This window comes from Streptosporangium sp. NPDC048047 (assembly GCF_040653115.1).
Classification (GTDB): domain Bacteria; phylum Actinomycetota; class Actinomycetes; order Streptosporangiales; family Streptosporangiaceae; genus Streptosporangium.
Genome location: NZ_JBEZNH010000009.1, coordinates 42,437 through 212,507 on the forward strand (window position 1 = coordinate 42,437; position 170,071 = coordinate 212,507).

Sequence of the window (170,071 nt, forward strand, 5' to 3'; positions counted from 1 at the left end):
CACACCCCGACCGCACACCCCGACCGCACACCCCGACCGCACACCCCGACCGCACACCCCGACCGCACATCGAAACCACGCACCGGGACCGCGCGGGGCCGCCTCCGGCCGGTGTCAGCCGAACATCTCCGGCTCGGCCGCGCTGATCTGGTCGTAGAGGGGCTGGAAGTTGATCCAGCCGACCAGGTCGTTGCCGATCTGCCCGTGGGTGAGCTTGGCGTTCTCGTGCTCGATCGGGACGGTCGGCCCGGCGGCCTTGGCCAGCAGCTGCGCCTGGCACGAGCGCTCCAGGGTGATGAACCACCAGGCGGCGGCGTCCACGGTGTCCCCCACCGTCAGCAGACCGTGGTTGCGCAGGATGACCGCCTTGTTGGAGCCCAGCGCCGCCGCGATCCGGCGGCCCTCCTCGGCCTCCAGGACCACGCCGGTGTAGTCGTCGAACAGGCTGATGTCCTCGTAGAAGGCGCAGGCGTCCTGGGTCAGCGGCTCCAGCAGCGTGCCGAGCGACGACAGGGCCTTGCCGTACACCGAGTGGCTGTGGGCGGCGGCGACCGCGTCCGGCCGGGCCTGGTGGATCATCGCGTGGATCGCGAACGCCGCCTGGTTGACGTGATAGCGGCCCTCGACGACCTGGCCCTCGTGGTTGACGAGGATCAGGTCGCTGACCTTGATCCGCTTGAACGACATGCCGAACGGGTTCACCCAGAAGTGGTCGGGGTGCTCGGGGTCGCGGGCGGTGATGTGCCCGGCGACGCCCTCCTCGAAGCCGAACCGGCCGAACAGCCGCAGCGCCGCCACCAGGCGCTCCTGGCGGTGGCGGCGCTCGTCGGCCACGTTCTCGAACTTCTGCGGCAGCCGGAAGGTGAGCTGGTCGGTGGGGACCGGCTTGAGGTCGGACAGACTCATCGTGCCTCCAGGGCGGGCGCGTCGGGATGGGCGGGAACGGGGCGGGGGGAGATCATCGGGCCGCCAGGACCGACGGGTCGAGGTCGGCGGGCGTGCGGTGTCCCGCGAGGCCGAGCGTGAGGTCGAGTTCGGCGAGCAGGCTCCGCACCACGTGGCGCACGCCGTCCTCGCCGCCGGCGGCCAGCCCCCAGACGTACGGCCTGCCCAGCAGCACGGCGCGCGCCCCGAGGGCCAGGGCCTTGAAGACGTCGGCCCCGGTGCGGACTCCGGAGTCGAACAGCACGGTGAGCCGGTCGCCCACGGCGTCGGCGATGCCGGGGAGGGTGTCCAGCGCCGCCACGGCGCCGTCGATCTGCCGGCCGCCATGGTTGGAGACGACGATCCCGTCCATCCCGGCGTCGGCGGCGCGCAGGGCGTCGTCGGCGTGCTGGATGCCCTTCAGGACGATCGGCCCGTCCCAGTTGTCGCGCAGCAGCGGCAGCTGGTCCCAGGTGTGGGAGCGGCCGTTGAACATCGGCGCCCACTGCATGATCGCCGCGTTCAGGTCCTCCTCCACCGGGCGCGCCAGCCGGGAGCGGAAGGCCGGGTCCGACAGCGGGATCGCCAGGCCGGTGCCGCGCAGGAACGGCAGGTACGCCTGGTCGAGGTCATTGGGCCGCCAGGCCAGGGTCCAGGTGTCCAGGGTGACGACCAGGGTGTCGTAGCCGCCGCGGGCCGCCCGGTCGAGCAGGCTGAGCGTGACCTCGTCGTCGTGCGGCCAGTAGAGCTGGAACCACCGCGGGCCCTCGGGGCCGGCGGCCTCGGCGACCTCCTCCAGCGTGTGGGAGGAGGCGGTGCTCAGGACCGTGGGGACGCCGAGGGACGCCGCCGCCCTGGCGGTCGCGAGCTCTCCGTCCGGGTGGACGATCGACTGCACGCCCACCGGGGCGAGCGCGACGGGGGCGGGGTAGGTCCTGCCGAACAGCTCGGTGCGCAGGTCCCTGACCGAGGCGTCGCGCAGCATCCGCGGCACGACGCGCCACCGGCCGAACGCCTCGCGGTTGGCCCGGTCGGTCGCCCCGGTGCCGGCCGAACCGGCGACGTACCAGTAGGGGCCGGGGTCGAGCTTCTCCCTGACGGCCTGTTCGAGCCTGCCGACGTCGGTCGAGTACGGCGGGAGCTGCCCGGCCAGCCCGTTCAGGTAGATCTCGTACTGGTAGTCAGAGAAGTTCACGGGCCAAGCCTGTCCCTGAAAGAGGCGGATGTCCATATTCGCCGCGGGTCCACGGCATTCCGTGTCCACCGTCGGCCCACGGCCCTCCACCGGAGCGGGGAGCCGGGAAACCGGCTTCGCTAAAGCTGCTTCAAGAACCGGAAAGCGGGTGATTCGGTCCATCGCTCCGGACGTTCGCCTTCTTAGCGTGGTCGCCGAATACGGCCGCCGGGCGACCTTCGCCCGCGGCTCGATCACGGGGAGGAACCCATGTACGGCAAGAGAGAACTGACGGCGCTCGGCGCGACGCTCCTCGCCTCGCTCGCCATCGGGGCGGTCTCGGTCTCGCCGGTCTCGGCCGCGCCGGCCCCCGCGGACACCGCGAGCGCGTCGCAGGGCGCGACGCGGTCCGCGGTCGCACCCAACAGCGACGAGTACTGGCGGGGCTACCGGGACGGCTACCGCGCCGCCGGCCAGGACTGCGCGTCGGCCCGCGCGAACGCGCTCAGGTCGGCGGCGACGCCCTTCGGGATGACCCGGATGAGCGACTACGACAGGGGCTGGCTGGACGGCTACGACGACGGCTACGCCCGCTTCTGCAGGGTGCCCCCGAGGTAGCCGGCTCCCGCTCCGGCGAGAGGGGCGGTCCCCGCGACCGCCCCTCCCCCGGCCCGCCGGACCCCGTCCGGTCGTCCCTCCCCGGCGCGGCGCGCGGTGGTCGCCGTTCTCCGGCACGGCGGCACGGCGAGCGGCCGCATCGAGCCTCACTACAAATCACGAAGAAGTGGCTTAATGGCCTATTTGGAGCGTTCCTCCGCGACAGGTGATCCATCCCCTGGGTACGGTGAGGCGACAGCGGAACCATGGCCCCGGAAGCGGGCGTTGGAGGGAACGTGGCCTCGATAACCGCACGCATCAGACGATTCCTGGAGCGCCCCGGCTCGATCGACCTCGCCCCCTTCCAGCGGGTCGTCGCGGCGGCCGGGGAACGCGAGGACGAGCTGCGGGCGACGGACGAGCTGCCCAGGCCCTCCACCGACGACCTGGCCGGGTTCTGCGCGATCATGCGCGAGGCGGCGCGCCGTACGCTCGGGCTGCGGCCGTACGACGTGCAGCTCGTCGGCACCCTCGCCATGCTGTCCGGCAACGTCGCGGAGATGGCCACCGGCGAGGGCAAGACCCTGTCCGGGGCGATGGCCGCCGCGGGGTACGCCCTGCAGGGCAAGCACGTCCACGTGATCTCCGTCAACGACTACCTCGCCCGGCGCGACGCCGAGTGGATGGGCCCGCTGTACGAGGCGGTGGGCGTGTCGGTCGGCTGGATCTCGGAGTCCGCCACCCCGGACGAGCGCCGCGCCGCCTACGCCGCGGACGTCACCTACGGCTCGGTGAGCGAGATCGGCTTCGACGTGCTGCGCGACCGGATCGTCACCGACGTGGCCGACCTGGTCGTGCCCGAGCCGGACGTGGCGCTGGTCGACGAGGCCGACTCGGTGCTGGTGGACGAGGCCCGGGTGCCGCTGGTGCTGGCCGGGGCCGCCGACCCCGGCGACGCCGCGCCGGAGACGGCGGCGCTGGTCCGCCGGCTCGTCAAGGGCTACCACTACGAGATCGACGACTCCGAGCGCAACGTCCACCTGACGTCCAAGGGCATCGACACCGTCGAGGAGGCCCTCGGCGTCGACCTGTACGACACCCCCGCCACGCTCACCGAGGTCAACCTCGCCCTGCACGCCCACGCGCTGCTGACCAGGGACGTCGACTACATCGTCCGCGACGGCCGGGTCCACCTGATCAACCCCTCCCGGGGCCGGGTGGCGATGCTCCAGCGCTGGCCGGACGGCCTGCAGGCCGCGGTCGAGGCCAAGGAGGCGCTCGCCCCCTCCGAGACCGGCGAGGTCCTCGACTCCATCACCGTCCAGGGGCTGATCACCCGTTACCCGCAGCGGTGCGGCATGACCGGCACCGCCGTCGCGGTCGGCGACCAGCTCCGGGAGTTCTACGACCTCAAGGTGGCCGCCGTCCCGCCCAACCGCCCGTGTGTGCGGACCGACGAACCGGACCGGTTGTTCGAGTACGCGATGGAGCGGGACCACGCCCTGGTCGACGAGATCGCCGAGGTGCACGCCACCGGGCGGCCGATCCTCGTCGGCACACTCGACGTCGCCGAGTCCGAGCGGCTGGCCGGCAACCTCGCCGGCCGCGGCCTGGACTGCGTGGTCCTCAACGCCAAGAACGACGCCGAGGAGGCCGCGATCATCGCCCGCGCCGGGGAGCGCGGCGCGATCACCGTCTCCACCCAGATGGCCGGGCGCGGCACCGACATCCGCCTCGGCGAGGGCGTGGAGGAGCTCGGCGGCCTCTACGTCATCGGCTCCGGCCGGCACGCCAGCAGCCGCCTGGACGACCAGCTCCGCGGGCGCGCCGGCCGCCAGGGCGACCCGGGCGGGTCGGTCTTCCTCGTCAGCGGCGAGGACGACCTGATCACCCACTACGTGGCCGACGAGTACGCCAGGGGCGTGCCCGACCGCGACCTGGTGGGCCACGCCCAGCGCGTCGCCGAGGGCGTGGACATGGAGATCCACCGCAACACCTGGCGCTACACCCGGCTGCTCGAACAGCACCGCGCCATGGTCCTGGGGCTGCGGGAGAAGGTGCTGCGCGGCCGTTCGGCGAGCGACGCCCTCGCGGGGGCCGCCCCGGAGCGGTGGACGGAGCTGTCGGAGCGCGTCGGCGAGGACGTGCTCAACGAGGCCGCCCGGCAGATCGTCCTGTTCCACCTCGACCGCTGCTGGGCCGACCACCTGGCCTACCTCGGCGACCTGCGCGAGGGCATCCACCTGCGCGCGCTGGGCCGGCTGAGCCCGATCGAGGAGTTCAACAAGGAGGCCAAGCCGGCCTACGAGCGGATGCTGGCCGAGATCGAGTCCCGCTCGGTCGAGGCATTCGAGGCCGCCGAGATCACCGAGGACGGCCTCGACCTCGACGGCGCGGGCCTGAAGCGGCCCACCGCCACCTGGACCTACCTCGTCCAGGAGAACCCCTTCGGCACCGAGTGGGAGCGCATCCTCAACCGCCTGGCCACCAAGGTCCGCGGGCGCCGCTGACCCTCGCGCCGCCCGCTGGTCTCCACGCGCCCGCGCCCGCGCCCGTGCCCGCACCCGGGGGCCGGGCGCCCCGGCGCACCCGGGGGCCGGCGTTCCGGCTCGGCGGCGCCCGCGGCCCCTACGGGTTCCACGCCTCCGGCTCGGCCACCCAGCCGGCCGCCAGCACCAGGCCGCTCACCCGGTCCGCGGCGAGGAACCCGAAGGGCCGGGTGAGATCGACCTCGACCCTCCGCACCCGGTGGGCGGGCCGGGTCACCGCCGCGGCCGTGACCATGCCGAAGGCGGTGACGGCCGCCGCCTCGAACCCGGTGGCGGAGAACGTCGCGACCGCGTCCTGCCTGGCCTGCCCGACGGCGAGCGGTTCGTCACTGATGCCAGGGAAATGGCCGCGGCCGGCGCCGGTCACCGTACCCAGGCCGAACACCTCCGGCAGGGCCGTCAGGTCGTGCGAGGAGGCGACGGCGAACCGCGGCACCGTGACGGCCAGCAGGTCGCCCGGCTCGTGGGAGCGTTCGCGGGAGACGGTGACGCCCGGCCCCGCGTCCCCGTCCGCCAGGGCGTCGCCGTCCACCGCCGCGTGCCGCCCGGCCAGGACGCCGACCCCCGCCGCGAGGACCTCGCCGGCCGTACGGGACTCCTCGCCGAGGAGGAGGTGCACGTCGGCCTCCCCGTCCCCCTCGATCCGGAGCACGGTCAGCGGCCCGGCCGGGGTGCCGGCGACCCGGACCGGCTCGGGCGCCCGGGTGGTACGGCGCAGCACCGCGATCGTCCGGCCGGCCCACGGACCGGAGGAGGGCTCGGCCCCCTCGTCGAGGAACGGGTGACGCCAGGCGGTGCGGACGGTGAGCGCGCCGGCCAGCACCAGGCGCGTGTCCCCGGTCACGGACACGGGCAGGGCCCGGACGAGCCCGCCGGTCCGGTCCGCGGCCCAGGCGTCCAGCGCGGCCCGGTCGTCCTCCGGGACGCCGGTCAGCTCGCCGCGCAGGTGCTCCGGCAGCGCGGCGGTCCACGACGGTCGCAGCCGCAGCCCGTGCCCCGTCCACAGCCCGAGCGCCGCGCGGACGGCCGGCGAGCGGTCCAGGATCGCCAGGACCTCCCCCGCCGCCCGGGCCGCGCCGCCGGCGTCCACCCCGACGGCCCGCTCCAGCTCCCCGCGCCCCGGCCCGTCGGCGGCCGAGGCGAGATACGCCAGCAGCGGCCAGACGCCCGCCCCCGCCAGCACGGTCGACGACTCCCCGGAACAGGCGGCGGCCCAGCGCGCGGTCAGCGCGTTCACCGCCGCGACGAGTTCCCCCTGCGATCCGCCGAGCACCATGCCCACCTCCGGGGTGAGAGACCGTCGGAAGGGGCGATCATCTCACCACCTCCGATACCGGGCAATGCCCCCGGACGCCACCCCCCCACCCGTGACACACCGCCGGGCCATGCACACTCACGAGGAGATCGATGCGATTTCTCACGCGCTCAGTTGATCGACCCGGGACTTCGACAGTTCGAGCAGGGCCGCGCTGTCCCGGACCGAGATGCCCGCCGCTCGGAGAGCGGCCACAGCCTCTCTGGCGCTCTCTCCCAGTCTGGTGGTCACCTGATCGCGCTGAGCGCGAAGCTCTCGGTAGGTCTCGAGCACCGTGGGAGGAACGCCGTCCACCTCGTACAGATAGGTCACGACTATCTCGGCCTCGGCTGGAGCGTCGAGGATGAAGTGCTTGGCCGCTTCCACCTCTTCGTACAGTTCCGCCAGCGTGTCACCGGAGACGCCCCCCCTGATGGGGGCGTCCACCGGAAGTGCGATCCAGTAGTCGGACTTGCGTACGGCCCGCATGGTGAGCTGCAGAGGTGTGGAGTTCATCAATCCATCCATCCCTTTCCGAACACCCCCTCCAGGTCATAGGCGAGGGCTGCGAGCAGGTCGGGGTCCATATGCCGCAAGGGGACCCTGGAGCGGGCCACCACCGTCTGCTCCGAGTTGTACTGCTCCGAGTTGTAGAGGAGAAGGGATCGCATGGTCCGCCCTGCATCGACCCAATCGGGCCGTAAAGAATGCCGGCGCGCGAGCTCGTAGATCCGATCGCGGATCTCCTGGTAGGTCTGAAGCACGCACGGAAGTTAGCGTACTGGACAGGGGTCGTCCAGCGAACTGGACATCTCATCGACGACTTGTAAAGGCATGGCCGGATAATTCTTCAGCCCACCCCTTCATAGAGGTCATACGGCCCGCACCCACACTTACCGCTTCCCTCCGCAGGGGCGGCACTTCACCGGAGCCGTGATAGCTGAGCGTCCGCCGGCCTCGCGGACAGGTCCTCCCCGGCGAGGCGTGCGGGCGGGGAACCGTTACGGTGGGGCGGTGCAGGCGGTGATCGCGGCGTTCGCCCCCATCTGGCTCATCGGCGCCCTCGGCTGGCTGGCCGCCCGGTCCGGGTGGGCGGGTGAGGAGTTCCAGCGGACGCTCACCCGGTTCGCGTTCAACCTCGCGATGCCGGCCGTGCTGTTCGGCACGCTGAGCCGTACGCCGTTGGACCGGATCCAGCCGCGCCCGCTGCTGGCCTTCGCCGTCAGCACGTTCGTCGTCGGCCTGGCCGCGTTCGCGCTGTGGCGCGGCAAGCCGCCCGAACGGATGGTCGCCGCGATGTCGTCGGCGTACGTCAACTCCGGCAACCTCGGCATCCCGGTCGGCCTGTACGTCCTGCACGACGCGACGTTCGTCGTGTCGGTGATCGTCTTCCAGGTCACGCTGATCGCGCCGCTGGTCGTCCTCTGCATCGGAGCGGAGCGTCCGTCCCTGCTCACACCGCTGCGCACCCCCATCGTGGTGGCCTCGCTCCTCGGCCTGGGCGTGTCCGCCCTCGGCCTGCACCCGCCCGAGCTCGTGGCGAAACCCCTGGAGGTCCTCGGCGGAGCCGCCGTGCCGCTGGCGCTCTTCTCGCTCGGCATGTCGCTGAACGGCTCGGCCGTCGCCTGGCGGGACACGTCTCCGGTGGTGGCGCTCAAGCTGCTCGCCCAGCCGCTCGCGGCCTTCCTCGCCGGGCGGTTCCTCCTCCACCTCGACGGCCACGCGCTCTTCGCGGCCGTCCTGTTCGCGGGACTGCCCACCGCGCAGAACACCTACGTCTACGCCGTCGAGTCCGGCCGCGCCGCCGACCTCCCGCGCGACGCCATCCTCCTCTCCAGCGCCCTGTCCCCCCTCACCCTCGCCGCCATCGTCCTCACCGCGTCCCCCTGACCCCGTCCAGCCTTCTCGGACCGATGACCTAACGCGCCCGGTAGGCGTCTCCTCGATGCTGGACGGTGACCACCTGAACGATGACCCGGCCGTCATCGATCAGGTACAGAACCCGATATTCCCCTCGGCGAGCCGACCATTGAGGGGCCAGCGGTTCATCGAGCGGCTTACCCACACGGCGGGGATTGTCCAGCAGAGGCCCGGTGATGAACTCCCAAACAGCGGGCACGACCTTCGCGGGCAGATGCTCAGCGAGGTCCTGTCTGGCGCGACGAGTGAGGCGAAGCTCGTACCGGCCGCTCACAGACGGCCGATCCGGCGCAGCTCCGCTTCCACCTCGGCTCCGGAATGGGTGCGTCCCACTTCCAGGTCGGCCAGCCCTTCGCGGATGGCCTCCACGGTCTCCGCCGAGGAAAGGATGTCGATCATCTCACGCATCGTCTCGTAGTCGTCGGCGGCCAGCAGCACGGCGGCGGGCACGCCGTTACGGGTGATCTCGAATCGTTCATGGGTGCTGACAGCGGACTCGACGATGCCGGACAGCCGCGCACGAGCGTCAGCCAGAGGAAGGACTGCCATGTACATAATTATAGTCAAAGCTCTTCGTCACGGACGAGCGACATCCCGGGCTCCATCGGTTCCGAACAGGCCGAGATCCAGGAGAACGACGCTCGGGAAGCATCTCCGCGACAGCCGTCCGGGCCCCGGGCGTGGCGGTGACTTCAAGGTCACGATTACGCTCGTGGTAATGGTTTCGCCTACGGGGCCGGGACTATCGTGTGATCGTGACCACCACCAGCGCGTCCCGGCCGGTCGGCGAGCTGCTGCGCCAGTGGCGGGAACGCCGGCGGATGAGTCAGATGGATCTCGCCCTGCAGGCCGACATCTCCACCCGGCACCTGAGCTTCGTGGAGACCGGCCGGTCCAATCCGAGCCGCGACATGATCCTGCGGCTGGCCGAGGAGCTGGACCTCCCGCTGCGTGAGCGCAACCACCTCCTGCTGGCCGGGGGGTTCGCGCCGGTCTACTCCGAGACGCCGCTCAACTCCCCGCACATGACCTCGGTGCGGGAGGCGCTCGGCCAGGTGCTGCACGGCCACGAGCCGTACCCGGCGGTGGTCGTGGACCAGCGGTGGAACCTCGTGGACCGCAACGCCGCCACCGGCGTGCTGCTGCGCGGCGTCGCGCCGGAGCTGCTCGACCCGCCGGTCAACGTGCTGCGGCTGAGCCTGCACCCCAAGGGGATGGCCCAGCGGATCATCAACCTCGGCGAGTGGCGGGCCCACCTGCTGCACCGGCTGCGCCGCCAGATCAGCCTCACCGCCGACTCCGACCTGGCCGCGCTCTGGCGGGAGCTCGACGGCTACCCCTGCGACCAGCCCGAGCCGGAGATCGAACGGCCCGGCCCCGGTGACATCGTGGTCCCCCTGCGGCTGCGCCGCGGCTACCGCGAGCTCGTCTTCTTCAGCACGATGGCCACCTTCGGCACCCCGCTGGACATCACCGTCGCCGAGCTGGCCATCGAGGCGTACTTCCCGGCCAGCCCCGAGACCGCCGCCTACCTGCAGCACCAGCACCACCCCGACTGACGCCCCGTACGGCGGTCGATCCCCGCCCCGTACGGCGGGACCCGGGTGCGGACCGGTGCCCGCTCTCAGCCGGTGACCGGGACGATCCGCGCCTCGGCCAGCGCACCGTCCTCGACCCGCAGCAGCCCGATGGTCCCGTACGGCTGGCGGCGCCGGTCGGTCGGCGAGCCGGGGTTGAAGATCCGCAGACCGCCCACGTCCGCGCCGCCGCTCTCGTCGAGCGGGATGTGGGAGTGGCCGAAGACGACCAGACCGGCGCCGGGGAACCGGCGGCGCATCCGGGCCAGGCGGCCCTTCGCCGCCCCGCTGTCGTGGATCATCGCCACGCGCAGTCCGTCGAGGTCGAGTTCCAGGGTCTCGGGCGCCACCACGTCCGGCCCGTCGTTGTTGCCCTTGACCGCGCGCACCGGCGCGTAGCCGGCCAGTTCCTCCAGCACCGCGGGGACGCAGACGTCCCCGGCGTGCAGGATCAGGTCGGCGTCGCGCAGGTGCCCGGCCACCCGCGGCGGGCACGACTTCCACCGCCGCGGCGCGTGCGTGTCGGACAGGACCACGACCTTCATCCCCCCATCCTCCCCGCGGGGGCCCGCCGCATGCCCGCCGCCCGGTGAGCGTGCGGCCCCCGTACGGTTCCCGCCCGCGGGAGGCCCGGAACCCGCGCCGGGTGGATCCGGGCAGGGACGGAATGGACGAGCGGGAAACAGCTCACACGAAACGAATCCCCATCAGATGGGAAAAGGCCGATCGTTCACCACGTGTTTCATGACGAGGGTGGAATTCAGGCGCTGCACGCCGGGGAGCGCGGACAGGACGTCGTCCTCCAGTTCCTGGTACGCGGTCAGGTCGGCGGTGACGATGCGCAGCAGGTAGTCGGGGTCGCCGAACAGCCGTTGCGCCTGCACCACCTCGGGTATCCGTGCGACGGCGTCCTCGAAGCCCAGGAGGGTGTCGCGGTCCTCCTGGCGCATGGTGACGAAGACGAGGGCCTGGAACCCCAGGCCGAGGGCACCCGCGTCGACGACCGCGCGGTAGCCGCGGATCGTCCCGCTGCGTTCCAGCTCCCGCAGCCGGCGGTGACACGGCGAGACGCTCAGCCCCACCCGTGCGGCGAGGTCGGTGATCGTCAGGCGGCCGTCCTCCTGGAGCACGGCAAGAATTTTGCGGTCGATTCCGTCCACCCGGGAAATCCTTCCACGAATGCCGCCGCGTGGAGAGATATACGCAAACACTTTTGTTCATATCCATCGTATTCTTCCCGCATCCGCTGTTCAGCCGAGAGGAACGCATCAATGGCCGCCGGTTCCCTGCTCGCTTTCTGGGCGGTCGCGTTCCTGCTCATCGTCGTCCCGGGTGCGGACTGGGCGTTCACCATCGGCGCCGGACTCCGGGGCCGGTCCGTGTACCCGGCGGTGGGCGGCCTGGTCGCCGGCTATGCCGTGATCACGCTCGTCGTCGCGGCCGGGGTCGGGACGCTGGTCGCCGGGTCACCGGCCGTCCTGACCGGACTCACCCTCGTCGGCGGTCTCTACCTGGTGTGGCACGGCGTGACGACCTTCGCCCGCCCCGCCGCACCGACCTCACCGGCCTCACCGGCCGACGGGCCGGACGGCACCGGCTGGGGGACCTTCCTGCGCGGCATCGGCGTCAGCGGCCTCAACCCCAAGGGCCTGCTGATCTTCCTCGCCCTGCTCCCGCAGTTCACCGATCCGCGGGCCGCCTGGCCCGTCGCCGGGCAGATCGGCGCCCTCGGCCTGGCCTTCATGGTCACCTGCGCCCTGTTCTACCTCTGTCTGGGCACCCTGACCCGTACCGTCCTGCACGCCCGCCCCACCCTGGCCCGCCACGTCAGCCGGCTGTCGGGGGCTGCCATGGCCGGCGTCGGCGCCTGGCTGCTCATCGATCACTTCGTGAGCTGAGGCGCACCGGACACGGGAGTTCCACCCTCACGGTGGATCGGCGGTACCGGGCCGGTACGGCGCTCAGCCGCGGGCGGGTCGCGCGGCGGCCGCGACGGTCGCCACGGCCAGCGGGACCAGGGCCGCCGCCAGCGCGGCGGCCGGCCCCACGCGCAGGTGGAGGAAGCCGCCGCACAACGCCCCGAGGAGCATCGCGGCGATCGAGGCCAGCCGGCGGCGGCCCGCCGGACCGGGCGACTCGGCGGCGAGGCCCGTCAGGGTGCTGGTGATGACGTTGGCGGTGGCCAGGTCGGGGATCGCCAGCCCCCGTACCGCCGCGTTCTGCAGCCCCATGCCGGCGCCGAGGAGCACGATGAGCGCCGCCCGCGCCGCCGCGTCCCGATGGCCCGCGACCAGCGCCGTCACCAGTGCCGCCGCGACGAGGACCGCGTGGACGCCGGTGGCCACGGCGAACGTCCGCCGGCCGTACGGGATCCGCCGGGCCAGCCGCCCGGCGGCCCAGGCCCCGGCGGTGAAGACGGTGAGGGCCAGGAGGGACTCCCAGGCCGAGAGCCGCCGGTCACCGGCCAGCGCGAAGCCCAGGAAGACCGCGTTCCCGGTCATGTTGGCGACGAAGACCTGGTCCATCCCGAGGTAGCTGACCGCGTCCACGATGCCGGTGACGACGGTCAGCAGCACCACGAGGGCGGGCAGCGTGTCGTGCCGGTTGCCGCCGCCGGGGAAGAGCCCGTCGGCGGCCCGCCGCAACGCCTTCCGCATCGGCCCTCCTCCCCCGGTTCACCGGTCCCTCCTTCCGGCGTCGGACCCGCGGGAAGGCAACCCGTCCAGGCCACGGACCCGCCGGGACGAGCCCACTCTCCCAACGGACACCGCCTCCCACCCGGCACGGACACGCCGTACCCGGAAGATCGCCTCTCCCGGCACCGCCATGAAGGAACCGCGAACCTCGAAGTCCCCGGCGAAAAGGCCGGGAGGTCGCCGCCCGGGTGGCTCCCGTGTACCCGGGCGGCGGGCGTCACCGGGACGCCGGGCGGGGGACGCGCAGTGTCGGCAGGCCGGGGGGCGCGGGGTCCGCGAAGCCCTCGGTGAGCATCGTGGAGACCGTGTAGAGATGCCAGGCGGCGTCCACCCGCCGGGCGGGGAAGGCCGCCGACAGCGTGGCCGCCCCGGCCTCGTCGAAGATCCCGGTGAGCTGTTCGGCCACCACCTCGCCGCGCGCGTCCGCGATGCCCGTTCCGAGGAGCTCGGCCAGCTCACCGGTGGGGTTCAGCCGCCAGTTCCACGCCTTCGCGGCCGGTGCCCGGGGGACGTCTCCCCCTGGCCCGTTCCCGGGACGCCCGCCCGGGGCCGGGGGACGGAGGCGGCGGCGGACGCGGTCCAGCAGCGTGGTCTCGGTGCGTTCGGCCTCGAAGCGCCACGGCTTGCCCTCGATCGGGACGTCCCGCAGCCGCGGCGCGAAGACGCCGATCACCCCGTGGACGACCTCCTCGGAGCGCCGCCACACCGGGTCGATGGACAGCGCCGTCCGGACGACGCGGTTGTCCAGGAAGGGCGGGACGGGCGTGCCGGTGCGCAACAGCGACGCGCGTGACGCGGCGTGCCATCGCCCGACCCGGTACATGAGGTAGAAGTGGTCGAGCGTCCCGGCGCCGTCGGCGCGGCAGCGTTCCCGCCAGGGGGCGGCCAGGATCTCGGCGTGCTCCCTGCCCTCCCGGGTCAGCAGGTCGGCGTTCTTGGTGAAGAAGCCGTCCACTCTGCGCCGCAGGGCCCTGGGCTCCAGGTCCTCCTGGTTCTGCAGGAACCCGCCCCGCAGGATCTCCCCGCCGTGCCCGGACATCCGGGGGACGGGGTCGAACCGCGTGGCGGCGGGGACGTTCTCGTACGCCGAGAGCATCCCCTCGCAGGCGGACAGCACGTTGCGGGTCCGCGTGAGCGGATGGGGCACGACCAGGTCCGCGCCGTCCTCGGAGCGTTTGGGACGGGTCACGCGGTGCTCGACGCCGAGGGCGGAGGCGACGCGGCGGGCCAGGACCACGTCGGGATCGTCGTCCTCGCCGGCGGTCGCCGCGGTGAACGGGATGCCCGCCCGGTGCAGCAGCGCGGCGAGCAGGCGGCTGTCGCGGCCCCCGGTGAGCGACAGCCGTACCGGCTCGGTCGTGCCCCGCAGCGGCTCCACCGCGGCGAGCAGCGCGTCGGCCAGCTCGTTGACCTGGGCGCGCATCGCCCGCCTGGACGCGGGTCTGGGACGCGCCCCGGGGAGGGGCGCCACGGTGACGGTACGGCGGCCGGCCGTGACCCTGATCTCGGCGGCCGGCGGCAGCGCGCCGACCCCGCCGAACGGGGTCTCGTCGGACAGGAAGTAGCCGATCCGCACCATCGACTCCAGCGCCGGCACGTCCCAGACGATCCCGGGACGCTCCGACCCGGTCTCGGCGGCCCGCGCGGCGAGGTGGACGAGCAGGGCCCGGCTGCCGAACACGTGGACCTCCGAGGTCTCGGCGAAGAAGACCGGGCAGGCCCGGGTGAGGCCGGTGGCCGCGCCCACCTCCTCGTCGGAGGCCCGGAAGACCGAGAAGCAGCCTCCCGCATGGGCGGCCGCCTCCCCCAGCCGGGGCGCGGCCAGCAGCCGGTCGGCGTCGGCCGGGTCGGCCAGGTGGCCGGTGAGGCCCGCCACCCGGCCGCCTCCGGCGCACATGACCGGCGTTCCGTGGCCTTCGGGCTCGTTGGACCATGAGAGCAGCGCCGCGTCGCCTCTGGCCGAGAGCCACTCGCGCGCGGTCACGGTGGCGGGCGGCACGGGGAAGGCGCGGGTGATCCCCTCGCGTGCCGCGGCGAGCACCGCGGGGGGCAGCGGGACCCCCGGGCGCCTGGCCGCGACCGCTAGATGTACGCGCAATGGAAACTCCGGATGGGTGGGAGAAGGGCGGCGGCCGTTCCGCCGTCCGTGATCTCATACACATCCCGGTCCCGCGGGGTTGCCCGGGGATGTCGTGCCGGGTCGGGTGGGGGCGTCATGTAGCGGATGTCCTTTCTGCGGCCCATACCCCTTGCTCCGCCGATCCCGCGATTCCCTTTCACGCTCCCGGCGACGAGTCCTCCGGCGTGTCTCCCGTGGGCGCGTCCTCCCGCCGAGTACGGTCAGGCCCCGTACGTACGGGTTCGCCCCCCCCCGCGAAAGGGACCTCGCATGTCGTCCACGGCACCGGCCGGCTCAGAGGACCGGGCGCCCGCCGGGCGACGGATCGTCGCGTGGCTGATCGACTGGCTGTGCGTCCTGGTCCTGCCGCTGCTCCTGGTGCCCGTCGGCGTCGCCGCCGGCGGCATGGGGCTCCGGCTTCCCGCATGGGGGTGGAACGTCGTCTCGTTCCTGATCCTGATCGTGCCGGTCACCGTGTGGGCGGCCCGGCGCGAGTCCGGCCCGCTCCAGGCGACCCCGGGCAAGCGGCGCATGGGGCTGGCCGTCGCCGACGCGCGGTCCGGACGGCCGGTGGGGTTCGGCCCCGCGCTGCTGCGCAACATCCTCAAGATCGCCGTCCCCTGGGAGCTGGGGCACACGGTCGCCTTCGCCTTCGTCTCGCAGGCGGGGGGCGAAGTCCCCGGACCCGTCGTCGCGCTGACGGTCGTCACCTACGCCGTCATGTTCTGCTGGCTCGGCTCCCTGTTCCTGCCCTCGGCGCGGACACCGTACGACCTGGCCGGCGGCACCCGGGTCGTACGGCGGACCCCGTAGGGCAGCACGGGCCGCACAGGTCTCGCGGGCCGCACGGGCCGGTTCGCCGCGATGTCCGGCGTCGCGGGCAGCCGCCCGGGAGATCGTCCTCCCGACGGCGGGAGCGGCACCGGGGAACCGGTTCCCGGTGGCGGAAGCGGCCCCCGGAGGGCCGGTCCCCGGTGGCGGGAGTGTCTTCTGAAGATCGACCCCGGATGGGGGACCGGCCTCCGCCCGGGAGACACTCGCGTCGACGCGACACCTCATCCGGGCATCTGCATCTGCATCCGAAGGAGAGCGGAACATGATCTTGGTAACCGGCGCCACCGGAAACGTCGGCCGCAACGTCGTGCGGCAGCTCCTCGACGCGGGCGAGAAGGTCCGCGCGATCACCCGTGACCCCGCCCGCGCCGGACTGCCGGACGACGTCGAGGTGCTGCCGGGCGACCTGACCCGCCCCGAGACGCTGCCGGCCGCGCTGCGCGACGTCGACAGGGCGTTCCTCTTCCCGGTGTTCGGCTCGCTCGGCGACTTCCTGCGGATCGGCGCGGAGGCCGGACTGCGGCACGTGACGCTGCTGTCCTCCTCCGCGGTGACGATCCCCGAGCCGAACTGGATCGGCGAGCAGCACATCGCGTGCGAGCGGGCGGTGCAGGACTCCGGCCTGGCGTGGACGTTCGTCCGGCCGGGCGCGTTCATGACCAACGACCTGAACTGGGCCCCGCAGATCCGGCACGGCGACGTGGTGCGTGTGCCGTACGGGGAGGCGGCCATGGCGCCGATCGACGAGCGCGACATCGCCGCGGTCGCGGTCCGCTCCCTGCTCGACGAGCACGCCGGCCGGTCGCACGTGCTCACCGGGCCGCGGTCGCTGACCCAGGCCGAGCGGGTACGGATCATCGGCGAGGCGATCGGCCGGCCGCTGCGGCTGGAGGAGCAGCCGAGGGAGGAGGCCAGGGAGCACCTCGTCCGGCGCATGCCCGCGCAGGGAGTCGACTTCCTGCTCGACGCGCTCGCCGCGTCGGTGGGCCGGGAGGCGCAGGTGCTGCCGACCGTGGAGGAGGTCACGGGGCGCCCGGCGCACACCTACGAGGAGTGGGCCGCCCACCACGCCGGCGACTTCGGCGGCGTCCCGGCCTGACGGGCGGGCCGTACGGCCGGCTCCTCCCCGGGCGGATCGGTCCGTGCCGTACGGCGGGGCCGCCGGTCCGGCGGCCCGTACGGTCTCGGCCCGGCGGGTACGCGAGTCCTACAAGACCACGGCCGGCGCGGTGAAGGGCATCGAGTCCGTCCGCACCAACGCCCCCTCCCCCGTCGACGACCAGACCGAGAACTGAGCCCCCGCCCTTCGACGGCCCCTGGACCCGGGCGACGACACCCGGGTCCGGGGGCCGGTCGCGGCCCCGCCCCCGCGGCACCGCCGTACGACTCCACGCGGCTCCGCCGTACCGGTTCCACGTGACGCCGCCGTACCGGCGGCACCGACCATCGGATCGTGAACCACGGCCTCGAACCCGGCAGCCAGTACCGCGCCTACCGGCCGATCACGATCCGGGACGGCTCGCTCCGAGAGGCCACCCCACGCCGTAGCGAGCGGTCGCTCCCTCCTGGTTCCCCCTTCACCCGTGGCCCGGGAGACATGGCGAGGATCGCGACCCCAAGCGAGGATCTTTCGGGGGTTTTGTTCAAGATTTGAGTAAAAAGTCCGAGTGTGATGGCTCACTCTGTTGACGACGCCATCCACATGGACGCATACTCGCCCTCATGAGCCCACAGAAGTCCACAGAAGCGGGCAAGCGTGCTGCCCGCTGAGCGGCACTCGCGGATCGGCGAGGCGCTGCGGACCTCCCGTGTGGTCAGCACGGAGGAGCTCGCCCGCGCGCTCGCCGTGTCGGCGGAGACGATCCGCCGCGATCTCGTGCTCCTCGAACGCCAGGGGAAGCTGGTGCGCGTCCACGGAGGCGCGACGATCGCGCTCGGGCGGCCCGCCGGCGAGGAGGCGCCGTTCGCCGAGCGGTCGGTGACCGCCGCGGAGGCGAAGAGGAGCATCGGGCACGCCGCCGCCGCGCTCACGCGGCCCGGCCAGACGATCGTGATAGACGTGGGGACCACCGCCGTCGAGGTGGCCCGCGCCCTGCCGATGGACTTCTCCGGTACCGTCGCCACGTGCTCCCTGCTGGTCGCGGCGGAGCTCGCCGAACGTCCCGGCGTCGAGATCCTCGTCTGCGGAGGTAGGCTCCGCAAAGGAGACCTCGCCCTGTCGGGGCCGGTCGCCCAGTCGTTCTTCGACGACCTGAACCCGGACCTCGCCTTCCTCGGGTCCGGCGGCATCGACGCCGCGGCGGGCCTGACCGACTACTACCTGGACGAGATCGCGGTCCGCAGGATCATCCTGCGGAACGCGGCGCGGTCGTACGTGCTGGCCGACTCCGGCAAGTTCGGCCGGATCGCCCGCCACCGGGTCGCGGGCGTGGAGGAGTTCACCGGCCTCATCACGGAGGCGGAGCCGCCGCCGAGCGTCCGGGACGCCGTCACCCTCGCGGGCGGGGTGATAGCGCTGCCCTGAGACGTCTCCCCGATGGTTCGAAGGCCGGGCGGCGCGGCAACGCCACCCGGCTGGGACCCCCCACGATGCGCCATCTCACAGGAAACACAGAAGTCGAGGATCCATGTCCCAGTATTCACCATCCGCACCCCCGCCCGGTGATCGGGCGACCGCCGGAGGCGTCGAGGAGTTCGGCTACCAGCAGGCGATGAAGCGCGGCACCGGCCGCTTCGCCTCGTTCGCGGTGGCGTTCGCCTTCGTCTCCATCGCCACCGGCATCTTCACCACCTACGGCTCGGTGCTGAACAGCTCAGGACCGGCGGGCATCTGGACCTGGCCGATCGTGATCGTCGGGCAGCTGGCCGTCGCGTTCATCTTCGGCTCCCTGGCGGCCCGCATCCCGGTGACCGGCTACTCCTACCAGTGGACGTCCCGGCTGGCGAACCCCGTGCTCGGCTGGATCATCGGCTGGATCTCGTTCACCTTCCTGGCGATCGTCGTCGTGGCGGTCGACTACACCATCGCCTCCACCGTCCTGCCCGTGCTGCTGCGGTACGAGGGGACGGCGCTGAACGCGTGGGTGATCACCGGCGTGGTCATCCTGGCCCAGGCCCTCCTGGTGGCGCTCTCCACGAAGTGGACCGAGCGGGTCAACAACTTCGCGGTGACGGCCGAGCTCATCGGCATGATCGCCCTCGTCCTGCTGCTGCTCGGCGTGGGCTTCGTCGCCCGCGAGGTCGACTTCGCGAACCTGTTCAGCACCGGCGCCGTCCCGTCCGAGGGCTATCTCGACTTCGGGACCCTCACGTCCGCGGGCCCGTGGATGCTGGGCTTCCTGCTCGGCGCGTTCACGATCGTCGGGTTCGAGTCGGCGGCCAACCTCGCGGAGGAGACGAAGGACCCGGCGCGGGTCGTCCCCCGCGCGATGTGGCAGGCGGTCCTCGCCTCCGGCGTGCTCGGCTTCCTGTTCCTCGTCGCGGTGACCCTGCTCGCCGGCGACCCGGTCGAGCTGGCGAAGTCGGCGACGCCGATCGCGGACGTGATCACCCGGGTGCTGGGCCCGTTCGTGGGCACCGCGCTGCTGGTGCTGGTGGTCATCGCGATCTTCGCCTGCGGCATGGTGATCCTCATGACCGGGGTGCGCCTGGTGTGGGCGATGTCCCGCGACGAGAGGTTCCCCGGCTGGCAGGCATGGCGGAAGGTCTCGCCGCGGTTCGGCACGCCGCTGAACGCCACCGTGTTCATGTGCGTCATCGGAGAGCTGATCCTGGCGGTCTTCTCCACCCGGACCGACGCGCTGTTCGGCCTGTTCGCCGCCGCCACCCTGCTGCCCGCCATCATCTACACCGCGACCGTCGTGCTGTACGTGGTCAAGCGCAGGACGCTGCCGCCGAGCAGGGGGTTCGCCCTGGGACGGTGGGAGATCCCGGTGATCGTCGTGGCACTGGCCTGGCTCGTCTTCGAGCTGCTGCTGTTCCGGGACTCCTCGTTCACCGACCCGTGGACCTACGTGCTGGTCATGCTCGTCCTGGGCGGCCTCTACCTGGGGTATCTCCTCCTCTCCCGGGGCGGGGCGGCGGGCCTGGCGATGCCGACGATGCGCTCCATCGACGCGGAGCTGGACGCCGACGCGACGGACGCGACCGCACACGGGCACGAGCACGCCGAAGCCGCCGGACACGCCGACGCGGCGGACGCGACCGCACGCGGGCACGGGCACGGGTACGGGCACGCCGAGGCGGCCGGGCGCACCTCCGGGCGCACCGAGACCGCGCGCGAGCCCGGCGCGCACCGGAGCCGGGAACGATGACGACCGTACTCGCCATCGACCAGGGCACCTCCGGCACCAAGGCCGTCGTCGTCGACGGCGACGACACGGTGCTCGGCCTCGCCGAGCTGCCCGTCCGGCCCGCCTACCTGCCCGGGGGCGGGGTCGAGCAGGACCCCCGCGAACTGCTCGACTCCGTCCTCGGCGCCGGACGCCGGGCCGTCGAGCAGGCGGGCGTCCCCATCGACGCCGTGACACTGGCGAACCAGGGCGAGACCGTCCTGGCGTGGGACCCCGCCACCGGCGAGCCCCTCTCCACCGCCGTAGTGTGGCAGGACCGCCGCGCGGAGGACCTCTGCGCGGAGCTGGCCGGGCACGCCGGCCGGATCGCGGAGGTCACCGGGCTGGTCCTGGACCCGTACTTCTCCGCGCCGAAGATGGCGTGGCTGCGCCGGAACGTGACCGCCGAGGGGGTCGTCACCACCTCCGACTCCTGGCTCGTCCACCACCTGACCGGAGAGTTCGTCACCGACGCCGCCACCGCCAGCCGGTCGCTGGTCACACGGCTCGACGACGCCGAATGGGACGCCAGGCTGCTCGACCTGTTCGGGCTCGGCGGGGAACGGCTGCCGCGCGTCGTCTCCTGCGACGAGGTGATCGGCCACACCTCCGCCTTCGGCGGGAACGTCCCCGTCGGCGGACTCGTGGTCGACCAGCAGGCGGCGCTGCTCGCCCAGAACTGCCTGACGGCCGGCCAGGCCAAGTGCACCTTCGGCACCGGGGCGTTCCTGCTGGCCAACACCGGGACCTCGGCCGCCCGCTCCACGGCGGGACTGGCCGCCTCCGTCGCCTGGCGGGCCAGGGGGGAGACCTCCTACTGCCTCGACGGCCAGGTCTACACGGCCGCCTCCGCCGTACGGTGGATCCAGGACCTGGGCCTCGTCCGCGACGCCGCCGACCTGGACACGGTCGCCGCCGCCGCCGGCGACTCCGAGGGGGTCATGTTCGTCCCGGCGCTGGCCGGACTGGCCGCCCCCTGGTGGCGTCCCGACGCCAAGGCCGCGTTCACCGGGATGACGCTGTCCACCGGCCCGCAGCACCTCGTGCTGGCCGTACTGCAGGGGATAGCGGCGCAGGTCGCCGGGCTCGGCGAGCTCGTCGCCGCCGACCTCGGGCGGCCGTTGACCGCCATGTGCGTCGACGGCGGGCTCACCCGGAGCCGGGTCCTCATGCAGGCGGTCGCCGACCTGACGCAGATCCCGATCGGCGTCTACCCGTCCCAGCACGCCACGCCGCTCGGCGCGGTGGCGCTGGCCCGCGCCGCACTGGACCCCTCACTCCCCCTCCGGGAGGCGGTGCCGGCGTGGGAACCCGCCATGACATACGAACCTCGATGGTCCGCCGACCAGGCGGCCGGCTTCCGCTCCCGCTGGGAGAACGCGGTGGCCGGCGTCCTGGCGCGGGAGGGGAACCGGTGAGAACCACGGACAGGAACACGAAGGCGAACGGCAGCGCTCCGGCCACGTTCGACGTGGTGGTGATCGGCGCGGGCATCGTCGGCTCCGCCATCGCCAGGAAGCTGGCCGGCCACGATCTGGACGTCGCGCTGCTGGACGCGCGCGGCGACGTCGGCGACGGCACGAGCAAGGCGAACACCGCGATCCTGCACACCGGCTTCGACGCGAAACCGGGCACGCTGGAGTCCCGCCTGGTACGCGAGGGCTACCGCCTGCTGTCCGGCTACGCCGCGCGGACCGGCATCCCGGTCGAACGCACCGGCGCCCTGCTGGTCGCCTGGACCGACGAGGAGCTGGAGGCACTGCCCGGCCTGAAGGAGAAGGCCGCGCTGAACGGCTACGACCGTACGGAGATCGTCGGCCCCGCCGAGGTCTACCGGCAGGTCCCCCACCTCGGGGAGGGCGCGCTGGGCGGCCTGACCGTCCCCGACGAGTCCATCATCTGCACCTGGACCACCAATCTGGCCCTGGCCACCGACGCCGTACGGCGCGGCACGACGCTGCTGCTGGACCGCAGGGTCGAGGCGGTCGAGGAACGCGACGGGACGACCGTGCTGCGCACCACCGGCGGGGACGTGACCACCCGCTGGGTCGTCAACGCCGCCGGTCTCGGCGCCGACGTCATCGACCGGATGTTCGGCCACGACCGCTTCACGGTCACGCCCCGCCGCGGCGAGCTGCTGGTCTACGACAAGCTCGCCCGCCCGCTGGCGAACAGGATCATCCTCCCGGTGCCCACCTCGCGCGGCAAGGGGGTGCTGATCAGCCCGACCGTCTACGGCAACGTCCTGCTCGGCCCCACCGCCGAGGACCTCACCGACCGCACCGACACCGGCACCTCGGAGAAGGGCATCGCCTTCCTCCTCGAAAAGGGGCGCAAGCTCATGCCGGAACTGCTTGAGGAGGAGGTGACCGCGACCTACGCGGGCCTGCGCGCGGCCAGCGACCACTCCGACTACGTCATCGAGGCCGACGCGCGGCGGCGCTACGTCCTCGCCGGCGGGATCCGCTCGACCGGCCTCACCGCCGGCATCGCGATCGCCGAGCACGTCGCCGGGCTCGCCGGGGAGGCCGGCCTGGAACTGGTGCCGCGCGAGGACCTGCCGGAGCCGCCCCGCATGCCCAACCTCGGGGAGGCGTTCACGCGCCCCTACCAGGACGCCGCCCGGATCGCCGCCGACCCCGCCTACGGCATGGTGGTCTGCTTCTGCGAGCGGGTCACCGCCGGGGAGATCCGCGACGCCTTCCGCTCGCCGATCCCCCCGTCCGGGCTGGAGGGGCTGCGCCGCCGTACCCGGGCGATGAACGGGCGCTGCCAGGGGTTCTACTGCGGCGCCGAGGTGGGGAGACTGCTGGAGAGCCGGGGCGCCTGTGCCCCCGGTGACCTCGATGAGAACCGCGGGAACGTCGGGGACCGCCGTTCGCCGGAGGTCCGCCGATGAGCACCGACACCGCGCCGGCGGACACCGGCGTCGCCACCCTCTCACCGGAGGCCGGCCGATGAGCACCGGCGTCACCACTCTCTCACCGGAGGTCCGCCGATGAGCACCGACACCGCGCCGGCGGACACCGGCGTCACCACACTCACCCCGGCCGTCGTCATCGTCGGCGCGGGACCGTCCGGGCTGAGCGCCGCCCGCGAGCTCGCGCCGCGGGTCGACGGCGAGGTCCTCGTCCTGGACCGGGAGAGCGCCGCCGGCGGCATCCCCCGGCACAGCGACCACCCCGGCTATGGGATCAGGGACATGCGTCGCTTCGTCAGCGGCCCCGCCTACGCCCGGCGGCTCGTCGAGCAGGCCCGCGCCGCCGGCGCGACGATCCGGACGAATGCGACCGTGACCGGCTGGGCCGGCGAGCGCACGCTGGAGGTCACCACCCCGCAGGGCCGCCTCCTGGTCGAGGCGGGAGCCGTCGTCCTCGCCACCGGCGCCCGCGAGCGCCCGCGTCCGGGCCGCCTCATCCCGGGGGACCGCGGCCGCGGCGTCTACACCACCGGCCACCTGCAGAACATCGTCCACCTTCAGCACGGCGAGGTCGGCAGGAGGGCCGTCATCGCGGGCGCGGAGCTGGTGAGCTGGTCGGCCGCGCTGACCCTGCGCGAGGCCGGCTGCGCGACCGTGCTGATGACCACCGAGTACCCCCGGCCCGACTCCTACGCCCTGTTCAATCTCGGCGGCCGGGCGCTCTTCCGGCCCCGGATCGCCACCCGCACCCGGGTGTCGAGGATCATCGGCAAGCCGGACCTGCGGGCTGTCGAGATCGAGAACCTCGACACCGGCGCGCGGCGGATCGTCGAGTGCGACACGCTCGTCCTCACCGGCGACTGGATCCCCGACCACGAGCTCGCCCGCGCCGCCGGGATCACCCTCGACCCGGGGACGAAGGGGCCGCTGGTCGACAGCGCGTTCCGGACGGACCGGCCCGGCGTGTTCGCCGTGGGCAACCTGCTCCACCCGGTGGACACGGCCGACATCGCGGCGATCGACGGCGCCCGCGCCGCCCGTTCCGTCCTGGCCTGGCTGAACGGCGGGAGCCCGCCGGCCGGGCAGGTGCGCCTCGTCGCCGACGCGCCCTTCCGGTGGGTGACGCCCGAGATCATCCGGCACGGCGACCTCGCCCCGGCCCGCCGCCGGCTGCTGCTGTGGAGCGACCGGTTCGTCCCGTTCCCCCGGGTCGTCCTGCGGCAGGACGGGATGGTGATCGCCCGGAGGCGGCTGTGGTGGCCGGCTGCCCCGGGCCGGGTGTTCCGCGTCCCGTCGGGCATGCTGGCCGCGGTGAACCACGCGGGCGGGCCGGTGCACATCGGCCTGGAGACCTGACGACGGGCGTCCCCCGGCGGCCCGGCCCTCCGGGTCTGCGCAGTCCGCGCGGTCCGCGGCTCCGGGGTCCTTTCCGGCCCTTGCCGCCGTGCCCCTCCCGGATCCCGGGAGGGGCACGGTAGCCTCCCCGGAAACGAAGGAGAGTGGCCATGCCCCGTCCCCCCGACGGCCCGCCGGAGTACCGCGACCGGGTGCGCGGCTGCCTGCTGGGCGGCGCGCTCGGCGACGCGCTCGGCGCCGTCATCGAGTTCGACCCGATCGACGCGATCCGCCACCGGTACGGCCCCGCGGGCGTGACCGGGTTCGTCCCCGACGCGTCCGGCAGGACCGGCCTGATCACCGACGACACGCAGATGACGCTGTTCACCGTGGAGGGGCTGCTCCGCGGGGGCGACGTCACCGCCGTCCACCACGCCTACCTGCGCTGGCTGGACACCCAGCGGCACCCCGCCCCTCCCCCGGCGGACGGCGCCGCGTTCCGCACCGGCGCGCTGCGCGAGCAGACGTGGCTCTACTCCCGGCGCGCCCCCGGCAACGCCTGCCTGTCCGGCCTCACGTCCCCCGGCGGGCCCGGACCGGTCAACCCCGACTCCAAGGGCTGCGGGACGGTCATGCGCTCGGCCCCCTTCGGCCTGAACGCGCCGAGTCCCCGGCACGCCTTCGATCTGGCCGCCGCGTGCGCCCGGCTCACCCATGGCCACCCCACCGGATACCTCGCCGCCGGGGCCTTCGCCGCCGCCGTCCACCTGGTGGTGGCCGGGGAACCGCTCGTGCCCGCCGTACGGCTGGCGATGGACCTGCTGGCGACCTACCCCGCCCACGAGGAGACCACCGGGGCGCTGCGCGCCGCCGTGTCCCTGGCGGCCGAGGGCGGCCCGGGCCCGGAGAAGGTCGAGTCGCTCGGCGGGGCGTGGGTCGCCGAAGAGGCACTGGCCATCGCGGTCTACTGCGCGCTGTCCCACCCGGACCCCCGCGACCTGGGGCGGGCGCTACTGCTCGCCGTCAACCACTCCGGCGACAGCGACTCGACCGGCGCCGTCTGCGGCAACCTCCTGGGCGCCCTGCACGGCGAGTCCGCGCTCCCCGCCGGCTGGCTCGCCGGGCTGGAGGGCCGCGACGCCATCGCGGCCCTCGCCGACGACTTCGCCACCCGGTTCGGCGACGGTCACGGGACCGTCGGGGAACCGGACGCGGGCCCCGGTCGCCGGTAGGCGTCCTCCGGAGGATCGGTCGCCCGGTCCACCGGCGCCGGGCGCGGACGAAGGCACCGCCCGCCGTACGGCCCGGCCCGCCACGGCGTGCGGAGGCGTACCCCGGCGGTCGCCGACGTGCGGTAGGGGCACTGCGGCCCGCCACGGCGCGCGGGGGCGTACCCCGGTCCCCGTCAGCCGGCCGAGGTCTCCCGCCGGAACCAGTCGAGCACCCTCGGCATGGACCGGCGGACCGACCCTTCGTGGCCCACGTCGCCGACGTCGGTGAGGCTCGCGTCGACGCCCTTCCCCCGCAGGTCCTTCAGGCAGCTCCTGGAGTTGGCGATGGCCACGTCGCGGTCGCCGCGCGCCGCGAACAGGCGCACGGGAACACCGGGATCCAGGTCGCGGCAGGTGGTGTCGTTCTCTCTGACCGCCCTCAGCAGCGCCCCCGAGGGATGGCGGAGCCACTTGAGATAGGCGGGGGTGACGAGCTTCTCCGGGGTGGGCGGCAGGGCGGCCGCGATCGCGCCGAAGTCCCGGCTCCCGTCGAACAGCCCGGTGACCTTCGCGTCGTACGGCGCGCGGAACGCCCGCGCGGGGTCGCGGTAGAGGTCGTAGACCCGGTCCATCGAGGTCAGCCAGTAGCCGAGGTAGAAGGCGGCGGAGCGGCCGTCGAGACGGCCTTCGAGCAGGGCGGGCAGTTCGGCGCCTTCGAGGTCGTAGGGGCCGCTGACCGGCGCGACGGCGGACACGTCGAGCTCGTCGTCCCCTTGCAGCGCAGCCCCCAGGGCCATGGCCGCGTGGCCGCCCTGGGAGAAGCCGGTGACCAGGATCCGCCGGTCGAGCGTGACCTCCTTGCCGGCGGCCAGGGTCCTGGCCGCCCGGAGCAGGTCGAGCGACGCGCCGGCCTCGGTCGCCGTGTGCATGTAGGGGTGGGCGCCGGGGCCGCCGCCCAGGCCGAGGTAGTCGGGGGCGACGGCGGCGAAACCGTGTGCGGCGAAGTAGACGGAGAAGTAGCGGCCGTCGCCCTGGGCCTGCACCGAAGGCGCGTCCTTCCTGGTCGCCATCGTGCCGTGGGTGTAGCTGACCACGCGCAGCTCCTGGTCGGGCACACGGGGCAGGACGACCGCCCCGGTCGCCGTGGTGGACCGGCCCCGCACGTCCGCGGTGCGGTAGGTGACCCCGTAGACGTCGACGCCCCTGGCGTCCTTGGTAGCCGGGAAGCCCGCCTTCCGGAGGTAGTCGCCGACCTGCCTGCCGGACAGGTGCGCCACCCGCTCGGCCCTCACCAGGGCGCCCCGGGCGGAAGCCGTCGCGGTGGAAGCCGTGGTGGCGGGGTCGGAAGCCGTGATGACGGGGGTGGATGCCGCCGCGGCGGTCGCCGTGGCGACGGGGGCGGCGGCGACGAGGGCGGCACAGGAGAGCGCGAGAACACGTCGGGGGTTCTTGATCACGCATGTAACGCTAGGCCGCCGCCGGACGCCGCCCCAGCAGGATGGCCCCCGGATCCGTGGTGGCCCCTCCCCTCGGCCCGACGGTGGGGCTGCCCCTACCCCGCACGCCGGTGCCGCAGCCTCGCCGGTCGCGATCGCGGGTCTTCCGGCCGGGCGGCCGAGTGGAGGAGGACCGTGAGGGACCGGGCCGCGTGCGTCCGTCCCGGCCGCGCCGGGGTCGCGCCCGCGGCGACCGGCGCACCGGGGCGGGGTCAGAGGGACCGGGTCATGAACACGCTGTTGGGATCGGGGCGGTAGCCGGCGAACGGCTCGCAATAGGTGAACCCGTGCTTCTCGTACAGCCTCCTGGCGGGCAGGAAGAACCCGGCCGACCCGGTCTCCAGGCTCAACCGGGTGAAGCCCATGGCCCCGGCCTCGGCGATGATGTGCTCCAGCAGCCGGGACGCGATGCCGCTCCGGGCGCGTTCCGGCGCGGTACGCATCGACTTCAGCTCGGCGTGGCCCGCGTCCAGCCTCTTGATCGCCCCGCAGCCCACCGGGTCCTCACCGTCCAGGACCGACCAGAACGTGACCCCTGGCGCGCGGAGCCCGTCGAGGTCGAGGGCGTGCTTGCTCTCCGGCGGGGTGATGGACCGCATCTGCCGGACGTGCTCCCGGAGGAACTCGATGATCCGCGGACCGGACAGGTCGTCCACCAGGATCCTCAACTCGCTCAATTCACTCAACTCACGTGCTCCGCGTCGTGGAGGGCCGCGTCGCCGGACCCCGAACCCGTCGATGTGCCGGGAGAGGCATCCCGCACCCGACCGTGAGGGGCGTCCCGGTACGGCCGGGCCGTACCGGGGCGCGCCCCCGCCCGGATCGATCCGAGCCTGCTCCAGGTTTGTTCCGGACCCGTTCCGGACCTGTTCCAGACCTGTTACCGGCCCGTTCCGGCGCCGTCCGGCCAGGTCGTCGGCGGTGAGTCGGTTCGGCCGGCGGAGCCTGCGGTGCGTCCCTCCGGGATCCGTCAGGAGGCGGCCGCCGGATGCGGGTCGCCGAGGTACGGGAATCGGTCCAGGGTGTCGGTGTGCGGCCTCAGCCCGGTGGGCGGGGCCTCGTTCTTGGTGAGGAACGCGACGCGGATGTCGATGACGTCTTCGGCGAAGGTCCGGCCGTTGGGGTAGGAGGCCGGCTTGGACGGGTCGAAGCTCAGCACGTCCGGCAGGAGGCCGTGCTCGTCGATCGCGGCGATGGCCTCCTCGCGCGAGTAGCCACCGGTGTGGCCCAGCAGGTGAACGAACTGATCCGTCCATCTGTCGCGGTCGTCGACCGGCTCGCCGGCGTTGTAGTCCTCTTTGGTGTCGTCGGTGTTGAAGAAGCTGCTCATGGACGGGTGTCCGGCCCGGTCGGCGTGGACGAGTCGGCCGTCGCGCATGACGCTGCACCGGCCCCAGATGTGCAGTTCGGGGTCGGGTGCCAGCTCCGCGGTCGGCAGTTCGATGGCCATGGAGAAGACGTTGGCCGTGAGGTTGGAGTCGACGCCGGTCCAGGGGGACCGCCCGCCCAGGTGCGGGGCGGTGAAGTTCCGATTGCCGCCGGTGTCGAACAGGTTCTTGATGCCGTCGAAGTCGAAGAAGAAGGCGTCGCTGCGGCTGCCGGCGGCCACCTGGTAGTCGCCGCTGCGGACCACGTTGGCCTGCGGACCGAAGGAGACGGCGGCATCCGACACGATCTCGGTGCCGACCGCCCCGGGCTCGCGCGCCTGCGCACCGGTGGCCATGAACACGCTGTAGGTCTGGGAGCCGTCGGAGGCCGGTGGGCTGAAGACCCAGCTGAAGGCGACGTCGGTCAGGTAGTCGCCGTCGTTGTCGATGTTCAGGCGGTATATCGCGTCGGGGTGCAGCGCGTCGGCGTTGGGATTGGCGTTGAGGATGAGAACGGTCCTGCTCGGATCCCCGGGTGCCGCGAAGGCGTACAGGTCGCACAGGTCGAGGCGCTGGTCTCCGAGCGGCGGCCCGAGGCTGAGTCCGGTGAAGTGGTTGGACATGTCAGGCCCTTTCCTCGCTCGTTCACCGGACAACCGCCGGAATGCTCCAAGAGCCGTCCTGGGGCGTGGTCACGTCCTGCCGATCTGTGCTTGATCCTGTTTCCGCAGGTTAAGCCCTATCTACCGAGATGGACGAGAGGTAGTGACGGACGGCGAGTCGCCCCGCTCGTCCATTCACCCGATGAAGGAGGCGTAAGCGTCGACGGAGACGGTCACCGGCGAGGTGCTCTGGTTCCTCAGCACGATCGTCCCGTCCGGGCGGAGCGCCGCGATCGCGAAGCCTGCCGTGTCCTTGCCCGCCGTGTAGGCCACCGTCCGTACGGTGGCCCCGCCGCCGGCCGGGACGATCTCGACGGTGCCGCCCGCGGCGCCGTGCGCGGTGACGGCGAGGCCGAGTGCCCGGACACGGGAGGCGGGGACGCCCTCCACGTCACCGGGCCGCAGGACGTGCGTGCCGCCGGCCGCGATCGTCACCCCGGTGGCCAGCGGGAGCGGGTCGGTCGCCCTGGTCACCGAGCCGCGCCGGGCGGTGGTGTAGTAGCCGCTCACTTCGATCGACACCTCCGCCGCACCGGCGCCCAGGTTGTGCACGTTGATCTTGCCATCGGTGCCGGGCTTGACGATGGTGAAGAACTGGGTGGGCGTGTTGGCCGGGTAGTCGACGTTGGCGTCGGGTGGGAAGGGGTCGCCGGCCGCGTAGACGCGCATCGTGCCGGTGGAGGGGCTCTTGACCAGCACCGTCAGTGCGAGGCTCTGCAGTTCCGCCGGCGGGATCTCGGGGATGGCGGACGTCGGAAGCCGCAGTTCGCCCATGGCCGGGACCGGGACCCTGTCGGCGATCCGCACCGGGGTGATCGGCAGGTAGGTGCCTGCGACGGTGTCCGCGGCGTGGTCGAGGGTGTAGCCGTGGACGTCGAGGTAGACGCGGACGGGCTGGCCGCTGCGATTCTCCACCTTGATCGCGCCGTCGGCCCCGACCTTGGCCAGGATCATCGTGGAGGCGTAACGGGTGGCGTCGTAGAAGACCGCTCCGCCGTTCGGCCCGGCGCTCCCCGAGGGGTGCACCGCCAGCGAGCCGGTGTTGAACAGGTCGCCCTTGGCGGCCACGTTGAGCGCGACGGCGGCGACGCCCCGCCCGGGCAGCCCGGCGGCGCCGGTGACCTTGACGGTCAGGGTGGAACTGCCGCTGATCATGACGTTGTCCAGGAGGCGGGCCCGGGTCTGGAAGAGCTGGTCGGGTCCCGGTCTCGGAGCGGCGCCCAGGGCCGCGTCGTCCAGTTGCAGGCGCGGGATCGTGACGCCCTCGTGGATGATGTCCTTGCCGGTGGCCTTGATCTTCGCTTCCAGCTCGGCCGGGGTGGCGCCGGGGAACGCCTGGCGCAGCACCGCCAGCGCGCCGGCGACGTGCGGGGCGGCCATGGAGGTGCCGCTCTTGGACGCCCACTGCCCGCCGGGCACCGAGGAGACGATGTCGGAACCCGGCGCGAACACGTCGAGCAGCGGCCCCGCGTTGCTGAAGCCGGACACCTCGTCCTGGTCGGTGGTGCTGCCCACGGCGATGGCGGAGGAGACGCAGGCGGGAGCGCTGACCGCGTCGGGGTAACCCTGGTTGCCCGCGGCCACGACGGTGGCCACGCCCGCGGCCAGCAGCCTGTCGACGGCCACCTTGCGCGGGTCGTTGTCGCAGGCCGTGGTGTAGCGGCCGGAGCCCAGGCTGAGGTTGACCGCGGCCACGGGAAGGCCCCCTTCCGCCAGCTCCAGCACCTTCTCCATCCCGGCGATCTGGGCGCTGACGAAGCTCAGCAGGCAGGGCGTCCCCGCGGCTCCGCAGTAGGCGACGGAGTCGAACCTGCTGTAGACCTGGACGGCGGCCAGGGCGGCGCCGGGAGCGACGCCGCTGCCGTCGGCGTCGCTCAGGCCCTCGCCGTCGCCCGCCACGATCCCCGCCACGTGGGTGCCGTGGGCGCAGTCCAGGTTCGCGCACGGGCCGCTCTCCGAGTCGGCGGCCCCCGGCCCCTCCTGCCGATCCGTGCCGTCGGGGCACAGGCTGGTGGCCGCGTAGCCGGGATCGCTGGGAGAGAAGCATGCCTCGGCGACGACCCGGCCTCCGAGGAAGGGGTGGTGGACCGCGACCCCGGAGTCCAGGACGGCGACCACGCTCCCCTCGCCGGTCAGCCCGGCCTCCCGGGTGCGGTCGCCGCCGATCAGCGGCACGCTCTGGGCGAGCGCCGGGGCGACGGGGACGTCCTCGGACACGCTGAGCACGCCGGGCTGCCGCGCCAGCCGTTCCACGGCCGCCTCGTCGGCCCTCAACGTGACCACCGGCAACCGGGACAGCTTCTGGACGACCTGCGCGGCGTCGACGGCGGAGGCCGCGCTCGCCAGGGCCGTGCGGTCCCGCGTCACCACGTTCACCCTCACCAGGTCGTCGCCGCCGCTCGCGGCGAGCCTGTGTGCCAGCCCGGCGTCCACCTTCTGTGGCGGCTCCGGGTTCGCCCGGGCGACGTCCGCCGTGCCCGCCCAGGCGGCGTCCGCCGTGCCCGGCGCCGTCAGCGGCGCCGTCACCAGCGCGGCCACGGCGACGAGGCGGCGCACCAGACGGTGCTTCATGAATACCTCCGCATCGGCTTCGACTCCTTGCCACTTCGGCCGTGGACGTGCGCTGTCCGGCCCCCGCGCCGGGAACGCGGGGGCCGGACAGGGCCGTGACCACGGGTCACCGCGTCACCGTGTCGCCAGTACCGCCTCGGCGCGCCGCACCCAGCCGTCGAAGACCTGCATCGATTCGGTCAGCGCCGGCCTCTGATCGGCCACCATGATCTCTTCGTAGGCCCGTTTGGCCGCCCGGTAGGTCGTGAGCAGGCCGGTGCTCTGGGCGCAGGCGGCGTCGGCGGCGGCCACCTGCTTCTCCGTCGCCGTGGCGGGCACGTCGGCCGCCCGTTCGGCCCACCGGATGTCGTTGCGCGCGCTCATCGGGCTGTCGTAGCCGTAGCCCTTGCCGGTCATGCACGTCGTCCATCCGGCCAGGGCCTGCTTGACGGCGCTGTGCTCAAGGGCCAGGAAGCTCGCGTCGTCGGCCATCAGGCGCGGGTCGGCGGCCAGCGCCGGGTCCCCGTCGAGCACCTCGGTCGCGCCGCTCGCCTCGCAGCCGCCCTCGGGGATGTCCGCGCCCGAGGCGGTCCTGTCCAGGGTGCCGTCGTAGGCCTCCATCTCCTCCGCCGTGGCGGCGCGCTGGTCCTGGGGCTGCTCCGCCTGCGCGGCCACCGCGGGGTCGGGTCCGGTGCGCGGGTACCCGGTCCGGGCCGTCGCGGTCGCGTCGAGGGGCTCGATCAGGTCCGCCTCGATGTAGTCCTCGGGGTTCCAGTTCCGCACGACCCCGTCGGTCCAGGCGGAGAACCCGAGCGAGCGCATGCACCGCGCCGCCGCGGCGTCCTTCGCCAGGTCGATGGTGTGGATGTCGTCCATGGACGTCATGAACGGATCGAGTGGCATGGGAAGGTCCGGATCCGAGGGGGCGGCGGTGAGAGCGGGCTCCGGGATCGGGGACGGCTCCGGTCCGAGCGACCCCGTGGGCATGGGGGTCGGCAGGACGTCGCCCGTGGTGGGAAGGGGGTCGGGATCGAGGGTCAGGCCGGGGGTGGGAGCCGGGGAGGCGTCGGCCATGGCGCTCTGCGCGGCCGGCGTGACGTTGACTGCGGCGGCGACGCCCGCGGTGACGGCGAGAACGGCCCCGGCGGCCAGCAGGGCGGGAGTGTGCTTTCTCATTTTCCGTTCTTCCTCCAGTAGCATTCACCCTTGCCTATCCATTTGCCCTCGGTGCAGTAGCTCCGGCTGTAGAGGATGATGTTGGAGTATTTGAAGGGGTTGAGAACGCCCAGGGTGTCGTGCCACCTGTCGTTCAGGCAGCCCTGCCAGTTGTACCAGATGAAGAAGCGGCGATTGTATCCTTTACTCCAGACGCTGCGTCTCTTCCAGTGCTGCTGGTTTCCTCCCCACCAGCTCCACTGCGTCACGTCGCATGCGGCGCCGTTGTAGCTGGGGGAGAAACGCCGGTTCCAGCGGTCCATCGACTTTCCGCTGTTCACGTTGCGCACCCGGTAGTAACCGGCGCTGCTCTTGGTCTCCTTCCACAGCTGGCTCTTGGAACCGGTGGACGGCCAGGAGACCACGATGCCGCCGTTGGCCTTCGACTTCTTGTAGACGTCCAGGTATTGGCGGGTGAACTGGTTCTGCCACCGGTACGTGCCGTCCGCGTGCGCGACGCCTGGGAAGAGCCCTGCGGCCAGGGCCGCGGCGACGAGCACCGTCGCGCCCCGCGTGGCCGTGCGGACGGCAGGACGAGAGTGTCCCATCCTGTGCGTCCTCCTTTCTGAGTGGGCGGTGCAAGGGATTCGGCCGGCGATTTCTTTTCGGGCCGGCGTGGACGTGATCCACCCTTCGCCTGGTCGGCCTCGGGAGTCGGGCGGAGCGTAAACGAGCGCGAACGGGCGCCACAATGCCGGATCCGTAGCGCATCGGTGACAGCGGGTCTTCATTCGGACCGTCATCGCAGACGGCTGCCCTTTCGAAGCCGTCGGGAATCCGTCCGAAAACGCGCGCATGCGCGGCGCAAGCCTCACGCAAGCCGCGCGCAAGGAGGGGGTCTAGTCTTCACCCTGGTGCATTCCACGAAAAACCCGTCAAATGCATTCCCGGAGGAGTGGGTTGTTGATTTCACGGCGTCGCGCTAGCGCTTTCGCGCTGGCCGCGGGATTGGTCATGTCGTTGTCTGCGATCCCTCCGGCGAAGGCCGCTCCTCAGCCCGCGCCGCCGGCCGCCCAGCAGGACCTGGCCGCGCCCGCACGTCCCGCGGACCGGCCGGCCGCGCTGGCGGAGGACCGGCGGGACGCGCTGCTGGGCGGCGGCTGGCGGCGGTCGGCGGACCTGGCCTGGACGACCTCCGGCGACGGTGACGGCCTCCACGTCCTGGTCGCCGGGGAGAGGGAGGGCTACGCCTGGCGAACCGTGGCCACGCTATCGGAACCGGGCTTCGAGGCCGATCAGTGGATCGGCAACGCCTGCCTGACCGGATCGGGGCGCAGGATCGTCGTGGTCTACGCGCCCAGGACGTTCACCAACAAGGAGGGCCTGTCGGCGCGCGGCGGCTTCACCGCCGTGGTCGACCTGGAGACCGGGGCGGTCCGCAAGCTGGCCGTGCGGGCCTCGCTGGCCTACTTCAATCCCGGCTGCGGAGCCGGGGAGAGCGCCGTGCTCGCCCAGGAGGGCGTGGAGGAGCAGACGGCCACCCGCGGCAGGACCCGGCTGCTGCGCGTCGACGCCGCCGCCGGCCGTGTCGGCGCGGCGATCGAACTGAAGGGCCAGGTGACCTCGCCCGTCCCGGTCGAGGGCGGGGTGGTGGCGGCCGACGGCAGGCGGCTGGTCCTGGTACGCGACGGCGGCGAACGGGTGCCGCTGCTGCGGACGCGCGACGTGCCCATGCGGCTCCGGGCCGACGCCGGCGGCGGCGTGGTGTTCATGGACCACACCGCGGACGAGGCCGTCGTCCGCCACGCCGCGATCCCGAGCCGGCCGCGCCCGCTCAGGGCGTCGGAGGTGAAGGACCTGGGCAGGGGCCGGTTGGGCTCCGTCGGCATCGCCTCCGGCGCCGGCGGCCGGGTGTTCCTGACCGGAGAGCTCACCGGCGCCGCTCCCCTGCCCCCCACGGTGACCAGGCTCGCCGTACCCGCGAACGCGCAGCCCAGCACGTACGGCAGGGCCGCGCTGACCGCCGTGGACTGGGCGGGCGCCGCCGATCCCCGCGCCCCCGTGGCCGCGCCGGCGGCGGCCCGCCCGGTGAACGTCTCGATGCGGGTCACCGCCACCGGCCGGAACCTGGACCTCACCGCCGCCACCGATCGCGCGATGAGCGCCGAGGCCGGCTCGGGCCGCGCGCTCAGTCCCGCCCTCGCGCCGGACACCGGCACATCGCTCACGGCGGACGCCGCCGGGTCTCCCCACGATCCGGTGGAGGCCGAGCGGAGCTGCTCGGTGCCCCGCAACGACCCGGCCAGCCAGGCGTTGCAGCCCAAGCCGCGCCAGGTCGAATGGGCCGTCGACCAGGCCGTGCGCGGCGCGCTGCTGGACGACCACGGCATGGGCTCGCCGCAGACGCTGTTCCCCAGGCACGGGCTGGTCACCGGCGGTTTCATCCCGGCCCAGGTGATGCTGGGCGTGACCGCGCAGGAGTCCAACATGTGGCAGGCCAGCCGCCTGGTGGTGCCCGGGGAGAGCGGCAACCCGCTCATCGGCAACTTCTACGGGCTGCAGATCTACAACGCCACCCCCTCCGACGACTGGGACGTGTGGTGGAGCGAGGCGGACTGCGGTTACGGCGTCACGCAGGTGACCGACGGGATGCGCCTGGCCGGCCGGGAGAAGGAGCACGAGACGGCGCTGCCGTACCGCGTGCAGCGGGCGGTCGCGCTGGACTTCAACGTCAACATCGCCGCGGGCGTTCGCATCCTGGAGGACAAGTGGAACGCCACCATGAACAACGGCATGAAGATCAACAACGGTGATCCGGCGAAGCTGGAGAACTGGTTCTTCGCCCTGTGGGCCTACAACAGCGGTTTCTACCCCGACACGGGCGGCGGCTTCTGGGGCGTCGGCTGGGCCAACAACCCGATCAACCCCCGCTATCCCGCCGACCGCGCGCCCTTCCTGGAGTCCGGTTACTCCGACGCCAAGGTGCCGCAGCAGTGGCCCTACCCCGAGAAGGTGCTGGGCTGGGCCGGCCACCCCCTCGAAGCGCTGGAGTCACCCGGCACGTACGTGGTGGGTTTCCGGCCCGCCTGGTGGAACGGCACCGACACCGGCTCCATCGTGAACCGGCGCAACGTCAAGCCGCCGCTCACGCTGTTCTGCAACGACTCCAACGAGTGCCACCCGGGCGAGAGGTTCCCCAACGACCTCGGCGAGCCCGCCGGACCGTGCGGCCGGGGCGACCTGCGCTGCTGGTTCCACCAGCCCGCGACCTGGAAGAGCGACTGCGGCTACAGCTGCGGAAACGAGGTTCTGCGCTTCGACCCCGGCTATCCCTACCAGGGCAACGGCGCCGCCTACCCGCCCGCGTGCGGCACGGGCGGGCTGCCGCCCGGCTCCCTGGTGATCGACGACCTGCCCGGCGGCACACCGACGCCCCGCTGCGGCACCACGGGAGGAAGCCAGGGCACGTTCGGCCTCACCTTCGCCCAGGACGGCCGGGGCATGTACCCGTCGAAGATCGACCTGCACCAGATCGACGGCGGTTACGCGGGCCACTACTACTTCGGCCACACCCGGGACCCGGGACGCCCGTCGATGGCGGTCGAGGGCACCTGGACGCTCGGCAGGTCGATCAGCCAGCCCGCGCAGATCCTCGTCCACCTGCCGGACCACTACGGCTACACCCATGAGGCCACGTACGAGATCGAGACCGCGCAGGGCGTGCGAAAACGCACCGTCTCCCAGCGCGTGGGCGGCAACCAGTGGAAATCGCTCGGCGCGTTCATGTTCGACGGCGTGCCCAGGATCAGGCTGAGCACGAAGGTCGACGACGCGAGCGGGGACGAGACCGTCGTCTTCGACGCCGTCGCCGTCCGGCCCGTCCAGGGCACCTACGCCGAGCACACCGTCGAGGCCGTCGCGTTGTTCGACGAGGACCAGGACATCGACAGCGACACCCTCAGCACCTGGATGATGAACACGCCGCTCAAGAACCGCGACGCGCTCCACGACTGGGGGCTGAAGATCTCGGGCGACGTGGCGGCGCTGCCCACCTGCACCTCGGGACCCGAGCGCGGCTGCGCCATGCCGAAGATCAAGGCGGCCATGCAGGAGTGGAACCAGCAGGTCAGAGAGGCGGGTACGTCCCCGGACCAGCATCCGCCGGGCAAGGGCATCACGAACTGGATCCACTTCTCCAACCCCTACGACGACCGGCCCACCGGTCCGTCCAAGCCGTCCTGGTTCGACACGGAGGACGACAGCTACAAGACCAGGGCGAAGGCCACCGTCTCCTTCGTCAGGACCGGCGACGGCCTGATCGTGGACGGCAGCCAGTACGCCGACTACGACGACCGCACCGGTAACACGGTCCTGCCGCGGTTCGTGATGAACACCATCCGGGCGTTGGAGGACGACTACGGGATCAGCCCTCCCGACCTGGCCTACAGCACCGCGGACCTCAACGAGCACGACGGAAGGATCAGGACCGCCCGCCCCAACGCCACCGGCGTCCTGCCGGGACGGGCCCTGCTACCCGTGCGCAAGGCGGCCACGCTCGTGGACGGCGGCACCTGCGTGGCGGCCGAGTCGGTCTCGGGCGGCATGATCGGCTACCGCCCGATGCTGGGCATGTCGAACCCCTCCCTCGAAGCCGCCACCTGGCAGGTCAGGGTGTCCACCGACACGCGTCTCCCGGGTGAGGTCGCCCAGGTGGTCATCGAGATCAACAACGCCTTCTTCGCCGACGGCGGGGTCACCAGGCTGGACGGGTCGATCTTCAACAACGCACCGCCGATCTGGCAGCAGCTCGATTTCAAGGTCTGCGCGGACGGCAGCGTGCGGCGGAACGGCGGCGCCCCGGTGCTGCGCTCCAGCTTCATGCCCGACCAGTACCTCTACCACAACGGCCAGGCCATCGACCTGGACGGAAACCGGTCGGGGAGCCGCTCGCCGGTCATGCGGGGGGACTTCAGGATGTTCAGCCGGCTGCCGCGCACCGGCGGCCTGCTGGACAGCCCGTACGGCGACTGCACCGGCTCCGGTCAGGTCGGCAACCCCTGGGGCCTGTCGGCGCCCGCCGGCGCGGGCGCCAACCCGGGGAGTGCCCACCTGTGCGAATGACCGTCCGAATCACCGGCGTGGCGCGCCGGGAGGCCCGTCTCCGGCGCGCCGTCGCCGACGGCCCGGCGCCGGTCGACCGCCCAGCGCGCCACCTCGGCGGCGTGGCCGTGGTCGCCGTGCGCGGACAGCTGCGCGGCGATCTCCGCGAGGGTGCGGGCGGCCCGGCCGCTGTGGGGTATCTCCCGCGCCCTGGCGGCGGCCCGGCGCAGCGCGTGACGCGCCTTGTCCCGCTCGCCCACCATCAGGTGGCCGCGGGCCAGCCCCTGCAGCGCCGACACCTCGGCGCGCACGTCCCCGGTGGGCGCCAGCAGACCGGCCGAGGCGGAGAGCGACCAGGTGGCCGCCGCGTGGTCGCACGCGTGCAGCTGCGCCATGCCCAGCCAGTAGTGCACGTAGCCCTCGACCGGCCCGCTGCCGACCCGGCCGGCGATGTCCAGGGCCCACCGCAGGACCTTGGCCGCCTGGGCCGTCGCGCCCAGCATGAGCTGGGTCTGCCCGGTCTGCAGCAGCACGTGCGCCTCCGCCAGATGGTCACCGGTGCCGCTGATCAGGTCACAGGCGGCACGGAAGTGCCGCAGCGTCGTGGGAAGGTCTCCGCGCCCGCGTTCCGCGATGCCCATGCCGATACGGCACAGCGCCTGCGCCCGCCCGTCTCCCAGCTCGGTCAGCTCCGCCATGGCCTCCGACAGGCAGGAGAGCGCGTCCTCGTAACGCCGCTGGTAGATGCGCAACGCGCCCAGGTGGCTGAGCACGATGGCCGCGCCGCGGCGGTTCCCCCCGTCCCTCGTGGCCGCCAGGGCGGCCTCGTGGGTGAGCTGCCAGTCGTCCAGGTGGCCGTAGGTGCCGAACAGCGTCGTCCCGGTGACGGCCAGATCCCAGCACGCCTCGTGGAAACCCTCGTCCGCCGCCTGTGTGATGACGGCGACGAGGTTGCCGCGCTCGGCCCCCCACCAGGCCCAGGGGTCGGCCAGCAGCCGATCGCAGTAGGCGGGCTCCAACGGCCGGCGGGGGAACTCACCGTGGTTGAGCAGGAAGTTCGCCCCGTAGGCGGCCTCGTGGGCGCGGTCGGCCAACGCCAGCCACGCGCCCAGCACCCGCGACAGGGCCGCCGCACGCTCCCCCGGCGCGATCTGGGAGGCGGCCAGCTCCCTGCTGTAGAGGTGGATCAGGTCGTGGAAGCGGTAGCGCAGGGCGCCCATCCTGTCGCGGCCCGCGACCTGCAGAAGCTGGTTCTCCACGAGCAGTTCGACGTGCTCCTCGGCCTCGCGCACGGGCACGTCCAGCAACGGAGCGGCCAGCCAGGCGGCGAAGTCGGACATCCGCAACAGCCCCAGCAGGCGGAACAGCCGGCGGGTACCCGGCGGAAGCGCCTGGTAGCTCAGGTTGAAGCTGGCGCGCACGTCGGTGGAACGGTACTCCAGCTCGGCGAGCCTGTTGCGCTCGTCGGCCAGCCGGTCGGCCAGGGTGGCGGCGGTCCAGTGGGGCTTGGCCGACAACCGGGTCGCGCAGATGCGCAGCGACAGCGGATGGTGGCCGCACAAGGCGGCGAGCCGGCGTACGGCCCGCCATGTCTCAGCCGTACGTTCCAGCTCGACGGCGGAGGTCAGCAACTCGACCGACTCCTCCTCGGTGAGCAGGCCCAGCTCAACGTGGTGCGCGCCCACCAGCCCCGACAGCCTTCTGCGGCTGGTCACCAGCACCGCGCAGGCGTGGCCGCCCGGCAACAGCGGCTCCACCTGCGGCTCGGCGGCGGCGTTGTCGAGCACCACCAGCATGCGGCGTCCTGCCAGCACACTGCGGTACATCGCCGCGCGTTCCTCGGCCCCGGCCGGGATGTCCTGCTCGGAGACGCCCACCGAGCGCAGGAAACGTAACAGCACCTCCTCCGGTTCGAGGGGCGCGGACCCGGCGGCGTGCAGGTCCACGAAGAGCTGCCCGTCGGGAAAGCCGCGGCGCAGGCTGTGTGCCAGGCGCAGCGCGAAGGCCGTCTTCCCGATCCCCGCCATGCCGGAGACGACGACCGTCGCGGTTCTGTCACGGCTCCCGGACAACCGCAGCGCCTCGTGCGCCGCCGCGAGCCGTTCCTGCCTGCCCACGAAGCAGACCGGGTCCGGCGGCAACTGGCCGGGCAGGACGGCGACGGGCTCACGGACGGCCTCACGGACGGCCTCAGGCACGGGTCCGCGGACGGCCTCGGGTACGGGCTCTCGAACGGCCTCGGGTACGGGTCCGCGGACTGCCTCGGGCTCCAGGTCCCCCTCCTGCCCCGGCGCGTCGCCGGTCAGGATGTGAGCGTGCAGCCGTCGCAGCCCGACGCCGGGCCCGACGCCGATCTCGACGTCCAGCAGGCCGCTGATCTGCGCGTACGCCTTCAACGCCTCACTACGGCGTCCGCCGCGGTACAGGGCGAGCATGAGCTGCTCCCACAGGCGCTCACGCAGCGGCTGCTCGGCCAGCAGGGCACGGTGGCCGGTGACGACCTCCTCGTAGGCGCCGGCGGCGAGCCGGAGATCGGCGCGTAGCTCCCGCAGTTGCAGTCGTGCCTCCTCCAGCCGGGTGGCCTCCGCCGAGATGATCGGCGTCGCCGGGACGTCGTCGAATGCGGGGCCGCGCCACAGACCCAGCGCCCGTTCCACCCGCTCCGCGAGGTCCTCGCCGGTCCCCGCGCGGACGCGGGTCACCGCGTCGTCGAAGACCCGCATGTCGAGCGCCGCGGGGTCGGCCAGCCTCAGCTCGTATCCGGCCGGCCGGCCCACCAGCGCTCTCGGCTCGGCCAGCGAACATCTGAGCCGCGAGACGAGCGACTGCAGGGTCTGCCGGGCGGAGGCCGGCGGCCTTTCGCCCCACAACTCGTCGATCAGCCGGTCGGCCGAGACCACCTGGTTCGACCTGCTGAGCAGGAGAGCGAGCAGCGTGCGCTGCTTGGGCGCGTTGACGGGGATCACCTTCTGACCGGCGAGCACCCGCAACGAACCGAGAACCTGGAATCTCAGCATCGTCTCCCCCTCCGGTGGAACACGGCCGTACGTCCTCCCCAATTGAAGAGGTTGCGCCGACAGCGATCAAGATCGCGCCCTGGCGTCCGCCAAGCGGTGATCGGGAGACCTTCGCTCTTTCGTGCGTCTCGTTTCCAGGTATGGCACGTGGTCGCGGACCGGCGGCGGATCCGTCTCCGGCCGCGGTCAGGAGGAGGCGCCGGGAACGCCGGGGGTGCCGTCGCCGCGGGGGGTGCCGCTCTGAGGAGTGGCGTGCCGAGGGGTGCCGGGGATGGCTGCGGTGACCGTGAAGCCGCCCGCGTCGTCCGGTCCGGCGCCGAAGGCGCCGCCGAGCAGGGTCACCCGGCGTTCGAGTCCGATCAGCCCCATCCCCGAGCCCGACCCGGCCAGCGCGGGGTCGGGGCCGTGCGGGGAGCGGGCGTTGCGCACCTCGACCTCGACCCACCCGCCCTGGTAGGTCACGGCGACGGTGACCGGCGCGCCGGGGGCGTGCTTGCGGGCGTTGGTGAGCGACTCCTGCACGACCCGGTACACCGCGCGCGCCACCACCGCCGGCACCGTCCCGGGGTCGCCCCGCACCTTCAGCTCCGCCCCGTCGGCCGCCGCCAGAGCCGCCAGGTCACCGCCGGTGTCGTCGTCGGGACGCGCGACCGGCACGGGCCTCACCCCCGTCGTGACCACGCGCATGAGGTCACGCAGCTCGGTGAGGGTACGCGTGCCGGCCCGCCGGATGTGCTCGGCGGCATCGCGGACGTCGGCGTCCCGGGTGGTGACGCGCAGGGCGTCGGCGTGCAGGACGATCTCGGTGACGTGGTGGGTGACGATGTCGTGCAGCTCGGCGGCCAGCCGCCGGCGCTCGGCGGTCTCGGCGCGTTCGGCGAGCAGGCGGCGCTCGGCGTCGGCCAGCTCGGCGCGGCGGCGCAACGCACGCAGCAGCTCGCCTCTGGCCCGCAGGTACAGGGCGACGAGGGCGGGCAGGGCGGTGGCCGACAGCGCGACGTACAGGCGGGACCAGGTGGGCGCCCAGACGGGGATCGCGGGGATCGCCAGGACGGCGGCGAAGGCGAACGCCTGCCGCCAGGGCAGCACGTAGACCAGGAACGACACCACGAGCGGGGCGGCCACCGGCGCCGCCGAGCCGGTGGCCGGCACGAGCACCGCCGTGACCGCCACCGCCAGCGCCCCGACGCCGCGCGGGAAACGGACGACCAGCGGCAGGCAGGCGTCGAGCAGCAGGTTCAGGGCCAGCTCCGGGAGCGAGCCGCCGTTGACGAACACGATGACCTGGACCGCGGCGCACGAGACGGCCACGCCCGCGGCGGTCAGCAGCGTCACCCGCCGATCGCGGCCGTCCAGCTCCGCCCTCTCGGAGGACGGGAAACGCGGGAAACCGGGGAGTCGCACGTCGGAACCTCAGGGTCCGCCGGGTCCGTCGAGGAGCCCGGCCTGGTGGGCGAGCAGGGCGGCCTGCGTACGGTGGGTCAGGTCGAGCTTGACCAGCAGGCGGGAGACGTAGCTGCGCACGGTCGCCTCCGACAGGAAGAGCCGCCGCGCGATCTCGGGGTTGGTGAGCCCTTCCCCGAGGCAGGCGAGTACCTCGCGCTCGCGCTCGGCCAGTTTCGCGACCCGCGCCTTCGCCGCCTCGCGCCGCGTGTCGCCCCGGGAGGACTGGGCGAGCAGCCGGCGCGCCGCGCTCGGCGACATCACCACGTGCCCGTCGGCGGCGACCCTGACCAGGCTGAGCAGGTCCTCGGCGGGGGTGGTCTTCACCAGGAAGCCCGCGGCCCCCGCCTCCAGCGCGCCGAGCACGTGCTCGTCGGAGTCGAACGTGGTGAGCACGATGACCGCGGGCGGCGCGGCCAGGGTCGCGATCTCCCTCGTGGCGGCGATGCCGTCCACACCCGGCATCCGCAGGTCCATCAGCACGACGTCCGGCCGGTTACGCAGGACCTCCTCGACCGCCTCCGCCCCGTCGCGAGCCTCGCCCACGACCTCGATCTCCGTACCGGAGCCCAGGATCGTGCGCAGATGGCGGCGGACCATCGGATCGTCGTCGGCGAGCAGCACCCTGATCACGCCTGCATAGTCTGGCACAGCCCGCCTGCTCAGCCGCCCAGACCGTCCCAGAAGCCGCAGCGGTGCTCCTCGCTGTAGCGGGCGGGCCCGATGCCGCCCTGGCTGTCCGGCCTCAGGCTCAGGACGGACCCGCCGCGCCCGGTGAAGGCCGGCCAGGCGGGCGCCCCCACGGCCCGCGGTCTGCCGGTACGGGCGAACGACGTCCAGTAGTCGATCATCCGCTCCGCCAGCCGCCACTGCTCGGCCGTCAGGCTGCTCCACGGCCGCCCGCCCAGGTCGAACAGGTACGGCAGCTCACTCGCGTGCTGGGCTCCCAACGGGAAGTCCGCCGTCGCGCCACCGATGTCGGGCGCGTGCTCGTCGGCGAACTCGTAGGCGTACACGGTGGTCCCCGCGGCCATCGCCCGGTCGCCCGCCAGAGTCGGGCAGGACCAGGCACGGTCGGTGCTGAGCGCCGCCCACGCCTGACCGGGCGAAGCGTACTCCGACAGCGGGTACTCGCGCGCGACGGCGTCCGCGTGCTCCCCGAACGCCTCCTCGATCAGCTTCGGGTAGCTCTCGGCCGTCACCGGGTATCCGGCCCGCGCGACGCCGGCGACGAAACCGCTCGCCTCGTTCCGGTTGCCACCGGACATCACCGGGATCCGGGCGAACCGGCCCTCGCGCAGCGCCCTGGCCGGGTCGAGGGGCAGCAGCGGCGTGCCGTACGCGAGGTTGCTGGCGAAGCTGTCGTTGACCTTCATCAGCTCGGAGACCGGCTTGGCCCGCAGGCACGCCAGCTCCTTCCCCTCGGGACAGCCGAGCTGCTCGGCCGCGGCCAGCCCGGTGCCCTCGCTGTCCTTCAGCGAGCTGTACGGCCGGATCGGCGGAATGCCGGGGATCGGCACGTAGGTGCCGCTCACCCAGTCCAGCATGCACGACCCCGACTGGATGATCGCCTTGCCGGCCAGTCCATGCAGGGCGGGCGAGGTGAGCAGCGCGCACGTGCTCATCCCGCCGGCCGACTGCCCGGACAGCGTCACGTCGTCCCGGTCGCCGCCGAAGGCGGCGGCGTTGCGACGCACCCAGCGCAGGGCCTCGACCTGGTCGGCCAGCCCGAACGTTCCCGACCCGGCCAGCTTCGGCAGCGACAGGTAGCCGAACGCGCCGAGCCGGTAGTTGGGCGTCACGACGATGACGTCGCCCCGGTCCGCCAGACGGCGGGCGCCGTACAGGTCACCGCCGCCGGTGATGTAGCCGCCGCCGTGCAGCCACACCATCACCGGCCTCGGTCCGCGCGAGGGCCGGGAGGGCACGGTGACATTGAGGTAGAGGCAGTCCTCGGCGCCGGTCCGTTTTCCCGACGCCGTCTGCGGGCACTGCGCGCCGGGCCTGGTCGCGTCGGCGACGCCCTTCCAGGGGGCGACGCGCACCGGGTCCTTCCAGCGCAGCGCGCCCACGGGCGGCCGCGCGAACGGGATTCCCGCGTACGTCCTGACCGTGCCGTCGTCCAGGCCTCTGATCCGGCCCGAGTCCAGCCGGACGACCGACGACCGCCGTCCGGTCCGCACGGCACGGGCCTGTACGGTGCCGACCTGGGTGCCGGCGACCCGGGTGGCGGCCTGTGCGGTAGCGGTTTGTGCGATGGCGGCCTGTGCGGTGGCGGTTTGCGTGGCGCACGTCGTGGCGGTGAGACAGCCGCTCGCGATCAGGGCGACCAGCCGTCGAAGAGGTATCTCGGTGAACATACGGCCAGACTCGCGCGGCGGCCGTGCCCGCCGTCACGGGCGAATGTTGTGACCTCGCGACGCTTTGTTGCGTCCTGCCGCCGTGCATCGACGTATCACCATCTGTCAAAGGAACCGAGCAGCATCCAGGCGGGAATGCCGACGAAGAGGGCGCACACCACGATGTCGACGACCAAGGCGGCGCCGGTGTCCATGCCGTAGGCCAGGACGCCCGTCGCCATCTGCACCGGCACGATGCTCATGAACGTCCAGACGAAGGCGCGCCAGAAGAGCATGAAGAACCCGTCCCACCAGCCGAACAGCAGCCCCCACAGCAGGATCCCGAGACCGAGGAAGGCCAGGATCAGCCAGTTGCCGAGCGTTCCGCTCGCCTCCGGCGCGAACCGCGCCGTCTCGCCCGACGCGTCCACGCCGACGACCTCCCCGCGCCAGAGACGCAGCGTGGCCGGCTGTCCCTCCTTCGCCTTCTCGTAGAGGCCCGGCGACACGTCGCGGCTCTGCCGGGAGCCTCCGGCCCGCTGCCAGGTGACCTCGAAGTGGGTGGTCGTGTCCGTGCTCGTGGTGCCGTCGCCGTTGGTGTGCGTCGTCGTCGTGGTGTAGGTGCGCCGGCCGACGATGGAGACCGGCTCCCTGGCGAAACAGGCGCCGCCCCTCTCCTCGCACGCCACGACCTCGCGGAACGCCCGGGTCTGCCGGTACGGCCCGCCGGCCGCGGCGAGCGCCGCCACGACCACCCCCAGACCGAGCAGGACCACGATCCACCGCGCGGGGGAACGCCCCGGCGACGATACGAGCACCGACGGTCGTCTGTAGCGACGGAACCTCATGTCCGATCCCCATGGTCATCATTCACGGATGGTGTTCGACCCCGCTCCCCAGGGTGCTCTCTCGCGACTCGCGACGGGGCGATTCGGGAAAGGAAGCCGCCCGGCGGGCGGTGAGTTTGCATCATTCACCCTCAGCCCACCTTTATCGAGTTAAGGTGAAAAATCCGAAATAAAGGGATGAGCAGGAGGGCCGATGGCGTCCGGAACGGGGCCCCTGTCACCGGACTTCACCGGAATCGACCCCGAGCTGATGGGGGGCTTTGTCACCGCGCTGGAACGCGGCCGGGACGTCATCGGCGAGCAGTCCGAACGGATCCGCCAGCTCCTCGCCACGGCGCAGGTACCCGCCGCCGGCCTCCAGCCGATCCGGGAGATCGGCGGCTGGATCGACGACGAACTGCCGAAGCTGCGCAAGCGCAACGAGACCATCAAGGCGAGCGACGCCTTCGCCCCCTGGCTGCCCGGCGCGCGGACGCCCGGCTCCAAACTGGTCGGCTACGACGAGGGGAGGATCCTCTCCCCCGCGGAGGCACAGAAGCAGGGCGCGGCGCTGGGCAAGCGCTTCCTGGCCATCGAGCCGCGAAGCTTCTTCTCGTTCGGCAACCCCTCCTCCGACGCGTACATGAAGGCCGTCAAGGAACTGGCCGACCACAAGGACGACGCCGACTACACCGCCGCGTTCTTCGCCGCTCTCGGCACGGAGGGCACCGTACGGCTGCCCGCCCTGCTGCGGCAGAACCTGGACACCGCCGACTTCCAGGCGTCCGCCGGCCCTCCCCGCCCCGACGACGAGGTGCTCCGGGCGGTGAGCCAGGCGTTCGGCACCGCGGTCACCGGAGGATCACGCGTCCCGGGCTTCGCGAAGATCAAAGAGGAGATCCGCAGCACCGCCGCCGGAGCCGGAGCGGGCCTGATACTGAGCGCGGGGAAGTTTCCCGCCGAGTGGCTCCGGGACGTGGTGCTGAACCACGGCTTCGCCGACCCCAAGAAGATCAACACCGGGTTCCTCTACGCCCTGGGCAACAACCCGGCCGCGGCGCGGCAGGCCGTCGCGGCGGTGACCGGGCCGTACGGAAAGGATCAGACGAAGCTCAAGACGTTCCTGAAGTCGCTGAACGAGCGCGCCGGCGGCCTGTACGCCGGTGGAGAGGACAGAGCCGACGCCTTCGGACGCATGCTGGCCGCCGCCTCGGGCGCCTACGACGAGGAGGACGGCAGGCACAGCCAGGAGTCGGCGGCGTTCGCCTACACCGTGATGACGATGCTCGACGATCTCAAGCTCGGTGACGGAGCCCGCGTCCACCTGGCCGAGATCGCCGGCGCGTACCCCACCGAGATCACCGAGGGCGCGAACATCGGCGACGCGAACATGGCGGAGCCCAGCGCGCTGAAGCCCTCGACCTCGGCCTTCGGCCTGAAGTCCGCCTTCACACTGAGCCCGAAGGACACCTACCGCTTCCTCAAGCTCTTCGCCGACTCCCCGGAGAACCTCAAACCGTTCGACGAGGGCATGGGACGGTTCTCCCAGAAGGTGATCGCCGACGCCTCGGCGAAGACCCGGAAGACCGGGGACGTCGAGCATCTGGACCGGGTGTTCACCGCCCTGGGCAACGTGCGCGGCTTCGAACTGGCGGCCGTCGAGAAGGTCCAGGGCGACCTCGACACGATCGACAAGCAGCGGGACGACCTGGTGGGGTTCATCCGCGACACCGCCATCGGGACGACGAGCATCTTCGCCGCGCCCACCCTGACCGCCGACTTCGCCTGGCTGGCCCTGAGCACCACGTTCGCCGCCGACGGCGCCTTCGGCGGCGACGACGAGACCCGGGTCGAGAAGGCCGACAAGCAGGACGCCATCGACACCCTCGGCCGCCAGCACACCTACGCGCAGATCCTGATGGCGAACGGCTTCACACCGAAGGTGACACCGGGCGAGTACCAGGCGCAGTGCCCGCCGGGGGTGGCGATCGCGGACAGGGACGGGGAACTGAGACCGTTCGAGGACCTGATGAAGCAGGGGAACAAGGGGCTGGAGGCGTTCGAGAAGTGGGCCGTTGTCAACGGGATGGGCAGCGAGGACAGGACTGCTGTTGGGAGGTTGTCCGGCAACATGGCGAATTCGTTTGATGGCGGTAACAAGCGGGGACGAGAACGCGGCCTGATGTTCGACAGCTAGCTCATGAGGTCGGCAGACACTCCGTCTCTCCTTTGACCGCGTACTTCCCGTTGGACGGCGACTCCAGGATTATTACGGTCTTGTACTCGTCATTGGCGAGCCGAATGGGGGCGTTCCCACGGTCATCGACGATGCGATACGACGCGACTCCCGAAAGTGCCCCCACCAACATGGTGTTGAGGCTATCCGGCTTGCGTTCGGACGCGGGATCCCTTCCTGCGACAGCGAAAGTTCGCTTCGCTTTCCCTTCGCCACAGGGGATATCGCGCCCACCGGCGTCGGTTATACGGACATCCAGAACCTGACCCTTCTGCATCAGTTCCGTGATGTGCTCCTTGAGCGTCTCCCCCGCCTCCGCCGCCGTAGGCCCGCTCTCCCCGCACCCCGAAACCGTCACCAGCACCGTCACCGCGCACACCACGACGCCGCGCCGTACAGAAAACGCCATTGATTCCTCCGGGGCTGGCCGATGTGCCGTAGATCCAATAATGTCCAATGAGGCCGCCGCCGTGTCCACGATCCACAAAGGGGATGTATGAATCCTCAAACCGGGGATCTGGTGCCCAACCCGCGGCGCCAGGTGCTGGAGCAGGCGCTGACCGAGGTCAGGGCGCGGGTCGCCATCCTGGAGGCGGCGCTCGATCCGGCGCACGGTCAGTTCACCGGGCAGCCCGTGTGGGTGGGGCCGGCGGCCCGGCGGTTCGCCGAGGACCTCACCGCCCGCCGGGTACGGCTCCGCCAGGCGGCCAGGGCGCTCCTCGAAGCGCTCGAGGACGAGCTCCGTTCCGTCCCGGAGAAGGTCCCGCCCTCAGCTCTGCGGCACTGACGACCCGTCAGACCGGAGTCCCCCGGTGTGCGGCGAGGAAGAGCAGCGTTCCGGCGGCTGAACCTTTTCGACCGCCATGACGATCATGTCGCTGTATGGAGCGCATCCGATGTTCTTCGAGCGCTGCGCTCGCTTCCTCTTCGCGGCTGGAGCCGCGTAAGGGACCAGCCCATTCACGGTCAGCCGCCATACGCCGGAGCGCCGCTGGCTGGCTTCACTACACATTCCTGACAGATTGCGGGCGATCAACTCCTTACGCTCCTCGATCCTCGACTCGCCGGGCAGAAGGAATACCGCGACCCTGGCCCTGAGATACGCCTCGTATTCGTGCGGGCGCTCAAAGATACGGATGTCACACGCGATCACCAACCAGCCTCGCTGCCCGACCAGAGGCAACCAGCGCTCATCGGGAGCACCGAGCGCCTCATCACGCGAGCCGAACAGTTCCGCGGGAGTGTGAACCGGATAGCCCAGCCCGGCCAGCAGCTTACGGACGCTGCGACTGACGCTGTTCTCGTCGAGGTAGAACTCAGGCGGCGTGGCCCAGGAGGATGCGGGTGGCGGTCCTGACGTCGTCGAGGGTGACTCCGAGCTCATCGGCGATCACCTCTGGCTCCTCTCCGGCCTTCATCATCGCCGCCACCTCGGAGACCCGCGTGCGCGTCTCCGCGAACATCGGCTGCCCGAACGCCCGGAGCGGATCGATCACCACGTTCGACGGAAGACAGCTCCGCAGCCGCAGGCTCGCCGGGAACCCGTCCTCCGCGCGGACCACATAGTCCAGGTAGTCGGTGACGATCTCCCTGATGACGTGCTGACCCGTCCGAGCCTCGATGAGCCCCGCACCGGCCTTCGTACGCGAGAAGTCCCACAGCACGTCGATGCCATCCGTCGCCAGCTCGGGGGCGAGCAGGACGTACTCGTGACCGAACTCCCGCTGAAGTCGCTGAAGCGCGGGCCTGATCCTGTTCGGCTTCACGCCGGCCCGTTTGAGGGCATCCAGCACATACGCCTCGGCCATGGCGACGAACGGCACCGTCGCCTGCCGCGAGCCCCCGGAAGGAAGAATGTGCAGAAGCGGACGCCCTCGCTCGTAACCTCGGGCCCAGCGGTTGAAGGTCCGTTGCCGAATGTCGAGGAAGCGAGCGGCGTCGCTCTGGTTCAGCAGGCCTGTTCGAGTCCTGACGTCGTCCATGTCGCGCGCCTCCTCTCATCACTGTGCCTGTTGTCATCATCGCCGATCGGCCCATCATCGGACAGGGCGCCTCGCCATGGGACACGTGGAGACGAGAGGGAGGTGGAAGGACACTCGCCGTCCGGCCGCCGCGGATCCACGGCCCCGTGTGGGTCGCGAACGAGGCTTGCCAGGGGATCGTACTCGGCTTCACTCCTGGCAGGCGGCTGTTTCTCGCGAGGGCCGATCAGGAAAGCCCCGCCGCTCGTCTGATCTCACCGGAAGATGGCTGTAATGGCCCGGCCGAGACGGCATCGCATCCTGCTCCACTTCGACGGCCCGTCGTGGATGTACGAGAAGGCGCCCTGGGAGAACAACGACCCTGAGGTCATCGACATGGCCCGGGTCCCCGGGAGCGGCCGGTTGACCGCGGTCGGCGGGAACTCCTCCTTCGACGAGGACAGCGCCGGGTGGATCTGGATGAGGCACTGACCGGCCGTTCCGGACGGAGACGGCCCCGGCCGCAGGAGCTCACTCGGGGAGCAGCGGTCGCATGAAGGTGCGTTCATAGCGGAGCACGCACCCGCTCTCGTCCCTGATTCGGTCCGCCTCGACGAAGTCGGGGTGGACGCCGAAGAGACCCCGGTACTCCTCGTACGCGGCGAGGCTGGGGAAGCTGAACAGGGCGAGGGCCTTGTCGCTGGCGCCCTCCGACGGCAGGAAGTAGCCGTGGTGCGTGCCGCCGTGCAGGTTGACCAGCTCGATCCAGCGGCGACCGAAACGCTCGAACGCGTCGATCTTCCGGGGGTCGATGACGTACTCGACGACACAGGTGATCATAAGACCATTTCTACCCTGCGTGACGGCCCACCTCTGCGGCACGCGGAGCGGAACGGGCCGAGACCGGCTCCGTCGAAGGAGGAGGGCCGTCCGTCACCGAGAACGAAAAAGGAAGGGAGGTCGAACACTCCCTTCCACTTTCAAGTTATAGCCCAGCGGGGGGCTTGCGGCAAGACCCGGGTCATGCCGCAGAATCTCCGTCCGAAGCCATGACCCGCGGAAACAGGGCCCACCGAGTACGTGTGCTCCTGCCGGCCTCCGGGTCACGCGGCATGCCGAACCGGCGGTGGAACCGACGCCGCGGTCGCGGGGCTCCAGTGCACGCACCTCCGGACCGTGCGGAGCGACTGGCTGAGATGCGACTTCGAATGGGGGATTTCATGATCGATGTGATCATCGCCGGCGGTGGACCGACCGGTCTGATGCTGGCCGCCGAGTTGCGGCTGCACGGCGTACGCGTGGTCGTGGTGGAGAAGGAGCCGGAACCGGCGAAGTACGTCCGCGCGCTCGGTCTCCATGTGCGCAGCATCGAGGTGATGGACCAGCGCGGCCTGCTGGAGCGGTTCCTCGCGCACGGCAAGCAGTTCAGGATCGGCGGCTACTTCGCCGGGATCACCAAAGCGTGGCCGGATGGGCTGGACACCGCGCACTCGTACATCCTCGGCATCCCGCAGCCCGTCACCGAGCGCCTGCTGACCGAGCACGCCACCGAGTCCGGCGTCGAGATCCGGCGCGGCTGCGAGCTGGCCGGGCTGAGCCAGGACGAGGACGGGGTGACCGCCGAGCTGGCCGACGGCACGCGGCTGCGCTCGCGTTACCTCGTCGGCTGCGATGGCGGCCGCAGCACGGTGCGCAGACTGCTCGGCGTCGGCTTCCCCGGCGAGCCCTCCGAGAACGAGACGCTGTTGGGCGAGATGGAGCTGACCGAGGATCCGGAGACCATCGCCGCCGTCACGGCGGAGGTCCGCAAGACGCAGCTGCGGTTCGGCGCCGGCCCCCTCGGGGACACGGGGGTGTACCGCGTCGTCGTGCCCGCCGAGAACGTGGCCGAGGACCGTACGGTCCCGCCGACGCTGGAGGAGTTCAGGCAGCAGCTGCGGGCCTTCGCCGGCACCGACTTCGGCGCGCACTCGCCGCGTTGGCTCTCCCGGTTCGGCGACGCCACCCGGCTGGCCGAGCGCTACCGGGTCGGCCGGGTGCTGCTGGCCGGCGACGCGGCGCACGTCCACCCACCGATGGGCGGGCAGGGGCTCAACCTCGGCATCCAGGACGCGTTCAACCTCGGCTGGAAACTGGCCGCCGAGGTCAACGGCTGGGCACCGGAGGACCTGCTGGACAGCTATCACGACGAGCGCCACCCGGTGGCCGCCGACGTGCTGGAGAACACCCGCGCGCAGGCCGTACTGATGTCCACCGAGCCGGGACCGCAGGCACTGCGCCGGCTGCTGTCGGAGCTGATGGACTTCGAGGAGGTGAACCGGCGTCTGATCGAGAAGATCACCGCGATCGGGGTCCGCTACGACTTCGGCGAAGGGCACGAGCTGCTCGGCCGCCGGCTGCGGGACGTGGAGCTGAAGCAGGGGCGTCTCTACGAGCTGATGCGCGGCGGCCGCGGGCTGCTGCTCGACCGGACCGGCCGGCTCTCGGTCGCCGGGTGGGCGGACCGGGTCGACCACGTCACCGACGACGGTGAGGAGCCGGACGTGCCCGCGGCGCTGCTGCGACCGGACGGGCACGTGGCGTGGGTAGGCGAGGACCAGGAGGAGCTGTCCGACCGGCTGTCCAAGTGGTTCGGCGCACCCGTCGGGTGAGACCGGGCGCGCCGATCTGAGCCGCCTCGGCCGGTCAGCCGCCGGCCGCTTCGGTATGGGCGGCGACGCGGGCGGTGAACCAGTCGAGGCAGGCGACGACCACGTCCCAGACGGCCTCGTCGGCCATCAGGTCGACGTCGAAGGAGGGATAGAGCTCCAGCTTGGCCATGGGCAGCTCCACGCCCGGGGCCTGGTTGAGCATCCTGCGCAGTTCGTCGCGAAGGATGGGGTCGTTGAACGGAACGCGCTGCTTGAGTGTCCCGAATGGCACCTCCACCGTCTTCGTGTAGAAGCGGACGATCGGCAGGATCTCGGCGCCACGTTTGACGATGGGCGCGCAGGAGGCGCTCGCCGACCGGCCGAACTGCACCTCACCGCCTCGGTCGCGCCACCAGTCCAGCAGCCGGGAGACCGCGCCGGAGGTATGCGGGCCGCGCTCGTCGCCCAGCTGTTGGAAGAACCGCTCCTCGTGCTCACCGACGTCGGCGTGGCCGTCATCCGCGGTCAGCTCCGCCTCGCTGAGGTTCAGCGCGCCAGGGAGATCGAGCAGCTCGGCCAGCTCCCGCGCCGTCATCCGCTGCGCGAGGTCGGCGCGGTTCGCCTCGTCAAGCTTGACGCCTTCGGCGCGCAGGACGTCGTGGACGTCCCGGTCATCGTCGTCGTCCGCCCACCGGAACCCCTTGGAGACTTGGCCCGACACGGTGAGCACCCGGTGCGCGTTGAGCACCCGGGACTTCGACAGGTGGACGCCGACCGGTACGGCGTGCGATCCGATCAGCTCGGCCAGGTCACCGTAGGTCGTCCAGCTGCCCGCGGGCAGCGCCGCGAGGGCCTCATGCAGCAGTGTCCAGTCCCGGGAGGGGCCGACCGGGCCGACATCGATCGGGCTCGGCCAGATCTCGATGGCCTGCTCGGCGAGCCGGTCGGCACGGGCCTGGATCTCCCCCTTTCCCCACCGCTCATGCCGGGCGATCTCCTGGTTCATGGCAAGTCCGCTGCGGCCGAGGAAGTCGCGCTTTTTGGCGAACGACATGTTGCCGAGCTCGGAGTTGTAGCCGCTGAGCGTGAGGTTGCCGAGGGTGTGCACCAGCTCCCGGTGGACGCGCGCGGCGTCTCCCTCGGCGCTGAGCTGTTCGAGCCAGTCGGCCGTCGGGCTCTGCGGGAGCACATGCTCGATGGTGATCTTCTTGTCGGAGAGGTCCACGGCCTCTTTGGCCCCATGACTCTCCTCCAGGCGGCGGAGCACGAGCTTCTGCTGCCCGGTACGGCCCTGCCAGTAAAAGGCGCGGTTCCGGATGTCGGCGCGGAACTGCTCGTCGGACGACCAGTACAGCCGGGCGGGCGAGAGACCGGCGCGTACGGCGTCGGCGGGCCTCTCGCCGGTCAGCTCCCGGGTCAGGCGCATGAAGATCCTGTTGAGGCTCCCGGTGGCGACTCCCCCGATGAGCCGACGGACCAGGAAGCTCTCGATGTAGCGCTGCGCCTCCACCACCTCGTCCTCGGTGGCCTCTCCGCTGTCGTACAGCTCCAGCAGGCGCATGATGACCGGGTAAGCGGTATTGCCCTTCCATTCATTGAGGAAGCGCAGGCGGGCGTCGATCGCCGACGTACCGGTGGGGTCAAGGATTCGGTGCAGATAACGAGCACGGCGGGCGAGGTCCTTGACGTAGCTCTCGACCCGGACCTCGACGTCCCGGTTGTTCAGGGTCACGGCCCGGAGCAGTTCCTGGTGACCGCGGTAGGTGTCGTTGTACTGCGCCTCGTCGCCCCGGTCGAGGATCAGGGCGAGATACATCAGCTGATCCATCCCCTTCGCCCCGAGCAACTTCTGCATCGGCAGCCAGTGGATGTCGTAGACATACTGCCCCCGGGTAGGCAGGTGCATGAAGACGTAGTTGCGGATCAGGTCGACCTGGCTGAGCCGCATCCCGGTGTTGTTGATGGACTCGAAGATCCGGAAGGCGTTGTCGTCGCCCTCGACGACGATCTGCACGAGGTTCAGCCGGTTGAGCACGACGCTTTCGATGCGCTCGATGTCGTGGGGGTCCGCCGGATCGTCGACCGCGACCAACTTGCTACGAAAGAACTGGTAGGCGTTCGCGATCCGGCTCTCGGTGTCACCGAACGGCTGCCCCTCGACGCAGTCGATGAACGCCTGCCGGTCCACCTGAGTGGGTAGCAACCGATATCTCCGGTCGCCCTTACGGAACTTGTTGATCAGGTAGGTCTCGTTGATCCGGGCCCGATGCTGGGGGTCCTCGGCCGACTGGTAGTCACGAAGGGCGCACAGGGCCACCATGAGCGTGGTCAGGCGCTGCTGACCGTCGACCACCAGCCACTGCGACCTGTCGGGAACGTTGTCCGGGCCGGGGGCGAGCACGACCGAACCGAGGAAGTGGCTGTTGTCTCTCCGCCGTTCGAGCTGCTCGGCCTGCAGTTCGATGTCCCTCCACAGCGCGGTGAGTTGCTCGCGCTCCCAGGAGTAGGGGCGCTGGTAGAGCGGCACCAGCAACTCCTGTTCACCGTCGATGAGCTTCCGCAGCGTCGTCTCGTTGGCCTTCACACCGACCCCTTCCGGAATGCCGCAACCACAAAAGATCAACAATCCTTGCATAATCGGTTGTTTCTTGTATACGGAAAGTCAAAAGCTGATCGGGGCCTTCTGTGGGGCTGCGGTCTCCCGAGGCCAAACGACCGAGGCGTTCGGTGAGGGCCCGCGCGGCCAGCTTAGACAGGATTAATCCGATATCGCCAATTTCGCTCAGCGTCGCGGGCGCGGTTCTCTTCTTTCCTCGCCGGCACGAGGCCGACTCGATCGAAATGTCAAAACGTGGTCAGGCCAGGGCGGGCGAAGGTAACGTCAGGCACCTTGAGGGCTTCCGGATGGAGTGTTGAGAACTTCCGCCATCGGGAGACCTCGGCCCCTACCGGGTCACCGCCGCGCGCACCGCTCGCGCCTCCGACTACGAAGAGCCACTTCAGGAGCCGATGATGGATGACGACATTCAACTGCTCAGCGACGATGACGGCGTGGCGGTCATCGGAAGCCCGACGGCCGTCGAACGTTTCCTCGCCTCCGTGGGGCTGCCGTCGAAGGACCTCGGACTGCCGAGGCTCCGATCCGTCCTCGGTGCCGCGGCCGAAGCCGCGCAGGCGGGTTCCGGGATCGCCGCCGAATCGGGCCGCTGGGTGAAGCTGACCGAGCAGTCCGCGCGGGCTCTCAAGGACCACAAGCTGATGAAGGGGTCGAATCCTGATTTCAGTCGTGCCGTGTTGATGGAGAACGGCAAGATCAAGGGGCTCCTCGAACTGGTGAAGACGCCCGGAGCGCGTCTGACCAACCCGGCGGCTCTGTCCGGCGTCGCGGGGCTCATGGCACAGCTCGCGATGCGGCAGGCCATGGACGAGGTCACCGACTATCTCGCCGTGATCGACCGGAAAATCGACGATGTGCTCCGCTCCCAGAAGGACGCGGTGCTGGCGGACATGATCGGAGCGGGCTTCGTCATCGAGGAGGCCATGACCGTCCGGGAGCAGGTGGGCGGGGTCTCCGAGGTCACATGGTCGAAGGTGCAGGCCACGGCGATGACGATCGCGCGGACCCAGGCGTACGCGTTGCGCCGGCTCGACGCGCTCGCCGAGAAGCTGGAGCGCAAAGCCAGGATCAGTGACCTCGCCAAGGCGTCCAAGGACGCGGAGTCCACGGTTCAGGAATGGCTCGCCGTTCTGGCTCGCTGTCTCCAACTGCAGGATGCGATCGCCGTACTCGAACTCGACCGCGTGCTGGATGCGTCTCCGGACGAGCTGGACCGGCATCGCCTCGCACTTCGGACCGCCCGGCGGAACCGGATGGAACTCATCTCACAGAGCACCGAGCGTCTGATGGAACGCATCGTCGCGGTCGTCGGCACTGCCAACATGAAGGTGCTGCTGCACCCGACCACGTCCCCGGCGGTGGTGCGTTCGAGCAACCATGTCGCGGTCGCCGTCGTCGACTTCCACGAGCGGCTCGGGATCGAGCAGGGCCGGCACTCATTGGACGCGAAACGGTGGGTGGACGCGGCCGTGGAGGTGAGGGACCAGGTGCTGGAGACGGGAGCGGAGGGCGTCAACGCCGCCAGGCGCCTCGGCAACGAGACCTTCGACCGCGCCAGATCGGTGACGGGCAGACTCGGCAACGAGACCCTCGACCGGGCGAGATCGGTGACGGGCAGGCTCTCCGGCGGGATCACCGAGCGAGTGCTCCGCCGGCGCGGGGACAGCGAGGAACGCATCGAGGAGAACTGAGCCGCCGACGACATCGGTCCCGCCACCATCGTCGACCCTCCCGACCGCCCCGCCCGCTGATCCCGTACGGCTCGGCCCAGTACGGCTCGCGGAGAAACCGCAAGCGCGTCGAGCAGCTGACACTCCGGAAACGCGACTCCACTCGACCCGGAGCGGGCCAGCGGACAGGGCACCGACGTGTTGGTAGTTTCCGCTCATGTCTGATGCCGACTTCACCCCCCTCCGCGTCACCTACCGGACGCTCGGGCTCGACACCCTCCACCGCATCCGCGCGTGGGCGCAGCAGAAGGGCCACCCCGTCAGCGAGCGTGGCCGCCTCGCGCCGGAGATCATGGATGCCTTCTTCACCGCCCATCCCGAGGTCCACGAGCAGGCGGAGAAGTTCGAGATGGTCCACGCCACCGCGAGAACCCCCGGCGCGTCACCGGAGGACTACGAGTGGCAGGGGGACGACCGGCTCGGGGACATCTACACGATCGTTTTCGTTCGCGGGCTCGGCGAGCGCGAGGTGCTGCGCCGGCTCGGCGCCGAAGACGAGGACATCCGGCTGATCGAGGATGAGGACCACTCCCAGCCGGAGGGACCTGAGATCATCACCGTGAGGCGAATCGGAGACTGGACCGTCGCGATCGAGGACTGCGGCTGGCGCGGCGTGGAATGGAAAGTCCTGGGCGCCCTGTCGCGCGACGGCGGAGAGGCCGTGGCGGTGCAGCGGCACGACTTCGCCCAGCACCTCATCGCCCATGCCGCCGACGGCCGGCTCATCACCGCCGTCAACCCGGCGTTCCCCATCGACAGACAGGGCGCGGACCCCGACCGGCTCAACCGTCACCTCCGCGAACTGGGCATCGACCCGGCCGCCGACGACCACCTCGACAACCCCGTCCCGGCAGCCCTGGCACTCGCCGGCCGGATCACCGGCGTCATCATCGGTCCGCAACACCTTCGCCGCCCCGTTCTCGGCGCCGCCATACCTGGCGCCTACTTCTGACTCGGCCGCCACGTCCGCCTCGGTGAGACCTCTGCCCGGAGATCAAAGCCGGCCGGGGCTTCGTGGGCGATCGACCCCGCGAGCCGTTCGACGGCCGAGAGCAGCCCGGCCGGCGGCAAGACCAGGTCCAGGGCGTGCCGGACGATTTGGATGCCCGCGCCGCGCACCACGTGCCGGTACGGCTCGGCCTCCAGCAAGCCATTAAGAAACCATACTATTGAAGGATGATATCTAATCGCTAAAATCATCTCATCATTTGTCGATGAGAAGGCCGTCAAGGATGCGTTCGGCATCTTCGACATCGGCGTTCATGATGAAGAATTATGGGACGCACCCGAACCATGGGATACATTAGAACCCAAAACAGGAAAACATATAAACGTTGGCCCCAATGCAATAACACTGAAGAGCAGCTGGGAAGCACAAACATATGTCCGCTACGAGGTCTGGGACGGTGCCCTACCCGAGGATGACTTCTGGCAAGAATCCTGGACCGGTGAGGTCTTGTTCACGACCGGCAGGATCAGCGCAATCAGCTCAACGCCCGCTGCCAGCACACGAAACGCCGTATTCGACTTGGGTCGACGTGACACCGTCTGGTCCCTCTGCGTGCGCTGGCGACTGCTGGAAAACGACCGTGAACCTCGTTTCCCTCGTGATATCTACCGGGTCGACTTGTTCGTCTTGCAATTCTGGATGGCGGCGCAGGAACAATGAGGTGGTCTCAGAGACTTTCGCTGATTGAGATCGTGCGCGTAAACCGGAAGCCGGTAGACCTCCAACCAGTTCTCGCGTGCTGATCTACCGGACACCGGATAGACGTCACCCTTGTGAATGGCCCCCTTCACCGGTCACCCAGGGTCTTCGCATTGGCCCGGCGCAGACTGTCTCTCGTCTCCAGGAACTCTGCCCTGAGCGTGTCGCCGACACCGGGGTCGTCGTGCTGCGGGGGCCGGGCCTCGCGTCGCGCCCGGAATCGCTCGCGGAGCGCGTCCGCTTGTCTATGGCGACGCGCCCGGTTGAGGTCGAGCAGGACTCCCCGCTCACCGGCCGCGTACGCCTCCGCGATCGGCGCGGTCTCACGGGAGAGATCGCTCAGGTCGGCCTCGCTCCGGCCACCGTGAAGGTGGATCACGGCTCGCACACAGTCCATGTCGGCTGGGCTGAGCGGATCATCGATGTCGACGGTCAGGGAGAGAATATGCGAGCTGTACTCGGCGGGCGGTGAGTCGCGGCGCTCCGCAAGCCCGCTCTCCACGGCCCACTCCTCGGCGCGGATGAGTGCGTGGTCGTAGGGGCCGTGGCCGTCCCAGCGCCAGGCAGCACCACTGAACCGGGTGCGCCCCAACTCGATGGCGTCCAGGTCGGCCAGATAGAGAAGTGGCGCGAGCTTCGTCCTGGTGATCTCCACGTGCGGCTCGCGAGCCACTTTCAGCACCGCCAGTACGGCGCGCGCCAGAGGGGTGGGCGAGTCACGAAATCCACCCATCGTTACTCCTTCGCGAGAGATACCGAGGACGCCGCGTTCCCTGGGGCGCGGAAGCAAAGCCGAGAACCCCCAATGGAATCGGGAGCCCGGCGTTCGCGTTTTCCCCGGTCACACCTGCGACGCTTCGCGGCATGGTGATCGAGATATCACGCCAGGTCCGGCCAGTACTTCGGCGGTGCGACGGCAGGGTCGACCACGCGCAGACGGCTGGCCGGCGCCGGGTCGATGCCGCGCAGCGTCACCAGGCGCTGACCATGTGCTTCGGCGAGCAGCGCCAAGACGGCGGGCAGCCCGGCCGCGACCGTGGCGATCGCGAGACCGAGGCCGATCAGGCCGGGGTGCTTGTGCGGATACTCGATCCGGTGCAGTCCGGAGGCGGCGATCGCCTCGACCTTTCGGGGCCGCTGCATCTGGCGGGCGTCGTTGGTCAGGATGACATGGAACCCCTCGGCCGCCGCCCGGGGGTAGAGGCGTTCGTCCCGCATGCCCGACCAGCAATCGAGGTCGAGCAGGTGGACGATCTCGTGTCCGACGACGAACGCGCCGATGGCCTGGTGGAGCGGCTTGGACACGTTCTCATCCAGCAGCAGCCTCACGTGGTTCCTTGGGGGGATCGTAGCTGTCGACGTAGTCGGCGAAGTCGGCGGCGTCGCGAGCCGCCGAAGCCGTGACGCTCGGGTAGTAGTCGGAGATCCGCTCCGGCGGGATACCGTCCCGAAGCAGCGCGGCGACCTCGTCGTAGGGGACGCGGGTGCCCTCGATCACCGGAACCCCACCGCGGATCGCCGGGTCCACCGCCACGTGCTCGCGGGGCTGCAACAGGTCAGGGATGTGCCTGCCGTCGCGGTAGAACGGCCGCAGCACGTCCACCATCTCGTGGATGACCACGTTGCCCTTCGTCCGCACCAGATCGACCGCCTGGTCGGGAGCGGCGAGGTAGATGCTGCTGCCGTCGGCGACCAGCGTGTAGGACGACAGGTGGTCGCGCTCCTTCAGGTCCTCGCGGAGGGTGTCGAGCGCCCGCCTGATCTTCTGCAGGGAGGCGTCGTTACGCAGCCTGACACAGGTCCGCAGCGCCACCACGTCACGGAAGGAGTAGAGGACGGGCCGGGTGCCGGAGATCTCCGGCACCAGCACCGCGCCCCGGCTCGCTCCGGTCTTGCGCCAGTGGGCGAGCTGGCGGAGAGTGGCGCCTGAGAGCGCCGCAGTGAGCTTCGGATCGTACGCCACCGTCCCACCCCTTCCGCGTGCTGCGAATCTCGTTCCCGTCCGGCCATCATCGCAAATATCCCGCTGTTGATCAGGCATTATGCGATCCTCTCGCGACCTTTGATCCCGCTGGCGGGACGTATGGGTCATCGGGACCGGGCGAGCCGCCGGAAAGCATCGGCGGGGCGGTCAGGGTGCACCAGACGACTTTGCCGCCGGTGGCGAGGCGGTAGTGGCCCCAGCTTCGGGCGAGGAGGTCGACGAGGCAGAGGCCACGACCGCCCTCGTCGTCCGGGCCGGGGTCACGGAGGACCGGCGGGGTACGGCCGGCGGCGTCCCAGACACGCAGCACGACCAGGTCACCGGACCGTTGGGCGTCCTGAGCACTCTCGGCGTTCCCGGGACTTCCGGGGCTTCCGGACTCTTCGGCAGCCTCGGTGTCCCGGACGGCTCCGGTAGCCCCATCACTTCCGGTGCTTTCAGGGGTTTCGGCATGCTCGGGGTCGCCGGGGCGGTAGAGGTCGAGCCAGATGTGGTCGGGGGGCGGAGGCGTCGCCGTCTCCAGGTCCGCGCCGGGGACGGGGGCGAGGTGGGCCTTGATGGCGTTGGAGACCAGCTCGGAGACGATGAGCTGGGCCGTATCGACCAGGTCGTCCCAGCCCCAGCCCTCCAGTACGCGCTGGACGTGGACGCGGGCGTAGTAGGGCGAGGTCGGGAAGAGGGAGAGTTCCAGGTGGTGCTTTCCGGCGCTGAAGTCGGTCATCGGCTACCCGTTCCTGGTCGGCATGACAGGCGGCAGGGCATGGGACCGGCGCCGTTCGCAGACGGGGGCGGCTGCTCTCCCCACGGGGGATGGGAGCACGGCGCCGGTCGCATGAGGGCACGACCTGGGACGCGGCAGGGGGCTGCCGCGGGTCATGCCGCTTGGGCCGGACGGACCCCGAACGGGGTGGGCCGTTTCGGGAGGGAAGATCATCCGCCCGGCTATCCAGGGAAATCAGATGTTTCGCCTTCCGGAGAGGAACCAACCCGGCAGGCTTTACGCTGAGAGCATGCACCATCACAATGGGTGAACGCAATATAGGCGTTCACACTGCCCGCATAATCCAGAGAGGCGGTAAAGATGCAGGAGAAGCCCGGTTTGGGCATAGTGGCACCCCTGAAACGAACCAGACGCCAGCCGCCCACGGTTCGCCTGCGCCGACTGGCCTCCGAGCTACGTCGCCTCCGGGAGGAGACCGGACTCTCCCAGACCGAGGTGGCCGAGAAGACCGACGTCAACCTCGCGACACTCCACCGGATCGAGACAGCCAAGGCGAAACCGCAGCTCCGGACCCTCAACGCTCTGCTCGACGCCTATGGCGTGACCGGCGACCGCCGCACCGGACTGGTGGCCTTGCAGAAGGAGGCCAAGCAACGCGGCTGGATCCACGGGTTCGAGGTAGACCTTCCCGACAAATACAGCGCGTACATCGGCCTGGAAGTGGAGGCCCGCGAGGCCATCAACTACGAGTCGCTGTTCATCCCGGGACTGCTCCAGACCGAGGACTACGCGCGGGCGGTGATGCGCGGCGTGCGGCCCACCATCACCGACGACGAGATCGAGACGCGGATCGCCGCCCGGCTGCACCGCCAAGCGCTTCTGGAGAGCGAAACGCCTCTGCGGCTATGGGCGATCCTGGATCAGGCCGCGCTGTCGCGGACGGTCGGTGATGACGCCATCATGCGTGACCAGCTCACGCACCTCGCTCAGCAGGCCCAGCGCCCACACATCACCGTCCAGGTCATTCCGTTCTCAGCCGGAGCCCATCCCGGCATGCCGGGGAGCTTCATCGTGCTCAAGTTCGACGATGACGGCCCCGACGTGATTCACATTGACAGCATGGCCGGCGGTCTGTTTCTTGAGAAAGAGGCGGATATCCGGCAATACAACGACACATGCCAGCATCTTCGCGCGATAGCCCTCAGCCCCGCCGACACGGCCGCTCTCATCGCGTCCCTGCGTGAAGATCGCTAGGGGAAGGAAGCAGGATGCAGCAGCCCGACCTCTCCGGTGCGCGCTGGCGCAAGAGCAGCCTCAGCGCCGACGGCCCGAGCTGCGTTGAGGTGGCGTTCGTCAACGATGCCGTCGCCGTCCGCGACACCAAGGACCGCGACGGCGGTACCCTCCTCTTCCGCCACGACACCTGGGCGACCTTCATCGGCGGCATCAAGACCGGTGGCTTCGACGGTCCCTCCTGACCGGCAGATCCGGTCCAACGCCGCAGCCGCCTTCCGGGAGGCGCGCCGTCGCGTCGCGGCATGCGCCTTCCGGAAGGCGGCTCGGGCATGACGCCGTAGCCGAGGCCGCGCACCGGCTTTCACCGGGAACGTGACCACGGCCGTGCCCGGCCCGATGGCCGGGCACGGCCTTCAGATCACTCGACCATGATCCGGTGGGTGGCCTTGGCCGGTCCGGCTGTGGCCTCCCCCGACCACATCGCGAGGTAGTCGTACCTGCCGGCGACGGCGGGCGTGTCGGTGAACGTGTACGTGCCGTCGTCGTTCACGCTCACCGGCGGCGGCGTGACGCTTTTACCGCTGACGCCGTCGACGTACACGCTGCGTTGCACGGTGAGCGTGGCCCTCACGGGCGGATGGTCACCCGCCGTCAGCACGCCGGTCAGTGTGACGGGCGTGCCGGCGACACCCGACTGCGGCCCGTCCATGGTGAGGGTGGACACATGCCTGATCATCACGGTGACGGAGGCGTCGCTCCGGCGGTAGCTGTCGTCGCCGTCCCAGAACACCTGGTAGGTCACCTCACTGACCTCCGGCGGCGTGTCCTGGAAGGTGAACGTGCCGTCCTTCCGCGTCGTCACGCCGGCGATCGGATCCTTCCTCCCCTCGACCGAGCGCCGGGTCACCGTAAGCGGCCTGAGCCCGAGCGCCTTGCCGTCGGCGCGGGTGAGCCACCCCTCGACGGTGACCGGCGAGCCGATGAACGCGCGCGCCGGGGCCTTCACCGTCAACTTGGACGCAGGCAGCGCGACGCCCGTCACCCGCCACAGCAGCAGCCGGTCCGCGGAACTGCGCAGCAGCGCGAAGACGTCCGAGCCGGAGAACGCGACGCCGTCCGGGAGCAGTTCGGCGTCCGGCTTGTCGGCCGCGAACAGCTTCGCGCCGGTCGCGGCGTCGTAGAGCGTGAGGTCGGCGCTGCCGTACTGGCGTCCCGCGGCGACGTAGGCACCGCCCGAGCCGAGCGCCACGGCCGAGGGGTAGCCGTCCCAGCCGTCGCCGTAGGTGCCGGTCACCGCCAGGGTCCGGGTGTCGTACCTGTTGAAGCGGCCGGGGCCGTCGGCCGCGGAGTACAGGGTGGCGCCGTCGGAGGTCAGGGCGAGGTCGCGCAGGTAGTCCATGCGCCACTTCGTGCCGTCGATCGTGCCGCGCAGTTCCGGGGTGCCGCCGCCGATGTCATAGACGAGCATGTCGGCGTGGTGCAGGCCGGTCCGGCCGACCACGAGCGTGTCGCCGGCGGCCGCGAGCACGGGAGCGCTCAGGTGCTCGCCCCCGACCGCCGTCGGTGTCGGTACGGCCGCGCTCAGGTCCAGGCCGACGACGCCGCCGGGGTCGTCGCATCCGTGCCCCACCCACAGTCGCTCGCCCAGCAGGGCCAGGGTGGACGGGCACGGGTGAGCCGAAAGGTCGATCCGCCGGGTGACGGCGAGGCTCGCGGTGTCGATCTCGGCCACCTCGTTCGAGCCGGTGAGCGCCGCGTACAGGCGGGTGGCGTCCGCGTTCATGGCCAGCTCGCGGACACCGGACAGGCCGGTGACGACGTCGCCGGTGAGGTTTCCGTCGGTGTCGGCCACGATGATCCGGTCGGTGGCGGAGACGAACACCCGGCCGCCGCCGACGGCCAGGTCGGCGGTGTAGGAGTCGAAGGTCACCCCGAGGTCGGTCGTGGTGTCGGCCGCCGAGGCGGCGGGGGCCGCGACGGTGAGCAGGCCGGCGAGCAGGCCGGTGATCAGACCGGCGGCGCCGCAGCGAGCGGCTAGTCGGCGAACCAGTGGGTGGCGCACGAAGACCTCCTGCACGGATGGGAACATACGTTCTAATAACGTCTTACGGGTTCCATTCCGTCAAGATCAGCAGATCGCATGACACCAAACCGTGATCAAGAACACCCCGCCCTGGCCAGGAAGCACGTTCTCGGGAAAAGGCAGGCCCCTCCCGCACGGAAGCGGCCCTTATCGCCAACCCCTGACCCCCGACCTCAGCCCTCAGGCGCCGATGCCAGAGTCGGGATCGGGGCCGTCGAGAGCCCAGGCCGCTCACTCCGGTGGCGGGCTTCGCGGATCGCGCTCGTCAAAGGCACGGCAAACAACGGAAAGCTTCGCTACGGTTACACACCGTGTCCGTAGACGTTGGCAAGAAGCAGCTCCGCGCGAGTTTCGCCGCCCACCGGGACGCCTCACAGGCTCTGGAGGAGGAGGGCGCCTCCGCGGCGCTGCTCCTCTTCTACAGCGTCGAGTGCGGGCTGAAGGCGGTGCTCCTCGATCAGAGGAACCTGCGGTCCACCTCGGAACTGCAGAAGGATCTCAAAAGCCACAACCTCCGCGTTCTCGCCAAGGTGCTTCTCCTCCCCCGGTCGCTCTGTGAGCAGATGGTCGACTGCGCCGGCCGGAGAGGTCCGGGGGAACGCGTGGACTTCGGAGACCTGCACCAGGCCTGGAGGTACGGCCGGGCCCTGGAGAAGAAGAGCGAGGAGCGAGCCGTGGCCGTGTTGCGCGAGCTTCTGAGCTGGTGTCAGCAAGAATTGAGAGCGTGATCATGCCGGAGCAGGAGATCAGGACTCCCGAGCACATCTACACCTGGGTCGATGTGGACGCCCATCTCGCGGCCCTGGCGGCCAACGGCCGGTGGCCCGACTGGCTCCACGAGTGCGACGCCTTCTGGGACGGCCTCGACGTGACGATCGCTCCGCACGCGCTGCCGCAGGAGGCCCTGTCATGGCTGGGTGAGGTGTTCGGGGTCGGCTCGACGACGTCGCACGAGGGCGAGACCGTTCTCCGGCTCGACGACGTGCCCGGCCATCCCTCCGCCAGGCTGCTTCCGATCTCGGTGCGTCAGCGGGAGTTCGAGACGCCCCGGCGGGAGCCCCGGTGGCGGGAGCGGCGCATCGTTCGCGGCCTCGGCGAGCCGCTTCCCCGGCCGGAGGCCCCGTTCCCCGGCAACGTGCGGATCGCGGCGCTGCACTCCTTCAAGGGCGGGGTGGGGCGGACCCTCCACGGGGTGGCCCTCGCCGACGCGGTCGCCCAGCGCGGCGATCGGGTGCTGCTGGTCGACGCCGATCTGGAGGCCCCGGGGATCACCTGGATGTTCGGCGCGCACGGCAGGCGTGTCGACTTCGGCTACGAGGACTTCCTGGCGCTGTTGCACTCCTCCGAGGACGGCCGTCCCGGCGACGCGGTGACGCTGGGCGCGGCCTACCTGCCGAACCAGATGATCGGCGATGTGGTCGTCATGCCCACCCGGCGCTCGCTGCGGGACATCGCGCCACCCCGGCTCGAACCCACCGACCTGCTGACGCCGGACCGTTCGATCTACTACCTGACCGAGTCCCTCGCAGAGCTCGCCGACCGGCTCGGCGCCCGTACGGTCCTCATCGACCTGCGGGCGGGGAGCAGCGAGCTGGCGGCTCCCGTGCTGCTCGACCCGCGCGTCCAGCGGATCTTCGTCACCACCGTCAGCGACCAGGCGTTGTACGGCACCGTACGCACCATCCAGGAGCTGGGACGGCGCGCGCCGACACGGGCCGATGACCCGGCGAGCGTGACCGTGATCACCCAGTTCCGGCAGGAGGGCCATCGTGAGCTGGCGGCCTCGGCCGCGACCATGCTCCGCGACGCGATCTCCGGGACGCTCGAACAGACCGTCCCGGAGGAGGACGGGGAGGACCGGACCGTCGACCGGGACGTCACGCTGGAGCCCATCTTCAGCGTGTTCCAGGATCGGCTGCTGGCGCTGCCCGCGCCCTGGGAGGCCGTGGTCGACGTGGTCCGCCGCCAGCAGCTCGCGCAGACGCTCGCCCCGCTCGTCGAGGGGCTGACCTCCCCGGAGGAGCGGGAGGAGACGGTCTTCACCGAGGCGGCGCCCATGACGGCCGCGGTGCCCCGGAGGGAGGACCCTGACGACCTCGTCCACCGGCGTCTGGTCCTGAGCGATTTCGCGGGCCGGCTGGCGTACGCCGAGACGGCGGACGACACGGACTTCCTGCCGACCGAGTCCCTGCGGAACATGCTCGTCTCCCACCGGACCGAACCGCCGCTGTGCGCGGTCACCGGGGCGAAGGGGTCGGGGAAGACCTTCACCCAGCTCCAGATGTGCTTCCGCAAGACCTGGCGTGAGTACGCCAGGGACGTCGGCGTCGAGAGCGTCACCCTGGACGCGCTCCTCACGCCGGTGCTGGTCTCCAAGAACCTCAGCGACTCCGCGCGTGAGCGGATCAGCAAGATCCAGCGGGACGCCGCGGTCTCCCCGGAGGCCGAGCCCGCGACGCAGCTCGAACTGCTCGATCTGATCGACGGCGCGCTGCGTTCGGAGCTGACCAACGTGCAGTGGCGGCGGATTTGGCTCACCTGCATGGCGCGGGCCGTTGGGATCGACGCCTCCCCCGAGGACGTCGAGGAGAAGCTGGTCGACTTCGGCTCGGCGAACACCAGGATCTTCCTGTTCGACGGGCTTGAGGACCTCCTTCAAGACCTCCTCGACAGCGACGTCCAGCGGCAGGCGCTCCGGGTCCTGCTCATCGACTGTCTCGACTGGCTGCGCAGCCTCCGGGGCAGGCCGCTCGGCCTGGTGATCTTCGTACGGCGAGACCTCGTCCAGTCGGCCATCCGGCAGAACTACGAGCACTTCTTCGCCCGGTACAGGGACTACGAACTGAAGTGGAACCATTCCGAGGCGCTTCGGCTGGCCCTGTGGGTGGCGCAGCGTTCCGGGGCCCTCCAGGGCATCACCCCCGAAGAGGTGGCCGCGGCGAAGCCGCAGCGTCTCAGCGCGATGCTCCACCCACTCTGGGGAGAGAAGATGGGCTCCCCCAAGTCCCGCGAGGCCCGCTCGGACGGCTGGTTCCTGGCGGCGCTCTCCGACTTCACCGAGCAGATCCAGGCACGCGACATCGTGATCTTCATCAAGGAGTCGGCCGCCTTCTCGGTCGAGGACAGCCGCTGGCCGACCCGCCTGCTCGTCCCGGCGGCGATGCGGAAGGCGCTCGTCCAGTGCAGCCTGGTGAAGATCCGCGCCATCACCGAGGAGAGCCCCAAGGTGGGCAGGCTGCTCAAACACCTCGACGGTCTCACCTCGGAGAAGAAGAGGATCCCCTTCAGCCCCGAGACGGTCGGGCTGTCCAACGAGAGCCTGAAGCTCCTCGCGGCCAACGGAGTCGTCTTCCGTGAGGAGGACCAGTACTGGATCCCCGAGATCTTCCGCCACGGTCTTTCCTTCAAGGCCACCGGCCGGCCGAAGATCCTGGCGATCGCCAACCTCGTCCGCCAGCAGAACAACCTCGACTGACGGACGGAGCCTCTCCGGGCCGGGCTTGATCCGGTTTGACGGGCATCCGAGATCAGGGGATCGTCCCCGGAAGGATGTCCGTGATGGAGCACCCGGAGAAGCGGAAATCGCGCCCTCGCCGCTCGTTCACGCGTGAGTTCAAGGCGGAGATCGTCAGGTGTCCGTCGAAGCGGAACAAGCTCGGATGGTATTCGAGGGTGATGCCGTGGACATACTTCTCATGAATCACACCCGTGTCACCCGTAACACCGGGGACGCCGAACCGAATGAGGAGAGCCCATGTCGAACCCGCCGCTTCCCGAGGGCGTCGTCGAGATGCTGAAGAAGCCGAACCCCGCCGTCATCGCGACGCTGCGGTCCGACGGTCAGCCTGTGTCCACGGCCACCTGGTACCTCTGGGAGGACGACGGCCGCATCCTGGTCAACATGGACGAGGGCCGCAAGCGGCTGGACCACCTGCGCAACGACCCCCGGGTGACGCTCACCGTGCTCGACGAGGGCAACTGGTACACCCACGTCAGCATCATCGGGCACGTCGCCGAGATGCGCGATGACGAGGGCCTGAAGGACATCGACCGGCTGTCGACGCACTACGGGGGCAACCCGTACCCGCGACGGGACCGCAAGCGGGTCAGCGCCTGGATCGAGGTCGACCGCTGGCACGGCTGGGGTGAGCACAAGGACAGCAGCCAGGCCTGACGGCCGCCCGCGGACGGACGGCCCGCCCCGGAGGAGTCAGGCGGCTTCCCTCCGAAGCCGCCGCTCACGCCGCCAGACGAACGCCACCATGCCGATGTTCGCGGCGGCGAGGATCAGCACGGACGGGCCGCCGCTGCCGGCGGACCGGTCGATCGCGAAGGCCTCGCCGTCCGCCATCAGCGTGTTGACGGCCGTCCACAGGACGTTGTTGGCGGTGTGGAAGGCGATGGACGCTTCGAGGCCCCGGCTGATGATCGCCATCAGGCCGGCGCCGGCGGCGAACACGGCGTAGTAACCGGCCAGCCAGGGGTCGGCCGACCCGTGGCTCGCCGCGAAGACCAGGCTGGAGACCACGAGTCCGACGGCCATGGCCGGACGCACCGCACGCACCCAGGACGCGGCGGCGGGCAGCATGGCGCCCCGGAACATCAGCTCCTCGCCGGCGGTCTGCATCGGGGTGCTCAGCACCACGATCACCAGCATGACGATCGTCGTGCCGGTGACGCCGAAGGCGGTCCAGCCCGGCGAGTCGGGGGCGATCAGCGCCACGACGCCGATCACCGCGCCCACCAGCGGCACCGCGCCGATCAGGTAGTACGTCAGGCGGCGTGTGTCGAAGGCCCGCGGGAAACTGATCAGGCTGCGCCACGGCACCTTGGCCAGCCACGCCAGGAGCAGGATCGTCAGCACGCCCGTCACGCCCGTGCTCAGGTTGACGGCCAGGAACTTCAGCGGCGTGAAGGCGGGCGCCATCGGGTCGTCGCTGCCCTCGAGGACGCCTACGACCTGGTAGAGCAGCACCTGCAGGACCAGCAGCAGCAGCGGCGACCCGATGACGACCACGAGCGGCTTCCACCGGCTCATGCGGAGATGGGCGCCGAACGGCCGGGAGCCGTCGACGGCCGGCTGGGAACGCTCCGGCGTCAGGAGGCGCGAACGTCCCGCGTCGGAAGGGCTCGGGTGGCCCGTCGCGTCCCCGGGTCCGTCGGGTCGTGGTGCGTGCATCGGAGGATTCCTCTCGGGCTTGCGCCGGCAGGTGAGCCCGCAGGCGAAACGCCATGCCGGGTGAGCGCACGCGGGAGCGCGCCGCCGCCGGTGACCATGACGTTCATGCAGGCGGGCACATCGGTGCTCACACCCGGATCGCGAGGTCGCTGACCCGCGGGGTGAACATGCCCTCCATTGCAGCGCTCACCGCGTCCCTCCGGGCAGTGTCACCACGTCACCACCTCGCCGTGACATTCCGCGGCGGACACGACGGGCCGTGAGCCGGTCAGGAGCCGTGCCCCGCGAAAGGGCCGCCGGCGGTGAACGCCCGCTCGGCGAAGCGTTCGCCGATGCGCCGGTGGGCGGCGGTGTCCGGGTGGAGCCGGTCGGGCAACGGCAGTTCGGCGAAGTCGGCCTCGCCGTAGAGGTCGAGGCCGTCGAGGTGATGCAGGTTCGGGTCGCCGGCCGCCCGCTGGGCGGTGATCCGTGCCAGTTCGTCGCGGATGACGCCGAGGGTCAGCTTCCCGCTCGCCCGCTCCGCCGGGTCGCCGGTGGCCATGAAGCGCACCTGCCCGGCGCTGAAGGCGGCGGGGTCGAACGCGCCGGGCCCCGGGGTGTCCTCGTGGATGGGGCAGTGGATGGGTGAGACGACCAGCAGCGGTGTGGTGGGGTGGCCGTCGCGGATGGTGTCGAGGAAGCCGTGCACGGCCGGGGTGAAGGCGCGGAGCCGCATCAGGTCGGCGTTGACCAGGTTGATGCCGATCTTCACGCTGATGAGGTCGGCCGGGGTGTCCCGCATGGTGCGGGCGGTGAACGGGTCGAGCAGCGCGCTGCCGCCGAAGCCGAGGTTGACCAGCTCGACACCGCCGAGGGAGGCGGCCACGGCCGGCCAGGTGGCGGTGGGGCTGATCGCGTTGGAACCCTGGCTGATGGAGCTGCCGTGGTGCAGCCAGACCCTGCGGCCCCGTTCCGGTACGGGTTCGACCGGGGCGTCGGTGCGCAGGGCGACGAGTTCGGTGGTCTCGTTGTGCGGCAGCCAGATCTCGAGGTCCTTCACCCGGTCGGGCAGGCCGGTGAAGCGGACGGTGCCGGGTGGGCCGGACCGGTGGTCGGCGGTCCCGGCGGCCATGTCGATGGTCACCGTGTCGCCGCCGGTCACCCCGGCCTGACCGGCCAGATGGCCGTCGACGAGCAGGTCGTAGACGCCGTCCGGGCGGGGCGGCAGGCCGGTGTAGGTGTGCCGGGTGGGCAGCGTGTCGAGTTCGACCGCGGTGGCCCGGGTGCGGAAGGCCAGCCGTACACCGGCGGGCTGGGCCTCCACCATGGCGAGCTGCCCGTCGGTGTACTGGGCGCGGGCCCACGCGGGCAGCCGGTGCGGCAGCAGGCCGCGGGCGGTGCGCTGCAGGTCGAGCGCGCCGCGCAGGATGTCCGTGCTGATCGGCGTGGTGATCCAGGTGGTGGTCATGTTCTCAGTCCATCGATCGGTGTCGTACGGTCCCACGGCGGATACCCGCGGGATCGCCCGTCACAGCCAGTCGTGTTCGCGGGCGTAGCGGGCCGCGTCGTGGCGGGTCCGGGTCTGGGTCTTACGCATGGCGTTGGAGAGGTAGTTGCGTACGGTGCCCGGCGCGAGGTGGAGCCGGGCGGCGATGTCGACCACCGAGTAGCCCTCGCCGGTGACCCGCAGCACGTCGGCTTCACGGTCGGTCAGGGGGCAGTCGTCGGTGACGGCGAGCGCGGACACGTCCGAGTCGATCCAGCGTCTGCCCGCGTGCAGGGTGGCGATGACCGAGACGATGTGGGCCGGTTCCGCGGACTTGCTGACGAAGCCCTGGACGCCGAGCCTCAACGCCTTGCGCAGCACGCCGGGGCGGGCGTGCCGGGTCAGCATGAGGACCACCTGTTCCGGGTGGGCGCGGCGGATCTCGGCGACCGCGCCGAGGCCGTCCACGCCCGGCATCTCCAGGTCGATGACCAGCACGTCAGGCCGGTGCCGCAGGGTGGCGTCGATCGCCGTCCGGCCGTCCTGCGCCTCGGCGAGGACGGTGATGTCGCCCTCCATCGGCAGCAGCGTGGCCAGGGCCGTGCGCAGCAGCGCCTCGTCGTCGGCGAGCACGATGGTGGTCATCGGCCGTTCTCCCCCGGGGCCGCCGGGGCCGCTGAGACCTCCGGCGCCACGCCGGCACGGACGGGCGGGAAGACCGCCGCCGTCAGGAACCGCTCGCCGGTCTGTTCCACGGTCAGCTCGCCTCCGTCGCCCGCCACCCGTCGCCGCAGCACCGCCAGCCCCCTGAGCTCGGGGGGCGCCGTGGCGGTCGCGCCGTCGTTGACGATGGTGATGCCCGACTCGGTGAGCGTGATGTGCACCTGGGTGGCCTGCGCGTGGCGCAGGATGTTGGTGGTCGTCTCCCGCAGCACCTGGCCGAGCAGCTCGCCGGCGCGGGAGTCGGTTTCGGCCTCCCGGGTCACCCGGACCCGGATGCCGGCGGCCTCGAACAGGTTCTTCGCGTTCTCGATCTCCGCGGTGAGGTTGAGCCTCCGTTGGGCGTGCGCGAGTTCCTTGGTCTGCGCGATGGTCTCGCTGACCAGCGCGTACGTCTCCCGCAGTTCCTTGTCCGCCCGTGCGGCGTCGTGGGGCAGCAGTCTCCGGGCCAGGGCGATCTTCAGTTTGGCCACGTGCAGGGTGTGGCCCTGGATGTCGTGCAGGTCGCTGGCGAACCGGAAGCGTTCCCGGACCACGGCCAGCTCCGCCTCGCGCTCCCGGGTCTGTTCGAGCTCTCGGATGAGGTCGTATATCCGTTCGCCCAACGCCGTCATGACCGTCACCAGCACGGTGAGCACGGTCGGGACGAGAACGTAGGTGACCATGACTTCACGGACGTCGTCGCGCTGCACCAGCAGCCGCGCGGCGCCGACGGCGGCGACGTAGGCGAACAGGGCGGCCGCCGCCGGACCCCGGTGCCGGGCCTCGCGCAGGACGAGGGAGCCTACGCCGCACAGCCCCCAGTACGCGTTGGGGCTGCCGGTCACCAGCGCCCCCAGCGGCCATACCGCTCCCGCGACGATCACGCAGGGAAGCGCCACCCGCGCCAGGTCACCGGCCGTCCATCGTTCGAAGGCCACCACGACCGCCACGGCACCCGGCACCAGGATGACGAGATGCCACCAGGCACGCGTGTCGAGGTAGAGCAGGATGACGGCGGCGAGCACGACCGGCGGCAGGGACGTCGCCAGGTTGAGCCGGCGCAGTCGTCCCTGCGTCGACTCGGTGAAACGCGGTGGTCGTTCGGTCACGACCCCAGTGTCCGGCCCCCACCGGCCGTGACCAGTGACACCACGTCACATGCGGTCGTGACACCGCGCCACTGACGCGTCGCGTGCGTACCCGCTGTCATGGGTACATGTCTACCACGCCCGTCATCGAGGTCGACCGGCTGAACGTGACCTACGGTGACTTCCACGCAGTGAAGGATCTGTCCTTCGAGGTGCGGCCCGGGGAGCTCTACGCTCTGCTGGGCACCAACGGGGCCGGGAAGACCTCGACGCTGGAAACCGTCGAGGGGCACCGCGCGCCGACCTCGGGCACCGTACGCGTCTTCGGGCACGACCCCGGTGACCGGCGAGCGGTTCGTTCACGGATGGGCGTCATGCTCCAGGAGAGCGGTTTCTCCCCTGACCTCACCGTCCGTGAGTCCGTCCGGCTGATCGGACGGCTCACCCGGCGCGCCGACGACGTCGACCGGGTGCTCGACCTGGTCGACCTCACCGGCCGGGCCGGCCGGCGCGTGTCCCAGCTGTCCGGTGGGGAGAAACGACGGCTGGACTTCGCCACCGCCGTCTACGGCACCCCGGAGCTGATCTTCCTGGACGAGCCGACCACCGGCCTGGACATCTCCTCCCGCGACGCGGTGTGGGCGACGGTGGACCGGCTGCGTGAGAACGGCGCGACCATCGTGCTCACCACCCACTATCTGGAGGAGGCGCAGCAGCGCGCCGACCGGATCGGGCTGATGCACGGGGGGACCTTCCACCGGGAGGGAACCGTCTCCGAGCTGACCCGCACCCTGCCGGCCGTCATCCGCTTCTCCCTCCCTTCCCCGTCGACGCCGACGCCGCCGCCGGTGCGGGCCGTCGCCGACGCGGACGGGAGGGTCGTGGTCGAGACCTTCGAACTGCAGAAGGACCTGCACCTTCTGCTGGGGTGGGCGGAGGAGCACGCGGTGGAGCTGCGGGATTTGGAGGCCGGGCCGACCCGGCTCGACGACGTGTTCCGGGCCATCGACCACTGATTCGTCCTTCGGGAAGGAGCCTCACCGTGTTGTCCATCGCCTCCAGCGAACTGGTCCAGATCTTCCGGAACCGGCTCGTGCTGATCACCAGCCTCATCATCCCGGTGGCCGTCTGCGTGCTCTTCGTCCGTCAGCACGAGACCTTCGCCGCCATCGGCAGCCTCGGCTACATCGCGGCGATCGTGCTGTTCACCGTGACCGCGTTCGGGCTCTACACCACCGCCGTCACCACCCTGGCCTCCCGGCGCCAGAACCTCTTCCTCAAGCGGCTGCGCTCCACCGCCGCCGGCGACGCCGGCATCCTCACCGGCCTGCTGCTGCCCGTCGCCGTGCTGGCCGTGATCCAGGTGACCGCGATCCTGATCGCCCTGGCCGTGGTCGCCGGTGGACCGGCCGACGTCGCCCTGCTCGTGGCGGCGACGCTCGCGACCCTGGCCATGATGACCGGTCTGGCCCTGGCCACCGCCGGGCTGACCAACTCCCCCGAACACGCCCAGGTCACCACCCTGCCGGTCACCCTCGGCGTGATCGCCGTGGCGAGCTGGGTGGGCATCAGCGGCACCGCGGAGCTCACCTGGCTCAAACGACTGCTGCCCGGCGGCGCGGCCACCGAACTGACCATGAACGCCTGGAACGGCGGCGTCGCCGTGACCGACTCCCTGCTCCTGCTCGCACCCACCCTGGGCTGGGTCGTCGTCGCCGTCGTCCTCGCCACCCGCCTCTTCCGCTGGGAGCCCCGCCGATGACCGCCGAATCCCCGCCGGACGTCCCGGCCCTGGTGGAAGACCTCCTGCTCCTGCTGTTCCAGCCCGGGTCCGGGACCATCGCGGGTGAGAACACGCTCTTCTACGTCCTCGGCGGAGCCGTGCTCGCCGACCTCGCCCTCGGCGGCCACCTGACCGTGGGGGCCCGCGACCGGGTCAGGGGCACGGAGGGTCACCCACCCTCGGATGATCTCCTCCGCCCGGCGTGGGACCACCTGTCCGAGAAGCCGCAGGGGGTGCAGGCGGCGCTCGCGGCGATCGGCCCCACCCTGCGCGAACCGGTGCTGGAGAGGCTCGTCGCTCGAGGCGACATCGACCGGGAACCGCACAGGCTGCTCGGCCTGTTCCGTACGACGGCCCTCCGGGAGGGCGGGACCGGGCGACGAGCCCGTCTCCTCGCCGACGTCCGGCGGGTCCTCGTGGACGGCACGGAGCCGTCGGCCCGCGTGGCCGCGCTCGCGGCGCTGCTCTCGGCGAGCAGGACGCTTCCGCGGTTCCACCCCGAGATCCCCTGGACATCGGCCGTGATCGGGCGGGCCGAGGAACTCGAGCGGGGCGACTGGGGCGCCCACGCCGCGGCGGAGGCCGTGAACCGCACCGTGACGGCCACGGTCGTCAACAGCGTCGTCGTGGCCGTCACCGTGCTTCCTCCGAGCTAGTGCGCCGGCGCCGCCGACCGGGATCACAGAGGACGGGCCGCGGCACGGCTGGGGCGAGCACGAGGACGGCGGCCAAGTCTGAGACCGCGGATCGGGACGGCCGGGAAGCCGGGCGTCACGGGCCGGCGGGGGCCGGGAGACGGTCAGCCGCGGAGGTTGCCGTCGCCGAGGCCCTGGAGGCCCAGCCGTACCAGGGCCGAGCCCTGCTCCGCCAGGCCGGACGCCGCGGTCTCCACGGCGGCCAGCCGCCGGAAGGCGTCGCCGAGGCGGCGCTGCTCGGCCAGGGGCAGGCGGGGCAGCTCCACGCGGCGGACGTCGGAGCGGGAGCTGCCGGTCTGGCCGCGCCGAGGGCCTTGGGAGCCGGCGATCCGGAGGAAGCCTGCGAGGCAGTCGGGGTCGATCCGTTCGGGGTCAGGGCGCAGCAGGTGCAGACCGGGCCCGAGGAGCGCACCGCCCTCGGTGACGACGCGGACGGTGAGGACCCGGCTTCCGGCCGGGACGACGACGTCGCCGGGTTCGAGGACGACAGCGCCGGGGGCGGACGTGGCCGGGGAGCCGGAGGCGGACACGACGGAGCCGGGTGCGGGGGCCGCGCGGCCGGTGGGCGGGCCTCCGGCGATCACGTCGTCCACGGTCAGCACCCGAGCCGTGCCCGTGCCCGGCTCATCGGGAGGCGCCTGGTGAACGGGGACCACGCCTGTGCCGGGCTCGCCGCGGGGCGCCTGGCAGACGACGATGGCGCCCGCCCTGACCTGCTCCGCGACCGTGGTCCTGGGCAGCTCGTCCGCCGACGCGGTGAGCGCACGCAGCTCCTCGGCGGCCCGCTGGAGGGCGGCGGCGGAGGCGGCCAACGCGTCGAGCGCGGCGGTGAACTCCTGGCCGGTGCTCGCGGCCGAGCGTCCGGTGGCGTGGCGGGCGGGGGTCAGGTCGACGTCCTCGTCCAGGAGATCGATGAGCGGTACGGCCCCGGGCGTGTCCATGCCCACCTGTGTTTCCGCGCCCACCTGTGTTTCCGCGGCACCCCGGGGACCCGCTCCCCCTGGTCCGTCCGTCACTCCCCCGGGGGCGGCGGTGAAGGCGCGCCAGCCGTCCAGGACGGTCTCCCGCACCCGGGGCCACGGCAGGTCGGCGGCGTCGATCATCAGAACGTGGGACGGGATCGGGTCGCCGGGTTCGGGTCGGCGCAGGATCCACAGGTGGGGTGAGCCGAGGGCGTTCGGGGCGGTCCCGGCGGGCAGGGCGACCACGGCGCGCAGCGCGCCCGCGCGCAGGAGCTGGGCGCGGATGCGACGGCCGGAGCGGCGGTCGGCGGCGGCCGAGGGCATCAGGACCACGGCGTGGCCACCGGGTTTGAGGTGGAACAGCGAGTGCTGGACCCAGGGCAGCTCCGGCTCACCGCGCGGAGGCAGGCCGTACTGCCAGCGGACGTCCCCGGCGAGCTCCTCGTAGCCCCAGGCGCGTTCGGCGAAGGGCGGGCCGCAGACGACGGCGTCGGCCTGGAGGGAGGCGAACCGGTCGTCGCGCAGGGCGTCGCCGATGCGGACCGTCGCGGGGTGGCCGTGCAGCAGGAGCCGTACGGCGGCGATGCGGGCGGCGTGCTCGTCCCGTTCCTGACCGGCGAGGGCGGTCGCACCCGAGGCGGCGGCCGACAGCAGGAGCGTGCCGAGCCCGCACATCGGGTCGAGGACCGTGCCGTCCCCGGCGGCGGACAGGCTCGTCATGAGGTCCGCGACGTCGGGTGACAGCGTCACGACGCGCCGGGAGTGGGCGTCGAGGTAGCGCTCGTAGAGGAAGTCGAAGGTCGAGGCGGCGCCCTGCCCGGCGGCCAGCTCGGCGACGGAGCGCAGCAGCGGGACGGACACCGTGGAAGGCCCGGCGGCCTCGCCCCGCTCCGGGCGGTCGCCCGTAGCGGACCCGGCGGACTCGTCCCGCTCCAGGCCGCCGGCCGTAGCGGACCCGGCGGCGAGCGGCCTGCCGGGAGGGGCGCCCGCCGGCTCCGGGAGGTCGTCCATGGCGAGTTCGGCGGCGAGCGCGGTGGACAGCGCGTCGTCGTTCTTCTTCGCGAGCTTCGCCCACGTCTTCGGGGACCGGTCGAGGAAGAGGAGGAACGCGCCGACCCGGCCGACGGCCTCGGCGAGGCGCAGATCCTCGACGCCGGCCCGCAGCTCCTGCCAGACGCGCTCGCCGAGGGGGACCTCGGCCAGCTTGCCCTGACGGCGCAGCCACTCCTCCACCTCGGTCAGGGAGAACAGCGGGCTGCTCGACGTCCCGCCGACCGGGGCGGGGAAGTCCTCGAAGCGCCTGCGCCAGTTGCTGACGGCGGCCCGGCCGACCCCGGCCAGCCGCGCGATGTCCGCGGCCGCGACCGTGGCGCTGTCACCCATGGGAACCCCAACCTACGTACCGACGCGCTGGACGGCCGCCGCGTACATGTGCACGGGGTCGGTGGACAGATCGCTGTTCACCAGCCCCGGCAGCGGCGGCACCGTCCTCACCAGGGGTGCCAGTATCTCGAACACGCGGGCCACGTCGTCGGGGCGCCCCTCCGGAGATTTGGCGAGCAGCCGGAACGTCAGTTCCTTCAACTCGCGGGGGACGTCCGGCCGCCTCATCGGGGACGGGTCCTCGCGCCGACTTCGGTCGATCTCCGTCAGCAGATCCTTGGAGGCGAACGGGCGCGAGCCGGTGAGCAGTTCGTACAGCAGGCATCCGACCGTGTAGAGGTCACTGGAGCGGCTCGCCTCCGCGCCGCCCAGGAGTTCCGGGGCCATGTAGCGGGCCGTTCCGGGTACCTGTCCGGCCGCGGTGATCTGTGAGAACTCCGTGGGGCCGAAGGAGGTGGCCACCCCGAAGTCGATCACCTTGACGGTGGCGTCCGCACAGACCACGAGGTTGCCGGGCTTGATGTCCCGGTGGATCAGCCCGGCTCCGTGCGCGGCGGCCAGGACGGCGCAGACCTGCGCACCGATGAGGGCCGCCCACGCAACCGGCAGCGGCGCATGCTCGGCGATCACGTCCTGCACCATGTGACCGTCGAGATACTCCATGACCATGAACAGCTCGCCGTCGTCGCTGCCGAAGTCGTAGACGACCGGCACGCCGGGGTGGCGCAGTCGGGCCGTGATCCGCGCCTCCCGGTAGAAGCGGCGGATCGCGTCCTTCCTGGCCGCCAGCTCCTCCTCGCAGATGAGCTTGACCGCCACGGGACGGTTGAGCCGCAGGTCGGACCCCTGCCAGACCGTTCCCATGCCGCCGCGGGCGATGGGGCCGGCCAGCTTGTAACGCCCGGCGATCGTCCTCACCCCGGAACTCCCGGAGCTTCCGGAACGCCCGGGGACTCCTGGGGCTCCGACGATCCCTGGGATTCAAGGAACCTGCTCTTCCGCCCGTGCCAGGAGATCACCAGGGTGTCCCTGGCCCGGGTGGCGGCGACGAACAGCAGCGACCGGGCCTGCCGCAGCTCACGCCGGTGGCGCAGCGGGTCGGTGTGCTCGTACTGCAGGGCGTGGCCGAAGGGGACCAGCCCGTCGGCGACCCCGGCGAGGATCATCCGCTGGTACTCCAGACCCTTGAAGCGGTGCATCGTCCCGACGTGGACCGCGTCCCAGAGCTTGGGCCCGTCCGGCCCGATGGCCACGGCCTTGATGCCGGCCCTGCCCAGCCGGTTCTCGACCTCCGCGACCATGTCACGCTTAGGGACGCAGACGGCGATCGACGAGAGCGCCGGGGGGTCCCACTCCCTGATCTGGTCGACGAGGTCGTCCAGTTCCGCCGCCCAGGTGGATGCCGGGCGCAGCACGGGGCGCGGGCCGGAAAGGACCGACCGGTACCCGGACAGGTCCTCGCGCTTGTCATCGAGGTCGTCCCATTCCTCCTCGCCGAGGATGCCGAGGGCGGCCTTGAGGTTCTCCTGCGTGATCCGGTAGCTGAGAGTGAGCTTGGAGGACCGTCCCCGGATGTTGACGCCGAGGCTGCCGAGCGACACGTAGTTGCCGTAGATCCGCTGGTGGGTGTCACCGACGAGGAAGATGTCGTTCGGGCCCTCGGGCACCATGGCGCGGAGCATCTTCCAGTGGGCGGCGCTGAGGTCCTGCGCCTCGTCCACCACGATGTGCCGGTAGCGGGGGCGGTGCCAGATCCCCGACTCGCGCTGCACCTTGACCGAGCTGATCTGGTCGGCCTCGTAGGAGGCCCGCCGCCGGGCCCGTTCGATCTCCAGCCGGGCGGCGCGCTCGGCCACCTGCCGGTAGGTCCACACCTCCTTCTCGTCGAGCCGCTTGACGTAACGCTCGACGAGCTGCCAGATCGCCGCCCGGTCCTCCCGGCTGATGGGGCGGCCCCGGCCCGCGCGGCGGGCGCGGAAGTAGTCGGCGCGCGAGTTGATCGACTGGCCGAGGATGACGTGGGACCACTCGGCGTGCAGGAACTCCGCGTCCCACCGGGTCTCCCCCTGCTCGTCGAGCAGGTGCTCCCACTCCTGCAGCGCCTTGGTGTCGTCGATCCATCGGCGGTGCCCGCCGGGTTCGGCGTCGGCGACGATCTGCGTGGCGAGCCTGTCGATGTTGACGATCTCGACCCGCCTGGCCGTCTCGTTCCCGGCGAGCACCAGCAGGCGCTGGCGCAGGTCCGCAGCGAGGTTCTTGTTGAACGTGGTGAGCAGGACGGGGGTGTCGTCCCCGGGGCCGAGCCGGTCGACCAGGTGCCTCACCCGATGGAGCGCGACGATGGTCTTGCCGGTGCCCGGCCCTCCGCTGACCCTGGCGGGCCCGCTGTACTCCCGCTCCACCGCCTTGCTCTGGGTGGGGTGCAGGAAGACGCGCCAACGCTCGAAGCCCTCCTCAAGCGCCTCGCGCAGGGCGGTGTCGTCGGTGGTGACTTGGGTGGCGGGCCGGGTCAGGGCGGTCCGGTAGTCCTCGGCGTCGACCGGTTCGTCCGCGGCGACGGGGGTGGTGACCTGATCGAGGACCTCCTCGTAGGTCCTGCCGTCGTGCAGGGCGAGCAGCACCTCGGTGGTGAGCTGCGGCGCGTACTCGGTCAGGCCGAGCAGCTCGTCCTCGGTGGTGATCTTCGCGATCAGCCCGATCAGCGGTTCGGCCACGCCGAGCGAGAGGAGCTGGTCGGCGGTGAAGGCGGCGAACAACGTCTCCGGCTCGGTTGCGGGCGCGGGTTCCGGCTCGGGACCCGGCCGGGAGGTGCCGGAGTGGATCGTCTCCTCGATGGAGACCAGGTCGAGGAACTCGATGCCGCCGGTGACCGGGTTGATCTGGTAGGCGAACCGGTCGAGGTTGTCGTAGACGTCCTTGCGGTGCTTGACCGCCACCAGGATGTAGTCGGAGTCGCCGGCGTGCAGCAGCAGCGCGCGGTAGTCCTGGTTGACCCGCGCCGAGTACAGCCTCGGATGCCCCTTGAGCTGCTTGAAGCGCAGGCCCGGGTTCGCCGGATCCCTGCGGAATTTGTGCTGGAAGTCGTAGATGGCGCCCTTGACCTCGCGGGGAAGCTTGAAGATCTCCCTGTCCGCCTTGTCGAGCAGCCGCAGCGTCGCCTCACCCTGCATGGTCACTCCGTCTCGTCTTCGCGTCCGCCGATGAGCACGGCCGGCCCCTCGCCCCGCATGGTCACTCCGTCCCGTCTCCGCGTCCGCCGATGAGCGCGGCCAGCTCCCCGGGGTCCCAGCCCCCCACCTCCCGCGCGTCCCAGCCGGCCGCGGCGTACGCCTCGTTGCGCCTGTGCGTCTCGTCGTCGTCACCGGCCAGCACGACCGCGACGTTGACCGCCGGCCAGGCCAGTTCCGCCTGCCATGCCTGCTCGCCCAGCTCGAACCCGACGTCGCCGGAGGCCGGGGCGGGCACGCCGAGCCGCGCCAGCTCCCGGGCGAGCTCCGCCAGTCCGGGCTCCTCCGGGTCCAGCAGGTCGTAGACCTTCTCCCAGCGCGGATCGGGCCCCGCCGCCCCCTCCTCCGGCGCGTCCGATGCCGGTACGGCGGGCTTCGGTACGACGCGCGTCTCAGAGTCGTCCTCCACCGCGGGTCGTACGACCCGCATCGGGACCGTCTCCGCCTCGTCCGCCTCGTCCGCCTCGTCCGCCTCGTCCGCCGGGTCGTCCGCAGGCAGGAGGCTGAGGACCGACCGGACGCCCGCTCCCCCGGCCACGGCGAGCAGTGAGGGGTCGAAGGCGTCCAGGTCGCTGAGCGCGAGCTGGCCGCCGTCCCCGCCCCCGGCGTCCAGGAACTGCAGCACGTTGCCCCAGTGGAGCCAGGCCGCCCAGCGTCGCCGGTGGCCCTCCTCGTCGGCTCGGATCGTCTCGTCGGTGTCGTCTACTACGGCGAACGCCGTGAAGGCGAGGCCGCCGCGTGAGTCGGCCACCACGGCGACCGGGCAGCCGGAGTGGTCCACGGCGCGCGCGGTCGTGATGCCGCCCTGAGCCCCGGTCCCGGCGGGCATCGGCTCCCCGCGTAGCGCGGCCGTCAGCCGTTCCGGCACCCCGTCCGGGCCGGAGGTGCTCTTCTCCGCCTGCGTGAGCAGCCCGCCGGCGGCGGCCCCGGCTCGGTGCAGCCACAGGTCGAGGTCCGGCTCCCGCAGGAATTCGAGCAGCGCGTCGACGGGGTTGGCCCACACCGTGCGGACCAGTTCCTCGGGGTCACGGTCGCCGTCGAACCTCCGGTAGAGCTGCCGCGCGACGGCCTGGGCGTTGCCCAGGTAAGGCGCGCGGACCGGCTCTCCCTTGTCGAGGGGGGCGTGCCCCCGCTTCTCCCAGTCGTCGAGGTCGTCCCAGGTGAGCTGGAACACGGGACGGCCGTGCGCACGCAGCACGGCGCGCTTCCCCGCGTCCCCCGCCAGCCGGTTCTTCTGCGGCGACGCGTGGTAGTTGTAGCCGTCGAGGTAGACGGCGACCTCCAGCGGCGCGTCGTCCAGCCGGCGGAACAGCACGTCGGGGCGGGTGCCCTTGATGGTGTTCTGCAGGATCATCTGCCAGTGCACGATCGAACCGTCGGCGGCCTCGACGCGCAGGTCGGCGGTCTTCTTGCCGTTGACGACACCGCCCCGGCCGAGCGTGCCGGGAGTGTCGGCCCGGCGCGCCCAGGTGTCGAGCCCTCCGAGGAAACGGGCCTCCAGCTCGCTCTCCACCTGGTCCCACAAGGAGATCGCGCCGGTGGTGGCGACCGTGGCGGTGCCCCAGTCGTCGAGCAGCTCCCGCAGCATGACGAGCGCCTCGGCCCGGCTGACCTTGTCGTACCTGCTGCCCGGCACGTGGGCGAGCAGGCAGCGGTGGCAGGCCGCCTTGACCGTGTCCTCCCCGCAGGAGCACCCGGCCACGATCTCCAGCGCGGCCTCCAGCACCCGGCGGAACCCCTCGTCGGTGGAGAGGCGGTGGAGGTAGCCGGTGCCGCCCGGCAGCGTGTCGTGCAGCACGAGGAAGCGGCGCCGCCGCCCGGTCTCCTGGTCGGGCATGGTGGCCGTGACGACGGCGAGGTGCGCGGGGTCGCCGCCGTACTCCGCCGCGACCCCGGCCATCAGCGCGGCCTCGAACGAGGCCATCCGCTCCTCGATCAGCAGCGTGGCGACCGGCAGCAGGATGCGCAGCGCCTCGGTGTGCAGCTCGTGCGCGAGGATCAACCGGACGTGCTCGGCGTCGTGGGCGGAGCGCCGGTGGACGCACCAGGGACGGTGGTGCCTTCGCGCCGGATCGGCGAGGGAAGTGGCCGTCAGCGCGGCCTGGGCGGCGGACTGCGGAGGCCCGTCCACCGTCGTGCCGCCGCAGGCGGGGCAGGTGTGGAAGGGGTTGATCCGGACGTCCTCCCCGGCGAACCTGTCGGTCGCCGGCCGGTCGTAGCGGGTGGTGCCGAGGTTGAAGCGCCGGATGACCGCCTTGCGGGTGAAGTCGACGCCGAAGACCGCCTTCCTGTGCCGCCACGACCCGGGCGCGATGTCCTCCGGCGCGATGTCCACCGCGACGGCCGTCTCGTAGTAGCGACGCTGCCGGTCCTCGTGGTCGTCGCGGATCTGGGCGTCGTCGCGGCGGTCGTGCGCGGTCACCCGGGTCGGGCGCAGCACGCCGTACAGCGAGTCCAGCTCCCCGATGTCCTGACCGCCGCAGCGCGGGCACGGAGCGGTGTCCTTTTCCGCGAGGGTGGTCCGGACGTGGCCGCAGTCGGGGCAGACCCGCCACTGCTCCCACGCCTGCCGCGACGTGGTCCCGATGTCCAGGCCGGTCACGCAGTGCTGGTAGCCGCGCATGTAGAAGGAGTTGCCGGGGGCCAGCTCGGTGAGGGCCAGCCGGGCCGGGCGCTGGTACTCCCTGACCTCGCTGTGGTAGCGCTTGCCGCCCTCGACCTCCTCCTCCCAGGTGATCGTCGCCTCCAGCGCGGTGGTGGAGTCGATCAGGGAGTAGTTCGGCAGCAGGCCCAGCTCGACGAGCGCGCCCTGGGCGTTCTGCCGGCCTATCTCACCGATGCGCCTGGCCACGGCCCGCCGTTCGGCGGTCAGCGCCCGCCGCTGCGCGCGCTGCCCGGGGTCGGAGTCCAGCAGCGCCTCGATCGCGGCGTCGATCGCGTCGAGTCGCTCCCGCAGGTCCGTCAGCCGTTGCCCCCACGTCCGCCTCGCCTCGTCCACGACCCGCGCCAGGTCCTCGACGGCGAACCTCCGCAGGTCTCCGGCGGCCTCGGGGTTCACCGAATCGCCGAACAGGCCGAGGAAGTCCTCGGCGAGGGCGGCGCCGTCCGCGAGCGCGGCGGCGGTGAACCCGGTCGTCCAGCCCGTCTCCCCGAACAGCGCCGACGCCAGCCGCGGCAGCGGCGGCACGCCGCCGAGACGGCCCCGGGCGCAGAGGTCGACGAGGTGGGCGACGTACTGGCGGCGCAGGATCTCCACCGCCGACAGGTAACTGCCCGGCGGGACGATCTCCCCCGCGATCATGTCGCGCGGCTCGTTGAGGAAGTACAGGTCGCGCGGGGACCGGCCGACCATGGTGACCAGGAACGCGTTGCCGCTGCGGCGGCCCGCGCGGCCTGCCCGCTGCACGTAACTCGCCGGGCCGGGCGGCAGGGACGCCAGGATCACCGCCGACAACTCGCCGATGTCGATGCCCAGCTCCAGGGTGGGTGTGCAGGCCAGCGCGTTCGGGTCGTTGTAGCGGGTGCCTTCGCGGAAGCGCTGCTCGACCTGCTCACGCTGTCTGCGGGTCAGCGCGCCGGTGTGCTCGGCGGTGACCACCCGGAACGCGCCCCGGCCGCCCCGGGCGAGGTACAGCTCGCGGTAATAGTCGAGCCGGTGGTCCTGGGTGCCGCGGTCGGTCAGCCGTCCGTGACAGCGGTAGCGCGGGCAGGGCTGGCCGTACCAGTCATCGAGGAGCAGCGGGTGGACGGTCTGGACCCAGGCGCACGTGTCGCAGCCGATCCCGGCGTCGTTGACCTGGGAGTCGGCGAGGAGGCGGACCTGGATGTGGCCGGGCTGCAGGCCGTACACCCGGGTCGCGCCGTCCTCGGCGGACCGTACGGAGATCACGCCCTCTCCGGCGAGCAGCGGCAGCAGCCGGGAGAGGTACTCCCCCGACGCTCCCCTGCCGAGGCCGAGGCAGCGGGTGGTCCAGTCCTGGTACCAGCCCTGCTCGGCGTCGATCCGGTCGAACTCCGACCTGCGTTTCTGCCGGTCGAGCAGGAACGTCGGCGCGGACAGGCCCTTGGGGAACGCGGGCAGCCCCTCCGGGCGTCTGCCCCAGATCGCGCCGTACCTGCTGGTCCCGGCGTTGCCGATCCACCGGTCGAGCCAGAGGTGCTTGATCGCTCCGCTGCGGCGCAGCCGCTCCAGCAGGCCCCGGACATAAACGAGGTAGCGGTCGTCGGCGACCGGCTCGATCATCCCGGCCATGGCGATGTGCGCGTCCCTGGCGAGGGCGGCGGTCTTCTCCGGGTCGGCCAGCACGACCTCGGCGGCGGCCGTGCGGGTCAGCTCCAGCGTGCGGCCCTGCCGGGAGCGCAGGCCCAGCTCCATGACGGTCGCGAAGGCCAGCCGCTCCCCGATGAGGTCCCACGCCGTCTTGGAACCGGTGGTCTCCTGCGCCAGGATCGCGTCGATCTCCGGCCGGTCGTGCAGGTCGGGCGGGACGACGGCGGGCAGCACGTCCGCCTCACTGGCCGCCGCGGCCAGGTCGGCCATCAGGTCGTTGAGCAGCGTCGGCGTCTCGGGGTCGAGCCGGCCCGCCAGCAGCCGGCGCAGCGAGAACGCGTACGACCGGTTCGCCACGAACCCGGCCCGATGGGCGGCGTCCTGCACCGAGTCGTTGAACAGCAGCGTCTTGCGCTGTTCCACCTCGAGCTGGTTGCCCGCGAAGAGCTGGGTGACGGTCACCGCCGCCAGCGAGGCGAGCCCGGAGCCCAGGAAGCGGATGCCCTGGTCCACCCGGCAGGCCGGGCAGCGGTCCTGCTCGGCGGCGTTGTTCGCCTCGGGTCTGGTGTCCAGGTCGGTCAGGACGAACACGATGCCCTCCCGGCCGTATTCGTCCCTGGCGGGATCGAACGGCCGGACCCGGTCGGATTCGAGGATCGCGAGGTTCTGCACCCGCCCCTCGGCCTCGCTCCGGGTGGCCAGGATCAGCGGCCGGACACGCTTCTTCTCCGACCCGACGGCGGCGCGGTAGATCCGCTCCGGGCTGGTGACCAGCTCCGCGGGGTCGCGTTCCGGGGAGAACGCCGCCCAGCCGGACCGCCCGCAGTGGCGGCAGTACACCGAGGGCAACAGGCTCTTGCCCATCACGTTGAACGTCGAGTCGGTGTCCAGTACGGGCAGCTCGCCGATCCAGGCGAAGGCCGGGGTGTGGTCGGCCAGCCGCATCAGCCGGGACACGGCCCGCACCCAGACGTGGGTCTCGATGTGCAGGAACGGCCTGCGGGGGTCCTCCGGGTCGCGGGCGTGCGACAGCAGCGCCACGAACCTCGCCAGCGCGGTGGCCGCCTGCTCGGGCGAGTTGCGGATGGCGGTGCCCCAGCCGTACGCGCCCCGGCGCGGCAGCAGCTCCAGCATCTCCGCCGGAGTCCTCGGGCCGTCGCCGAGCAGGTCGAGCACCGCCTGGGTGAGGATGTGCTCCTTCAGCACCGCGCCCAGCGCCTGCGGGTCGAGGCCGTTTCGTCCGGTGACCGCCGCGGCGACCAGGTCCATCGCGCCCGGGTCGCGCAGCGGGTCGGGGAGGCCGGAGAGGTCCTGCACGTCGGGCAGCGGCAGCGTCACGTCGATGTCGCCGACGAACTCCTCGGCGGCGAGCCGGTCCTCCCCGACCACGGCGTCCTCGCCGAACGGCGTGCCGAACACCTGCTCGGCGACCCGGCGGACGGCGGCGGTGCCGGTGCCGGCGGCCCCGCCGTCCTTCCCACGGCTCTCGCCGAGGGTGGCGGAGGTCGCGACCGGGCAGATGCCGCCGAGCGGGCTGCCCGGCCGGGCATGACCCGTCGCGGCGGCCAGGCGGCGTAGCAGCATCGCCACGTCGGTGCCCTGCGCGCCGTCGTAGGTGTGGAACTCGTCGACCACGACGTACGTCAGCGCCGCGTCCCGCCACAGCGGCAGGTCGTCGGCGCGCTGGAGCAGCAGGTCGAGCATCTTGTAGTTGGTGATGAGGACGTCCGGCGGGTTGCGGCGGATCTCCGCCCGCTGCGTCATCACCTTCCGGTAGCCGGTCTCGGGGGTGTCGCCGATGTAGAGGGCGGCGGTCACGTCGTGCAGGTCCGGGTGGAGCAGATACTCGTTGATCCGGTGCGCCTGGTCGGTGGCCAGCGCGTTCATCGGGTAGAGCAGCACGGCCTTCACCCCGTGCCGGCCGTTCGCCCGCTCCCGGCGGCAGTGGTCGAGCACCGGGACGAGGAACGACTCGGTCTTGCCGGAGCCGGTGCCGGTGGTGATCAGCGTCGGCTCGGCCGCCTTGCCCAGCGTGCTGAGCCGCCGGAAGGCCGCCGCCTGGTGCCGGTACGGCGTCCAGTCGCCGGGCGGCGTCCACTCCAGCACGTCGCGCCACCCCGGCTCCGCCACCCGGAACGGCGTCCGGATCCGCAGGTAGGGGCCGCGGAAGATGCCCTGCTCGGGGTGTTCGAGGAACCGCTTGAGGGCCTTGCGGACGGGTTGCTCCGCCAGGGCGAAGGTGGTCGTGAGGTACTGCGTCAGGCTCCGCCGCAACTCATCGGCGGCCAGCGTCGGCTTCACACCGCTCCCTTCCGAAAGTGTGAGACCCGTGACCGCTCGGTCCCGGTCTGAGCCCTCGTTCCAGAGCCATGCACGAACGGCACGAATTTCACTCGCCGTGACGCTACATTTACCCGGTGCTTACGGCATACATCGACGAGAGTCTCCGCCGCCACCCGGACGACCACTGCGTTTACGCGATGGCGGCGGTCGTCATGGACTCCGCCCACCATGACGACATACGTGCGGCCCTGGAATCCCTCCGCACCGGCAAGAGTCCTCGCCTGCACTGGCGGGAGGAATCCGCGGCCCGGCAGCTCGTCATCGCCGGTTCGATCGCCGTCATGCCGGTGCGGAGCATCGTCACCATCCACATCTTCAGCAGAGGCCTCCCTTACGAGAGAGCGCGACGCCTCTGCCTTGAGAGACTGCTGTACGAGCTTGATCAGGCGGACGTCAGGGCGGTGACCGTCGAGAGCCGCTCCCCCAAGCTGGACCATCTCGATCTCTTGCTGGTCATGGGGATCCGCAGAGCACGCGCCGTCTCGAAGGACCTCAAGGTCGCATGGCGGCGGCCAGACGAGGAGCCGCTCCTCTGGAGCGCCGACGCCGTCGCCGGAGCCACAACGTGGTGGCTGAACGGGCAACCGGAGGGCTTCAAGCTCCTGGCCGATCGAATCCGCCTGGTCTGCCTCGACTGAGGGAGAGAAACGCGAAGGCCGGGCACCCGATTCCATCGGTAGTCCCGGCCTCACTTCCGACGCCCACCGGGGGCGCGGCACCACCAAGTTTGCCTCACCATGAGTGAGCGCGCAAGCGGTTTCCGTCACACGCCACTCTCGGCGGGGGCCATGGCGGAAGCCCGTCGAGGCCCCGAAGAGATCGGAGGACCGGATGGAGGCAACGGAGCGGCATCGGCCCGGCGATGAAAGAGAAGGCCCCGTCCACCGGACGGGGCCTGCTCCCACCGGCACGTGTCCCGTGGGGTAACAGACATCATCGAACCGGCACGCCCGCGTGTCTGTCAACTCACTCATGGTGACCGATGCGACGGTGACGCTTCGCCGGGAGCAGCGCGAAGGCCGGGCACCCGATTCCATCGGTGGCCCTGACCTCGCTTCCGGCACCCACCGAGAGCGCGACACACCCAAGCGCGCCCCACCAGGAGTGATCGCACAAGCGGATCGCGGCTCCCTGGCCGCCCGGGACGGAATGACAGCGGCGGTTCCCGTCACGACGCGCCGCCCCCGTCGGGGGCGGCCGGCGGCTGCCAGCCGGAGCGGCGGAGCCGCTCGGAGAAGACGGCGTGCGCCTGGCGGTACTCGGCCTCACGGTTGGCCTTGTGGAAGGGGGCGGTGTAGCCGTCGGGGACGGGGCCGCCCGCCTCGGGGTCGAGGTGGGCCATGAGCTGCTCGAAGTGCTGCTTGGTCTGGCCGTAACCGAAGGTGTTGTAATTGCCCGCGATCTTGCGTCCTCGGGAGTCGAACCAGATCTCGTTCTCCCGGTCGGCGAGCACGGGGAACCGGGAGCGGTAGACGGCGGCCAGTTGGTCCGCCGAAATGCCGAGCCAGACGGCTACCAGCGCGTCGATCTCGACGAGCGCCGCCCTACGCTCCCTTTCGGTGCGCAGCGGCGTGGCGGCGGTCCATTCGGGCCCGACGCCGGCATTGAGCGGGGCAAGCCCTGGCCAGTCGATCGCCCATCCCTCATCGGACAGACCTTTGACCCAGGTGCCCGGCTCACCAGGACGCGCGTCATCAAGCCTTCCGTCGTGGAACAGCTCCCCCCAGATCTCGGCGTACGCCTCGGTGAGACAGTTGAGCCGGAGCGTCCTCATCAGCAGCGCGGGGGCCAGCGGATGCCGGGGGTCGGCGGCGGGCATGGCGTTCGCCTCGGCGTTCCGGAGATCTGACCGCCCGGTGATCCGAAGCAGGTAGTCCAGCGGCAACGACGCCCAGAACCCGGCCGTCAGCGCCGTGCCCCGGTTGTCGGGAAGAGCCAGCGTGTGCACGGCGTCCACATGGGCCGGACCGGGCGGGATGAGCGCGGCGAAGAGTGACCGCTCGGTGTTGAAGGGAATCATGCGCCGCCAGGCCAGGCGGTAGAAGCTCGTGTACGGCTTGGTGGCCCCGGCCCGCAGGTCCCGGTCGAGCTCCTCGTAACTCGCGCCCCGTAGATCCTCCGAGAAGATGCCTGACTCGCGACGCTGTTTCAATAGTCGGTAGTTCACCCAGTGGTCCTGGGCGGCGATGTATGTCTCCCTGTCACAGGATCGCTTGTAATTGGTCACTGGCCCAGCAGCCGTGGGCAAGTCCACAAGATCCCAGGAGTACCAATCATTCGTACTACGGCACGGATCCTTTGGCTGCTTAGCAAAGAGCGTCGCAATGCCAAAATGCGGCCCCTGGATGACCACCTCATCTAAAGACTTGCAAGCACCCGCCTTCCAGCAGATTAGTCCGTCGTCTTTGGCGGTTTTTTCATGGTAACCGGAACTGATTCGAGGATTATATTCTCCTAGTCTATTCACGTAAGATGCATAGGCTTCGATGGCATCAGCCTCGGTAGCAGCAACCGGGTACAGCAGTGAAGTTTGCTCCACCGGAGTGTCGAGCGTAGCGATAAGCCGTTGCCACCGGGAAAGGACATCTTCATCAATCTTAATGATCCGCTCGCGATGAGGACGCAGATCCCATTTTCCCTCATACTTAATTCCAGGGGTTTCGCCAGTTCCATCATGAGCGAGTGATCCGAAAACCACAGAAGCAGAGTAGAGCCAGTTAATCGTTGAAAAGTTTACTTTCTGGGTACTTCCGTATATATGGCATCCAAATTCTGTAGTATCCCCCACAGGCCTCGGGAAGGCCCAGTTCCCCCCATTAACAAAGTGTGCATGGAAGCGGATATGGCTATACGCAGCAGCCCGCAGCTTCCCTTCTTTTATGCCACCAAAGTGCGTACCAGGATGAATTAGGCCCGCTATGCCAACACGTCCAAGGTTTGCCCAGGCTCGACACATGAAAGCCCGATATAGATCCGGCTGAGTGCCAGCCAGCAATGGGTAAGCTATGCCAGATCCAATAAATTCGACAACACCCATATTGGCCGATAGGTTATTTATATAATAAATTCGGAAATCACTCTGAAGCAATGCATTTGTTTTACGGTTGCGCCATTCGGGGATACTAGGCTTTTCCGTGAGCTTAAACCACGGCTCCAGCTCAGCGAGCACGGCGTCCTCTTGCCACGTCGGCCTAACCCATGGTGGGTTGCCCATCTGAAGGTCGAAACCACCCCGCTTGAAGACCTGGGCGAACTGAAGTTCCCAATGAAAGAACCCCTGCTGCTCGGCGATGTCCTCCGCCGGGTGGAGCCACGGAAAGCGCTCCGGCAGCCGGTTCGGCGAGTCCATGCCCATCCACGCCTGCAGCTCGTCCTCGTACACCTCCAGGTCCGCCAGGGATGCGAAGCTCGCGACCAGGGAGTCCTCCGGGATGTCCGCGCGGCCGAGCATCGCCTCGGCGAAGTCGAGCCAGTCGTCCAGGTCGGCCAGGGGGATCACCGGGCGCAGCGGCTCCAGGGTGGGGCGTGCCCTGCGGGCCACCGGCTTCGTCGGGCCTCCGGTCCTGGCGGGCTTGGCGGTCTTCGCGTCGAGCGCGTAGGCGGCGAGGTCGAGTTGCTTGTCGCCGAGGCTGAACAGGGAGTCGGTGACGTAGGCGCCCCCGAAACCGGTCGGCTCGTCGGCGCCCGAAGCGGTGCCCGAGGCAATGCCCGAAGCACCGGCCGAAGCGGCGGACGAAGCACCGGTCGAGGCTCCGGTCGCCGGCCGGTCCGCGCCCTCGCTCGCGGCCGCCGACCGCTCCCCCGCCGAAGGGCCGGGCCGTACATCTGCCTGAGCGGCCGGAGACACACCGTCTGATGCGTGATCAGACGGTGTGTCCGAGGCGCGGCGCGCGTAGACGTCGGCGGTGCCGTCCAGCAGGCCGGCGCGGTCGAGCGGCCAGAACCACAGCGCGCACCAGGCGTCCATGACCTTCTTCAGCCGCCAGTACGGCGTGCCCGGCGCGATCAGGTCGCCGTAGACCTTCTCCTTCCGCACGGCGTCGGCGGGCTGGTCGATCCAGTCGGCCCCCCAGACGTCGATCCGGCGGCTGATCTCCCGCTCGGAGATGGTCAGGCGTTGGACGACGAGGTCCCACAGGTACTCGGCCCGCCCGGAGAGGGCCTGGAGCCGCTGGAGCTGGGAGGACTTCCGGCCGCCGGACTTCTTGTCGGAGACCTTGGCCCGCATCCGCCTGCGCCAGTCGCCCAGTCGCTTGGCCTCGGCCGGGGCCAGCTCGCGGGCCTCCTTGGCCCCGGCGACCGCGCCCCAGCCCTCGGCGGGCAGCAGGAAGTGGTGGACCTTCCCCGTGGGCAGCGGGCCGGCCGAGAACGGCAGGTCCCCGGGGGCCTCCTTCAGCCAGGCGCCCTTGGTCAGCGAGGCCGGGCCGTACACCCGGCGGCCCGCGCCGATGAGCGAGTTGCCGCGCCGCAGGTGCAGGCCGAACCAGGGGGCCCGCAGGCCGGGGTACATGACGTTGAGCCAGACGGAGACCTCGGCCAGTTCGATGGCGGTCTCGTTGAGGTCGACGCCGTAGGAGTTGTGCAGCGCGACGTACGCCTTGACCTTCTGCAGCTCGTCCTCGTAGCGGTCCGGGTCGATCCGGACGTCGAGCTCCTTCTGGCGGCGGCGGAGATACTCGGCGGCCACCTGGTTGACGGCCTCGTTGAGGAACGCGCCCGACCCCAGGGCAGGCTCGCAGATCTTCCACTCCAGGATCTCGCGCGCCGGGGTGACAGTGTCGTCCTGGTCGAGGCGGTGCTGCAGGGCGAGCTGGACGGTGACCTTCGTCAGCGACTCGGGCGTGTAGTAGGAGGCGCTGGTCTCCCGGTCGCGGCCGGCGAGGCGGTAGACGAACGCGCCCTGTCGGTAGCGGACGTACTCGCCGGTCCGGTTGCCGTCCTCGTCGACGGCGGGCACGAACACGCTCTCGGGGTAGTCGTCCACCTTGGAGGCGGGGATCATCCACGAGCCGTCCTTGGGGTCGCCGTTCTTGGCGACCTCATACAGCTCCTCGGCGGCGATGAACCCGGTGTAGGACATCAGGCCCTCGTAGACCGCGCCGAGCTGGTTGATGCCGAGCTGGGCATAGGAGATGAAGCCGCCGCGCTCCTTGCGCCGGCCCCGGGTGAGCATGAGCAGCCGCAGCACCCGGTGCAGGGTCGCGTTGCGCAGCCGGGTGTCGATCCTCGGCGCGTCCGGGTCGTCCTCGTCGTGTCCGGGCACGACCATCGCCTCGCGGCCGATGAGTCCGGTGTGCCGGGAGTCGAACAGGTCGGCGCGCAACGGCTCGAACCGGAGCCCCTCGCCGCGCGACCCGTCGCCCTCCTTCCCAGCCGCGGCCTCCGACGCGCCCGGCGCGTCCTCCGCCGTGTCCCCGTCGTCGCCGGTGTCCAGCTCGCCGCCGTTGACCAGGCGGAACAGCAGGTCGAGCGACTCGTACAGGTGGAAGCCGTCGCGCGACTCCTCCCCGGTCAGGTCGCGCACCACGAGGTCGCCGAGGCGGGCGAGGCTGTAGCCCCGACCGTAGTCCTCGTCGTCGGTCGGCAGGATGCCCAGCTCCGGCCGGGCCTCGGCGTACAGCAGGAACAGGACGCGGTAGAGGTAGCGCAGCGCCTCGCGGCCCAGCTCCTTGGCGAGGGCGCCCGGTTCCATGACGTCCTCGGGGCGGACCTGGCGGACCGTGCCATCGTCCAGCGGCATCTCGGCCTGGCGGATCCGGTCGAGCACCTCGTTGGCGATGAGCTCGACGGACTGCTGCAGCCCCTTGCGGAGCTCGGTGGAGACGCCGACCGCGTGGTTGCGGGAGTTGGTGAGCAGCTCGGCCAGCGGCTCGGAGCCGCCCTCCTCGGGGGGCAGCAGGGAGTCGGCGCCGAACAGCGCGGCGACGACCTCCAGCTCGGCGGGGTTGTTGCGGCCCAGCGCGATGTCGAGGCTGACCGCGAGGTAGCGGCCTTCGCCCCAGGTGGCCCGGTCGGCCAGGATGATCACGCCGCCGACGAGGATCAGCACGTATCGCGGCGGCTCGTCGCCCGCGAACAGCCAGGACGCCAGCTTGGCGCCGGAGATGATCCGCTCGTTCCCGTCGAGCCGGACGGGCTCCAGCAGCCGCCCGGCCAGGTCCTCGTCGAGGGCGGCGTCCGCGTCGGCGGCCCAGCCGCACTCGACGGCGACCAGGTGCCGGTCGGCGCGTGCCACCGGGACGGTGTACTCCCGGCCCGCCCGTTCCACGGTCAGCTCGCGCGGTGTCTCGGTGAACCCGAGTGCTTTCAGCGTCTCGCCGTGCAACTCGGTCAGCTTCTTGCGCCACTCGGCGCGCTCGTCGGGGTCGGCGGGCTCGCCCGCGCGCAGCCGCGCGTCGAAGCCGGCGAAGAGCGGCCGGTCGGAGAAGTACGGCCTGCCCAGCGCCCGCAGGCCCCGGCGCGGGGTGCCGTCGCCGGCCTTCTCCCGCTCGTTCCAGCGGGAGAGCAGGCCGCCGGACCTCTTCAGGTCCTTGGGCAGCACCTCGGCCAGGTAGTGGGCCGAGAAGTAGTCGCCGCGGTTGACGATGGAGTCGAAGCTCACCGGTGCCCGTCCTGCTGGGTCGTGCCGGAGTCCGGCGTGGCGGGGACCAGCACGGCGAGGATCCGCAGCAGCGGCTCGCCGGTGGTCTCAAGGGATTCGAGGAGCCGTCGCTGCTCTTCGGCGGTCTCGCGCACGCCGGCCTCCTTCCGGCCGACCTGAGAGACGTGCAGGCCGTCGAGGGTGAGCTGCTCCCAGGCGGCCAGCCGCTCGCGGTACTCCTTCAGCGGCGCGGTGACCGCGGCGTCGTAGTGGGCGCGGCGCTCCTCCAGGTGGGCGCGGGCGACGGCGACGGCGGGCCGTACCATCCGCTGGAGCGGTTCGAGGTCCGGCTTCAGGCCGGTGTTGACCATGCCGGGGCCGACCCCGGCCGCCGCGAGGACGTCGACCATCTTCCGGTCCTGTACGGCGAGCGCCCCGGGCGGGCCGCTGACCGCCATCCACTCCACGACCGTGGGCCGGCCGCGGCGGTTGGAGTAGATGCCCTGGATGAGGAAGGTCGGCTCGGTCACCCCGCCGATGACGATGGGAGCCCGCTGGCGGCCGAGCTGCACGAGGACCTTGTCGGTCAGCCACTCGACGAGGGGGTGCAGGTCGGACAGGTAGGTGATGTCCGGCCACATGGTCTTGGTCCGGCGGGCCTCGTCGAGTTTGCGCCGGGCCAGGGCGCGGTCGAAGGTGACCTTCATCCGCTTGCGGACGTCGTGGGTGCGCAGGTAGGAGGACGGCAGCGCCGACAGGCGGTGCACGAGGTCCTTGGGCGGGTCGAAGGCGAACATCCCGCCGTCGTCCTCCAGGCCGGGCAGGAGGCCCAGCGTGTCGATCGCCTCGCGGGCGAACGCCTCGGTGTCGGCGAAGAGCCGCGGCACGTCCGCCCGCGGCGGCTCGGCGGCCTGGTGACCTCCCGTGCCGCCGGTGGAGTCGCCGAGTAGCGCGGCCAGGAGGGCGTCCTCCATGGGTGATTCGAGCGACTCCTCCACGGACTTGCCGGCGAGGAGGTCCTGCACGAGGCGGCGCTCCTCACGCTCGGCGCGGTACTCACCGGTGACGGCCTCGGCGGTGCCGAAGTGCCGGTGGGCCGTCTCCTCCTTGAGCAGAAGCTTCTCGGCGACCGTACGGTCGTCCTTGGCGCCCTCGACCTCGGAGGTGAGGATCAGCGCGGTGAACCGGGGCTCGTGTTGCTGGCCGTAGCGGTCGATGCGGCCGTTGCGCTGCTCGATGCGGATCAGGCTCCACGGCACGTCGTAGTGGATGAGCTGGTGGCACTGGCGGTGCAGGTTCACGCCCTCCGAGGCGACGTCGCCGGTGAAAAGGATCCGGATCTTGCTGTCGGCGAGCGAGAAGCGCTCGACGATCTCCTGCTGCTGGGTGTCGGACAGCCCGCCGTGCATGATCTCCACGGCGTCTTCGGACAGCCCGAGCCGCGCGGGCACGGTCCGCTTCAGCCACCTCAGGGTGGGGACGCTCTCGGAGAACACCACGACCCGGGTGCCGCCGCGCGGGCCGACGCCGATCTCCCCGAGCCGGGCGACCAGGGTGCGGAGCTTGGCGGAGTCGTCGTCGCCGACCCCCGCCGCCAGGTCCGCGAGGACCTTCAGGGCCTCGATCTCGCGGCTCTCCGTGGCGTTCTTCAATCTGTTGCCGACCGTGGCGGCCAGGGCGGCGTGCGAGGAGAGGAACGACTTGAGCAGGGTGTAGGGGAAGAGCCGGTGCTTGGCGTCGACGACCGGTCCGCCCTCCCGGGCGTCACCGGCCAGCCAGACCCGGGTCAGCTCCTCGAAGATCCTCTCCTCGGCTTCGCCGGCGGCGCAGTGCAGCGGGACGGAGGGGCCGCGGTCGGGCCACTTGCCGCTCATCTGGTCGCGGACCTCGGGGTTGATCTTCGTGCGGCGGATGTAGAGGTGGGCGATGTCCTCGGCCGAGTACTTGTCGTCGTCGGCGATCGCGGCCGGGTCGAGCATGCGGATCAGCTCGGCGAAGGACTTGCTCTCACCGTTGTGCGGGGTGGCGCTGGCCAGCAGCAGCGCGTCGGTGTTGCTGGCCAGCAGCCTGGCGAGGCGGTTGCGGAAGCTTTTCTCGCCGATGAGATTGTGCGACTCGTCGATGACGACCGCGTCCCAGTGGATCTTCTCCAGGTGCTGGCCGTACTTGCCGACGTTCTTGAGGGTGTCGATCGAGACGATCACCCGCTTGTAGTAGGTGAACGGGTTGCGGCCCGCCGGGATCTCCCGCTGGATCCGTTCGATGCCGACCGAGTCGAGGCGGACCAGCGGGATGGAGAAGCGGGTCCACAGCTCGTGCTGGAACTGCTCCAGCACCTGCTGCGGGGCGACCACGAGGATCCGGTCGCCGCGGCCCCGGCGGATCAGCTCGGCCAGGATGAGGCCGATCTCCAGCGTTTTGCCCAGGCCGACGACATCGGCGAGCAGGATGCGCGGGCGCAGGCCGTCGAGCGCCAGCCGGGCCGGTCGCCGCTGGTAGGGCAGCGGGTCCAGCAGGAAGCGGTCGGCCAGGGCGAGCCCCTTCTCCGTCTGCGGCAGCGGCGTCCTGCGCAGCACCGCTTCGAGGAAGAGACGGCTCTTGGCGAACCGGGAGGTGTCGTCGTGCTCCAGGACGGTGTCCTCGGGGCGCATCAGCGTGACGCGCTCGATCGCGGTGAAGAAGACCGCGTCCTCGTCGCGGACGAACTCCGAGGCGCCGACCGCGGTGATGCGGGTCCCGCCCGGTCTCCCGGGCCTTATGGGCTCCGCGGGTCCGCAGGTGCGGACGATCCACTCCGCGTCGCGGACCTCGATCCGGGCACCGGGGGGGTACGGCGTCTGGGGCACGGTTCTCCTTGGGCGGGGAGCGCTTCGGGGGGTGGGCGGCCTTCGGGGGCGCCGCCCGGGGGTCTCGGCGGTGTCGGTTTCTCGCGGAGGGGGGCGCGGGCGGTTCCCGGTGGCCCTCAGAAGCGGGCGTTGGCGGCGTAGGCGCCGCGCAGCCGTTCGGCGAGGAGGGAGACGACGGAGCCCGGGATGACGACGCCGGTGAGGTCGCGCCGCTTCGGCAGGGGTGGCTCGGGCTCGGCGGGGTCGGACTCGCGTTCGACGTAGGTGGCCACCGCCAGCCGCCGGGCGGCCACCGGCAGGGAGAGCCCTCCGGCGGTGGCCGGCCCGGTCAGCCAGGCGGTCACCTGGGCGAGCCCGGGACGGGCGGCGGGATCGTGGGCGAGCATCGCGGTGACGAAGGGGACGAAGTCCTCGGGAAGCCCGGCGAGGTCGGGGGCCTTCTCGGGGCTGACGATGTTCATCAGCAGCGCCGCGAGGTTCGTCCCCTGGTAGGGATAGTGGCCGGTCAGGACGAACAGCAGCGTCGCGCCCAGCGCGTACACGTCGGTGGCGGCCGTCACGCTCTTGGGAGTGTTGGCCTGCTCGGGGGACATGCAGGCGGGCGTGCCCAGCGTCGATCCCGAGGTGGTGAGGTCCGTCGGTCCGTCGGCGAAGGCCACCAGCCCGAGATCGATGACCTTGGGGCCCTCCCGGCCCAGGAGGATGTTCCCCGGCTTGAGGTCGCGGTGGAGCAGCCCGGCCCGGTGGACGTCCTTGAGCGCGGCGGCGAGCAGGACGCCAAGGGTCGCCGCGTCGGCGGGCGCGAGCGGGCCGCGCAGTTCGACGAACTCCTTCAGGCTCAGCCCCCGGACGTACTCGACGGCGAGCCACGGCGGCTCTTCGTCCTCCTCGGACGCGTCGACGAGCCCGGCGACGTGCGGTCCCTGGACGGTGCGCAGCGCGTCGACCTCCCTGGAGAACCGCGCCCGCACCTCGGCCCGGTCGGCCATCTCCTCGCGGATGACCTTGACGGCGACCGGTTCACCGTCGGCCGTCAGGCCGTAGAACACCCGGCCCATGCCGCCCGAGCCGAGCCGGCCTCGCAGGGCGATGCCCCCGATGATCTGAGGATCGGAACGGTCCAGGGGTTCCATCCGCACCTGCCTCACGGTCGCCTCGTGCCCTCCGGCCGGGCGACTCCCCCGCTCGACCGCTCATGAGGAACGGCGGAATGGGGGAATCGGCGAAGGAGGTCTTTTATTTACGCGCGCTTGAACACAGTAGCCATCACCAATGACACTTTTCAAGTGAATCTGGTTCACAATGGGGCCGCATATCGATAATCAGCGAGATCCACCGAAGCGACGACCCGGCGATACCCCTTGGCGTCCTCGGGCCGGGCACTCAACACGAACAGGGCCACCTTCGATTTGGGTAAATACCAGATCTTTTGTGTATATTGTCCATTTGTCGTGCAAGGGATCACCCATTCCCTATAAGCGGCTTTTCTGCCGCCCGCCATACGCGCCAGGCTGGAGCGGAGCAGGCTCGCCCCTTCGGGGGAGACGCCGTCGTAGAGGCCGAACTCCCCGATGACGTCGTCGTAGGAGCCGTTGGGATCGCGCCACACGGATCCGCCGGCCAGGCACGGCATCGGGTCGCCGAGCACCCAGCCTGAGAGAGGGTCATCGATGCCGCTCCCCGGCCAGCTTCCGGCCCCGGCACCGGTTTTGAGCACCATGGCGTCGGGGCGGCAGGCGAGTTCCCACGGGCCACTACTCCCCCGCGCGTTAGGCGACTCGATGCAGGCCAGGTCCTTGCGGACGCGCAGCAGCCGCCATCCTTTCGGCAACGTCATCGCGATTCCCCGGAAGGAGACGGCCTCACCGCCGGAGCGCGGGACCGTCCGGGCCTTCTCCGTCGCCCCGGTCGAGGCCTGCTGTGCTGTCGCCGGCGTCGGGGAGCCTGAAACCGGCGCGGGCGGAGTCGTGGCCGCGAACTGGGCGAGTGCCTTCGGTCCGGCGGTCGTCTCATTGGAGCGTTCCCGGAGGGGCTCCGCCGGGGACGAGGTCGCCGCGGCAGCGATGATCGCGGTGACCGCCACCAGGGCAGCGGCCGCCGCCGTGGCGATGTAGGCGTGCACCCACGACGGCCCGGAACGCCCGCGCGCGATCTCGGCGGAGTCGCCAGCCGGAAGCGCCTTGACCTCCGGAGCCGCCGGAACCTCTGGAACCTTCGGAACCGGCGCGGCCGCCACGGTCGCCACGGTCGCCGGCGACGCGGCGGGCGGCTCCGGCCACTCCGTCGTCTCGCCGGGCGACAGCACCCAGGTGCGCTGGATCATCGCCGTGGCGTCGGCCTCCGGCTCCGCCGTGCCGTCGGCCCGGTTCCGCCAGGCGTCGGTGACCCCGGCCAGGACCTCGGCGGTGGCCGGCCGTTCAGCGGGGTCCTTGGCCAGCGCCCGTTCGACGAGGTCGCGCAGGTCGGCGGGGACGGCCCCGGTGTCCGGCGTCTCCTCGCGGACGCGGTAGGCGAGCACCTCGGGTCGGCCGGCGCCGTACGGGGGCTCGCCGGTGACGGCGAAGAGCACGAGCAGGGCCCAGCCGTACACGTCGGCCGGGGTGCCCGCGGAGCCCTCGCCGTACTCCTCGGGACTTATCCAGCCGGGTGAGCCGACGAGCGTGCCGGTGTGCGTCACCGTGCCGCCGTCCAGCACCTTGGCGATGCCGAAGTCGATCAGCCGCGGCCCGTCGGGGGCGAGGATCACGTTGGACGGCTTGAGGTCGCGGTGGACCACGCCGGCCGCGTGCATGGCCACGAGCGCCTCGGCGACCCCGGCGGCCAGGCCGTACAGGGCGTCCCCGGACAGCGGACCCCCGGCGCGCACGTGCTGCTCGATCGTGGGGCCGGGGATGTACTCGGTGGCGAGCCACGGGCGCTCGGTACCGGGATCGGAGCCGAGGACCCGGGCCAGGCAGACGCCCTCCACCCCGTCCAGCACGGAGATCTCCCGGCTGAAGCGGCGGCGGAACTCCAGGTCGACGGAGAGCGGCTCGTGCACGAGTTTGACCGCCACCCGGCGGCCGGTGTCGTCGACGCCCGCGTAGACGACCCCCATGCCGCCCGCGCCGAGACGTCCCACCAGCCGGTACGGGCCGATCTCGCGTGGATCACCTGACAGCAGCGACAGCACGCGGCCTCCGTGGGGGTTCATTCGGCTTGGGCGGAGATTGAAGCAGATGGAGGGGAGATCCACCAGAGGAAGACGATACACACCATACGCCGGAAACCAGATTTGTTCTTGTTGACTCAATTCACAGTGTGGTTAACTCGTAGGACCGGGCGGCGTGCGAGCGCCGCCCGGTCCATCCACTCGCGTTCCCCCGAGAGTCCATTCACTCGCGTCCCCCGAAAGCGAGCCCTCGTCATGCACGGAAACGAGCAGCCCCCGCACGGTCCCCAGCCACAGGGGCAGCCCCCGCGATACGGCCCGCCGCAGCAGTACGGTCCGCCGCCCGTCCATCCCCGGTTCGTGGCCGCGCCGAAGAGGGGTGGCTGCCTGCGGGCGTTCGTCGTCGCCGTGGTCCTCCTGGCCGGGCTGGTCCTGGTGGGCGTCGGTGTGCTCCTCAGCGGCGGGGGCGGCGACTCCCCCGGATCGGACGCCGGCGTCTCCGCCCCCGCCGGGAAAGCCGAGAAGGACCGGAAGGACGGGAAAGCCGGAGAACAGGCCGCGGCCGGCATCGGCGACACGGTGAAGGACGGCAAGTTCTCCTTCACCGTGACCAAGGTGGAGAAGGGCGTCGAGCGCGTCGGCGACCAGTACGTCGGGTCCGACGCCCAAGGCCAGTACGTCCTCGTGCACGTCACCGTGAGGAACATCGGCGACGAGGCGCAGATGTTCCTCGACTCCGCGCAGAAGCTCATCGACACGGCCGGCCGCGAGTACGACGCCGACTCGGGGGCCGCCGTGCTCGGTCTGAAGAACTCCCATGCCTTCCTCAACAACATCAATCCCGGCAACGGCGTCAGCGGCATCCTGCTCTTCGACGTCCCCGACGACTTCAAGATCAAGGCGATCGAACTGCACGACTCGCTCTTCTCCGGCGGCACGCAGGTGGCGCTGCGGTGATGAGTCCACCAATGTGATCTCATTCCGGGAACGTTCCAACAATCAGAGATCACCGACCACTAGCATCACGCCACCCGCCCGATCACCTGGGCGGGAGGGGCCGGGTTCGCACGGACATCATGCGGCGAGCACGAGCCGTACGACGTGAAGGAGACAAGCCGCGTGAGCGCGCAGCAGTCCCGGGCCCGGGACCCCCGTCTGATCGACTCCACCACGCGCCTGGTGGAGTTCCTCCGCGACCTGGCGACCGCGCGCCGCGCCCCGGTTCGAGACGTCCGGCAACACGGCCAGGTGCTCTGGCTGGTCGACCTGCCCGACGCCGTACGGCCCCGTCCGGAGGCGGGGCCCGGCGAGGTCCTCCTCTCCGTCGACCACGTCCGGAGCGTCCCCCACCCGTCCCCACCAGATGAGCTCCACGGCTGGCTGCGGCCGAACGAGCTCATCGACCCCGAGCTGGACGCCCCCGAACTGTCGGAGACCGGACCGGGGCTCATCGAGGAGCCCGGAGAGGACGGTCGCCCGGTGTCCCGGCCGGAGACCGAGGACGACCGGCCCGACGTGGTCACCGCGTACGAGACGTGGCTTCCCCTATGGCGGGTGTGGGCGGACCGGGAGCGGGAGCGGGTCCGGCAGCAGCGCTGGCACCGCGACCTCTACTCGATCGCCAACCAGCTGGGGCAGATCGACGACGAGTGGGAGCTGGTGCTGGCGACCGGACTGCTGTCCTGGGCCGCCCCCGGTGGCGTCGGCATCCGCAACCACCTGATCGCGACCCGCCTCCACCTGCGGGTGGATCCGGATACCGAGCGGGTCGACGTCCTGCTGGGTGAGGCGGCGCCGGCCCTGCAGGACCGCGAGCTTCTGGCCGACCTCGACGGGTTCACCCCTGAGCGGACCGACCCCCTGCGGCGGCGCGTCCGGGAGGGGGAGGCCACCGGGTTGCAAAGCGGCGTCACCGGTCTGCTGGAGGCATGGTGCGACCGCGGGCTCGACGTCAGGCCCACGCCCCGCTTCCTTCCTGACTGGGCGCCAGGGAAGGCGTCCGGTGGTCCCACCGAGGTACGGCCGGCGCCCGCGCTCGTATTGCGCAAGCGAGACCACGGCTCCCTCATCTCCTACTACGACGAGATGATCTCCGCGCTGACCGGCCCGGACGCCCAGACGCCTCTCGGGCTGGCCCAGCTCGTCGGCTCTCTCGAACCGGAGGAGCGCATGGCCTTCCTCCGGGAGCTTCCGGAGAGGAAGGCCGTCTCAGGAGACGTCCTCGGACAGGACCCGCTGTTCCCACTGCCCGCCAACCCCGAGCAGCGCACGATCATGACCCGGCTGGGGGCGGACAACGGCGTCGTCGTCCAGGGACCGCCCGGGACGGGGAAGACCCACAGCATCGCCAACCTGCTGTCGGCGCTGCTCGCCCAGGGGCAGCGGGTGCTGGTCACCAGCCAGAAGGCGCAGGCGCTGCGGGTCCTGCGGGACAAGCTCCCGGCGGAGATCGCCGCGTTGTGCGTCTCCATGACCGACCTCGGCCGCGGCGGCTCGGCGGAGCTCGAAGGCGGCGTCAAGGCGCTGTCCAGCCGTTTCTCCTCCTTCGACCCCGCTCGGCAGGCCCGGGGCATCGCCGAGAAGCGGAGTCAGCTCGAAGGCGCCCGCCGTGCCACCGCGGAGCTGACCGAGCGGATCCGGGCTCTGCGCGAGTCGGAGACCTACCACCACCCCGAGGTCGCGACCGGTTACGCGGGCACCCTCGCCGGCATCGCGCGACGGCTGCGGCAGGAGGCGGCGGAGTGCTCGTGGATGCCGGTACCGCTGCCCGCCTCCGCGCCGCCTGCGGCCCCGATCACCGTCGGTGAGGCGGCGGAACTCATCACCCTGCTGGCCGGGGAGACGCCGCGGCGGAAGGCCCGGCTCTCCCAGCGCCTTCCCGACGTGGCCTCCCTGCCGGGTGTGGAGAGACTGAACGGCCTGATCGCGGCGGAGTCCGCCGCGCACGACGTGGCGCGGCAGGCCGAGACGAAGGTCTCCCGGCGCATCGAGCACCTCACCCCCGCCCTGCTCGCCCGGCTGGAGGGGATCGCGGCCGACGTCGCCGCGCGTCTTCACCGGCTCGACCTGCCCGAGGAGGCGGCGGCCTGGGATTCCGAGGACTGGACGGTCCGCGCGCTGCGGGACGGCCTGGCCGGACGCGAGGTCACGGTCTGGGAACAACTCGCCGCACACGCCGATCGGCTCGCCGCTGCCAGGGACGCCGTCAGGACGGTCGGGTTCCGGGCGATCAGCCACCCGCCGCTGGACACGCCGGGCGCGACCGGAGCCTACCTTCAGGCGATGCGGGAGCTGCGCGACCACCTCGCCGCAGGCAACCAGCTCAAGCGCGGCCCTTTCAGGCCCGCCGTGCAGAAACGGGCCGCGCCATGGCTGGAAGGGACGCTGGTCGACGGGATCCCCCCGTCCAACGCCGAGCTGCTGTCGCTGGTCGTCGCGGAGTTCGATGGCCGGGCCGCCGCGGCCGAACTGCGGCGCGGCTGGTGGCTCGTCGGGGTGGAGTTCCCCGAGGACGTGCCGCTCCAGCGGGCGGTGGCTCAGCTCGGGGACGCCTTCGACCGGCTCGGCCAGGTGCGCCACGTCCTGTCGGCGGTGGCGGAGACCACGCGGCTGCTCACCATGGCGGGCGCGCACGTCAGACTCGGCACGCCCGCCGACTGGAGCGCGTATGCCGCGGCGCTGCGTGCCGTACGGCTCCGGGCCGAGGCCGCGCGGGCCACCTCAGCGCTGGGTGAGCTGCACGCGGCGTTGCGGCGCGAGATAGGGCTAGGCACCCCCGCCCCGGAGCTCGTCGAGGCCGCGGACGCGGTGGCCGTACGTGACGACGCCGCCTACCGGCGGTGCCTGCACGCGCTCACCGAGGCGCACCGGGAGCAGGCCGAGCAGCGGCACTGCGACGAGCTCGCCGGCCGGGTCCGCGCCGCCCATCCGGCGCTGCTCCACCTGCTGTCCGAGGCCGGGGCGTGGCGGCCCGGGTTCTCCACGTGGGAGAGGGCGTGGGCGTGGGCGAAGGCGCAGACGTTCTTCACCGAGCAGCGCCGCCCCGGCCTGGAGCAGCGGCTGGAGGCCGAACTGGAGTCGGCGACCGCCCGCGAGATGAGACTGACCGCGGAGCTCGCCGCCGAGCAGTCCTGGCAGGCGGCGCTGAGCAGGATGAACTCCCGGCAGACCACGGCGCTGCGTTCCTACCAGGACCACATGGGCAAGCTCGGCAAGGGCACCGGCCGGTACGCCGCGAAGTTCCAGTCACTCGCCCGGGAGGCGATGTCGCACGCCCGCGACGCCGTACCTGCCTGGATCATGCCGTTGCAGCAGGTATTGGAGACGATCCCGCCGGTCCGGGACTCCTTCGACGTGGTCATCGTCGACGAGGCCAGCCAGGCGAGCATCGAGGCGCTCTTCCTGCTGTGGCTCGCTCCCCGGGTCATCGTCGTCGGGGACGACAAGCAGTGCGCGCCCTCGACCGTGAGCCACGGCGAGCTCGCACCGATCTTCGCCAAGCTGTCGAGCTATCTGCCGGACCTCCCGGCGTACCTGCGGGACGCGTTCACCCCCAAGTCGAGCCTGTTCGACCTGCTGGCCACGCGGTTCGGCTCGGTGCTGCGGCTCAAGGAGCACTTCCGGTGCATGCCGGAGATCATCGACTTCTCCTCGCGGCAGTTCTACGCGGACGAGCCGCTGGTGCCACTGCGGCAGTTCGGCGCCGACCGGCTGCCCCCGCTGCGGACGGAGTACGTGCCGGGCGCCGTGACCGAGGGGACGACGACCCGGCTGCGCAACCTCGCCGAGGCCGAGGCCATCGTGGAGCGGATCCTCGCCTGTACGGAGGATCCGGCCTACCGGGAGCGGACCTTCGGCGTCGTCGTGCTGCAGGGCGGAGCGCAGGCGCAGCTCATCCACGGCATGCTGCTCGACCGGCTGGACACCAAGGAGTGGGAGAAGCGCAGGCTGCGCGTCGGGACGCCGCCCGACTTCCAGGGCGACGAGCGTGACGTGGTGTTCCTGTCCATGGTGGTCGCCGAGAGACGGTCCGCGCTGACGAGCACCGAATGGCAGCGCAGGTTCAACGTGGCCGCATCACGGGCCAAGGACCAGATGTGGCTGTTCCACTCCGTCACGCCTGACCTGCTCTCTCCCGCCTGCCTGCGCAGATCGCTGCTGACCTACCTGCTGAACCCCCCGTCGGCGCTGCTCTCGGCCACGCTGGACGATGTGACCCCGGATGTCTCCCATCCGGAGTTCGACTCGCTCTTCGAGCAGCGGGTCTTCCTGCGCATCCGTGAGCGCGGCTACCACGTCGTCCCCCAGGTGGAGGTCAACGGCCGCCGGATCGACCTCGTGGTGAGCGGTGCGGGCGGACGTCTGGCGGTCGAGTGCGACGGCGACTTCTGGCACGGCACGCCCGAGCAGCGGGAGGCCGACCTCGACCGGGAGCGGGAGCTCAAGCGCGCGGGCTGGCGGTTCTGGCGGGTCCGTGAAAGCGAGTTCCACTTCGACCCCGAGGCCGCCCTGGAACCCCTCTGGTCCGAGCTCGACCGGCGGGGCATCCGGCCGGGCGAGGTCGCGGGCGAGGAGAGTGGCGGCGCGTCCTCGTCGTGGAACGCGCTCGCTCTGCCGGGAGAGGACGGTTGGAACCGGCTCGACGACCTGCTCGACGGACTCGATGTGCTCGACGATGTGGGAACGCTGACGGCCGGCGCGTTGACGGGTGTCCCCCTGACCGGTTCATCCGCGGAATCGACCACGGCTCGGATACGCTCCTGGGCGCGCAGCCAGGGATACGCCGTCGGCGAGCGCGGCCGTCTTCCCGAAGGAGTGGTCGAGGCGTATCACCATGCGCACATCTCCGACCGGTAGAAAAGCGATCGGCCATGAGGACGCCTGTCCGATGTGGACCGCGGGATGCCCTTTTCCGGGCCGGTGAGTGAGAGAGGGCCCCCTCTTCCGGAGACCCGCCCGGACCCGCGCCGGGGCCTTTCGGGAGGGGCCGGCTCCGGGCATCGGTCACTTCTCACCACGATCACCAGCCGATCACTAGAGTTCGGGATATGACCAGACGCCGATGGATGCTCGCCTCATTCACCCTCGCCGTCCTTCTCTTCGCGACCAATGTGACCGTGCTGAACGCGCTGGGACCGGCGCTCGCAGACGGCCTGGCGGTTCCCCCCACCTCAGAGTTCGGCATCACCTACTCGTATCTGTTGGCTTTCGTCGCGGTCGTTCTTCCGCTGAAGGCGCGCAAGAGCCTGCTCATCTCAGGGCTCGCGGCCTTCTTCCTCGCGTCCCTGGTGTGCGCCTTCGCCACCGACGTCGGCGTGCTGATCGGTGGCCGGGTGCTGCAGGGCCTGGCCGCCGCGCTCGTGATCCGGGCAGGCATCATGTTCATGACCGGCGCCTTCCCCGGCACCCGGGTGTGGACGGCGGCCGTGGCGCCCCTGGTGGCGGCCATGGTGGGTCTGATGACGGGGTCGGTGCTCGGCCTCGTCATCGCGGATCACTTCCGGTTCGACTTCGTCTTCCTGCTCGACGCGCTGCTGGCCGTCGTCGTCGCGGTGGCGGTCGCCGTCACCTTCCCGGGCACGAAGACGTCAGCCGGAGCCCGGCAGCCTGATCCACACCCCCTGGACTCCGTCTGACCTGGCGCGTCCGCTTCCACACCCGAGAGCGGGCTTCACATCCTCGGCGGCGTCCGCCCCCGGATCTCCCCCCCTCTTTCACCCCGGTCCGGGGCGTGCGACTCCAGGACGTCACCGGTCAGCGGGAGCCGCTGAGGGATTCCAAGGAGGCGGCGGACTTGCCGATCAGGGCCGTGCCGAAGTACCTGTCGAGGCCGGGGAGGTTCATCAGCCTCAGGGCGATCCTGCGCAGCCGCAGCCGCGCCGGGGACGACGGCAGGAACCACTCCACCCCGCTCCGCCCGACCTTCTGCTTCTCGGTGACCACCGGGCGCCACTGCTCCTGGTAGCCCGCCAGCGCCGACTCCACGGAGTCCGGGGAGGCCGCGGGGCTCGACGGGTCGGCGGTCGCGAGCCGCTCGCCGAGGAGGTACGCACCGGCCACGGCGAGCGAGGCGCCCTGACCGGCCAGCAACGACACCGCTCCGCAGGCGTCGCCGAGCAGCGTCACCCGGCCGCTGTTCCACCGCGGCATCTCGATCTGGGCCACCTGGTCGTAGTACACCTCCGACGGCTCGGGGCAGCGTTCCAGCGCCCGGGGGACGAGCCAGCCGAGGGTCGAGCACGCCCGCCGTACGGCTTCCCGCGCGTCCTCCGGCAGGGCGGGGTCGGCGGAGGGGTGGACGGTGAAGACCGCCACCCGGCCGTCACGCAGGCCGTACAGGCCCATCTGCCGGCCCGCGGTGTCGGTGAGGCAGAAGCGGCCGTCCACCGCCTTGTAGATCTCGGGGTCGTCGAACACGTAGGCGGCGGTGTGGAAGCCGAGATACCGCAGGAACCGCTCCTCCTCGCCGAAGACCAGCCGCCGCACGGCCGAGTGGACGCCGTCGGCGCCGATCAGCAGGTCGGCGTCGAGCGTCGTGCCGTCGCCGAGCGTCACCCGGACGCCCGCCCCGCCACCCCCATCGCCCCCACCGTCCCGGCCACGTCCGCCGGCCCCGCCGCGTCCACCGTTCCCTGCGGCCCCGGGGTTCTCGGCCCCGGTGACGCCGCTGCCGTAGCGCAGGTCGACGCGGTCCTCCACCTGCTCGCGGAGCGCCAGCTCCAGGTCGGGGCGCATGATGCTCAGCAGCCGGCCGTCCAGCACGCGGTCGAAGCGCTCGTAGTCCAGGCGGGCGCGGAAACGGCCCGCCTCGTCGAGGTAGCGCACCTCGTCGAGCCGGTAGCCGAGCTCCTTCAGACGGGGCAGCGTCCCCATCTTGCGGGCCGCGTCGTAGCCGAGCCCGAAGAAGTCGATCATGTATCCCTGGCTGCGCGGGCCGGGCGCCTTCTCGACCACGACGACGTCCCAGCCGTGGGCGTCCAGGCGCTGGGCGGCGGCCAGGCCGGCGATGCCGGCCCCGCAGATCACTGCTCTTCTCATCTCGATCCTTCCGGCTTCTTCGGTACGGGGACCCGGTCGGCGCCTCATCGCCCGGCGCGGCGATCATCACCTCCGGGACGGGTTCCGGGACGGGTTCCGAGGTGGGTTCCGGGGTGGGTGAGGAGGCGGCGCAGGACGGTCGTGACGGCCGACGACGTCAGCTCCGAATTCAGCGGCCGGTGCAGCATCATCCCGTCGAGGGCGGCGGCAAGCACCGAGGCGGTCTCCTCCGGCTCCTCCTGGCCTCGGGCCCGGAGCCAGGAGGCCAGTTCCCGCCGGAACCGGGTGACCAGGGCGGTGAACTCGCGGCGCAGGTCCTCATCCCGGGCGGCGGCGAGGTAGGTCTCGGTGAACAGCACCGACACCGGGTCGCTCCCGGTGAAGGCGTCGAGCGCGCCGAACATCGCCGCCAGCCCGTCGTCCAGGGACTCGGCCTGCTCCAGAAGCGGACCGGTCTCCGCGACGACGCGGCCGATGACGTCGAGGGCCGCCTCGCCCAGCAGTGCTTGCAGGGACGGGAAGTGGTAGTGGACCAGGCCGGGTGCGACGCCCGCCCGCTCGGCCAGGATCCGCGTGCTGACCGCGGCCCACCCCCGCTCGGGGATGAGCTCGGCCGCGGCGTCCAGCAGCTTCCGCCGCACCTCCCGGCCGCGCTCCGCCGACGTCTTCACCCTCGTGCCGCCTCTCTCATCGGACGATCGCCTTGGTCGAACGACTTGGTCACTCGTCCAATTAGTAGCACGACGCGTCCACAGAGGCCAATCGGCGCTCGGGCATGCCCCGCCGCCGGCCGGTGAGCGGTCATGCCCGACGCCGGTCGGTGAGCGGTCATATCCGGATGCCGGCCGGCGCTCGGTCGTCCCCCGATGCCGGCCGGTTCCGGGGCATGCCGCCGCTCGCGTGTGCCGGGCCGCTCCGGCAGGACCCGCCTACGGCGCCGGCTTGATCTCCGTCCCCTGGGCGGAGACCAGCCGCCAGCCCCCGGCCGGGTCGGCGGCGAAGACGTGGGTGTAGCGGCTGCCGGCCGTGAAGGCCGTCCCGTCGTCGCCGGTGAAGCTCATCTCGGTCCGCCCGACGACGATGCCGACGTCCCCGACGCGGCGGACGACGGCCTCCTCCGGGAAGGACCGCACGGCCGGGAACCGGAGGTCTCCGGAGGACATCGCGCCGAGCAGGTCGGCCGCGGTGGCGACGGCGCCGTCGTTGACGGCGACGATGACGAAGTCGCCGGCCAGCAGGTCTCCCAGCTCGGCGGTGTCGGCGGCGACCAGCGCGTCGAAGAAACGCCGGTCGTGGTCCAGCAGGGACGCGCGGTCGCCGGGGGTGGCGGTGATGGTCATCGGTCGTGTCCGTTCGTCGATGGTGTCCGTTCCTCCGGTATCGAAAGAACCCTTCGGCGCCGAGGGAACCCCTTCGGGTCCGAAGGACCGCGATGCTAGACCGTGACGCCGGTGACAAGGTCAAGGGCGGGCTCGTGGCCGGGCTTCGGGGGCGGCCCGCGCGACCGGCCCGAAAGACTGCTCACGACCCGGTCCGCAGGATCGCGCAAGGCCACGGGCCGGTCCGAAGGCCGGTTCAGTGACCGATCCGGTCGCGGTGGACGACGACCTGGTCACCACGCCCCGGATACGCCATGATCAGCAACCGCTGCCTGCCGCGCTCGCGGCCCTTCCAGGGAAGCCGGGCGTAGTGGGCCCGGATCCGATAGTGGCCCTTCCGGCCGCGCAGGGCGAGGTCGGGCAGTTCGTCACCGCCCATCGAGTCCATCAGGCGGATCTCGCCGGTCGGGCTGCGGTAGCCGACCTCGATGACACGGTCCCACCCCCGGATCTCCACCGGCGGGCGGCGCGCGTAGGTCTCGATCGTCAGGCAGGTGACCTCGTCGGAGTAGACGTCGATCATCAGATGTCCGGGAAGCGCCGCGACCAGCCCGTTCTTCTCCAGGGTTTCGTACAGGCCGTCGCCGGCGGGATCGGCGTCCTCGCTGTCCCCATACGCCTCCAGAACCCCGTAGTCGGTCCACACGGGTTCCCGGCGCGCCGACGCCGTCTCCGGCCTGATCCGCGGGTGGTGACGGGGCATCGCGTCGCACATGCGCCGGTACTCCGCCTCCCACTCCCGCATCTCCCGTTCCTGGGCGTCGGCCGCCGCCCTGACGACGGCGGCGGCGCTCGGGCAGATCTTCTGGATGGTGTGGGTCAGGCCGGGTACGTCGACGCCGCCGCGGCCGTCCGGTACGGCGAGCGCCTGGCCGGGCCGCCGCCGTACCCGAGCAGGAGGAGGATCGCGGAGACGGTGAGGGCGGCGCTGTGCCACAGCGGCGAGACGCCGGGGATGCCCGCGCCCGTCCCGGCGAGGAGCATCCGGTCGGGGTAGTCCAACGGCCCGCCACCCATGACCACGGTGATGTTCCGCACGAAGGGGCGCTGATCCAGCCCCTCCGCTGCCACGGCGGCGGCTCCGATCGCGGCGGTGAGGAGCAGCGTCCCCGCCGTCACCCGCACGACACGGCGGGTCCTCCCCCGCACCGCGGCCAGGACCAGGAGCGCGAGGCCGCCGCATCCCACGACGGCGTCGAAGCACAGCCACAGCGTGGCCGGTCTCCCGGCCAGCACGTGGTCGTCGAAGAGCCACCGGATCGGGCCCCTCGGCCCGACCCAGAACGGCACGCCGTGCGTGAGGTTGACGACGACGGGCAGCAACGGCAGCGCGACCGCGGCGACCGGCAGCGGCCACGGCCCGCGCGGAGCCCGTGGCACGGCTTCCACCCGCTGCACGGTTCCGGCCTGCGGTACGGCTCCCGGCGGCGGTACGGCGAGGTCATGGATGGATCCGGCCAGCTACACCGGCAACGTGACGCTGAGCGCCTCGACGGCGCCCACGAGCATCGTGTTCCCGGAGAACGCCTGGACGGCGCCGTACACCGTGTCCTCGAAGCCGCCGAGAAAAGCGAGGTCGAACATCAGGGGCGAGACGATGAACACCAGCACCAGGTAGGAGATCCCAGCCCACACGGTGCCCCGGCGCCAGCGACCGTCCTGGGACTGGGCCACGAGGACCAGCGACATCCACAGCAGCCAGGGCAACCCGTCCAGCACGGCGATGCTGAAGACGCTCTCGGCCGCCTCCAAACCGATCTCCTCGCTCACCGTGGAACCGATCACGGAGATCGCGGCGAGTGTCCCGGCCGCGAGCGCGGTGCACCGCAACCCACGGAAGGCGCCGGTCAGCGTCCGGTGGAACAGGATGACGAGGGCGAGTTGCCCGGCCTGGTCGAGACCGCTCACCCACCACGGCGGCCGCGGCCAGACCAGGAAGAGCAGGGAGAAGGCCAGGGCGAGGTAGAGCACCGCCCGCAGCGCGCGGATCGGCCCGGGGAACGCGACGGCCCCGGAGGGTTCAGGGGATCCGGCGGAACCGGAAGGCTCGGAGAGGGCGGGCAGGCCGATGACCCGCCCGCGGAGGATCCGCCACAGTGCCCAGCTCTGCGCCAGCCCGGCCAGGACCAGCGGCAGGACGTACCATCCCAGGTTCGGCGGCGGGTCGGGTCTCTCCCAGCCGATCATGAGGCGCCGGAGACCCCTGGCGTCGCCGTTCACCACCGCGGCTGCGCCGAAGGTGACGACCAGGGCCGCGTGGCCGCCGGCGACGAGCGCGGCGAGCCGCCCGAAGCGGTACCGGCGGCCGGAGACCAGACGGGAGACGACCGTCCTCATCTCCGTGGATCCCGCCTCGTCGGGGTCATCATGGTGATCATCAATACCAGCGTGACCCGGCAAAAGCCGATCTTTCCTGGAAACGGCACGGAATCCGGTTCCGTCCGCTCACCCGCCGAGGAGGCGGTCCAGGTCAGCGGGCGCGGCCCGAGCGGCGGGCGTGGGCGCGGTAGTGGTCGAGGACGTCCTGGCGCAGGAGGTGCCCGAAGCCCGCGTCCTCGATGCGCAGGCCCAGTTCGGGCTCGGTCACGCCGAGCGCGGCGGCGGTGGCGGCCAGGTTCCATTCGTACGCGGCCAGGTCGTTGAGCAGGCGGCCGCGCCGTACCTGGCTCTGCGACAGCCGGAACGTCTTGAGGTACGCCAGCCGGCCGTCCTCGTCCGTGATGAGCTCGCCGATGTGGTTCCCCCGCTGCGGCTCGAAGGGTGGCAGGAAACGGGACAGCCGGTAGCGGCCCATCGTGTACACCTTCCGGCGGGTGTATCCCGGGCCCAGCAGGTCGGCCGCCATGGTCCGGTCGTGGAAGGCGGCCCACTCCTCCGTCTGGCGGCCGGCCGCGGCACGCAGGTCGGCGAGCGAGCGCACCTCGGCGTCCACGACGCGGGCGCGGAAGTCGGGCACCGGCATGGTGAGCGTCGCGTAGTGGTGGATCAGCTCGCCGTACAGGTCGTGGACCAGGGTGGCGTGCAGGGCGCGGTAGTCGGCGGGGTGCGGCACCACGAACGCGGCGGCGAGGGCGTCGGCCGCGTAGACGACGACGCCGCACTGACCGGGGTGGATCTCGAAGACGCGCAACGCGTCCGCCAGCCCCCGGACCTGGACGCCGGTGTAGGCCTCCTCGGCGCGGGGCGAGAGCCCGCGGTCGATCGCACGCCGCGACCACTCCTCCCAGGCGATCTCGGGTCCGCCGAAGTGCAGTGCCAGGTAACCCTCCATCGCAAGGTGCTGGGGCATGAAGCGCAGCCGGTTCCGCGCCTCGCGGCGGACCATGCGGTGGTGGAAGCGCAGCGGCATGCGGCGGGGCGCGGGCGCGCCGTTCTTCGCCGGGTCGCGGAGCTGGGTCCCGTACGCCGCGGCGGGCGTGCCGTCGGACGTCCAGGTCGCCACGAACGCGTGCGGGATGTAGGAGACGTAGTGCCTGCGCGGCCTGACCTCGACGACGTCGAGGCCGCGGAAGGCGTCGGGGCGGGCGTCCTCGTCGAGGCCGGGGTCGTCGTGGAGGAGGGCGTCGAGCCGCAGGTCCTCGATCGGCTCGTCGCGGACCAGCGGCACGAGCCGCACGCCGCCCCACGTCTGCGCCGGGCGGGTGGTGAGCCCGGCGAGGGTGAGCTCCTCCGTCATGCGTCCTCCCCCGGGGTCCGCCGGGCATTCTCCCCTGCCTCCCCGGTCGTACGGGTCGTCCGGTCGCCCTCGTCCGGCACCGGGTCCGCCGTCTCTGAGGGCTCCGGGGACTGCGAGGTCTCCGGGGGCTCCGCCGCACCCGGAAGCTCCGCCGTCTTCGGAAGCTCCCCGGTCCCCGGGGGCTCCGCGCCCAGGAAGGCCGCGACGCGGCGTGCCAGGTGGGCGCGCAGTTCCGGCAGCCCGGTGCGGCCCTCGGCGAACCGGGCCAGCTCCGCGAGGGCGACGAGGTCCTCGGCGTCGCGGATCCCGGCGGTCGGCACGCCGGGCGCCAGCCGCCGCACGTCGAAGGCGGCGGCGTCGTACACCGGGTTGAGGTGCACGACGCCGCACGCGCCGTCCGGGTCGAGCCGGGTGCGCCAGACCCGCAGCACCTCTCCCGCCAGGCCCGGCGGCGCGTTGTCCCAGCCGTCGGAGACGATGACGAGGCGTTCGGGCCGGGCCTCCAGGGCGTCGAGGACGCGCTCGCCGAGCGGCGTCGCGCCGTGGGGGCGGACGAGCAGCGCGTCCGTACGGCCCGACAGCCACAGCGGCGTGTACCGCGAGGCCAGCGCCTCCAGCAGGAAGTCACAGGCCAGCGCGACGGCGAGCGGGCGGCGGCGCTTCTGCGCCGAGCCGTACGACGAGAAGCTGTCGTCGAGCACGGCGGCCACCCGGCCCCAGCGTCCGGCCTGCTCCCCCGCGGTACGGCGGGCCGCCGCGCGCAGCGCCTCCGTCAGCTCGGTACGGCGGCGCACCCGGTCGTCCAACGGGAGACCGAGTACGTAGGACGCCAGCCGGGTCAGCGGCATCGTGGTGAGGTCGGCGCGCGCCGCCTCCGCTCCGAGGGTGTGGGCCGACTCCTGCACGCGCAGCCGTTCCAGCCGGGTGAGCCGGGGCGCGATGCGTTCCAGGAAGGCGGCGCGGGGGATGCCGTGCTTCGCCGCGAACCCTTCGGCCACCGTGTAGGGCAGGTCGTAGATCGCCGCCTTGCGGTGGTGGGCCTGCCGCCAGCTCTCCAGGATCGGCGTGGCGTAGGCGGCCTTCCGGTGCGGGGCGAACAGGAACGTGCCCAGCTCCCCTCCCGGCGCCAGGTGGGCGTGACGGAAGGCGGTCTTGACGGCTCCGCGGTACTTCACGGCGTCGAACGCGAGGTCGGGACGGGCGGCCAGCCAGTCCCGCATGATCGCCCTGGTGCGGCGGTTGTTGACCCTGGCGCGGCGCAGCTCGTGGAACAGCCGGTAGACCCGGGGCGGCGGCAGCAGGGCCAGCCGCCGGGCGATCAGGCGTCCCTCGGCCCGGCGTCGTCCCGGGTCCGCCTCGGCGGCCGTGACCAGCAGGTTCCGGATGATCCGGGCGGCGTTGTGGTGGTTGACGTCCAGGGCGAGGGTGGCCGCGTACAGGTCGCGGTAGTTGCCGAGCATGTAGTCGTGGAGGAAGACCAGGGACAGGCTCTGCTCGCCCGCGCCGGAGTGGAACTCGCTCTGCCCGGTGGAGGTGATCGCGGCGTTCACGAACAGCAGGACGTCCTCGGCGGCGACCAGGTCCGCGAAGGTCTCCGTGCTCTCAGCGGCCACGGTGATCGCCCCGTTCTCGGTGGTCGCGACGGTACGGCGCCGGCCGGGGTGTGGAGGCACGAACTGCAAGCCAACGTTTCACAGCCGTTTCCGGAAGTCGCACCGAAGTCCCGCGGCCGGCCCTGGAACGATAACACCGGCTTGTCCGCCTTTTCCTGGCGTTTTCGCCGTCCCACGGCCGCCCATCTCACGGCCACCCAGTGTTTTTCGCCGTCTCACGGCCGTCCCTCTCACGACCGTCCGCCTCACGACCGTCCGCCTCACGGCCGTCCGCCTCACGACCGTCCGTCACCCGCCGGGCCGGTCCGGCGGCGGGACTCACGCGGGGACGCCGGTTCCTGTCCGCCGTGCCGGAGGCGGAGGTCCCGGCGGCGGAACTCGCGCGGGGACGCTCCGGTGACCCGCTTGAACGCGCTGCTCAGCGCACTCTCCGAGCCGTAGCCGACCTCACGGGCGATCATCGCCACCGTGTCGTCGCCGCGGCGCAGGCGGTCGGCGGCCAGTTCCATCCGCCAGCCGGTCAGGTATTCGAGCGGCCCCTGCCCGACGACGTGCTTGAACCGGGCGGCCAGCGTCGACCGGGACACCGCCGCGACCCCGGCCAGCTCGGCCACCGTCCAGGCGTGGGCCGGCCGGGCGTGCATGGCCCGCAGCGCGGCCGCCACGACCGGGTCGGCGAGCCCTGCCATCCAGCCGGACGCCGCGTCCGCCCCGGCGCCGGCCAGGTGCAGGCGCAGCAGGTGGATCAGCATGACCAGGGCGAGATGCCCGGTGACCAGGGTCGAGGCGAGCGGCCGGGCACGCAGCTCGACGTCGATCTGCTCCAGCGCCCAGCGTACGGTCGCGGCCTCGGCGGTGTGCCCGGGAACATGGATCACCGGCGGCAGCACGTCGAGCAGCAGCTCCTTGGCTCGCTCCCCGAAGTCGAACCGGCCGCCGATGAGAACCACGTCCTCGCCGGCGCCGACCCGCGCGACATCGCCGTCGGCCGCCGCGAAGATCGGGCCCGCCGGGACCGGCCGTATCCCAGGACCGCTCGCCAGGGTGAAGGCACGCGGCCGGGTGAGCAGGAAGCAGTCGCCCTCGGCCAGCTCGAACGGCTCCGGAACGCCCTCGACGGTGAGCAGGCAGTGGCCGCGGCGCACCGCGTTGAACTTGACCGCCGGCGGCGGCTCGAACGACAGCGCCCACTCGCCGCCCGCGACCAGCCTGACGGACAGGCGGCTGGTCGTGCCGACGAGGGCCAGGACGTCTTCGAGGGGATCGGCTTGCTGGACGCTCACACAACCATGGTGGACCCTGAACCATTCCGCGTCCAACGTCCGGTTCCTACCGTGGTGGTCATGACACGCATCACCACCCCTTTCGACGCCAGGACCACGGCCGCCGAGGTCCTCGCCGGCGTGGACCTCACCGGGCGGCGGATCATCGTCACCGGCGGCGCCTCCGGGATCGGCCTGGAAACCGTCCGGGCGCTGCGGGACGCGGGGGCCGAGGTCACCGTCGCGACCCGAAATCCCGGCGACGGGCGGCAGCCCCTGGACCTGAGCGACCTCGACTCGGTCCGCGCGTTCACGGCCGGCTGGACCGGGCCGGTTCACGCGATCGTGGCGAACGCCGGAATCATGGCGCTGCCCACGCGCCAGGTCGCCGCCAACGGCTGGGAACTGCAGCTGGCGACGAACTTCCTCGGGCACTTCGCGTTGGTCACCGGCCTGCACGAGAACCTGCGGCGGGCCGCCGGCGCCCGGGTGGTCATGGTGAGCTCGGGCGCCCAGCTGGGCGCGCCGTTCGACTTCGACGACCCGCACTTCGAGCGCCGTCCGTACGACCCGTGGGTCGCGTACGCGCAGTCCAAGACGGCCGACGTGCTGCTCGCGGTCGGCATCGCCCGTCGCTGGGCCGCCGACGGCATCACCGCGAACGCGCTCGAACCCGGCTACATCCACACCAACCTGCAGCGGCACCTCGACGCGGACGCCATGCGGGCGCTCGGCGCGATGGACGACGAGGGGAACCTGCTGACCCCCGACTACTACAAGTCCCCCGAGCAGGGCGCGGCCACCTCGGTGCTGCTCGCCGCGTCCCCGCTGCTGGACGGCGTGACGGGCCGGTACTTCTCCTCCGACAACCAGGAGGCCGAACGGGTGCCGGGCGGCGCGGGCGCGACGGCGGGCGTCGCGGACTGGTCGATGGACCCGGTCGCCGCGGACCGTCTCTGGGACCACGCGCTCGCGGCGACGGCGGCCCGCTGAACGGTCTACGCCGTCCGGTACGGCGGGCGCGCGGGGCGGCCGTACCGGAGCAGCAGGATGAGCGCGGAGACGGTGAGTGCGGCGCTGCCCCACAGTGGTGAGAAGGCGGGGAAGGGCCCGTCGGCGCCCGCCTCGGCGGTGAACGTCCAGTCGGGGTAGACCCGCAGGCCCTCGGACACGAAGTCCGGCCCCTCACCCGCCACACCGACGGTGCCCTGGATCGCGTCTCCCGGCAGGCCCGCCGGGGCGCCGAACGCGACGATCACCCCGACCGCGGCGTTGAGCAGCAACGCGCCCGCCGTCCACCGCGCCCAACCGCGGGTCCTGCGCACCACCGCGACCAGCGCCGCCGCGGTGAGGCCGACGGGCCCGGCGAGAAGGTCGAGGCCCGGCCAGAGCGGGGACGGGCTCACGGTCATGAGACGCACCGGGAGGACCGGGAGGACGTACTCGATCATCGCCCTCGGCCCGATCCAGAACGGCAGGCCGTACGCGAGGTCGAGGGCCACGGGGACCACCGGCAGCGCGACCGCGGCGGCCGCGAGCGGCCACGGTCCTAGCGGGGCCCGGACCGGGCGCGGCCGTTCCCTGTACGGCACGGCCCGCGCGCACGGGTCGCCGAGGTCGTGGGCGGACCGGGCCAGCCACACCGGACCGCAGAGTTGCAGGACGGCGGTGACGCCGTGGAGCAGCAGGAGGCCGGGGTCGCCGGGCAGGGTGGAGTCGCCGAACCCGATGAACTCGCCAGCCCCGGTGACGTCACCGAAGAACAGGGCCGTGAGGGCGAGGGGCAGCAGCAGGACGCCGGCCCCCGACCACACGGTGACCCGGCCCCATCGGCCGTCCCCGGCCTGGGCCGCCAGGACCAGCACCATCCAGAACGACGAGAGCAGCCCGCCCAGCCCGGCGACGGCGAAGAGCCGCTCCACGACAAGGAGGTCGAGCAGGTCTGCCGTCTCCTGGCCGATCGAGGAGATCCCGGCGACCAGCCCGGCCACGAGCGCGGTACGGCGAAGCAGCGGGGAGGCACCGGTCAGCACCCGGTGGAACAGCACCGCGAGGGCGAGCGCCATGAACCCGTGGACCACACCCGTCAACGGGGACGGGAGCGGCGTCAGCCACGCGACCAGGTACCAGACCAGGTCCGCGTAGAGGACCGCCCGCAGCCGGCGGACGTCATCGTCCGGCGCCCGGAACGGCCCGGCCGGCCGGCCGCGGAGGATCTGCCAGAGCATCCACCCCTGGAGCACGCCGGGAAGGAGCAGCGGCAGCCAGAACCATCCCGGGGACGCGGGCGGCTCCGTGACGGTCTCGTGGGTCACCAGCCACCAGGCGGCGCCGCCCTCGCCCGTGATCACGGCGACGATGACGGAGACGACGGCCGCGACGGCGTAGCCGGCGGCGGCGAGCGCGGCGAGCCGCCCGAAGCGGTACCGGCTGCCGGGGAGTCCGGCGGCCTCGGAGGCTTCAGCGTCCCCGGATACTTCGGCCTCCCCGGGAGGGGCGGCCTCCCCGGGAGGGGCGACGCCCGCGGAGGGGACGTCATCGGAACGGTCGCGGTGACCGGGGCGGAAGCGGCGCACGAGTATTCCCTGGGGGGCGAGGGGACGGGTCGAAGGGATGGAGAAGGAAGACGGACGGGGTGAGCGGGACGTCGGGTTGCGGCGAGCCGCTCCGGGAACGCCGATCTTCATCGGCTCCGTGTCAGAGGTCGCCGAGGTTCGCGAGGATGGCGCGGACCTTCCTGGCGTTGGCGTGGTGCGGGCCGTACCTGCGTTCCAGGTCGGGCAGCAGGCGGCCGAGCGTGTGCCCGGCCCGCGCCGTACGGCCCGCGCCGAGTTCCACCAGGCCGATCTGGCAGCGGAGTTCGAGGATGCGGTCCTCCTCGGCGCCGAGCCGCCTCTCGTCGTCGAGGAGCCGGCGGAGATCGGACAACGCGAGGTCGGTCTCGCCCACGGCCGCGTGGCAGTTCGCCTCCATCAGCCGGCAGCGCAGGGCGAGGTTGCTGCCCGGCCCCTCCACGGCGGTGGCGTCGGCGGCCAGCCTGCGGAACTCCGGCGCCGCCCTGCGGTAGTCCCCGCCGAGGAAGAGGAGCTCGGCGAGCTCGATCCGCAGGCCGATGACCTCGGAGCTGGTCGGGCCGAACGACCCTGCCGCGGGGCCCACCATCTCCGCCAGCGCGTCGGCCGCCTGGCCGAAACGGGACGACGCCTTGAGCGCCTCGGCCTCCCGGCGGGCCCGCTCGATGTCCTCGTGCCCGATCTGCACCGACCCGGCGGCGAACCGGAACCGCGGCCGCACCGGGTGGGCGAGGCCCCGCCGTTCGCGGTGCTGCTGCCGTTCGGCGTGCGGGGCCCGTTCGGGGTGCGCGGCCCGGCCGGAGTGGGGGATCCGTTCGGCCTGCGGGGTCTGTTCCGCGTACGGGGCCCTGTCTGTGTGCGGGGCCCTGTCTGTGTGCGAGGCCCGGTCGGGGTGCGGGACCCGGTCGGCGTACGGGACCCGGTCGGCGTGCGGCGGGGCGGTGATGCGGCCCACGACCGTGGCGTACATCCGTGCCGGATGGGGCGTGTCCAGGTCGACGTAGCCGGGGAAGGGCGGCAGCTCGCGGCAGAAGTCCAGCAGCCGGTCGTAGACGACGTCCGCGGCGTCCGGCCGGTCGTCCGGATCCTTGGCCAGCAGCCACAGGACGAGGCGTTCCAGCTCCTCGGGGACGTCCGGCCGCCTGGCGCGCAGCGACCTGGGCGGGACGTCGGTGTGGTTGCGCATCGTGGCCAGCGCCGTGGGGGCCGCGAACTGGTTGTCCCCGGCGAGCATCTCGTCGAGGATCACTCCGAGGGCGTACAGGTCGCTCCGCGGGCTGACGGCCCCGGTCATGGCCTGCTCGGGCGCCATGTACGCGGGAGTGCCGAGCACCTCGCCCGTCCCGGTGAGGCGGATCCCCCCGTCGGCGTCCGCCCCGGCGGAGGCGAGGGCGGCGGCGATGCCGAAGTCGAGGACCTTGACCGTGCCGTCGGGGCAGAGCATCAGGTTCCCGGGTTTGAGGTCCCGGTGCACCAGCGCGTCGGCGTGGGCCACGGTCAGCACGGAGCACACCTGCGCGGCGATCGCCGCGGCCCAGGCCACGGGGATCGCGGTCTCGTCGAGCAGCGCCGAGACCGGGATCCCCCTGATGAGCTGCATGACCATGTAGAGGTCGTCGCCATGTGGGCCGCAGTCATAAACGGTGGGAACGCCGGGGTGTTCCAGTCTGGCCGTAATTCGCGATTCGCGCACGAAACGCCGGGCCAGTTCCTTGTCCGGGCGGCCATCGGGAAACCGGGCTGTTTTGATGAATTTGACGGCGATCCGCCGGTCCAGGCGGTTGTCGTAGCCGAACCAGACCTCCCCCATTCCGCCGGAACGGCGGGATGCGGGATCCAGCTCGTAACGTCCGCCGATGACGGTTCCTCTGCCCAAAACCCCGCCTCCAGGAAAGGCGTCAACTTGTCGGATAAATCCGGAGAACCTTACGACGGAAAAATACAGGTTCGCATGCCGCGCCGCCGAGGCGTCTCAGCAATCGGCCGATCCCGGCCTCCGTCACCCCGTCGGCGGGGCGTTTTCCGGTCGCACGGTCCCGGCCCCTCTCGCCGCCTTGACGGACGTTTTCCGGCGGAACGGCCACAGTTCCCGCCATCGCCTCGATGAGCGTTTTCCGCCGGGCCCGTCAGGCTCCGCTTGCCCTGCCGGGGGCGTTTTCCCGGCGGTTTCCGGTTCCGGTTTCCGCCGGCGGCGGGGATCAGCCGAAGACCCTGTCGCGCGTGAGGTCCAGGGCGGTCAGGACCGCGCCCTGCAGGACGGCGTTGCCCGCCACCGTGCTCGCGCGGACCTCCGTCGGAGCCGGGGACAGGTCGCGCAGCCGCCCGGCGACCGGCTCGGCGAGGCCGGCGCCGCCCTCGCGTCCGATGCTCCCGCCGAGGATGACCAGACCGGGGTCGAGGATGGTGACGAGGGCGGCGGCGCAGGCGGCGATCCGCCCCGCCGTCTCGTCCCTGTCGAGATCGCGCAGGACGTCGGGCCCCACGAGGTCGCAGAAGAACCCGCCGTCCGTCCGCAGCATGCCGATCTCGCCCGCGCCGCCCGACGCGCCGCGCCGTATCCGGCCGTCCAGCACGAGCGCGGCGCCCACGCCCTCGTCGAGCCAGAGCAGCACGAAGTCGTCGCGCCCGGTGGCGGCTCCCGTGCGGTGCTCGGCGACGGCGGCGAGGTTGACCTCGTTCTCCAGCGTCACCGGGACGCCCAGGCCGCGCCGTACCGTCTGGAGCAGGCCGGGCTCCCAGCCCGGTACGTCGTTCGGGGCCACCAGGTCGCCGCGCCGGGGGTCCACGAGGCCGGGCGCGCCGAGCACGACGGCGTCCAGGGCCCGGCCCGCGGCGGCCTCGGCGACGACGCTCTCGATGAGCGCGGCCAGGCCGGACGTCCCGTCGGCGCCGGAGGACGCGGAAGCGGCGCCGGCCTCGTCCGGCCCTGCCGTACCGGAGAAGCCGGAAGATCCGGAAGTGCCGGAAGTGCCGGACGAGACGGGCGAGACGGGCGAGACGGAGGGATCAGAGGAGCCAGGGGGACCGGAGGGCCCGCCCGGGACCGCGCCCCCTCCAAAGCAGGGAGTGGAACCGCGACCGGTCCAGGGAAAGTCGCGTACGGCGGAGCCGACCGTCCGGCCGGCGATGTCCGCGACCGTCACGTTGACCGCGGTGCGCCGCACGTCCACCCCGGCCACGTGGGCGCGGCCGGCCACGATCCCGAACAGCCGGGCGTTCGGTCCCCGCCGGTTCTCACCGCACTCGCCGGCCACCTCGATCAGGCCGCCGTCCCGCAGCCGCTCGATCAGGTCGGACACGGTGGGCCTGGACAGGCCGGTGAGCTCGCGGAGCTGCGGGGCGGTCAGCGGACCGCGTTCGAGCAGCAGATCGAGGACGAGCCGATCGTTGATCGCCCGGGCCGTCGCCGGGGTCGCGGTCTTCATCCCGCCATATTAGTCAGGGATCCTGCCTGTTCACCTTTTCATCAGGAAGCCTGCCTGTTAGATTCTCCGGCATGAGCCCCCACCGTGCCATCGCCGCCGTCTTCGCCCTCCACGGTGCCGTCGCGGGCAGCCTGGCCACCCGCGTCCCCTGGATCCAGGACCACCTCGGCCTCAGCCCGGCCGTCCTCGGCTTCGTTCTGTTCTGCCCCTCGATCGGAGCCTTCGTGGGGATGCCGATGGCAGCCCGGCTGGCCCACCGCCTCGGCGGGACCGTCGCCACCCGCCTCCTGATCGCGCTGTGGTGCGCGGGCCTCGCGCTGCCCGCCCTCATGCCCGCGCCCGCCTGGCTGTTCCCCACGTTCCTGCTGTACGGCGCGGCCGCCGGCATGAGCGACGTGGTGATGAACTCCCATGCCGTGGTGGTCGAGCGGCACCTCGGGCGGTCCATCATGTCGGGGCTGCACGGCATGTGGAGCGTGGGCAGCCTGGTCGCCGCCGGAGCCGGGACCCTGGCCGCCCAGGCGGAGATCGACGCCCGCCTGCACCTCGGGGTGACCGCGCTCGTACTGGTCGCCCTCGCCGCCGTCGCCGGGCGCGGCCTGCTGGCCGACACCACCTCCGCCGGCGCGCCGGCGCCGCGCCGCTTCGCCCTGCCCTCGCGGGCCATCGCGGTCGTCGGCCTGCTCGGGTTCTGCGCCACCTTCGCCGAGGGGTCGAGCACGAACTGGTCCGCCCTCTACCTGACCGAGGTGACCGACGCCGGGCCGGGCGTCGCCGCCGCCGGCTACACGGTCTTCATGTTCTTCATGGCGGGCACCCGTCTCATCGGGGACCGGTTCGTCCGGCGCTTCGGGGCGGTGGCGACCGTCAGGGCAGGCGGCGCCGTGGCCGTGATCGGCGGCGTGATCGTGGTCGCCTCCCGCGCGCCCCTCCCGGGCATCGCCGGGTTCGCCCTGCTCGGGCTCGGCATCGCGGTGATCGTGCCGCTGGTGTTCGTCACGGCGGGCAACACCGGTCCGACGCCGGGGGACGGCGTGGCGGGCGTCGCGACCATCACGTACCTGTCGGGGTTGCTCGCCCCCGCCGTCACCGGCTGGATCGCCGACGGCCTGTCCTATCCGGCGGCGTTCGGAGTGATCACCGGTGTGATCGCGCTGGTGCCGTTCCTGGCCGTGGCCCTGCGCCCGCGTGCCGCGGCCTCCGCCCCGGAACCGGCGGTCCCGACGGGCCGCGGGTGACGGCGGTCCGTGCCGTCCCCGGTGCGGGAGGCGTGGAAAAATCTCCCTGAACCGGGATCGATCCCATCGAACTTCTCCCCGGATCCGGCGGTCCAACCGGGTGAAGTCCACACGGGGGACTCATCGACTCGGGAGGTCCGATGAGAACGAAGATCGCAGCGGTCACGGCGGCGATCCTGACCGCAACGGCGCTCGGGGGGATCGGGACCGCGAACGCGGCACCGGCGTCGCAGACGAAGACGGTGTCGCCGACGGGGACGGCGCTCCACGCCGGTGCGGCGCCGTACGGCGGGACCGAGCGGCATGCGGACGCTGGACATCGCGCGGACGCGACGCCGCACTCGGAGGCGATCCGGTACGCCTCGGTGCGGGGCTGCACCGACAAGCACGAGGTGCGGTACCCCTGCGGGAGGTGGCGCCTGGTCACCCACGGCGGCGAGCGGCGGGAACTGCCGGACGCCCGCACCACGCCGGTGGACGGGAAGGGCAGGCCGCAGAAGTACTCCGTCGCGCCGATCGAGGTCAGCGGCGACGGCCTGCACGTCGCCTACTTCAGGAAGTCCGACGGCCGGCTGGTCGTCCGGGAGATCGGCGGGAAGGTCCGCGCCATGGCCGGCGTGCTGCCCGCCCGCGTCGGGATAGACGATGTCACGCTGGTCCTGTCCCAGGACGGCGCTCGCCTGGCGGTCGTCCTGCCGGAGGACCGGAAGCGGCCCTCCCGGGTGTACGACACCGCGAGCGGCGCGCTGCTCTGGACCGTGCCGTGGAACCGGGTGCTTCTCGGGTTCAGCGCCGACGACGACGAACTCCTGACGCACAGCGGAGCGACCGACACGGTCCTGCGCGTCCTCGGGCCCTCCGGAGAACGGCTGCGCGGCCGGACCCTGGACGTCGACGAGGGCGTCTACGCCCCCTACGGCCTCGCCGCGGACGGCACGACCGTGGTGACGGCGCAGGAGAAGGACGGCCGGTGGGACGTCGTCGTCCACGACCTCGCGTCGGGCAGGGTGCTGATCCGGGTGCCGGTCGGCAAGAACCCGCCCGAGACACTGGCCTGGACGGGTCCGGAGGAGGTCACCGCCCACTTCGTCACGTACGGCGGGAACGTCAACGACATCCGGCCGACCCGGGTGCGCGTCGTGCGGATCGACACGGTCACGGGGAAGAGCAGGGTCCGGGAGTCCTACAAGGTCCTGTCCGACACGATGTCGTTCGCCAGTTGCGGCGGCTGATCCCGTCTGGTACCGCGACCTCAGGCGGCGGAGGGCTTGCGGGCGGCGAACCGTTCGATGACGCCGCGCGTGAGGCGTTCGTGGCGCTCGATCCCGAACCCCATCGCCCGCACCCGCGGCAACGGCCGGCGGCGGTAGTGCTCGCCCTGCAACGGCACGGAGACGGCGTCGGCCAGCGTCTGCAGCACCCGGACCGGCCAGGAGGTCGAGACCACGTGGTCGGCCAGGAGCAGCAGGCCGCCCGACCGCAGGACCCGGGCCATCTCGGCGAGCGCCGTCTCCTCATCGGGGATGGCGCACAGCGAGAACGTGCAGACGACCGTGTCGAAGCGCGCATCGGGGAACTCCAGCGCCCGCGCGTCGCCCTGACGCAGATCGGCCACCAGGCCGAGGGCGCGGGCCCGGCGGCGGGCGATCACGAGCATGGCGTCGCTCCACTCCACCCCGGTCAGCCGGATGCCGGGCGGGTAGTGGGGAAGGTTCAGGCCGGTGCCCGCGGCCACCTCCAGCACGTCGCCGGCCGCCTGCCCGCACAGCCAGCGGCGGGTGTCACCGAAGAACCTGCGTTCCGCGAACGCCATCCGACGGTCGTAGGAGTCGGCCTGCCGGTCCCAGTACCGGCGCAGCCGCCTCTCCCGGCCGCCTTCTTCCGCCCGTCCGTGTTCCCTCGCCGCAGAGTCCGCCATCGCTTCACCCTAACCAGGCGTTTCCGGTCATGGCGCGGCCCGTCTCCCGGATCCGGACACCGGACGCGCGGCGGACCGTATGGACCTGTCTGACGCGCCGCCATTGGACCTGTCCGTTGGACCGATGTGGCGGCAGGGTGAACTCGCGAGCCTGGGATCCGCCAGGCGCGGACGCTGGAGCTGAGCGCGGTCTTCATGCTGATCACCTTCGTCGTCTTCGCCGTCTACGGGCTCTTCGCCGCCTCGGTGCGCGACCGGGTCGTCTCCCGGCCGCGGGTGACGGCGTGGCTGGGGAGGGTCTTCGCCGTCTCCTTCGTGGCGCTCGGCGTCCGGCTCGCCCTCACCGACCGTCAGCCCGATCCACGACAGAGGTCCATCCCATGCATCTGCAGCACTCGCCCGAGGTCCGGGCGGAACATCCGGAGCTCGTGGCCGGCGCCGTGTTCGCCACCGGGATCACCGCGGACGTCTCCGCCGAGTCCCGGATCGCGGTGTACACCGCGATCGCCGAGTCCCGGCTCGCGGCCGGCCCGGAGACCGGGTTCCCCGAGATCCAGGCCTGGCGGCGGGCGTTCTCCAGGATGGGACTCAAGCCGACCCAGTACCGGTGCGCCTCGGAGGCGCTGCTGCGGCGCTTCAGGAAGGAGGGGGTGCTCCCGCGGATCCACCCCCTGATCGACCTGTGCAACGCGATCTCGCTGGCGTTCGCGATCCCGGTGGCGGCGCTCGACCTCTCCCGGGTCTCCAAGGGGCTCGACGTACGGCACGCGGACGGCGACGAGGTCTACCAGACCTTCTCCGGGGAGACGGAGCACCCCGACCCGGGCGAGGTGATCTTCGCCGACGCCGCGGGACGGTCGCACGCCCGGCGGTGGACCAACCGGCAGAGCGGCCACTCGGCCGTCCGGGACACGACGGCCACCGTGCTGATCGTCACGGAGGCCGTGCACGGCACCGCGTCCGCGGACATCCCGGAACTGGTGTCCGCGGTCACCGGCGAACTGCACCGCGTGTGGGGAATCACCTCGCGGAGCGCGGTCCTGACCCCCTCCACCCCCCGCTTCGAGTTCCCCTAACCCTCCAGGATCAGGTAGCCGCGGTGTGGCACCTCCGCGTCGACCGTCACCCGGTCGCCGTCCCGCCGCACCGGGACCTCCCGCGGTTCGGTGAGCGGTTCCAGCAGGGTGGCGCGGAGCCCCTCGCCCGCGGGGAAGCCGGTGACGACGGGCACGGCGGGGTCGGCCGAGCCGTTGGCGACGGCCAGCCGCCGGTGGCCGCCCACCCGCGCGTACTGCGGCATCAGGTACGGCCCGCCCGAGACCAGCGGCAACCCGCCGTCCGACGCCGGCGGCCGTGCGCCGTCCGGTCCGCCCGGGGCCGGCGGCGACCCGCCGTCCGACGCCGATGACCGTCCGCCGTCCGCTCCGCCCGTGACCGCCGGCGACCCGCCGAGCCAGCGGACCGCCGCCTGCGCCAGGCGCAGCCCGTCGTCGCACCGGCCCAGCCGCTCCGGCGCGCACGCCGCCATGGTGAGGACGCGCCCGCCGAGGGCGTTGACGTGCGCCACCCGTCCGGCGCCCCAGTGTTCGCCGCGCGGGGTGAGCACCTCCGTCCACACCTCGGCGTCCCGCGCGGCCGTCAGCCGTGCCACCGCCGCCTGGACGTTGACGCTGAGCAGCGCGCCGCCGTCCCGGACGCGCTCCACGGCGTACGGCCGCGGCGACGTCGTCTCGCGGGCGACGACCTCGGACACCGACGCCCCGAGCAGTTCGCCGTATCCGCGTTCGGTGAGGATCGCCGCGGCGGCGCCGTCCAGCAGCACCCCGCCGCGCAGCAGCTCCGCCGGGTCCGGCACCGCCCAGGCCGTCGCGCCGAACACCGCGGTGACCGGTGCGACGCCCGCCCGGATCGGGATGCCGTACGGGAGCAGGTACTCCGCGGCCCGCAGCGGGTCCGCCACGAGGCCGCCGAGCGTTCCGTCGCCGTGGGCGCGGGCGGCGGTGTCCTCCCACCACGGGACTCCGACGCCGAGGGTCTCCAGCTCACCGGTGACCGTGGCGTCCAGCGCCGGGCGGGAACGGGTGAGCATCCGCCCGACCCGGGGGTAACGGCCGGGATCGCCGGTGACGAACGGGAACACGTCGAGCAACAGCGCGTCCGCGCCGGACAGGTGGGCGGTCACCATCTCCGACCACGTCTGGGTGTCGGACTTGCTCCACTCGGTGTGGCTCCAGTTCTCCACCTCGGGCGCCACCTCGACGCCGGCGGGGCGTGGCGGCCGTTGCAGTTCCAGCATCGCGATGGAGTAGGCGAGCCGCCGGCCGGGGGCGTCGCCGTACGGGGCGAAATGCGGGCGGTGCGCCTCCACCAGGTCGAAGAGCGCGCCCCACGACCTGCCCTCGGCCGAGGCGACGCCGAGGCCCGAGCTCATCAGGCCGAGCCGCGCGCGGCCGGCGACGGCCCGCCGTACCAGGGTGACGACCTCGAGTTGCGCCTCGCGCCAGGTCCGCTGGAGCAGCGCCCGCCACGGGTGCGGCTCGCCGGGCGCGGTGATCGCGGCGACGAGCTCCTCGCGGGTGGGCTCCTCCCCGGCGAGGCGGTGGAAACGCGCCAGCATCCCGGGTTCGAATCCGCCGCCCCAGGTCAGCGGCGCGTGGTTGTGGAAGCGGAAGTCGTCCTCCAGCCACATGACGCGGAAGCCGATGCCGGCGAAGCGCCCGTAGTGCGCCGCCAGCCAGTCACGCCAGACGGGGCAGGCGAGCGACGCGGCGGCCGTGGACGTCTCGCCCGTGGGCGAGACCAGTGGCGCGAAGCCGAGGTCCTGGATCCGCCCGCGGTCGGCGTGACCGACGGTGACCCACGGGTTGAGGCTGACGGAGACGTCCCGGGCGGACAGCGCGTCCCGGGCCGCGCGGACCGTCTCGAACCACAGGTCCTCGCCGTCGCCGGCGGGGTGCCCGGCGTGCAGTTCCTCCGCGCCGGTCATCAGCACGACCTCCTCCACCCCGTGCGCGGCGCAGAAGTCCGCCAGCGGGCCGGGGTCGCGTCCGGGGAGGACCTGGTAGCGCAGGTGGTAGCGGGTCATCGCTGGCCGCGCTCGAAGTAGGCGGCCAGCTCCGGGTCCAGCGGTGGCACGTCGTACGGCGTGCCGCCGTCGCGCAGCGACATCGTGGCCATGTACCCGGCGGCGACGCTCATCCGGGCCGACACCGGTGAGGTGTCGGTGGTCCCGCCCTCACGCACGAAACGGTTGAACTCCGCGATGATCCCGGTGTCGGCGCCGCCGTGCGAGCCGGCCGCCGCGGGCACCCGGTAGGCGATGTCGCAGTCGTCGCGGTAGCCGCTCGGCCCGGTGTTCCAGACCTTGACCGTGTCGCCGGGTCCGTCGCCGAAGTTCTCCAGCCGCCCCTCGGTGCCGATGACGGTGTAGTTGCGCACGTAGTCGGGACTGAAGTGGCACTGCTGGTAGGCGGCGATGACGCCGTTGTCCAGGCGCATGTTCATCACCGAGACGTCCTCGACGTCCACGACGTGGTTGAGGCCGCCGCGCCGGGCGGGCGGCCACTCGAACTCCTTGAGCCAGTTCTCCGGCCGGGGGGTGCCGGACGCGCGGCGCGGCAGGTCGCCGTAGAGCATCAGGTCGCCGAAGGCGTTGACGCGCGTGGTGTAGCCGCCGGCCAGCCAGTGGACGACGTCGAGGTCGTGGGCGGCCTTCTGCAGGAGCAGGCCCGTGGTGCGGGTGCGGTCGGCGTGCCAGTCCTTGAAGTAGTAGTCGCCGCCGTAGGAGACGAAGTGGCGCACCCAGACGGTCTTCGGCTCGCCGATGACGCCCTTGCGGATGATGTCGCGCATGGTCCGCACCACGCCCATGTGCCGCATGTTGTGCCCCACGTAGAGGCGGGTGCCGGTCTCCCTGGCGGTGCGCAGGATGCTGTCGCAGCCCTCCACGGTGATGTGCAGGGGTTTTTCCAGGTAGACGGCCTTCCCGGCGCGCAGGCAGTCGATCGCGACGCGCTCGTGGGTGTCGTCGGGGGTCATGACGATGATCGCGTCGAGGTCGGGGCGGCCGAGCAGTTCGCGGTAGTCCTCGGTAAGGACGTCGGCGTCGAACCGCGCGGACTGCCGTTTGAGCACCGCAGGATCGGAGTCGCACAGCGCCGCGACCACCGACCCCCGGCCCGGCCGGTGGGCCGAGAGCGCCAGGCTGGTCCGTAGGCCGAGGCCGATGACTCCGATGCGCAGGTCTTCCACTTCTCATCCCTTCTCAGGTCGTACGGCCTCTCAGGTCGTACGGCGGAGCGTCCCTGGGCCGTACGGCTCCGCAGGCCGTACGGCGGGGCGGGTGGTACGGCGGGGCGTCAGCCCTTGGCGATGGACGCCTCGTACTCGGCCCTCATCGCGGCGCCGCCGCGGTCCATCCACTTCTTCACGAACCCCTGCCACTCGGAGAGCGGCTTGCGGCCGGTGACGACGTCGACCACCATGTCCGAGCCCATGGTGGACAGCTCGCCGCCCTTGGTGGTGAAGGTGTCGGAGAAGTGGCCGGTGGTGACGCGCTCCTGGAGCATGGGCGCGACCTTCGTCTCGAAGTCGTGGATGAGCCGGGTCCCCTCCGGCTTGCCGGGCAGGTAGATCGCGGCGGGCGAGCCGACGACGAACGAGATCGGCTGCTGGGTGGCCGGGACCTCGGCGGCGCCCCGGTCGGTGAAGGTCAGCTCGCCGTCCTTCCGGGTGAAGTGGACGCCCTCGACGCCGTAGTTGACGAGCTGGTTCTCCTCGGTGCCGAACGGCGCGGCCATGAAGTTCAGCACGTTGAGGAGCATCTCGATCCGCTTGGGATCGACCTTCTTGCTGATGGCGGTGAAGCCGACCGAGCCGAGGCCCGCGTTGTAGACGGGCTTGGCGTCCGGGGTGGCGGCGAAGGGGACGACGGCCCCCAGCTCGTACTTCTGCGTCCGCGCGTCGTTGTAGAAGCCGGGGAAGGACTCGACGTAGGCGCCGAGCTGGCCGTTGGCCACCTTCTCCTTGGTGGTGGCGAGCGTGGCGTCGGGCCAGAAGAGGCGGGCCTTGAAGCACTTGACGGCGAACTCCAGGGCCGCCTGGTATTCGGGCGTCTCGTACTGGTGGACCAGCTTGCCCCCCGTCAGCCGCCAGGTGTTCGGCGCGCCGTACCACTGGCTGAACATGTGGACGTGGTTGACGTAGGAGGGTTCGAGCACGTACTTGTTCCGCTTGGCGTCCAGGAGCTGGACGGACTTCTGGAAGAAGTCGTCGGCGCCGGTGAAGCCGATGCCGCCGACCGGCCGCCAGAAGTCCTGGTTGACCAGGTAGACCTGGCCGAAGCGGCTGTAGGAGACGGCCACACCGAAGATCTTGCCGTTGGTGACGGCCGACTTCCAGGCGACGTCCCCCAGGTTCGCCAGGTTCGGGTACTTCTTGATCGCGTCGCCGGCGAGGTGCGGGGTGAGGTCGTGAAACTTCGCCTCCAGCAGCTCGGGCACGCGCTGCAGGCCCTGGTTCGGCGGGAACCACACCAGGTCGGGCAGGTCGTCACTGGCGATGACGGCGTTGAACTTGTCGGGGTAGCCGTCGCCGACCACGATGTTCATGTCCCATCGGGCGTTGAGGCGCTTGCCGAGTTCCTGGAGGTAGGCGCTCTTGTCGGCGCCCGGCGGCGCCACGTCCCAGGTCTGGGTGAGGGCGGTGATCCGGCTGCCGTCGCCGGGCGGCGCCGGGACCGACCTGACGAGCTTCTCGGGATACCTCAGGTACGCCGGGTCCTGGCCGGCGTCGACCGGCAGGTCGGGGACAGGGATCTTCGCGGGGGTGTAGGTGGGGAGCCGGAGCTTCCGGGACAGGTCGGCGCCGCCCTTGCCTGCTCCGGCGGCGCCGCCGCCCTCGCCTCCGCAGGCGGCGAGCCCGGCGGCCGTGGCGCCGGCGAGCGCGAGTCCGAGGAAACCGCGGCGGGACATGCTCATGGACATGGGTCTCTCCTGGGGGGTGGTTCTCAGCCCTTGATGGCGCCGGTGAGGACGCCCTTGGTGAAGTACTTCTGCAGGAAGGGGTAGGCGAGGAGGATCGGCACCAGGGCGACGACGAGCACGGCCATCTGGACCGAGGCGGTGGGCAGGTCGCGGACGATCGCCACGTCGGTGCCCTGCGCGGCCCCGCCGCGGAAGATGTACTGGCGCAGGACGAGCTGGATCGGGTGCCTGTCGTGGTCGTCGATGTAGAGGAGCGCGCTGAACCAGCTGTTCCAGTAGCCGACGGCGTAGAAGAGGCCGACCACCGCGATCACCGCCTTGGACAGCGGGATAGCGATCCGCCACATCATGCGCCACTCGCCGGCGCCGTCCATGCGGGCCGCCTCGAACAGCTCGTCGGGCAGCCCCTGGAAGAAGGCACGGACCACGACCACGTTGAAGGCGTTCACCAGGACCGGCACGATCACCGACTGGTAGGTGTTCAGCATGCCGAGCTCTTTGACCATCAGGTAGGTCGGGATCATGCCGGGGGTGAACAGGAAGGTCGCCAGCACCATCACGAGGATCGGCCTGCCGCCGAGCATGCCCCGGCGCGACAGCGCGTAGCCGAGGAAGACCGTGCAGAGCAGGCTCAGCACGGTGCCACTGAGGGTGATGCCGACGCTGGTCAGCACGGCGCGGGTCACCGCGCCGCCGGACAGCACCAGCCGGTACGCCTCCAGCGTCGGGTGGGACGGGAGGAGCACGTAGCCGCCGCCGTTGGCGACGCTCTCCGCGCGCCCGGTGAGGCTGGTGCCCACGGCCAGGCCGAACGGGTACAGCACGGCCAGCACGATCGCGGTCAGCGCGGCGGTCTTCAGCGCGCGGCCCGCGACGGTCGGGCGTTCCATCCACGGCGGCCTCGTCGGCGGACTCGTGAACCTCTGCGTACGGCCCGCGGCTGCCGGGCGTCGCGTCCGCGGCGGTCTCATCGGTAGATCCCCTGTTCTCCGAAGCGGTGGGCGAGCCTGTTCGCGGCGTAGATCAGGGCGGCGCCGATGAGGCCCTTCATCAGGCCGGCGGCGGTGCTCATCCCCCAGTCGCCGTTGATGACACCGTGGTAGTAGATGTAGGTGTCGATCACCTCGGACGCCTCGGCCCCGACGGCGTCACGCTGGAGCACCATCTGCTCGAAGCCGACCGACAGGATGTCGCCCAGCCGCAGGATCAGCAGCATGATGATCACTGGCCGGATTCCGGGCAGCGTCACGTGCCACAGCCGGCGCTTCCAGTCGGCCCCGTCGATCGCGGCGGCCTCGTACTGGCTCATGTCGATCGCGGTGATGGCGGCGAGGAAGATGATGGTCCCCCAGCCGGTGTCCTTCCAGATCACCTGCGCGGTGGCCATGAGCTTGAACAGCCCCGGGTCGGCCATCAGGTTGCCGATGGTGACGTCGTGCGCGGCCAGGAACGTCGTGATGGTGCCGGCGCCACCGATGACCTGCTGGAACATCGCGACCACGACCACCCACGACAGGAAGTGCGGCAGGTAGACGACGGTCTGGACGAGGCGTTTGACCCGGTCGCCGACCAGCGAGTTCAGCGCCAGCGCCAGCGCGATCGGGGCGGGGAAGTAGAGGACGAGCTGGAGTGCGGTGATCTGCAGGGTGTTGCCCACCGCGGTCCAGAACTCCGGCTCCTCCAGGAGCGTCACGAAGTTCTCCAGCCCCACCCACGGGCTCCCGTCGATCCCCAGGAACGGCGCGTAGTCCTTGAACGCGATCACGTTCCCGAGCAGGGGGACGTAGAAGAAGACGACGAAGTACAGCACGCCCGGCAGGCACAGGAGCAGCAGCGTCCAGTCCCGTCTCAGCCGATCGCGGAGGGTCCGGCGTCGAGGGCGGGCGGCCACCTGGACCTCCGCCGCGGGGGCCGCCGTGGATGCGACCACGTCTCACCTCCAGGGTCGGAACGAAGTCCCTGGAGGCTAGCGCTCATTTATGCAAGCAACTAGAGTAAATAGCGCAGAAATGAGCAATCGATGCGCGGCGGCGATCCGGCCGTGACCCAAGAGTTACGGCGGACCGGCCGTCCCCAGGCATGCCTGACCTGCTCTCGGACACGCCCGATCCCAGGGCGCGATGTCACGGACGGGCCGCCACGGCCCGGGAGGGAATATTCAAGCGGGGATCGTAAAGAGCAGCCGCTCGGCGTGGTCGAGTGCCAGCCGTACGGCGCCCAGGACGATGCACTCGCCGCCGAGCCCGGAGACGACGGCCCGCGGCGGGTACAGGCAGTGCTCGTCCAGCGACTCCTGGATCGGCTCCACCAGCAGGTCACCCGCGGAGGAGAGGCCGCCTCCGATGATCACCATCTCCGGATCGAGCGGGTTGACCACGGTGATCAGTCCGGCCGCCAGGGCGCGCCCGAACTCCCCGACCGCCAGGCGTGCCTTCTCGTCGCCCGCCCGCGCCCTGCCGACGGCGAACTCCGCGCTCTGCCGGCCGCCCCGCAGCTCGCCGGGCTCCACCGCCATCGAGTAGTCCATCACGTGGCGGAAGGCCGACCAGTTGTCGTTGGGCTGGGAGCCGATCTCGCCCGAGGCGGCGTGGGCGCCCCGGTGCACCCGGCCGCCGATGAGCAGGCCCATGCCGATCCGGTCACCGGCGAAGAGGTAGACCACGTCGTCGCAGCCCCGGGCGGCCCCGCGCCAGTGCTCGGCCATGACGGCCAGGCGCATGTCGTTCTCGACCACCACCGGCGCGGGGATCCGCGCGGACAACTCGGCGTGCAGGTGCAGCCCGGTCCAGCCGGGCAGCACGATGCTCTTGACCACGCGGCCCTCACCGTCGACGACACCGGTGGTGCCCACGCCCACGACCGCCAGCTCGGCGACGGTGAGCCCGGCGTCGGCGGCGGCCAGCCGGACCAGCTCGGCGACGGCGGACAGCCGGTCGGCCGCCGGGGTGTCGGCGGGAAGCGGCTGCCTGCGCACCGCCCTGTCCTCCCCGCCCAGGTCGCAGACCATGACCTGGAGGCTGGAACTGTCGATGTGGACGCCGGCCACGTGCCCGGAGGAGGCCCGGAACCTGAAGCGCCGGGCCGGACGGCCGCGCTGACGGTCGGCGCGCTCGTCCTCGCCGCACTCCTCGGCCCAGCCGTCGGCCAGCAGGTCCTCGACGATCCCCTCGGCCGTGGGCCTGGAGACACCGGCGGCGGCGGCCAGCTCCGTCAGCGTGGCGAGCTCCCGTCCGCGCAGGATGCGCAGGATCGCGTCGGAGTTGAGCCTTCTCAGAACGGACGCGTCACCGCTCACCTGTCTCATACACCCGATCCTACTTTGACAAGATTCTTGAATAAACCGGAACACCCCCGCCCCGCGAGGGCCGCCGCCGACCGGACCCGCCTCGGGACACCGGTGTCCGGACCCGCTCGGGGACGCCGGTGATCGGGACCCGCAAGGGGGCGCCGGTAGTCGGGACCCGCGAGGGGGCGTCGGTGGTCTGGACCCGCGAGGGGGCGCCGGTGTCTGGACTGAGGAACGCAGGAGCGAAGCGACGGAGTGACGAGGGAAGACACCGGTTACCAGCCCCCGAGCCGCGACGCGCCAGCGTCGCCATGAGAACAGCGTCGCCATGAGAACAGCCGTCTGGAAGACATGACCCGGCTCATTGCGGGGACGGTGATTTCGTGAAGGGATCCGAGCTGCTGGGGCACATATCACTACCAGGAGACGCCGCGTCCGTTCCGCAGGCCCGGCGGTACGTCCGCGACCTCCTGGAGGCCGCGGGCCATCCTCGTACGGACGACGCCCTCCTCCTCGTCACCGAGCTGGTGAGCAACGCCGTGCGGCACTCCGACTCGGGCCGTCAGCCCGGCGGGACGATCACTGTGATCATCATGAACCGGGACGGGACGATTCTCATCGACGTGGTCGACGAGGGGTCGCCGGGCGCCGCCCCCGAACTCAGGTCGGACGTCCGGACCGACTGCGGCGGCGGGCGGGGGCTGTGGCTGGTGCGGGAGCTGTCCACCTCGTGGGGCTGGCGCGACGACCCGGCCGGACGGGTGGTGTGGTTCCAGATAGCCGAGAACGACCGCGAGCCCGTCCACGCGTGACCGTCCGTCCCGCCCCCCGGAGGCCGTCCGGCGGGCGGGACGCGGAAGAATGTCCCCCCATGGAAGAAGCCCGCATCGCGACGGCGCCGCCGCCCGGTCCGGAGGCGGACGGGGACGGCGACCGCGCCAACTCCCCCGCCCTCGACCTCCTGCGCGCCCGGGTCGCCGAGGCCGTGACCGCCGGAGGCGGCTCCAACGTCCCGCCCGCCGAGGCCAACGGGCTCGTGTGGCTGACGCCGGGCGACCCGGACGGGCTCGCGCGGCTGCTGGACGGCAATCCCGGGATCGGGTGGGTGCAGTTCCCCTGGGCGGGTGTCGAGAAGTTCGCCGAGGCCGGGATCTTCCGCCGGCCGCAGACCTTCACCTGCGCCAAGGGGTCGTTCGCCGGGCAGGTCGCCGAGCACGCCCTGCTGCTGACGCTGGCCTGTCTGCGCAGCGTCGTACGGCAGGCCCGCACGCCCCGCTGGTGTTCGGCGGACCCGCGTTCCCTGCACGGCCGCCGGGTGACGATCCTCGGCGGCGGGGGCATCGCCGCGGAGCTGGTCCGCCTGCTCGCGCCGTTCGGCTGCCGGGTCCGGGTGCTGCGCCGCCGGCCGGACGAGGTCGAGGGCGCCGAGGAGACGCTGCCGGCCTCGGCCCTGCACGACGTGCTCGGCGACACCGACGTCCTGGTGCTCGCCCTCGCCCTGACGCCCGAGACCCGGTACGTCGTCGACGCCGCCGAGCTGGCGCTGCTGCCGCCGCACGCCGTCGTGGTCAACGTCGCCAGGGGCGAGCACATCCGGACCGGCGCGCTGGTCGAGGCCCTCCGTTCCGGGACGATCTCCGCCGCCGGGCTGGACGTGACGGACCCCGAGCCCCTGCCCGAGGGGCATCCGCTGTGGGACGACCCCCGGGTGCTCATCACCTCGCACAGCGCCGACTCCGCCGACTACACCACCCGGGTGCTCGGCGAACGGGTCGAACGCAACGTGCGCAACCTGCTGGCGGGCCGGCCCCTGGAGGGCGTGATCGACCCCGACGCGGGGTACTGACCGCGTCGCCGGGCGCGCGGCGGGATCTCCCGGATCGCGTCTTCAGCCGCGGAGGACGGCCTCGGCGCCCGATGGCGGCACCCGCTCGGCTCGCGGTAGTCTCCCAGCCTCCGCCCGGTCTCGGGCGCCATGAGGCCGAGCGTGTCGCTCCGCTCATGGAAGGCCCCTGCGAAAGGCACCGTGTCACGATGGGCGGACGGAACGACCACCACGTCGACGATGTCCGCGCCGTGGTCGCCGCGCACCTGCCCGGCCACCGCGCCGGCACGGTCGTGCGGAGCGGCGCGGGCCAGGACAACGTCGCCTACGAGGTGGACGGCGAGCTGATCGTCCGCTTCGGCCTCCAGGACGACCCGGCCGAACGGGCCGCGCGGGTGGAGCACGAGTCCCGCCTGCTCGCCGCCGTCGCGGAGATGTCACCGCTGCCCGTCCCCGAGCCGATGTTCACCGATCCCGGCCGAGGCTGCCTGGCCTATGCCAAGCTGCCGGGTCTGCCCCTGCTGCGCCTGCCCGGCCCGGCGCGGGAGGCGTACGGCCCGTCGGTAGCGGCGGCGCTCGGCGGGCTGCTCACCGCGTTGCACGCCGTACCGGCCGAGCGGCTGGCGGGTCTGGTGGAGCGGGACGACTTCCCGCCGGAGGAGTGGCTGCGGGAGGCCGCGGAGACATACGAGACGGTCTCCGGGCGGGTTCCGGCGGCGCACCGGCCCGCCGTGGAGGAGTTCCTCGCCGCGCCGCCGCCGGCGGGCGGGTGGGAGCCGGTGTTCTCCCACAACGATCTGGGCGTCGAGCACGTCCTCGTCGATCCCGCCACCGGGCGGGTGACCGGAGTCATCGACTGGGGCGACGCGGCGATCACCGATCCGGCCTACGACTTCGGCCTGCTGTACCGCGACCTCGGTCCCTCCGCCCTCGACGCGGCCGTCGGCGGTTACCGCGGCGGCGCCGAGCCCGCGTCCCTGCGCGAGCGGGCCGTCTTCTACGCCAGGTGCGGAGCCCTGGAGGATCTGGCCTACGGCCTGGAGCCCGGGCAGGAGGCGTACGCCGACAAGAGCGTCGTCGCGATGACGTGGCTCTTCCCGGTTCAGCCGTAGACGCCGGCGCGGCTCACGCCCCGGCGCGGCTCATGCCCCGATGACGGGGGCGACGCCGGTCGCGGCGTCGGCCATCTCCCGGTAGACGGGCGGGTCGGTGGTGAACGCGCCGAGCCGTACGGTCTTGTTGGTGCCGTGGTAGTCGCTGGAGCCGGTGACCCGCAGGCCCAGGTCTCCGGCGAGGGCGCGGACGCGGGCCCGGTCGGCCTCGGTGTGGTCGGTGTGGTCGGCTTCGACGCCCCACAGGCCCGCCCCGGCGAGGTCCGCGATGAGCGCGTCGGGCAGGGCGTGGCCCCGGATCTCCGCCTTCGGATGCGCCAGCACGGACACCCCGCCGGCCTCGCGCACCAGCCGGATCGCGGTGAACACGTCGATGTCGTCCTTGGGCAGGCGGTAACGGCGACCCAGCCACTCCGGCCGGAACGCCTCGTCCACGTTCCCGACCAGGCGGCGCCGGACGAGGGCCCGTGCCAGGTGGGGGCGGCCGATCGTGCCGCCCGCCGCGTACCCGCGCACCTCGGGGACGGTCACGTCGATGCCGTCGGCGTTCAGCAGCTCGACGGTCTTCTCGGCCCGCCGTTCCCGGGAGAGCCGCACCCTGGCCAGTTCCGCGACCAGCGGCTCGTACGCGGGATCGAACAGGTAGGCCAGCAGATGCAGTCCCATCGTCGGCTCCGTGCCGTACCACCGTCCCGACAGCTCGGCGCCGCGCACCAGCGTCAGTCCGGCGGGCAGCGCGGCCACGGCGGCCTCCCATCCGGCCGTGGTGTCGTGGTCGGTGATCGCCACCACGTCCAGCCCGGCCGCGGCGGCCGCGGCCGTCAGCTCCGCCGGGGAGTCGGTGCCGTCGCTGGCGGTGGAGTGGGTGTGCAGGTCGATGCGCATACCGTCAGCTTCCCAGTGATCCGTCCGCCGGTGCGCCGGGGATATGCGCCACGGATGAGGGAGAAGAGGCTTAGATCGGGCAGGGGACCGGAATGCGGATCGGACACGGCGAAACGAGCGGCCCCTCTCACGCGCCGGACGGCTCCCATGTGCCGGGCGGCCCCGGCGCGCCGACCGGCTCCCACGCGCCGGACGCCACCGGCGCGCTGGGCGGTCCCGGCCTGCCGGGCGGTCCGGGGATGCCGGACGCCACCGGTGAGCTGGGCGGTCCCGGTGCGCTGGGCGGTCCCGGCGTGCCGGAGGGCGGTTCGCGCCTGCTGGCCGGCCGCTACCGGCTGCTGTCCCCGCTCGGCGCGGGCGGCATGGGCGTCGTCTGGCGGGCCAGGGACGAGCTGCTGCACCAGAGCGTGGCGGTCAAGGAGGTCTCGCTGCCCGCCCACCTGTCCGTGCAGGACCGCGAGGAGCGGCTGCGGCGCACCCTCCGGGAGGCCCGCACGGCCGCCGCGCTGCGCGACCATCCCGGCATCGTGACCGTCTACGACGTCGTCGAGGAGGACGACCGTCCGTGGATCATCATGGCCCTGGTCGAGGGGTCGACCCTGTCCGGCGCGATCCGGGCCCGGCGGCGGCTGCCCGAGGCCGAGGTCGCCGTGATCGGACGGCAGGTGATCGCCGCGCTGATCGCGGCCGAGGCGGCGGGGATCGTGCACCGTGACGTCAAGCCCGCCAACATCCTCCTGGGGGACGGCCAGGCCGTGCTGACCGACTTCGGGATCTCGGCGGCCGCCGACGACCACACCGACCTGACCGGCACCGGCCGGCTCGTCGGCACGATCCCCTACCTCGCGCCCGAGCGCTTCGCGGGCCTTCCCGCCTCCGCCGCCACCGACCTGTGGGCGGTGGGCGTGACGCTGTACGAGGCGGTGGAGGGCCGCAAGCCGTTCGCCCGGGGAAGCACGGCCGCCACGATCGCGTCGATCATCAACGGGCTCCCGGACCCGGCCGAGCACGCGGGCCGGCTTCGTCCGGTCATCGAGGGGCTGCTCCGCAAGGATCCGGCCGAACGGCTGACCGCGGCCGAGGCGCTCGCCCTCCTCGCGCCGGTCGTCGCGACCGGCGCGGCCGCCCCCTCCCCGGCGACCGGCCCCGGCCGTGCAGAAGGCCGGGACCGTACGGCGGGCCCCGGCCGGAGCCCGGCGAAGGCCGACATCCCGGTCACGCAGGCGGGCGAACAGGACTCGTGGGCGGGCACGCCGAGCCCCCGGCCGGGCGAGCGGGCGGCGGCCCGGCGGTACGCGGCGGCGGATGAGCCGGGATCGGCCGCCCGGCGGGCCGACGCGGAGTCGCGGATCCCCGGCACCGCCGGGTCCCGGCACCCGGGCACCGCCGAGCCGCACGATTCGAACACCGTGAAGCCGCAGGACCCGGGCGCCGCCGACTCACGGATCCCGGGTGCCACGGACCCACGGGACCGGAGCGAGGCGGGGCCGCGGGACCTGAGCGACACGGAGCCTCGGGGGCGGACCATCACCCCGAGGTGGAGCTCCTGGGCGGCCGGGGCGGGATCGCGGGCGAGGAAGACCGCGGCGGCGGGCACGGGATACGTCCGGACGCTGACGGCGACCGCGCCGAAACGGCTGCGCGCGCCGCTGCCGGGGGCGCAGGCGGTGGCGGCGTGGTCGCGCGCCCTGCTCACCGGGGACACGGCGCGGCGGCGCTCCCTGATGTCGGCGGCGGCCGGGACCGCCGGGCTGCGCGCCCGGGCGGCCGTGGCGACGGGTGCCGCCCTGCTGGCGACCATGGTGACGATCGCGGTGGTGGTGGTGGTGGTGGCGGCCCAGGCCGGCGCCCCCGGCGAGGGCACCGGCCGGACGTCCACCGTCGCCGAGGGGTCGGCGATGTCCACCGTTCCGACGTCCGGTCCGGCCGTCGGCCGGACTCCGGCGGCCGCGGCGAACCGCACGCCCGGGTCGGGTCCGGGCGGGACCGCCGCTCCCGCCGCGAGTCCCGGCCCGGACGGGACGACCGGTCCGTCGGGGAGCCCGAGTCCGGGGTTCACCGGGGAGCCCGCCGCCCCGGCCACGCCGCCGCCGGGTTTCCGCCTCTACCGGGACGGCAGGCACCGCTTCTCCCTCGCCGTCCCCGAGGGCTGGCACCGGGAGGTGCGGAAGAGCCAGGTGGGCTGGGCGTCCGGTAAGAGCAAGAGCCCCTCCGTCCGGCTCCTGGGTGTCTTGGCCGATCCCGGGAAGAAGGAGAAACGCTCTCCGGAGCGCATCCTCGCCGAGCTGCGCGACGGGCTGAAGCCGCTGCTGATGGAGCGCGGCTCCTACCGGGAGTTACGGAAGGGCCCGGTCGCCTTCCCCGGGGGGAAGGGCGCCGAGCTGGAGTTCCGTTTCACCCGCAAGGGATCGCCGAAGCAGATCCGTTTCTACGCCCGGTGCCTGGTCCGCGACGGCGGCGGCGCCGGGATGTTCTGGTTCTCCACCCCGGCGGAGCGGTCCGGCGCCACCTCGTACATCAACACGTTCGCGAGCACGTTCAGGCTGGGCTGACGGCCGCGGGCGTCGCGTCCGGGCGGCCCCTCGGCCGTCGCGGTCGTCCGCCGGGCCTTCGACGGCGCGGTCACTTCCGTGCGGACCGTTTCCCGCCTCTGGCGACGACGCGGGCCGCGGCGAGGTAGGCGGCCAGCAGACTCTCGGCCACCGCCCTGACCGTCTCGTCCCCCGGCAGGAACGTCGGGGTGTGCAGCCCTGACTCCGTGTCGGTGCCCACGAAGAGCATCAGCGACGGTACGGCCGACGCGAAGTGGGCGAAGTCGTCGGCCCCGCAGGAGCGCAGGGTGGCGGGCGTGTGCCAGGCGGCTTCGGCGAGCAGCCGGGCCGTCTCGCCGGCCAGGAGTTCGTCGTTGACCAGCGGCGGCTCACCCAGCGCGATCCACACCTCCGCCTCGCAGCCGTGGGCGCGGGCGATCCCCTCGGCGATCTCGCGGAACCGGTCCTGCAGCCGCCAGCGCCAGGTCTCCGACATCGCGCGGAGCGTCCCCCTCGCGACGGCCCGGCCGGGGATGGCGTTGGGGGCGGTGCCGGCGCTCACCGTCCCGAAGGTGATGACGGTCGGCACCATGGGGTCGGCGTCCCGGCTGACGAGCTGCTGCGCGGCCACGACGATCTGCGACAGCGCCAGGACCGGGTCCCGGCCGAGCTGGGGGTAGGCGGCGTGGGCGCCGCGGCCCCGCACGGTGAGGGTGAACTCGTCGGCGGAGGCGTTGACCGCACCGGACGTGCAGGCCGTCTGGCCGGCGTCGAGCACCGGCTGGACGTGCGCGGCGATCATCGCGCCGATCCGGTGCCGGGCGAGCGCGCCGGACTTGACGATGTCGAGCGCCCCCGAGGGATGGGTCTCCTCGCGGGGCTGCAGGACCGCGACCATCGGGGTGTCCGGCCGGACACGCTCGACGGCCCTGGTCAGAGCGGCCAGCGCGGCGAGGTGGACGTCGTGGCCGCAGGCGTGCATGGCGCCGTTTCGCGAGGCCCAGGGGACGCCCGTCTCCTCGGTGATCGGCAGGGCGTCCAGTTCGCCGCGCACCCCGACCGCGGGGCCGCCGTCGCCGATGCGGAGCATCGCGCCGGTTCCGGCCACCCGCTCCAGGACGCCGTCCTCGGGCAGCGCGTCGAGCATCCGCTTGAGCGTCGGCTCCTCGGTGCCCGCGACGTACGGCTCGGCGTGCAGCTCCCTTCGCAGCTCGTAGGCGGCAGGGAGCTCTTCGTGGAGCGCGGCGTAGAGTCGCTCGTGAACGTCCTTCACCTGGCCTCCCCGGCCCCGTGACGATGGGCGCCGGTCACCCCGCTTCCCTCCGGGCTTCCCGTGAGCCGGTGGGCGTGGGTGCCGTACATGCTTCCTCCCCGAGATAGACAGGCAATAAGTCCGTTACGTCCACTTAATACGTGTTCCGCTTCCCCAGGGGACGCGGATGATGCGGCTCAGGCTGTTGCCCGGGTCACATCGTCCGCACCGCCGTCCCCCAGCCGGTAGACCCGGCGGGCGTTCGCCGAGCCGATCATCGTGGCCACCCGCACCGCCTGCTCCGCGCTCCACTCCCCCTCGGTCACGAAACCGCCGAGGACCCTCGTCATCGCCCGTCGCCACAGCAGGGCGCCCAGGTGGTGCAGTTCCGCCGGCCCGCAGGCGTCGGAGGAGAAGAGGATCTTGGCGAACGGCGCGAGCTCCAGGCTCTCGGCCACGACGGCCGCCGCCCGCGCCCCGGTGTGGTGCACCCCCAGCCCGACGTCGAAGAAGACATGCGGGTACGCCTGAGCCAGGAAGCCCGCGCCGCGGTGGAACGGGTAGCAGTGCAGCAGGAGCAGCGGGACCCCGCGCGGCTCGGCCAGCTCGGCGAAGCCGCGCAGCAGCAGCGGGTCGGCGCGGCGAAGGTCGAGGTCGGGGTCACCGTACCCGGTGTGGAACTGCAGCGGCAGCCCGCGCCCGACGCCCGTCCAGACGAGGTGGCGCACCAGCACCGGGTCGTCCAGGCGGGCCGTGCCGCTCCGCCCGGTCCGCCCGCCCTGCTCGATCCGCCCGCCCTGTTCGATCCGCTCGGCCCACCCGGCCCGCTCGGCCCGCCCGGCCCGCTCGATCCGCCGCAGCCAGCGGCCGGCCGCCGCCGTCACCTCGCCCGGGGAGGGCGGGGCGGGGTCGAAGTCGAGGCCGCAGCGGTAGGCGGCGACGGTCTTCAGCCCGCGCGCCGTACGGCTGCGCTCCCACAGGGCCGCCTCGAAGGCGGCGGCGAAGGCCGCGGCGCCGGCGCCCTCGGCGGCGACCCGCTCGGCGACCGCCTCCAGCCGGACGATCTCGTCGGCGGGACGACCGGACAGGGCGGACATCCCGGACGGCCCCAGCAGCTCACCCGGCCGGTAGCCGGTCTCCACCAGAGAATGGTCCACCCCGGCGGCGGCGAGCAGCCTCCGGGTGGCCTCCTCGGCGCCCAGCTCGGCGCGGCGGGCGAGGTAGGCGTCCGGCTCGGAACACGGGACGGGGTAGGCGTCCGGCTCGGGACGCGGGAGGGGGGAGGCGTCCGGCTCGGAACGCGGGCCGAGGCCGAGTACGGGCGCGCAGTGTCGCAGGACGGCGAAGCCGAGCTGGGAGTCGAACTGGCTCATCCAGGCGGGCACCGGCCGGTCCGACTCGGTGAGCGCCTCCTCGAACTCCCGCCGCGTCAGGTCGCGGACCAGCGCCCCGTGGACGTGGTGGTCCACCAGCGGGATCTCCCCGATCGCCCGCCGCAGGGCCTCCAGGTCGGCCATCGGACCACCTCCGCCCGCCTCACGGCCGCTCTCCCACCATTGTGGACACCGAGTCGTCCCAGGAGAGGCGGTAGTCGTGCATCCAGGCCAGCATGTCCCTCTTCTCCACCTGCCGCATGATCGTCGGCAGCGTGAGGTCGCGGAGGAACGCGCCGACGGGCCCCGGGGCCTTTCCGCTGCCGTTGCGCCTCCCCTGGGCCACGATCTTCTCGACCCGCCCGCGCCGCAGCCGTTCGAAGGCGGCGAACGCGTCGCGCGTGCCGGGCACGTCGCGCAGGCACCTGGCCAGCACCACCGCGTCCTCGACGGCCATCGACGCGCCCTGACCGGAGGAGGGCGAGGTCGCGTGCGCGGCGTCGCCCAGGAGCACCATGCGGTCGTTGAACCACGTCGGCACGGTCGGGAAGTCGTAGGTGTTCCAGGGGCCCAGGATGTCGCGGGTCGCGCCGATGACGTCGGCCATCGGCCCGGTGTCGCCCTCGAACAGCTCCAGCAGCCTGGCCCGCCACCGTTCCGGGGTGATCGCGGCCAGTTCCTCGGGGGTCGGCTCCCCGGGGCTCGCCGGGTTGGCGAACCACCACACCTCTCCGTCCGGGTGGATCAGGTAGCCGAAGAAGCACCTCCTGCCGAAGATGAAGTGACTCGTCCCCGGGACGCCCGGCACCGTGACGCCGCGGGCGAAGCCGCCGGTGTTCAGCAGGCCGACGTGCCGGGCCCGCGGCGCTCCGGGATCGATGATCGTCCGGGTGCGTGAGCGCAGGCCGTCGGCGCCGACCAGCAGGTCGCCCTCGGCGGTGCTCCCGTCGGCGAACACCGCCCTGACGCCGTCCGGGGTGGCCGAGGCGTCGGTGAGACGCCTGCCGTAGTGGATCGGCACGCCGCGCCGTACGGCCTCGTCGCGCAGCACCCGGTAGAGGTCGGCGCGCCTGATCGTCCGGGAGGGCTGGCGCTGGACGGCGAGCAGCCTGCCACGCCGGTTGAGGATCTCCATCCGCGGCGTGTCCATGCCCAGGTCGCGGACGAGGTCGTGCAGGTCGAGCAGGCGCAGCGCCTCCATCCCGTTGACCGCGAGCGTGAGGAAGGCGCCCACGCCCTCGGAGCCGCGGTCGTAGGCCTCGAACACCTCGGCGTCGATGCCGGCGCGCCGCAGGGCCATGGCCGTCACCGGACCGGCGATGCCCCCGCCGATGATCAGAGCTTTCTTAGTCATGAAATAAATATACATAATATGACTATCAGGGACCAGGGGCGGCCGCCGTTACGATGTCAGGCATGTCGACGAGGCGATCGCCCCTGGCCGTGGCGCTGCTCTCCCTGACCTGCGAGTCACCGATGCACGCCTACCGGATGCAGCAGATGATCAAGGATCGGCACAAGGACGACGTGGTCAACGTCGCGCAGCGCAACAGCGTCTACCAGACCATCGACCGGCTGCTGCGTGCCGGGCTCATCGCGGTCCGGGAGACCTCGCGCGAGGAGAACCGCCCGGAGCGGACCGTCTACGAGCCGACCGGCGAGGGCCGCGAGACGCTGCGGCGGTGGATGCGGGAGATGCTCTCCACCCCCGCCAGGGAGTTCCCCGAGTTCCCCGCGGCCCTGGCCTTCCTGCCGGTACTGGAGCCCGGCGAGGTCCACGCGGCGCTGGAGGAGCGGGTCGCGTCCCTGGAGGCCCGGCTGGCCTCGCTGGAACAGGAGATGGCCGAGGGGGCGGCCTTCCTGCCGCGCGTCTTCCTCGTGGAGAGCGAGCACCAGCGGGCCGTGCTCGCCGCGGAACTCGGCTACGTCCGCGGCCTCACCGAGGACCTCCGCACGGGCCGCCTCGACTGGGACTACAGGCTCCCCTAGCCGACCGCACGGCCCGACCGCCACGGCCCGGCCGGGGCGGTGCCGCCGGAGGTGTCAGCCGGCGCCGCCCGTCTCGGCGGCGATCCGGCCCGCCAGGCGCTCGTAGCGCTGCCGGGCGGCCTGGGAGGTGCCCAGCCCCAGCCCGAAGGCGATCTCCTGCCAGGTGAGACCGCGGCCCCTGGCCATCTGCAGGAGCCCCGCCTCGAGCTGGTCCATCTCCGCGCGGGCCAGCGGGATGAGGGTCAGGGCGGCGGTGATGTCGGCGTCGTCCACCTCCGGCTCACCCTCCTCCGGCAGGGCGGAGCCCGCGGCGAGGAACGAGACGAGCCTGACGGCCTCGTGCGGGCCGAGCACCGACGGGTGGACCTGCCGGGAGCGCTGCTCCTCGGTGGCGGCGTGCCGGTCGGCGATGCGCGACAGCGCGGCGTAGACGCGGTGCGCCCGCGCCTGCCCCGGGTCCGGGGGCGTGAAGGGGTCGAGCGACTGCGGTGGCTGATCGGTATCGGAAGACATGCGACCAGCATGGCCGCAGCAACACTTCATTGTCAACGTATTGATTTAAACAATATGTTCAAAAGAGGGTGACGGTTCGATCCTCTCCGCCTCCGTCGCACCGCCCAGACCGCGCCTCCGTCGCACCGCCCAGACCGTCGCCCGGCCAGGTCCGCCCCCCGAGACTCCCGTCCGGCACACCGCTCGTCGCACCGTACGGCCATGCTCGTCACGGCGTGTCCACCACACCGTACGGCCACGCCCACCGGCCGGCCCGTCACGCCGTGCGGTCCCGTCCGATCCCGGTCACCGGGATGCCCGGGGTCCGCGGATGCGGGACGGGCGCGCCGAAGACGAACCAGACGATCTTCCCGCCGGTGGCCGGCCAGGTGACGCCCCAGCCGTCGGTCAGGACGCCGACGATCTGCAGGCCGCGCCCCCCGGTGGCCTCGTCGTCGGCCTCGCACACCCGGGGCGCCCCGGCCCCGGGGTCGAACAGCTCGCCGTACACGTGGCCGGCGCCGCAGCGCAGCCTGAGCGCGCATGCCGCGCCGCCGTGCCGCACCGCGTTGGTGACCAGCTCGCTGACGACGAGCACGCAGTCGTCCACCAGGTCTCCGGCTCCGGACAGGGCCAGTTCGTCACGTACCAGGGAGCGCGCGTCGCGCACGCTCGTGGGAGTCGCGGGCAGCAGGCGCTCGGCCGTGCGGGTGAACACCGTGCGGGCGGACACCGCCCGGTGGGTCATGGCATGGGTGGCGGGTCCGTGAGCGGCGGGCTCATGAGCGGCGTGGGTGGCGGATCCGTGAGCGGACGCCGGGCCGAGCGGCTCGACGCACGAGCTGGGCTGGAGGGTCACCTGCTTCTCCTCTGTGTGGGAGCGCTCCCACAATCCAATGTAGAGGAGATGACCGGCTTATGTGAACTGATTGCGACACAACTGTTTCGTCCAGTTCTCATTTCCTCGCCGGACCCGCCGGACCCGCCGGGCCCGCCCGCGACCGGCGGGCGGGCCCGGAGCGGGCGGGTTCAGGAGAACGGGCCGACGCGGGAGAACCCGCGAACGGGCCGGTTCAGGAGAGCCGGCGGGCTCAGGAGAACCCGCGGCATCAGGGAACCCGCGGGATCAGGGAAGCTGCGGCAGGACCTTCGCCCCGAAGGCGTCGATGAACGCCTCCTGCTCCTGCCCCACATGGTGCAGATAGACCTGGTCGAAGCCCAGCTCCACGTACTCGCCGATCCGGGCCGCGTGCCATCCCAGGTCCGCCGAGACGTTGACCGACTCGGTCACCTTCGACGGCGGCACCTCCTCGGTGACCATGTCGAACAGCTCGGCGGTGTCGATGTCCCAGCTCGCCGGTGGGCCGAAGACGTTGCTCCGCCACTGGTCGTGGGCGATCGCCAGCGCTTCGTCGTCGGTCTCGGCCCAGCTCAGGTGGACCTGCAGGACCGCCTTGCCCTTCCCCCCGGCGTCCCGGTAGGCGCCGAGGACCTCGCGCAGCGTCTCCAGGGGGGCGTTCACGGTGATCAGCCCGTCGGCCCAGTCCGCGCACCACCGGGCGGTCTTCGCGCTCACCGCCGCCCCGAACAGCTCCGGCGGGACCTCCGGCCTGGTCCACAGCCGGGCCCGGTCCACGGTGACCAGGCCGTCGTGGCTGACCTCCTCGCCCGCCAGCAGCGCCCGGATGACGTCGACGCACTCCCGCAGCCGCGCCGTACGGACGTCCTTGCGCGGCCAGCGGCCGCCGGTGATGTGCTCGTTGCTCGCCTCCCCGGTGCCCAGCGCCGCCCAGAACCGCCCGGGGAACATCGCCCCCAGCGTGCCGATCGCCTGGGCGATGATCGCCGGGTGGTAGCGCTGGCCGGGGGCGTTGACCACGCCGAACGGAAGGCTCGTGGCCTGCAGGGCGGCGCCCAGCCAGGACCAGGCGAACCCGGACTGGCCCTGCCGCGTGCTCCAGGGCGAGAAATGGTCCGAGGACATCGCCGCCGCGAACCCCGCCTGCTCGGCCTGCGTCACCGCCTTCAGCAGCTCGGCCGGGTGAATCTGCTCGTGTGATGAATGGAAGCCATAGGTCGCCATGTCGCCCGGCTACCCGAACCCGGACGATTCACTCAGGACGGCACGTGACGGTCTCGTGCCCGTCACGCATGCTGGGGACGGAGGATCTTCAACGAGGAGGGAGTCCGGAGTGGACCCGAACGTGCCCCGGCTGATGTGGCAGTTGCTGGAGCCCCTGCACGCCGTCACCTACTTCGCGCCGGAGGCGCGGGCGGCGGCCGACGCGGCCGGCCTGCGCGGTTTCTGGATGGGTTACTTCGCGACCCGGGCGGCCCCGCTCGGCGCGGTGGGCCCGGAGGTGGTCACCGCCGCCTTCCACGGGTTCCCGCCCGCCCGGGTGGCCAGGGCGCTGCCGGACGCCTGGGGGTTCGCGTCCCCGGACGCCGTGCTCCGGGCCCGTATGGACGGGGCGGGGGCCGCGCTGCGACGGCTGCTCACGGACGCGACCGCGCCGGGGGCCCCGGAACCGCCGGACGCTGTGGAGGGACCGGGTGGCAGGGAGGAGCCGGGCGCCCTGCGGGCGGGTTCGCCGCCGGACGGCCTGGAGGAGGCCGGTTCGCTCGCCTGGGAGGCGGCCCGCCGGGCCGACACCGCCGGGCGGGTGCTCGCCGCGGCGAACCAGGCCGTTCCCGAGCCGGAGGATCCGTACCTGCGGCTGTGGCAGGCGGCGACCACGCTGCGCGAGCACCGCGGCGACGGGCATGTCGCCGTCCTCGTCGCCGGCGGCGTGTCCCCGGTCGAGGCCCACCTCCTCAAGATCGCCGCGACCGAGGCCGACGCGGACGGGCTCCGCCTGGCCAGGAAGTGGGACGAGGCGGAGTGGGACGCGGCGCTCGGCTCCCTGCGGGCGCGGGGGTGGCTGGACGGCGGGGGCCGCCTGACCGGGGAGGGCGCGCGGGAACGCGACCGGATCGAACGGCTGACCGACGAGGCCGCGGCCGGTCCCTGGCGGGCGCTGGGCGGGGAGTCCACCTCCGCGCTCGCCCGGCTGCTGTGGCCGCTGGCGTCCGCGGTGATGGGGTCGGGCACGTTCCCGGTGCCGAACCCGGGCGGCATGCCGTGGCCGCCCGAACCGGTGGACGGCCTGACCGGCGGCCCGGCGGACGACCGGGCTCCGTGACACCCCGACTCATGACTTCGGCCCCATGGCCCTCGGAACCGCGCCTCCCGGACCCGCGGCGCCGGGCGCGGCCGCCCCTTCTCGGAGGGCGGGCGGGGCCGTCAGCCGCGGGTCCGCGCGCTGGCCAGGGAACCGGCGACGTCCGTGTCGATGGCGAAGAAGGTGTAGAGGTCCGTGATCTGCAGCAGCCGCTCCAGGTGACCGCTCACCCCGGCCAGCCGCAGCCAGCCGCCCGCCTCGTAGGTCGTGTTCACCCCGCTCAGGAAGGTCCGCAGGCCGGTGGAGTCGCAGAAGGTGACGCCCTCGACGTCGAGGATGATGTGCGTCTGCCCGCCGGAGACCAGGCGGTCCACGGCGCCTCTGAGCAGCGGGCTGGAGGTCCGGTCGATGTCGCCGGTGACGGTGACCACGGCGCAGCCCGCGTCATGGTGGTGGGAGACGTCGACGAACAGCTCTCTACTCATCGTCATCCACTCATTCCACGCGGCTGAGGTGCCACCCGCGCCGGTAGCCGGCCAGTGATCAAGGTATACCCCCGGCGCCGAGTCGCCCGGGCGACGCTCAGGAGACATGTGCGTAACGGCCGCGCCCGCGCCGCTCGTCCTGGACCGCGAGTGGACGGGTCAGCCCACGTGGACGATGGGACGACGTTCCACGTCGGGCTCGGCCTGGCGCAGGACCTCCCGGGTGAGCGGCGCCACGTCGCCCCCGCCGAACACCAGGTAGCGCAGCAACGCGCCGACCGGGTTGCCCTCCGCCCAGTGGAAGTAGACGTGCGGCAGCTTGCCGGTCCTGTCGCGCAGGTGGAGCAGAACGGCGGCGATCGCGTTGGCCACGGAGGCGCTCTCCACCCGCAGGATGCGGAAGCCGTGCCGTTCCTCGCCCTTCACGCACACCTCGGAGGCGAACTCCGACGCGTCCGGCACCGTGATCTCCAGGAAGACGGCCTTCTCGGCGCTGCGCAGCCGGTGGCGCTGCCACGCCTCGCGGGCCTTGTCGACGTACTCCTTCTTGTCGCGGGCGTGCGGCTCGTTGGCGATGAGGTGGATGTCCCCGCACTCGTTGATGAAGCGCAGGGCCGTCTCGTCCAGGTCGACGCGGGTGACGCGCAGCTCGGTCGAGCGGGTCGCCCGGGAGACCAGCGAGGTGACGACGATCGCCAGGACGAAGAACAGCGCGATCACCAGGCCGTCGGGACGTTCGATCATGTTCGCCGCCGTCGCGTAGAGGAGGACCAGCGTGATGAACCCGAACGGCGCCGCGGCCCTCCTCCGTCCCTTCTTCCAGAGCGACAGCGTGACGGCGACCGCCGCCGACAGGATCAGCGCCAGCACGCCGGTGGCGTAGGCGCCGCCCTGAGACTCGACGTCGGCGCCGAAGAACAGGGTGATCACGAAGGAGACGGCGGTGAAGACCAGCACCATCGGGCGGGCCGCGCGCGACCAGTCGGGGGCCATGCCGTACCGGGGGAGGTAGCGCGGCACGATGTTGAGCAGGCCCGCCATCGCCGAGGCTCCGGCGAACCACAGGATCGCGATCGTGCTGACGTCGTAGGCGGTGCCGAACCACTCACCGAGGTAGGCGTGGGCCAGGTAGGCCAGGGCGCGGCCGTTGGCCCCGCCGCCGGGGGCGAACTCCTTCGCCGGGATCAGCACGGTGGTGGCGAAGCTGGAGGCGACGAGGAAGACGCTCATCACGAGCGCGGCCGTGGTCAGCAGCTTCCTCGCGCCGTGGATCCGCTCCTTCAGGTCGCCCTTGACCAGGGGCATCACCGCGACGCCCGTCTCGAACCCGGACAGTCCAAGGGCCAGCTTGGGCATCACGTAGAGCGACACGGCGACCATCGCGATCGGGCTGGAGTGGTCGGCGGTGAGCGCCGACCACCAGTTCACGACCAGGCCGGACGTACCGGCCACGTGCGTCAGGGCGACGGCCAGCACGACCACGTTGAAGGCGAGGTAGACGCCGACCAGCACGACCGCGATGGAGATCGCCTCGCTGAACCCCATGAGGAACACCAGGCCGAGCAGGGCGATCAGCACCAGTGTGACCGGCACCTGCCAGCCCTGGAACACCGCCGGGACGAACGGGTTGTGCAGGACGTGCGCGGTGGCGTCGGCCGCCGACAGGGTGATCGTCACGATGAACGCGGTGGCGACGAACCCCAGCAGGAACAGCACGAGCAGCTTGCCGGGCCAGCCGGGCAGGAGGCGTTCCAGCATGGACAGCGAGCCCAGGCCGTGCGGGCTCTCCTTGGCGACCGCCCGGTAGGTCGGCAGCGCGCCGAACAGCGTCAGCGCGACCAGCAGCAGCGTCGCGACCGGGCTGAGCGTCCCGGCGGCGAGCGCGGCGATGCCCGGCTGGTAGCCGAGGGTGGAGAAGTAGTCGACGCCGGTCAGGCACATGACCTGCCACCAGCGGTGCTGCCGGTGCGGCGTCTCCTCGTGATGCGGGCCCGGCGTCTTCAGGTCGGCGCGGTGCAGGCCCTGCAGCAGCCACCTGCGGACCCCCGACCCGGTGTCCGGCGAGGCGGACGTGGTCACCCTGTCTCCTTGCGCTTGGTGAGCGTTGCGTCTCCGGTGGCGGAGAGGGCCGGCCTCCGGCACGCCCACGAGTCCTGAACGGTTCCGTCCCGCCTCCCTATGCCCCGGTACGGGGTGAGAACGCCCATCTGCGCCACACGAGACGGCCGGGGCCATCGTGGCCCCGGCCGTCTCATCTTCCACCTGGCCGCGCCGCGCCGTCACCCCGCCCAGGGGTACGGCCGGCCGCCGGTGTCGCGGCGGATCAGCCGAACGGCAGCCGCACCGGCGACGTGTCGCCCGCGCCGAGGGTGGTGGCGCCGTTGCCGATGGCGTTCCAGACCTCGACCTTCACCGTGCCGCCGGCGAGGTCGCCGTACGCCCCGGACGACGACAGCAGCCCTGCCGCCTGGGTGTAGTGCTCCCACCCGGCCAGCGGGTCGGTGGCGAAGTAGCGGTAGGTCTCCACCCTGTCCCAGGTCCCGTTCCCGGTGAGGTCGTAGGAGATCCTGAGCTGGGTGCCGTTGCCGACCGTGGTCCCGGCGTCCACGGACAGGTCGAAGGCGGTCGTGCCGCCGTTGTAGGCGGCGGTCAGGCCGGTCGCGGTGAAGACCCGCGCGTTCGCCGGGGCGCCGTCGTGGTTGACGCCGCCGGCCGAGGCGATCGTGACGGCGCCCGCCGCGCCCTTGGCGCCCGGGAGCGTCCCGTCCGCCTGCGGGTACCGGGTCGCGGTGAAGGGGGAGACCGTCACCGTCGGGGTCGGAGTCGGAGTCGGGGTGATGGTGGCCGTCGGGGTGATGGTCGGGGTGACGGTCGCCGTCGGGGTGATCGTCGGGGTCACGGTGGCCGTCGGGGTGGCGGTCGGGGTGACGCCGCCGTCCGCGTCGCCGCCGCTCCAGTTCCGGGCGCCCGAGGCGACCGTCCTGCCCGCCGGCACGGTGAGCCGGGTGCCGTTGGAGAAGGTCACCGTCATGTCGGTGCCGGTGATGTTGGACGCCACGTAGGTGCGGGCGCCGTTCTTGCTGAACACCTTGGCCAGCGGGTGGTCGGCGACGATGGTGGCGTCCACCGTGCCGAGCGCCGCGAGGTTGCGGATCCAGTGGAAGGTGTGCGCCCTGCTCTCGCCCTCCTCGGGGGTGTAGCCGGGCGCCGCGCGGAGCTTGGCCAGCGCGGTGTCGCCGTCGCCGAGTGCGAGGTACTCCCACAGGATGTCCTGCCACACCGTGGGTTCTCCCCCGTTGTTCCTGACCACCTCGTCGTAGTTGCGGCGCACGTAGCCCGGGTCGTCGCCGAGGTAGAAGTGGCCGCCGGTGACCGGGAGCATGTTGATACCCTGGATCATCTCCGGCTCGGGGCTGAACCAGGTGGCGTAGGCGCCGCCGTCACCCCAGACCATGCCGACGGCGCCGTGCCCGAATTCCTTGGGGAAGTTCTGGTCGCGGGTGTCGAACCAGTACTCCTTGATCGCCTCCGCCTGGGTCGTGTAGATGTAGACGCCCGCGTCGCGGACGGCGGTGTCGCCGGTGGCCTGGCCCCACTGGATGAGGGCGTTGGCGAAGTTCATGCCCTCGGACGAGGACTCCTGGTTGTTGCCCGCGACGAACGCCCCGTGGCCCGACGCCCAGTCGTGGCCGGCGTAGATGTCGAAGTCACGCAGGTAGGGGAAGCGCTCGTCACCGCGGTCGTAGTTGTTGGCGTCGCGGATCAGCAGGTCCACCATGCCTCCGTACCGGCTCTTCTTCGCCCAGTCCGGCTGGAACTTGGCGAGGGTCGCCGCGGCGGCGATGTAGTAGCCGTAGTGGAAGTGGTGGTCGTTGAGCTCCTGGTCGGAGCCGTAGGAGGCGGGGTAGCCGATCAGCGTGCCCCAGTTGCGGTCGTAGTAGAAGACGCGCGAGGTCTTGCCCGCGGTGGCGGTGAACCAGTCCTCCATGCGGGTGCGGATGGCGGTCAGCGCCGTGTCGCGGACCGAGGTGAGGCCGAGCTGGTCGGCGATCTCCGCGATCCGGGCGGCGCGGCCCAGGCCCTTGCCGGTCCAGTAGGTGTCGTCGCCCCGGATCATCATCGGGTCGCCGAGCTCGGCGTTGAGGTACCCGGTGATCGCGGTGAGGTCGGCGCCCGAACCGTCGGCGACCGCGGGCACCTCGGGCAGCACGCCGGTGTAGGTCATCGTCGTCCTGAACCCCGTCCCGGTGATGATCTTCATCGGGCCGCGCGCCGAGGCGTACGTGGGGGTGAGCGGGGTCGAGCCGGTCAGGTGGTTCCACTGGTGCGGGTACAGGGCGATGACGGTGCCCTTCTCCGTGCCCTGCCTGGCCGTGGTGGTGAAGCCGTACGTCGTGCTGACCGTGCCGTTCGACGGGTCGTACGCGTAGGAGACGCGGGTTCCGGTGACGTGCGCGTGCGCGTACCGGGCGTAGGTGGCGGCGAGCGCCGCCTTGTCCTGGACGTCGGGCAGCACCGCCACCGAGAAGAAGCCCTTGCCGGCGAGGGAGGAGGTGATCGCCGCGCCGTTGACGGTCCAGGTCGCGCCGTCGGGGGCGTAGGCGACGTAGTCGCTGCCGCCCACGGTGAACCCGATCATGGAGCCGTTGTTCGACCAGACCGTGGGGGCGCCGGCGGTGCCGTTGATCCGCGCGTCGCCGCCGGTGACCTGGAAGTAGGTGAACGGCAGGCCGTGGCCGATGGTCGCCTTCATCGTCCGGGTTCCGTCGCTCCAGTACGGCGTGACGGTCCAGTCGCTCCAGCCGTCCACCTTGACGTCGGGGGAGCTCATCCCTGTGACGCCGACCCGGATGTCCTCGCTGTAGGCGTACTTGTACTCACCGACCCCGGTCGGCGTGCCGGTGATCCCCGTCGGCTTGGAGCTGTAGGAGAAGCCGAGGCCGTCGGCGAAGGTGTCGTAGGAGGCCGGGTGGGCGTGCAGGGGGGTGCCGTAGGAGCAGTCGTCCCGCTTGAAGAGGATCGAGGACCACCAGTCGTTGGTGGGGACGGCCCCCTTGGGGGCGTTGGCGGTCACCCAGCGGCGCGGGTTGGTGGAGAGGTCGGCGCAGCCGGTCGGCAGGGGACGGCCGGCGGGCAGCGTGTCGGCGTAGCCGCCGGCGCCCACGGTGGCCGCCTCGGCGGGACGCGCCGCGCCGAGCCCGGCGCCGAGGCCGAACACGCCGGCCAGCAGCGTGACGGCCGTGAGCGTGGCCAGGGCCCGTCGGCGGGCGGGACCTCTTCGAGGGGGACGGGACGTGGCCGGCTTCGCGGCATGGGTCGGTTGATCCATGGGGGTGCCTCCAGGGGAGGGGTCGGATCTGGAGTGGTGCGGCTGAGAGAGCGCTCTCACAGCGGAAGTTAGTCAGCCGTCCGGCCCTCGTCAATATTTCGCCGCGATTACCCCGGAATGAATTTTCTTCGCCCCTCTGACCGAGCTAATCGCTGACGGGGACTCCTTCATCCGCGCGCCGGGAAACTGACAGGTCGCCTGACCGGTGACACGAACAGCCGTCCGACATCTTGAGAGCGCTCTCCCGATAACGCCAGGCAGGCCGGGCGGCACCCTCATCCCGCGTCGGCGCGGAGAGCGCGGATCCGCGCGCCGCAACTGGCGGATGGGCCACAGAACCATGACTGGACACGAAGAGTGATTGTTCGTTTACTGTGTGTGTTCACTCCGGCACCCCCTGCTTCAGGAGGAATCATGCGGCACGGAAAACTCATGGCCATCGCCCTCGCGACCGTCACCGGCTGTGCGGGACTGGCAGCGGCGGCGGCCTCCCCGGCCACCGCCACCGTCGACACCGCCGCCAGTTCGGCGGCCGACTTCACCGGCTACCAGATCGTCAAGCTCCCCAACGCCAACGTCCCCAACTTCACCCGCCGCGTGGTCCGGTGCCCCGACGGCAAGCGGGCGGTCGGCGGCGGCGCCGAGGCGCAGGGCGCGGACGCGATCCTCGTCGGCTCCTTCCCGACCGACGACGGCACCGGCTGGATCGGCCTCGGCCGGCAGAACCGCTACGGCGACGTCGGCATCAGCGTCTACGCGATCTGCGCCAACGTCAGCTGACCCGCCTCCTCCACTCTGGCCGGACCTCCCCCGGGTCTGGCCAGAGCCCTGTCCGGGTCCGGGCGGCACCGCTTCGGGGCGGGTCAGCCGTGGGATCCGGTGTCGTACGGCGAGCGCCGCTGCAACAGCAGCAGCCACGCCATGGACGGCAGGACCAGCAACGCGCCCACGGCGAGCACGAGGAGCGTGGCGCCGAGCACCGACCGGGTGGCGGCGGCCTGGTAGACGGTCAGGCCGGGCGGCAGCATCGCGGGATACTGCGCGACCGGCCACCCCCACAGCACCGCCGTGACGGCCAGCGCGGCGGTGACCCGGACGAGCAGGAAACGCCTGCGCCACAGCAGGACCAGGGAGACCAGGCCGAGCACGGCGCTGCCCACCACCAGCGGCAGCGCCCGATGGATGAGCCCGTCGAACAGCCGGGGCGCGTCCCAGCGCAGCACGGCGACGCCGGCCAGCGCGACGGCGCCCACGACGAGGCCCGTCACCAGCGCCCGGCGCCGGAACCCCTCGGCCAGGTCCGGCAGCCCGGCTCGCCGCGCATCGTCGCACAGGTACACGGCGGCGAGGTAGACGCAGACGCCGACCGCGAGGACGCCGCCCAGCATCGAGGTGGGATTCACCCAGCTCGTCACGATGTTCCCGGCCCCCAGTCCCGGCGGGACGCGCCCGGAGGCGATCCCCCCGGCGACCACGCCGAGGAAGAAGGGCGTCAGGAGCGAGGAGATCGCGAAGGCCGCACCGAACAGGCGCTGCTGCCACGGCTCGGTGCTGGCCTTACGGAAGGCGAACGCGGCGCCCCTGGCGATGATGCCGAGCGCCACGAGCGTCAGCGGGATGTACAGGGTGGACATCACCGCGGCGAACGTGGCGGGGAAGGCGGTCCAGAGCACGACGAGAACGAAGATCAACCAGACGTGGTTGGCCTCCCACACCGGCCCGATCGTGTGCTCGATGAGTCTGCGCTGCGGCATGCCCGTCGTGGCGCGTCCGGCCAGCAGGTCGAGGACTCCGCCGCCGAAGTCGGCCCCGGCGAGCAGCGCGTACAGCGTCACACCGACCCACAGCACCACCAGCGTCGCCTGCACCAGGTCCACCGGGTCACCCCCGGTCCCCGGCCACGGGCGTCGCGCCCTGGGCGGGCTCCTCCGGCTCCTGGGGGGCGTGCACCCCCTTTCCCGCGGTCTCCGGCGCCCCGGAGTCGCGCGCCATGCGCCGCAGCACGTAGACGGTGGCGACGGTGAGGACCGCGTAGACCAGCAGGACGGCCGCGAATCCCGCCCACAGCCCCGGCACCGGATTGACGGCGTCGGCGGTGCGGAGCCTGCCGTACACCACCCAGGGCTGGCGGCCGACCTCGGTCACGATCCAGCCGGCCTCCACCGCGACCACGGCGGCCACCCCGGAGAGCGCGGCCAGGCGCAGGAACCACGGGGAACGCGGCAGGTCGCGCCGGCGCCACCAGGCCACGGCGAACCACACCGACAGCAGGAGCAGGAAGAACCCGATCCCCACCATCGCGTCGAAGGCCAGGTGGACCGGGTTGACCGGGGGCCGGTCGGCCGCCGGGACCACGTCGAGGCCGCGGACCACCGTGCCCGGGCTGTCACCGACCAGCAGGGACAGGCCGCTGGGGATCTCGACCGCGTAGTGCAACGCGCCGCCGGACTCGATGCCGCCGAGACTCAGCGGGGCATGCGAGCGGGTCTGGAAGAGACCCTCCATCGCGGCGAGCTTGACGGGCTGGTACTCGGCCAGGAACCGGGCCGCGTAGTCGCCCGCCACGATCTGGATCGGGGCGAAGACGGCGCCGAGCGCGAAGGGGATGGCGAAGCCGAGGCGGTGGTAGCGGTCGCGCCGCCCGCGCAGCAGCGCCACGGCGTAGACGGAGGCGACCGCGAAACCGGTCACCATGAACGCCGCCACGATCATGTGCAGCGTCTGCGGCGGCGTGGCCGGGTTCATCATCGCGCGCCAGGGGTCGACGTCGCGGATCCGGCCGCCCTCCAGGGTGAAGCCGACCGGCTGGTTCATCCAGGCGTTGGCGGTCACCACGAAGAACGCCGAGGCCACCCCGGCGACCAGCACGGGCACCCCGCTCAGCAGGTGGAGCCGGGGCGACAGCCGGCCCCAACCGTAGAGGTAGACGCCGATGAAGATGGCCTCCAGGAAGAAGGCGTTGCCCTCCAGTGCGAAGGGAAGGCCGATCACCTCCCCGTAGACGCCCATCAGGCCCGGCCACAGCAGCCCCATCTCGAAGCTGAGAATCGTCCCGGAGACCGCTCCGACGGCGAACAGCACGCCCACCGCCTTGGCCCAGCGGCGGACCAGCCGCAGGTGGTCGTCGTCACCGGTGCGCAGGGCCCGCCACTCGGTGAACAGCAGCAGCGCGGGCATCCCCACCCCGAGACAGGCGAGCACGATGTGCCAGCCCAGCGAGAAGGCCATCTGTGTGCGCGCGGCGACCAGGTCGGCCGGGCTCGCGGGGCCGGCCGCCGCGGTCAGCGCCGGTACGGCGAGGCCGACGAGGACGGTCACCCCGGGTGTCCCGGACACCGCGCCCCCTCCCCCCGCACGGCGGCCCCGCCGCTCCTCGCGCGCTCCCTGGTCTCCATGGCGTTCTCCCAGGTCACGTGGGCCTCCATGCCCCCATGGGCCCCTCACCCACACCTGCCTCCCCCCGCTCGCCCAGCGGCAAACGATACGAAGCCGCGTTGGAGCCACCATGCGGCGGTCACTTTCCGTAGTGTTTGCATGGCAGAAAGTCATGAACCGCCGGGTGTAGCGGACCTGTACGGCACACCGCCTCCGGCGGAGGCCCCTACGGAAGAGAGAGCAGGATGAGAAAGGTCATCGCGTCGGTCTACACGACGCTGGACGGCTTCATCGACGACCCGCACCTCTGGTCGCTCAAGTACTGGACGGACGAGGCCGCCGCCTACTCCCACGACCAGCTCTTCGCGAGCGACGCGCTCCTGATGGGCCGCGTGACCTACGAGGGGTTCGCGCTGGCCTGGCCCGGCAGGACCGGGGAGTTCGCCGACCGGATGAACGACATGCCCAAGTACGTGGTGTCCTCGACGCTGGACAAGGCCGACGAGTGGCACAACACCTCGGTCATCCCGGGCGACGAGGTCGCCGAGACGGTGGCCGAGCTGAAGCGGCGTCCCGGGCGGCAGATGCTGATCTACGGCTGCGGCCGGCTCACCGACACGCTGATGGAGCACGGCCTCCTCGACGAGTACCGGATCTGGGTCCACCCGCGGATCCTGGGCAGAGGAAGCCGCCTGTTCCGGGAGGGCACCGACGCCCGGCTGAGGCTCCTCGACACGCTGAGGTTCGACTCGGGCGTCATCGTCCTCTCCTACGCCCCGCAGGACCCCTCCCCCACGACCTGACCGCCGCACGACGGACCCGCCGCCCCGGCTCCGCCGGATTGACCTCGACTTTGGTCGAGGTTGCAGGCTGATCTCGGCACTTCCACCGAGAAAAGAGTTCTTCCATGATTCTGGTAACCGGGGCGACCGGCAACGTCGGCGGGCACGTCGTGTCCCAGCTGCTCGACAGGGGCGTCGCCGTACGCGCGCTGACCCGCGATCCCGCCGGGGCGGCCCTGCCGGACGGCGCCGAGGCGGTGCGGGGCGATCTGGCCGACCCCGCCTCCCTGGACGCCGCGCTGGACGGGGTGGAGGCGGTGTTCCTGCTCTGGCCCACGCTGGCGGCCGACCACGCCGCCGAGGCGGCCGTGGAGAAGATCGCCGGGCGGGCGCGCCGTGTGGTCTACGTCTCGGCGCGGGGCGTGTCCGACGACCTGGAGCGCGCGCCGGGCTCGATCCTGGGCTCCCACTCCTACCTGGAGCGCCTGATCAGGGGGACCGGCGTGGAGTGGACGTTCCTGCGTCCCGGCGGGTTCGCGGTGAACACCCTGCTGTGGGCTCCGGAGATCCGCGCCACGGGTGTGGTCCGCAGGTCCCACGGGGCGGCGGGACGGGCGCTGATCCATGAGCGGGACATCGCGACCGTCGGGGTGCTCGCGCTGACCGGGGACGGCCACGCCGGGGCGGCCTACGAGCTGACCGGGCCGGAGACCCTGACCCAGGCCGAGCAGGTCGCGGCCATCGGGGAGGCGATCGGCCGCCCGGTGCGCTGGGAGGAGGTCCCCCCGGAGAACACGCTCCGGGACCTCGTCGCGGGCGGCATGCCGGCCGCCATGGCCGAGGGCATCGTCGCCGCCCACGGCGCCATGGTGACGTCACCGGAGACGACCACCGCCACGTTCGAGAAGGTCACCGGGGTTCCGGCGACGCCGTTCCTCCGGTGGGCGATCGACCACGCCGACGACTTCCGCTGACGCCGTTCCCCGCGGCACCGGCGACGCAGGGCCGGGAACGGCGAGGAGCCGCTGACCGCGAGAGCCGGAAATGACGAAGAAAGCCCAGGTCGGCGATGCCGACCTGGGCTTTCCTTCCGTGCGCCGCCAGGGACTCGAACCCCGGACCCGCTGATTAAGAGTCAGCTGCTCTAACCAACTGAGCTAGCGGCGCCCGACTCGACAAGACTACCGGACCCGCGGCAGTGGTCCGTACCCGAAATGACCCACCCCGTCCGCCGCCGCCGGTTCGGAGGAGCCGCACGCCCCGGCCCCGCGCCGGTAAGCGCCCCCTCACTCCGAGGAGATATTTCGCCGCCCGGCATCGATCGGCATGCCCGCGTCGCCGTACGCCCATCCCCTGGTCGACGCCGATGATCCTTTCTCCCGGCCGGGGCAAGCCGTTCCCCCGGTTCCCCCAGACGCCGCCGGGTCTCGTTTAGGTCTCGTTTCCGGGGTAGCAGGGTGGAGTCCGGAGAACCGAACCGAAGGAGACAGACACCATGCAGCCTGATCTCTGGAACTACCGTTCCGACGTCCATGGTGACGACAAGACCCTGGATCTCGCGGGTTACCACGTCGAGGCGACCGACGGGAAGATCGGTTCCGTTGACGAGGCGACCTACGAGGTCGGCGAGAGCTACATCGTCGTCGACACCGGCCCGTGGATCTTCGGCAAGAAGGTCATGCTTCCGGCGAGCACGGTGACCAGGATCGACCCGCAGGAGCGCAGGGTCTACCTGGCCCGCACCAAGGAAGAGATCAAGAACGCTCCCGAGTTCGACGAGGGGGCCTTCAAGGAGCCGGCCTACCGCCAGACGGTGGGCGACTACTACGGCCGCTTCCCCTACGACGGACCGGGCACCTTCTGACCGGCCACGGCGATACGCACGAGAAGGGGCCCCGCCTGTCAGGCGGGGCCCCTTCTCGTGTGTACGGAGGTTCGCGTCGGGGGGTTCAGGGCCACGAGGGATCACCCGCGGCCTCGACGGGGCCGGAGATCACCCCCAGCCGCTCCAGCAGGGTCAGGAAGGTGGAGGCGTACGGCGAGACCTGGGCGACCGACGCCACGCGGTTCCAGTCGACCTGCTCACGCAATGCCCTGACCTGCGGCAGGAGCGAACCATAGTCACAACTGTGCTCCGACAGCGGCAGGAGCCAGGAGATCACCAGATCGGTCGCCTCCAGGACCGGCACGATGACGGCCGATGCCTTCATCTGTTCGGACCGCTCAAGCAGCTCCGGGGTGACCGGGTTGCCGCAGATGTTGAAGATCAGATCTACCAGCCTGCCTTCGTCGTACGCCTTGACCAGCCAGTCCTCCGGGGGTCTGGCCGTCTCGAAGCCCAGCTCGCGCAGCGCTTCCAGGGCCGTCGGCACGTCCTCCTGCGGCAGGACGAAGTCGACGTCGTGCAGCGAGGGCGCGGCCCCGCGGGCGTAGGCGGCACACCCGCCGGCGAGCGCGAACCTGACCTTCGCGTCCTTCAGCGCCGTGCTCGCCCGCTTCAACGTCTCCAGGATCGAATCCGTTACCTCATGGCTGTGACTTCCCATGGGACTCGCTTACCCCGTGTCTCCGCAGGTAGGCATGGCAATCCTTTACCAGGGCATTGGAATGTCATGATTCAGCCGGAATTTGCCGAAAAAGAGCCGATCGAGGATGACGCCAGGCCGGGAGAGAGCCACAAGGAACGGGTCGACCGCGAACTCGGGGAACTGTTGCAGGGACTCCGGGTCGCCGTCACGGGCGTCCAAGTGCTGTTCGCCTTTCTGCTGACCCTGCCGTTCGCCAGCGGCTTCCACAAGGTGGACTCGGTGGGCCGCTGGCTGTTCTTCATCGCGCTGCTGAGCGCCGCCCTCGCCTCCGTCTGCTTCATCACCCCCGCCGCCCAGCACCGCCTGCTGTTCCGGACCGGGCTGAAGGAGAGGATGCTGCACCGGGCCAACGAACTCGGCATCGCCGGGGCCGTCGGGCTCGCGATCGCGATGACCGCCTCGGTGGCGCTGGTCGCGGAGACCGTCATCAACGCCTGGCCGGCCGCGCTGTTCGGCGGTGCGATCGCCCTGTCCAGCGCGTGGCTGTGGATCCTCCAGCCCATCGTCGACCTTCATCGCGGCAAGGATGTTAAGCCTTGAGACATGGGGGCAGTGCATTGTCATGGCTACCTTGCTCTGGATCATCGCAGTCGTTCTCGTCATCGCCGGGATCTACGTCATCCTGGCCCGTCGCGACCTCCTCTGGGGGATCGTCCTCATCGTCCTCGGTTTCCTGGTCGGCCCCGGGGGCGTGAGCATCTTCAATGTCTGATGCGGGCGAATGAGCCCGCGTACCGAACAACCGAACACGAAGTCGCCCCGAATTCGTAACAGAAGCCTCAGCGGGCCGGGTTCTCACCCGGCCCGCTTCTTCTTTTCCCGGCTTCTCTCCCCGCCTTCTTCCCCTGCGGCCTTCTTCCCCGGCGGCCCTCCTCCCGGAGGCCGTACGGCCCGCGGCTTTCCGGAGAGGGATCCTTTCCCGGGGGCCGTACGACTCGCCTCAGGGGCCGTACGGCCCGCCGCCGTCCACCGCCTCAGAGGCAGTACAGCCCGTAGGCGCGTTTCAGCACCGGCAGCGCCACGTTGCGAACCCGGACGCCGCCGGGCGTCTCCCCCTTCTCCGTGCCCGCGTGCGCGTGGCCGTGGATGATCAGATCGGCGCCCTCCCCGTCCACCGCCTCGGCGAGCAGGTAGCTGCCGAGGAAGGGGTAGATCTCCAGGGGTTCGCCCTCAAGGGTGTCCTTGACCGGGGAGTAGTGCGACAGCACCACCTTGCGGTCGGCCTGGAGCTCCTTGAGCGCCACCCGCCAGCGCTCCGCGATCCGCTTGGTGTGCCCGACGAACGCCTTGATCTCGGGCTCGCCGAAGTCGCTGGCGCACTTGCCCGCGTACCCCCCGCCGAAGCCCTTGCCGCCGACCACGCCGAGCCGTACCCCGTCGATGTCGAGCACGACCGAGTCGTCGTGCAGGACGGTGATCCCGACGCTCTTCAGCAGGGCCGCGATCTCCGCGGGGACGTCGGAGTGGTGGTCGTGGTTGCCGAGTACGGCGACCACCGGGACCGGTAGGTCGCGGAACTCGTCGGCGACCACCCGCGCCTCCTCGATCGTGCCGTGCCGGGTGAGGTCACCGGCCAGGAGCAGCACGTCGGCGTGGTCGGCGAGGTCGCCCAGCCTCTCGCGGTAGCGCCCCCGCATGCTCTCGTCCAGGTGCACGTCCCCGACAGCCGCGATCCGCAGCTCTCTCACAGCTCCTCCCTCTCCCCCGGTCCCCTGACGTCCATGACGGCGATCTCGTTGCGAACCGTCAGCCCGGGAGCCGCCTCGCCGGCCACGTCGGCGATCAGCCCGCGGCGCTCGTCGCAGGAGACCTGACCGTGCAGGAAGAGCTGATCACCCCGGACGACCACGCGGATGCCCAGCTCGTGGGTCCTCTCGTCCTCCGCCAGCGCGCTCTGCACGCGCGCGGCGACGTACTGCGGAGCCTCCATCGCCTGAACTCCTTTCGTCCAAAACGCTCGCTTTCCCGAGAACGCCGAGGTCAAACGCGTTTAAAGAGCCCATGGCCAGGGAATTACCTCCGATTGGATGCCTAGGACGCAGGCACGTTCCTGTCGCGTTTCACCGCCGCGGAGCCGTGCCCATGAAGATCGCAATGGTGTCCGAACACTCCAGCCCTCTGGCGACCGTCGGCGGCGCCGACGCCGGAGGCCAGAACGTCCACGTCGCCGCCCTCTCCCGCGCGCTCGCCGAGCGGGGGCACGACGTCACCGTCTACACCCGCCGGGAGTGTCCCTTCCAGCCCGCCGAGGTGGCCTTCGCCCCCGGCGTCACCGTGGTCCACGTACCGGCCGGTCCGGCGGTGACCCTGCCCAAGGATGACCTGCTGGCCTGGATGCCCGACTTCGGCCGATGGCTGGCCCTGCGCTGGGACGCGGCCCCTCCGGACGTCGCGCACAGCCACTTCTGGATGAGCGGGCTGGCCTCGCTGGCCGCCGCGCGGGACACCGCGGTGCCGATCGTGCACACCTTCCACGCCCTCGGCACGGTCAAGCGACGCCACCAGGGGAAGGGCGACACCAGCCCGCGCGAGCGGGTGGGCGCCGAGACGCTCGTCGCCCGTCAGGCGGACGCCGTGATCGCCACCTGCGCCGACGAGGTCGCCGAGCTGGCCCGGATGCGGACGCCCGAGCGGGCCGTGCGGGTGGTCCCCTGCGGCGTCGACCTGACCGCGTTCACCCCGGACGGTCCCGGGGCGGACCTCGGCCCCCTCGCCTCCGGGCCGGTTCTGCTGGCCATCGGACGGCCCGTGCCGCGCAAGGGGGTGGAGACCACGATCCGGGCGCTGCGGCAGGTCCCGGACGCCACCCTCGTCGTCGCCGGCGGCTCCTCCGGGGAGCCGGAGCCGGCCCGCCTGGCGCGGATCGCCCGCATGTACGGCGTGGCGGACCGCGTCCGGTTCATCGGCCGGGTGACCCGCGAGGACGTCCCGGCGCTGATGCGCGCGGCGGACGCGGTGGTCAGCGTCCCCTGGTACGAGCCCTTCGGGATGGTGCCGCTGGAGGCCATGGCCTGCGGGACGCCGGTGGTCGCCTCGGCGGTGGGCGGGCATCTCGACACGGTCGTCCCCGGTGTCACCGGCCTGCTGGTCCCGCCGCGTGACCCGGTCGCGCTCGGCCGGGCCCTGCGCGAGCTGCTCGCCCACCCGGCCCGGCTCGACGCGTACGGCGCCGCCGCGGCCGAGCGGGCGAGGTCCGGTTACGGCTGGGACGAGGTGGCGGGCCGTACCCTCGCGGTCTACGCCGAGGTGCTCGCCTCGCGGGGCCGCAGCAGGAGGACCGCGGGCACGTTCCGGGGCACCGGAGCCGCCTGACGGCCGCGGGGACCGCGGAAGCCGCCCGACGGCCGCGGGCGGCTTCCGGGGCTCCGGCGGCCGACGGCCGGAAGGAGCCCGGGAGCGCGGAAACCGCCCGACGTTCACGGGGAACACGGAAACGCCCCGGCCGCACCGGTGGTCCGGTGCGGCCGGGGCGCTCCCGCGAGGATCAGCGGCCGGTGGCTCGATGGATCTTTCCGGTGGTGGTCCGGTCGAGGACGGCCTTGACCACACCGAAGATCGCACCCTGGATGGCCGCCGCGACCAGGATCTCCTTCCAGGCATACTGGTCGGAGGTCGGGTCCGGAGCCTCGTCCTTGCCTGAGGCGAACTTCCAGACCTGCTTGAAGATGGCTCCGGCGACGACGCCGCCGACCATGCCGGTCACCGCTCCGGTGCCCTTGGATACGATCTTGCTCAACTTCGCGTCCTCCGTTCAGGTCCTATGGAGCCGCGTCTACCCGGCGGGAGCCGCCGTTAACGGCGCGCACCGGGGGGAACGGACGGCGGAAGGACGTCTTCCCCGCCCGGAACCACCCGGGACCACCCGGGGTCACACCACCGGCGGGTCGTCGTAGCGACGCTCCTCGTAGACGCGGCGCTGGGTCACCGGGTCCTCGATCACCGTGGTGGTGGGCGCCTGCACGACGCGACGCGCGGCGCGAAGCCGGTAGAGCGCGAACAGCAGCCACACGAGACCGCCGAGCATCAGGATCACGCCGACGACGTTGATGTCGAACCCGGCGATGTCGAACTCGACCGCCCAGGTGAGAATCGCCCCGAGCATTATGAGGATGATGCCGCCTGCGATGGTCATGGGATTACCTCCTTCGAGCCAACGTCCCATCTCTATCCCACCCACGGATCTCAAACATCCCCACGGGAGTACGCGTGAAATTCAGCCCTCCGATCGTCGTCACGGGCCTGATGGGCGCGGGCAAGTCGTCCGTCGCCCGGATCCTGGCCCGCGAGCTGGACCGGCCGCTGCGCGACAGCGATCCCGACCTGGCCGCCCGGTACGGCGGAGCGACGGCGGCCGAGACCGCCGCCCGGGAGGGCGCGGACGTGCTCCACGAGCGGGAGGCCCTGCACCTTCGCGAGGCCCTCGCCGAACGGCCTCCGGTGGTGGTCGCCGCCGCGGCCAGCGTGGTGGAGAACCCCGCCTGCCGCCGGGTGCTGGCCCCGGCGCTGGTGGTCTGGCTGGACGCCCCGCCCGCCGTACTCGCTGAGCGGATGCTGTCGAGCGGGCACCGCCCGCACTTCGAGCCGGATCTCCCGGCCATGCTCACCAGGCAGCGCGCGGTCCGGGGGCCGCTGTTCGCCGAGGTCGCGGACCTGACGTTCGACGTCTCGGCGCTCACCGCCGAGGAGGTCGCCGCCCGGGTGCTCGGCTCACTCGGAAACCGCTGACCCGGCCCGGGTGCCCGGCTCGCCCGGAAACCGCTGACCCGGCACGGAGCCGGCGGCTCCACCGGTCCCGGACGGCCCGGGCCGCACGGCCGGATCGGTGTCGGGCCGTCCGGTCACGGGTGCGACGGCAGGCGGTCACCGGCCGAGCAGCGCCAGCATCCGCCGGATCTGCGCCGCGCGGGACGCCTCGATCCGCCCCGCCAGCGCCCGCACCTCGGGGTTCACCCCGGTCGCCGCCTCCAGCCTGGCCAGCTGGACCGCGTCGTCCTGCTGGGCGATCACCATGTTGAGGAACCTGCGCTCGAACTCGGCGGGCGGCGCGTCCGCGACGGAACCGATCTCCGTCTCGGTCAGTCCCGGCATGCCGCCGTGGGCGGCGTGCTCACCGGGGTCGGCGGTCAGGGGCCGCCCCCAGCCTCTCAGCCAGCCGGTCATCGTCGCGGCCTCCGCCTCCTGGGTGGTGGCGATGGCCGCCGCCAGGGTCCTGACCTCCGGACGGGCCGACCGGTCGCGGGCGAGCCGTGCCAGCCGTACGCCCTGGCCGTTGTGCGGGCCCATCATCTGCAGGAACATCACGTCGGCGGCGTTGACGCCGCCGGGCGGGGCGGTCGCCGGGGCGTCCGGCTGAGCGGCCGGGGCGTCCGGCTGAGCGGCGGGGGCGGACGCGGCGGCGCTCCCCCCGCCGTGCGCCCCGTGACCCGGGCCGGTGCCGTAGAACTCATGGGCGTCGGTGCCGCACCCGGCGAGCAGGACGGCACACAGGACGGGGCCCGGCACGGCCCTGACGATGCGCTTCACGGAAGACCTCCTCGGCGAAGGCTACGGCGGTCCGGGACGACGTGACGCCCCGGACCGCCGGCGGATCAGGCTCGCGCCCAGAGCGAGGGGACGTTCGGCGGCTCCCAGCCCGGCAGGGAGGTGTGCGCCTGCAGGCACCGGTAGGTCAGGCCGCCGTAGGTGACGCGCGCGCCCGCCGCGTAGGCGGTGTTCGCCTTCCACGCGTCACCCGGCTGCGGTGTGGCGGTCGCCGTCGGGGTCGCGGTGGGCGTCGCCGTCGGGGTCGCGGTGGGGGTCACAGTCGGGGTCGCGGTGGGGGTCACAGTCGGGGTCGGGGTGGGCGTCGGGGTGGGGGCGGTGCCCCCGCCGAAGTCCACGTCGGAGCAGGTATAGAACGCCTCCGTGCTGCCGACCACCCGCTGCCAGATCGAGTAGACGAGCTGACGGCCGGTCCGCTGCGGGAGGTTGATGGTCCAGTTGGTGAACGTGGTCGGGTTCTGGTTGGTGAAGGTCTTGATGGGCTCCAGGTCCGACCAGCGCAGTGGCTGCGTCGGGTTCCAGCTCTGCTTGGTGATGTAGAACTCGAAGTTGCTGTTCGCGTGCGGCGCGGTCGCGTGGTAGGTGATCGTCAGCGGGCCCGGGGAGACGCGCGTGGCGGGCCAGTCGGCCCGGGCCAGGTCCAGGCCCCGGTACTTGTCGCGCCCGGCGCTGCACAGCTTTCCGTCCGGGATGATCGCGCGGTGGTTGCCCCCGGCCTCCAGCCGCGAGACCTCGTGCCAGTCGTAGAACGCCTGGGTGCCGCCGGCGGCGACGGCGGCCTTGCAGGCGTCCGACTTCGGCGTCTCCGGGCCCTCCAGATGGCAGACGTAGGCACGGCTGGGCGGGTTCGACATGGAGCCGTGGGCGGCCGCGGGGGCGGAGGGCAGCAGGACGACCAGTGACGTCATGGTGAGCGCGGCGGCGCCGGCCGCCGCCTTGTGTCGCAGGAGCACGTGGACTCCTCCTTCGGGGAATGGAGGCGGACATGTCCAACGGCCGACGGATAGCACGTTATTAAAAGTAAACCTTACTAACAATTAGTGCCGCTCCGCCATCCCCTTCCCGGACGGGGATCCCGGGTGACACCCCTCGGCCGTTCTCGCCCAAGCCCGGCGGAGAAATCGGTGACAAATCCAGTCAACTACAGTTGAGTCAAATATACTTCGGTCAACTACACTTCGACTCATGCGCAAACCCGAGCACGTCTTCGACCGTGAGCGAGAGTGGGCGAGCCTTGTCTCCTTCGCCTCCGAAGAGGGCGCGGGAGCCCGGCTCGGCGTGGTGAGCGGCCGCCGCCGGCAGGGGAAGAGTTATCTCCTGCAGGCCCTGGCCGCGAGCATGGGCGGCATCTACTTTCCCGCGCTGGAAGTGACCGAGGCCGTGGCGCTCCGCCTGTTCACGGATGAGCTGATCAAGTTCACCGGTGCCCCGGTGCCCGCCTTCCGCGACTGGATCGACGCCGTCCCCCACCTCTTCGGCGTCGTCCGCGACCGGGCGGTTCCCGTCGTGTTCGACGAGTTCCCCTACCTGGTCAAGGCGTCCCCCGAGCTGCCCTCGATCATCCAGCGGGAGCTGGGCCCCGGCGGTTCCGGGGCTTCCAGCAGCGCCCGGATGCTGCTCTGCGGCTCGGCCATGCCGGTGATGGGCGGGTTGCTGGCCGGTACGGCCCCGCTCCGCGGACGCGCCGGGCTGGAGATGGTCGTCAGGCCCTTCGACCACCGCCAGGCCGCCGCGTTCTGGGGTATCGGCGATGCCCGGCTGGCGGCGCTGGTCCACGCGGTGGTGGGCGGGACTCCGGCCTACCGGAGGGAGTTCGTCCGCGGCGACGCCCCGTCCGGTCTCGGTGACTTCGACGACTGGGTGATCAGAACCGTCCTGAACGCCGAGGGACCGCTGTTCAGGGAAGCCCGCTACCTGCTGGCGGAGGGGACGGAGATCCGTGACCCGTCGCTCTACCACTCCGTCCTGGCGGCCGTCGCCGACGGGAACACGACGTCGGGGGGGATCGCCGGCTACGTGGGCCGCAAGTCCAACGAGATCGCCCATCCCCTCCGCGTGCTGGAAGACAGCCATCTCCTGGTCAAGGAACACGACCTCTTCAGGCCGAACCGCAGCTACTACAGGGTGGTCGAACCGCTCGTCACCTTCTATCAGGCGATCATGGCCAGGGAGTGGTCCCGCCTGGAACGCGGAGAAGCGGCGACGGTCTGGCGGGGCAGCCGGGCGCGTTTCCTGTCGCAGGTGGTCGGCCCCCACATCGAGATGCTCTGCCGGGAGTACGCCCTGTCCAGCGACGCCGAAGCCGGTGAGGTGGGCAGCGGCGTGGTCCCCGATCCGGCCGACCGCACGCAGATCCAGATCGACGTCGCCGTGCTGGCGCCCGCCGACCACGGACGTCCGCGCCGGATTCTCTCCCTGGGCGAGGTCAAATGGGACCGGGTCATGGGGGCCGAGCACGTGGCACGGCTCCGGCGCGCGCGCGACCTGCTCACCGCCAAGGGATTCGACACCCGGGACACCGTTCTGACGTGCTATTCCGGGGCCGGGTTCAGCACCGAAGCAGCGGGCGACGTCCGCCTGGTCACCCTCGACGACCTCTACACGTGATCATCGCTCAACCAGCGAGGGGCGCCGGTGTCTGGACTGAGGAACGCAGGAGCGCAGCGACGGAGAGACGAGGGAAGACACCGGGTAAGAGCCCCCGAGCCGCGACACGAAGTGTCGCAATGAGAACTGCAAGACACCGGTTACCAGCCCCCGAGCCGCGACGCGCAGCGTCGCCATGAGCACTACCCCGAGCCGCGACGCGCAGCGTCGCCATGAGAGAAGTGTCGCAATGAACACAGACGAAAGCCCAGGTCGGAGAACCGACCTGGGCTTCGCTGTCTGTGCGCCGCCAGGGACTCGAACCCCGGACCCGCTGATTAAGAGTCAGCTGCTCTA

Annotated in this window: 135 protein-coding genes and 1 tRNA gene; 52 read left to right on the forward strand and 84 right to left on the reverse strand. The window is 71.8% G+C overall.

Features of this window, described 5'->3' with window-relative positions; genetic code table 11:
- Positions 1 to 114 precede the first annotated feature (114 nt).
- Both AB0D67_RS10600 and AB0D67_RS10605 read right to left on the reverse strand, forming a co-directional pair.
- The gene (locus tag AB0D67_RS10600; protein ID WP_362932197.1) at positions 115 to 906 is read right to left on the reverse strand and encodes a class II aldolase/adducin family protein; all 792 of its coding nucleotides are present in this window, start codon (positions 904 to 906) and stop codon (positions 115 to 117) included.
- A gap of 52 nt (positions 907 to 958) precedes the next feature.
- A complete protein-coding gene (locus AB0D67_RS10605; protein WP_362932199.1) occupies positions 959 to 2,119 on the reverse strand; it encodes a lactate 2-monooxygenase in 1,161 nt (386 codons plus the stop codon).
- A 249-nt stretch (positions 2,120 to 2,368) separates the two neighbouring features.
- Between AB0D67_RS10605 and AB0D67_RS10610 the strand changes: the two genes are divergently transcribed.
- Positions 2,369 to 2,716, forward strand: a complete 348-nt coding sequence (locus AB0D67_RS10610) for a hypothetical protein (RefSeq protein ID WP_362932201.1) — start codon at positions 2,369 to 2,371, stop codon at positions 2,714 to 2,716.
- Between the two features lie 245 nt (positions 2,717 to 2,961).
- Positions 2,962 to 5,205: an accessory Sec system translocase SecA2 gene (gene secA2, locus AB0D67_RS10615; protein ID WP_362932203.1), complete on the forward strand. Its 2,244-nt coding sequence runs from the start codon at positions 2,962 to 2,964 to the stop codon at positions 5,203 to 5,205.
- A gap of 118 nt (positions 5,206 to 5,323) precedes the next feature.
- Here the strand turns inward: secA2 and AB0D67_RS10620 are convergent, their stop codons facing one another.
- The 3 genes from AB0D67_RS10620 to AB0D67_RS10630 form a co-directional block, all read right to left on the reverse strand.
- A complete protein-coding gene (locus tag AB0D67_RS10620) occupies positions 5,324 to 6,520 on the reverse strand; it encodes a serpin family protein (protein WP_362932205.1) in 1,197 nt (398 codons plus the stop codon).
- A gap of 141 nt (positions 6,521 to 6,661) precedes the next feature.
- Positions 6,662 to 7,054: a hypothetical protein gene (locus tag AB0D67_RS10625; protein WP_362932207.1), complete on the reverse strand. Its 393-nt coding sequence runs from the start codon at positions 7,052 to 7,054 to the stop codon at positions 6,662 to 6,664.
- Complete coding sequence (locus AB0D67_RS10630; protein ID WP_362932209.1) at positions 7,054 to 7,209, reverse strand: hypothetical protein; 156 nt, start codon at positions 7,207 to 7,209, stop codon at positions 7,054 to 7,056. The genes AB0D67_RS10625 and AB0D67_RS10630 overlap by 1 nt, the downstream gene beginning before the upstream one ends.
- Positions 7,210 to 7,552: 343 nt before the next feature.
- Between AB0D67_RS10630 and AB0D67_RS10635 the strand changes: the two genes are divergently transcribed.
- Positions 7,553 to 8,428, forward strand: coding sequence for an AEC family transporter (locus AB0D67_RS10635; RefSeq protein ID WP_362932211.1), 876 nt, complete (start codon positions 7,553 to 7,555; stop codon positions 8,426 to 8,428).
- 28 nt (positions 8,429 to 8,456) lie between these two features.
- Here the strand turns inward: AB0D67_RS10635 and AB0D67_RS10640 are convergent, their stop codons facing one another.
- Together AB0D67_RS10640 and AB0D67_RS10645 are read right to left on the reverse strand one after the other, a co-directional pair.
- Positions 8,457 to 8,732, reverse strand: coding sequence for a type II toxin-antitoxin system RelE/ParE family toxin (locus AB0D67_RS10640; RefSeq protein WP_362932213.1), 276 nt, complete (start codon positions 8,730 to 8,732; stop codon positions 8,457 to 8,459).
- Complete coding sequence (locus AB0D67_RS10645) at positions 8,729 to 9,007, reverse strand: type II toxin-antitoxin system Phd/YefM family antitoxin (RefSeq protein WP_362932215.1); 279 nt, start codon at positions 9,005 to 9,007, stop codon at positions 8,729 to 8,731. The genes AB0D67_RS10640 and AB0D67_RS10645 overlap by 4 nt, the downstream gene beginning before the upstream one ends.
- 206 nt (positions 9,008 to 9,213) lie before the next feature.
- Here AB0D67_RS10645 and AB0D67_RS10650 point away from each other — a divergent pair, with 206 nt between their 5' ends.
- Positions 9,214 to 10,017 carry a helix-turn-helix transcriptional regulator gene (locus tag AB0D67_RS10650; protein WP_362932217.1) on the forward strand — a complete coding sequence of 268 codons (804 nt, stop codon included), beginning with the start codon at positions 9,214 to 9,216 and terminating at the stop codon, positions 10,015 to 10,017.
- Between the two features lie 65 nt (positions 10,018 to 10,082).
- On the opposite strand, the gene AB0D67_RS10655 is transcribed toward AB0D67_RS10650, so the two are convergent.
- Together AB0D67_RS10655 and AB0D67_RS10660 are read right to left on the reverse strand one after the other, a co-directional pair.
- Positions 10,083 to 10,580, reverse strand: a complete 498-nt coding sequence (locus AB0D67_RS10655; protein ID WP_362932219.1) for a metallophosphoesterase family protein — start codon at positions 10,578 to 10,580, stop codon at positions 10,083 to 10,085.
- A gap of 162 nt (positions 10,581 to 10,742) precedes the next feature.
- On the reverse strand, positions 10,743 to 11,195 hold the full coding sequence (locus AB0D67_RS10660; protein WP_362932221.1) for an Lrp/AsnC family transcriptional regulator: 453 nt from the start codon (positions 11,193 to 11,195) through the stop codon (positions 10,743 to 10,745).
- Between the two features lie 111 nt (positions 11,196 to 11,306).
- Here AB0D67_RS10660 and AB0D67_RS10665 point away from each other — a divergent pair, with 111 nt between their 5' ends.
- A complete protein-coding gene (locus AB0D67_RS10665; RefSeq protein WP_362932223.1) occupies positions 11,307 to 11,933 on the forward strand; it encodes a LysE family translocator in 627 nt (208 codons plus the stop codon).
- Between the two features lie 63 nt (positions 11,934 to 11,996).
- On the opposite strand, the gene AB0D67_RS10670 is transcribed toward AB0D67_RS10665, so the two are convergent.
- Both AB0D67_RS10670 and AB0D67_RS10675 read right to left on the reverse strand, forming a co-directional pair.
- Positions 11,997 to 12,692, reverse strand: a complete 696-nt coding sequence (locus AB0D67_RS10670; protein WP_362932225.1) for a YoaK family protein — start codon at positions 12,690 to 12,692, stop codon at positions 11,997 to 11,999.
- A 256-nt stretch (positions 12,693 to 12,948) separates the two neighbouring features.
- Positions 12,949 to 14,829, reverse strand: a complete 1,881-nt coding sequence (locus tag AB0D67_RS10675) for an asparagine synthase-related protein (protein WP_362932227.1) — start codon at positions 14,827 to 14,829, stop codon at positions 12,949 to 12,951.
- A gap of 291 nt (positions 14,830 to 15,120) precedes the next feature.
- Between AB0D67_RS10675 and AB0D67_RS10680 the strand changes: the two genes are divergently transcribed.
- From AB0D67_RS10680 to AB0D67_RS10720, 9 genes are all read left to right on the forward strand, one after another.
- Positions 15,121 to 15,663, forward strand: coding sequence for an RDD family protein (locus AB0D67_RS10680; protein WP_362932229.1), 543 nt, complete (start codon positions 15,121 to 15,123; stop codon positions 15,661 to 15,663).
- Positions 15,664 to 15,946: 283 nt separating this feature from the next.
- Positions 15,947 to 16,783, forward strand: a complete 837-nt coding sequence (locus AB0D67_RS10685; RefSeq protein ID WP_362932231.1) for an NAD(P)H-binding protein — start codon at positions 15,947 to 15,949, stop codon at positions 16,781 to 16,783.
- Positions 16,784 to 16,826: 43 nt separating this feature from the next.
- Positions 16,827 to 16,979, forward strand: a complete 153-nt coding sequence (locus AB0D67_RS10690) for a DUF1508 domain-containing protein (protein WP_362932233.1) — start codon at positions 16,827 to 16,829, stop codon at positions 16,977 to 16,979.
- A 461-nt stretch (positions 16,980 to 17,440) separates the two neighbouring features.
- On the forward strand, positions 17,441 to 18,208 hold the full coding sequence (locus AB0D67_RS10695; protein ID WP_362932235.1) for a DeoR/GlpR family DNA-binding transcription regulator: 768 nt from the start codon (positions 17,441 to 17,443) through the stop codon (positions 18,206 to 18,208).
- A gap of 103 nt (positions 18,209 to 18,311) precedes the next feature.
- Positions 18,312 to 19,997 carry an amino acid permease gene (locus tag AB0D67_RS10700; RefSeq protein WP_362932237.1) on the forward strand — a complete coding sequence of 562 codons (1,686 nt, stop codon included), beginning with the start codon at positions 18,312 to 18,314 and terminating at the stop codon, positions 19,995 to 19,997.
- Positions 19,994 to 21,433: an FGGY family carbohydrate kinase gene (locus AB0D67_RS10705; protein ID WP_362932239.1), complete on the forward strand. Its 1,440-nt coding sequence runs from the start codon at positions 19,994 to 19,996 to the stop codon at positions 21,431 to 21,433. The genes AB0D67_RS10700 and AB0D67_RS10705 overlap by 4 nt, the downstream gene beginning before the upstream one ends.
- On the forward strand, positions 21,430 to 22,914 hold the full coding sequence (locus AB0D67_RS10710) for an NAD(P)/FAD-dependent oxidoreductase (RefSeq protein ID WP_362932241.1): 1,485 nt from the start codon (positions 21,430 to 21,432) through the stop codon (positions 22,912 to 22,914). Before AB0D67_RS10705 ends, AB0D67_RS10710 begins: the two co-directional genes overlap by 4 nt.
- Before the next feature lie 99 nt (positions 22,915 to 23,013).
- Complete coding sequence (locus AB0D67_RS10715; protein WP_362932243.1) at positions 23,014 to 24,291, forward strand: FAD-dependent oxidoreductase; 1,278 nt, start codon at positions 23,014 to 23,016, stop codon at positions 24,289 to 24,291.
- Positions 24,292 to 24,440: 149 nt separating this feature from the next.
- Positions 24,441 to 25,502, forward strand: a complete 1,062-nt coding sequence (locus AB0D67_RS10720; RefSeq protein WP_362932245.1) for an ADP-ribosylglycohydrolase family protein — start codon at positions 24,441 to 24,443, stop codon at positions 25,500 to 25,502.
- A 173-nt stretch (positions 25,503 to 25,675) separates the two neighbouring features.
- Here the strand turns inward: AB0D67_RS10720 and AB0D67_RS10725 are convergent, their stop codons facing one another.
- The 6 genes from AB0D67_RS10725 to AB0D67_RS10750 form a co-directional block, all read right to left on the reverse strand.
- Positions 25,676 to 26,938, reverse strand: coding sequence for a lipase family protein (locus AB0D67_RS10725; RefSeq protein WP_362932247.1), 1,263 nt, complete (start codon positions 26,936 to 26,938; stop codon positions 25,676 to 25,678).
- A gap of 251 nt (positions 26,939 to 27,189) precedes the next feature.
- Entirely contained in the window at positions 27,190 to 27,654 is a 465-nt protein-coding gene (locus tag AB0D67_RS10730; RefSeq protein WP_362932249.1) for a GNAT family N-acetyltransferase, read from the reverse strand.
- 293 nt (positions 27,655 to 27,947) lie between these two features.
- On the reverse strand, positions 27,948 to 28,967 hold the full coding sequence (locus AB0D67_RS10735; protein WP_362932251.1) for a DUF4331 family protein: 1,020 nt from the start codon (positions 28,965 to 28,967) through the stop codon (positions 27,948 to 27,950).
- A 174-nt stretch (positions 28,968 to 29,141) separates the two neighbouring features.
- Entirely contained in the window at positions 29,142 to 31,577 is a 2,436-nt protein-coding gene (locus AB0D67_RS10740) for a S8 family serine peptidase (protein WP_362932253.1), read from the reverse strand.
- A 114-nt stretch (positions 31,578 to 31,691) separates the two neighbouring features.
- A complete protein-coding gene (locus tag AB0D67_RS10745; RefSeq protein ID WP_362932255.1) occupies positions 31,692 to 32,732 on the reverse strand; it encodes a hypothetical protein in 1,041 nt (346 codons plus the stop codon).
- Positions 32,729 to 33,319, reverse strand: coding sequence for an RICIN domain-containing protein (locus tag AB0D67_RS10750; protein WP_362932257.1), 591 nt, complete (start codon positions 33,317 to 33,319; stop codon positions 32,729 to 32,731). The genes AB0D67_RS10745 and AB0D67_RS10750 overlap by 4 nt, the downstream gene beginning before the upstream one ends.
- A gap of 406 nt (positions 33,320 to 33,725) precedes the next feature.
- On the opposite strand from AB0D67_RS10750, the gene AB0D67_RS10755 reads away from it, so the two are divergent.
- Complete coding sequence (locus AB0D67_RS10755; protein ID WP_362932259.1) at positions 33,726 to 37,832, forward strand: hypothetical protein; 4,107 nt, start codon at positions 33,726 to 33,728, stop codon at positions 37,830 to 37,832.
- Here the strand turns inward: AB0D67_RS10755 and AB0D67_RS10760 are convergent.
- The 5 genes from AB0D67_RS10760 to AB0D67_RS10780 all read right to left on the reverse strand — a co-directional run bounded on the left by AB0D67_RS10760 (position 37,754) and on the right by AB0D67_RS10780 (position 45,428).
- Complete coding sequence (locus AB0D67_RS10760) at positions 37,754 to 40,828, reverse strand: BTAD domain-containing putative transcriptional regulator (protein WP_362932261.1); 3,075 nt, start codon at positions 40,826 to 40,828, stop codon at positions 37,754 to 37,756. The genes AB0D67_RS10755 and AB0D67_RS10760 overlap by 79 nt on opposite strands.
- Positions 40,829 to 41,014: 186 nt before the next feature.
- A complete protein-coding gene (locus AB0D67_RS10765) occupies positions 41,015 to 42,232 on the reverse strand; it encodes a histidine kinase (RefSeq protein ID WP_362932263.1) in 1,218 nt (405 codons plus the stop codon).
- Positions 42,233 to 42,241: 9 nt separating this feature from the next.
- The gene (locus AB0D67_RS10770) at positions 42,242 to 42,904 is read right to left on the reverse strand and encodes a response regulator transcription factor (protein WP_362932455.1); all 663 of its coding nucleotides are present in this window, start codon (positions 42,902 to 42,904) and stop codon (positions 42,242 to 42,244) included.
- 29 nt (positions 42,905 to 42,933) lie between these two features.
- Positions 42,934 to 44,631 carry a carboxylesterase family protein gene (locus tag AB0D67_RS10775; RefSeq protein ID WP_362932265.1) on the reverse strand — a complete coding sequence of 566 codons (1,698 nt, stop codon included), beginning with the start codon at positions 44,629 to 44,631 and terminating at the stop codon, positions 42,934 to 42,936.
- A 95-nt stretch (positions 44,632 to 44,726) separates the two neighbouring features.
- Entirely contained in the window at positions 44,727 to 45,428 is a 702-nt protein-coding gene (locus tag AB0D67_RS10780; protein WP_362932267.1) for a hypothetical protein, read from the reverse strand.
- Between the two features lie 223 nt (positions 45,429 to 45,651).
- Between AB0D67_RS10780 and AB0D67_RS10785 the strand changes: the two genes are divergently transcribed.
- The gene (locus AB0D67_RS10785; RefSeq protein ID WP_362932269.1) at positions 45,652 to 47,634 is read left to right on the forward strand and encodes a DUF6571 family protein; all 1,983 of its coding nucleotides are present in this window, start codon (positions 45,652 to 45,654) and stop codon (positions 47,632 to 47,634) included.
- Position 47,635: 1 nt separating this feature from the next.
- Here the strand turns inward: AB0D67_RS10785 and AB0D67_RS10790 are convergent, their stop codons facing one another.
- Positions 47,636 to 48,043 (reverse strand): hypothetical protein, encoded by a 408-nt coding sequence (locus AB0D67_RS10790; protein WP_362932271.1) that lies wholly within the window; start codon positions 48,041 to 48,043, stop codon positions 47,636 to 47,638.
- 126 nt (positions 48,044 to 48,169) lie between these two features.
- On the opposite strand from AB0D67_RS10790, the gene AB0D67_RS10795 reads away from it, so the two are divergent.
- Positions 48,170 to 48,460 (forward strand): hypothetical protein, encoded by a 291-nt coding sequence (locus AB0D67_RS10795; RefSeq protein WP_362932273.1) that lies wholly within the window; start codon positions 48,170 to 48,172, stop codon positions 48,458 to 48,460.
- On the opposite strand, the gene AB0D67_RS10800 is transcribed toward AB0D67_RS10795, so the two are convergent.
- Positions 48,443 to 49,057, reverse strand: a complete 615-nt coding sequence (locus AB0D67_RS10800) for a hypothetical protein (protein ID WP_362932275.1) — start codon at positions 49,055 to 49,057, stop codon at positions 48,443 to 48,445. The two genes, AB0D67_RS10795 and AB0D67_RS10800, sit on opposite strands and share 18 nt — an antisense overlap.
- Complete coding sequence (locus tag AB0D67_RS10805) at positions 48,990 to 49,655, reverse strand: DUF433 domain-containing protein (protein ID WP_362932277.1); 666 nt, start codon at positions 49,653 to 49,655, stop codon at positions 48,990 to 48,992. Before AB0D67_RS10805 ends, AB0D67_RS10800 begins: the two co-directional genes overlap by 68 nt.
- A 273-nt stretch (positions 49,656 to 49,928) precedes the next feature.
- Here AB0D67_RS10805 and AB0D67_RS10810 point away from each other — a divergent pair, with 273 nt between their 5' ends.
- The gene (locus tag AB0D67_RS10810; protein WP_362932279.1) at positions 49,929 to 50,126 is read left to right on the forward strand and encodes a hypothetical protein; all 198 of its coding nucleotides are present in this window, start codon (positions 49,929 to 49,931) and stop codon (positions 50,124 to 50,126) included.
- Positions 50,127 to 50,165: 39 nt separating this feature from the next.
- On the opposite strand, the gene AB0D67_RS10815 is transcribed toward AB0D67_RS10810, so the two are convergent.
- The gene (locus AB0D67_RS10815; protein WP_179824508.1) at positions 50,166 to 50,474 is read right to left on the reverse strand and encodes an NIPSNAP family protein; all 309 of its coding nucleotides are present in this window, start codon (positions 50,472 to 50,474) and stop codon (positions 50,166 to 50,168) included.
- Positions 50,475 to 50,854: 380 nt separating this feature from the next.
- Between AB0D67_RS10815 and rox the strand changes: the two genes are divergently transcribed.
- On the forward strand, positions 50,855 to 52,285 hold the full coding sequence (gene rox / locus AB0D67_RS10820; RefSeq protein WP_362932281.1) for a rifampin monooxygenase: 1,431 nt from the start codon (positions 50,855 to 50,857) through the stop codon (positions 52,283 to 52,285).
- A 34-nt stretch (positions 52,286 to 52,319) separates the two neighbouring features.
- Here the strand turns inward: rox and AB0D67_RS10825 are convergent, their stop codons facing one another.
- Positions 52,320 to 54,848, reverse strand: coding sequence for a DUF262 domain-containing protein (locus AB0D67_RS10825; RefSeq protein WP_362932283.1), 2,529 nt, complete (start codon positions 54,846 to 54,848; stop codon positions 52,320 to 52,322).
- Positions 54,849 to 55,276: 428 nt separating this feature from the next.
- On the opposite strand from AB0D67_RS10825, the gene AB0D67_RS10830 reads away from it, so the two are divergent.
- Together AB0D67_RS10830 and AB0D67_RS10835 are read left to right on the forward strand one after the other, a co-directional pair.
- A complete protein-coding gene (locus AB0D67_RS10830; protein WP_362932285.1) occupies positions 55,277 to 56,572 on the forward strand; it encodes a hypothetical protein in 1,296 nt (431 codons plus the stop codon).
- Positions 56,573 to 56,768: 196 nt separating this feature from the next.
- Positions 56,769 to 57,563, forward strand: a complete 795-nt coding sequence (locus AB0D67_RS10835) for a DUF6461 domain-containing protein (RefSeq protein WP_362932287.1) — start codon at positions 56,769 to 56,771, stop codon at positions 57,561 to 57,563.
- Here AB0D67_RS10835 and AB0D67_RS10840 read toward each other — a convergent pair.
- The 5 genes from AB0D67_RS10840 to AB0D67_RS10860 form a co-directional block, all read right to left on the reverse strand.
- The gene (locus tag AB0D67_RS10840; protein ID WP_362932289.1) at positions 57,554 to 57,865 is read right to left on the reverse strand and encodes a hypothetical protein; all 312 of its coding nucleotides are present in this window, start codon (positions 57,863 to 57,865) and stop codon (positions 57,554 to 57,556) included. The two genes, AB0D67_RS10835 and AB0D67_RS10840, sit on opposite strands and share 10 nt — an antisense overlap.
- A 542-nt stretch (positions 57,866 to 58,407) precedes the next feature.
- Positions 58,408 to 59,052, reverse strand: coding sequence for a hypothetical protein (locus AB0D67_RS10845; RefSeq protein WP_362932291.1), 645 nt, complete (start codon positions 59,050 to 59,052; stop codon positions 58,408 to 58,410).
- 146 nt (positions 59,053 to 59,198) lie between these two features.
- Positions 59,199 to 59,648: a hypothetical protein gene (locus AB0D67_RS10850; RefSeq protein ID WP_362932293.1), complete on the reverse strand. Its 450-nt coding sequence runs from the start codon at positions 59,646 to 59,648 to the stop codon at positions 59,199 to 59,201.
- The gene (locus AB0D67_RS10855) at positions 59,629 to 60,282 is read right to left on the reverse strand and encodes a DUF433 domain-containing protein (protein WP_362932295.1); all 654 of its coding nucleotides are present in this window, start codon (positions 60,280 to 60,282) and stop codon (positions 59,629 to 59,631) included. Before AB0D67_RS10855 ends, AB0D67_RS10850 begins: the two co-directional genes overlap by 20 nt.
- A gap of 70 nt (positions 60,283 to 60,352) precedes the next feature.
- Complete coding sequence (locus AB0D67_RS10860) at positions 60,353 to 61,024, reverse strand: ATP-binding protein (RefSeq protein ID WP_362932297.1); 672 nt, start codon at positions 61,022 to 61,024, stop codon at positions 60,353 to 60,355.
- Between the two features lie 360 nt (positions 61,025 to 61,384).
- On the opposite strand from AB0D67_RS10860, the gene AB0D67_RS10865 reads away from it, so the two are divergent.
- Both AB0D67_RS10865 and AB0D67_RS10870 read left to right on the forward strand, forming a co-directional pair.
- Entirely contained in the window at positions 61,385 to 62,278 is an 894-nt protein-coding gene (locus AB0D67_RS10865) for a helix-turn-helix transcriptional regulator (protein ID WP_362932299.1), read from the forward strand.
- A 14-nt stretch (positions 62,279 to 62,292) separates the two neighbouring features.
- The gene (locus tag AB0D67_RS10870; protein WP_362932301.1) at positions 62,293 to 62,502 is read left to right on the forward strand and encodes a DUF397 domain-containing protein; all 210 of its coding nucleotides are present in this window, start codon (positions 62,293 to 62,295) and stop codon (positions 62,500 to 62,502) included.
- A gap of 176 nt (positions 62,503 to 62,678) precedes the next feature.
- On the opposite strand, the gene AB0D67_RS10875 is transcribed toward AB0D67_RS10870, so the two are convergent.
- Positions 62,679 to 64,337, reverse strand: a complete 1,659-nt coding sequence (locus AB0D67_RS10875; RefSeq protein ID WP_362932303.1) for a hypothetical protein — start codon at positions 64,335 to 64,337, stop codon at positions 62,679 to 62,681.
- Between the two features lie 317 nt (positions 64,338 to 64,654).
- On the opposite strand from AB0D67_RS10875, the gene AB0D67_RS10880 reads away from it, so the two are divergent.
- The 3 genes from AB0D67_RS10880 (at position 64,655) to AB0D67_RS10890 (ending at position 68,517) form a co-directional block, all read left to right on the forward strand.
- Entirely contained in the window at positions 64,655 to 65,071 is a 417-nt protein-coding gene (locus AB0D67_RS10880) for a hypothetical protein (protein WP_362932305.1), read from the forward strand.
- A 2-nt stretch (positions 65,072 to 65,073) separates the two neighbouring features.
- Positions 65,074 to 67,818: an AAA family ATPase gene (locus AB0D67_RS10885; protein WP_362932457.1), complete on the forward strand. Its 2,745-nt coding sequence runs from the start codon at positions 65,074 to 65,076 to the stop codon at positions 67,816 to 67,818.
- Positions 67,819 to 68,097: 279 nt separating this feature from the next.
- Positions 68,098 to 68,517, forward strand: a complete 420-nt coding sequence (locus AB0D67_RS10890) for a PPOX class F420-dependent oxidoreductase (RefSeq protein ID WP_362932307.1) — start codon at positions 68,098 to 68,100, stop codon at positions 68,515 to 68,517.
- Positions 68,518 to 68,553: 36 nt separating this feature from the next.
- Here the strand turns inward: AB0D67_RS10890 and AB0D67_RS10895 are convergent, their stop codons facing one another.
- The 4 genes from AB0D67_RS10895 to AB0D67_RS10910 all read right to left on the reverse strand — a co-directional run bounded on the left by AB0D67_RS10895 (position 68,554) and on the right by AB0D67_RS10910 (position 72,798).
- A complete protein-coding gene (locus AB0D67_RS10895; RefSeq protein ID WP_362932309.1) occupies positions 68,554 to 69,381 on the reverse strand; it encodes a CPBP family intramembrane glutamic endopeptidase in 828 nt (275 codons plus the stop codon).
- Between the two features lie 409 nt (positions 69,382 to 69,790).
- Positions 69,791 to 70,969, reverse strand: coding sequence for an SGNH/GDSL hydrolase family protein (locus AB0D67_RS10900; RefSeq protein ID WP_362932311.1), 1,179 nt, complete (start codon positions 70,967 to 70,969; stop codon positions 69,791 to 69,793).
- Positions 70,970 to 71,029: 60 nt separating this feature from the next.
- Positions 71,030 to 71,632 carry a response regulator transcription factor gene (locus AB0D67_RS10905; RefSeq protein WP_362932313.1) on the reverse strand — a complete coding sequence of 201 codons (603 nt, stop codon included), beginning with the start codon at positions 71,630 to 71,632 and terminating at the stop codon, positions 71,030 to 71,032.
- Positions 71,629 to 72,798 carry a histidine kinase gene (locus tag AB0D67_RS10910; RefSeq protein WP_362932315.1) on the reverse strand — a complete coding sequence of 390 codons (1,170 nt, stop codon included), beginning with the start codon at positions 72,796 to 72,798 and terminating at the stop codon, positions 71,629 to 71,631. The genes AB0D67_RS10905 and AB0D67_RS10910 overlap by 4 nt, the downstream gene beginning before the upstream one ends.
- Positions 72,799 to 72,905: 107 nt before the next feature.
- Here AB0D67_RS10910 and AB0D67_RS10915 point away from each other — a divergent pair, with 107 nt between their 5' ends.
- Genes AB0D67_RS10915 through AB0D67_RS10925 form a run of 3 tightly spaced genes read left to right on the forward strand, consistent with a single transcriptional unit; the run spans position 72,906 to position 75,216 of the window.
- Positions 72,906 to 73,793 (forward strand): ABC transporter ATP-binding protein, encoded by an 888-nt coding sequence (locus AB0D67_RS10915; RefSeq protein WP_362932317.1) that lies wholly within the window; start codon positions 72,906 to 72,908, stop codon positions 73,791 to 73,793.
- Positions 73,794 to 73,819: 26 nt separating this feature from the next.
- Positions 73,820 to 74,539 (forward strand): ABC transporter permease, encoded by a 720-nt coding sequence (locus AB0D67_RS10920; RefSeq protein ID WP_362932319.1) that lies wholly within the window; start codon positions 73,820 to 73,822, stop codon positions 74,537 to 74,539.
- Entirely contained in the window at positions 74,536 to 75,216 is a 681-nt protein-coding gene (locus AB0D67_RS10925; RefSeq protein WP_362932321.1) for a GPP34 family phosphoprotein, read from the forward strand. Before AB0D67_RS10920 ends, AB0D67_RS10925 begins: the two co-directional genes overlap by 4 nt.
- A gap of 143 nt (positions 75,217 to 75,359) precedes the next feature.
- Here AB0D67_RS10925 and AB0D67_RS10930 read toward each other — a convergent pair whose 3' ends face one another.
- The 4 genes from AB0D67_RS10930 to AB0D67_RS10945 all read right to left on the reverse strand — a co-directional run bounded on the left by AB0D67_RS10930 (position 75,360) and on the right by AB0D67_RS10945 (position 87,398).
- Complete coding sequence (locus AB0D67_RS10930; RefSeq protein WP_362932323.1) at positions 75,360 to 77,600, reverse strand: N-6 DNA methylase; 2,241 nt, start codon at positions 77,598 to 77,600, stop codon at positions 75,360 to 75,362.
- Positions 77,601 to 77,612: 12 nt separating this feature from the next.
- Positions 77,613 to 78,518 carry a serine/threonine-protein kinase gene (locus AB0D67_RS10935; RefSeq protein WP_362932325.1) on the reverse strand — a complete coding sequence of 302 codons (906 nt, stop codon included), beginning with the start codon at positions 78,516 to 78,518 and terminating at the stop codon, positions 77,613 to 77,615.
- Entirely contained in the window at positions 78,515 to 80,770 is a 2,256-nt protein-coding gene (locus tag AB0D67_RS10940) for a UvrD-helicase domain-containing protein (protein WP_362932459.1), read from the reverse strand. Before AB0D67_RS10940 ends, AB0D67_RS10935 begins: the two co-directional genes overlap by 4 nt.
- 61 nt (positions 80,771 to 80,831) lie before the next feature.
- Positions 80,832 to 87,398 (reverse strand): DEAD/DEAH box helicase, encoded by a 6,567-nt coding sequence (locus tag AB0D67_RS10945; protein ID WP_362932327.1) that lies wholly within the window; start codon positions 87,396 to 87,398, stop codon positions 80,832 to 80,834.
- 116 nt (positions 87,399 to 87,514) lie between these two features.
- Here AB0D67_RS10945 and AB0D67_RS10950 point away from each other — a divergent pair, with 116 nt between their 5' ends.
- Positions 87,515 to 88,078, forward strand: coding sequence for a hypothetical protein (locus AB0D67_RS10950; RefSeq protein ID WP_362932328.1), 564 nt, complete (start codon positions 87,515 to 87,517; stop codon positions 88,076 to 88,078).
- Positions 88,079 to 88,608: 530 nt separating this feature from the next.
- On the opposite strand, the gene AB0D67_RS10955 is transcribed toward AB0D67_RS10950, so the two are convergent.
- From AB0D67_RS10955 to AB0D67_RS10970, 4 genes are all read right to left on the reverse strand, one after another.
- A complete protein-coding gene (locus AB0D67_RS10955) occupies positions 88,609 to 94,041 on the reverse strand; it encodes a class I SAM-dependent DNA methyltransferase (RefSeq protein ID WP_362932330.1) in 5,433 nt (1,810 codons plus the stop codon).
- Positions 94,038 to 96,866: a DEAD/DEAH box helicase gene (locus AB0D67_RS10960; RefSeq protein ID WP_362932332.1), complete on the reverse strand. Its 2,829-nt coding sequence runs from the start codon at positions 96,864 to 96,866 to the stop codon at positions 94,038 to 94,040. Before AB0D67_RS10960 ends, AB0D67_RS10955 begins: the two co-directional genes overlap by 4 nt.
- A gap of 116 nt (positions 96,867 to 96,982) precedes the next feature.
- On the reverse strand, positions 96,983 to 97,999 hold the full coding sequence (locus tag AB0D67_RS10965; protein WP_362932461.1) for a serine/threonine-protein kinase: 1,017 nt from the start codon (positions 97,997 to 97,999) through the stop codon (positions 96,983 to 96,985).
- A 164-nt stretch (positions 98,000 to 98,163) separates the two neighbouring features.
- Positions 98,164 to 100,038: a protein kinase gene (locus AB0D67_RS10970; RefSeq protein ID WP_362932334.1), complete on the reverse strand. Its 1,875-nt coding sequence runs from the start codon at positions 100,036 to 100,038 to the stop codon at positions 98,164 to 98,166.
- A 234-nt stretch (positions 100,039 to 100,272) separates the two neighbouring features.
- Here AB0D67_RS10970 and AB0D67_RS10975 point away from each other — a divergent pair, with 234 nt between their 5' ends.
- From AB0D67_RS10975 to AB0D67_RS10985, 3 genes are all read left to right on the forward strand, one after another.
- Positions 100,273 to 100,974, forward strand: a complete 702-nt coding sequence (locus AB0D67_RS10975; protein ID WP_362932336.1) for a DUF4352 domain-containing protein — start codon at positions 100,273 to 100,275, stop codon at positions 100,972 to 100,974.
- 162 nt (positions 100,975 to 101,136) lie between these two features.
- A complete protein-coding gene (locus AB0D67_RS10980; protein WP_362932338.1) occupies positions 101,137 to 105,873 on the forward strand; it encodes a histone-like nucleoid-structuring protein Lsr2 in 4,737 nt (1,578 codons plus the stop codon).
- Positions 105,874 to 106,064: 191 nt separating this feature from the next.
- The gene (locus AB0D67_RS10985) at positions 106,065 to 106,652 is read left to right on the forward strand and encodes an MFS transporter (RefSeq protein ID WP_362932340.1); all 588 of its coding nucleotides are present in this window, start codon (positions 106,065 to 106,067) and stop codon (positions 106,650 to 106,652) included.
- A 118-nt stretch (positions 106,653 to 106,770) separates the two neighbouring features.
- Here AB0D67_RS10985 and AB0D67_RS10990 read toward each other — a convergent pair whose 3' ends face one another.
- The 9 genes from AB0D67_RS10990 to AB0D67_RS11030 form a co-directional block, all read right to left on the reverse strand.
- Positions 106,771 to 108,054, reverse strand: a complete 1,284-nt coding sequence (locus AB0D67_RS10990) for an FAD-dependent monooxygenase (RefSeq protein WP_362932342.1) — start codon at positions 108,052 to 108,054, stop codon at positions 106,771 to 106,773.
- A gap of 44 nt (positions 108,055 to 108,098) precedes the next feature.
- Positions 108,099 to 108,725, reverse strand: a complete 627-nt coding sequence (locus tag AB0D67_RS10995) for a TetR/AcrR family transcriptional regulator (protein ID WP_362932344.1) — start codon at positions 108,723 to 108,725, stop codon at positions 108,099 to 108,101.
- A 258-nt stretch (positions 108,726 to 108,983) separates the two neighbouring features.
- On the reverse strand, positions 108,984 to 109,394 hold the full coding sequence (locus AB0D67_RS11000) for a nuclear transport factor 2 family protein (protein ID WP_362932346.1): 411 nt from the start codon (positions 109,392 to 109,394) through the stop codon (positions 108,984 to 108,986).
- A 235-nt stretch (positions 109,395 to 109,629) separates the two neighbouring features.
- Positions 109,630 to 110,370: a hypothetical protein gene (locus AB0D67_RS11005; RefSeq protein WP_362932348.1), complete on the reverse strand. Its 741-nt coding sequence runs from the start codon at positions 110,368 to 110,370 to the stop codon at positions 109,630 to 109,632.
- Positions 110,253 to 110,822 (reverse strand): hypothetical protein, encoded by a 570-nt coding sequence (locus AB0D67_RS11010; protein WP_362932350.1) that lies wholly within the window; start codon positions 110,820 to 110,822, stop codon positions 110,253 to 110,255. Before AB0D67_RS11010 ends, AB0D67_RS11005 begins: the two co-directional genes overlap by 118 nt.
- A 72-nt stretch (positions 110,823 to 110,894) precedes the next feature.
- On the reverse strand, positions 110,895 to 111,770 hold the full coding sequence (locus tag AB0D67_RS11015) for a hypothetical protein (protein ID WP_362932352.1): 876 nt from the start codon (positions 111,768 to 111,770) through the stop codon (positions 110,895 to 110,897).
- Between the two features lie 133 nt (positions 111,771 to 111,903).
- Entirely contained in the window at positions 111,904 to 113,109 is a 1,206-nt protein-coding gene (locus tag AB0D67_RS11020) for a hypothetical protein (protein WP_362932354.1), read from the reverse strand.
- The gene (locus AB0D67_RS11025; RefSeq protein WP_362932356.1) at positions 113,106 to 114,782 is read right to left on the reverse strand and encodes a hypothetical protein; all 1,677 of its coding nucleotides are present in this window, start codon (positions 114,780 to 114,782) and stop codon (positions 113,106 to 113,108) included. Before AB0D67_RS11025 ends, AB0D67_RS11020 begins: the two co-directional genes overlap by 4 nt.
- Positions 114,783 to 114,997: 215 nt before the next feature.
- Positions 114,998 to 116,005 (reverse strand): AraC family transcriptional regulator, encoded by a 1,008-nt coding sequence (locus tag AB0D67_RS11030; protein ID WP_362932358.1) that lies wholly within the window; start codon positions 116,003 to 116,005, stop codon positions 114,998 to 115,000.
- A 60-nt stretch (positions 116,006 to 116,065) separates the two neighbouring features.
- On the opposite strand from AB0D67_RS11030, the gene AB0D67_RS11035 reads away from it, so the two are divergent.
- Positions 116,066 to 116,977, forward strand: coding sequence for an SDR family NAD(P)-dependent oxidoreductase (locus tag AB0D67_RS11035; RefSeq protein WP_362932359.1), 912 nt, complete (start codon positions 116,066 to 116,068; stop codon positions 116,975 to 116,977).
- Between the two features lie 5 nt (positions 116,978 to 116,982).
- Here AB0D67_RS11035 and AB0D67_RS11040 read toward each other — a convergent pair whose 3' ends face one another.
- The 3 genes from AB0D67_RS11040 to AB0D67_RS11050 form a co-directional block, all read right to left on the reverse strand.
- A complete protein-coding gene (locus AB0D67_RS11040; RefSeq protein ID WP_362932361.1) occupies positions 116,983 to 118,560 on the reverse strand; it encodes a hypothetical protein in 1,578 nt (525 codons plus the stop codon).
- Between the two features lie 121 nt (positions 118,561 to 118,681).
- Positions 118,682 to 120,367: a serine/threonine-protein kinase gene (locus tag AB0D67_RS11045; RefSeq protein WP_362932463.1), complete on the reverse strand. Its 1,686-nt coding sequence runs from the start codon at positions 120,365 to 120,367 to the stop codon at positions 118,682 to 118,684.
- 388 nt (positions 120,368 to 120,755) lie between these two features.
- Positions 120,756 to 121,982 carry an ROK family transcriptional regulator gene (locus AB0D67_RS11050; protein WP_362932363.1) on the reverse strand — a complete coding sequence of 409 codons (1,227 nt, stop codon included), beginning with the start codon at positions 121,980 to 121,982 and terminating at the stop codon, positions 120,756 to 120,758.
- Between the two features lie 71 nt (positions 121,983 to 122,053).
- On the opposite strand from AB0D67_RS11050, the gene AB0D67_RS11055 reads away from it, so the two are divergent.
- Positions 122,054 to 123,220 carry an MFS transporter gene (locus AB0D67_RS11055; RefSeq protein WP_362932365.1) on the forward strand — a complete coding sequence of 389 codons (1,167 nt, stop codon included), beginning with the start codon at positions 122,054 to 122,056 and terminating at the stop codon, positions 123,218 to 123,220.
- Positions 123,221 to 123,360: 140 nt separating this feature from the next.
- Complete coding sequence (locus AB0D67_RS11060) at positions 123,361 to 124,452, forward strand: hypothetical protein (protein ID WP_362932367.1); 1,092 nt, start codon at positions 123,361 to 123,363, stop codon at positions 124,450 to 124,452.
- A 20-nt stretch (positions 124,453 to 124,472) separates the two neighbouring features.
- On the opposite strand, the gene AB0D67_RS11065 is transcribed toward AB0D67_RS11060, so the two are convergent.
- Positions 124,473 to 125,138: a methyltransferase domain-containing protein gene (locus AB0D67_RS11065; protein WP_362932369.1), complete on the reverse strand. Its 666-nt coding sequence runs from the start codon at positions 125,136 to 125,138 to the stop codon at positions 124,473 to 124,475.
- Between the two features lie 380 nt (positions 125,139 to 125,518).
- On the opposite strand from AB0D67_RS11065, the gene AB0D67_RS11070 reads away from it, so the two are divergent.
- Entirely contained in the window at positions 125,519 to 126,214 is a 696-nt protein-coding gene (locus tag AB0D67_RS11070) for a phenylalanine--tRNA ligase beta subunit-related protein (RefSeq protein ID WP_362932371.1), read from the forward strand.
- On the opposite strand, the gene AB0D67_RS11075 is transcribed toward AB0D67_RS11070, so the two are convergent.
- The 6 genes from AB0D67_RS11075 to AB0D67_RS11100 all read right to left on the reverse strand — a co-directional run bounded on the left by AB0D67_RS11075 (position 126,211) and on the right by AB0D67_RS11100 (position 134,426).
- Entirely contained in the window at positions 126,211 to 128,223 is a 2,013-nt protein-coding gene (locus AB0D67_RS11075) for a hypothetical protein (protein ID WP_362932373.1), read from the reverse strand. The two genes, AB0D67_RS11070 and AB0D67_RS11075, sit on opposite strands and share 4 nt — an antisense overlap.
- Positions 128,220 to 129,389 (reverse strand): Gfo/Idh/MocA family oxidoreductase, encoded by a 1,170-nt coding sequence (locus tag AB0D67_RS11080; RefSeq protein WP_362932375.1) that lies wholly within the window; start codon positions 129,387 to 129,389, stop codon positions 128,220 to 128,222. Before AB0D67_RS11080 ends, AB0D67_RS11075 begins: the two co-directional genes overlap by 4 nt.
- A 107-nt stretch (positions 129,390 to 129,496) precedes the next feature.
- Positions 129,497 to 131,122, reverse strand: a complete 1,626-nt coding sequence (locus tag AB0D67_RS11085; RefSeq protein ID WP_362932377.1) for a hypothetical protein — start codon at positions 131,120 to 131,122, stop codon at positions 129,497 to 129,499.
- A gap of 23 nt (positions 131,123 to 131,145) precedes the next feature.
- A complete protein-coding gene (locus AB0D67_RS11090) occupies positions 131,146 to 132,012 on the reverse strand; it encodes a carbohydrate ABC transporter permease (RefSeq protein ID WP_362932379.1) in 867 nt (288 codons plus the stop codon).
- 77 nt (positions 132,013 to 132,089) lie between these two features.
- Positions 132,090 to 133,052, reverse strand: coding sequence for an ABC transporter permease subunit (locus AB0D67_RS11095; RefSeq protein WP_362932381.1), 963 nt, complete (start codon positions 133,050 to 133,052; stop codon positions 132,090 to 132,092).
- 228 nt (positions 133,053 to 133,280) lie between these two features.
- Complete coding sequence (locus AB0D67_RS11100; protein ID WP_362932383.1) at positions 133,281 to 134,426, reverse strand: ROK family protein; 1,146 nt, start codon at positions 134,424 to 134,426, stop codon at positions 133,281 to 133,283.
- 365 nt (positions 134,427 to 134,791) lie between these two features.
- Between AB0D67_RS11100 and AB0D67_RS11105 the strand changes: the two genes are divergently transcribed.
- From AB0D67_RS11105 to AB0D67_RS11115, 3 genes are all read left to right on the forward strand, one after another.
- Entirely contained in the window at positions 134,792 to 135,220 is a 429-nt protein-coding gene (locus tag AB0D67_RS11105; protein WP_362932385.1) for an ATP-binding protein, read from the forward strand.
- 59 nt (positions 135,221 to 135,279) lie between these two features.
- Positions 135,280 to 136,254 carry a D-isomer specific 2-hydroxyacid dehydrogenase family protein gene (locus AB0D67_RS11110; protein ID WP_362932387.1) on the forward strand — a complete coding sequence of 325 codons (975 nt, stop codon included), beginning with the start codon at positions 135,280 to 135,282 and terminating at the stop codon, positions 136,252 to 136,254.
- Between the two features lie 188 nt (positions 136,255 to 136,442).
- Positions 136,443 to 137,345 carry a phosphotransferase gene (locus AB0D67_RS11115; protein ID WP_362932389.1) on the forward strand — a complete coding sequence of 301 codons (903 nt, stop codon included), beginning with the start codon at positions 136,443 to 136,445 and terminating at the stop codon, positions 137,343 to 137,345.
- A gap of 30 nt (positions 137,346 to 137,375) precedes the next feature.
- On the opposite strand, the gene AB0D67_RS11120 is transcribed toward AB0D67_RS11115, so the two are convergent.
- Positions 137,376 to 138,230 (reverse strand): PHP domain-containing protein, encoded by an 855-nt coding sequence (locus tag AB0D67_RS11120; protein ID WP_362932391.1) that lies wholly within the window; start codon positions 138,228 to 138,230, stop codon positions 137,376 to 137,378.
- 92 nt (positions 138,231 to 138,322) lie between these two features.
- Between AB0D67_RS11120 and AB0D67_RS11125 the strand changes: the two genes are divergently transcribed.
- Positions 138,323 to 140,782: a protein kinase gene (locus AB0D67_RS11125; RefSeq protein ID WP_362932393.1), complete on the forward strand. Its 2,460-nt coding sequence runs from the start codon at positions 138,323 to 138,325 to the stop codon at positions 140,780 to 140,782.
- 70 nt (positions 140,783 to 140,852) lie between these two features.
- On the opposite strand, the gene AB0D67_RS11130 is transcribed toward AB0D67_RS11125, so the two are convergent.
- The 3 genes from AB0D67_RS11130 to AB0D67_RS11140 all read right to left on the reverse strand — a co-directional run bounded on the left by AB0D67_RS11130 (position 140,853) and on the right by AB0D67_RS11140 (position 144,740).
- Positions 140,853 to 142,034 carry a M20 family metallopeptidase gene (locus AB0D67_RS11130; RefSeq protein WP_362932395.1) on the reverse strand — a complete coding sequence of 394 codons (1,182 nt, stop codon included), beginning with the start codon at positions 142,032 to 142,034 and terminating at the stop codon, positions 140,853 to 140,855.
- A gap of 176 nt (positions 142,035 to 142,210) precedes the next feature.
- Positions 142,211 to 143,530: an amidohydrolase family protein gene (locus tag AB0D67_RS11135; protein ID WP_362932397.1), complete on the reverse strand. Its 1,320-nt coding sequence runs from the start codon at positions 143,528 to 143,530 to the stop codon at positions 142,211 to 142,213.
- A gap of 19 nt (positions 143,531 to 143,549) precedes the next feature.
- Complete coding sequence (locus AB0D67_RS11140; protein WP_362932399.1) at positions 143,550 to 144,740, reverse strand: FAD-dependent monooxygenase; 1,191 nt, start codon at positions 144,738 to 144,740, stop codon at positions 143,550 to 143,552.
- 62 nt (positions 144,741 to 144,802) lie between these two features.
- Here AB0D67_RS11140 and AB0D67_RS11145 point away from each other — a divergent pair, with 62 nt between their 5' ends.
- Positions 144,803 to 145,375 (forward strand): PadR family transcriptional regulator, encoded by a 573-nt coding sequence (locus AB0D67_RS11145; protein WP_362932401.1) that lies wholly within the window; start codon positions 144,803 to 144,805, stop codon positions 145,373 to 145,375.
- Positions 145,376 to 145,429: 54 nt separating this feature from the next.
- Here AB0D67_RS11145 and AB0D67_RS11150 read toward each other — a convergent pair whose 3' ends face one another.
- The 3 genes from AB0D67_RS11150 to AB0D67_RS11160 all read right to left on the reverse strand — a co-directional run bounded on the left by AB0D67_RS11150 (position 145,430) and on the right by AB0D67_RS11160 (position 147,950).
- Positions 145,430 to 145,888 carry a DNA-binding protein gene (locus tag AB0D67_RS11150; protein ID WP_362932403.1) on the reverse strand — a complete coding sequence of 153 codons (459 nt, stop codon included), beginning with the start codon at positions 145,886 to 145,888 and terminating at the stop codon, positions 145,430 to 145,432.
- Between the two features lie 256 nt (positions 145,889 to 146,144).
- On the reverse strand, positions 146,145 to 146,726 hold the full coding sequence (locus tag AB0D67_RS11155) for an ATP-binding protein (protein ID WP_362932405.1): 582 nt from the start codon (positions 146,724 to 146,726) through the stop codon (positions 146,145 to 146,147).
- A gap of 267 nt (positions 146,727 to 146,993) precedes the next feature.
- On the reverse strand, positions 146,994 to 147,950 hold the full coding sequence (locus AB0D67_RS11160) for a TIGR03885 family FMN-dependent LLM class oxidoreductase (protein WP_362932407.1): 957 nt from the start codon (positions 147,948 to 147,950) through the stop codon (positions 146,994 to 146,996).
- A gap of 109 nt (positions 147,951 to 148,059) precedes the next feature.
- Between AB0D67_RS11160 and AB0D67_RS11165 the strand changes: the two genes are divergently transcribed.
- Complete coding sequence (locus AB0D67_RS11165) at positions 148,060 to 149,049, forward strand: hypothetical protein (RefSeq protein WP_362932409.1); 990 nt, start codon at positions 148,060 to 148,062, stop codon at positions 149,047 to 149,049.
- A gap of 101 nt (positions 149,050 to 149,150) precedes the next feature.
- Here AB0D67_RS11165 and AB0D67_RS11170 read toward each other — a convergent pair whose 3' ends face one another.
- The 3 genes from AB0D67_RS11170 to AB0D67_RS11180 all read right to left on the reverse strand — a co-directional run bounded on the left by AB0D67_RS11170 (position 149,151) and on the right by AB0D67_RS11180 (position 154,842).
- Positions 149,151 to 149,519 (reverse strand): STAS domain-containing protein, encoded by a 369-nt coding sequence (locus AB0D67_RS11170; protein WP_362932411.1) that lies wholly within the window; start codon positions 149,517 to 149,519, stop codon positions 149,151 to 149,153.
- A 153-nt stretch (positions 149,520 to 149,672) separates the two neighbouring features.
- Positions 149,673 to 151,592 carry an amino acid transporter gene (locus tag AB0D67_RS11175; protein WP_362932413.1) on the reverse strand — a complete coding sequence of 640 codons (1,920 nt, stop codon included), beginning with the start codon at positions 151,590 to 151,592 and terminating at the stop codon, positions 149,673 to 149,675.
- 244 nt (positions 151,593 to 151,836) lie between these two features.
- Positions 151,837 to 154,842, reverse strand: a complete 3,006-nt coding sequence (locus AB0D67_RS11180) for a glycosyl hydrolase (RefSeq protein WP_362932415.1) — start codon at positions 154,840 to 154,842, stop codon at positions 151,837 to 151,839.
- Positions 154,843 to 155,256: 414 nt separating this feature from the next.
- On the opposite strand from AB0D67_RS11180, the gene AB0D67_RS11185 reads away from it, so the two are divergent.
- Entirely contained in the window at positions 155,257 to 155,622 is a 366-nt protein-coding gene (locus AB0D67_RS11185; RefSeq protein WP_362932417.1) for a hypothetical protein, read from the forward strand.
- Between the two features lie 83 nt (positions 155,623 to 155,705).
- Here the strand turns inward: AB0D67_RS11185 and AB0D67_RS11190 are convergent, their stop codons facing one another.
- Both AB0D67_RS11190 and AB0D67_RS11195 read right to left on the reverse strand, forming a co-directional pair.
- The gene (locus AB0D67_RS11190; RefSeq protein WP_362932419.1) at positions 155,706 to 156,719 is read right to left on the reverse strand and encodes a cytochrome d ubiquinol oxidase subunit II; all 1,014 of its coding nucleotides are present in this window, start codon (positions 156,717 to 156,719) and stop codon (positions 155,706 to 155,708) included.
- Between the two features lie 4 nt (positions 156,720 to 156,723).
- Entirely contained in the window at positions 156,724 to 158,178 is a 1,455-nt protein-coding gene (locus AB0D67_RS11195) for a cytochrome ubiquinol oxidase subunit I (RefSeq protein ID WP_362932421.1), read from the reverse strand.
- Positions 158,179 to 158,462: 284 nt separating this feature from the next.
- Between AB0D67_RS11195 and AB0D67_RS11200 the strand changes: the two genes are divergently transcribed.
- Together AB0D67_RS11200 and AB0D67_RS11205 are read left to right on the forward strand one after the other, a co-directional pair.
- On the forward strand, positions 158,463 to 159,020 hold the full coding sequence (locus AB0D67_RS11200) for a dihydrofolate reductase family protein (protein WP_362932423.1): 558 nt from the start codon (positions 158,463 to 158,465) through the stop codon (positions 159,018 to 159,020).
- Between the two features lie 104 nt (positions 159,021 to 159,124).
- A complete protein-coding gene (locus tag AB0D67_RS11205) occupies positions 159,125 to 159,973 on the forward strand; it encodes an NAD(P)H-binding protein (protein WP_362932425.1) in 849 nt (282 codons plus the stop codon).
- Between the two features lie 119 nt (positions 159,974 to 160,092).
- Here the strand turns inward: AB0D67_RS11205 and AB0D67_RS11210 are convergent.
- Positions 160,093 to 160,166 (reverse strand) — tRNA-Lys (locus AB0D67_RS11210).
- Between the two features lie 328 nt (positions 160,167 to 160,494).
- Here AB0D67_RS11210 and AB0D67_RS11215 point away from each other — a divergent pair.
- Positions 160,495 to 160,863: a PRC-barrel domain containing protein gene (locus AB0D67_RS11215; protein WP_362932427.1), complete on the forward strand. Its 369-nt coding sequence runs from the start codon at positions 160,495 to 160,497 to the stop codon at positions 160,861 to 160,863.
- A gap of 85 nt (positions 160,864 to 160,948) precedes the next feature.
- Here the strand turns inward: AB0D67_RS11215 and AB0D67_RS11220 are convergent, their stop codons facing one another.
- A complete protein-coding gene (locus AB0D67_RS11220) occupies positions 160,949 to 161,500 on the reverse strand; it encodes a nucleotidyltransferase family protein (protein ID WP_362932429.1) in 552 nt (183 codons plus the stop codon).
- Between the two features lie 111 nt (positions 161,501 to 161,611).
- Between AB0D67_RS11220 and AB0D67_RS11225 the strand changes: the two genes are divergently transcribed.
- Both AB0D67_RS11225 and AB0D67_RS11230 read left to right on the forward strand, forming a co-directional pair.
- The gene (locus AB0D67_RS11225) at positions 161,612 to 162,127 is read left to right on the forward strand and encodes a DUF6328 family protein (RefSeq protein ID WP_362932431.1); all 516 of its coding nucleotides are present in this window, start codon (positions 161,612 to 161,614) and stop codon (positions 162,125 to 162,127) included.
- Positions 162,128 to 162,149: 22 nt separating this feature from the next.
- Entirely contained in the window at positions 162,150 to 162,299 is a 150-nt protein-coding gene (locus tag AB0D67_RS11230; protein ID WP_175593845.1) for a GPGG-motif small membrane protein, read from the forward strand.
- A 262-nt stretch (positions 162,300 to 162,561) separates the two neighbouring features.
- Here AB0D67_RS11230 and AB0D67_RS11235 read toward each other — a convergent pair whose 3' ends face one another.
- Both AB0D67_RS11235 and AB0D67_RS11240 read right to left on the reverse strand, forming a co-directional pair.
- Complete coding sequence (locus AB0D67_RS11235; protein WP_362932433.1) at positions 162,562 to 163,275, reverse strand: metallophosphoesterase; 714 nt, start codon at positions 163,273 to 163,275, stop codon at positions 162,562 to 162,564.
- Positions 163,272 to 163,517: a BON domain-containing protein gene (locus AB0D67_RS11240; RefSeq protein WP_362932435.1), complete on the reverse strand. Its 246-nt coding sequence runs from the start codon at positions 163,515 to 163,517 to the stop codon at positions 163,272 to 163,274. The genes AB0D67_RS11235 and AB0D67_RS11240 overlap by 4 nt, the downstream gene beginning before the upstream one ends.
- Before the next feature lie 152 nt (positions 163,518 to 163,669).
- Here AB0D67_RS11240 and AB0D67_RS11245 point away from each other — a divergent pair, with 152 nt between their 5' ends.
- Positions 163,670 to 164,899 carry a glycosyltransferase gene (locus AB0D67_RS11245; RefSeq protein ID WP_362932437.1) on the forward strand — a complete coding sequence of 410 codons (1,230 nt, stop codon included), beginning with the start codon at positions 163,670 to 163,672 and terminating at the stop codon, positions 164,897 to 164,899.
- A gap of 172 nt (positions 164,900 to 165,071) precedes the next feature.
- Here AB0D67_RS11245 and AB0D67_RS11250 read toward each other — a convergent pair whose 3' ends face one another.
- A complete protein-coding gene (locus AB0D67_RS11250) occupies positions 165,072 to 165,323 on the reverse strand; it encodes a DUF4235 domain-containing protein (RefSeq protein WP_362932439.1) in 252 nt (83 codons plus the stop codon).
- A gap of 132 nt (positions 165,324 to 165,455) precedes the next feature.
- Complete coding sequence (locus AB0D67_RS11255; protein WP_362932441.1) at positions 165,456 to 165,719, reverse strand: DUF6458 family protein; 264 nt, start codon at positions 165,717 to 165,719, stop codon at positions 165,456 to 165,458.
- A gap of 74 nt (positions 165,720 to 165,793) precedes the next feature.
- Here AB0D67_RS11255 and AB0D67_RS11260 point away from each other — a divergent pair, with 74 nt between their 5' ends.
- Positions 165,794 to 166,312, forward strand: a complete 519-nt coding sequence (locus tag AB0D67_RS11260) for a shikimate kinase (protein WP_362932443.1) — start codon at positions 165,794 to 165,796, stop codon at positions 166,310 to 166,312.
- A 135-nt stretch (positions 166,313 to 166,447) separates the two neighbouring features.
- Here AB0D67_RS11260 and AB0D67_RS11265 read toward each other — a convergent pair whose 3' ends face one another.
- Both AB0D67_RS11265 and AB0D67_RS11270 read right to left on the reverse strand, forming a co-directional pair.
- Positions 166,448 to 167,110 (reverse strand): DUF305 domain-containing protein, encoded by a 663-nt coding sequence (locus tag AB0D67_RS11265; protein ID WP_362932445.1) that lies wholly within the window; start codon positions 167,108 to 167,110, stop codon positions 166,448 to 166,450.
- A 65-nt stretch (positions 167,111 to 167,175) separates the two neighbouring features.
- Positions 167,176 to 168,081, reverse strand: coding sequence for a lytic polysaccharide monooxygenase (locus AB0D67_RS11270; protein WP_362932447.1), 906 nt, complete (start codon positions 168,079 to 168,081; stop codon positions 167,176 to 167,178).
- 232 nt (positions 168,082 to 168,313) lie between these two features.
- Between AB0D67_RS11270 and AB0D67_RS11275 the strand changes: the two genes are divergently transcribed.
- On the forward strand, positions 168,314 to 169,735 hold the full coding sequence (locus AB0D67_RS11275; RefSeq protein ID WP_362932449.1) for an ATP-binding protein: 1,422 nt from the start codon (positions 168,314 to 168,316) through the stop codon (positions 169,733 to 169,735).
- Positions 169,736 to 170,071: the final 336 nt, after the last annotated feature.

Excerpts from the sequence above, each read along its gene's own strand:
- AB0D67_RS10750 (WP_362932257.1), bottom strand. The coding sequence starts at position 33,319 with ATGGGACACTCTCGTCCTGCCGTCCGCACGGCCACGCGGGGCGCGACG.
- AB0D67_RS10715 (WP_362932243.1), top strand. The coding sequence starts at position 23,014 with ATGAGCACCGACACCGCGCCGGCGGACACCGGCGTCACCACACTCACC.
- AB0D67_RS10775 (WP_362932265.1), bottom strand. The coding sequence starts at position 44,631 with ATGTTCACCGAGATACCTCTTCGACGGCTGGTCGCCCTGATCGCGAGC.
- AB0D67_RS11075 (WP_362932373.1), bottom strand. The coding sequence starts at position 128,223 with ATGACCCGCTACCACCTGCGCTACCAGGTCCTCCCCGGACGCGACCCC.
- AB0D67_RS11115 (WP_362932389.1), top strand. The coding sequence starts at position 136,443 with ATGGGCGGACGGAACGACCACCACGTCGACGATGTCCGCGCCGTGGTC.
- AB0D67_RS11060 (WP_362932367.1), top strand. The coding sequence starts at position 123,361 with ATGAGAACGAAGATCGCAGCGGTCACGGCGGCGATCCTGACCGCAACG.
- AB0D67_RS10600 (WP_362932197.1), bottom strand. The coding sequence starts at position 906 with ATGAGTCTGTCCGACCTCAAGCCGGTCCCCACCGACCAGCTCACCTTC.
- AB0D67_RS10965 (WP_362932461.1), bottom strand. The coding sequence starts at position 97,999 with ATGGAACCCCTGGACCGTTCCGATCCTCAGATCATCGGGGGCATCGCC.
- AB0D67_RS10805 (WP_362932277.1), bottom strand. The coding sequence starts at position 49,655 with ATGGACGACGTCAGGACTCGAACAGGCCTGCTGAACCAGAGCGACGCC.
- AB0D67_RS10905 (WP_362932313.1), bottom strand. The coding sequence starts at position 71,632 with ATGACCACCATCGTGCTCGCCGACGACGAGGCGCTGCTGCGCACGGCC.
- AB0D67_RS11000 (WP_362932346.1), bottom strand. The coding sequence starts at position 109,394 with ATGACCATCACCGCCACCCCCGGCGACCGCGCGTCCCTGCTGGACCAC.
- AB0D67_RS10870 (WP_362932301.1), top strand. The coding sequence starts at position 62,293 with ATGCAGCAGCCCGACCTCTCCGGTGCGCGCTGGCGCAAGAGCAGCCTC.
- AB0D67_RS10810 (WP_362932279.1), top strand. The coding sequence starts at position 49,929 with ATGGCCCGGCCGAGACGGCATCGCATCCTGCTCCACTTCGACGGCCCG.
- AB0D67_RS10700 (WP_362932237.1), top strand. The coding sequence starts at position 18,312 with ATGTCCCAGTATTCACCATCCGCACCCCCGCCCGGTGATCGGGCGACC.
- AB0D67_RS11205 (WP_362932425.1), top strand. The coding sequence starts at position 159,125 with ATGATTCTGGTAACCGGGGCGACCGGCAACGTCGGCGGGCACGTCGTG.
- AB0D67_RS11125 (WP_362932393.1), top strand. The coding sequence starts at position 138,323 with ATGCGGATCGGACACGGCGAAACGAGCGGCCCCTCTCACGCGCCGGAC.
- secA2 (WP_362932203.1), top strand. The coding sequence starts at position 2,962 with ATGGCCCCGGAAGCGGGCGTTGGAGGGAACGTGGCCTCGATAACCGCA.
- AB0D67_RS10705 (WP_362932239.1), top strand. The coding sequence starts at position 19,994 with ATGACGACCGTACTCGCCATCGACCAGGGCACCTCCGGCACCAAGGCC.
- AB0D67_RS10610 (WP_362932201.1), top strand. The coding sequence starts at position 2,369 with ATGTACGGCAAGAGAGAACTGACGGCGCTCGGCGCGACGCTCCTCGCC.
- AB0D67_RS10620 (WP_362932205.1), bottom strand. The coding sequence starts at position 6,520 with ATGGTGCTCGGCGGATCGCAGGGGGAACTCGTCGCGGCGGTGAACGCG.
- AB0D67_RS10655 (WP_362932219.1), bottom strand. The coding sequence starts at position 10,580 with ATGAAGGTCGTGGTCCTGTCCGACACGCACGCGCCGCGGCGGTGGAAG.
- AB0D67_RS10665 (WP_362932223.1), top strand. The coding sequence starts at position 11,307 with ATGGCCGCCGGTTCCCTGCTCGCTTTCTGGGCGGTCGCGTTCCTGCTC.
- AB0D67_RS10990 (WP_362932342.1), bottom strand. The coding sequence starts at position 108,054 with ATGAGAAGAGCAGTGATCTGCGGGGCCGGCATCGCCGGCCTGGCCGCC.
- AB0D67_RS10885 (WP_362932457.1), top strand. The coding sequence starts at position 65,074 with ATGCCGGAGCAGGAGATCAGGACTCCCGAGCACATCTACACCTGGGTC.
- AB0D67_RS10865 (WP_362932299.1), top strand. The coding sequence starts at position 61,385 with ATGCAGGAGAAGCCCGGTTTGGGCATAGTGGCACCCCTGAAACGAACC.
- AB0D67_RS11245 (WP_362932437.1), top strand. The coding sequence starts at position 163,670 with ATGAAGATCGCAATGGTGTCCGAACACTCCAGCCCTCTGGCGACCGTC.
- AB0D67_RS11215 (WP_362932427.1), top strand. The coding sequence starts at position 160,495 with ATGCAGCCTGATCTCTGGAACTACCGTTCCGACGTCCATGGTGACGAC.
- AB0D67_RS11110 (WP_362932387.1), top strand. The coding sequence starts at position 135,280 with ATGGAAGAAGCCCGCATCGCGACGGCGCCGCCGCCCGGTCCGGAGGCG.
- AB0D67_RS11230 (WP_175593845.1), top strand. The coding sequence starts at position 162,150 with ATGGCTACCTTGCTCTGGATCATCGCAGTCGTTCTCGTCATCGCCGGG.
- AB0D67_RS11275 (WP_362932449.1), top strand. The coding sequence starts at position 168,314 with ATGCGCAAACCCGAGCACGTCTTCGACCGTGAGCGAGAGTGGGCGAGC.
- AB0D67_RS11140 (WP_362932399.1), bottom strand. The coding sequence starts at position 144,740 with ATGACTAAGAAAGCTCTGATCATCGGCGGGGGCATCGCCGGTCCGGTG.
- AB0D67_RS10940 (WP_362932459.1), bottom strand. The coding sequence starts at position 80,770 with ATGCAGGGTGAGGCGACGCTGCGGCTGCTCGACAAGGCGGACAGGGAG.
- AB0D67_RS10755 (WP_362932259.1), top strand. The coding sequence starts at position 33,726 with ATGTCGTTGTCTGCGATCCCTCCGGCGAAGGCCGCTCCTCAGCCCGCG.
- AB0D67_RS10760 (WP_362932261.1), bottom strand. The coding sequence starts at position 40,828 with ATGCTGAGATTCCAGGTTCTCGGTTCGTTGCGGGTGCTCGCCGGTCAG.
- AB0D67_RS10895 (WP_362932309.1), bottom strand. The coding sequence starts at position 69,381 with ATGAGCCGGTGGAAGCCGCTCGTGGTCGTCATCGGGTCGCCGCTGCTG.
- AB0D67_RS10835 (WP_362932287.1), top strand. The coding sequence starts at position 56,769 with ATGTCTGATGCCGACTTCACCCCCCTCCGCGTCACCTACCGGACGCTC.
- AB0D67_RS10670 (WP_362932225.1), bottom strand. The coding sequence starts at position 12,692 with ATGCGGAAGGCGTTGCGGCGGGCCGCCGACGGGCTCTTCCCCGGCGGC.
- rox (WP_362932281.1), top strand. The coding sequence starts at position 50,855 with ATGATCGATGTGATCATCGCCGGCGGTGGACCGACCGGTCTGATGCTG.
- AB0D67_RS11035 (WP_362932359.1), top strand. The coding sequence starts at position 116,066 with ATGACACGCATCACCACCCCTTTCGACGCCAGGACCACGGCCGCCGAG.
- AB0D67_RS11170 (WP_362932411.1), bottom strand. The coding sequence starts at position 149,519 with ATGACGATGAGTAGAGAGCTGTTCGTCGACGTCTCCCACCACCATGAC.
- AB0D67_RS11255 (WP_362932441.1), bottom strand. The coding sequence starts at position 165,719 with ATGACCATCGCAGGCGGCATCATCCTCATAATGCTCGGGGCGATTCTC.
- AB0D67_RS11065 (WP_362932369.1), bottom strand. The coding sequence starts at position 125,138 with ATGGCGGACTCTGCGGCGAGGGAACACGGACGGGCGGAAGAAGGCGGC.
- AB0D67_RS10735 (WP_362932251.1), bottom strand. The coding sequence starts at position 28,967 with ATGTCCAACCACTTCACCGGACTCAGCCTCGGGCCGCCGCTCGGAGAC.
- AB0D67_RS10685 (WP_362932231.1), top strand. The coding sequence starts at position 15,947 with ATGATCTTGGTAACCGGCGCCACCGGAAACGTCGGCCGCAACGTCGTG.
- AB0D67_RS10720 (WP_362932245.1), top strand. The coding sequence starts at position 24,441 with ATGCCCCGTCCCCCCGACGGCCCGCCGGAGTACCGCGACCGGGTGCGC.
- AB0D67_RS11135 (WP_362932397.1), bottom strand. The coding sequence starts at position 143,530 with ATGGCCGACCTGGAGGCCCTGCGGCGGGCGATCGGGGAGATCCCGCTG.
- AB0D67_RS10900 (WP_362932311.1), bottom strand. The coding sequence starts at position 70,969 with ATGACCACCACCTGGATCACCACGCCGATCAGCACGGACATCCTGCGC.
- AB0D67_RS11070 (WP_362932371.1), top strand. The coding sequence starts at position 125,519 with ATGCATCTGCAGCACTCGCCCGAGGTCCGGGCGGAACATCCGGAGCTC.
- AB0D67_RS10740 (WP_362932253.1), bottom strand. The coding sequence starts at position 31,577 with ATGAAGCACCGTCTGGTGCGCCGCCTCGTCGCCGTGGCCGCGCTGGTG.
- AB0D67_RS11055 (WP_362932365.1), top strand. The coding sequence starts at position 122,054 with ATGAGCCCCCACCGTGCCATCGCCGCCGTCTTCGCCCTCCACGGTGCC.
- AB0D67_RS10830 (WP_362932285.1), top strand. The coding sequence starts at position 55,277 with ATGGATGACGACATTCAACTGCTCAGCGACGATGACGGCGTGGCGGTC.
- AB0D67_RS11180 (WP_362932415.1), bottom strand. The coding sequence starts at position 154,842 with ATGGATCAACCGACCCATGCCGCGAAGCCGGCCACGTCCCGTCCCCCT.
- AB0D67_RS11225 (WP_362932431.1), top strand. The coding sequence starts at position 161,612 with ATGATTCAGCCGGAATTTGCCGAAAAAGAGCCGATCGAGGATGACGCC.
- AB0D67_RS11045 (WP_362932463.1), bottom strand. The coding sequence starts at position 120,367 with ATGGGGGAGGTCTGGTTCGGCTACGACAACCGCCTGGACCGGCGGATC.
- AB0D67_RS11015 (WP_362932352.1), bottom strand. The coding sequence starts at position 111,770 with ATGAGGACGGTCGTCTCCCGTCTGGTCTCCGGCCGCCGGTACCGCTTC.
- AB0D67_RS10785 (WP_362932269.1), top strand. The coding sequence starts at position 45,652 with ATGGCGTCCGGAACGGGGCCCCTGTCACCGGACTTCACCGGAATCGAC.
- AB0D67_RS11160 (WP_362932407.1), bottom strand. The coding sequence starts at position 147,950 with ATGGCGACCTATGGCTTCCATTCATCACACGAGCAGATTCACCCGGCC.
- AB0D67_RS10645 (WP_362932215.1), bottom strand. The coding sequence starts at position 9,007 with ATGGCAGTCCTTCCTCTGGCTGACGCTCGTGCGCGGCTGTCCGGCATC.
- AB0D67_RS10860 (WP_362932297.1), bottom strand. The coding sequence starts at position 61,024 with ATGACCGACTTCAGCGCCGGAAAGCACCACCTGGAACTCTCCCTCTTC.
- AB0D67_RS11150 (WP_362932403.1), bottom strand. The coding sequence starts at position 145,888 with ATGTCTTCCGATACCGATCAGCCACCGCAGTCGCTCGACCCCTTCACG.
- AB0D67_RS11085 (WP_362932377.1), bottom strand. The coding sequence starts at position 131,122 with ATGTCCATGAGCATGTCCCGCCGCGGTTTCCTCGGACTCGCGCTCGCC.
- AB0D67_RS11100 (WP_362932383.1), bottom strand. The coding sequence starts at position 134,426 with ATGAGACAGGTGAGCGGTGACGCGTCCGTTCTGAGAAGGCTCAACTCC.
- AB0D67_RS10890 (WP_362932307.1), top strand. The coding sequence starts at position 68,098 with ATGTCGAACCCGCCGCTTCCCGAGGGCGTCGTCGAGATGCTGAAGAAG.
- AB0D67_RS11050 (WP_362932363.1), bottom strand. The coding sequence starts at position 121,982 with ATGAAGACCGCGACCCCGGCGACGGCCCGGGCGATCAACGATCGGCTC.
- AB0D67_RS11200 (WP_362932423.1), top strand. The coding sequence starts at position 158,463 with ATGAGAAAGGTCATCGCGTCGGTCTACACGACGCTGGACGGCTTCATC.
- AB0D67_RS11120 (WP_362932391.1), bottom strand. The coding sequence starts at position 138,230 with ATGCGCATCGACCTGCACACCCACTCCACCGCCAGCGACGGCACCGAC.
- AB0D67_RS10930 (WP_362932323.1), bottom strand. The coding sequence starts at position 77,600 with ATGGGTGACAGCGCCACGGTCGCGGCCGCGGACATCGCGCGGCTGGCC.
- AB0D67_RS10975 (WP_362932336.1), top strand. The coding sequence starts at position 100,273 with ATGCACGGAAACGAGCAGCCCCCGCACGGTCCCCAGCCACAGGGGCAG.
- AB0D67_RS10915 (WP_362932317.1), top strand. The coding sequence starts at position 72,906 with ATGTCTACCACGCCCGTCATCGAGGTCGACCGGCTGAACGTGACCTAC.
- AB0D67_RS10680 (WP_362932229.1), top strand. The coding sequence starts at position 15,121 with ATGTCGTCCACGGCACCGGCCGGCTCAGAGGACCGGGCGCCCGCCGGG.
- AB0D67_RS10630 (WP_362932209.1), bottom strand. The coding sequence starts at position 7,209 with ATGCGATCCCTTCTCCTCTACAACTCGGAGCAGTACAACTCGGAGCAG.
- AB0D67_RS10985 (WP_362932340.1), top strand. The coding sequence starts at position 106,065 with ATGACCAGACGCCGATGGATGCTCGCCTCATTCACCCTCGCCGTCCTT.
- AB0D67_RS11145 (WP_362932401.1), top strand. The coding sequence starts at position 144,803 with ATGTCGACGAGGCGATCGCCCCTGGCCGTGGCGCTGCTCTCCCTGACC.
- AB0D67_RS10795 (WP_362932273.1), top strand. The coding sequence starts at position 48,170 with ATGAATCCTCAAACCGGGGATCTGGTGCCCAACCCGCGGCGCCAGGTG.
- AB0D67_RS10845 (WP_362932291.1), bottom strand. The coding sequence starts at position 59,052 with ATGGGTGGATTTCGTGACTCGCCCACCCCTCTGGCGCGCGCCGTACTG.
- AB0D67_RS10925 (WP_362932321.1), top strand. The coding sequence starts at position 74,536 with ATGACCGCCGAATCCCCGCCGGACGTCCCGGCCCTGGTGGAAGACCTC.
- AB0D67_RS11090 (WP_362932379.1), bottom strand. The coding sequence starts at position 132,012 with ATGGAACGCCCGACCGTCGCGGGCCGCGCGCTGAAGACCGCCGCGCTG.
- AB0D67_RS11185 (WP_362932417.1), top strand. The coding sequence starts at position 155,257 with ATGCGGCACGGAAAACTCATGGCCATCGCCCTCGCGACCGTCACCGGC.
- AB0D67_RS10800 (WP_362932275.1), bottom strand. The coding sequence starts at position 49,057 with ATGAGCTCGGAGTCACCCTCGACGACGTCAGGACCGCCACCCGCATCC.
- AB0D67_RS11240 (WP_362932435.1), bottom strand. The coding sequence starts at position 163,517 with ATGGAGGCTCCGCAGTACGTCGCCGCGCGCGTGCAGAGCGCGCTGGCG.
- AB0D67_RS10625 (WP_362932207.1), bottom strand. The coding sequence starts at position 7,054 with ATGAACTCCACACCTCTGCAGCTCACCATGCGGGCCGTACGCAAGTCC.
- AB0D67_RS11020 (WP_362932354.1), bottom strand. The coding sequence starts at position 113,109 with ATGACGGAGGAGCTCACCCTCGCCGGGCTCACCACCCGCCCGGCGCAG.
- AB0D67_RS10815 (WP_179824508.1), bottom strand. The coding sequence starts at position 50,474 with ATGATCACCTGTGTCGTCGAGTACGTCATCGACCCCCGGAAGATCGAC.
- AB0D67_RS10840 (WP_362932289.1), bottom strand. The coding sequence starts at position 57,865 with ATGTCGAAGATGCCGAACGCATCCTTGACGGCCTTCTCATCGACAAAT.
- AB0D67_RS10745 (WP_362932255.1), bottom strand. The coding sequence starts at position 32,732 with ATGAGAAAGCACACTCCCGCCCTGCTGGCCGCCGGGGCCGTTCTCGCC.